This window comes from Candidatus Ishikawaella capsulata Mpkobe (assembly GCF_000828515.1).
GTDB lineage: Bacteria > Pseudomonadota > Gammaproteobacteria > Enterobacterales > Enterobacteriaceae > Ishikawella > Ishikawella capsulata.
This window is the reverse complement of record NZ_AP010872.1, coordinates 208,015-438,700: the sequence shown is the minus strand read 5'-3', so window position 1 is coordinate 438,700 and position 230,686 is coordinate 208,015. Positions and strand designations below refer to the sequence as shown.

Below are 230,686 nucleotides of genomic sequence, written 5' to 3'. Positions count from 1 at the left end.
TAGGCGATGAAATTGATGTTGTCTTAGATGCAGTAGAGGATGGTTTTGGAGAAACATTACTATCGCGCGAAAAAGCAAAACGTCACGCATCCTGGCTGATATTAGAAAAATCTCATGAAAATGCGGCAACTGTTATGGGTATCATTAATGGAAAGGTTAAAGGAGGATTCACCGTTGAACTCGATGGCATTAGAGCATTTTTACCTGGATCTTTAGTAGATGTACGTCCAATACGTGATACTGTACATCTAGAAGGTAAAGAATTAGAATTTAAAGTAATTAAATTAGATCAAAAGCGCAATAATGTGGTTGTATCTAGAAAAGCAGTGATTGAATCTGAAAATAGTGTAGAAAGAAGTCAACTATTAGAAACAATACAGGAAGGCATGGAAGTTAAGGGAGTAGTTAAGAATTTAACTGATTATGGTGCTTTTATTGATTTAGGTGGGATTGACGGATTACTACATATTACTGATATGGCATGGAAACGTGTTAAACATCCAAGTGAAATTGTTAGTGTAGGTAATGAAATTAAAGTTAAAATTTTAAAATTTGATCGTGAGCGCATTCGTGTTTCTTTAGGTTTAAAACAAATGGGTGAAGATCCTTGGGTCGCTCTTGCTAAAAGATATCCTGAAAAAACTAAATTAATAGGACGCGTTACTAATATTACTGATTATGGATGTTTTGTGGAAATTGAAGAAGGAGTTGAAGGATTAGTGCATATTTCTGAAATGGATTGGACTAATAAAAATATACATCCTTCTAAAGTAGTTAATATAGGAGATAAAGTTGAAATTATCGTTCTAGATATTGACGAAGATCGCCGTAGGATCTCATTAGGTCTTAAGCAATGCAAAGCTAATCCATGGCAGTCTTTTGCTAAAAAATATCATAAAGGTGATAAAGTAAAAGGAAAAATTAAGTCTATTACTGATTTTGGTATTTTTCTTGGATTAGAAGGAGGCATTGATGGTTTAGTTCATTTATCTGATATTTCTTGGGCTATATCTGGAGATGAAGCTGTTCGTAAATATAAAAAAGGTGATGAAGTTGATGTTATCATACTGCAAGTAGATTCAGAGCGCGAACGTATTTCTTTGGGAATAAAACAATTAAGTGAAGATCCTTTCAATAATTATATTTCTCTTAATAAAGGTAGCCTTGTTACTGGTGTGATTACGGCCATTGAAGCTAGAGTTGCTACAGTTAAATTAGATGATAATATTGAAGGTCATTTACGTATATCAGAATTTTCTAAAGAAAATATTGAAGATACAAATTTAGCTGTTAGTGTGGGTGATATGATTAAGGCGAAGTGTATCGGTTATGATCGCAAAAGTCGTAGAATAAATTTATCTCTTCAGGCAAAAAATGAAGGTGATGAAAAGAATTTTTCAAATGTCATGGCAGAGGCTTTTAAAGCAGCTAAAAGTGAATAAAAATATTTTTTATAAATCTAATTTCTCTACATATTACTGTATTGATAGGAGCATGAATGACTAAATCTAGACTAATTGAAATAATTGCAAAAAGACAAGATAATATTCCAGCAAAAATAATTGAATATGCAGTAAAACAGATACTTGAACATATGGCAATTACCTTATCTCAAGGACAACGTATTGAAATTAGAGGGTTTGGAAGTTTTTCACTACATTATCGTGGCGCACGTATTGGGCGTAATCCCAAAACAGGAAATATAGTACAATTAAAAGGCAAATACGTTCCTCACTTCAAACCAGGCAAAGAATTACGAAATCGAGCCAATACTTATAATTAAATAATATAATTTTTGTTTTATGAGGAATTTATATTTATGATACTATAAATAGTAATATTTAGAATGTTAAAAATAATACATGTCTAGTTTATATGGAGTTTAATATTAGATTATTCATTAAGTATAGTAAAAATATTACTTATATATAACTTATAAACCCTATATTTATGGAGGGCACTAATTGTTATATTAATAATATTTATCTTTTTGCTGAATATAGATAAAGGAGAATTTGTTTAAAAACAGTCCATTTTGCTCTATATATAATGGACTATAGTAGGACTAATGAATAATATGTCAATATTACATAATCGAATTTCTAATAAAGAACTTAAAGAACGCATGATACGCGATAATGGATCGCGTATCACTTTATCCTTTTACAAATATTTTAATATTGAGGATACAAAAGCATTTCGAGATTTACTATGGACTGGATTAACTAATCTTAAAGTTTTTGGTCGTATTTATATTGCTAATGAAGGAATAAATGCACAGATTAGCGTACCTACACCTCTTTATGAAAGCATGAGAAACTATATTTATTCTCTGGACAAATGTTTATACAAAGTGCATATGAATTGCTCTTTAGAAGAAAATACTAAAGCTTTTTGGGTATTACGTGTAAAAATAAGAGCTAATATAGTAGCCGATGGTATTAGCGACAAAAATTTTAACTTTGATTATAATCATGTAGGAACTTATATCAAAGCACATACAGTAAATGCGATGTTTAAAGATCCCAATGTATTATTTGTTGATATGCGTAATAGTTATGAATATGAAATAGGTCACTTCACAAATGCTTTGAAAATATCTGCAAATACATTTCGAGATCAATTGGCAGTATTAATAAATAAATTAAAAGAATACAAAAATAAAAAAATTGTCTTATATTGTACAGGAGGTATTCGTTGTGAAAAGGCAACGGCTTGGATGATTTATAATGGCTTTAAAAAAGTATATCATATTGAAGGAGGTATTATTGAATATGTACGTTGTGCTAGAGAGCACAAATTACCAGTATATTTTCACGGTAAAATGTTTGTCTTTGACGAACGTATGAGTGAGCGCATCTCTGATGAGATAATATCCAATTGTTATCAATGCTATTGTATTTGTGACAGACAAGTTAATTGCATAAACAATAAGTGTCATGTATTGTTTATACAATGTAATAAATGTGCGGAAACATATAACAATTGCTGTAGTAAATTATGTAAAGAAAATTTATACAAATATAAATTTGTATGATTGGTATTTGGAAAATAAAAATTTAACATATTTAAAATCCGTACATCTTTTTTTTGTTAAATTATGGAACTCCAGGCAAATATCCCTTAATGAGGTATTTAGTGATAACAGTCCTTGCGTTTACTAATTAATTCTTTATTACCGAAATAATATATTGAAATTTGTTATAAAATATATAGTCTATTATAAAACACGCCAATTTAATTTTTGATCAGATAGAAAAGGTATAATACCGTTAATAATTACCTTATTGAGCCAGGGTTGACGTACTAATCTTATAGTAGTTTGATTAATTGGCAAACCATAGAAATTAGGGCCATTTTCTGAACAAAATTTTTCTAAATGTTGTAAGGCGTTCATTTCTTCAAAAACTTCTGCATAAGCAGATAGAGAAACAGGAGCACTGAAAACACCAGCACAAATATATTGTGTTTCTTTATGGCAACGTAGATGAGGTGCTGTATCCGTACCTAGAAAAAATCTAGGGTGACCACTAGCAATAATTTTTCTTAGAGCTTGTTGATGACATTTGTGTTTAAGGATAGGGATACAATACATATGTGGTTTTAAAGGATTTGATAATAAATCATTACGATTAAACATAAGATGTTGTGGAGTAATAGTAGCTGCTAAGTATTTGTTGCTTTCTTTAACGTACTCTGTTGCCTCTTTAGTGCTGATATGTTCAAAAACAATTCTTAATTCTGGAAATGTTTTCCGTAAAGGTTCCATTATAGAGTCTATGAAACATGCTTCACGATCGAAAATATCAGCAGAGCTGATTTCTCCATGAACCAATAAAGGCATATCAATTTTTTGCATTCTTTCTAATAGTTTACTAATGCGATTAATATTGCTAACACCATAACTAGAATTAGTAGTAGTATTAACTAAATAAAGCTTACAAGCAGTAAAGGTACCATCAAAAAAACCACATTCTATTTCATCTGGTTCAGTAAAATCAGTTAGATAACAAGTCATTAAGGGCGTAAAATGATGATTAGGTGGTAAACAAGATAAAATACGGTTGCGATATAATTTTGCAGCTTTTATAGTAGTTATTGGAGGTGTTAAATTAGGCATAACAATTGCTCTAGCATTAATTGCACTAGTATAAGGCAAGACAGTTTTCAATATACTATGGTCACGGAGATGCACATGCCAGTCATCTGGTTGACGTATAGTTATTTGTGTTATATTTTTTTTCATTTACAGTTGCCTTTTATATAAAAAATTATGTTGATAAATAATATTTTGATATTAACCAAATAAGTATTAGACTGCTAATCCTAGATGCTAGCGTAATAAAAATTATATCATTGCTCATGATAACAAAAATATTAAATATATTTAATTTATTGAAATCAATAGCAACTGTTATTTATATGACATTTTTTGTCGTATATTAGGTTTTATTCGTGACATAATCGTAACTAGAATTTTTTGAATCGCTATAGTTACCGATGCGTTTTTTTTTGCCTTCAAACTGCCTAATCTCTTACTAAATAAGGTGCTTGTTATCAAGCTTTCATCCCTATTTTAATCGAATATAAAAATAACCTAGAAGCAAAGATAGATTTTATTTCTTGTGTTTGTAGTATTAACTTTAGTTCTTTGTATAGTAACAATCATAGGCATGCTAGCACGATGGATAATTCCAGGATTTGTTAATAATCATTACACATTTGTTTTAACTTCATCAATGTTATAACATTTCCTTATATATTGCTTATCTCACTTGCTTCACTGACTGGAACAATTCTTAATACGTGGAACTATTTTTCATTTTATTCATATTTTCATCCTATGATATTAGCACTAGCTTGGTCAACTATCTTAGGTGGTGTCTGTCCTTCAACTAGGTTATCAATTGTTTTATATAAAAAATAGGCCTATTTAAATTACCAAAAATAAAATTTCACAAAGATGTTTTGTGTCTTATTTGTAGTTAGTCAAATTTATCTAGTTATTAATATTATACTGGCGTATTTTTTTAATTCCGTATATCGTATTATGCAGATCTTTTAATGGAATTTCTTTCTGCTATTTTTAGTATTAGTATCCTATTATTGTCTAAAATAATTATTAATTATAACCAAAAAGAGTACTAAAATATTATAGATTGGAGTTTAAGAGTATGTTGTATTTAAGTAATACCTAGTATTAGGCATTCTATCTGGTCCAATAATTGCACTTTTCCAGTATTGTAAGTTTACGTCTTTTGATGTTACTGTGATGCAACATTCATTAATTGCATATTCATTAGGGTTGATAGAGATCATCATGGTGGTACTTATAGCGGCATTCACCCCTGTACAGCAAACTTTAGTTATAACACAACAATATAGGTCCTTTTAAGGATGCGGGTTTATCTGGCATATTTTCATGCTGCTATGCTTTATTCTCAGTTACATAAGAGAAAAAATTTATACTCACTCAACTACTACACTTAGCTAGCCATTGTTCCAATGGCTAGCGTTTTATGTAAATGATGACTCAGTGGCAAAAAGTAGGTATATCATTAATGATAATATGTAGTAGTAGTATGATAACATACTTTACTATATTAGTACTATTAGGGTTTCGCTTATCGAATTTTATTAAAAATATAAATCATTTTAATATTATCTTCTAATAAATATCTATCAACATATATCATGTTATGATATGGTGTTCTTTCTGTAATTGTGTGCAAGTGTCTATTTTTTAAATTATTACGCAGAATTTTTTATAAGTGAATTTATCATAGGTTTGACATGTGCCATTCTTCTGATATATGTACTAATTCCATCGATATGACAATGATATTTAATTTATGATATATTTTTATTTTTAATCTCTCTAAATCAATAGAAGGTTTTTAAGGTGCTCTCAGGTTAAAAACTTTACTAATAAATTTGTTATTACAATGAAGATAATATTATATTGTCTAACTATTGGAGTGATACTACTTATTACATTTGTATTCTTTATTAGTAAAAATTTTAATATAGATATTGTTTTCGAAATTAAATGATGTTTAAATGAATTCAAGTGAAGATCAGATCTATCTGATTTACTTATGTAATACAGAATATATTTTCCTTTGATGATTAGCAATCATCATAATCTAACAGATTCCATATTGAAGTTTAAAATTATTAAAGTAGTGATTTGTTTCTCTTAGAAAATAAGATACAATATTTATTGGAATAGCATATATTTCTTCTTCTTCTTCGTTAGTCCTTTTCAAGGCTTGTTCAATGCACGGTAAAATACTCTGATAGTATAATTTATTTTTTATAATACCTGTACCATGGCAACAGGAACAGATATTATTATCATGATTGTTTGATTCGCGTAATGAAGGATTAAGTCTTTGGCGGGACATTTGTAATAAACCAAAACTAGAAATATTACTAATCTGAATACGAGCCCGATCTTTACTTGTTTCTTCTCGCAATTTATTTACTACTCTACGTTGATGACTTAGAGATATCATATCTATAAAATCTATAACAATTAAACCTGATAAATCCCGTAAACGAAGTTGACGAGATATTTCTTCGACTGCCTCTATATTAGTATTAAAGGCAGTCTCTGCTATATCATTACCACTAGTAGAACGAGCTGAATTAATATCAATAGCAATTAAAGCTTCTGTAGTATCAATCACAATACATCCTCCAGAAGGTAATATTATTTTTCTTTTAAATAATGAATCAATTTGTGTATCTATCTGATACTGACTGAAAATAGGTATACTATCAGTATAAAGTTGAATGTTCCTAACAAAATAAGATTGTCCTATGTCAGTCATGTAATTGCAGGCTAATTTATGTATTTCGGGATCATCAATTACAATTTCATCTATGTCTGGACCTAAATGCTCCTGAAAAAATCGCTTAAAAATATTACTTTCTTGATGAATCAAGAAAGGAGCCGATCGGCTTTTAGCTGCTATGTTTATGGCATCCCAGTGTTTTAAAAGAGAATCCAGATCTCCTTTAAGAGCATCAATCGATTGACCTGCTCCTGCAGTACGTATAATCAATCCCATATTTCTTGGTAATTTTAAGAAAGATATTTTTTTTGTCAGTGCATTACGAGAATTACGTTCTATAGAACGGGAAATAGCACCTATATTAGGATTATTAGGCATTAAAACTAAATAACTACCAGCTAAGCTAATAAAAGTAGTTAGAGCAGCACCCTTATTACCGCGTTGCTCTTTATCAATTTGTACTATGATTTCTTGTCCTTCTTGCAAGATATCTTTAATATGTAATCTACTGTTTTTTAGGTTATTTCCCTGAAAATATTCCTCTGCAATCTCTTTTAAAGGTAAAAAACCTTGTTTATCCGAGCCATATTCAATAAATGCAGCTTCTAAACTAGGTTCAATTCTTGTAATTTTACCCTTATATATATTAGCTGTTTTTGTTTCTGATTTAAGATCTTCAATATCTAGATCAGATAATTTCTGATTATCAATTAGCGCAATGATTACTTTCCCTTGCGGAGTAAAATTAATTAACATTCTTTTCATTTTTATCGGTTCTTTATTCTTATGAGAAATCCTAAATTTGCTAAATATCTAAAAATTAAATAAAGAAAATTAAGGTAGCTACCGAATGTTATTGTAAGTTATTACGATTGTTCATATTTGTACCAGTAGCGCATTATTATTTCACTTAAAATTAATATTTATGCTATACTGGTATTGGGTGAGGGTATATTGAATTATAAAAATTACAAATCACTAACATTATGTGACTACTATTATTTATATAGTAATAAAATTTTGAGTGTTTTACCAACGGCATTATTTGAATAATATTTATTAAATAAACGCTATGAAGGCAAAGATATTAAAAGTACAGCATTTAGTAATCTCAGAACATTATATTGGACAACGTCTGGATAATTTCTTATTCTCCTACTTAAAAGGGGTTCCTAAAAGCAAGATATATCGCATATTACGTACCGGACAGATAAGAGTAAATAAAAAAAGAACTAAATACAAATATAAACTTATTGAAGGTGATACATTGCGTATTCCACCTCTGCACATATTAGAAACTAAAAAAATATTTCTATCTCCTAATAGAAAGGAAATTTCTATTCTCGAAAAAGCTATCTTATTTGAAGATAATCATATTTTAATTTTGAATAAACCTTCCGGTATAGCTGTTCATGGGGGTAGTGGTTTAAGTTTTGGAGTGATTGAAGGGCTGCGTTTATTGAGACCAAATTCTCATTTAGAATTAGTACATCGCCTCGATCGTGACACTTCAGGTCTATTATTACTAGCTCAGAAAAGATCTGCTCTTCGTTCTCTTCACGAACAACTTAGAACAAAAGAGGTTAGGAAAGAATATTTAGCGTTAGTACAGGGTAAGTGGCCACCTAATTGTAAAATAGCAACATTGCCTATATTGAAGAAATATTCTAATAATCAGGATAATATTGTATGTATTGATATTCATGGCAAAGCTTCAGAAACACATTTCAGTGTAGAGGAATATTTCAATGATGCTACTTTATTAAAAGTACGCCCAATTACGGGCAGAACTCATCAGATACGTATTCATACTTCTTATCTCGGACATCCAATTGCTTTTGATAATAGGTATGGTTTGTCAAATTTTGATAAAAAAATTATAAAAACTGGTCTAAATCGTATGTTTTTACATGCTCATTTTATGAAATTTAAACATCCACATAGTGGACAATTATTGAAATTTCATGCTCCACTAGATAAAAATTTGCAAAATTGTCTCATTAATTTACGTAATCAAAATTCATAAAATTATGAGATAAATTAAAATATTAAACCTAATTTACATACGTATGTATTTAAACAAAATTACTTATATGCTACAATTGAGTGCTACTATTCACTCTAGTGAATACAGAAAGAATGTTATAAATATTTCATAGGAGAATAGGTACATGGCTGTTCAAAAAAATAAAACTACTCGTTCCAAGCGAGGAATGCGTCGTTCACATGATGCACTAACTATTTCAAAAATATCGGTAGATAAGGTTTCAGGGGAAATACATATACGTCATCATCTTACTAAAAAAGGATATTATCGTGGACAGAAAATACTTTCAAAATAATTATATTGTATTAATATAACGATTTCATATTTTTATAGACATATTCAATATGTTATTGATTTTTAAAAAATTTGTTCGATGCATTGAATACTTTTATCATGCATGTAATTACTTTATGTGTTCATGCATGCAGTGTGATAAATGAATATCTTCAAATACTAAATTTGATGAAATTGTTACTTCACTTAGTTTCCAGCTAGGGACTTTTGAAACATTACTGATATATATTTTATGATAATTTGAGATAATACCCATATAAGCTTAGTGGCTACATAACGTAAATATATAACTTACTGTTATATTCTATAATAGTAAAATATTACAGGTTTGATAAAATATATAGTATTTTCCAAAAATGCTAATGATGTTTTCAGGATTGTATTTGTATAAGTTCCTGAATGATAAGGATATACCCTCTCGTCGCATTAAACTGCAATAAGTATCAATTCGATATTTTTAAAACAGCTACTATATATTGCTATATGTTTGTCATGCTATTAGCATAATTATGGTTAAAATTTGCTTTAGTTATATATTGTTAATCCATTTTAATCGTTTATGATATAAATTTGTTTATTTTTCTAGACTAGATAAGTAATATTACCTTTAAAATCCACCGCATATATTTCATCCATTTGCATATTAATAGCCAATAAAACATTTTATTTATAGTAAAAGCAAATTCATAAATATAAATCATCTGATAGCCAGATCTTTAAAAGATCTGGCTTATATTATGTAAGAAATTTTAATAAAAAAATAATTCTGCTATCATAGTAATTAGCTAATTTCAGGTATTAACTATTGCTAAAATAATACGTTATATTATCAGGACCATATTGATTCTAGTACTTTTCAATGTTTTTATATAGATATAACATTATTTATCTTTGATTACTAGGAATTTAAATATGGTTAATTTTGCTTTTGTTTTTCCCGGACAAGGATCCCAATCATTAGGTATGTTAGCAGAATTAGCTAGGATTTTTTCTATAGTGAAGACAACTTTTGGAGAAGCTTCTAAAGTAATAGGATATGATTTATGGCATCTAGTACAGAATGGTCCGTTAGAAGAATTAAATAAAACATATAAAACTCAACCAGCATTGCTTACCTCATCTATAGCTATTTATCGTGTTTGGAAACAACAATGTTATCGCGAACCATCTATATTAGCGGGTCATAGTTTAGGAGAATACTCAGCACTAGTATGCGCAAATGTAATAAATTTCTCTGATGCTCTTAAATTAGTAGCCTTACGTGGTTATTTAATGCAACAGGAGGTGCCGGAAGGAATCGGTAAAATGCAGGTCATCATTGGCTTAGATAAAGAATCTGTTTCTCGTATATGTAGAGAAAACTCCAAAGAAAAAGTAGTATCTCCTGTCAGTTTTAATTCTTCAAAGCAAATTGTAATAGGAGGTCATCGTGAAGAAGTTGAACGTGTTAGTATGGCGTGTCTCAAGGCCGGTGCTAAAAGGATTTTAACTTTACCCATTAGTGTTCCTTCACACTGTATATTAATGAAACCAATAGCTAATAAATTAGCTAAAATCCTGGAACAAGTTCATTTTAAATTACCTACGATACCAGTAGTCAATAATGTGGATGCTATTGTTGAAACTTCAGGACATGCTATTCGTAGCGCTCTTATCCGTCAATTATATAACCCTATCCGGTGGGTAGAAACTATAGAATTTATAACTTCTCAAGGGATTTATACATTATTTGAAATTGGCCCAGGAAAAGTTCTGACTAACCTAAATAAATCTTTAACAAATAAAGTTACAGCAATTTCAGTAAATGATTTACTTTCTCTAGAAACAGCTGTAAATAAAATATAGGAGATACAAGTTGAGTTTAATGGGAAAGATAGCTTTAGTTACTGGAGCAAGTCGCGGCATTGGGAAAGCTATCGTTAATACTCTTGCTGCGCGTAGGGCGAAAGTGATTGGAACTGCAACTACTGAAATTAGAGCGAAAGCAATTAATAATTTGTATGACAATGTTCAAGGAGTAGTTTTGAATATGAATGATCCAAATTCTATCATAAGGACGATTAATAACATTCGTAATAGATTTGGAGAGATAGATATATTGGTTAATAATGCTGGTATTATTCGAGATAACTTATTAATACACATGAAAGAAGATGATTGGCAGGATGTTCTAGAAATTAATCTATCATCGGTTTTTCGAATTTCTAAAGCTGTAGTACGTTCTATGATAAAAAAACGAAATGGGCGAATTATTAATATTAGTTCAGTTATTGGAATAATAGGTAATACAGGTCAAACAAATTATACGGCATCGAAAGCTGGTGTCATTGGATTTAGCAAAGCCTTAGCACATGAAATAGCTTCTTGTGGTATTACCGTAAATGTGGTCGCTCCAGGTTTTATTAAAACCGATATGACAAAAAGCTTACGCAAAACTCAACAAGATAATATTTTAGCACGCATTCCAATAGGTAGATTTGGTAATACACAAGAAGTTGCCAATGCAGTAGCATTTTTAGCTTCTGATGAAGCCGCATACATTACTGGTGAAACATTACATGTTAATGGTGGTATGTGTATGGTATAAAAGGATTTTTAATTAAAAATGTCAAATTTAACAGAAATATAGTTTCAATATTTTACAATTCTGTTACAATTTTTTATATTTTACGAAAAAAAATTGCACCAGAGAATTTTTATAGGAAAATAAATAGTATGAGCGATATCGAAAAACTAGTCAAGAAAATTATTGCTGAACAATTAGGACTAAAAGAAGACGAAGTAACTACATCTGCGTCTTTAGTTGAAGATTTAGGCGCTGATTCTCTCGATACCGTGGAACTTGTAATGGCTCTGGAAGAAGAATTTGATACTGAAATTCCAGATGAAGAAGCTGAGAAAATAACTACTGTTCAGGCAGCTATTGATTATATTGAGAGTCATAATAAATCTGAGTAAATATCATTCAGGCGGTTTTTATCCGCCTGATCTTTCTAAAAAATTCTTTAATTAATTGTAAAAGACCTTCTCAACACATTATTTTTAAATTTATATCATACAAATATTATATCGATATATTGAATATTTACCTTAGCTATATTTAAGATATTTTATATAAATAAAGGTTATTAAAAATAATATAAGGCAAAAAATAAATTATGTGGATTGAGAATAAAAAAATACAGTGGATAAATATTCGTGATCGAGCTGTTCAATTTGGAGATGGCTGCTTTACTACAGCGGCGGTAATTAATGGTAATGTACGACAAATCACGGCTCATTTAACAAGATTAAAGCAAGCGTGTAATCGTTTAATCATTAAATTCTCAGATTGGCAAAAATTAGAAACTGAAATGAAATTAACCGCTGCATATCATAATAAAGCGGTTCTTAAAGTAATTATTAGTCGTGGTATTGGAGCATATGGTTATAGTCCTAGTAAATGTAATGAAACCACATGCATACTTTCATTATTACCTTTTCCTTCGTATACTAATTTACGAGATCAAGGAGTAAAACTTGTATTAAGTCCTGTAAAATTAGCACGTAATCCTCTTTTAGCTGGCATTAAGCATCTTAATCGTTTAGAACAAGTTATGATTAGTTCATATATTGATCTGCATGATGATGCAGATGAAGCTTTAGTACTGGATACTCAAGGTAAAGTAATAGAATGTTGCACAGCTAATATATTTTGGAGAACAGGGAACGATATTTTTACTACATGTTTAGCAAATGCTGGAGTAGATGGTACAATGCGTCGTTTTTTACTTAATGAGATGGAGCATCTAGGTAAGATTTGTAAAATAGTTAGCGTGGAAATAGAGTCTCTTATATCAGCAGATGAGATAATTATATGTAATGCACTTATGCCAATATTGCCAGTAATAAAATTAGAAGATAGAATATATGATTCTAGAGAATTATTTAATTTATTAGTAGATATATGCAAAAAAGCATAATTTTTATAGTTTATGAACAAATAATTAAGTAATTTATTAATATAAAATAAATACACATAATATACTTTATATACAAATATATTTATAGAGAACTATCTGTTAACAAAAAACCAAATGTATTACAATATATTCTTTTATAAAAGAAGAGTATATCCTTTATCAGGAAGTAATAATAATGAATAAGGGTAAGTTTATTGTTGTTGAAGGCATAGAAGGAGCCGGAAAGAGTACTATATGTAATGTAATTGTAGATATACTATCTGAAAAAAAAATAAAATCTATTATAACCCGTGAACCTGGAGGAACGCCATTAGCAGAACAGCTCAGAAAATTAATAAAACAAGGAGTTGAAGGCGATAAATTAATACCTAAAGCAGAATTGCTGATGATTTATGCGGCTAGGATTCAGCTATTGGATACAGTAATACAACCAACCTTAGCAAAAGGTATATGGGTAGTCGGGGACAGACATAATCTTTCATCATATGTTTATCAAGGAGCAGGTCGTCAGATTGAACTAAATCTGATAAAAACTCTGAGTCATCAAATAATAGGTGATTTTAAACCTGATTTAACTATTTATCTTGACGTAACACCAGAGATAGGCATAACTAGAGTATGCAAAAGAGGTAGTTTAGATTTAATTGAACAAGAATCTCTATGTTTTTTTAAACGTGTACGTGAACTATATTTACATATAGTAGCAAATGATAATTCAATGCGTCTAATAGATGCTACACAACCTTTACAGCAGGTAATTACATTATTAAGAATAACATTAATTAATTGGTTAAGCGGACAAATAATATGAATGTCTGTTATCCCTGGTTAAAGTCTGTATATTACCAAATTATTAAACAATATCAGTACGGTTATAATCATAATGCCCTATTGATTAAAGTTATGCCAGGAATTGGAGAAAATGTGCTAATTTGGAATATTAGTTGTTGGTTAATGTGTCAAAAACCAAAATATTTTGAAAATTGTGGAAATTGTTACAGTTGTCAATTAATGTGTGCTAATACACATCCTGATTGGCATTCTTTGAAAATAGAAAAATCTAAACCATTAGATATAGAAAAAGTAAGAAATCTTATTGAAAAAATTAATACCTATCCTATCCAACTAGGAATTAAAATAGTTTATTTGCCAAATATTGGATATTGGAGTGAAGCGGCAGTTTGCACATTACTAAAAACAATCGAAGATTCTCCAACCAACACGTATTTTTTCTTAACTCACACTGAACAACGATTCTCCTCTCTGATACTCCAGAGTCGTTGTATAAAGATATATATTCCTCCTCCAAATGAGAAAGAGAGTCATGATTGGTTAACTACTAGAATTCCCCAAAAAAATCAGGAGTTAATTATAATAGCTTTACGCCTAACAGGTGGTTCTCCTCTTTTAGCTCTATCATTATTAAATGATAAAAAATATTGGCAGACAAGAAAAATTCTGTTTGATACAATGTATAATGCATTACAAAAAGATATTTTATTATTATTACCAATATTAAATAATGAACAAATACTTCAGCGTATTAATGTAATAATATCTTTATTATTAGATGCAATAAAATACCATTATAAAGCAACTAAAAATTTTGTGAATAGTGATCAAATAAATATTATCAATTTAATCACAAAACATTTTTCTGCTAATTGTTTACTAGAAAGCGCGTCTCTATGGATGAAAACCTATCATAGGTTAATTCAAGTACCTACAGTAAATCGTGAATTATTGATTGTTGATCAATTATTAACTTGGGAAAGAATTTTACATAATAACCTTATAGAATAAATAATTAAAGAGGCAATTATGTTTATAGTAGATTCTCATTGTCACCTTGATATTCTAGATTATAAAAAAATACATAATAATTTAGATAATGTAATAAATAAAGCAGCTGCTAATAATGTTAAGTTTCTACTCGCAATTTCTACTAATGCAGATAGTTTTTCTAAACTTAAAAAGTTAATAGGTAGTCATCCGAATATTGCACTTTCATATGGTGTGCATCCATTAAGTAAAGAACTTACTTATAGTATAGAAGAATTAAGTAAATTAGCCTCTGAAGATTGCGTAATCGCTATTGGTGAAACCGGATTAGATTATTATTATCCACCACAAACAATGAAAATACAACAACAAGTTTCATTCCTTAAGCATATACGTGTCGGTCGTCAATTAAACAAACCAATCATTATACATGCTCGTAATTCACACAATGACGTATTAAATATACTCAAAGAAGAAAAAATAGAAGAGTGTGGTGGTGTTATTCATTGCTTTACAGAAGATTGCAATATGGCTACTAAATTTTTGGATATGGGTTTGTATATTTCTTTCTCTGGCATTGTAACATTTAGTACTGCATATAAATTAAAGGATGCAGTACGTTATGTGCCTATAGATCGTATGCTAATTGAAACTGATTCTCCCTATTTAGCGCCAGTACCATATCGGGGGAAGGAAAATCAACCTGCTTATGCTCGTAATATTCTTGAATACATAGCAAAACTGAAAGATATTGATGTAGAAACATTAGCAGAATATACCACAAGTAATTTTTCTCAGCTTTTTAATGTATCAGTTATCTAAATATAGGGTAGACATTTAATGTATTGTTTATGTATAATTAATCTTATTTAAAAGTAATATTTTTGATGAAAACAAAAAATATTTTTAATGATATTATTTCTGGTAAAATACCAGCTGACATTGTTTATCAAGATGATTTACTAACGGCTTTTAGGGATATAAAACCTAAGGCCCCTATTCATATACTTATTGTACCTAATGAATTAATACCTACTTGTAATGAAGTCACTGAAAATAATGAAAAACTATTAGGTCACATATTTACTGTAGCAGCTAAAATAGCACGGCAGGAAGGTATTGATAAAAAAGGCTATAGACTAATTATGAATTGCAATGATCATGCGGGACAAGAAATTTATCATATTCATATGCATTTACTAGGCGGTTGTCCGCTTGGACCAATGCTTGATTTAACGAATAAAAAAGCCTAAAATGCTCTTTGCATTTTATTATTGTAATATGTTTAGGAATGTTTTTATCCATTTAATCAGCAAAGTTGGATCAATAAAGTTTTTCATAAAATTAAGTTTTGTTGAACTTTCCCATTTCCACTTATGTGGCTCTTTACTCATAAAATTAATTAAGCTATCTAAATTAATTTTATTATTTGGAAAAAATTCAAAGTAAATACCATGTTTACTAGCTTTTATTCGTTTCACACCTATTGATAATGCTTGTATTTGTATAGCAGAAACTGCTAAAAAATTAGAAGTTTCTATTGGTAATTCTCCAAATCTTTCAATAATTTCATTTGTAATGATATGCAGATCTGCTATATTATTTATAAGGTTTATGCGTCTATACATGAGTAAACGATTATTAACATCAGCAATAAATTTATCGGGGATAAAAGCAGGTATACATAGTTCTATTTCAGGTTTCTTACTCTTTAGATATTCTAATGAAGGTTGATAACCTGCTTTTATAGCTTTAACAGCATTTTCTAATAATTCAAGATATAGAGAAAACCCTATATTTTTTATTTGTCCACTCTGATTTTTACCTAAAATATCACCAGCTCCACGGATTTCTAAATCGTGAGATGCTACAGCAAAACCGCATCCTAATGTTTCTAAAGATGAAATAGCATCAAGACGTTTTTGTGCATCTCCGTTCATCATTTTGGGATTTGGAGTTAATAACCAAGCATATGCTTGGTGAGATGATCGACCTACTCGACCACGTAGTTGATATAATTGTGATAACCCAAAGTTATCCGCGCGTTCAATAATAATAGTATTTACATTAGGAATATCTATTCCTGTTTCAATAATACTAGTACATAACAATAAATTAAAACGTTGATGATGAAAATCATGCATTACTCTTTCAAGATCACGCTCAGGCATCTGTCCATGACTAATTGCTATACGCACTTCTGGGACTAATTTTGTTAAAGTTTGAAATACTTTTGTTATATTTTTTACATTGTTATAAACATAATAAATCTGTCCACCCCGCATAATTTCTCGTAAAATAGCTTCTCTAATTAATATACTATTATACTCACGTACAAAGGTTTTTACTGATAAGCGATTATCTGGAGGAGTAGCTATAATTGAAATATCTCGAATACCATTTATTGCCATATTTAAAGTACGCGGAATAGGTGTAGCAGTCAATGTTAGTATATCTACATTTGAGTACATAGTTTTAATGTATTCTTTATGATGTACACCAAAACGTTGTTCTTCATCTATAATTAATAAGCCTAAATTATGCCATTTAATATTTCTCATTAATAATTTATGTGTACCTATAATAATATCAATTTTTCCTTCATTTAATTGTTTAACTAATTCATTTTGCTCTGTACTCATAATAAAACGGGATAACATTTCAATACGAATAGGCCAGTTAAAAAAACGATTACGGAAAGTTTCAAAATGTTGTTGAGCTAACAGAGTAGTTGGAACTAAAACTGCTACCTGTTTCTTATTGATACAAGCCAGGAAAGCCGCACGCATTGCTACTTCAGTTTTTCCAAAACCTACATCTCCACATAATACCCTATCCATTGATCTTGCTTTACACATATCATTTATTATTTCATTTGAAGCTTTCGCTTGATCAGGTGTATCCTCAAATAAAAAATCTTCACAAAATTTTTCATATTTTTTATGGTTGTATGTAAAAGCAAATCCTTTTTTCGCTAAACGTTGCGAGTAAATATCTAGTAGTTCTACCGCAAAATCTTGCACTTTTTCTATAGCTTTTTCACGTGTTTTTATCCACACATCACTTCCTAAGTTATGTAAAGGAAAATTTTGATGGTTTTTCCCCCTATAAGAAGTAATTAAGTGCAAGGAAGAAATGGGTACATATAATTTGTCATTATTAGCATATGTAACTATTAAATATTCTGATGTAATACCTCCTACTTCTAAGGTTATCAAACCCATATATCTACCGATACCATGTTCTAAGTGAACAATTAGTTGTCCAGGAGAAAGTTCTGATAAATTATCAATTAGTGTTGTAGTATTAATACTATTGTACTTAATAACTCTATTACCAAATAAATCATTCTCACAAATAAGAGCAAATTGTCTTTTTTGATTTATGCAACCATATTCATTAGCAGTAATAATCAAGTATTTACCAGATACTTTAGCTTCTTTTAGATTATGTAAAATTTTTGGAAATAAATTAATTTTTGCTAAAGTTTTCTGAATTTTTTTTATTCTTGTGACACTGGAAATTGAAAAAAATACCATTCCGGGAAAATTTTTTATAAATTTCTCTAATATAGATAGTGAACTTTCTTCTTGAATTTTAATATTTATATTCGGTAACGATACATAACTCAAATTTGTAGTTTTGGGTTTATTATAAAGTTGCTTTTCATTCAGGAAAATGCATGGAAATTTTTTTATTTCCTTAAAAATATCATTAGGATGTAACCATAGTTTTATAGGCTCAACAACTGGTTTAGTTATATCAACAATGCTATTTTCATAACGTTCTTTAATATTGTGCCAAAAATTAAAAGCTGGTTTTTGTATATTTTCGCACATAATAACTAGTGTATTGCGGGGTAGATAGCTAAAAATACTAGATAATGGCTTATCGAAAAATAGTGGTTGTAAGTATTCAATTCCATCTGGTAATATACCTTTACTCAGCATATCATGTATTTCTGGGTATTTTTTAGTGTTATTAAATAGTATTTTATATTGCTTCCTAAATATTTCAATAGCTACCTTATCTAAGGGAAATTCATGTGTTGGTAGTATATAAATGGTATTTATTGCTTTTTGTATACGTTGACTGTTAATATCAAATGTATTTATATATTGGCATATGCTATGAGAGAAATTAATTCGATAAGGATCATAACTTCCCATAGGAAAAATATCAATTATACTATTTTTTACTGTATATTCTCCTGGAGATGCAACTTGATCAACATGATTATACCCTAATGTATTTAATCTCTGATACAAATCAGAAAAGCTTAAAATTTGCCCAATTTTTATTATTAATGTAGAAGTATGTAAAAAATAATCCGGACAAACACGTTGCATTAAAGTACTAATGGGTAATATTATCATTCCCTGATTCATTTTAGGTAAATTAAAAAGCATACCTAAGCGACGAGATACAATATGCCTATTTGGAGAAAAAATATCATAAGGGAGAGTTTCCCAATCCAAAAAATTGAAAACTGGATATTTTGTTAAATAGGATATTTCATGCTCTAAGCGTAAAGCCATTTGCCTGTCAGGTGTAATCATCAAAATCGTGCTTAGATGATGTTCAATAATATTTGTACATTCTATTGAAATTGCTTGATTAAGCATTTGTCCTAGATAACAACAATCGCCAGCCGAACTTGGAAGCACATAGTCTATCTGTTTAATCATAAAATTTAAATATTACCTCCATAAACAGTTATTAGATATTATTACTAATAGTAAAACCAAAATATTACTATCATGCTACAAGCATGATAGTAATTGATTGTAAAGTTAAATCTGTCTCTGCTATGCAGCAGAATTATTTATATGCCATCATTTATTGAATTACAGTATTAATAATACTTGTAAAATAGGAGATTACTCTCCTATTAGGGCATATTATTAAATAAGATTTATTTTTGTAGTAATATATCCTGCGTCAATTTTGAATTGATTTATCACATTTCTGTTTTGAGTTTTTGGAACAATGTTTCATATTGTACACTTGCATCTCCTACATCATCTTGCCATTCTGCTTTTTTTATTACTTCTTCCGATGGGTAAAGATATGGATTTGATGAGATATTTTTAGGTAATAATTTTTTAGCTTCTAAGTTAGGAGAGGTATAACCTGTACTTTGTGCTACTTGAGCAGCTATATCAGGACGTAGTAAAAAATTAATTAACTTTAAACTACCAGAAATGTTTTTTGCATTATTAGGAATAGCTAAATTATCCATCCATAATATTGCACCTTCTTTAGGCCATATTAGTTGTAAAGGTAATCCTGATTGCTGTGCTACATAAGCTGAACCGTTCCATATCATACCTACATTAACTTCACGTTCTATATAAGGATTACCTGGATTATCAGCATTAAATGCTAATACATTAGGAATAAGTTTTTTTAGTTCATTATAAGCTGCTTTAATTTGCTCTGAATCACGAGTATTACCCGAAAATCCTAGTTTTTTTAAAGCTATTTGGAATACTTCACGTGCATCATCTATTAACAATAAGCTTTTCTTATATTTAGCGCTCCATAAATCTGCCCAACTCGATATATCACTCGCATTCATAGCCTTATTATTAATAGCAATGGTAGTAACACCCCATATATAAGGTATAGAATAGAGATTATTAGGATCAAAAGACTTATTTAAGAGCCGATTATCTAGATATTTAAAATTACTCAATTGAGATTTATCAATTTTTATTAACATTCCTTCTTTTCGCATTTTACTTATAAAATAAGTTGAAGGTACAATTAAATCATATGAATTATTTTTCAAAGTTTTTAGTTTAGCATACATACTTTCATTAGATTCATAAGTAGAATATATTACTTTAATGCCAGTCTCTTTGGTAAATTGTTCAAGCAATCCTGGAGGAACATATTCTGTCCAATTATAAAAATAGATAACTTTCTCATTATTTGCGCTAGTGGATTGAATGCTGATGATAAATATCATCGAAAATAAAAAATAAAACCACTTTTTCATCTTGTTACCTTAATTTTCCAACTGATTCATGTTCAATAACAATTGACTAATAACTACTAGTAATAATGAAATTATCATAAAAATAGCAGCTATTGCATTAATTTCTGGTGAAAGACCTATCTTTATCATTGAATAAATTTTCAATGGTAAAATTTCAAATGTGGGGCTAGTTACAAAAGAGGATATTACAACATCATCCAAAGATAATGTAAAACTCATCAGATATCCTGCTAATATAGCTGGCATAGCTAATGGCAAAATAATTTTAGACAAAATCGTCGTTTCTTTAGCACCTAGATCTTTCGCTGCTTCTAATATGAAATTATCAAATCCTGCTAAACGAGAATAAACCGTAATAACTACAAAAGGAAGACAAAATGTAATATGAGACAATAGTAAAGAACAAAAACCAAAAGGTATTTTTAACAATATAAAAAGTACGAGTAACGAAATTGCCATCAATATATCTGGTGACATCATTATGACAAATAACATACCACGTATAAATGATTTACCTTTAAAATGATAACGATAAAGAGCAACAGCAGTTAATGATCCTATAATTGTAGCAAAGGTCGAAGAAATCATTCCCATAAGTAGAGAATGTTCAGCTGCTTGGATTAAACTATTATTATGCATTAATAATGTATACCAATACAGGCTGAATCCTTTCCACATTATACCGAAACGAGAAGTGTTAAAAGAATTAGCTATTAAGATAACAAGAGGAACATACAAGCAAAAATACACTATTGCCATAAATATGTGACGTAACCACTTTACGATCATTTATCTATTTTACCTTGTTTGAGTAGATATGAATACGGGATATAGTATACCAATAACATAGTAACATGAAACCCATCAGCAAAGTTATTATAATACTAGTTGCTGATCCCAATGGCCAATCACGTATATTTAAAAATTGGTTTTTAATCACATTACCAATTAACAAATTTTTTGCACCTCCCATCAAGTCCGATACAAAAAACATTCCCATTGCCGGTACAAATACTAGCAAACAACCAGCAACTATGCCAGGCATAGTCAAGGGAATAATAATATGTAAAAATCTCTGTATTTTACTAGCTCCAAGATCTCGAGAGGCTTCTAAATAAATTTTATTTAACTTTTCTAAACTAGAGTAAATTGGTAGTACCATGAAAGGAAATAGAATATAAATTAGTCCAATTATTACTGCTTGTTGTGTATATATAATATGTAACGGGTTAGTAATTACACCTAGCCAAACTAAAAATCTATTTAACAATCCACCAGCACTAAGCAAATTTTTTAAGCTATATATACGAATTAGAGAACTTGTCCAAAAAGGCAATATTAATAATATTAGCATCATTGAGCGAAGCTGCTGCTTGGAGATTCCTGTTATACTCCAAGCAAATGGATACCCTATTATTAGACAAAATATAGTAGCATTAAATGCCATATATAATGAGTGCATTATTACCTTAGCATATAGTGGATTTAATAATTGTGAATAATTATTAAAAGTAAAAACTGGACTAATTAGATGATCATTACTTCTGGTAAGAAAACTAGTAATAAAAACCATTAAGTTAGGCAATAAAACAAATATAGTCATCCAACTAACAATTAATGCTATTACAATTTTTTGAAATAAATTATGCATTAACCTCATAAGGTAATATTACCTCCCAGCTTTCTATCCATTTTACTATTACTTTCTGATTTAAAGAATAATCAAAATCAGGATCATCCTCATTAAAAAATTCACTTACTTTAACTATTTTACCATTCTCTAGCTCAATTGTTGATTCTAACATCATACCCTTATAATTACGTTCACGTATAAAACCAACTAATTCATTAACATAATTTAAATTGTCAAGTTCTTCAATATATAAATCTTCCGGGCGTAATAAAATATGAATTTTTTCTCCCAGATTAACAGGAAATGGACAAAAAACATCATAATTGCGTCCTTCGAGACATACATGAACCTGATTAGTATTTTTCTTTTCTAATACTATAGCATCAAAAATATTTATTTCCCCAATAAAACTGGCGACAAATACATTAATAGGTTCTTCATAAATTTCTCGTGGTGTTCCATCTTGCTCAATTTGACCCTCTCGTAAAACTACTATACGATCTGACATCGCAAGAGCTTCTTCTTGATCATGGGTAACAAATACAAAAGTAATTCCTAATTTTCGTTGTAATTCTTTGAGTTCATTTTGCATTTGTTTCCGAAGTTTATAATCAAGAGCGGAAAGTGGTTCATCTAACAATAATACTTTAGGTTTATTAATAACTGCTCTAGCTATAGCTACACGCTGTTGTTGACCTCCAGATAATTGATGCGGTTTACGATCGACATAACTCTCCAGTTGAACCATAGCTAATATTTCTTTAACACGTTGTATAATTTCTAATTTAGGAACTTTTTGCATGCGCAAACCAAACGCAACATTATTAAAAACAGACATATGTGGAAAAAGTGCATAACTCTGGAAAACCGTATTAACATGGCGATATTCCGCTGGAGTCTCAGTAATATCATTACCATCTAATGTAATTTGTCCAGTGTCTGCTTTTTCTAGACCTGCAATTAAACGCAATATAGTGGTTTTACCGCATCCGGATGGACCTAATAATGTAATAAATTCTCCATTATTGATAGTTAAATCAAAATTTTTAATAATATATTTATCATCAAAAATTTTACACACATTAGATAGTGTAACTAGAGAATTTGATTGAAATACTTGCTTCATTTTCTTTACTCAACGTCATTTTTATGATTATTTATAGCTGAAAATTTCATTATTAGTTATTTTTAACGAGATTAGGTAGTCTTTTATACTTCTCGCTCTTTTATAAAAGATAAATATTTTTCTTAAATTATAAAAAATCTTTAGGACTATTTTGTAAATCATCTACCATTTGAATAGCAGCACCTATATAGTTATCCGGAGTCATTTTATTTAGACGTACTTTTTCTTCTTCTGGCAATTCTAAATTATCTATAAAATCTCGAATAATATTAGCATCTACATGTTTACCACGAGTGAGCTGTTTTAATTTTTCATAAGATTTAGGGATTCCGTATCGCCGCATTACAGTTTGTATAGGTTCTGCCAATACTTCCCAATTATCATCTAGTTCTTTTAGTAAATGTTTTTGATTGACCTCTAACTTAGAAATACCTTTTATAACACTTTGATAAGCTATAACTGAATAAGCAATACTTACACCTAAATTACGAAGAACAGTAGAGTCGGTTAAATCTCTCTGCCACCTAGAAACAGGTAGTTTATTACAAAAATGCTGGTTAATAGCATTTGCTAAACCTAAGTTACCCTCAGAATTCTCAAAGTCAATCGGATTAACTTTGTGTGGCATAATAGAAGAACCCACTTCATATCTATTTATTTTTTGTGTAAAATGATTAAGGGCTATATGTCCCCAAATATTACGATTAAAATCTATTAGTATAGTATTAAAAAGTGATATGCAATTAAATAACTCAGCTATATAATCATGAGGTTCTATTTGAGTAGTATAAGGATTCCAATGTATTCCTAATGATGTAACAAAAGATTCACTTAAACTGTGCCAATTGATATTAGGATAAGCGGATAAATGAGCATTATAATTTCCTACAGTTCCATTAAATTTTCCTAGTATTTTAATATCTTGTAATATTTGGATTTGTCTGTTCAGACGATATGCTACATTAGCCATTTCTTTACCTATAGTAGAAGGGGTAGCCGGCTGACCATGAGTTCTGGAAAGTAATGGAATACTACGATTTGTTATAGCAATATTTTTTATAGCATTTATTATCTCTTTCCAGTATGGCAATATTACTGTATTACGTGCAATTTTTAACATTAAACCATATGCAAGATTATTAATATCTTCCGAAGTACAAGCGAAATGAATAAATTCTGAAATAGTATTTAGTTTAGGTATATCTGCAAATTTAGCTTTTAAAAAATACTCTATAGCCTTAACATCGTGATTAGTAGTAAGCTCAATATTTTTAATATATTCTGCATCTGCTTCATTAAAATTCAATAAAATATTTTCCAGAATGGTATTCTGCTGAGTATCAAATTTTGATAATTCATTAATATCAGATGTATCAGAAAGTTTTTGTAACCATCTAATTTCCACTTCTACTCGAAATTTTATTAAACCAAATTCACTAAAAATTTCACGCAATGAATCAACTTTTTTACTGTACCTACCATCAATAGGAGATATAGCCTTTAAGGAAGATAACTTCATTATTTGACCTCTGAAAAGCAAAGATTTAATTTGATATAAATATATCGCTGTTATATATCCTTATATAAAAATACTCATATCATTTTATGGAATGCGATTTTTAATTATACCACCACCTATACATATTTCACCAACATAAAATACTGCTGATTGTCCAGGAGTTACAGCCCTTATAGGTTCATTAAAATATACTGCTATAGTATCTTCATTTATAGGACTAATCTTACATAAAGTATCTGTTTCCTGATATCTAGTTTTTAAGGAACAGTAAATATCTTTTGTAAGACGTCTACCATCTATCCAATGAATCTTATGGGCAATCACCCCATTTGACATTAAATGCGAATCATTAGAATCTTGTGTCACAATTAAACGATTATAGATTACATCTTTATCTACTACATACCATGGATTACTGTTGGGATTATTTTTTATTCCTCCGATACATAATCCTCTTCTTTGTCCTATAGTATAATACATAATTCCTTCATGTTGGCCAATTATTTTACCATCAATAGTTTCAATGACGCCGGGATTTATAGGGATATATCTTTTTAAAAATTCTCGAAATTTTCTTTTACCTATAAAACACATACCTACAGAATCCTTTTTATTTGCTATAGGTAGATCTAATGCTACTGCTATATTTCTTACTTCTGATTTTTTTTTATCACCAAGAGGAAACAGAATTTTTTCTAACTGTTTATGAGTTAGAGTATATAAAAAATAGCTCTGATCTTTTTTATTATCTATGCCTCTTAAAAGATATTTTTTACCTTGTTTTGTTTGAATACGTACATAATGACCAGTAGCAATATAATCAGCTTTTAAAATACATTGTGAAAAATTTAAGAAGACTTTAAATTTAATTTCTTTATTACATAGAATATCTGGATTAGGAGTCTGACCATTTTTATATTCATCAAGAAATATCTTAAAAACATATTCCCAATATTCTGCTGAAAAGTTTACTGTTTTTAAATTTATACCTATTTTATCACAAACTAACTGAGCATCGACTAAATCTTTGGCTGAATTACAAAAATCTTTAGTATCATCCTCTTCCCAGTTTTTCATAAATACACCTTCTACTTGATAGCCTTGCTGCTTTAATAACCAAGCAGATACAGAAGAATCTACACCTCCTGACATACCTACAATGACTTTTTTCATCGAAATTATATCTCTATAAATAATAAAACTGTATGTATAATATACATTGTATATATTTTTATGTATATAATATTAACATATATTATAATACTTAATATAGAATTTATATTTTTAACTAAATAATCATATATGTCAGAGAAAAATCAATGGAAAATAATACAATTATTCCTTATATAGAAGGAGATGGTATAGGTAGTGATATATCTCCGGTAATGATAAAAGTAGTAAATGCAGCGGTAAGAAAAGCCTATAATGATCGCAAAAAGATTTGCTGGATAGAAGTGTATGCTGGAGCAAAATCAATTAGCATTTACGGACATAATATATGGCTTCCTCAACAAACTATAGAATTGATAAAAAAATATAAAATAGCTATTAAAGGTCCTTTAACAACTCCAGTAGGAAAAGGAATTCGTTCATTAAATGTAGCCTTACGTCAAAAACTAGACTTATATATTTGTCAGCGTCCTATAAGTTATTATAAAGGTGCACCTAGTCCTATGAAATATCCAGAAAAGGTAAATATGGTAATTTTTCGGGAAAATTCAGAAGACATTTACACAGGAATTGAATGGGCCGCAGGTACACTAGAAGCAAACAAGGTAATTCAATTTTTAATTGAAGATATGCATGTAAAAAAAATTAAATTTACTGAAAAATGTGCTATAGGAATAAAAACTTGTTCAGAATATGCTAGTAAACGTTTGATACGTGCTGCTATTAAATATGCAATTACAAATAAACGTAAGTCTATAACTTTAGTTCATAAAGGTAACATCATGAAATTTACTGAAGGAGGATTCAAAGAATGGGGTTATGAATTAGTAAAAGAAGAGTTTAATGGCAAATTATTAGATCAAGGTCCTTGGATGACAATTAAAACTGCTAATAATGAATATATTATAATTAAAGATATAATAGCAGATGCTTTTTTACAGCAAATTTTATTAAATCCTTCGGACTATGATGTTATTGCTTGTATGAATTTAAATGGGGATTATATATCAGATGCTTTGGCGGCTCAAGTTGGAGGTATTGGCATAGCACCGGGAGCTAATATTGGAAATGAATGTGCGATATTTGAACCTACTCATGGAACTGCACCAAAATATGCTAATCAAGATAAAGTTAATCCCAGTGCCATTATTCTTTCGGCTGAAATGATGTTACGCTATATGGGATGGTATGAAGCTGCAAATTTAATTAAAAAAGGTATAGAATCTGCTATTTTGCATAAAAATGTTACTTATGATTTTGCTCGATTGATGGTAGGTGCTAACTTATTAACATGTTCAGAATTTGGTAATAAAGTTATAAGCTATATGTAATATATAGTTATTTATCTGGATGTAATTTACATAAATAAGCGTAAAGTTCTTTTAAGAGAAAAATTTTGTTTATGTTGTTTTTATTTTTTACAGTTAATTTTCGCAATTCACATAAGAAATCATGTATATATTTAGGGTGAAATATCTTTTTTTTATGTTGAAACCAAAGTTTTTTTTCTTTATTGCTGAGGGTTTTAGGAAAATTGCGTGCTCGATAGCGAAATAGTAATTTGTCCAGGCGCTTATCATTAAACTGTATATTAAGCAATCGTAAATTAATAGGTTCCGTTTTATGAATAATTTTCATATTGACTTGATCAAAATTATTAAAAAATCCTTTGTACAGTTGGGTATCAACATTATTAGATAATATTTTTGGTTTAAATTGCGAATGTATTTCTAGAATTTTGTTTCTTATATTAGGTGATTTACGTAATAGTAAAAGATTATCAATGCATTGTTGACGATCAATATTTAGTCTTATAGTATCTTCTATACGTAAAGTATTAGCCGGAGCTAATATCGGGCATTTATTTAAGTTAATTACTTGAGTAGGTATTATTTCATTAAATAATGATGATTTATATATGTTTTTACGCAAGGTTTTAATATCAATATCAAGTAGTACAGATACATCTTTAGTAAGATCAATGATTATTAGATAGTTAAAATTATGTGGATGCCAACATATAGGTGCCACCAAACTGGTATTCCTTTGTAGGGTACTAATAGTATTAGAAACATAAACTAAAGGCTGCATATGTGGAAGATCAATAAGCATCCGTAACTGTTGTTTTTGACGATGATTAAAGAGAAAATCAAATAAATTAGGCTGCTTTTTTTTCACTAGTTTAGCTAACTCTACAGTAGCATGGACATCTGATATAGCATCATGTGCTTTGTTGTGAGTAATACCATTAGCTTTTGTTAGGTGTTCTAACCTAAAGCTAGGTAATCCATTCTCTCTTTTAGGCCAAATAATACCATTAGGCCGTAAAGCATAGCAAGTACGCATTACATTTAATAAATCCCAACGAGAATTATTGTTTTTCCAAGTCCAGGCATAAGGATCATAAAAATTACGATAAAAAATATTACGAGTCATTTCATCATCAAAATGTATATTATTATAACCAATAATACAGGTATTAGATTTAGTTAGAATACTATGTATGCGTTTAGCAAATTCTACTTCTGGTACACCCTGATTTTGTACTATTTGAGGAGTTATCCCCGTTACCATTACCGCTTCTGGTTGTGGCAGGTAGTCATCAGCTAATTTACAAAAAAACTTTTGTGGTTTTTCTATTATATTAAAATTTATGTCAGTTCGTAAACTAGCAAATTGTGCCGGTCTATCTAGAGAAGTATTTTTACCAAAAGTTTCATAATCATAAAATAGAAAATTTGTTTGTGTTATTTTTTGCAAAAAATTTATAGTTCTCACATCTTCAATGTGTATAATTTTTATTAAAGACTATCCATATTTTCTGGATAGTTGTTTAACATAAAACTTGTTTAGTTAAAATTAATAATTCCTTTTTAAAGGATTTACTTATTGGATAATAATATTTTTAGGTAATTTAAAAAATATAAATTATACTTGAAAAAGTATTTAAAGACCTTATATTGATAACCTGATCAGGTATTTTTAAACTAAAAATTAGTTCAGGAGGTTATTATGGCATTCAGATCATTATCACTTTATCCTGTGTTTAATAATGATGCACTGTTTTCTGATCGTTTTAATAGAATAGATCGTTTATTTAGTCAACTGACTGGTGATCAACCAGTTACTGGAACTCCAGAGTATGATATCCGTCGTATTGATGAACAAAATTATACTTTAACGATTAGTGTTCCAGGTTGGAAAGAAAAGGAATTAGGCATTGAAACTGTAGGGGGTCAACTTAATATTAATGGTAAAAAAGAACATCAAAATCAGAGCAAGGAAGATGGATGGTTATATCGTGGTATTAATCGGGGCGATTTTGATTTAAAATTTTCTCTTCCCGAAAATATGAAGGTAACAGGAGCAAAATTAGAGGAAGGTTTATTGCATGTCTTACTTTGTCAGGAGATTCCTGAACATGCAAAACCCAAAAGAATTAATATTGGTGATGGTAAAAATTCATCAGTTATTGAGCATCGTAAATAAATTGATAATTAAAATTATCACCATCATGTAGTCTTCTACTTTTATTTTGATAAGGTTACTAATATTTTAGCATGCATAAAATGTTTTTTAGCAGTTAATAAACATTATATTATTCATCCATTTCATATGGTAATTTATAAAAAGAATACCTGTGGCATTTAGTTGATATTATATACGGACCTCTCGTTGGTTACCATGAGGAATGAATTGATCTGGTAATCCTAAATTGAGAAGTGGTACTATAACTCATTAACACTACTTCCTGTTGCTCCAGAAACGTCTCTTTCTTCGATGGTAACTAACTTATAGTAGGAACTCCAGAGTATGATATCCGTCGTATTGATGAACAAAATTATACTTTAACAATTAGTGTTCCAAATTGGAAAGAAAAGGAATTAGGCATTGAAACTGTATGGGGTCAACTTAATATTAATGGTAAAAAAGAACATCAAAATCAGAGCAATGAAGATGGATGGTTATATCGTGGTATTAATCGGGGCGATTTTGATTTAATATTTTCTCTTCCCGGTAACAGGAGTAAAATTAGAAGAAGGTTTATTGCATGTCTTACTTTGTAAGGATATTCTTAAACATGCAAAACCCAAATGAATTAATATTGGTGATGGTAAAATTCATCAATTAAGCATCATAAATAGATTACTATTTCTTCTAGCCCTGTCCCTATGATATGATCAGGCTCCTGGGATTTTATTAATGATAAAAACCTTTTTATTCATCCACTTCATAATTTGTTGATGAATACCTGTGGCATCTAGTTGATATTCTATATGGATCTCTCGTTGGTTACCATGAGGAATGAATTGATCTGGTAATCCTAAATTGAGAACTGGTACTATCTTCTTAGATTTAGCTAATAACTCATTAACACTACTTCCTGCTCCTCCAGAAACAGATCCTTCTTCTATGGTAACTAATACATTTTTATTGGTAACTAACGAAATTATTAGTGATTCATCTAGTGGTTTTACAAAACGCATATCAATTAAAGTAGCATTTAGTATTTCCGCAACAGTCATGGCTTCGTAAAGTAATGTTCCAAAGTTAAGGATTGCTATTTTTTTTCCATTGCGCTTTATTATTCCTTTGCCAATAGGTAGTTTCTTTAATGGTTCTAATCTTGTTCCCGTAATATTTCCCCTAGGATAACGTACAGCACTAGGACCGTTATGATAATTATAACCTGTGAAAAGCATATGACGACACTCGTTTTCATCACTAGGAGTCATAATCATCATTCCAGGTATGCAACGTAAGAATGCAATATCAAAGGCTCCCTGATGTGTGGCACCATCCTCTCCTACAATACCTCCTCGATCAATAGCAAATAATACTGGCAATTTTTGTAGTGCTACATCATGAATAAGTTGATCATAAGCACGTTGCAAAAAAGTAGAATAAATTGCTACTATTGGTTTATAACCACCAATTGCTATACCCGCAGCAAAAGTAACAGCATGTTGTTCAGCAATTGCTACATCAAAATATTGTTTAGGATAATTTTTTGAAAAATTGTGCATTCCAGAACCTTCTCGCATAGCTGGTGTAATAGCAATTAGTTTTGGATCATTTTTAGCCATTTCACAAAGCCAATTGCCAAAAATAATAGAATAGCTGGTAATTTTACTATTATCGTTAGGTAAAGTACCTGTATGTAAGTTAAAAGCAGGTACGGCATGCCATTTGATTGGATCTTTTTCTGCTGGAGTATAACCTTTACCTTTCTTGGTAATTATATGTAGTAATTGAGGACCTTTTAGATTACGTATATTTTTTAAAACCTTAATTAATACCATAACATTATGACCATCTATAGGTCCAATATAATTAAACCCTAATTCTTTAAAGAAGATACCGTTAAAATCTATTTCTGTTTCTGCGGTTAATTCTTTTTTTAGACAACTTCTTACTATGCAATGATTATCCAACAGTTTTATACGTTTATTTTTTGAAATAATACGTGCTAAATAACTATTTAATGCACCAACGTTTTTTGATATAGACATATCATTATCATTGAGTATTACTAGTATATCTGCTTGTAAATCTCCCGTATGATTCATAGCCTCAAATGTCATTCCTGCTGTCATTGCTCCATCACCAATAATACAAGCAGTGCGACGATTCTTTTGTTCGTATTTTGCAGTTACGGCCATACCTAAACCTGCACTGATCGAAGTAGAAGAATGTCCTACACTCAATACATCAAATTCACTCTCTTCTCTAAACGGGAAAGGATGTAATCCATTTTTCTGGCGAATGGTATTGATCATTTCTCGTCTTCCAGTGAGAATTTTATGTGGATAAGCTTGATGTCCTACATCCCAAATAAGATTATCAAAAGGTGTATTATAGACATAATGAAGTGCAACAGTTAATTCCACTACTCCTAGACCAGAAGCAAGATGCCCACTAGAACCACTAACACTATTCAGAAGATAGTTTCTCAGCTCATTACAAATCAGGGGTAGTTTATTTTTTGATAATAAACGTAATGCTTGTACTGTATTTACTAAATCTAATGTAGGATATTGAGAAATATTAGTACTCATTCATTGCTTACTCTTTGATAAAAATCATATATTACGTTTAATTATAAAACTTGCTACTTCTTTCAAAGAACCAGTATTAAAATATTTAGACTCTAATATTGATAAAGCATCTAATGCTTCTTGATACAGATTTAAAAGATTGCGCTGAGTATTTTTCAGGCCTATTAAAGCAGGATAAGTTATATTACATAATTTTTGATTTTTTCCTGGTCTTTTATCAAGGAAAGAAGTTTTGTCTACTACATCTAAAATATCATCTTGTAATTGAAATGCTAGACCAATAGCGTTAGCATAATTATCAATAGTTGGTAATATTTTATAATGATTTTTGCCAGATGCTAACACTCCTATTCTAAGTGAAGCACGAATTAAAGCTCCTGTTTTATGAAGATAAAAATTTTTTTAATTTTGTGATATTGATATTATTTTTGTTCGCTAATAAATCCCATAATTGCCCACTACATATACCCTGTACTCCACCTGCTTGAGCTAATTCAGAAATTATTTTGATCCTATACTCATTAGTTATACCAGGAAGACTTTTTGTAGCTAAAATATTAAAGGCGCTAATATAGCAACATATTGTCCAAACTTAATATGACAAGTAGGTTTGTTTCTACGTAAAATATCATTATCCATTGATGGTAAATCATCATGGATAAGAGAATAAGTATGTATACACTCAAAACTAACTGGGTTAACCTGTAACATATCACCAATTGCATATACTAGGAAAGGACGTAATCTTTTACCACCGGATAATGCACTAAAGGAGTACAATACATATGTAAAGAACCTAATAAAGATGTTAAGGTGTTATTAACTCTGCTTTGATACATATTTAACAATTCAGCAAAATCCATTATTTATATTCCGCATAAACTAAATATGCTTAATGTTTTCGCATTATAGCTATTTTAATAATATTAAAAAATATTTTTATTATAAACCTTAGGCTACATATTATATCATTATCTACCAGTATTTATCGACAATTGTTAACTTAAAAAGTCATTTATTTAAAAGCAATTTATCATATAATCAAATAACAGCACTTTATTAATAAGATAGTTCCGATATCAAAATACATATAAGTAACATATTCATCTACACATTTTCTGATGATACATGCAATGTCAACCACATTTATATGTTAGAGAAGTAATTCTCTTTTCTATTTCTGTTCTATTGGTTAATTTAGTATCTATTTTTATATAAACGCATTCTTCTTCTGGTATAATCAATGTTGATAACACACCTTTTTGCTCTATCAAGTATTTATCTAATTTATTACTAAATAAATCAATATTTTTTATAATAAAACGTAAACTGCTAACATAAGGGGGTTCTCGAATAGTAATAATAAACATCAGCCAAATAATAGATAGTATTATTCCACATATGAAAACCATTTTATAACCTAGATATCCTAATAATATACCTCCTAAACTGCCTCCAATTGCTATACCCAGAAATTGGCTAGTTGAATAAATACCCATTGCTGTCCCTTTATATCCTAAAGGTGATTCTTTACTGATCAGAGATGGTAATATTGCTTCAATTAAATTAAATGCCAAGAAAAAAATTTGACTACCACTTACTAGTATCCAAAGATGATTGTCAGCACTTAAAAATATAATTTCTGCAATAATTAGTGTGATGATTCCGAAGATAAATAGCCATTTTATACAATGTTTTTCTTCTGCTAAAAAAATTAATGGCATAATACTCAAAAAAGAAATTAGCATGGTGGATAAATATATTTCCCAATGTTTATCAAGAGGTAATCCAGATTGCACTAGTTGTTTCGGTAATGTTATAAAATTTAGCATTAGTAATGCATGAAGTATAAAAATACTTGCATCAAGCTTAATTAAATTAATATTACTTAGTACTAATCTTATGCTGCTTTTCACTACGCTAGTTTCACGATTGAAAGTGTAGTATTTTACTGATGGCACTGCTAGTAAGGTTATAACAATAGCTAATATAGCTAGCATAGAAATTAACCAAAATAATGCATTAAAATTTAAATGATGAGTGATGATTGGTCCTGCTACCATCGCGATAGTAAAAGTTATACCAATACTTATACCAATACATGCCATTGCTTTAGTTCGATTTTGTTCACGAATTAAATCAGACAGAAGTGCCATTACCGCTGCACTAATTGCGCCTGCACCTTGAACTGCTCGGCCTATAATAAGACCCCAAATCGAACTAGTAGTAGCTGCAATTGTACTACCAATGATAAAAATTAATAAGCCACCAATAATAATTGGCTTACGTCCCAGACGATCAGATAATAATCCAAGTGGTATTTGAAAAACAGCCTGTGTTAATCCATATATTCCAATAGCTAGACCAATTAATGATTCATTTGCACCAGATAATTTCATACCTTCAGTAGTCAATACAGGTAAAACCATAAACATACCCAGCATACGTAAAGAAATAACTGTACCTAAGCTCCAAGAGGCAGATAATTCACTAATAGTCATTTTATTATCATTCATTTTTACCTCAAATGTATGAACATAACATTAAATACCTACCTATAAGAAAATATTTTATAAAAGTATAAATATAGTTTTGTTATATTGATGATATTTGTTACTAATTGTGGTGATCTATAGACATCATAATACTGACAACAGTAATGTTGATTATAGAAAATAAAAAAATTCTGCGAGCCCATAAAGAATTATTTTTAGTTTTATAACCTGTATAAGACATTATTAGCCAAATGAAACTTATTATACAAGTTACAAGTAAATATTTGTAACCAGTAAAACCGGTGATAGTGAGGAGTAAATTTGCTATAATAAATAATAGGATATATACAATTATATGATTTTTTGCTACTTTAATACCTTTTATTAAAGGTAATATTGGAATATTTATTCGTTGATAGTCTTTAAAGCGATATATAGCAATAGCATATGCATGCGGTATTTGCCAGGTAGTAAAAATAATGAGCAGAATTAATGAAGCTACATCAAAGTGGTTAGTTACAGCACAATAACCTGTAACGGGAGGTACGGCTCCAGCTAAACTGCCTACTAAAGTTCCATATATTGAATGACGTTTCATATAAAGACTATAAATAAAAACGTATATCAAAAATCCTATTAATGTTAACCAAATAGTTAGTAAATTAATTTTAGAATATATTAGCCAAAAGCCCATTATACCTAATATAAATCCATATAACATACTGGTTTTCAGAGAAATTTTCTCTTTTACTAAAACTCTATTTCTAGTTCTATACATTTTTTTATCTATATCGCAATCAATAATGTTATTAAATACACAACTAGATGCGATAATTAATGCCATACTAATTAATGTAATAAAAAGCCGTGAATAATTAACATGTCCTTTGGAAGCTAATAAAAATCCACCAGTTACTGAAACTAAATTTCCTAAAATAATTCTTGGTTTTGTTAATTGTAAGTATTCTTTTATCATTGAGAAAAATTATTCCTAGGAAACCATCATATTATGGTTAAGATGTCCCATTATCCACAAAGAACCCAAGACAATAATCAGAATAACTATTAATGAAAAAACTATAGCTAGGATATTCCATCCATTTTCCGATTTTGTATCTAGATGTAAGAAATAAATTAAATGAACGACTACTTGTAGTAGTGCACAAGTTAAAACTACTGATGTCATAGTAGTTTTAGATAATTTATTACTCATTACTATCCCGTATGGAATACCTGTAAGGATCAGAGAAAAAATAAAACCTATTAAATAAGATTTAACATTATTATGTTCATTTGTATGAGTTTCAATACCCATTAAATTACCCCCATCAAATAAACAATGGTATATAGACAAATCCATACTATATCTAGAAAATGCCAAAATAAACTAAGACACATAATACGAGTACAGTTTGTAGTAGTTAAACCTTTTTGTGTAATTTGAAATATTAATACCATTATCCAAATTAAACCACAAATAACATGTAGACCATGTGTACCTACTAGAGTAAAAAAGCAAGATAAGAAACCGCTATTCCGTGGAGAAATATTTTTTGTAATTAAATGGTTAAATTCATATATTTCCATTAGTACAAAACTCAGACCTAATAAAAAAGTTAAGAATAACCATCGATTAACATTATCTTTGCTTTTAGAGGACATGGAGATAACAGCCATACCATATGTTAAAGAACTAATTAACAAAAATACTGTTTCTATTAGGACAAATGGTATTTTAAAAAAATCTTTTCCTATAGGTCCATCAGCAGTATTGTTTACCATCACTGCATATGTTGCAAATAAAGTTGCAAAAATAATACAATCGCTCATCATATAAATCCAGAAACCAAAAATTGTATTGGATTTTAAAATATGATTAGATTGACTAATCTTATCCTTTTGGTTAATAACAGTTTTAGTCAACATTATTTCAAACCTAATTTGTTAATATTACTAAGATGCTGATTTTCAACATTTTGAATTTCTTCTATAGGAATATAATAATCTAAGTCATCATCAAAACTTTTTATAATCCAAGTAAATATCCCACTTAAAAAAGAACAAATTGACATCCACCAAATATGCCAAATCATTGAAAATCCAAATATAGTAGCAAAAGTAGATATTAATATGCCTGCGATACTATTCTTGGGCATATGAATAGTTTCATATTGTAGTGCGTTTTTATAAAATATACCTTTCTCTTTAATATCCCAAAAAGCATCTCTTTCATAGATATAAGGGATTACAGCAAAATTATAACAAGGAGGTGGAGAAGATGTAGCCCATTCTAATGTACGTCCTCCCCAAGGATCACCAGTTAAATCGCGATTTTTTTTTCTATCACGGATAGATATCCAGAACATGATCATTTGACTAATGATACCTAAGGATATCAATACAACACCTGCTGTTGCTATAACTAATAGAGAATGAAATTCTGGATCAATATCTTGACTTAAGCGACGAGTCATACCCATGAAACCTAATACATATAATGGCATAAAAGCAATGAAAAATCCTATAATCCAAAACCAAAAAGCTCGTTTAGCCCAAGTTTCATTTAGAGTAAATCCGAATGCTTTGGGGAACCAATAAGTAATTCCAGCCATACATCCAAAGACGACCCCCCCAATAATAACATTATGGAAATGTGCTACCAAAAATAAACTGTTATGTAAAACAAAATCAGCTCCTGGAATTGCTAAAAGAACACCGGCCATACCACCTATGGAAAAAGTTAATAAAAATCCAATTGTCCAAAGCATAGCAGAGTGCATTTGAATTCTTCCTTGATACATAGTGAAAATCCAATTGAAAATTTTTACTCCAGTCGGGATAGCAATTATCATGGTCATGATACCAAAAAATGCATTAACATTAGCTCCTGCACCCATAGTAAAGAAATGATGTAACCATACTCCAAAAGCCAGGATACTAATAATGACCGTCGCCCATACCAATGCAGTATATCCAAATAAACGCTTTTTAGAAAAGGTTGCAGTAATCTCCGAAAATATCCCAAAAACTGGCAATACTAAAATATAAACTTCAGGATGTCCCCAAATCCAAATTAAGTTTACATACATCATAATATTGCCACCCATTTCATTAGTAAAAAAATGGAAATGAAGATAACGATCCAAAGTTAACATAGCTAATGTAGTAGTTAAAACTGGAAATGCAGCAATAATCAAAATATTAGTACAAAGAGCTGTCCAAGTAAAAACGGGCATTTTAAAAAGATTCATACCAGGAGCTCTCATTTTCAAAATAGTAACAAAAAAATTAATACCCGTTAATGTTGTGCCTATACCAGAAAGTTGCAGAGCCCAAATCCAATAATCTACTCCTACACCTGGGCTATAAGCTAATTCTGATAAAGGTGGATAAGCTAACCAACCGGTTTGTGCAAACTCACCTATTCCTAAAGATAGGTTAATTAAAACTACACCTGCAATTGTTAACCAAAAACTTAGGTTATTCATGAAAGGAAACGCTACATCACGAGCTCCTATTTGTAATGGAATAATGAAATTCATTAAACCTATTACAAAAGGCATGGCTACAAAAAAAATCATAATTACACCATGAGCCGTAAATATTTGGTCATAATGATGAGCAGATAAAAATCCTGCTTTACCGCTAGAAGCTAATACTTGTTGAGCTCGCATCATGATAGCATCTATAAAACCACGCAATAGCATAATAAATGCTACTATTATATACATAATGCCTATTTTTTTATGATCTACTGAAGTAAACCATTCTGATATAAGATAATTCCATTTTTTCAAATAAGTGATGGTAATAATCAACGCTAGTATAATGAACATTACACAAGCAATGGTTATCATAATAATAGGTTCATGATATGGTACTGCATCTAGAGTTAATTTTCCAAACATCATTTTATTCTCTTTAAAAAATCATATTGTTCTTTTCTTTAAAAGAAAAGTTGGCAAAACAGTTTTACTTTTATTTATGGTTTATCTCTATTTTTACTCATTTGGAACTGTTTGATAACTTGTAAGAATAAAGTAGTATTTTCCGTAGAAAAATATTCCACAGGATTATTTTGACTAGGAATAGCAATTTTATTGTATTCTTCTTGAGTATTTAGTTTTTTAGGAGAAGATTTTACTTTTATAATCCAATTATTGAATTCTGTGTTATCCTTAGTTACAATTACTTTGAATTTCATCCCTGAAAATCCTGGTCCACTAAAATTAGAGGATATACCTTTATAAATACCTGCTTTATTAGCTATGAGATTAAGATTATTTTTCATACCGGCCATTGCATATATTTGACTTCCGAGCTCAGGAATAAAAAAAGAATTTACTACAGAATTAGATGTTACTTTAAAAGTGACTGGCATATTTACCGGAAAAGCAATTTCGTTTATAGTTATAATTTTTTGTTCTGGATAAATAAAAAGCCATTTCCAATCAAGTGCTATGACTTCTATTTGTAAAGATTTTTTATTAGAATCTAATGATTTGCCAGGATCTAGTGTATGAGTAGATTTCCATGTTACTATTGCGAGAAAACAAATAATTAAAACAGGTATACCCCAAATTACAGCTTCTAATTTATTAGAATGTGACCAATTAGGATTATATTGGATGTCGGAAGTATTAGAATCACGATATTTACAAGCGAATAAAATAGCCATTATGATTGCTGGAATAACTACAATTAGCATAAGACCAAAAGCCAGTAGTATTAGTGAGCGTTGTTGAATTGCTATCTCCCCTTTGGGATTTAATAAAGCAATATTACAGTTACAGTTACTTAATAATACAATACTTATTGTGAATAATAATGGTTCAAAATACTTATTGCATTTATTGAGTCTCATTTAAGACCTCACTAACAAGGGATATATTATTAATTATGATAGCATTTTACGGGAACCTTTAAATAATGTAAACTAACTATGTTATATAGTTATACTGTTTCCTTTGAATAGCACAATCAGCACTAGTATCATATTAAGTATCTTACTCGTTAATAATAACTTTTATGTGATAAACAGTTATTATTAACGAGTATAAACATTAGTATTGTAATATTTATTAAAAATGCTATTTTAAATCATATAGTTTGGTTTATATTGAAAAATGACAATAACTTTTTTAACAATTCTTTTAATATATAATTATTTTAAAATCAACTGAATGATGTAATTATTATTATAAATTCCAAATTAAATACTATAGTTGTTATAAATGAATATTTCAAATATAATATTCAATAGATTAATAGATAAAATAAATGCAGCATATTTATCCCTGTTAAGGAGTTTAATTATGATTCGCGAACAAATAACAGAAAAATTACATAAAGCATTTGAACCAATATATCTAGAAGTTCATAATGAAAGCTATCGTCATAATGTGCCAGCTGGATCTGAAAGTCATTTTAAAGTAATAATCGTGAGTGATATTTTTATGGGTCAAAAACTTTTAGATCGTCATAGATCTATTTATAAAGAATTAATTGAGGAATTAGCAGAAAGTGTATATGCATTAGCATTACATACTTATACTACTAAGGAATGGACAAAAATAAATAATACCATTATAGCTTCACCAAATTGTCGCGCAGATATGAGAACTTAAATTATTACTATCTACATTTTACTCTAACTCATGAAAAATTGTACTATTTAAATAAATGTAAATTATTAATTGTTTTGAGGTAATCGATATGCAAGATTTAGGAGAAACTGTTCAGAATCTTAGTCACAGAAGGAAGATTACTATTTCTTCTGAAAAAATCGAAAATGCATTTAACAAAAAATTAATTGATATATCTAAAAAAATACATATAGATGGTTTTCGAGTAGGTAAAGTACCTATGAATATTGTTATCCAACGTTATGGTAGTTCTGTACGTCGAGATATCATCAATAATATGATGCAATATCATTTTCTGCAAAGTATCCATAAGGAAAATATTAATTTAGTTGGAAATCCAATTTATATACCTGATCACTATGAAGCAGGTAGTAATTTAACTTATTCTGTAGAATTTGAAGTTAGTCCAACTATTGAATTAAACAATCTACATGCTATAGAAATTGAAAATCCAGTTGTAAAAATTACTGAAGAAGATGTTGATTCTATGTTGAATATCATGCGCCAGCATAAAGCAATTTGGAAAGAAAGCCATGCAGGGGCTAATATTGATGATAAACTTACAATAGATTTTAAAGGATGGATTGATGAAAAAGAATTTAAAGGTAACCAAGCATCTAATTTTGTGTTGGTAATAGGTCAAAATAAATTAATTCAAGATTTTGAAAAAAGTCTAATCGGTCATAAGAAAAATGACATATTTGATGTTTCTATTCAATTTCCTCCGAACTACTCAGTAGATTATCTAAAAGGGAAATTAGTAACTTTTAAAGTGTTTGTAAAAAAAGTTGAAACATGCGAATTACCAGAAATCACATCCAAATTTATCTCGAGTTTAGGTGTGAAAGATGGTTCTATTGCTACTCTTCGTGAAAAAATTACTGAAAATATAAAAATTGAAATTCAAAATAAAAATTATAATTATATAAAATTACAAATTTTAAATGCTTTACTAAAAAACAATCAAAAATGTAAGGTACCACCTGTATTACTAAAACAAGAGATAAAAAATTTACGTGAGCAAGCTAATAAAGAATTTAATGAAAATAAAATGAATATTTCAGAAAAAATGTTATCTAACCAAGCAAAAGTTAGAATTATTATTAATTTGCTATTATGTGAAATAATTCGGTATTACAAAATAAAAGTTGATGAAAAACAATTGCACGATCAAATAAATAAAGAAGCTTGTTTATATGAAAAACCTGCTAAATTAATAGAATTTTATGCCAAAAATCAGGACTTAATGGATAATATGCGAAATTATCTCTTGGAAAAACAAGCTATAAATACTATTTTAAATGAAGCTCATGTAACAGAAAAATCTATGAACTTTAAAGAATTCATGCAAAATGTGGATAATTATAAATTTGATATGTCTCTTATTGATTAATTAATCAATTTTTTATTGTAATAACTTGATTATAAATAAGTCTATTGATGTAATAGCAGTATAGTGAAACAGGCTGGTAAACTTAAGGAAGTATTACTAATAATATATATAGATAATGAAGAGATAATGCAATGACTTTAATACCTATGGTAGTTGAGCAAACTTCACGTGGTGAACGTTCCTATGATATTTATTCACGTTTACTTAAAGAACGCGTAATATTTCTCACAGGACAGGTTGAGGATCGTATGGCTAATCTAGTTGTAGCTCAAATTCTCTATTTAGAAGCAGAAAATCCAGATAAGGATATTTATCTGTATATCAATTCGCCAGGTGGAGTTATAACAGCTGGTATGTCAATTTATGATACAATGCAATTTATTAAACCAGACGTTAGTACTATTTGTATGGGACAAGCATATTCCATGGGAGCATTTTTGTTAACAGCAGGGGCTAAAGGAAAACGATTTTGTCTTCCTAATTCTCGTGTAATGATTCATCAACCATTAGGTGGATATCAAGGACAAGCTACAGATATTGAGATACATGCTCGTGAAATTTTACAAGTGAAACATCGATTGAATGAATTAATAGCTAAACATACGGGTAAACCATTGAAAAAAATAGAGATAGATACTGAACGGGACCGTTTTCTTTCAGCGAAGGAAGCAGTAGAATATGGATTAGTAGATGCTATTCTAACGTATCGTCAGTAATATTGATTATCCTTCCCAGTAGATATTTAAATATTGCTTAATTAAATAAATTATATAATTTATTTACATGATAAAATCATAAGCACATGCTAGACAATATAATATAAACAATATAAAAAGAGGCTAATTAATTACAATGACAGATAAGCGCAAAAATATTTTAGAACAAACACTATGCTGTTCATTTTGCGGACATAATCAAGATGCAGTAAATAAGTTAATTGCGGGGCCTTCAGTATATATATGCGATGAATGTGTTAATTTATGCAATGAAATTCTTGAAGAAGAAATGAAGCAAATGTCACTTAATGAAATTAAGGCATTACCTAACCCTCATGAAATACGTAATCACCTAGACGATTATGTCATTGGTCAAGAAGCAGCTAAAAAGGTGTTGTCAGTAGCTGTATATAATCATTATAAAAAATTAATTAATAAAGATAGGACTTCTGGTGATATAGAATTAGGTAAAAGCAATATTTTAATTATTGGTCCTACAGGTAGTGGAAAAACGTTACTAGCAGAAACACTGGCACGTTTACTTAATGTTCCATTCACTATGGCGGATGCCACTACTTTGACAGAAGCTGGTTATGTTGGTGAGGATGTAGAAAATATAATTCACAAATTACTACAAAAATGTGATTATGATATTCACAAAGCCCAGCATGGAATCGTTTATATTGATGAAATTGATAAAATATCACGCAAATCCGACAATCCTTCTATTACACGAGATGTATCCGGTGAAGGTGTACAGCAAGCTTTGTTAAAATTAATTGAAGGTACAGTTGCTTCCGTACCACCTCATGGTGGACGTAAACATCCTCAACAAGACTTTTTGCAAGTAGATACTTCCAAAATTCTTTTTATATGTGGTGGAGCATTTGCAGGTTTAGATACAATTATTTCTAAAAGAGTGGAAAGCGGTTCTGGTATTGGTTTTAGTGCAAAAGTAAAAGATCCCTCATATAAACAATCAGAAAGTGAATTACTTTCTCAAGTGGAACCAGAAGATTTGATTAAATTTGGTTTAATTCCAGAGTTTGTAGGTCGTTTACCGGTGATAACAACCTTAAATGCATTGAATGAGGAAGCACTTATTCAAATTTTATGTCAGCCTAGAAATGCATTAACAAAACAATATCAAGAACTTTTTCGTTTGGACGGAGTAGAACTTGAATTCCTTGAGGAATCACTAGTAGCTATTGCTAAGAAAGCCATGCAAAGAAAAACTGGTGCACGTGGTCTACGTTCTATAGTAGAAGCAGCATTGCTGGAAGTTATGTATAATATGCCTTCTATGAAAGGGCTAAAAAAAGTAATAATTAACGAATTGGTTATTAATGAACAATGTACTGCTACTTTTATTCAGGAAAATAACGGAGTACATATTTCTCCGGAATAACTTCACGAGTTTTTAATTGAAGAATAAGTATTCTATTTTGATTTTATCAAATCTATAACATTGAATATACAGTTATTATTACCTGTAGGTTAACTGCACATTTAAAATGCATTGCCACTTGGTAGACTCTAAATTAAGAGGGAGCTCTATGAATGCTGAGCGTTCTAAAAACCTTGAAATCCCTGTATTACCTCTACGTGACGTAGTAGTTTACCCACATATGGTTATTCCATTATTTGTTGGCAGAGAAAAATCCATTCGGTGCCTTGAATCTGCAGTAGAGGAAGAAAAAAAAATTTTATTAGTGGCTCAAAGAGAACCTTTGCAAGATGATCCCAGTACCAATGATCTTTTTTCAGTAGGCACTATTTCATCTATCTTGCAGATGCTTAAACTTCCAGATGGTACTGTAAAAGTATTAGTCGAAGGTTTACAAAGAGCCCATATCACCAATTTATCTGATAATGGTGAATATTTTGTTGCACAAATAGAATATATGATTATTTCCAATACAGAAGGAAGCAAAAAACAAGATCGTGAACAAGAAATACTTATTTGTGCAGCACTTAGTCAATTTGAAGGGTATATAAAACTTAACCAGAAAATACCTCCGGAGGTACTAACTTCATTAAACAATATTGATGATGCTGCACGTTTAGCAGATACAGTAGCAGCTCATATGCCATTGAAACTCGTCGATAAACAATCAATATTAGAAATGTTCGATGTAAATGAACGTTTACAATATCTAATGGCCATGATGGAATCAGAAATTGATTTATTGCAAGTTGAGAAACGTATTCGTAATCGTGTAAAAAAACAAATGGAAAAAAGTCAACGTGAATACTATTTAAACGAGCAAATGAAAGCAATTCAAAAAGAATTAAGTGAAATAGATGAATCATTTGATGAATATGAAGTATTGAAACGTAAAATTAATAAAACGAAGATGCCTAAAGAAGTTTTTAAGAAGGTAGAAGCAGAATTACAAAAAATGAGAATGATGTCTCCAATGTCAGCAGAAGCAACAGTTATACGAAATTATATTGATTGGATCGTTCAAATTCCTTGGAGTGTACGTAGTAAAGTAAAAAAAGATTTAAATAAAGCTCAATATGGATTAGATAAAGATCATTATGGTTTAAAAAAAGTTAAGGATCGCATATTAGAATATTTAGCTGTGCAGACTCGACTAAATAAAATTAGAGGAGCAATTATTTGCTTAGTTGGACCTCCAGGTGTAGGTAAAACTTCATTGGGTCAGTCTATTGCTAAAGCTACAGGTCGCAAATATATAAGAATGGCCTTGGGTGGTGTAAGAGATGAAGCTGAAATACGTGGTCATCGTCGTACTTATATTGGTTCTATGCCTGGTAAGCTTATTCAAAAAATGGCTAAGGTAGGTGTTACAAATCCTTTATTTTTACTGGATGAAATTGATAAAATGTCTCATGATATGCGAGGTGACCCTGCTTCAGCTCTATTAGAAGTATTAGATCCCGAACAGAATAGTTCTTTTAATGATCATTATCTTGAATTGGATTATGATCTTTCTGATGTTATGTTTGTAGCGACATCAAATTCAATGAATATACCACCACCATTACTAGATAGAATGGAGGTTATTAAACTTTCAGGTTATACTGAAGATGAAAAGTTAAATATTGCTAAGCAACATTTAATTCCTAAACAAATACATCGTAATGCTCTGAAAGAAGAGGAAATTACTATCGAACCTGATGCGATAATAGACATCATTCGTTATTATACTAGAGAAGCTGGAGTCCGTAATCTTGAGCGAGAAATATCTAAAATATGCCGTAAAACTGTGAAGATGTTATTATTAGATAAAACTACCAAACATATGACTATTAATAGTGAAAATTTGAAAAAATTTTTAGGTATTAAACTTTATGATTATGGTCGTGCAAATAATGAAAATCGTGTAGGTCAAGTTACGGGATTAGCGTGGACAGAAGTAGGTGGAGATTTATTAACTATCGAGGCAACTTGTATACCTGGAAATGGCAAATTTAATTATACCGGTTCCTTAGGAGAAGTCATGCAAGAATCTATTCAAGCCGCCCTAACTGTAGTGCGTGCACGAGCAAATGATTTAGGCATTGATAGTAATTTTCACGAAACACAAGATATACATATACATGTTCCAGAAGGTGCAACTCCTAAAGATGGTCCTAGTGCAGGAATTGCTATGTGCACTGCATTAGTTTCTTGTTTGACTGGTAATACAGTAAAATCAGATGTGGCGATGACCGGAGAAATTACATTACGGGGTCACATATTATCTATTGGAGGATTAAAAGAGAAATTACTGGCCGCTCATCGTGGAGGTATCAAAACTGTAATTATTCCCCATGAGAATATACGGGATTTAGAAGAAATTCCCAAAAATATAATTGCTAATTTGACAATTTATCCAGTTAAACTAATTGAAGAAGTACTAAAGTTAGCTGTAGTTAAGAAATAATGCTAATTATTAGGATTGGATTTTCATATTTAATACGATAGATTAAAAAATCTATAGTTTAAAGTTATATTATTGATAAATTTTATATTATCACAGTACTATAATATAACATTATTACTGTATAATAAAATGGAATATTTATGTATATTTAATATATAAATTAATCAATTTGAATTTTGTCATGATAAGTAATTTGCACACGGTATTTAATAATATAACAGTCAAACTATTGTTAATAGTTATACTAATAACTTTTGGATTGACTGGCGTAATCAATAATTATTTGCTCGGAATAGATAATGACGATTATGCAGTCTCAGTTAATGGATATAAAATTAGTCGTTTACAAATTAAATCAATATTAGATAATGATATAAATCAGTTATGGTCAACATCAGATGAATCTACTCGGAGAGATATTTATTTTTACGTATTGCAACAAATTATTATAAACATTTTATTACATCAATACGTTGAAAAATTAAAATTTTCCGTAAGTGATTATACAATTAAACAATTTATTTTAAATGAAGAAAACTTTCAAGTTAATGGAAGTTTTGATAATGCAACGTATAAGAATAAAATAGCTCAAATGGGTTTGACAGTTGATCAATATATAAAATTATTACGGGCTCGCTTATCAATGCAAAATCTACTTAGCTCAATTACAAATTCAGATTTTATATTAAAATCTGAATCAGAAAAGATTTTGAATTTATCTCAACAAAAACGTAATTTTAGAACAGCGGCTCTAAGTATTGATAAATTAATTAAAGCACAACATATTAGTGATAGTGATATTCTTAGTTATTATAAGAACAATATGCGTTTGTTTCTGCAACCAGAAAAATTTTTAGTAAGTTATATACTATTAGATGTAGCTAATGTAAAAGAACCTATTGTCAGTGAGTTAGAGATTAAAAATTGGTATAATCAAAACAAGGATGAATATCTTCAGATTCCGTTGAATCATTATAGAATTATTCAAACTAAAACTAAATATCAAGCAAATTTGATAATAAAAAAATTAATAAATGGAGAAAATTTTGCTCTTTTAGCTAAAAAATATTCTATTGATCCTCTTTCAAATCTTCAAGGTGGGGATTTAGGATGGGTAGAACCTGCGCGCATTCCCGAAGAACTTAAAAAAGCTAATTTGACTAAAATAGGTCAAATTTCTGATCCCATTAAATTATCGGTTGGTTTTATAATCGCAAAGTTAGAAGGTATACAACGCAAACATGTTAAATCGATAACAGAAGTACGTGATACTATTGTAAACCAAATTATAGAACAAAAAAAATTAACTTATTTATCTCAGTTACAGCAAAAAATTGTTAAAGCTATTGAGAACCATGCCAATATCTCTCAAATTGAAAAATTAGCAAAAATAAAAGTGGTAAAAACTAATTGGTTTAATTTGAATAATATTCCGGCAGAATTTAATAATGAATCTGTAAAAAATTCACTTTTGAATATTTTTTTAGAAGAAAAAAATAAAGCCAATAAAAGTATTAATATCATTGGAACGGATGATTATACGACTTTTATTGCAAAATTAGATGGATATACACCACAAACTACTATACCTTTAAAAGATGTAAAAAATAAAATTGTTAGTTATTTAAAATATAACCAAGCTATAAAACAAGCCAAAATACAAGGACAAAAAATAGTAGAGGATTTAAATGTAGGGAAATATGATAGCTTTAAAAAAGCTAAGCTACATTTTGGAAAATTACAAGTAACAGATATTAATACTAAAGATTTAGTATCACAAAAAGTTTTTACTATTCCAAAACCAGAAAAAGGGAAACGTTATGAGTTAATGGACGATTCTCATGGTCATATAATTTTAATTGCTCTCGATAAAGTTTTTACAGACCAAGGAAATACTGAACAATATCAAAAAATTATAAAAAATATAGATGCATACGACAGAACAATCATAATTAATACACTATTACAAGCATTATATGAAAAAGCAAAGATTAAGTATGGTAAATATGCAATGTAATTTATCGATTGTACTACTGGTATCGTCAATAGTGCATCGAGTATGTTAATAACAATATCAAATCATTAATTAGTGTATTTTATATATAGCAAATAATTGTATGGTGAATTTTTCAAATTTATTAATTACTGTAATGAATATAGCTGATTCAGTAGAAAGATATATCTTTTTTGAGATAATTTATAGTTATAAAAAAAATAATTTGACATATTTGTTAAGTATATATAACATACTGCCATGTATTATTTAAAATCTTTGATAAAGAGAAGCTCTATTATTAGTCTAGCAATAATAATTTGTGAACTCGGTCAGATCCGGAAGGAAGCAGCCGTAACAAATGATTTATGTGTTATGATATAGTAAATAGAGCTTCTCATTATTAAATTACTAATGGATAATAACAACTTAATTTTTAAAAATTAAATAGATTGATTGGTATCAAACATTATATAGAGAACTATATACATAGTTTCTTAATTTATGTTATATCAATACAATCTAAGTGCATATCTTTATTTAATTATATTTAATAATGACACTGAATATTTAGTATATATTAACACCAATATATTAAGTAATTCTACTGAAAGATTCAAAAATTATTTTAAATGTAAATATATATCTTTAAATATTTTCAGCCAAAAGTGATAAAAATGAATTAATTATAATTTCCCTTGCTAATTTCACACTATATATATAAAATAAGAACACACATCCTTTATTGAAATTGAAGGTGCCTTAATATCTTATTTTAGTTGTGGATGAAGATTAATCGTGAATATATGATTATAACTGCACAACAATCTGAACTTATTAAAAATAGTATAACAAATATTAGAGATCATCCGAAACCAGGAATTTTATTCAGAGATGTCACGACGTTGCTGAAAAACGCTAATGCTTATGCTACTACTATTGCTTTATTAGTAAAGCACTACCAATATAGAAATATTACAAAAGTAGTAGGAACAGAAGCAAGAGGTTTTTTATTCGGAGCTCCAGTTGCTCTGGGATTACACGTAGGATTTATACCTGTACGTAAGCCAGGTAAACTACCTCGTAAAGTTTTTAGTGAAAATTATGCATTAGAATATGGAACTAGTAAGTTACAATTACATCGAGATGCTATCTCATCTAGAGATATAGTATTAATTGTAGATGATCTCTTAGCTACAGGAGGTACTATTGAAGCAGCTGTGAAACTTATTAGACGGGCTGGTGGCAAAGTACAGGATGCTGCATTTGTAATTAATTTATTTGACTTAAATGGTACAGAACGCTTAAAAGCATTAGGAATAAAAACTTATTGTTTAGTTAATTTATCGAGCTATTAATAATAAAATTAATATGTCAGTATGTAAATAACTTATAAGTAAACTAAGTGAATTCATTTATATAAGAAATGAAAAATATAATGTATTATCAAGTACTAGCCCGTAAATGGCGTCCTCAAGTATTTACTGATGTAGCTGGCCAAGATTATGTTTTAACTGCATTATCTAATAGTTTATCTATGGATAAGGTACATCATGCTTATCTATTTTCTGGTACTCGTGGAGTGGGAAAAACCACGATTGCTCGTTTATTAGCCAAAGGCTTAAATTGTAAAATTGGTATTACATCAAAATTTTGTAGTAAATGTGCTAATTGTCTCGAGATAGAACAAGGAAGATTTGTTGATTTAATTGAAATAGATGCTGCTTCTCGTACTAAAGTAGAAGATACTCGAGAATTATTGGAGAATGTCCAATATGTACCCGTAAGAGGGAGGTTTAAAATATATCTCATCGATGAAGTACATATGTTATCTCGCTATAGTTTTAATGCATTGTTAAAAATTTTAGAAGAACCACCAATGCATGTTAAATTTTTACTAGCAACTACGGATCCTCAAAAGTTACCTATTACTGTTCTTTCTCGTTGTTTACGTTTTCATTTAAAAGCTTTGGATGTTGATCAAATATTTCATAAATTGCAATCTATTTTAGAAAAAGAAGAAATTGTATATGAACTACAGGCGTTAAGATTATTAGCATATGCTGCTAATGGCAGTATGCGAGATGCATTAAGCTTAACCGAACAAGCTATTGCTATGGGATTAGGTAAAGTTAATACCGTAAATGTAAATCTCATATTAGGCATATTAGATGATGAAAAACCTTTAAAATTAATTGAAGCACTATTTACAAAAAATGTAGCATATAGTATAGATTTATTAGATCAAATAGCCTTATATGGTATAGAATGGGATGCAATTCTCGCTGAACTGCTAAGTTTATTACATAGAATAGCAATACTAAAGTTTTTACCTAATTCCTTAGGTGATAATAGGTATATAAAATATGATACTGAGTTAAAAGAATTATCTCGTAAAATATCTTTTAACCAGATACAACTTTATTATCAAATATTATCAGTAGGACGTAAAGATTTAATGTTAGCTCCTAATCCCCGTATAGGTGTTGAAATGATCTTATTACGCGCGATTACATTCAAACAACAAGAAAGAATCGATGAAACTCCAATATGTCATCATAATAATATAATATTAAAGAATGAAAAAGATTTAATGCCTAAACCAAGTGGAAGACTTTCTAATATTAGTGAAATGATTGATCAATATAATACAGAAAAATTTTCTGAAATACCTGAGTCAATTAGTAAAAAAGAACAAAAAAAAATTGTTTGTGATGAAGGAGTTGATATTTATAAACCTCTGGTTCCATATGTAAATTCTTATAAAAAAGAACTTAAAAAAAACTCAGATGTATCAGAAAAAAAAGAATTAATGCCAGAAAAATTCTTAAATAACTCTACTAATATTAATACAGTTTTATCCCCATGTATTGATAACACTAAAAGAGAACAATATGCAGAATGGATTTCTTTATTAATTCGAGAATCTCAAAAAAGGGATGTCTGGGCGGCACAAATTGACAGCTTAGAACTGCCACAGATGGTACGGTTATTAGCTTTAAATTCGTGGAAAGAAGAAAAATTACCTCATATATGTTTACATTTACGTTCTAGTCACCGTCATCTTCACACAGTACTTGCTCAGAAAACCCTAGTATCAGCTCTAAGTCAATTACTAGGTAATAAAATTGAATTATCGATTATTGAAGATGATAATCCTGAAATATTAACACCAATAGAATGGCAAAATTTTATTTATAAAGAAAAACTTGAGCAAGTTACTCAATCAATAGCCAAAGATAGTAAAGTTCAAGTATTACGTACCTTTTTTTCTTCAGATTTAGAGGAAGAAAGTATAAAACCACTTTAAACCAATTGCTAATTTTAAACAAAGAGATAAAATTATGTTTTCTGAAGGCGGTATGAATAATCTAATGAAGCAAGCTCAGCAAATGCAAGATAAAATGAGCAAGGTAAGAAAAGAAATAATTGATATAGAAGTAACAGGAGTATCTGGTGCAGGTTTAGTTAAAGTAACAGTTAATGGCGCTCATAATTGTCGCCGAGTGGAGTTAGATGTTAGTTTATTAAAAGATGAGAAAGAAATGTTAGAAGATTTAATAGCAGCCGCTTTTAATGATGCGACTCGTCGTATAGAAGAAAAACAAAAAGAAAAGATGTCCTCTTTGACTAGTGATATGCAATTACCGCCAGATCTGAATTTTTTTTAATAAAAATTATAAATAATTTATTGGTTAGCTTCAAAATTAGTTACTAGTATTGCTTAAGGTAATTTTTGTATTCTTTAGTTTAGGTAAGCAAAAACCTGTTAAAATAACATACCAGTACATCAATAATTGCTTCACTTTTATGTGACCACATTCCTTTTCAAGACTAAGTTAATTAAATACGATTATGGTGAAATAGTTTATGGATATGAAAAAAAAAGAAACACATATTTTTCAGTCAGAAGTAAAGCAACTTCTACATTTAATGATCAATTCACTCTATTCTAATAAAGAAATTTTTTTAAGAGAGTTAATTTCTAATGCTTCCGATGCTATAGAAAAACTACGATTTCATGCTCTATCTAATCCTGCTCTATACGAAAAAAATGGTGAATTTAATATACTCATTTCTGTTGATAAAGAAAATAGTACTATAACAATAAGCGATAATGGTGTTGGTATGACTAGAACAGAAGTAATTGAAAACTTAGGAACTATTGCTAAATCAGGAACGAAAACTTTTTTAGAATCCATTACTAGTAACGATCCAGAAAAAAATAGGAACCTAATTGGTCAATTTGGAGTTGGATTTTATTCGGTTTTTATAGTAGCCGATAAAGTGACCGTAAAGACTAGAGCAGCAGGTCTTTCAGCAGATCAAGGTGTATTTTGGGAATCTTTAGGACAAGGAGAATATACTTTAGCAAATATTTCCAAAGCAGATAGGGGTACAGATATTACTCTACATATTAAAAAAGGAGAAGAAGAATTTTTAGAAGATTGGCGTTTACGTAATATTATTAGTAAATATTCTGATCATATATCTTTACCTGTAAAAATTAGAACTAAAAAGAACGAAAATGAGGGAATACATTGGGAAAAAATTAATAAAGCAGAAGCCTTGTGGATACGTAATAAATCAGATATTAGTGAGGTAGAATACAAAGAATTTTATAAACATATTACTCATGATAATAATGATCCTCTAGTATGGAGTCATAATAGAGTTGAAGGAAAACAAGAATACATTAGTTTGCTTTATGTTCCAAAGTGTGCTCCTTGGGATATGTGGAATAGAGAACATAAACATGGCTTAAAACTGTACGTACGTAGGGTATTTGTAATGGATGATGCTGTACAGTTTATGCCTCACTATCTACGTTTTATACGTGGTTTAATTGATTCCAATGATTTACCGCTAAATGTATCACGTGAAATTTTACAAGATAATCGTGTAACACACAGCTTGCGCAATGCATTAGTAAAGCGTGCGCTACAAATGCTTGATAAATTAACACAAGATACTGAAAAATATCAGCTCTTTTGGAAAGAGTTTGGTTTAGTTATAAAAGAAGGACCAGCTGAAGATATTAATAATAAAGAAAATATTGTAAAATTATTGCGTTTTTCTACTACTCATAATAATAGTATTGAGCAAAATGTCTCCTTAGATGAATATATTTCTCGCATGCCAAAGGATCAGGAAAAAATTTTCTTTATTGCTGCTGATAGTTATGCTGCAGCAAAAAGTAGTCCTCATTTAGAAATTTTTTATAAAAAAGGAATTGAAGTATTATTATTATTTGATCGTATTGACGAATGGATGATGAGTCATATACTGGATTTTCAAGGTAAAAAATTTCAATCTGTAAGTAAGGTAGATGATTCACTTAACAAATTGATGAGTAATGATGCCTATAAAGATAAAGAAGAACAAAAAACATTACAGCCTTTTATTAAGCGAGTAAAAAATATATTAGGTGAGCGTGTAAAAGAAGTAAGACTGACTCATCGTTTAACTGATACTCCTGCTATCGTAATAACCGATACTAATGATATGAGTACTCAGATGGTAAAACTCTTTGCAGCGGTGGGACAAACAGTCCCTGAAGTAAAATACATTCTTGAATTAAATTCCGAACACATTTTAGTTAAACGCATGATAGATATACAAGATGAAAATATTTTTTCATTATGGGTAGAATTGTTATTAGATCAAGCTTTATTAGCTGAACGAGGGACTTTAGATAATCCTAACCAATTTATTCAACGTATAAATAAACTCTTAGTAGCATAATTATTAACTGATCTAATGCCTGTTTATTTAAATATAGCAGCAGGCATTGGTTGATAGATTAAAAATTAATTTAGCTCCTATTTCAGTGACTTTCATTTATAAAAACTAAAAGGATTATATTAATGTATATAATTTTATTAGGAGCTCCAGGAGCTGGAAAAGGGACACAAGCTCATTTTATTAAAAATAAATACGACCTTTTATTAGTTTCTACTGGGGATATTTTAAGAGATGCTGTACAAAAAGATAGTCATTTGAATAATAAAGTACAATCTCTGATGAATAGGGGTGAATTCATAACGGATGAACTAATGATCGCGTTAGTAAAAAAGTATATTAATAACAAAAAAGGTAAAAATGGTGTTTTATTAGATGGTTTCCCTCGTACTATGCCTCAGGCAATTGCCTTACGAGAAGCAGGTTTTAATATTGACTGTGTAATTGAGTTAGAGGTTCCGGATAATTTAATTATCAAACGTATTGTAGGTCGTAGAATTCATGCTCTTTCAGGACGTACTTATCATGTAACACTCAATCCTCCTAAAGTACACAATAGGGATGATGTAACTGGTGAAATATTAACTATTCGTAAAGATGATCAAGAATATATTGTGCGTAAACGGCTTATTGAATACCATAAAATGACTGAACCAGTTATTAATTACTATAAACGTGAATTAAGCGGTCATACCAATTATTATAAAATAGATGGTACACTTCCTATTATAAGAGTAAATCAGGAGATAACTAAAATACTTGAATCTATACAATAGTAACAAATTTAAATTTGAGATTCTTTATAAAAAAATAGCATATCTTTTTCTATACTCACCTGGTTGTTAGTCATCTCTGCTCATTCTGCTTTTGCCATGATTATAACTAGGAGTTATAATATGGTGGGTTTGGCACGAGGTTTACGAGGTTTCACGCACGTGGAATATCTGTAAAATTGGCCCAGGATAATACTACGAACGGAATGGGCTTGATTAGCTCTACATCTTATATAGTAAAAAATGATAATTTGAAGATTTCATTGGGTCCTATATTCAGAGTAAATTCTTTGCCACATCTTTATGGTCTACTAGTAACTGGTTTAGCAATGCCAGTTAATCAAAGTAAAAAAATTACACTATAACCTTTACAGTATATATATACATATAGTTTATTTATGGAGTAGGATTGCTATTCCATCCATTTTATTATCTTTTTTTCGATACTTACGAGCAAGGTATTGTCGCAAATAAGCTTTTGAACATTTTAACAGGTGGTGTGGCAATTAAATTTTGTTAAGTTATATAGTTAGATATTACTTTATTGAAATTTTCTCTTAGAAGAATAACAGCCGCACATCGTGATGACGGTAAGCATCATGTAAGTGATGAAAATAAAATTAATAACTTATAATTTTATTTTCATTATCTTCCCTTCCATTCACTAAACATTATAAATGATACTAATCAAAATGTGAAACAGATAAATGTTTGGATATCTATCTAATAAATATTAGAAATCACATTTAGTAGTATCAATATTCTGATAAGTGATCAAACTATTGTTGTGAATGAAATGAACGCAGTGAAGAAAGAGAAGCGGAAGAAGCAGCACAAAATAGAAAAAAAGAAAAATTAACAAAATATCGAGAAATGCTCATCATAGCTGATGGTATTGATGATTCTACTGATGGATATGCTAGATATTCACAAAAAGCGTTCTATAAGAACACTTCGTCCTGCAAAATACTATTATACAAATGAAAATGTAGAAAAATATTGGACTGGTCAAGGTACCTCAATAGTAATTCAGAGGACTGTAGAATATCGTAAGAAACTATCTGATTTTTTAGACAATAAATACCGGTAAAATTACAGCCAAGCCAGGGTAATAGATTCTTATTAGCTTACTAAGTATAAAAAGTATTTTTCATAAGTAATGATAAATGCTATTTATCATTTTAGATAAAGATAATTATATTTTAAAATTATGATGGCTACACACTTCACAATTTAAATCTTTTTTAACTACAAATTTTTTAAATTGTATTGTTAATGCATCGTACATTAATATCTTGCTCTCTAATGAGTTTCCATAATTTGTTAATAATTTTAATGTTTCCATGGCTTGTAAGGCACCCATAACACCAACTAAAGGAGCCATAACACCGGATTCAACACAACTTAACTTTTTTCTGCCAAATAACCGACTAATGCAATGATAACAGGGGTGTTCTACTTGCCATGTAAATGTGTTCAGTTGACCTTCCATACGAATAGCTGCTGCGGAAATTAATGGGACTTTAGAAAAGTAACATAATACATTCAGTTGTTCACGACTTTCAATATTATCAGTACAATCTAACACTGCATTTTGATGCTTGATCAAATAATTTAATTTGTCATTACTTAATCTTTCACTAATAGTATTTATTTGGCAATAATTATTTAATGACTGTAATATTTTTTGAGCAGAATCAACTTTTAGCATACCAAGAGTAGTATCTCTATATAATATTTGTCGCTGTAAATTATTCTGAGAAACAAGATCAAAATCTAGTAATGTAATCTTTCCGATACCAGAACAAACTAGCCAAGTAGCAGTAGAACAACCAATTCCTCCAAGACCAACAATTAATACACTAGAATCTTTTAAGATCTTTTGCCCTTGAAGATCAAAGTTTTTCAAAATAATTTGACGATTATAACGTAATTGTTCTTTTTTTGTTAAAAAATTCAATATTTAACTCTCCATTAATTTATTAAAAAATTCAATATCAACCCATTCCCCAGGTTCTACTGTAACACGGTCAGATTGTAGTATGATAAAACAATTAGCTAACATAAAAGAACTAAAAATATGTGATCCTTGATTTCCTGTGCTTTTCACTTCTAGTATACCTTCTATATTAGCTTTACATATACCACGATGAAACTCTACACGTCCTGATTTTTTGACAATTTTATCTACAGCAATGGCACGTTGTCTTATCCCTAATGAAATATCAATTTGACCAGATAGTTTTAAGATTGCTGGTTGTACTAATTGATAAAAAGTAACAGCGGCAGATACAGGATTACCGGGTAAACCACAAAACCAACTGTTAGTTAATTGTCCAAAAACAAAAGGTTTACCGGGCTTAATTGCTATTCTAGAAAATTTTATTTTTCCTATTTTTTCTAGTACTGATCTAGTATGATCTGTATCACCTACAGAGACTCCACCAGTACTAATAATTATATCTGCTTTATTGTCAGCTTGAATCAAAGCCTCATGTAGTAATTCTTTATTATCTGGAATAATTTCTAAATCAATAACTTCACAACCCAACTTTTTTAACATAAAAGAAAGCATTAATCGATTAATATCATAAATCTGTCCTATATCTAATTTTTTATTTAAGTATTGTAACTCGTCACCAATGGAAAATATCACAGTTCGTAATTTACGAAATACTTTTATGTTAGAAATACCTAAAGATGCTATTAAGGGCAATTCCGCTATACCTAACCTATGACCAAAAGGAATAACCAATGAATTAATTTTAATATCTTCTCCGCTGAATCTAATATTTTGCCTAGGTATAATAGGTTTAGTTATTTTAATTCCACCAGAAAAAATTTTTACGTCTTCTTGCATAACAATAGCTTCAGATCCCAATGGTAATGGTGCTCCTGTCATAATACGTATCACACTATTATGAGGCCATGGTCCTAAAAAAGGTTTTCCAGCACAAGAGTATCCTGCTATGGGAAGTAATGCTTGTGTAGTACAATCATTGAACCGTATAGCATATCCATCAACAGCAGAATTATCAAATATTGGTATAGCAATAGGAGAATAAATAGAAGCTGCACTAATTCTGCCTATTGCCTCTGTAAGTGGTACTTTTACAGATTCAACTATGGGTATTAATTGATTTAATATTATTTTTTTAGCTTCATCAAAAGAAATTAGATTTTTCATACTTTTTAATTTTATCTCTCTATAGTAGATTTATTGAATCTATATAATATTATCGAATATATCAAGTATCTTTAAATATATGAATAATTTTAAATTTATATGCTACAATAGCACTAAGTATACTCGTATAAAAATGAACTTTATCTATAGCACTCACTATATACACTTTATATTTTTGAATCCTATTCAAATAATTCTAGTAAGGATAAGTTTTTTTTTTGCTATGATAAAAATAGACTCTTCATATTTAAGATGGCGATTCATATTTTATATTGCACTATCTTTCTTTATTCCTACTTCTAGTTTTGCTGATTTGGGTATTACTGCTCCTACTTTTACCTCCAAAGCATGGATATTAATAGATTACAACACTGGAAAAATATTAACAAAATATCATCCGGACCTTCGTTTAAATCCCGCAAGTTTAACTAAAATGATGACTAGCTATGTAATTGGTCAAGCACTTAAAAATGGCAAAATTAATCTTCATGCTATAGTTAATATACCAAAAGATGCTTGCGCTACAAATTACTCAAAACTAAAAAATTCTTCGCTAATGTTTATTAAACCTCTTGATCGAATTACCGTTTCAGATTTAAACAAAGGTATTATTATTCAGTCAGGAAATGATGCTTGTATTGCTCTTGCTGATTATATTGCTGGTAGTCAAATTGATTTTATAAAAAAAATGAATAATTACACAAAAGTACTAGGATTAACAAGTACTCACTTTATGACTGTTCATGGATTAGATGCAATAAATCAATATACTACTGCTAAAGAAATCGCGCTTATTGGACAATCTTTAATAAGAGATCTACCTGAAGAATATCTTTTACATAAAGAAAAACAATTTGTTTTTAATCATATTACTCAATACAATCGCAACCGTCTTCTTTGGAAGAACAATTTAAATGTAGATGGTATTAAAACAGGACATACATCAGAGTCTGGTTATAATTTAGTGGCTTCTGCAACAAAAGACAACATGAGGTTAATTTCCGTACTACTTGGATCATCTAATAGTGACATTCGTTTTACAGAAACAGAGAAGTTGCTTCATTGGGGATTTAAATATTTTGAAAATATTCAATTAATTAAAGGATATCATCCTTTTATATCTCATACCATTTTTTTTGGTAATAAAAAAGAAGTTTTACTTGGGGTAAAAAAAGATGCCAATATAGTTATTCCTAAAGGTCAAAGACAGTTTATAAAAGAAAAAATTAAATTTTTTTATCCTAAATTTAAAGCTCCACTACACAAAAATAAAATAGTAGGAATCATGATTATTCAGTTAAATGAACAAACAGTGCAAGAATTTCCAATAATATCATTAGAAAATATACGGTCTGGGGGAGTTTTCAAACATTTAAAGGACATTTTTTTGAGTTTTTTTAATCTTTTCACGAAAAAAGTGCCTTATCATTATATATAGATATATTATTTTTATAAAAAAATGTATTATGATAAACAAAAATAGTTTTTTTATATTGCAAAAATTGCTTATGTGCACAATTATGAGGATAAAACAATAAGGATGAAAATAGCTATTTTGTCCCGCGATAGAACGATTTACTCTTGCCGACGTTTATCCGAAGCAGCAAAAAAACAAAATCACCATGTAGAAATTATCGACCCACTTTCTTGCTATATTAAAATTAATAACGCTTTACCAACTATTTATTCTCGTAATGAAATTCTTCCCCACTTTGATGCTGTCATCCCCAGAATTAGCACCTATATCAATTTTTATGGGACCACAATACTTCAACAATTTGAAAATTGTGGTAGTTATGCATTAAACAAATCGAGAGCCATTAAGCGTACTAGAGATAAATTTTATACCATGCAATTATTAACAAAAGCAGGGATTGATATACCAGTTACTGGTATATCTTATTATTTAAAAAATACGCATCACTTAATCGAAATGGTTGGAGGACCACCGTTAATAATTAAGCTTTTGGAAGGCACACAAGGAATAGGAGTAATACTAGCTGAAACTATTGCAGTAGCAGAAAGTATTATTGATACTTTTCGTAGTCTTAATATTAAATTTATGGTACAAGAATTTATTAAGGAATCAAAGGGTAAAGATCTGCGATGTTTAGTCATCGGTAATGAAGTCGTTGCTGCTATTGAACGCAAAGCTAAAACTGGAGATTTTCGTTCTAATCTTCATCGCGGTGGTAAAGCTTATCCAGTAGAGATTACATCTCTAGAACGTGATATGGCAATACAATCAGCTTTTACATTAGGATTAAATGTAGCAGGAGTGGATATTCTAAGGGCTAATCGTGGTTCTCTAATTATGGAAGTTAATGCTTCTCCTGGACTGGAAGGAATAGAAACTGTCACTGGTTTAGATATTGCAAGTATGATGATTAATTGGATTAATTGTCATTATAATGCTGATATGTATTAATAAGTTATCTTATTGATGTATATTAAAATGCATGTTAATTACCTATACGGGTAATTTTTATCAAAAAACCCATATCAAATTTAAATTTAATATGCCAGAGTAAATGGAGATCCATGATTGTCTCGGAAATAGTTTACGCATAAAAGGTTTAAGTATTATGGTCTTTAGCGTCATCTAGTTATTAGCCTTGTAAAGCCTTCGGCTAAAGTAAAAGTATGTACAGTAATCTATCTGTACGACCAGAATTGGAATCAAACTTGTCAAAGCAAAGAAGACCTACTCCTAGCTTCCACAAAGTATTCCTACGTAACCCTATTGATAGGTATTGAGAGAGTTATGTATAGGAAAATTTATAACAAATATTGCTAGATTGATTGCACTGGTATTTTGAAATACATATTATCCTTTTGGTGGACGGACATATAGAAGATATAGCTTTTAATTAAAAACCATTGTGTTCTAGTGGTCATTTACCTGTAATAGGAGGAAGGCATATCATAAGTTTTAATTTTTTTGAGCGTTAACTCGGATATGTCTAAAAAATAGAACTTCATTATCTATGGATGAAACAATAAAAATTGTGGAATAAAATTCAAGTATGAAGAACATCATAATGTCAAAGCTCTTCGCGTGGCAGCAGAATTAGCAGCCCTAATAAACCCTAATATGCTAGGTAACTAACTTATTAGCAATTTGTTGCTAGAATAGCTCGGTATTTTGTTAACATGTAGCCTGTTACTGAAGCAATTAAAATTAGTCAGTGCTTTATGAATTTGACATGTCATAATGGAGCGTCATGCACTTAGCAAATTAATAAATATTACTTATTCAATATTCATATGAGGTAAAAAGCACATTATGATATTTTTAATATACTGTGATAATAGTGGTAATAAAGTAAAATATTCTGAATATTGTCTTAGTAATAATGACAACTAACTGAGGTACTCATTAAAAGGAGTATTATTGGACTTATTCATCAAAATAATAGAAACGATGTTATTAAAAAATAAATCAGGTGACTCAGATATCTTTCTAATCAAGTTATCATGGCAATAATTTATCTATAATGAATATTATACTTAAAGTAAGCGAGGATGCTCGTCAATGGTTGGTTTGAAATAGATGGTGGATCGTCCGATATTACGCATACGCATGCCTTTGTCTTTAGGATATTTAGATTACAAAACAAGCAGCATATTCATTTACTATCTATCTGTAATAAAAGTAAGCTGCCTTTTCATGTATTGATCTTACTAATTATCTTTCTTATTCACGACTACGAAAAACAATACGTCCTTTGCTCAAATCATATGGAGTTAGTTCAACTGTTACTTTATCTCCTGTGAGAATGCGGATATAATTTTTACGCATTTTGCCAGAAATATGGGCTATTACTACATGTCCATTTTCCAATGCTACACGAAACATGGTATTAGGTAACGTATCTAATACAGTACCTTGCATTTCAATATTGTCTTCTTTTGTCATTTAATAATCTCTGGTAAATGATCTAATATTATTCATAAGGAAGTTCAATAGAATACTTATAAAATAATATAAATACGTGGAATATTATGTTTAGTTACTTTTGATTAAGATATTAATAAGCAAATATCAATTGCTACTTTACATTAATTACTAACATGAGTATCTGATAAATATCACAACAAAAACCTTTGATTTATATGCTGATGTTAATTTTTATTTTAGTTATTAATAGACCGTGGAAATGGATATCATCCATTAACTCAATTGATCTAGATAACGTTCTGCATCTAATGCAGCCATACATCCACTTCCTGCAGATGTAATTGCCTGACGATAACAAGGGTCTATTACATCACCTGCCGCAAATACACCAGGTATACTAGTTTGAGTTGCGTTATTATTGATTCCAGAGAGTATTTTAATATATCCTTTTTCTAACTGTAGTTGTTCTCTAAAAATAGCAGTATTAGGAATATGACCAATAGCAATAAATATTCCTGTAACAGCTATTTTTTTGATATTTTTGTTGGGTGTTGTGGAATATAAAATCATACCTGTGACTCCGGAATCATCACCTAATATTTTACCTAAAGTATGTTCCATATGTAAGAGAATATTTCTCTTGTCTACTTTCTCCATTAATCGATCTATGATTATTTTTTCAGCTCTAAAATTATTACGACGATGAACGAGATGAACTTCTGATGCAATATTTGATAAATATAAAGCTTCTTCCAAAGCAGTGTTACCACCTCCAATAACTGCTACTTTTTTTTTCTTATAAAAAAAACCATCACAAGTTGCACAAGCAGATACCCCCTTACCTTTAAAAGCTTCTTCTGAAGGTAGGCCTAAATAACGAGCCGATGCACCTGTAGCAATAATTATAGCATCTGCAGTATACTCATATTTTTCACCTAATAGAAAGAAAGGTTTATTCTGGAAATTTACACTATTAATGTGATCTACTATGATTTTAGTTTGAAATTTTTTTGCGTGTTCATGCATACGTTGCATTAATAATGGACCGGTCAGGTTGTCAGGATCTCCAGGCCAATTTTCCACTTCATTAGTCGTAGTTAGTTGCCCACCTTGTGCTAATCCAGTAATCAATACTGGTTTCAAGTTAGCACGAGCAGCATAAATGGCTGCTGTATATCCAGCCGGACCAGATCCTAAAATAATTAATTTACTATGTATAGGATTACTTATAACCATATGTTCCTCAATATTTACCACAATTTAAATAATGATTGCTAATCATTTTTTAATTTTTAAGTGTAAATAAATATACAAAAATATTGTATAATAATGTCATTAAAATAAATCATTTAATATGACATTGTAAATGTTTACTTTAAAAATTTTCCTTTTTAAGGAAACTAATGATTAGTTAATAGATAATTGAATTATCTTAGTTGGTTTCCAAAAATTAATCAATGTCACTTAACATGTAAAGTGATTAACTTTTATAAAAATACAAGTTATATATGATATATACTAGAGCAGAGTTATCATCAATAAATATATTAAAGTAGATCATTGTAGAAGATGACAAGTTAATAGTAGAATGTAAGAGAGATATATATAATGTTAAATACAAAAAAACGTCTCGGTAAAAATATAGATCGCATAGATAAAAATATTCTTAATGAATTACAGAAAAATGGTCGTATTTCTAATTTAGAACTTGCCAAACGTGTAGGATTATCTCCTACACCTTGTCTGGAACGGGTACGTCGTCTAGAACAAAAAGGTTTTATTTTAGGTTATACAGCCCAACTAAATCCACATTATCTTGATGCCTCACTACTGGTATTTGTGGAAATTACTTTGAATCGTCGTGAACCAGATATATTCGAGCAGTTTAATCTTGCTGTACAAAATCTTGATGAAACGCAAGAATGTTACTTAGTTTCAGGTGATTTTGATTATCTTTTAAAAACACGTGTAGCAGATATGTCAGCTTATCGTCAATTGCTAGGAGATATGCTCTTGCGGTTACCAGGAATCAACAACACTCGCACATATGTAGTAATGGAAGAGGTTAAACAAAGTAATCGGGTAGTAATAAAATTGGCTAATGAGTGAAATAAAATTTGATTTACAAACAACGTTAGTTAAATCTGACGTTGTTAGTAACGCATATCCGTGAATTTAAATAGATAAAAAAACCAGTTAAAAATATATTATTGCGAATTTCTTCGAAGCTTAAAAATTTTAAAATTATATTTTATAACGTTCAGAAGGACGAAATAACAGATTTACTTGTTCTACTAGAATTTCTTATAATATAAAATTACCGAGAGGATAAGTGATAGATTCATATTAAAATTTGGCTAACTGAAATCAATTCTCTAGCTTATGTAAAGATATTTTTATAAATAGGTTATAAGCATGTTAAATAGTAATTTCCGGTTAGCAATTACACCTGGTGAACCAGCAGGAATTGGACCAGATCTAGTGATTCAGATAGCACAACATTATTGGCCGGTCGAAATAGTAGTTTTTAGCTGTATGGAATTGTTAAAAAATAGAGCTAAACAAATGGGATTACCATTGATACTTCGTCAATATGATCCAAGCAAATCTCCGCAGAAACACCAACGTGGCACTTTGACCGTTTTTCCTATAGATACGCTTCATCCAGTAAAAGCAGGTCATCTGTCTATTGCTAATAGTCAATATGTAATAAATACTTTATCAATGGCTTGTGAGAAATGTATGACAGGAGAGTTTCAAGCGCTTATTACAGGTCCTGTACATAAAGGCATTATTAATGCTGCAGGTATTGATTTTACAGGTCATACAGAATTTTTTGCTAATGTAACGAATTGTAAAAGAGCTGTCATGATGTTTGTAACAGATAATATGCGAGTAGCACTTGCCACTAATCACTTACCATTAAAAGAAGTTTACTCTGCAATTACTTGTAATAGCCTATATGAAATAATAACTATTTTACACAGTGAGTTACAAAAAAAATTTTCTTTAGATAAGCCACATATTTATGTATGTGGATTAAATCCTCATGCAGGAGAAAATGGATATATAGGTCAAGAAGAAATTGTTACTATTATACCCACTTTAAAAAAGTTACGTAAAGAAGGCATTTACTTAACTGGACCACTATCAGCAGATTCGATTTTTCAACCGGAATATCTAAGAAGTGCTGATGCTATACTAGCTATGTATCATGATCAAGGATTACCAGTATTAAAATTTCAAGGGTTTGGTAAAGCTGTTAATATTACATTAGGTCTTCCATTTATCCGTACATCTGTTGATCATGGTACAGCTATTCAATTAGCTGGTCAGAATATAGCTGATTCCTACAGTCTTATGAAAGCTATTAATTTGGCAATTCATATAAGTAAAAAAAATGATGCATAAACAATTCTATAAAAACCACCATATACGAAAGCGTTTTGGACAACATTTTTTAATAAATGTAAACATTATTAATAGAATAATATCTGCTATTAATCCGCAATCCAATGATTATATCATAGAAATTGGTCCGGGATTAGGAGCTTTAACGGAACCAATAATTAAGTATTTAGATAACTTAACGATAATAGAAATTGATCGCGATTTAGTAAGACGGTTAAGTGACAATAACCATATAAATAAAAAAATAATTATTCTTGAAAAAGATGTTATGAATGTTAATTTCAGTAAATTGATACAAAAAAATAAAAAAATGAGAATATTTGGTAATTTACCTTATAATATTTCCACAAAAATAATATTTTATCTCTTTAATTACATTACTTTCATTAAAGATATGCATTTTATGCTTCAAAAAGAAGTAGCCGATCGATTAGTAGCAAAACCTGGAGAAAAATCTTATGGTAAATTAACTATCATGGCACAATACTATTGTCAAATAATTCCTTTGTTTACAATATCTTCAGGTTCTTTTTTTCCATCACCTAATGTAGATTCAGTAATGGTACGTTTAATACCTCATCAAATAATACCTTATCCCGCCATAGATATGTGTATGTTAAATTTTATTGTAAATGAAGCTTTTAAAAAAAGGAGGAAAATTTTACGCAATAGTTTGAAGAATATATTTACAGCAGAAGTTTTAGAATTGTTTGGTATTTGCCCTCTGTCACGAGCAGAAAATATATCAGGAGAACAATATATCAAGTTAGCTAATTCGATATCTAATCAATATAGTCTTGTGAAGAAAAATATCTTTCCTATATCAATAGGACATTAATTTATAAATTTCATACTGCCTTGAATCAAGGAAATATTAGATATCTTGTTTAAGATTAATTAGCTTTATATTTTATACATGTTGTAATATTTATATTCAATGATAAAGATAAATTATGATTAATGGTATGTTATATGAATACGTATTTAGTTGGGGATATTCACGGTTGTTATGAAGAATTGCGTAATTTGTTAGATCAAGTTAAATTTGATCCTGACAAAGATATTTTATGGTTAACAGGAGATTTAGTATCTCGTGGTCCGCACTCTTTAGAAGTTCTTCGTTATTTAAAGTCCATTCAAAATAGCATTAAATTAGTTTTAGGAAATCATGATATTTATTTATTAACACTTTACAATAATATTAATTCTAATATTATAGACGAGAATTTTACTTCTTTATTGCAAGCAAGTGATATAGATGAATTAATGCAATGGATGCGTCATCAGCCTTTGCTACAAGTAGATGAAGAAAAAAAATTAATAATGGCCCATGCTGGCATTCCACCCCAATGGAATTTGAAAATAGCCAAATTATGTGCAAGTGAAATCGCTAAATTACTTTCTAATAAAAATTATACTACTTTACTTAATTCTATATACAATAATAATAAGTGTTCATGGTTAGACACAAAACTAAATAATTCAGAACGAATGCTATTCAGCATTAATGCTCTTACCCGCATGCGCTATTGTGATTTCAACAACAACATAAATTTAGAATTTAAAGGAAATCCGGAAGAAGTATCTACTGTGTTAAAGCCTTGGTTTTTAATTGATAACATGGCATTAGTTAATTATACCATAGTTTTTGGTCATTGGTCATCATTAAAAGGACGCGGTATTCCAAAAGGAGCGATTGGTCTTGATACTGGTTGTTGTTTAGGAGGACCACTAACATTATTGCATTGGGAAAAAAAACAATACTATTTGCAAGGTTGTCTTCATAAACGACGATCTAAAATTTCAAAGCAATAGTTATATATATTTTTTTCATTTGCCGCATGAAATTCAGTGAAGATTACATGCCATTCATTTGGTTTATATTCCGGAAAAATAGTATCACCTTTTACCTTTAAGTATACATGTGTAAGATAGAGGCGATCAGCAATTTTTATCATTTGCTCGTATACATTCCCACCACCAATAATCATGATCTCCTCTGCCTCAGCGGCCTCCGTTGCAACTAGAAGTGCTTGTCTTAATGAATTTACCCAAGTTATTCCTTTTTTTATAATTGGTTGATTTTTGCTTACCACGATATTCCAACGATTTGGTAAAGGCTTACCAATAGATTCAAAAGTTAAACGTCCCATAATAATGGGTTTATTTAAAGTATGATACTTAAACCATTTCAAATCATCAGGTAATATCCAAGGTATAGAATTGCTTTTGCCAATGATTCTATCAATCGTTAATGCTGCGATAAGACTAACTTTCATAATCAACTCTTTGCTTTTTTAATGAAATGTTATTTATTATCGGTATATTTAGTACTACTATGCCTTTCTTGTAAGGAAATTACGTGTTTTATTGGATCTGCATGTAATGCTAAAATTGTAGCAAAGCTGCTGTTTAAAGTAGTATCATAGTGTACTTTATATTTTAATGCACTACGACGAATAACTTTTGAATCTTCAATTGCTTGACGACCTGAAGTGGTATTAACTATATAAGTATATTCTCCATTTTTTAAAATATCTTGAATATTTGGATTTATTTCATGTACTTTACTTACTATACGTGCTTTCAAACCTGCTTTTATTAATACTGTAGCTGTACCATATGTAGCATCTATTTCAAAGCCAAAATACTGTAATTGTGTAGCTAAATCAACAATGCGTTTTTTATCATTTTCACGTACTGACAGTAATGCACGTCCTGTTTTCTTCATTTTACTTTTTTCACCTAACATTGCTTTTGCAAATGCTTCGGCAAATGTATAGCCTATACCCATGACTTCACCAGTGGACCTCATTTCTGGACCTAGAATAGGATCAACACCTGGAAATTTATTAAATGGTAAAACTGCTTGTTTTACAGAAAAGTAAGGTGGTATTATCTCTCTTGTGATACCTTGTTCCATTAAAGATTGACCTACCATAACACGAGCAGCTATCTTAGCTAGAGGTATACCAGTGGCTTTAGATACAAAAGGCACTGTACGTGAAGCACGAGGATTAACCTCAATAAGATAAATGTCATTATTTTTGACAGCAAATTGTACGTTTACCAAACCGCAAATATTCATTTTAAATGATAAAAGTTTAACTTGTTCACGTATCTTGTATTGAGTCTCTTCACTGAGAGTATAAACAGGAAGCGAGCAAGCTGAGTCTCCTGAATGTACTCCGGCTTGCTCAATATGTTCTAAAATACCTCCAATTAGAACATTCTCTCCATCACAAATAGCATCTACATCTATCTCTATAGCATCATCCAAAAAATTATCTAATAATACAGGTGCATTATAGGATGCATTGACAGCTGTTTGAAAATAGTGTTTAAGATCACTTTCATTGTAAACTATTTCCATAGCCCGACCTCCTAGTACATAAGAAGGACGCACTACTATAGGATATTTAATTATACTAGCCTTTTCTATAGCTTCTTCTAATTTAGTAACAGTCGCATTAGAGGGTTGTTTAAATCCAAGTTCTTTAACTATAACTTGAAATTTTTTTCTATCTTCAGCCAAATCTATAGAGGCTGGACTTGTACCTATCAAGGGCACACCAGCTTGTTCTAAATATTTAGCTAATTTTAGTGGAGTTTGACCTCCATATTGTATAATTACCCCTTTAGGTTTCTCAATATGAACAATTTCTAGTACATCCTCCAAAGTAATAGCTTCAAAATAAAGTCTATCAGAAATATCATAATCAGTAGATACTGTTTCAGGATTACAGTTTACCATAATAGTCTCGTAACCATCTGCACGTAATGCCAACGCCGCATGTACACAACAATAATCAAACTCAATCCCTTGTCCTATACGATTTGGACCAGCTCCAAGGATTATGATTTTATTCTTATTATTTGTTGGATTAGATTCACATTCTGCTTCATAAGTAGAATACATATAAGCAGTATCAGTAGAAAATTCTGCTGCACAAGTATCAACACGTTTATAAACTGGATGTAAATTATAATTTTGGCGCAATTGACGTATTTCATTTTCACCAGTATTAAGCAAGGTTGCTATACGTGCGTCAGAAAATCCTTTACGTTTCAATTGACGTAAAAATTTTTTTGTTAATCCATTAATACCCATAGATACAATTTGTTGTTCTAGATTTATAATTTCTTGTATCTGCACTAAAAACCAGCGATCTATATTAGTTAATTGGAAGATATCATCTAATAACATACCTGCACGATAAGCATCTGCTATATACCAAATACGATCGCAACCTGCATCTTTTAACTGATGTCTAATTATATTTAATGCATTCTGATCATTCAGATCAGTTTTAGGATCAAATCCCGTAGTACCTAACTCTAATCCTCTTAATGCTTTTTGTATTGATTCCTGAAAAGTGCGACCAATTGACATTACTTCACCTACTGATTTCATTTGAGTAGTTAAGCGATCATTAGCTCCAGAAAATTTTTCGAAATTAAAACGAGGCATTTTGACTACTACATAATCTATTGTAGGTTCAAAAGAGGCTGGGGTAAGATTATTAGTAATATCATTCATTAATTCATCTAAGGTATAACCTATTGCTAATTTAGCTGATATTTTTGCAATTGGAAAACCAGTTGCTTTTGAGGCAAGAGCAGAGGAACGAGATACTCTAGGATTCATTTCGATAACTACAAGACGACCATTCTTAGGATTAATTGCAAATTGTACGTTAGATCCGCCTGTTTCCACTCCTATTTCACGTAGTACTGCGATAGCAGCATTACGCATTATCTGGTATTCCTTATCAGTCATAGTTTGAGCTGGCGCAATAGTAATAGAATCTCCTGTATGTATGCCCATTGCATCAAAATTTTCTATTGAGCAAACAATTATACAATTGTCGTTCTTATCACGTACTACCTCCATTTCATATTCTTTCCAACCAATTAATGATTCATCTATTAAAAGTTCATTAATTGGTGAAAGATCAATAGCACGTTCACAAATTGCTTCACATTCTTCTAGGTTATAAGCAATACCACCACCGCTGCCTCCCATAGTAAAAGAAGGACGAATTACACAGGGAAATCCCATTTCTTTAGCTATTTTTATTGCATCTTCTAGAATATGTGCAATACCACATTTAGGGGTATCTAATCCAATTTTTTTCATAGCTTTATCAAAGCGTTGCCTATCTTCCGCCTTATCAATGGCCTCAGCAGTTATACCTATCATATCTACTTCAAATTCTTTGAGTATACCTTGATGTTCTAACTCAAGGGCACAATTTAGAGCTGTTTGACCTCCCATTGTAGGTAAAATAGCATCAGGACGTTCTTTTTGGATTATTTTACTCAATATTTTAAAATTTAGCGGTTCTATATAAGTCGCATCTGCCATTTCTGGATCAGTCATGATTGTGGCTGGATTAGAATTCACTAAAATAATCCGATACCCTTCTTCACGTAGTGCTTTGCAAGCTTGCACCCCCGAATAATCAAATTCACAAGCTTGACCAATAACTATTGGGCCTGCTCCAAGTATTAAGATAGATTGTATATCGTTACGTTTAGGCATCATTAAGCTCCCACAGAAAAAGCCAATTTCGAACGGTAGATTACAATTAATTCTATGAAATAATCGAATAATGAAGCCGCATCATGCGGACCTGGACTTGCTTCTGGATGACCCTGAAAACTGAAAGCAGGTTTATCAGTCCGATGAAGTCCTTGTATAGTATGATCAAACAAAGAAATATGAGTTACGCGAAGATTCCTAGGAATAGAGCTTGCATCCACTGCAAAGTTATGGTTTTGTGAAGTAATCATTATATTGTTCGTATAACAGTCTTTAACAGGATGGTTACTTCCATGATGACCAACTTTCATTTTAATAGTTTTTGCTCCACTAGCTAAAGCTAATAATTGATGACCAAGACAAATACCAAATATTGGAATATCTGTTTTTAAAAATGTTTTTATAGCTTTTATAGCATAATGACACGATTCTGGATCACCTGGTCCATTAGAAAGAAAAATTCCATCTGGATTCATTTTTAAAACTTCCGAAGCAGAAGTTTGAGCAGGAACAACTGTTAAAGAACAACCTCGATCTACTAACATACACAGAATATTACGTTTTATTCCGTAATCATATGCAACTACATTGTAAGGTAATTCTTCTTTCTTTCTCTTTTCTAAGGAATTACTATGTAACCGCCAACTACTTTTTCTCCATTTATAAGGTTGTGATGTACAGACTTCTTTTGCTAAATCCATGCCTTTTAAACCTAAAAAATTACGTGTTTCTTTAATAGCTAATTTAGCGTCTGGATTATCACCAGCAATAATACAACCTTTCTGGATACCTTTTTGGCGAAGTAATCGGGTTAGTTGACGTGTATCAATGTCTGTAATAGCTACCGTATGATTGCGTTGCAAATAATGATCGAAGTCTTCTTCGCTTCTAAAGTTACTACCTATTAATGATAGGTCTCGTATCACTAAACCTTGTGCATAAATTTTAGTAGATTCTTCGTCAAGACTATTAATACCAACATTTCCTATGTGAGGATAAGTAAGAGTAACTATTTGACGATAATAAGAAGGATCAGTAATAATTTCTTGATAACCCGTAATGGATGTATTAAAAACAACTTCTCCAACTACTAATCCTGTTATTCCAACAGATCTGCCACTAAATTGACTTCCATCTTCTAATACTAAAAGTGCTTCTTTAATCAAGATATCCTCCAAATAATAAACTTTATATTTAATATATGATATTAATTTATTGTTGGAAAACAATTGCAATATTTACAAATACTATTTATATAAATGATATAAGTTATATATTTGAAATATAATATTTATTAAATAACATGATAAATAATAATTATAAGGTCGATAATGCTAATACATCCTGCATGCTGTATATGCCTGGTTTTTTATTATTAACCCATATAGCAGCTTTTAAAGCACCATGAGCAAAGGTAATGCGACTAGATGCCTTATGTGTAATTTCTATGCGTTCTCCGATATCTGCAAATATAGCAGTGTGTTCTCCTATAATATCTCCAGCTCGTATAGTTGCAAAACCAATAGTATTAGCTAAACGTTTTCCACTGTGAATACCTCTGTTATAAATAGCTTTTTTATTTAAATCCCAATGCATTATATTAGCAATTGCTTCTCCCATAGCCAATGCTGTACCTGAAGGAGCATCTCTTTTATTACGATGATGACTTTCTATAATTTCAATATCTGCATAATTTCCCATAACTGTAGTTATTTTTTCTAGTAATTTAATTACTACATTAATTCCTACACTAAAATTCGGAGATAAAACAATACTAATATTTTCTGAAGCAAGAAAAATTTTTTTCTTTTCGTATTCAGTAAACCCAGTAGTTCCAATAACCATAGATTTTTTATATTTACAACAAAAATCGATATATGTTAATGTTGCCGCAGGATTAGTAAAATCAATTAGTACATCAAAATCGTTAATAGCCGTATTTAAATTATCTATTAGTTTGATGCCTAGTATTTTTTCTCCAACTACTTGACCAACATCAATTCCTGTTACTATAGAGCCTGGCCGAACGAAAGCTGCTCCTAATACAATTCCTTCTATATGTGGAAGTGATTGAATTAGCTTTTTTCCCATACGACCTGTTACACCAGCAATAGCAATTCTCATATTTGTCATAAAACCATATGAAGTATTTTTATAACTTTGTTTACATTAATTAATAACGCAGTTATTTGGGAAGGTCAAATATAATATATGCTATTTTATAGTAAGTTCCATTTTTTTACTAATGGATAAAATACACTATGAGCTGAAAAAAAAATCATTTATGTATTTTAACTTCTTCTATAAAGATTACACCAATGTACCACAATTTATTAACTAACTATTATGTCATTTATGATATGTGTTTTTAATGACAGTTCCACTATGTATATGAAGAGCACCTTATGTACTACCAAAAATATTTTAATTTGTATTATTTATCAGTGGTGTGATTAAACAAGTATTTTATTCCTAATAGGAAAGTTGCAATAGAAATACAGCTGTCTGCTATATTAAAAGTAGGAAAATGCCAATTTTCTATATGTAAATCAATAAAATCTATAACAAATCCATGGAAAATTCTGTCAAATAAATTGCCTACAGCTCCTCCTAAAAGTAAAGCATAAGAGATATTATTAAAATTTGGGTACGATTTACTATCGTACATTATTCTTAAGATAATTGATATTATCACAAAGGTAGCAATAATCATAACCCAATGTTGCCAACCGTTACTATTCGAAAACAAGCTGAATGCTGCTCCATAATTACGACTAAAAAACAAATTTATGAATGGCATTAATGGTTTACTTTCATATAGCATAATATTTGCTAACACCAATTTCTTACTAATAACATCAAGCAACATACTTAGCAGACTAATCCAACACCAATATAATCCACTATAACGCATAAATCTAAACATTAAACGTATCTACGATACTCGCCTTCACCAAAAATATTATCATAACAACGACTACATATATTCACATTATTTTTATTTGCACCTATATCATAGGTATAATGCCAACAACGCAAACATTTTTTACCTTTAGATTTATTGATCTTAATTTTTAACCCTTTAAATAATTTACTTTGTTGCACATCTTCACCAGCTTTTGACAAATCATATATTTGTACTTCTGAAGTTAATAAAAGAAATTTTAATTCTTTTCCTAAAAGGTATAATTTAGCAGCTAAATCTTGATCTGCATACAACACAAGAGATACTTCTAGGTTGTTGCCAATATATTTATCCGAACGTGCTTTTTCTATGATCTTATTTACCTCATTGCGTATATGAATTAATTCAGACCAATAAGAATCATTTAGTTCTGTATTATCTGATAAACTAAAAAGACCATCATACCATTCTTCAGTAAATACATATTTACTATGATCACCTGGTAAATAGTTCCAAATTTCATCAGCAGTGAAAGAAATAATAGGCGATATCCAACGTACTAGCGCTTGTGTAATATGCCATAATGCTGTTTGACAACTAAGTCTTGCAAAACTTTTTCTTTTACCTGTATACTGACGATCTTTAATGATATCAAGATAAAAAGCACCCATATCTATGGAACAAAATTGCATTAAATGTTGAATTACACTATGAAAATCATAATTATCATAAAATTTAGTAATATCTAATTGTGTTAAATTTGCTTTCCCTACAGCCCATCTATCAATAGCTACCATATTTTCTGGTTCTACTAAATCTTTTTGAGGATTAAAATCGTTAATATTAGCTAGTAAGAAACGTGCTGTATTACGAATGCGACGATAAATGTCTACAGAGCGTGTTAAAATTTCATGAGATACCGCCATTTCACTGGAATAATTATTTGATGCTACCCATATGCGTAAAATGTCAGCACCAAATTTATCTACTATTTCTTGAGGAGATATAGTATTGCCTATTGATTTAGACATTTTACGACCTTGTGCATCTACAGCAAAACCATGAGTGATCACCTTCTTATAAGGTGCCTTATCTCTTATAAGAGTAGAAATAATTAGAGATGACATAAACCATCCCCTATACTGATCTGATCCTTCTAGATACATATCGGGTAGATGATCTTCAAATTCCGGACGCTTTTCTACAACTGAATAGCTTGTACAACCTGAATCAAACCAAACATCTAATACATCTAGTATTTTTACATAATTATTAGCATCTTTACCTATAAGATCATATATATCAATATCCCACCAAACTTGAATACCTTTTTTTTCTACAAGTTTAGCTATTTTTTCTATCAAGTTTAAGGTATTTGGATGTAATTGATCAGTGTCTTTATTTACTAGAAGTGTCAAAGGAACTCCCCAACTTCGTTGCCTAGATACACACCAATCCGGACTATTTCTAACCATGGTTTCCATTTGTAATTGACCCCAACCTGGAGCCCATTTAACTTTTTTAATTTCTTCTATAAGTCTCGACCTTAAGTTATTTTTATCTAAGTTAATAAACCATTGTGGAGTCGCTCTCAAAATAACAGGATTTTTATGACGCCAGCAATGTGGGTAACTATGATAGAAGTGTTCAACTTTAAGAAGACAATTATTTTTCTGCAGTAATTTTATGATTAAATCATTAGCTTTAAATATATTTATTCCATCTAATGTTGGATAAGTTCCTTGTATATAGTTACCATTAGATTGAACGAAGTTCTTATTTTTGATATTATATTTTTTACAGAGAATATGATCCTCTAATCCATGATTAGGTGCTATATGAACTGCCCCAGTACCCATGTCTAATGTTATATGTTCTCCCATAATTACTGGTATATCAAAATCCATAAAAGGATGGTGAAAACATATATCTTCTAATGAAGATCCCATAACTGTTCCCAGTATTTGCCATGATGAAATGGAAAAACATTTCATCACATCATTAATAAGGGATTTGGCCATAATAAAATTATAATATTTAGTATGTACTAATTGATATTCAGCAGATGGATGTAAAGCAATAGCACAGTTAGCTGGTAATGTCCAAGGGGTAGTGGTCCAAATAATTATTCCTACTGGATTATTAATATCTTTAATATTAAAGATATCTTTTATATATGCAATATTACTAACCATAAACATAACATATATAGAAAAAGAATTTATGTCATGATACTCAACTTCTGCATCTGCTAAAGCGGAACTACAGTCAAAACACCAATGTATGGGTTTGGATCCCTTATATAGGTAACCTTTGGCAATAATTTTTCCTAAAGCACGAATGATATTTGCCTCAGTATGAAATTCCATTGTTAGATATGGATTATGCCATTCACCTAATATCCCAAGACGTATAAAGTCTCTTTTTTGAGCTTCTACTTGTTCAATGGCATATTTCCGACACAATAAACGAAAATTTTGCTCTGTAATTTTTTCGGCTATTTTATTAGTTATTTGTTCTACTTTATGTTCAATTGGAAGACCATGACAATCCCAACCTGGTACATAAGGAGCATTAAAACCAGACATATTTTTAGATTTTATAATAATATCTTTAATAATTTTATTAATTGCATGGCCAATGTGAATTTTCCCATTAGCATAAGGAGGACCGTCATGTAATATAAACATTTTTTTGCCTTTTTTATGTTGACAAATAAGTCTATATAAATCGTCCTCATGCCAGCGTTTTAATATAAATGGTTCCTTTTTAGCTAAATTGCCACGCATGGGAAACTTTGTTACTGGTAAGTTTAAAGTAGATTTATAATTAGTCATTACCTTTCAAGTCTCTTATGGATATTTTACAACGGTATATACATAATAAATATTATTTTTAACCAATTCACTATTAATATTAGATATATATCTTTAGCTGTATAAGTTGTATTAAGTATTTACAATAAGTAAAATTAAATAAAATATTTCTACCATATATATGCCTGTTATTGGAGATATTATAGGTTTGTATATTTTTATTTCGATTGGGGAAATTCAAATATCGTTGATAAAATCATCTGCCGATAATTTTGAAAAATATGATCAAATTTTTTACATAGTAATACATTCCATATTTTTCGATTATGTTTATTTTTGATGCATGTTAAATGCGCTGGAACTTTACTTGACTACCTAAAAGAAATTCCAGTTGATGAGTTTCAAATAACATAACTGGTATTTTATATTTATAAATTTTTGTTGCGTAATTTTTTAAAAAATATTTATGACAACGGTGGATACAATCAAAATGACCCATAGTTAAGGCACATCCACGATGAAATTTTCTAATCTTAAACTTAACAAATTATTTGCAAAAATCATCAATAAATAAATTTTAATATTAAAACAATAATAAACTAAAATGTTGATTTTTAACATAATTAATATTAATTGATAATAACATTATTTAAAACAACTTTTTCTAAATAGTATTGACCTTTTTAATAATAATGTGCTATTATTTAAATAATTTATGTATATATTTGGAGAGCAAATATATGGCTAATATTAAATCCGCTAAAAAACGTATAATAAAATCAGAAAAGCAACGTAAGTATAATGCCAGCCGACGCTCTATGATTCGTACTTCTATCAAACATGTCTATGCTGCAATTGCTATTGGAGATAAAACCGCTGCTCAAGCAGCATTTAAAAAAATGCAACCACTATTAGATAGTCAAGCTACTAAAGGACTTATTCATAAAAATAAAGCAGCCCGTCATAAAACAAAATTAAGTTTACATATTAGTAAATTAACATAAGTTTTACATGTAATTATCCCACTAAATGATAATGGTAGTTAATAAAAAACAGCTCAAATACCCAAAACAATAGCATATTTGAGCTATCATTTATTTGATTCATTAAATTCGACAATACTACTTATTATCTGGTTAAATCATCAAAAAATTTTTTCATCCCATCAAAAAAACTTTTAGATTGTGGACTATTTTTTTCTCCAGTAGGTCCACAAAAACTTCTTTCTAAATCTCTTAGCAGATTTTTCTGTTTTTCATTAAGATTAATGGGGGTTTCAATAATTACCCGACACATTAAATCACCCAATGTACCGTTATGAACTGAACTTACTCCTTTTCCACGTAATCTAAATAACCTACCAGTTTGCGTTTCTGAAGGTATTTTTAATTTTACCCGACCATTTAGAGTGGGCACTTCTATTTCACCACCTAAAGCAGCCATAGCAAAATTAATCGGTACTTTGCAATATAGATTATTTCCTTCCCGAACAAATATAGGATGTTTTTTTATAGAGATGTCTACATATAGGTCTCCTGCTCCAGCACCATATTCACCTGCTTCTCCTTCTCCAGTTAACCTAATTCTGTCTCCGGTATCAATACCGGCCGGAATCTTAACGGATAGACTCTTTAATTTTTTTACTTTACCATTACCCCGACATATACTACAAGGATTTTTAATTACCTTACCACGTCCTTGACAAAACGGACACGTTTGTTGCATCGTAAAAAAACCTTGACGCATGTGTACTTGACCACTACCTTGGCAAGTAGGACAATTTTGTGGTTGTGTGCCTTTTTTAGCTCCACTACCCCGACATTCTTTGCATTGATCTAAGGTAGGGACTCCTATTTCTTTAAAGATACCGCGTACTGCTTCTTCCAGCGTTAGTTCTAGATTGTAACGTATATCTGCACCTCTCGTAGGATGTTGACGACGTCCTCCACCAAAAATATCTCCAAAAACATCCCCAAATATATCGCTAAAATCCGAGTTACCAAAACCAGCTCCACTACTCTGCTGATCAAAAGCACTATGTCCAAATTTATCATAAGCTGCTCTTTTGTGTTTATCAATTAAAACTTCATATGCCTCCTTAATTTCTTTAAATTTAGCCTCAGCTTCTTTATTAGGATTACGATCAGGATGATACTTCATTGCTAATCGCTTGTAGGCTTTTTTAATCATCTGATCATCTGCTGATTTAGAAATTCCTAAAATATTATAATAGTCACTTTTTACCATGGTTTGCCTTTAACATGATTACACTATTAATAATATAATCTGTTGTACGCGTGTGCTTAAGGCGATTGCTGAATCAACCCAACCGCCATACTTAATAAGTAATATTCAATTTATTTTTTATTGTCTTTTACTTCTTCAAATTCCGCATCTACAACATTATTATCTTTATTAGTAGTTGATGTGTTATTCACACTTGCTTGTTGTTGAGCCATTTCCATCAGTTTACTAGAAGCTTGCATGACATCCTTTATCTTAGCTTCAATTTCATTTTTATTTTCTTGTTTTAGAACTGCTAGAAGATTATCTATTGATTTCTCAATATTGATTCTATCGGCATCTGATATTTTTCCTTTTAATCCATCTAGTTGCTTACGAGTACTATGAATGATTTGATCACCTTGATTACGTATTTGAACTAATTCTTCGAATTTCCGATCTACTTCAGCATTTGCTTCCGCATCTTTTACCATTTTCTGAATTTCTTGCTCATTTAAACCTGAAGAAGCTTTAATAGTAATTTTTTGTTCTTTACCACTTTTTTTATCTTTAGCAGATACATGCAAAATGCCGTCAGCATCAATATCGAAAGTAACTTCTATTTGAGGAATACCGCGAGGAGCAGGTTGAATACCATCAAGATTAAATTGTCCTAGAGATTTATTGTCTATAGCACGTTTTCTTTCACCCTGAAGAACGTGAACTGTTACCGCAGATTGATTATCTTCAGCAGTAGAAAATATTTGACTATGTTTAGTAGGAATAGTTGTATTCTTACTAATTAAAGTAGTCATAACACCACCCATAGTTTCAATGCCTAATGAAAGAGGAGTAACATCTAACAATAAAACATCTTTAACATCTCCGGCAAGAACACCACCTTGTACTGCTGCCCCAACAGCAACTGCTTCATCTGGATTAACATCTTTACGTGGTTCTTTACCGAAAAATTCAGCTACTTTAGCTTGAACCATAGGCATACGTGTTTGTCCACCCACTAAAATAATATCCTTAATATCAGATACTGACAAACCTGCATCTTTCAATGCAACTTTTAATGGTTCAATAGAACGAATAACTAAATCTTCTACTAAAGATTCTAATTTTGCACGAGTAACTTTAATATTTAAGTGTTTAGGTCCTGCAGAATCAGCTGTAATATATGGTAAGTTTACATCAGTTTGCTGAGCAGAAGAAAGTTCAATTTTTGCTTTTTCCGCGGCTTCTTTAAGACGTTGCATGGCTAAAGGATCATTATGTAAATTCACTCCTTGATCTTTCTTAAATTCAGCAACTAAATAATTAATTAATCTACTATCAAAATCTTCACCGCCTAAATGAGTGTCTCCATTTGTGGCTAACACTTCAAAAGTTTTTTCGCCTTCTACTTCATCAATTTCAATGATAGAAATGTCAAAAGTACCACCACCAAGATCATAAACAGCAATAGTTGTATTACCTTTATTTTTATCAAGACCGTACGCTAAAGCTGCTGCTGTTGGTTCATTGATAATGCGTTTCACTTCTAAACCAGCAATACGTCCTGCATCTTTAGTTGCTTGACGTTGAGCATCATTAAAGTATGCTGGTACAGTAATAACTGCTTCAGTAACACATTCCCCTAAAAAATCTTCTGCAGTTTTCTTCATTTTTTTAAGTACTTCTGCAGAAATTTGTGGAGGAGCCATCTTTTGTCCTTTTACTTCTAACCATGCATCTCCATTTTCCGCTTGAACAATTTTATACGGCATAATTTTGATATCACGTTGTATTTCTGCATCTTTAAAACGACGCCCAATCAACCGTTTGATAGCAAATAAAGTATTTTGTGGATTGGTTACTGCCTGACGTTTAGCTGGTTGTCCAACTAAAGTTTCTCCATCTGGCATATAGGCGATAATCGATGGTGTAGTGCGATCACCTTCTGCATTTTCTAGTACGCGAGCTTTAGACCCATCCATAACAGCAACACAAGAATTTGTGGTGCCTAGATCAATACCTATAATCTTACCCATCTAAACATCTCCTCTATAGAATTTTTCTCAAATCAGTTGTGTGGGCTGATTCATATAAATTCTATTACTATACTATAAAATAGTTTTTCACCACTTTATGTTATGGTCTTATTAAAAAACGGAATAACATTTAAATGGGGATTACATTTATATGCATCAAGGGTGGAAGATAAAAAAATATAAAAATCAATATATTTAATATAAGTCAATTATATTGATTATATTTTACGATGATAATAAAATCAAGGTACGAATTTTTTTATTATTGCTGAATTAGTTTCTATATCGGGACCATCAAGGAGGTGTATACAATAAGGTATACAGGAAAAAATGCCTTCCACTACTATTTTCCCATTTTCATCTCTAATTCCTTCCAATGTTTCTCGAATTGATTTTGGTTGACCTGGTAAATTTAGGATTAAAGATTGTTTCCTAATTACACCAACTTGCCGTGAAAGAATAGCAGTTGGTACGAAATTAAGACTAATTCGACGCATGTGTTCTCCAAAACCAAAAACTTCACGATCGGCAATAGCTAGTGTAGCATCTGGAGTAACATCTCTTTTAGCAGGACCGGTACCACCAGCTGTTAAAATTAATTGACAAAAATATTCATCCACTAATTCACAGATTGTTTGTTCAATAATTAACTGTTCATCTGGTACTAATCTGGTTTTTTTTTCGAAGGGAGTAATTATAGCTTTAAGGAGCCAATTTTCTAATGTAGGAATATTATAGTCCTGATACAAACCATTAAAGGCGCGATCTGAAACGGAAATGAGACCAATACGTAACGAATTCATATGTTAATGTTCCCTTTTATGAAAATTAATAATTGAATCGGTAACTCTAGCTAATAATATATATAAAATTAGATTAAAGAACTGATAATTTTTTTTAATTTATTTTGATCAACGGCAAAATTACGAATTCCTTGTGCTAATTTATCTACTGCCATTGGATTATTATTATGTTGCCATAAAAATTCGGATTCAGTTATTTTTTCGGGACGTGGTTTCATAGCATGATTATTACTTGCTAATTTACATATTACATTACCTTTTGTGCTTGACAATTCTTTTAGTAAAATAGGAGAAATTGTTAAGTAATCGCATCCAGCTAACTCAATAATTTCATTTACATTACGAAAACTAGCACCCATAACTATGGTTTTATATCTATATTGTTTATAGTAATTATAGATCTTAGAAACAGAAATTACTCCGGGATCTTCAGATGGTTCATAACATTTCTTATCGGTGTTTAATATGTGCCAATCAAGGATGCGTCCAACAAATGGAGAAATTAAGTATACTCCTGCTTCAGCACAAGCTCTTGCTTGAGCAAAAGAGAATAATAAAGTCATGTTACAATTAATTCCTTCTTTTTCTAGTTGTTCAGCTGCACGAATTCCTTGCCAAGTGGCTGCTAATTTTATCAAAATACGATTATTACTAATACCAGCATCATTATAATGTTTAATTAAATTACGTGCTTTAACAATGCTATTATCAATATCATAAGAGTAATAAGCATCTATTTCAGTAGATATACGACCTGGGATTAATTTAAGAATTTCTATACCTATATAAACCCCTAATATTTCTGCTGCTATTTGGATTCGTTCTATTTTATTTTTACTTTGCTTACTAGCAAATTGGATAGATTTATTTATTAATTTCCGATATTCAGGTATATTCACAGCGTTTAAAATCAAAGAAGGATTTGTAGTAACGTCTTGAGGTTTATAATGTTTTATTTCCGATATATCACTTGTATCAGCAACAATAGTTGTCATTTGACGTAAGGAAGTAAGCTTATCCATCATTTTTTCTCTCAATTTGTCTCATGTCTTGAATAGTGTGATTTTTTTAATATAAATATTTTTATACAATGTATTTCTATATATTAATACCTAAAAAGTAAGTAATAGAGATTACATATCTTTAGGTAAATAATAAATTTATTGATCTTGTTTTAATAAAAAATTTTTTAATAAATCAAAATTTGCTGACATGGTATATGACAATAAAGGCAGGTTTTTTCTTTTTTCTAACTGTTCTGGAGGATTTAGCTGTTTTCCTACAATAGGTTCGATTCTATCCTGGAATTTAGCGGGATGTGCCGTACCAATAAATAATCCATATTCTTCTTTTTTTAAATTATTAATTAAGGCATAATAAGCAGTAGCAGCATGTGGTTCAGAGATATAACCGATATCAGCCATTTCCATAAGAGTGCTATTTGTCATTTTATCAGATACAGAACTATATGACAGTTCACTTAAACTCCAAGTTTTACGACGAAATAGCTCTTCAATTCGTACCCAATTATTTGGATTACTTATGTCCATAGCATTAGATAATGTTGCTACCGTAGCTTTTGGTAACCATTTGCCTGTACTAAGAAACCGAGGTACCGTGTCATTACTGTTGGTGGAAAAAATAAAACGTTTAATAGGTAATCCCAGTGATTTTGCGAGTAATCCAGCGGTTAAATTACCAAAATTTCCACTGGGTACTGAAATTACTAGTTGATTTCTTTTTTCTTTAGGTAATTGAGCTACTCCTTCAAAATAATAACAAATCTGTGCCAATAGCCTACTAATATTAATTGAGTTAGCAGAATTTAAGTTAATTTTTTCTCTTAACAATTTATCATCAAATGCTTGTTTTACTAATGTTTGGCAAGAATCAAAATCACCCTTGATGGCTATAGTGTCAATATTTTTTCCTAATGTGCAAAATAGTTTTTCTTGTAAAGAACTTATTTTACCTTGTGGATATAGGATGACTACACGGATATTGTGCATTCCATAAAATGCGTGGGCTACAGCAGCACCAGTATCTCCAGAAGTTGCAATCAATACGGTAGCACAATTGTTATTTAAATAAGCGAGCACACTGGCCATAAAACGTGCTCCAAAATCTTTAAATGCTAAAGTAGGACCATGAAATAGTTCTAAACAACTAATATTTTCTTTGACCGGTTTTACTATAGCTGGAAAAGAAAAAGCCTTTTTAAGAAGCATTCTCATATTATTTGGTTTAATTTCATTACCCGTGTAAACAGACAGAATTTTACTACTTCTATTCAGAAAATCCATTTCTAACATCATATCAATATCCCGTAGTTCAAACTCTGGTAAGTGAAGAGGAAAAAACAATCCTTGTTGTGAACCTAAACCTACCTTCACTGCTTGAGAAAAGCTTAGTTGTTCATTGTGATTTTTCAAATTGTAAAATTTCATTTATTACTCCATTTTACGTGCGCCAGCGATATCTAAACTACAAATATGTACAAAACCTTCATTATTTTGCAAATAATTTTGAATTAACCAATTTCTCATATTTTTAGCTACTTTAATATCATTACATACAGTAAATAATGTTGGTCCAGAACCTGAAATACCACACATAAACATACCAATATCTTGTGCTACTTTGCGAGCCTTCAAAAATCCTGGTATCAATTTGATACGATATGGTTCAGCAATAACATCCTGCATTAACTTGGCTGCTAGCAAAGGTTGATGAGTATGGCAAGCATGTATGAATCCTGCCAATAAACGCGCCTGTTTAATACAATTTATTTTACTGTAGTAAGAAGGTAAAACATTTCTGGCTTCAGATGTTGATATGCTAATACCGGGATATGCTATAATCCATAACCAATCTTCAAATATTGGTATAATATGGCTAAGATTATCATCTTCTTCAATAATTAATTGTAATCCACCTAAAAAGCTAGGAGCAACATTATCATAATGAACCCCACCAGAAATACATCCCTCTAGTTCCCCCATTAACTTCAATAATTGTATCTTATTTAACGGAAAACCACAGTATTGATTCATAACTACTAAAGTAGCAACTACAGAACAAGCGCTAGACCCCAATCCAGAACCAATAGGCATATTTTTTTCTAGTGTTATTTTCACTGGAACAATTTTACCTATTTTTTTACAAAAGCGTACCCAACATTGATAAACTATGTTTTTCTTAGGATCGTGAGGAAGTTTATTACAAAATATGCCTTTATTTTCTAACAAAAACTCATCTGCTTCTTCAATGGAAACACAATCGCCTAACAAACTACCATCTATTGGCAAAATAGCTGCACCCAATATATCAAATCCAACACTCACATTTCCAATTGAAGCTGGGGCATAAATTTTTAGCATTATTACGCTCCCAACATTTATGATAGTATACGTAATAAATCAGCAAAAACACCTGCTGCTGTTACGTTATTGCCTGCACCATAACCACGTAGTACCAATGGAATGGGTTGATAGTAATGACTGTAAAATGCCAAGGCATTTTCACCATTGTTTACTTTATAAAACGGATGATCACTATCTACAGCTTCAATTTTTACTGTACAAATACCGCCTTCATTAATATATCCAATGAATCGTAGCACTTTACCCATTGCATGTGCATTTTTAACACATGTTGCAAATTTTGTATCTACCTCTGGTAAACGTTGCATAAAATCTTCAACATTATTAATGTTTTTAAATTTTTCCGGCAATAAAGATTCAATCTTAATATCGCGTAATTCTAAATTATAACCGGCTTCACGCGCTAGAATAAGTAGTTTACGTGCTACATCCATCCCAAAAAGATCATCTCGAGGATCTGGTTCTGTAAATCCCATTTTACATGCTAACTGAGTTGCTTGGGAGAAACTTATACCTTCATCCAGCTTGCCAAAAATAAATGAAAGTGATCCAGAAAGAATACCGCAAAATGTTATTAGTTCATCACCAGCATGTAACAAATTTTGTAAATTTTCAATCACTGGTAATCCCGCACCTACATTAGTATCGTAGAGAAATTTCCGACCTGATGTGATTACTGTCTTACGTATTTGTTGATAATAATCCCAAGATGAGGTATTGGCTTTTTTATTGGGAGTTACAACGTGGAATCCACCTTTAAGGAAATTTGTATATTGGTCAGCAATAACTTGACTTGAAGTGCAGTCAACTATAACAGGATTAAGTAAATGATTTTCTTTTACTAAATTTATTAATTTTTTTAATATAAATGGTTTAGTAGATTTATTAAGTAATACCTGCCACTTATTAAGGTCAATACCATATATATCAATATGTGTAACTCTAGAATTTGCAATTCCACAAACTCTCATGTCAATATTTTTCTTTTTTAACCATAATTGTTGGCGTTGTAGTTGTTCCAGTAATGCTGTACCAACACCTCCAATGCCAATTATAAATACTTCAATTATCTGAGCAGTCTCAAATAATCTTTGATGTACAACTCTTACACCAGTAGTGGCATCATTATTATTAATTACCACAGAAATGGAACGTTCTGAAGAGCCTTGAGCGATGGCAATAACATTAATATTAGCATGAGCCAAAGCTGAAAAAAATTTAGCAGATATACCTCGTAATGTTCGCATGCCATCACCTACTACCGAAATAATAGCAATTTTATCTATTACTTCTAATGGATTAAGGAATCCTTCTTTAAGCTCTCGAGAAAATTCTTGTTCTAGTACACTTTTCGCACGAAGATGTTCGCTATGAGGAATACAAAAACTAATACTATATTCTGAAGAGGATTGGGTAATTAATGCAATCGAAATACCAGTAAGTGACATAGCCGAAAATACCCGGGCAGCAATACCTATCATACCTTTCATACCAGCACCAGATACATTCAACATTGTCATATTATTTAAACTGGTAATCCCTCTTACAGGATTTTCATTTGTATTATTAGCTATAGGTCCAATTAATGTACCACATGCAGTTGGATTATTAGTATTTTTAATTATACAAGGTATTTGAAATTGGGCAATGGGAGCAATAGTTCGAGGATGTAATACTTTAGCTCCAAAATATGATAGTTCCATAGCTTCTTGATATGATATTGCTTTTAATAAACGAGCTTCGGATACTTGACGAGGATCACAAGTATAAATGCCATCTACATCTGTCCAAATTTCACAACGTTCTGCACGTAAACACGCGGCTAAAACAGCTGCAGAATAATCTGAACCATTACGACCTAAGATTACAAGTTCACCATGTTCATTTCCAGCCGTAAATCCAGCCATTAAAATGAAATTTTCCTGGGGAATTTTAAGATTTGTAATACGGCGAGTTGATTCAGTAATATCAACTGTAGATTCCAGATAATTACCGACAGCCAATAATTTTTCTACTGGATTAATTACTGTAACACTATAATTATGTGATTTTAATAATGCCTCCATTATAGTAACTGACAGTTTTTCTCCCATACAAATAATTTTGGCATTTATATTTTCAGGGCATTGACCTAGCAGGTTAATACCTTCTAATCTTTGTTTAAGCGAACAAAATATTTTTTTAACACTTTCTTTTACAGTATTATACGGAAATGCTGGTTCTGCTACAAATAGACCATTTAATATTTCATCAAATATATATTCAGCATCTTTGATATTTGATATTGGATCTTGACCTGTAATCGTTTTTTCAATCATTTCTACTAAATTATTAGTTATTTTTGCTGGTGCCGATAGTACGGTTGCGATTTGCCCATGTTTTGCACTTTTTTCCAATATATTAGCTACTCGCAGAAAACCTTCCGCATTGGCGACCGATGTTCCCCCGAATTTCAGCACTCGCATAATTGCAAATCTCCTGATTTTGTAAACTTGTTAGATTTTTAAAAGCATATTTTGGATTAAAGTATTATCAATAAGAGTTTAACTAAGCAGGCATAATATTTTTGATTATGCATATATATGTTATATATAATTACTGATTGGATATTTCTAGAAATAAAGCAAAGTATAAATTAAGTCAACGAAATTATATTATGCTGCTATTTAGTAATATCTATTATAACGTTGATTAATCATATAAAATATTTTTCAATTAATCATTGGACATAACGATTTATTTTATTGATTCCATGGATGGATATAAACCACACTTAAAGCATTTTCCTGATATCCTGTCAATTTATCTAAATAAATTAACATATTACGGATTTTATCACAAAAAATTACTACTTTTAGTGTTTTTAACAATGAAGATTTCGGGAAATTGTTTAAAATAAAAACTTATTTTTATTATTACCAGTAGTAATTAATAGGTTAAGTTCTACAGGACCAATTTGCTTACAAGCAATAGATGCATTACACCATTTATCAAAACCCAAAATAGCTTGTAAAGTTCCAGTGTTGGGTGTACGAATAACATTCTTCACTTCAGGTCGGGATCATTAAAAGCTTCAATTGTAATATGCGAGTTATGACCATACATATGAAAACGGCTATCTACTGAACCAATTTCTTCCGCATGAATTAAATTAGGAAATAGCAATACTTTCATTAAAATGAAAAATACTATTTTTAGTTATCTCCATGAATATGTATTAACATATATATTTATATTTTAAAAATTTTTAATAATGTTTATGGCTTCAATTAATTTTCTTACGCTAAAAATTTTTATTTCTGGAATTGTTTTTTGTGGTTTATTAGCTATAGGTATAATTGCACGTTTAAATCCATGTTTAACTGCTTCATATATACGTTCATCACTATTTAGTACAGGACGTATCTCTCCATTTAAACCCAATTCGCCAAAAATTACTATATCTTGTGGAATTGGATAATTATGTAAACTAGAAGCTATAGCTAATAATATACATAAATCAGCACTAGTTTCAGTGATTTTTATACCTCCTACTACATTAATAAAAATATCATGATCAGTAACCTGTAATCCTCCATGACGATGGAGAATAGCTAAAAGCATTGCTAATCTATTTTGTTCAATACCTACTATTATGCGACGAGCATTGTTTAACGTAGAATAATCAACTAATACTTGAATTTCTACCAATAATGGTCTTGTTCCTTCCCAAAGAACCATTATTGAACTACCAGAAGTAATTTCTTGTGTATGAGATAAAAAAATAGCTGATGGATTATTTACTTCATTTATTCCTTGGTCAGTCATAGAAAAGATGCCTATTTCGTTGACCGCACCAAACCTATTTTTATTACTGCGCATAATACAAAAATATGATTTATTACTTTTTTCTAAAATTAATGAGCAATCTATACAATGTTCTAATACTTTTGGTCCTGCTAATGAACCATCTTTGGTAACATGCCCTACCATGATAATGGCTATATTATAATTTTTTGCAAAACGTGTTAAATAAGCAGCTGTTTCACGTATTTGTACTACACTACCAGGAGAAGAAGACACTTCAGTACTGTACATAACCTGTATAGAGTCTATTACTATTATTTGGGGATCTTCCTTATTAGCAAGGAAACATATTTTTTCAACATTAGTTTCCGCCAGCAATTGCATATTTTTAGTTTTTAAATTGAGCCTATGAGCACGTATGGCTATTTGTTGTAAAGATTCTTCACCTGTAACATAAAGAGTTTTTTTATTTTTAGAAAGCATATAAATTGTTTGTAGCAGTAAAGTCGATTTACCTATACCAGGATTACCTCCTACTAATATAGTACTTCCAGGTACAATGCCTCCTCCCAATACACGATCAAATTCTAGAAATCCAGTGGAATAACGCGATAAATTATCTATATTAATATCTGAGAGTTGTTGTATATTATTATCAGAAGATATCCATTCATATCCATAGTATTTTTTAGAATTTAAAAATAAATAATTTTCTGACTCCTTATGGATACTATTCCAAGATTGACAATTATTACATCGTCCTTGCCAACGAAGATAACTAGTTGAACATTTATTACAAAAAAAAGTGTATTTATGAATATTATTCAATAAGAATACCTTATCTCAGTAAAATATTAAATATGTAATATAAAGATATATCTCGATAGAGGAAAAATTATCACATATAATATAAATGTTCAAATAATATCTATTATATAATACTGCGGGCCATGATCATGGCATCTTCATATCCATTAACAGTCTTGTAATAGTTCAACCTACGATGAACACAATTAAAACCTAGTTTTTCATAAAAATAAATAGCAGGAAAATTTGATATTCTTACTTCTAACCATATAATGAAAATATTACGTTGTTGTAATTTTTTTATTAAATATTCTAATAGCTTTGATCCATAACCTCGTCTTTGATATATTGGATGAATAGATATCTTTAAAAGAGATGCTTCATCGATAATAACTTGAGTTATGGCAAAACCAACTATTGTTTTATTTAAAGATAGACACAAATTAAAATATTTTTTACCAGTATGTATAATAAATGTTTTTTTATCCCAGTTAGATAACTTATCACACTGTTCAATATTTACAACTTGGTCAATTTGATCATTAGTTAATGAAAATATTTCTATCATTATAAAAAATATACTTTATATAAAAAATCTGTTTTAAATGATTATCACATCACCAGTTTAAAATTACATATGAGTCATAATAGCTTAATCTAGCAAAAGCATATTGTAGTGTTAATAAGATTATATCTTTAGTATTTAAAGTTAATTTGTAATGTTTATTATTTTATAGTAAGATATTCATCTTACTAGCACTTTACAAGCTTAAAAATAGTGCCGAAGGCCGGATTTGAACCGGCATGTATTTCTACGGTTGATTTTGAGTCAACTGCGTATACCAATTTCGCCACTCCGGCTAAAGGTGAATTTTTTATTATATAATTCATAACATCAACTGTATAATAAGTATATTTATAGATAAATTTTTATACTTTATATATGTATATTTAATAAAGTATATGAATTTAGAAGCTATCGTTCAGAAGATATTGTTATCTTAATAAGCAGCATAATTAATATCGTATTGCAATAGCTTCCATTTCTATTTTAACATCTTTTGGTAGACGCGCTACTTCTACACATGAACGTGCGGGAAAAGATGCCTTATTTTTAAGGAAAAAACTAGCATAAGCTGTATTAATGATTGAAAAATCATTTAAATTTTTAATAAAAATAGTAGTTTTTACTATATGTCGTACTTGTAATCCAGCAGCTAATATAATGGCTTGTATATTATTAAGTACTTGATACGTTTGTAATGATACATCTTCCTCAATATTTCCACTGATAGGATCTATTGGAATCTGACCAGAAGTGATAACTAGATTTCCTAAATCTACCCCTTGAACATAAGGACCAATAGCACCAGGAGCATGTGGACTAACTATTGCTTTATACATATCTGAATACCTCATATATTCCATTTATAAACTGCTAAATAAGTTTATTTGGTTGCTTATTAAAATATTATATGGAAATTCGTTCTCGCAATACCTGCATTTCAGAAATATTTCACCTGAATAATTTTTAATTCTAAAACAAGAATTAATTAATTCACTATTGCTAATACAATTGCTATTTGTACAAATTAAAATTTTATTAACATATTCTGGTAATAAAGGACTAATCTTTGCTATAACTTCATAATCATTAATACAGTTTATTGTAGAATATGGAGCATAAATTGCTAAATTATTTATTTGATCTTGTGTTAAAAAAAAATTTTCTATTTTAATTAAATCTTTCCGTTCTAGCACTTGAGAAGGAAGATTTAATCCAATTGTAATTCTTTTTTCAGTATTAGACAAGCAAAAAAGGGATAATATTTTAAAACCAAAGTGAGCTGGGATATGGTCTATTACTGTTCCTATTTTAATTGCTTCAACTTGTATGTTCTTTTCTCTTATCATAAGATGTATTAACAGGATAATTTAATTATTATTTAATAGTAGCGACAATAGGGCTTGTCGAGTAAAAAGACCATTTCTGGCTTGCTTAAAATAATAAGCATAAGGAGTGTTATCAACATCTGTTGTAATTTCATCTAGGCGTGGTAGGGGATGAAGTATTTTCATATTTTCACGAGCCTGTAATAAATTTTCCGATCTTAATATAAAATGTGATTTTATATTAGAATATTCTGAAGGATCTAAACGTTCTTTTTGAATACGTGTCATATATATAATATCAAGAGATGGTATTACTTCTTCTATAGAATCATGAGAACTCCAAGAAATATTCTTTTCATCTAACATATTAGTTATATAACTAGGCATACTTAAAAGGTGTGGAGAAATAAAGAAAAACCGATTATTGGTAAATTTTGCTAATGCTTGTGTTAGAGAATGTACGGTACGACCGTATTTTAAATCTCCTACAATAGCTACATTTAAATTAGATAACCTATCTTGTGTTTCTTGAATGCTAAAAAGATCTAATAAAGTTTGAGTAGGATGTTGATTAGCTCCATCACCTGCATTAATAATCGGTATTCCGCCAGAAATTTTAGTAGCCAGTCGTGCAGCTCCTTCTTGTGGATGACGGAGGACAATTGCATCAACATAAGTGCTAATTACTAATATAGTATCGGTAAAAGTTTCGCCTTTTTTATTTAATGAAGTATTATTAGCATCTGCAAAACCTATTACTGATGCTCCCAATCTATGTATAGCACTTTCAAAAGATAGTCTTGTCCTCGTAGAGGCTTCAAAAAAGCAGCTGCCAATAACATTGTTCTTCAGCGGTTGTGATTCTTGAAGATTATCTTTAAAACGCGCAGTTCTGTATAAAACTAATTCCAGTTCTTCCTTCGTAAAATCATCTATAGATATAATATGTTTACGATATAACGGATTAGACATTTGTCTCTCCTCGATACATACTTAATTTAATATCTACCTGTAAGATATTGAAAATCTTGAAAAGAAACAACTCATCACTTTAAAGTTAGCACACCACTGTTTGATAGTATTCGTATATATTATATCTTTAATTATTTGATATCATTAATGATATGTTAAATAAAAATTAGAAATAATTTATTTGTTATAAAGTGCGAGTAATTCATAATTTTGCTAATGTAGCAACCATTATCGCCTTGATAATATGCAAACGATTTTCTGCCTGATCAAAAACAATACTGTGCTTAGACTCAAATATTGAGTTACTAACTTCTACACCATCTTTTAATAAATATTTATCTGCTATATGCAATCCTAGTTCAGTTTTATTATCATGCAATGCTGGTAAGCAATGTAGAAATTTTACGTTAGGATTATTAGTTAATTGTAACATAGCATCATTCACTTGATAACTTCGTAGTAAATTTATGCGTTCATTCCATTTTTCTTTAGATTCACCCATAGATACCCAAATATCAGTGTAAATAAAATCTACTCCTTCTACACCTTCATTAATATCACTGGTTAACATAATTTTACTGTTACTTCTATATAAAGTCCTGCATTCTTTAAAAATATTTGCTTTAGGCCAAAATGGTTTTGGTCCTATTAAACGCAAATCTAACCCCATTTGCACAGAAGCTTCTATAAGAGAATTACTTATGTTATTACTACAATCTCCCACATAAGCTAATTTCATATTTTCAATTGGTTTACCGGGTAATTTTTCTTGCATTGTTAATAGATCTGCTAGAATCTGAGTAGGATGAAATTCGTTTGTTAGACCATTCCAAACTGGTATACCAGCATGTTCGGCTAGAATTTTTAGTGATTCTTGATTATATCCACGATATTGAATACCATGATAGATCCTACCCAATATACGTGCCGTATCCTTGATTGACTCTTTTGATCCTATTTGATTTCCATTTGGTCCCAGATATGTAACATGTGCACCTTGATCATACGCAGCTACTTCAAAGGAACATCTCGTTCTTGTTGAATCTTTTTCAAAAATTAGAACTATATTCTTTTGTTTCAAATATTGTATTTCTTTATTATTTTTTTTAGATTTTTTTAAATATTTGGCAAATTTTAAAAGATTTAGTATATCAGAGGAAGTAAAATCAAGTAATCTAAGAAAATTACGTTGATAAAATTGATTCATATACTACCCATTGAATAGTTTATTGTTAATCTTTAATATATATTGAGATATTTAGAAATACAATTTATTTGTTATTATATTCAAAATAATTATTAATTAAAACATTTTTTTTCTATTATATGGATCCTATATAATATATTTTAATATTAAAAGTATATCGATCATAATTAAGGAATTTTTATGGAATTTAAAGTAAAAGATATTCAAGTGCAAAAATTGCATACTGCATGCATTATGGTTGGAATATTCACATCATATGGCTTATCACTTACTGCTAAAGAGTTAGATAAACTTAGCAATAACTACCTTAGTAATTTACTAAAAAAAGGTGAATTAGATGGAACAATAGGAACAAATTTATTGTTATATAATGTTCCAAATATTCCCATAGAACGGGTTTTATTAGTAGGATGTGGAGAAGAAAGCAACATAGATGCAATTCAGTATAAAAAAATCATTACCACCACCATAAATACATTAAAAAGTACTTGTGTGCCAGAGGTAGTATGTTTTTTGAATGAAATATATGTTAGAGACTGTGATAATTATTGGAAAATACGTCACGCTATAGAGAGCACTGCAGAATCACTTTATGATTTTAATCAACTAAAAAGCACACAAAATATAATCCGTCACAACTTGAATAGTATGATTTTCAATGTATCTTCTTATGAATTAAAGAACGCGCAAAATGCTATTCAACATGGTTTAGCTGTTGTAACAGGAGTACGAGAAGCTAAAAACTTAAGTAATTTACCACCTAATATTTGTAATGCTAGATATTTAGCTTTAAAAGCATGTCAATTATCGGAACAATATAGTAAAAAAATAAAAACATCCCTTATTGACAAGAAAAAAATGGAAGAACTTGGAATGAATGCTTATTTAGCTGTAGGAGCAGGATCGCATAATGAGCCATTAATGTCCGTTATAGAATATAAAGGTGATAAAAATCCGGATGCACATCCGATTGTATTAATTGGTAAAGGTCTAACTTTTGATTCTGGAGGTATCTCTATCAAACCATCACAGGCTATGGATGAAATGAAATACGATATGTGCGGAGCAGCTTCGGTTTATGGTGTGATGTGTATGGTTGCTAAAATGAATTTACCTTTAAATATATTAGGTATATTAGCAGGATGTGAAAATATGCCAGATGGACGTGCTATGCGTCCAGGAGACGTATTAACTACTATGTCTGGAAAAACAGTAGAAGTTTTAAATACTGATGCAGAGGGTCGTTTAGTATTGTGTGATGTACTCACTTATATTGAACGTTTTCAACCAGAATTAGTAATTGATATTGCTACTTTAACTGGAGCTTGTATTATTGCACTCGGCCATCATGTTAGTGGGTTAATGTCCAATAGAGATGTTTTAGCTAATGAGTTAATTTATGCTGGTGAACAATCTGGTGATCTAGTATGGCGTTTACCATTGTTAAAACAGTATCAAGAGCAGTTAAAATCCACCTTTGCCGATATAGCAAATATTGGTGGACGTCCTGCTGGTACAATTACTGCTGCTTGTTTCCTCAGTCAATTTGCTTATAAGTATGATTGGGCTCATCTAGATATTGCCGGTACTGCTTGGAATAGTGGTAAATTAAAGGAGGCAACTGGTCGTCCAGTGCCATTATTATCTCAATTCCTAATAAATCGTGCTCATTTAAAGGAATAAATAAATAAACTATTCGGGTAATACATTCATTACTACATGATATTTTAAGCTAAAATTTAGCTTTTAACATCTCAGTATAGATAACTCTGGGGCGTTATGAAATTAAAAATAATTATGTTACATAATATAATATATTAATTACTTTCATCTTTAAGTGTACTACACTTGTAGACTATATTTAAGTTGGCAAAATAATTAGCGCTTATGAATTATAAAAAAAGTTGATCCTTAATCACAATAAAATATACCATAAGATTATTTTTCAGGTAAATAGCCATTTAACCCCTTATCAGAAAACAAGAAAATAATGGAAAAACAATATAATCCTAATAATTTTGAACAAAATATATATCATTATTGGGAAAATAAAGGTTATTTTAAATCAAATAATGATGTTAAAAGAGAAAATTTCTCTATCATGCTTCCACCACCTAATGTTACTGGTAGTTTGCATATGGGTCATGCTTTTCAGCAAACCATTATGGATATAATAATAAGATATCAACGTATGCAAGGTAAAAATACTTTATGGCAGGTAGGAATCGATCATGCTGGTATTGCAACTCAAATGTTAGTTGAACGTAGACTTGCTATTGAAGAAAAAAAAACGCGTAATGATTATGGCCGTGAGGAATTTATAAACAAAATTTGGCAATGGAAAGCGGAATCTGGCGATATGATTACAAATCAAATGCGGCGTTTAGGTAATTCTGTAGATTGGGAACGTGAGCGTTTTACTATGGACGAGGATTTTTGTAAAGTTGTCAGATATGTATTTATTAGACTTTATAAAGATAAATTAATTTATCGGGGTAAACGCTTAGTAAATTGGGATCCGAAATTGCATACTGCTGTATCAGATTTAGAAATCCAAAATAAAGAATCGAAAGGTTTAATGTATTACATACGCTATCCACTGATAAGTGGGGCTAAAACTATTGAGGGTAAAGAATATTTAATTGTTGCAACTACTCGACCAGAAACTTTATTTGCTGATGTTTGTATAGCTATACATCCACAAGATAATAGATATAAACATCTTATAGGAAAAAAAGTAAAATTACCTTTAGTTAATCGTTGTATCCCTATTATTAGTGATGAATACGCTGATATAAAAAAAGGTACAGGTTGTGTAAAAATCACTCCAGCTCATGATTTTCATGATTATGAAGTAGGTCGCAGACATCATCTTTTCATGATAAATATTTTTACTTTTGACGCTAAAATAAGAGAAAAAGCACAAATTTTCGATAATAAAGGACATGAAGTAAATTCATTACAAAATATTATTCCTTTAAATTTCCAAAACCTGGATCGTTTTACTGCTCGTGAAGCTGTTATAGATGCTATCAATCAGTTAGGGCTACTTGAGGAAATCAAGTCACATAATTTAATATTACCGTATAGTGATCGTAGTGAAGTCATAATTGAACCTATGCTAACTGATCAATGGTATGTTCGTACCGATCAGCTGGCTAAAGTAGCGATTAAAGCTGTAGAAAGTGGAGAGATCAAAATTATACCTAAACAATACGAAAATATGTATTTTTCTTGGATGAATAATATTCAAGATTGGTGTATTTCTCGTCAACTGTGGTGGGGACATCGCATACCTGCATGGTACACTGATAATGGAAAAGTATATGTAGGTCATAATGAGAAAGAAATCAGAGAAGAAAATGATTTAAGCGAAGATATTTTGTTGTATCAAGATAAAGATGTTCTTGATACTTGGTTTTCTTCTAGTTTATGGACTTTTGCAACTTTAGGATGGCCAGAAAATACCAAAGAATTACTTGCTTTTCATCCTACTAGCGTTTTAGTAAGTGGCTTTGATATTATATTCTTCTGGATTGCACGTATGATCATGCTTACTATGCATATAATCAAAAATACTGATGGGACACCTCAAGTACCTTTTAAAACTATTTATATTACTGGTTTAATTCGTGATGAAGAAGGACATAAGATGTCTAAATCAAAAGGAAATGTCATTGATCCCATTGATATAATTGATGGTATTTCTTTAGAAGATCTTATAAAAAAAAGAACAAGTAATATGATGCAACCACATTTAGCTGATAAAATTCGGAAATGTACTATAAAACAATTTCCTAAAGGTATTAAACCTTATGGAACAGATGCATTGCGATTTACCTTAACATCATTAGCTTCCACTGGTCGCGATATTAATTGGGATATGAAACGTCTTGAAGGATATCGTAATTTTTGCAACAAACTTTGGAATGCTAGTCGTTTTGTGCTGCTACATACTGATACTGTAGATAAAAATTATTCATATAAGAATCATAATATAAAAATATCAATAGCCGATCGATGGATATTAAGTGAATTTAATAATACTGTAAAATCTTATCGTGAAGCACTTGATAATTATCGCTTTGATATGGCAGCTTATATAATTTATGATTTTACTTGGAATCATTTTTGTGATTGGTATTTAGAGTTAACTAAACCCATAATTTCTCATGGAGTTTTAGAAGAAGTAATAGCCACTAGAACTACTTTGCTCAATATATTAGAATCACTACTTCGATTAGCTCATCCCATTATTCCTTTTATAACTGAAGAAATTTGGCAACGCATTAACTGTATAAAAGGAACTACTAAAGATTCAATAATGTTGCAAAAAATTCCCCAATATGACCCCAAAAAAGAAGATGAGGAAGCTCAAAAATATATAGAATGGATTAAAGAATTTGTTATCACTGTGCGTGGTATTAGAAAAGAAATGAATATTCCTCTCAATAAATTACTAGATGTGATCATCAAAAATACTTCAGGAGATATTGAATTTTTCATAAAAAATAATTATAAAACTATAGTACATCTAGCTCGTCTTAATAGTTTAATTATATTACCTGATAATAAACAAACAATGCCATTGTCTATTACTAAAATCATAAATCAAGCAGAAGTAATAATTCCAATAAAAGATTTATTAGATGTCAAATTAGAATTAAATAGGCTAAGTAATGAAATAAATAAAATTGATAAAGAGATAGAAATAATTTCTTGTAAATTTAAAAATAAAAATTTTATTTTATATGCTAAAAAAGAGATTCTTGCTAAAGAAAAAGCTCGTCTAGAAATATTAGACAAAATTAAAAATAAGCTCATAAAACAAAAAAATACCATGGCAAAAAGCACTAATAATACTCTATAATATATGTTGCATATTAACGCATTTTATTGAATTAATCTGCTTGAAATTACTTATTAAATAATAACGGGCTTAGTACCTGTAAATCAAATTTATCGGCGACGTGAATTATTTTGATAAGTATTTTTATTCTTAAGTAATTTTATATTCATTGGTTTATTTAAAATTCGTGTACGAGCGCAATTTTTAAATATATCTATTGGGATGTTTTTAGGAAGTTCAATGATTGCATGTGAATCAAATAATTTAATATTTCCTATATAAGAACTCTTAATACCTACTTCATTAGCAATAATACCTACTATATGACGTATTTCTACACCATCATGTCGTCCTACATCTATCCGATAAAGTTCCATTTCTTTACGACAAGCCATTGCACCACTTTTTTTTCGCCTTTCAATATTTTTATAATTTGCTTTTTTATCATGACTAAGTTGATGCTTATGATGGTGTATTGGTTTATCTGGAGGTACAATCAATGGACGTTTTCCTTGAGCCATCTTTAATAATGCAGTTGCTAATGCTTCTATAGCAATTTGTTTTTTTTCAGAAATTTTTTTTAATAATATATTATACTGTTCTATATCTTTACTTAAAAGTTCATGTTGTACTAGTTCCACAAATTTTTCTTGTCGGCGTTCACTAAGGAACTCCGTATTAGGAAGCCTCACTTCTTTAATATTAGATTTAATAGAACGTTCAATATTATATAGTAAACGACGCTCCCTTCTTTCTACAAATAATAGGGCTCTACCCGCTCTTCCCGCACGTCCAGTACGACCAATACGATGTATATATGATTCTACATCTAGTGGAATATCATAATTGATTACTAAACTAATTCTTTCTACATCCAAACCACGTGCTGCAACATCTGTTGCAATTAAAATATCTAAATTACCATTTTTAAAACGTTCTAAAGTTTTTTCCCGAACGATTTGATTCATATCCCCATTTAGGGCAGCACATTTATAACCGTTAAGATATAAAAATTCTGCTAATTCTAATGTCATATTTTTCGTACGCACAAAAACAATAGCGGCATCAAAATCTTCAGCTTCTAAGAAGCTCAATAATGCTGCTTTTTTGCAACTATAGGCGTACCAATAATATTGACTAATATTTGGCCTAGTAGTTATATTTGATTGGATGCGGATATCATGTGGTTCTTTCATAAATCTTCGGGTAATTCGCCTAATTTCTTCTGGCATCGTAGCAGAAAATAAAACAGTTTGACGTTTAGAGGGAATATTGGACATAATTGTTTCAACATCTTCAATAAATCCCATTCTTAACATTTCATCCGCTTCATCTAAAACTAAACATCTTAACTGAGAAAGATTTAAGGTACCTCGCTTAAGATGATCAAGTAAACGTCCTGGGGTACCGACTACAATTTGTGGACCTTGACGTAAACCTTTTAACTGTATGTCATATCGTTGTCCACCATAAAGAGCCAATACATTAACACCTCGCATATGTTTAGCAAAATCATTACATGCTCCTGTTACCTGAACAGCTAATTCTCGTGTTGGAGCTAATACTAATATTTGAGGTGATTCTAATTTTAGATCAATATTATTTAATAATGGTAGAAAAAATGCCGCTGTTTTGCCACTACCTGTTTGAGCCATACCGAGGACATCATTACCTTCTAATAGATATGGAATACAAGCAAGTTGAATAGGCGAAGGTTTCTCATAACCCATATCTTTTAGAGCAGAAAGTATATTTTTATTGAGCCCAAAATCAGCAAAAGAAGTTTTTATATTACTCATGTATTATATGTATCTCTTATATTTTAATCGCTAACTTATTATAATATGTATAAAACTATATATATCTGCTATATATAGATAGTAAAATATTTTTATAAACACCTTAACCAGCAAAATATTCTGACTTGTTACCAATATGAAAAGATTTTATCTTTAATTCATGTAATAATTTTTATTATACCACTTAAATAAGATATACTAGATTTACATCTGATTAGTTATTTACATGATATTCAATCATAATTTTTTCTTATAGGCAACAAACTTTAAAAGTGCTTTAATTATCTAATTTATCCTCAATAACAGAATCAATATTACGATTATGATTTAAATCTATAAATCAAATTTTTGATAATAATTAAAACTTAGATAGCGTCGTTAGCGCTGCTTTAATACTTAGACGTATGCGATTTTGACGATCTACTTCTAGGACTTTGACCATTACTTCTTGTCCAATCTTAAGGTAATCACTAACTGTTTGAACATGATTATTTGCAATTTGAGAAATATGTACTAGTCCTTCTTTATTCCCAATACTTACAAATGCTCCAAAATCCACAATACGTGTCACTTTACCAGTATAAATATGCCCGACTTCTATGCCAGCGATTATTTCTTCTATACGACAAATTGCTGCTTTTACTTTTAGATAATCACTTGCTATAACTTTTACTATACCATTATCACCTATTTCTATATTTGCACCTGTTTCTTCAGACATAGCTCTAATAACGACTCCACCTCTACCAATGATATCTTTAATTTTGTTTTTATTAATGCGAATAATTTGAATTCTTGGAGCAAATTCAGAAATTTCTTTGCGTGGTTCACTAATTGCTTGTTCCATAACTTTTAGTATCTTTCTACGAGCACATTTTGCTTGGTTGAGCGCTAATCGCATAATTTCTGCAGTTATCCCTTCAATTTTTATATCCATTTGTAAAGCTGTAATACCATTATAAGTACCAGCAACTTTAAAATCCATATCTCCTAAATGATCTTCATCACTTAAAATATCAGAAAGAACAATAATTTCCTGATCTTTTTTGACTAATCCCATGGCAATACCGGCTACCGCAGATTTTATAGGCACTCCTGCATCCATCAGTGCTAAAGATGCCCCACATACAGAAGCCATGGAAGAAGAGCCATTAGACTCTGTAATCTCTGATACTATACGTATAGTATAAGGAAAAATATCATCTTGTGGCATGATAGGGAGTAAACTCCTTTTTGCTAAACGTCCATGACCTATTTCACGGCGTTGAGGTGAACCAATCATACCAATTTCTCCTACAGAATAAGGAGGAAAATTATAGTGAAATAGGAAATTTTCCACTTTTTCACCCATTATTCCATCCATATTTTGTGCATCACGAGCAGTACCCAATGTAGCTGATACTAATGCTTGTGTTTCACCACGAGTAAATAAAGCTGAACCATGAGTACGTGGTAACACACCAGTTCGTACATCAATACTACGAACCATGTTTTTGTCACGACCGTCAATGCGAGATTCGCCATTAAATAAACGATTACGTACTATTTGCTTCTCAATAGAAGATATTAGGTATGTAATTTCAGCTTCTGAAATAAGATTATCAGATGATAAAGCAGCGATAGCATCATTTTTTATTAATTTAATTTCTTCATGACGGGCTTGTTTTTCGCGAATACGATAAGCATGATCAAGACGTTCTTCGGTCAGTTCAATAATCTGTTGATTTAATGTTTCATTTATAGGTGATGGTTGCCAATTCCACATTGGTTTACCTGCATTCTTCACCAAAATATTAATATTTTCAATAATTTTTTTTTGTTTATTGTGACCAAAAATAACAGCTTCTAGTATTTGTTCTTCAGTAAGCAAATTTGCTTGTGATTCCACCATTAATACAGCTTTTTCTGTACCCGTAACTATTAAATCTAAATGAGAATATTTACTATCATCAGTGGTAGGATTAAGAATGTATTCTTCATTAATGTAACCTATACGAGCAGCTCCAATAGGACCATGAAAAGGAATACCTGAAATAGAAAGAGCAGCAGATGTCCCTATTATTGCTATAAGATCGGGATTAATCTGTGGATTAAGAGAAACAACTGTTGCTATTATTTGTATTTCATTCAAAAATCCTTCAGGAAAAAGAGGTCTTATAGAACGATCAATGAGACGAGATATAAGAGTTTCATTCTCATTAGGACGACCTTCTCGGCGAAAAAAACCTCCTGGGATGCGTCCAGCAGCATAAGTGCGTTCCTGGTAATTAACAGTTAGTGGAAAAAAACCTTTATTATCTTTAGGTTTTTTTTGTGCAACCACCGTTATTAATACTGCAGTATCATCCATACTTGCCATAACAGCTGAAGTTGATTGACGTGCCATTATACCGGTTTCTAATGTAACAATATGTTGACCATATTGAAATTTATGTATGATCGGGTTAAGCAAAATTAATACCCTTACCTTAACTAGTAGCAAGCTATTATTCAGCTTACTTATTATGGATTATTGATATTCATAAACTGATTTGCAATCCGTAATACATGTTAGCATGCATTCAGTTATAATATATTTTATACGGATAGTAATCAGAAATATAAACTATATAATTATTAATTATAAAAACATCAGTATTTTTAATCAAATTTATTTAAAATAAACTATTTAATGATTAATTACTGTAAACTTATAAAGTATATTTACGTTAACGACGAATACCTAATTTTGCTATTAGATTGGTATATCGTGTAATACTTTTGTTTTTTAAATAATCTAGTAATTTGCGACGTTGTGAAACCATATGCAGTAAGCCACGACGACTATGATGGTCCTTTTTATGCTTAATGAAATGATCTTTTAAGTGATCTATATGAGCTGTTAGTAACGCAATCTGAACATCTACCGAACCACTATCATTAGCATTTCTACCGTATTTAATAATAATATCTGATTTATTTTTCAAAATAAGAGACATAAATAGTCTACTCCTGTTATGAATCAATATATGTTGCTGATCTATAATTCAGCAATTTTTTGTATGATGGAAGAGAAGATGTTTATCATATTAAGATGATAAACATCTTCTTAAAGCTTTGATTAAAAACTTGCTGGATGTTTCTCTCAGAAATAAATTATTTTACAACAATAGATTGAGATACTAGACGATGAGGTGCTAAGTAAAAATTATTAAATAATGCTATACCAATAAAGATATTATCTTTACCTTCAGTGACCTTCACTATGCCTTCATATAAAAAATTTTTTACTTTCACTGTTTGTCCTTTTTTAAAACGAGATGCTGTATCCGAGGATAAATTAATAATTGGTAACTCTATTAAAGTACTATCTATTGGTAATAAGAGTAAATCTAATAATTTGAGAGGAGAAATATTCTGTTTTATAGCAGATTGTATAATCTGATGTAAATGACATAATGATACCATACTATTAACAGGATAATGACCTACTTGCAAACGGTGTAATTTAATTACATGAGCTCCACATCCTAATATTTCTCCTAAACTATCAATAATAGTACGAATATATGTACCTTTAGAACAGCAAATTTCTAATTCTAATTCTTCATTTCTCCATTCAATGAGATGTAAATTATGCACAGTAATTAGACGAGGTTTGCGTTGTATATTAATTCCTTTTTTTGCATACTTATAGAGCTGTTTACCATGATATTTTACAGCTGAAAACATTGGAGGTGTCTGTAAAAAATCTCCTCTAAATTTTTCTAATGCTCCATTGAGATGTACTTGAGTAAATGTAATAGGACGTTTTTGAATGATGCTACCGTAAGAATCAGCAGTAGTAGTATTTTCTCCTAATCTTGCAACTACATGATAATTTTTTTTTGCATTTAACAAATATTGAGCAAATTTAGTGGCTTCTCCAAAGCAAATAGGCAACATACCAGTTGCTATTGGATCTAATGTACCAGTATGCCCAGCTTTATTTGCATAATAAATTTTTTTCACATCTTGTAGTATGGTATTAGAAGAAGGCCCTTGATGTTTATCAACAAGAAGTATTCCATGTACATCTCTTTTATAATTATGAGGAACAAAAATCATTTACCTAATTTACCTATTCTAATAGTACCCTCATAATATCTCCTATTTTTTGAAATATTGCTAATGAGATTATCCATATATATTCCATTCATGACAGATTGATCATGGAAAAAATTTAATATTGGCACAATACGCATATACATATTTTTGCTTAATAATTTACGAATATATCCCGATGCGTCTTTAAGAGCTTCCAATCCATTTGGCACTATATTTTCATCTTTTACTAAATTACAAAAAGTTACAAAAATTTTTGCATAGGCAAAATCACGTGAAACTTCAACACTAGATACTGTAACTAGCATATGTAAGCGAGGATCTTGAATTTCACGCTGTAATATAATAGCTATTTCTTTTTGTAATTGCTGTGATATTCGTTGCGAACGATTGAATGTTTTTAACATTTTCTATATTATTTCCTACAATGCTTAAGGAGACGACTCATAAATCTCCTTAACTATAAAACGTGTATTAATTAATAATACGTTTCACTGTAATGAGTTTAAATACTTCTATAATGTCTTTTTCACGGATATCTTTATAGTTTTTCACTCCAATCCCACACTCCATGCCACTACGTACTTCATTAACATCCTCTTTAAATCTTCTTAAAGACTCCAATTCACCTTCATAAATCACTATATTATCACGTATTATACGAATAGGATTAGATCGTTTAATTATTCCTTCAATTACCATACATCCCGCTATAGAACCAAATTTTGTAGACTTAAAAACATTACGTACTTCGGCCATACCTATAATTTGCTGTTTGTATTCTGGACTTAACATACCACTCATAGAAGATTTTACTTCATTTATTAAATCATATATTACAGAATAGTAACGCAATGTTAAATTTTGTGATTCAATTACATATCGTGCAGAAGAATCAGCTCTTACATTAAATCCTAGGATAATAGCATTAGAAGCGGCGGCTAAAGTAGCATCTGTTTCTGTAATACCACCTACTCCAGAACCAACAATTTTTACTTCAACTTCTTCATTGGAAAGTTTTAAAAGACTGTCAGAAATTGCTTCTACTGAACCTTGTACATCTGCTTTTAGAACAATATTTAATTCAGATAAGTCACCTACCATCTTCAAGTTAGAAAACATATTTTCTAAAGTAGACTTATTTCGATCAGTGAATTTATTTTCACGTAATTTACTTTGACGATATAATGCTACTTCACGAGCTTTTTTTTCATCACGTACTACTATAGCTTCATCTCCAGTAGCAGCTATACCAGAAAGACCAAAAATTTCTACAGGAATTGATGGACCAGCTGAAGAAACTTCTTTACCTAATTCGTCACGCATTGCTCTCACACGACCATACTCTAAGCCACATAAGACAACATCACCTTTATTTAATATACCAGAACGTACTAATACAGTAGCTACTGGTCCACGACCTTTATCAATACAAGATTCGATAACAATACCGTTAGCCATACCACTGAAAACAGCAGTTAACTCTAAAATTTCCGCTTGTAGTAAAATAGATTGTAGTAAGGTATCAATACCTGTACCTATTTTTGCTGATACATTAACGAATGTGTTCTCACCTCCCCATTCTTCTGGTAAAATATCATATTTACTCAGTTCATTTTTTACTCTATCAATATTAGCTTCTAATTTATCTATTTTATTTATAGCCACTATCACTGGTACGCCAGCTGCTTTAGCATGTTGAATAGCCTCTATCGTTTGTGGCATTACCCCATCATCAGCAGCAACTACTAATATTACTATATCGGTAACTTTAATTCCCCGTGCACGCATAGCAGTAAATGCTGCATGTCCAGGAGTATCAAGAAAGGTAATCATGCCATTTTCTGTTTCTACATGATATGCTCCTATATGTTGAGTAATACCTCCAGCTTCACCGGAAGCAATTTTAGTAGAACGAATATAATCTAGAAGAGATGTCTTACCATGATCTACATGACCCATAATAGTAACTACCGGTGCACGAGGTGCTAAATCAGCAATATTTCCTGTATCACGATCATTCATAATTGCACTTTCTAACTCGTTATCATAGCGCAAAATAACTTTGTGACCCATTTCTTCAGCTATAATCTGAGCGGTTTCTTGATCAATTACTTGATTGATAGTTGCAATTATCCCCATATTCATCATACACTTGATAAGTTCAGAACTTTTTACTGCCATTTTAATTGCTAATTCAGCAACAGTAACAGTTTCTCCAATTTGAACAATGCGATTAAACGTTTGTTTAGGCTTATTAAAATTTCGTTTTAATGAAGAACTAGATTTGCGATGTTTAGTATTTTTGGATACTCGAATAGCTGCCTTAGCCTCTTCACGATCAATTTTTGCTTCTGAATGTTTATTGCTTTTTTTAGAACGATTTAATTTAGATGGACGAATGCGCATATTTTCTATTGCTTGATCATTTTCATCTTCTGCTTGACGTGCATGATGAGATGTCATCAGATGATAATCTGTATTATCTTGTTCTTCTATTTTTTTCCAAGAATGTGTTTTATCTAATGCAACACGACGTGTCTCTTCAACTACCCGACGAGCATTTTCTTCTATTTTGCGACGTACCTCTCCTTCAACCTTATGTTTCAAATTAGCAACTTTTACACTTAAGCTAGATTCACGTGAGTGAGAGGTTTTATTATCTTCTTTAGGATGTGTATTCTTCACTTTATATTTTTCCGCAATTTTCTCATTAACGGTTTTAACAATTTTTTTATGAGCAGATTGATCAAGTTTAGCTTTCAATATATTATCTGTTTTTTTACAAACAGTTTGCTCTTTAGAGAGTTTTGTTCTTATCTGAGAAATAGGTTCTTTAATTTGCGATTTTATATAAGTACGTTTTTTACGTACTTCAACCTGTACATATTTATCCTTTCCAGTTGTACTGGTAATATTTAAAGTACTTCTAGTTTTTCGCTGTAATGTAAGTTTATTTGAATTTTCATATTCATTATTAAGATAACAAAGCAAAATTTCTCTTTCTTGCTGGTTGACAGAATCATTTGCGGATTTACATATGCCTGCAGCAGCAAAATGTTTTAATAAAATATTCAATGGAGTTTTAATTTCTTCCGCTAGGGATTTTATAGTTACATCTGTCATGCTGTTTCTTCCTCTAATGATGATTTATTGCCAAACCAGCAAATATTACGAGCTGCCATAATGAGAGCTCCGGCTTTTTTATCATCAAGTCCTTCAATATCACTAAGATCATCCACTCCTTGCTCAGCAAGATCTTCTAGAACTTTGACACCTTTTTCTGCTAATCTAAAAGCTAAATTACGTTCCATTCCTTTAAGATTTAGAATATCGGCAGATGGTTCATAATGGCGACTTTCTTTTTTGGATAATTCTAAAGTAATTAACTTGTTTTTTGCACGTTCACGAAGTGTTTTAATAATTTGTTTATCTAATCCATTTATTGCTAGTAATTCACTAATTGGCACGTATACTAATTCTTCAATGGATGAAAAACCTTCTTCTACCAGACTAGAAGCAGTCTTTTTATCAACATTTAAATATTTAATAAACATATCAATTGCTGCATAATTTTCAGCTTGATGTTTAGATTTTAGGTCTTTTATAGTCATTACATTTAATTCCCATCCACTTAATTGAGCAGCAAGACGTACATTCTGACCATTTGTACCTATTGCTTGAGCTAAATTTTCAACTTCTACTGCAATATCCATAGTTTTATTATCTTCATCTACTACAATGGAGGCTACATCAGCTGGAGCCATAGCATTAATTACAAATTGCACAGGATTATCATCCCATAGCACAATATCTATTCGCTCATTATTCAATTCACTAGAAACTGCTTGCACACGAGATCCTCTCATTCCAACACAAGCACCTATAGGGTCTATGCGCTGATCTTTGGTTTTTACAGCAATTTTTGAGCGATATCCCGGATCCCTAGCGGCTTTTTTTATTTCAATTATACCTTCACCAATTTCTGGTACTTCAATACGGAATAATTGTATGAGCATTTCTGGTTTTGAACGTGTGATGAAAAATTGAGTTCCTCGTGAATCAGTGCGTATGTAATAAAGTACACCACGAATACGATCTCCTAATCTAAAATTTTCGTGAGTTAACATATCTTCACGTAAAATAATAGCTTCCGCCTGATAACCTAAGTCTAATATAATATTGTTTCTATTTATTTTTTTTACAGTACCAGTAACAATTTCTCCTTGTTTTTGACGAAAATGAGCTATTATCATTGCTCGTTCAGCTTCTCTTACTTTTTGAATAATAACGTGTTTAGCAGTTTGTGTAGTAATGCGATCAAACGCAATTGACTCTATCTGAGATTCTATAAAATCTCCTAATTTAATGTTTTTATTATCCAAAATAGCTGCGTCTAAAGTAATTTCACGTGTAGGTTGAATAACTTCTTTTACTATTTTCCATCTGCGAAAAGCATCATAATCCCCACTTTTCCGATTAATACTAATACGTACATCAATATCCTGCTCATATTTTTTTCTGGTAGCCGTAGCTAATGCGCTTTCAAGAGCTTCAAAAATTTTTTCACGCGGTAGAGATTTTTCATTAGACACGGCTTCGACAACAGCTAAAATCTCTTTATTCATAATATGCCTCAATCCGTATTATTCTTTTCCTTTCCTTATTAAATATATTTTTATTTAAATTACTACTTTTAGTATATAACACTCATGTCATTATGTAATAATACATTGACAAGACTTACTATCTAGGCATCAAACATAGTTGATGTTACACAAAGTCATTTGTATTATATACAATATAAAAATATATACCAATGTTATTTGGTATAAAATACGATAAAGTCCTGTAAAATGCAAACATTGATAAAAATACTTGATACCGAGGACGGGACTCGAACCCGTAGACCTTAGAGGCACTACCACCTCAAGGTAGCGTGTCTGCCAATTCCACCACCTCGGTATTTTGTGATTGTAGAAAAAGTAATCTATTTAGGTTGATTGGTTATTTTTGAACGGATTGACGGGTTTCAACTTTTTTGTCAGAAAGATTTTCCCATGTGCTTTTTTTTAACATATTATGATTATTTAAAATTATACTTATCAAAAAAAACAATATGGCTAATAGAACTGTGATTAGCATCATAAAGTTGCTAGAACTAGGCGAATTAAATAATTTAGAAGAAACTATAGCTCCTGACCATCCTATGTCAGCACCTTTACCTGATTGTAACAATATTATTGTAATCAAAAGTATTGAGGTAATAAAAAAAATTATTAAACAAGCTTGATACATAAATTTACCTGCATCTCTCAGGGAGAGATATAATATATCTAATAATACCTTTAATTACATCTGCTATGCGATTAGCTAATAAAGATGCTTGTTCTTCATTTTCCGATGTAACTATTACACGAATCACTGGTTCCGTACCGGCGTTAAGTAACAATACATACCCTCTACTAGGAATTTAATGGATTAGAAACCTGTCAAGTTTTTATTAATATTTGAGGCATCATTTTTATACCATTACATAGCTTAGCTCATATAGACTCATATGATTACGTATCATAACTGTAAGCACTTGTAAGCCTGCACTGCCATCTGCAGTGGTTATTTTATCTAATAAAATTATATGCCCGGAATATTCGTCGCCTAAATACCACTCTTGTTTGAGAATTTTTTCTAAAATATAGCGATTTCCTAATTTTATTTTAACGAAAGGAATACTCATTTTTTTCAAATATCATTCCAATCCTACATTACTCATTCCAATCCTACATTACTCATTACACTATAACACCACCTTTGATTTTTCTTTGACTAAAATTTCATGGGAAATTATAAAGAGTATTTGATATCCATCAACCTTATTTCCCAAATGATCAACCATCAGGACTTGATCACCATCATAAGCTAAACAAAAATCAGCTATTTCATCTGCAACTTTCTTTTTAAAGAGATCTAGATTATTACCATTAGGAGATGTACAGATAGGAATAACAGTTGCTCATAATTCAATTAATACCTTAGGTGCAATATTATAAGTTGACCCATTTGTACAATATACAACAATTTTTAAATTAGTTTTCCGAGGAAATGTCCCTTTACAAGATTCTATCTATATACTGTCCTGCTGCATCTAGAATATGCTTTGTCTTACCTAACTTAGATTTACACATGTCAATGAATTTATCATATTCCTATCAATAGCTTCCTCTATATTTTCCTACAATAATTTTTTTAGATTTATTATAACAAACAATTTTACCTGCTACCCATCCTAATTTTAGAAAAACATCTGGAGTAATTGGTACTGTTCCAAATTAACCTCGCATACCATTCGTACAAAAATATTTAAGCTTAATAATTATATCTGAGGTTTCCTTCTTAAAGCTGCAACAATATTCATTGCTTCTACTGTTTCTTTAACATCATGAGTACGAATAATATGTATTCCTTGTAAAGCAGCTATAACAGCACAGGTAATACTGCCTATTAAACATTGTGAAGTATTTAGAATGTCTCTTATCATAGATTTACGAGACATACCTACAACTAAAGGTAATCCAAAATGATGAAACTTAATTAAGTTAACAAGAATATCATAATTATGATTTATACTTTTACCAAATCCAAATCCTGGATCTAGTAACAAATTTTTTTTAGGTATTCCTGCAGACTCGCAACAAATGATTCTTTGAGAAAAAAAATTATTAATTTCGCTACATACATTTTTTTTATATTGTGGATTGTATTGCATAGTTTGTGGATTACCTTGCATATGCATTAAACATACTGGTAATCCAACTTCTGCAGCTGCTTCAATTGAGCCCTCCATACAAAGGGAACGAATATCATTAATAATATGAGAACCGGCTTTGGACGATTCACGGATTACCTCAGGCTTGGAAGTGTTAACTGATATTAAAACGTCAAATCTTCTAGTAATTGCCTCAATAACAGGTATAACCCGATCTAATTCTTCTTGAATACTTACTTCCTTAGCACCAGGTCGTGTCGATTCTCCCCCCACATCTATAATACTTGCACCATCATTTATCATTTTACCAGTATAATTGATTGCATCTGGTAATTTATAATATTTACCACCATCATAAAAAGAATCTGGTGTAGTATTAAGAATGCCCATAATTTTAGGAAAAGAAAGATCTATTTTGGAATTATGAATATATAATTGCATTATATTACATCCGCCTAATATATTTTCTTCTTCCTTAGAACTAACTATTAGCATTTATAGGATCATTTATTTTTCTCATTGTCCAAATTTTTTGGTGGACGTACTTCACGCCTAGCCATTAAATCCTCTATTTGAAGTGCATTAATAGTTTCGTATTTTAGAAGAGCATCTTTCATAGCATGTAATATATCTATATTTTCATTTAAAATATTACGTGCTCTTTGATAGTTATGTTCTATTAATTTTTGTATTTCTTGATCAATAATACTGGCGGTTTCCTCAGAAATATATTTAGCTAGTACAGATGATTTATCTACAAAACCTTCTCCTTCTTCATCATATAACAAAGGACCTAATTTTTCAGAAAAACCCCATTGGGTTACCATCTTACGAGCTATATTAGTCGCTAATTTAATATCATTAGCACATCCAGTAGAAACCTGATGAATACCGTAAATAATTTCTTCTGCCACCCGACCACCATACAAAGCAGAAATTTTACTTTCTAACTTTTCTTTGCTAAATGTAAGAACATCAGTTTCTGGTAAGAAACAAGTAAGACCTAATGCTGTACCTCGGGGAATGATAGTTATTTTATGTACCGGATCATGTTGAGGTACTAAAAATGAAATAATAGTATGTCCTGCCTCATGGTAAGCTGTTACTTCTTTTTGTTTTTCTGTCATGACTAGAGATCGACGTTCAGTTCCCATCATTATTTTATCTTTAGCCTTTTCTAAATCACTCATGAATACCAATTTCTTATTCGCACGAGCCGCTAATAAAGTAGCTTCATTTACTAAATTTGCTAAATCAGCACCAGAGAATCCCGGAGTACCACGAGCAATAATAACTGGATTAGTATCTGAGGATAAAGGTATACGTTGCATGTGTAGTCGTAAAATTTGCTCTCGGCCTCGAATATCTGGTAATCCTACTAATACTTGACGATCAAATCTTCCCGGACGTAATAATGCAGGATCTAAAACATCAGGACGATTGGTTGCAGCAATAATAATAATACCTTTATTACCTGTAAAACCATCCATTTCTACTAACATTTGATTTAAAGTTTGTTCGCGTTCATCATTACCACCACCTACTCCGACTCCACGTTGTCTACCAACAGCATCAATTTCATCAATAAATATAATACATGGTGCTGATTTTTGTGCTTGACTAAACATATCTCTAACACGTGCTGCACCTACTCCAACAAACATCTCTACGAAATCAGAACCTGATATAGTAAAAAATGGCACCTTAGCTTCACCAGATATTGCCTTTGCTAACAAAGTTTTACCGGTACCAGGTGGACCTACCAAAAGCACTCCCTTTGGAATTTTACCGCCTAATTTTTCAAACTTGCTTGGGTTCCTCAAATATTCTACTAAGTCACTAACTTCTTCTTTTGCTTCATCACATCCTGCTACATTTTCTAAAGTAGTATTTAAATTTTCCTTTAATAAGCGCGCTTTACTTTTACCAAAAGACAGAGGGTTCCCTTTTCCATCTTGTATTTGGCGTAACATTGAGCCCCATATGCCAATTAAGAATATTAAGGGTATCCAAGATAATAACATAGAAATAAATGATAGTTCATTATCATATTCGCCGATAATCCTAACATTGTGTTCAGATAAACTCTTGATTAAGTTCACATCATAATATCCAGGAATATAGGTGATATATGTGCTAAAATCATTTTTTAAAACCCTAATTTCACGTCCATTGATGCGTGTTTGTTTGATCTCATCATGATTGATTTGTGAGATAAATTTGGAATAATCTGTTATTTTATGATCATTTCCATACTTAATGCTTTGAAATGCTGACATCATAGTTATAGTAACTATCATCCATATAACTAAGTTCTTCGCCATTTCACTCAATATATTCACCTCATCATTGCAATTGTGTTAAATAACAATATAGTATCTTTATTAAAAGAATAAGATTGATTACTTGTATTATTTCACTATATAAGAACCTATAGCTTGCGCTGTTTTGCTAAAATATATACTTCACGTGAAGTTAAATACGAAGCATTAGGTTTAATAATTTTCACTTTGCGAAAAAATAAACTGATCTTTTTGAAAGATTCATTAAAACCTTCTCCTTGAAATATTTTTACTAAAAAACTTCCTTTGTCAGATAAAACTTTTACTGATATCTTTAATGCAGACTCTACTAAATATATTGTATTAGGTATATCAATATTAGGTATTCCACTTATATTAGGAGCCATATCAGACATTACAACCTGAATATTTGTAGTATCAATACTATTAAATATATCTTGCAATACGGTTTTACGGATATCTCCTTGAAAAAATTTTACATTAATCATAGGTTTCATAGGCAATATATCACAGGCAATGACATAGCCATGTGGTTGAATACATTTTGCCGCATATTGTGACCAGCTACCTGGTGAAGACCCCAAATCTAAAACATCCATACCAGGATAAAAAATTTTTTCTTTTTTTTGTATTTCTTCAAGTTTAAAGTAGGCACGTGACCGCAATTTTTTTTCATGAGCCTGTTTCACATATTTATCACTAAAATGCTTTCTGAGCCAACTTTTTGAACTATTATAACGTTTTTTTACTATCATAAACTTCACTAAATTTTTTAAAATATATTTTTATATAGTGATATTAAATATATTCTACTTTTAAAATTTCATATTTTATGTCACCACTAGGAGTTTTAACAATAGTTGTGTCTTCTACGGCTTTTCCTATTAAACCACGTGCTATAGGTGAAGTTATGGAAATTAAATTCTTTTTAAAATTTGCTTCATCTTCTCCTACAATACAATAAGTTATTTTTTCGTGTGTATTCAGTTTCAATACTGTAACGGTAGCTCCAAAAATGACTTTGCCATTATTAGAAATTTTAGTAACATCAATAATTTGAGCATTAGAAAGTTTATTTTCTATATCTTTAATTCGCCCTTCACAAAAGCCTTGTTCTTCACGTGCTGCATGATATTCAGAATTTTCTTTAAGATCTCCATGTTCACGTGCTTTTGCGATAGAAGCAATAATAAGAGGGCGTTTCACATTCTTCAATTTGTACAATTCTTGATATAATTTTTCCGCTCCTCTGAGAGTCATAGGAATTTTATTCATATAAAATCCTTAGTTTTTTTATATTAAAAACTTCCCTCTTTATTTCATTATAAACTAATTATCTCCAAATCTCATGGAGAGATGTAATAATATTAATAAAGATTATTACACTAAATTAAATGTTTTTCAAGGCAAAAATTATTAATTTAGATATAATATATGATTATAGCAAAATATGGTAATTTCCTAATGTCATATGTGGTAGACCCTACACTACCATCGGCGTAACTACATTTTACTTCTGAGTTTGGAATGGAATCAGGTGGTTCTACCGTACTAATTACTACCAGGTAACCTTTATTAAATAATTTATATCATAGATAATTAATTGGTACAAGCTAAATATTTTATAACACGTCTCTAGTGTTGTGAAGTTAAGTCTCACGGGTCATTAGTACTGGTTAGCTCAACACATCACTATGCTTACACATCCAGCCTATCAACGTCGTTGTCTTCAACGTCCCTTTAGGAGGTATAATAACCTCAGGGAAAACTCATCTTAGGGCAAGTTTCGTGCTTAGATGCTTTCAGCACTTATCTTTTCCGTACTTAGCTACCGGGCAATGCCATTGGCATGACAACCCGAACACCAGAGGTACGTTCACTTCGGTCCTCTCGTACTAGAAGCAACCCCCTTCAATTTTCCAACGCCCACGGCAGATAGGGACCGAACTGTCTCACGACGTTCTAAACCCAGCTCGCGTACCACTTTAAATGGCGAACAGCCATACCCTTGGGACCTACTACAGCCCCAGGATGTGATGAGCCGACATCGAGGTGCCAAACACCGCCGTCGATATGAACTCTTGGGCGGTATTAGCCTGTTATCCCCGGAGTACCTTTTATTCGTTGAGCGATGGCCCTTCCATGCAGAACCACCGGATCACTAAGACCTGCTTTCGCATCTGTTCGCGTTGTCACGCTCACAGTTAAGCCAGCTTATGCCTTTGCACTAACCTCACGATATCCGACCGTGATTAGCTGACCTTTGTACTCCTCCGTTACTCTTTGGGAGGAGACCGCCCCAGTCAAACTACCCACCAGACAATGTCCGCATTCCGGATTACGGAATTACGTTAGAATATTGAATATCAAAGGGTGGTATTTCAAGGTTGACTCCATGTAAACTAGCGTCCACATTTCTTAGTCTCCCACCTATCCTACACATCAAGATTCAATATTCATTGCCAAGCTATAGTAAAGGTTCACGGGGTCTTTCCGTCTTGCCGCGGGTACACTGCATCTTCACAGCGATTTCAATTTCACTGAGTCTCGGGTGGAGACAGCCTGGCCATCATTACGCCATTCGTGCAGGTCGGAACTTACCCGACAAGGAATTTCGCTACCTTAGGACCGTTATAGTTACGGCCGCCGTTTACCGGGGCTTCGATCAGGAGCTTTTCTTTCGATAACTCCATCAATTAACCTTCCGGCACCGGGCAGGCATCACACCGTATACGTCCACTTTCGTGTTTGCACAGTGCTATGTTTTTAATAAACAGTTGCAGCCAGCTGGTATCTTAGACTAATCTCAGCTCTGGGAGTTAATCCTTTCACCTAATATTAGTGTGCCTTCTCCCGAAGTTACGGCACTATTTTGCCTAGTTCCTTCACCCGAGTTCTCTCAAGCGCCTGAGTATTCTCTACTTTACTACCTGTGTCGGTTTGAGGTACGATTTAGTATTACCTATAGCTTAGAGGCTTTTCTTGGAAGTGTGGCATTTGTTACTTAGGTACCTGAGTACTTTGTTATCACACCTCAATTTTAACTTTTCGGATTTACCTAAAAAGTCAATCTACATGTTTAAACCAAGATAAACCGTCACTTGGCTAACATAGCCTTCTTCGTCCCCCCTTGGCAGTAATACTAAGTACAGGAATATTAACCTGTTCACCATCGACTACACCTTGCGGTCTCGTCTTAGAAATCGACTTACCCTGCCCCGATTAACGTTGGACAGGAAACCTTAGTTTTTCGGCGAGTAGGTTTTTCACCTACTTTATCGTTACTCATGTCAGCATTCGCACTTCTGATACCTCCAGTAATTTTTTTAAATTACCTTCATAAGCTTACAGAACGCTCCCCTACCCAACAATTTTTAAGTTGTTGCCGCAGCTTCGGTACATAATTTAGCCCCGTTACATCTTCCGCGCAGGCTGACTCGACCAGTGAGCTATTACGCTTTCTTTAAATGATTGCTGCTTCTAAGCCAACATCCTGGCTGTCTAAGCCTACCCACATCGTTTCCCACTTAATTATGATTTAGGGACCTTAGCTGGCGGTCTGGGTTGTTTCCCTCTCCACGACGGACGTTAGCACCCGCCGTGTGTCTCCCATGATTACATTCTTCGGTATTCGTAGTTTGCATCGAGTTGGTAGGCTTGGAAAGCCCCCTAAGCGAAACAGTGCTCTACCCCCGAAGATGATACATGAGGCGCTACCTAAATAGCTTTCGGGGAGAACCAGCTATCTCCTGGTTTGATTGGACTTTCACCCCTAACCACAGGTCATCCGCTAATTTTTCAACATTAGTCGGTTCGGTCCTCCAGTTGGTATTATCCAACCTTCAACCTGCCCATGGCTAGATCACCAGGTTTCGGGTCTATATCTTGCAACTTAATGCCCATTTAAGACTCGGTTTCCCTACGGCTCCCTTATTCAGTTAACCTTGCTGCAAAATATAACTCGCTGACCCATTATACAAAAGGTACGCAGTCACACTTAAAAGTGCTTCTACTGCTTGTACGTATATGGTTTCAGGTTCTATTTCACTCCCCTCGCCGGGGTTCTTTTCACCTTTCCCTCACGGTACTAGTTCACTATCGGTCAGTCAGGAGTATTTAGCCTTAGAGGATGGTCCCCCTTTATTCAAACAGGATATCACGTGTCCCGTCCTACTCATTGAGCTCACAATATATAAAGTTTAATTATACGGGACTATCACCCTGTATCGTCAATGTTTCCAAATTGTTCTACTACTTCATATTTTGATTAAGGCTCTGGGCTGTTCCCCTTTCGCTCGCCACTACTAAGGGAATCTCGGTTGATTTCTTTTCCTCGAAGTACTTAGATGTTTCAGTTCCTTCGGTTTGCTTCACAACACTATGTATTTATGTTGTGATGATGTATCTTTGTACACCAGGTTTCCCTATTCGGATATCGCCGGTTATAGCGGTTCATATCACCTTACCGACGCTTTTCGCAGATTAGCACGTCCTTCATCGCCTCTGACTGCCAAGGCATTCACCATATACGCTTAATTACTTAACTTCACAACCCACAGACGTTTTATAAAAATATTACTAAATTCTTATAGTATTTCTTTAGAATTTATTATTTTATTAGCCTGTTCCAATTTGTTAAAGAACACATAAATACATTAAAAATAAATTAATTATAGTATTTTAAACCAAATACTTTAATTAAAAACTTATTTATTTCTTTACTGAACTGCCATTAACATAAATCACTTTTATCAAGTAATTTATGTGAGTACTAAATAGATTGTATTCTAAAATTTAAGGAGGTAATCCAACCACAGGTTCCCCTACAGTTACCTTGTTACGACTTCACCCCAGTCATAAATCACAAAGTGGTAAGCGCCCTCCTATAAAGGTTAAGCTACCTACTTCTTTTGCAACTTACTCCCATGGTGTGACGGGCGGTGTGTACAAGGCCCGAGAACGTATTCACCGTGGCATTCTGATCCACGATTACTAGCGATTCCTACTTCATAGAGTCGAGTTGCAGACTCTAATCCGAACTACGATGTACTTTTTGAGTTTTGCTTGCTCTTGCGAGATTGCTTCTCTTTGTATACACCATTGTAGCACGTGTGTAGCCCTGGTCATAAGGGCCATGATGACTTGACGTCATCCCCACCTTCCTCCAGTTTAATACTGGCAGTCTCCTCTGAGTTCCCGGCCATGCCGCTGGCAACAGAGGATAAGGGTTGCGCTCGTTGCGGGACTTAACCCAACATTTCACAACACGAGCTGACGACAGCCATGCAGCACCTGTCTCAGAGTTCCCCGAAAGGCACTTATATATCTCTATATAATTCTCTGGATGTCAAGACCAGGTAAGGTTTTTCGCGTTGCATCGAATTAAACCACATGCTCCACCGCTTGTGCGGACCCCCGTCAATTCATTTGAGTTTTAACCTTGCGGCCGTACTCCCCAGGCGGTCGACTTAATGCGTTAGCTACAAAAACCACAAGTCAAGCTTACAGTTTTTTAGTCGACATTGTTTACAGCGTGGACTACCAGGGTATCTAATCCTGTTTGCTCCCCACGCTTTCGCACCTGAGTGTCAGTTTTCGTCCAGAAGGTCGCCTTCGCCTCTGATATTCCTCCAGATATCTACGCATTTCACCGCTACACCTGGAATTCCACCTCCCTCTACGAAACTCTAGTTTATCAGTTTCACATGCAGTTCCTAGGTTAAGCCCAGGGATTTCACATATGACTTAATAAACCACCTACGTGCTCTTTACGCCCAGTAATTCCGATTAACGCTCGCACCCCCCGTGTTACCGCGGCTGCTGGCACGGAGTTAGCCGGTGCTTCTTCTGCGGGTAACGTCAATATATGAGAATATTAGGCTCATATCCTTCTTCCCCGCTGAAAGTACTTTACAACCCTAAGGCCTTCTTCATACACGCGACATAGCTGCATCAGGCTTGCGCCCATTGTGCAAGATTCCCCACTGCTGCCTCCCGTAGGAGTCTGGACCGTATCTCAGTTCCAGTGTGGCTGGTCATCCTCTCAGACCAGCTAGGGATCGTTGCCTAGGTGAGCCTTTACCCCACCTACAAGCTAATCCCATCTAGGTTCATCTGATGGTGTGAGGCCATAAGGTCCCCCACTTTGGTTTTACAACATTATGCGGTATTAGCTACCGTTTCCAGTAGTTATCCCCCGCCATTAGGTAGATCCCCAGACATTACTCACCCGTCCGCCACTCGTCAGCAAAAAAGCAAGCTTTTTTCTGTTACCGTTCGACTTGCATGTGTTAAGCTTGCCGCTAGCGTTCAATCTGAGCCATGATCAAACTCTTCAATTTTTGAAATATGCTTTACTTTTTTGATAAGGCATATGTCTGTGCGAAAACATATAACAAATAATTTGATTATACGTTATATCTCACAGACATTTGATCTCTTTATAGCTTGAATATCAATCTATAAGTACCCACATAAATTACTTGATAAGTTTTTAGAAATTAATATTTTCCTATTCAAAGATAATTTATCTTTATCTATTTTAAGTTATTAGTCAAGTTTTTATTTATTATTTTTCATAATTTATTGAATAATCTTATGAAAAAGAGAGTTTCTCTGCAGAGTTTTTTTTGGATGATAAATATCTATTTTGAAAATATTTGATAACTGGCTCAACGGATGGCATTATACCATGCCATAAATAAAAAGAATGTGCAGCTTGATTTACTAGCATTCCTAAACCATCTGCCAGCATATATGCACCTCTTTTATTACTCCATTCTAAAAATGGTGTTAAAGTCGATTTATAAAACATATCATAACATCGTGTATTTGATTTAATTGTCGTATCAGGCAATAAAGGACTTTCTCCACAGATTCCACTTGAAGTTGCATTGATAACTAAATCAAAATGTCTTTTAGCTAATTGATCAAAATCACAAATATCAATTTTACCCTTTATTTTAAATATATTTGCTAATGTTTCAGCACGGGATATAGTACGATTTGTTATCGTTAGGATTGCGCCGGTGGAAAGCAATGGTAATATAACTCCTCGTGCTGCTCCCCCTGCTCCTAATAATAATATTCTATAGTTTTTATCTATCATTTTAAGCCTTTTTAAATCACTTAATAAACCTATACCATCTGTATTATCACCTAATATATGTTCATTATTAATTAATTTAAATGTATTAACCGCACCTGCCAAGTAAGCACGTTCAGTAAGTTCATGAGCTAAGTGCCATGCTTCTTCCTTAAAGGGTACAGTAATATTTAATCCTTTACCACCTTGCATAAAGAAATTATTAACAGCTTTTTTAAATCCATATATAGGTACACTTACTCTTTCGTAAGGATGAAAAATACCAGTTTGCTTAGAGAAACAGCTATGAATGAGTGGTGATTTGCTATGGTGTACTGGATTACCAAATACAGCAAATATTTTCATTTATTCCTACCCTTTTCTAAGGATATCTCCAGTTAATTATGGTATGGCAGCAATATTTTGATGGCTACTAGTGTGTCTTAGTACTGATGAAACAGTACTTAATATCCGACAAAGTAATTTCACATATAGATGTTTACTAACACGTATAGCAAGTGATTGAAATTTGTCTGTTAGCCAACTTAGTGTTGGATCTGGTGTAGCTACTACAAAAATCCCCGGACGACCTGACCAACAGTAAAAAATGTGCTTTTTTTGAATGCGAGATATGTTTTTTTCTTTTACATAATGTTTTAACTGTATATAATATGATAAAATTAAAATCAATCCTTTGTTTACTGATATTTACTTGATATTTAATCAGTTATTTACTGCTATTTCATTATCTAGATCAAAACAAAGTGCAAATACTGCTTTTGTTAGATAGGCTAAAATGTCAATTTATTGCAATTTTTTAATATAACTAATCAATAAATAGACAGTATTTTTATCATGTATAATTCTAATTATATTACTTCATTAAGTTTATTGCACGAAATATATTTTTTATTATATATTAGATAAATTATTATTTATTAATAAGTTTATTATTATTGTGTAGCATATTAAAATATTTAGTAAAGCATATTTTGATATATCATAAATCATTAATTTTATTCTATAGTGGTTGTTTATGTCAATATTAAAAATATTGCACTTCCCTGATCATCGCTTGCGTAGAATAGCTAAATTAGTAACGCATGTTGATAAACATATCCAATACCTTATTGATGATATGTCAGAAACTATGTATGCAGAACAAGGTATTGGTTTAGCTGCTACTCAAGTAGACATTAATCAACGTATTATCGTTATTGATGTTTCCGAAAATCGTGATTCACTATATGTAATGATTAATCCTGAAGTTTTGGAAAAACGTGGTCATGCTAGAATTAAAGAAGGATGTCTTTCTATTCCTAATTTTCGTGATTTTGTTTCACGTGCTGAATATATAAAAATACAGGCTCTTGACAGAGATGGAAAAAAATATGAGTTAGAATCATATGGTTTATTGGCTATATGTATTCAACATGAAATTGATCATTTAGATGGTAAATTATTTATTGACTATTTATCACCTCTCAAGCGTCAACGTATTGAAAAAAAAATTAGTAAATTCAACTTCTGTTAAAGTTTATAATATGCAGAATAATTTTTATTAGAGGGTAAATAATTGTCTAATTATTTAAAAATCATTTTTGCGGGAACTTCTAATTTTTCTACTCATTATCTAAAACATTTACTGTTTTCAAAACATCAAGTAGTAGGGGTTTTTACAAAACCTAATCGGCCATCTGGAAGAGGTAGAAAAATGACACCTAGTCCTGTTAAAATTTTAGCAGAACAATACCATATACCTGTATTCCAGCTACCAACTATGCAATCAGAAAAAGTACAAGAATCAGTAGCAAAGTTAAATGCTGATATTATGGTGGTAGTAGCATATGGATTAATAATCCCAGAGATTATTTTAAATAACCTTAGATTTGGAGGTATAAATGTTCATACTTCATTATTACCTCGTTGGCGAGGTGCGGCCCCTATCCAAAGAGCTTTAGCTTCTGGTGATAGTGAGACAGGTATAACTATCATACAAATGGATAATGGTTTAGATACGGGTAATATTCTTTATCAAAACGCTTGTCCTATAACATTTCGAGATACAAGTTTATCTCTTTCGGAAAAATTAATCTCTCTAGGTATATCTGCGTTAGAAATGACTTTAATAAAAATAATAAGAAATCAATTATCGCCAATTAAACAAGATAAAGATAATGTCACTTATGCTAATAAGATTAATAAAGAAGAAGCTAAGTTAAATTGGTCTCTATCTGCTGTACAACTAGAATTATTTATTCGTGCATTTAATCCTTGGCCAATTAGCTATTTTATAAATGATGATAAAATCATTAAAGTTTGGAAAGCTAGTGTATTAAATGAGGGGGGAAATCATATTCCTGGAAAAATCCTTTTGACAAATAAAGACGGTATTCAGATAGCGACTACAAAAGGTATTTTAAATATAGAAATTGTACAACCAGCAAATAAGAGAATAATGCATGTACAAGATTTACTTAACTCTCAATCGAAGTACTTTATGCCTGGTAAGATATTATTATAAATGGTGAATATGAGTAAAAGTAAAAAACCTATTAATAGGTTTTTTACTTTATGTAAGAAAGTAATTTTCTTGAAGATTATTTATGTACTGATTGCTGAATTAGTTTAATATATGCCATTGAAGCATTATCTCCTTTACGAAAACCACATTTGAATATTTGTGTATATCCTCCAGGACGGGTTAAAAATCTTGGACCCAGATCATTAAATAATTTTGAAACAGTTTCATTATTACGAAGGCGAGAAAATGCTAAGCGACGATGAGATACACTATCTACTTTACTAAGAGTAATTAAAGGTTCAATTACCCTACGTAATTCTTTAGCTTTAGGTAGAGTGGTTTTAATGAGTTCATGGCGTACTAATGAGCTAGCCATATTACGAAACATAGCTTTGCGATGACTACTATTTCTATTTAGCTGACGACCACTTTTACGATGATGCACGTTTTATTCTCCTATTTTACAATAAAATTCATAAAATTAGTTACTCCTCTATTCTATAATAATTGCTGGTGGCCAATTTTCTAAACGCATACCTAAAGAAAGACCTCTAGCAGCAAGTACATCTTTGATTTCAGTAAGAGATTTCTTACCCAGATTAGGAGTTTTAAGTAATTCTAGTTCCGTACGTTGTACTAAATCACCGATATAATGAATTGCTTCTGCTTTTAGACAATTAGCAGAACGCACTGTCAATTCTAAATCATCAACAGAACAAATCAATAGGGGATCAAACTCTGGTTTTTCTTCTTTAACTTCTACTTTATTTATATTACGTAAATCAACAAAGGATTCGAGTTGTTCAGCTAAAATAGTAGCAGCGCAGCGAATAGCTTGTTCAGGATCAATCGTACCATCTGTTTCCATATCTATAATTAGTTTATCTAAATCCGTACGTTTTTCTACCCTTGCTGATTCTACATTGTAAGAAATACGATCTATAGGGCTATAACATGCATCAATTAGAATACGGCCAATAGGGCGATTTTCTTGTAAATGAATTCTACTTAAAGCAGTAACATATCCTCTACCTCTTTGTACTTTAATGCGCATATTAATAGATGCATTCTCACTAGTCAGATGACATAAAACATGTTCTGGTTTAATAATCTCTACACCTGTATTATGATTAATATCAGCAGCAGTTACAGGGCCAATACCAGATTTTTGTAAAGTTAAAATTACCTCTTCTTTATTTTCAACCTTAACTGCTAAACTTTTAAGGTTAAGTAATATTTCTAATATATCTTCCTGAACGCCTTCTTTGGTACTATACTCATGAAGCACGCCATCTATTTCAACTTCAGTTACTGCATATCCTGGCAGAGAAGAAAGAAGAATACGACGTAGTGCATTACCAAGAGTATGTCCGAAACCACGTTCTAATGGCTCAAGAGTTACTTTTGCATGTGTTGAACTTATTTGTTCTATATCTACTAAACGTGGTTTAAGAAACTCTATTACAGAACCCTGCATTATATCCTCACTATTAGTTAGTACTAAGGTTTACTTAGAGTAAAACTCGACAATCAGGTTCTCATTGATGTCAGCTGATATATCGGTTCGCTCCGGTTTACGCTTACAAATACCTTCCATTTTATTTCTATTAATCTCTAACCAGCTAGGTTTTTCACGTTGTTCAGCTAAATCTAAAGCTACTTTTATTCTCTGGTGATTTTGTGATTTTTCTTGAATACTAATAATATCATGAGGAGATATTTGATAAGAAGGTATATTTACAGCACGATTATTTATCAAAATACACCTATGATTGACTAATTGACGTGCTTCTGCACGAGTACATCCAAAACCTATACGATATACTACATTATCTAAACGAGATTCTAGTAAAGATAAAAGATTTTCTCCGGTATTGCCTTTTAGACGAGATGCTTTTTTATAATAATTCCGGAATTGTCGTTCTAATATACCATATAGTCGACGAACTTTTTGTTTTTCGCGTAATTGCATACCATATTCTGACATACGATTTTTACGTATACCATGCTGTCCTGGTATTTTATCAATTTTACACTTAGAATCAATTGTTTGAACTCCTGATTTCAAAAATAAATCTATGCCCTCACGACGACTTAGCCTAAGTTTAGGTCCTGAATATTTCGCCATTATTTTCTCCTAATATCCTAATGAAATTGAAATTAGATATATTATACTCGACGTTTTTTAGGTGGACGACAACCGTTATGAGGAATCGGTGTCACATCAGTAATATTAGTGATTCGGAAACCTGCAGCATTTAAAGCACGAATAGTAGATTCACGACCTGGACCCGGACCTTTTACCATAACTTCTAAATTTTTAATACCATGTTCTTTAGCGCTTTCAGCACAACGTTCAGCAGCTACTTGTGCAGCAAATGGTGTAGATTTACGGGATCCACGAAACCCAGAACCACCAGCAGTCGCCCAACCTAATGAATTTCCTTGACGATCTGTAATAGTCACGATTGTATTATTAAAAGATGCATGAATATGTGCTATACCATCTACTATTTGTTTCTTTGTACGTTTCTTTATACGATTTGCTGTTTTTGTCATTTTTTTACCGTAATTATTTTTTTATCAATTTACGTGGACCTTTCCTTGTACGAGCATTCGTTTTAGTTCGTTGACCATGTACTGGAAGACTCTTACGGTGACGAATACCTCTATAACAACTAAGATCCATGAGACGTTTTATATTCACATTAATTTCTCTGCGTAAATCACCTTCTACAACTAATTTACTTACTATATCACGTAAACTATCAATTTGTGCTTCTGATAATTGATTTACCTTAATATTTTCCGAAATACCTATTTTAGTGCAAATAGTTTTAGAACGACTCTTCCCAATGCCATAAATGGCAGTTAGTGCAATAATAGTACGTTTATTATCAGGAATATTTATACCTGCTATACGAGCCACTATTAACTCCTATTAATTTAAATATTATATTAATTACTATGTAAATAGGATACCTATGTTAATAGATATTTACTATAAAATAGTTTATTTTTTATAAAAATAATTCAATTAACCTTGACGTTGTTTATGTTTTGGGTCGGTACTGCAGATAACACGTACGATACCACGACGAAAAATAATTTTACAATTGCGGCATAGTTTTTTGATAGAAGTACGTACTTTCATTTTTTTCTCCTTAATTGCATTAATTATATTATAATAAGTTAATGAATAAATCCTTTCAAATTGGCTTTCTTTAATGCAGATTCATACTTACTAGACATTATTAATGTTTGTATTTGTGATATAAAATCTATAATAACTACAACTACTATTAATAATGATGTTCCCCCAAAATAAAAAGGTACTTTCATAGCATGACGCATAATTTCTGGAACAAGACAAATAAAGGTAATATAAATTGCACCAATCATAGTTAATCTTGTCATAATCGTATCGATATATCGAGCAGTTTTCTCTCCAGGCCTAATACCTGGTATAAAAGCTCCTGATTTTTTTAAATTATCTGCTGTGTCTCGTGGATTAAAAACTAAAACTGTATAGAAAAAACAAAAGAAAACAATAGCTGTGCTGTATAATAATAAGTAAATTAATTGTCCCGGTTGTAAATAAAGAGAAATTTGTGTTAGTAAATAATTATTCATACTTCTCCCAAACCAAGATGCTATAGTAGCAGGAAATAAAATAATGCTAGAAGCAAAAATTGCAGGAATAACACCAGCCATATTTATTTTCAATGGTAAATGACTGGTTGGTTGATAATATGGTCGACGACCTTGTTGTCGATGAGCATAATGTACTATTATACGACGTTGACCTCTTTCAACAAATACTACAAAAAAAATTATTGCAAATATCAATATTACAATTAATAATAATTCGGTAAATTGTAAATCACCTTGTCTTGATCGTTCAAGAGTATGACCAATTGCTGGTGGTAAACTAGCTATAATACCTGTAAAAATAAGTATAGAAATCCCATTTCCTATACCATGATCAGTTAGTTGTTCTCCTAACCACATTAAAAAAATAGTACCAGTTACTAAGCTCATTACTGATATAAAATAAAACTGCATATTATGATTAAAGATCAAATTATCTATTCCAGCTATTTTTGGTAAAGCTGTAGTAATGCCTACCGACTGTAATATTGCTAATGCCAGCGCACTATACCTGGTATACTGATTGATCTTCAGTCGGCCGATTTCTCCATCTTTTTTTATATCAGCTAAAGTTGGATTTACAATACTTAACAATTGTATTATAACCGATGCTGAAATGTATGGCATGATACCTAATGCAAATATAGAAGCACGGCTAAGAGCACCTCCAGAAAACATATTCAACATGTCAATTATAGTACCGTTTTGTTGGTTAAGTAATTTCGAAAGTACAGTAGTATTTATACCTGGAATTGGAATATAAGATCCAATACGAAATATAATGATAGCAGTAATTACAAATAATACTCTATGCTTTAATGAATCAAGACTAGTTTTAGCCATCTCAATTACTTATTCCTCAATTATACCACCGGCAGCTTCAATCGCCATGCGTGCACCTTTAGTCACTTTAATACCTGTTACAGTTACCGGAGTAGAAAATTCTCGAGAGAATATTAATTTCACAAATTTAATTTGCACACCTATAATATTGGCCTTTTTTAAAGTATTCAAATTAATAATGTTACTTTTAATTGTTTTTAATTCCGATAATCTAATTTCTGCAGATAATTTTTTTGTAAGTGATTTAAAGCCAAATTTTGGTAGACGACGATACAGAGGCATTTGACCACCTTCAAAACCTCTTCGTATCTTACAGCCAGAACGTGACTTCTGTCCTTTATGACCGCGACCAGATGTTTTACCTAATCCAGATCCAATTCCACGTCCTAAACGTTTAGCCTTGCGTCTAGATCCCTTAACAGGAGATAGTGTATTTAAACGCACGTTTATTCCCTCACTTCAACCATATACGAAATTAATTTAACCATACCACGTATAGCAGGTGTATCCATGCGTTCTACGGTATGTCTAATACGACGCAAACCCAAACCAATTAAAATGGCCCGATGTTTAGGTTTACAACCTATTGCACTGCGAATTTGAGTTATTTTAATCGTCTTAATCATCACAATCACACCAAATATCTTTGATAGATTTACCACATTTAGCGGCGATCATTTGTGGAGATTTCATTTTACTTAAACCATCAATGGTTGCACGTACGATATTAATTGGATTAGTAGATCCATAAGCTTTAGCAAGTACATTATGTACTCCAGCAACTTCTAACACTGCACGCATAGCACCACCAGCAATTATACCTGTTCCTTGGGAAGCTGGTTGCATGAATATCTGAGAACCAGTATGATCTCCTTTAACAGCATGATAAAGTGTACCATTAGTCAAAACAATCTTGATCATATTCTTACGAGCTTTTTCCATAGCTTTTTGTATAGCTGCTGGAACTTCTCGAGCTTTACCATAACCAAAACCAACACGACCTTTTCCATCACCTACTACAGTTAGAGCAGTAAAAGAAAAAATCCGTCCACCCTTAACCGTTTTTGAAACACGATTTACTGCTACTAATTTTTCTTGAATTTCACCTGATTGTTTTTCTAAGTGTGCCATATTTACCTCTATCTTAAAACTGAAGACCAGCTTTACGAGCAGCTTCTGCTAGTACTTGTATACGACCATGATATTGGAACCCGGAGCGGTCAAAAGAAACATATTTCACCCCTTTTTCAAGAGCACGATAGGCTAGTTGTTTTCCTACTATAGCAGCAGCTTCTTTATTTCCAGTATATTTTAATTGTTTAGCAACACTTTTTTCTACAGTAGAAGCAGCAACTATAACATGGGCATTCTTGGGATCAATTATTTGAGCATATATATGACGAGGTGTACGATGTACCACTATACGTACAGTTCGTAATCTTTTTAATTTTTGATGTGTACGACTGGCACGTCGTATACGATTTATTTTTTTATTCATAGTATTACTTTTTCTTCGCCTCTTTAGTACGCACAAATTCATCAACATAACGAATACCTTTGCCTTTATAGGGTTCTGGACGACGGTATGAACGTAAATCAGATGCAACTTGACCAAGTAATTGCTTATCAGCTCCTTTAAGGACAATTTCTGTCGGAGATGGACATTCTGCTACTATCCCTGAAGGTAATGGATAATTAATAGAATGAGAAAATCCAACAGTTAGCGTAATCATATTACCTTTTAAAGAAACACGATAACCCACCCCTATTAACTGAAGTTGCTTAATAAATCCTTCTGTAACTCCGATGACCATAGCCTGTAAAATAGAACGTACTGTACCTGCTTGTGTCCATCCATATCTATTAAAGTAATTATTATGGGGTAGGCATCTTAAAACATTATTATCATAATTTACTTTAACTGTATGATTGATAGAATATTTTAATTCCTGATTTCTACTCTTAATTAAAATCAGCTGCTTATCAACTTTTACTGTGACATTATTAGGAATCACTATAGGTTTTTTAGCAACACGAGACATTTTTCCTCCATTTATTATGCTACAGAGCAAATAATTTCTCCACCAAGACCCAATTGTCTTGCGGAACGGTCTGTCATTACACCTTTACATGTAGAAACTAAAATGATTCCCATACCCGCCATTATTTTAGGTAACTTATTTTTTCTCTTATATATGCGTAATCCTGGACGACTTATTCGTTCAATATTTTCTATAACTGGTTTTCCTTTAAAATATTTTAATTTTAATTCCAAAACAGATTTTATATTTCCTTCAATATTAAAATTATCAATATATCCCTCTTCTTTTAAAATAAAAGCAATAGCAGCTTTCATTTTTGAAGAAGGAATACGTACTATTAACTTATTTGATGCTTGACTATTGCGTATTCTAGTTAGCATATCAGCAATAGGATCTTGCAGACTCATTAGCAATTACTCCTAAACTATATTAATATTACCAACTTGCTTTTTTTAGACCAGGTATTTCTCCGCGCATAACTGCTTCACGAAGCTTCATCCGACTTAAACCAAATTTTCTTAAAAATCCATGAGGTCGGCCAGTCTGACGACAACGATTACGTTGACGTATAGGACTGGAATCTCGTGGTAATTTTTGCAATTTTAATACTGCATCCCAACGTTTTTCATCAGAAACGCTTTGATCAACAATAAGCTTTTTTATTTTAGTGCGTATTTTAAAAAACTTATTTGCTAATCTTATACGCTTTACTTCACGTGCCTTCATAGATTGTTTAGCCATATATTTATTCCTTTTTATCTACGAAATGGAAAATTCAATGCAGTTAATAATGCACGCCCTTCTACATCAGATAATGCTGTAGTAGTAATAGTAATATCTAATCCACGTATACAGTCCACTTTATCGTACTCAATCTCTGGAAAAATAATTTGTTCATGTACACCCATACTATAATTACCCATACCATCAAAAGATTTAGGAGAGAGGCCTCTAAAATCGCGTATGCGAGGCACCGCAATCATAATTAAACGATCTAAAAATTCCCACATTCGTTCACTACGTAAAGTAACTTTACATCCAATAGGATAACCTTTCCGTATTTTAAAACTAGCAATTGATTTATGCGCTGTCGTAATTATAGGTTTTTGACCAGAAATGCTTGCTAAATCTGCCATTGCATTATTCAATAGTTTTTTATCATTAATTGCCTTACCAACACCCATATTCAAAGTAATTTTTTTTAATCTCGGTACTTGCATTACACAATGATAGCAAAGTTCCTGCATTAGTTTCGGAACAACTATACTTTTATAATATTCATGGAGTCTTGCCATTTTATTGCTTCATCTTGTTATTTATAGTTTTATTATTAGATTTAAAAAAACGTACCTTTTTTCCATCTTCAAATCTAAAACCTATTCGATCCGCTTTACCGGTTTCTACATTAAAAACAGCAATATTAGAAATATGAATAGCTCCTTCCTTTTTATAAATACCCCCCGGCTGATTAGTAGATGGAACTGGTTTTTGATGTTTTTTTACCCAGTTAATACCTTCTACAATAACCATATTAGAAGCTAAAATATTTGTAACTTTACCACATTTACCTTTATCGTTACCAACAAGCACGATGACATAGTCATTTCGACGTATTTTTGCTGCCATTTGTGTACCTCTCAAAGTACTTCTGGTGCTAAAGAAATAATTTTCATAAATTTATCTGTCCGTAATTCACGAGTAACTGAACCAAAAATACGTGTTCCAATTGGTTGAAGAGTGTTGTTTAAAACAACACATGCATTATTATCAAAACGAATAACGGAACCATCTAAACGACGAATTCCTTTTTTACTACGGACAACTACAGCTTTAAGGACATCTCCTTTTTTTACCTTACCCCTTGGAATAGCTTCTTTTATAGCCACCTTAATAATATCACCAATTTTTGCATAACGACGTTTAGAACCGCCCAACACTTTTATACATTGTACAGTACGTGCACCTGAATTATCTGCTACATTTAATACAGTTTGTTCTTGAATCATAATCATTCTCCATATAATTAGACATAATGATAGTGTATCATTATTTTTTTAAAGTGAAAAATATTGTATGATAATTATCAAAAAACCTTTTGTTCGACAACTCGGACTAAAGTCCAAGATTTTTTCTTAGAGAGAGGACGACATTGTTTAATTTCAATTAAATCACCAATTCTACAAATGTTTTTTTCATCATGAATATGTAATTTAGTTGTACGTTTGATATATTTTCCGTATATTGGATGTTTTACTAAACGCTTAACAGTAATAACCGCAGATTTTTCCATTTTATTACTTATTACGCGACCTTGTAGCAGACTGCTTTGATCCGTCATTAGATTTACCTCTATTTTTTTTAATCACTAAAGTTTTGATACGAGCTATATGACGCGAAATTTGTTTCCACTTATGACTAGGGATTTTTTTAGTAGATACTGACTGCATACGTAGATTAAATTGTTCACGGAGTAAATCAATAGCTTCTTTTCTAAGATCTTTTACATTTTTTTTACGGAGCTCATTTATTTTCATTACATCACCATTTTAGTTACGAATGTAGTTTTAATAGATAATTTCGCAGCTGCTAACTTAAATGCTCTACGCGCTATTTCTTCAGATACACTATCCATCTCATATAATATCTTACCTGGCTTAATCATTGCTACCCAATATTCGACATTACCTTTTCCTTTTCCCATCCTTACTTCTAGAGGTTTTTGAGTAATTGGTTTGTCAGGAAATATACGGATCCAAATCTTACCCTGACGTTTAATTGCACGCGTCAGAGTTCGACGAGCTGATTCAATTTGTTTAGAAGTTAGACGACCTCTATCAATTGCTTTTAATCCAAAGGTACCGAAACTTATTTCCGTACCAGATGCTAAACCTCTATTACGACCTTTTTGCATTTTACGAAATTTAGTACGCTTTGGTTGTAGCATTATCTACTCCTCTTACTTAAATTACGAGTTTTACGTGATGTTTTTTTATGAGATTTATTCTCAACGTAATTAGCATTTGCTATGCCACCTAAAATTTCTCCCTTGAAAATCCAAACTTTGACACCTATTACACCATATGTTGTATGTGCTTCTGAGATATTATAATCAATATCTGCACGTAATGTATGTAAAGGAACACGTCCTTCTCTATACCATTCCGATCTTGCGATTTCAGTACCTCCTAATCTACCACTGACTTCAACTTTAATTCCTTTTGCTCCCATGCGCATAGCATTTTGGACGGCCCTTTTCATTGCACGACGAAAAATTATTCTGCGTTCTAATTGAGAACATATACTATCACTAACTAATTTCGCATCTAATTCTGGATGACTAACCTCAGATATATTAATTTGAGTTGGCACTCCAGCAATTTTAGAAACCATTAAGCGTAATTCTTCTATATCTTCTCCTTTTTTGCCAATAACAATACCTGGTCTTGCTGTGTGAATGGTAACTTTTATGCTTTTAGCAGGACGTTCTATTATAATTTTCGATATAGCGGCTTTAGCTAAACTTTTCATAAGGAATTGACGCACCTTATAATCATTTTCTAAAACATCTGCAAATTCTTTTTTATTAGCAAACCACGTAGAATTCCATGACTTAACAATTCCTAATCTAATACCATTAGGATGTACTTTCTGCCCCATTAATAATCTCCAATATTTCAATGATCTGAAACAATTATGGTAATATGACTAGTGCGTTTTAAAATACTATTTGCCCTACCTTTTGCTCTAGGCATCATACGTTTCATAGTAGCTCCATTATCAACATACACTTTTGATACTTTCAGATGATCAATATCAGCTCCATCATTGTGTTCAGCATTAGCAATAGCAGATTCTAAAACCTTTTTAACTAATATAGCTGCTTTTTTATTAGTATAAGTTAAAACGTTTAAAGCTTGTGATACTGTTTTACCTCGTATTAAATTTGTTACTAGACGCACCTTTTGAGGTGAAGAGCATGCATGACGATGCTGCGCAATTGTTTCCATCTTATTTCCTCCCAGTTATTTCGGTTTAACCTTTTTATCAGGGTTATGACTCCGATAGGTACGTGTTGGAGCAAATTCACCTAATTTATGACCAACCATTTCGTCAGAAATAAAAACAGGCACATGTTGACGACCATTATGGATAGCAATAGTTAAGCCAATCATCTTTGGAAATATTGTTGAACGACGTGACCAAGTACGCAAGGGTTTTTTATCACCATTTTCTACTGCTTTTTCTACTTTTTTTAATAAATGTTGATCAATAAAAGGACCCTTTCTAATAGAACGTGGCATTTGACTTACCTCATAATTTTTATTTACTGCGAGGATGTATAATAAATTTATCAGTACGTTTATTTTTGCGCGTTTTTTTTCCTTTAGTTTGAACGCCCCAAGGAGTAACTGGATGTTTTCCAAAATTACGTCCTTCACCACCACCATGTGGATGATCAATTGGATTCATTGCAGTACCACGAACAGTAGGTCGAATACCACGCCAACGTTTTGCTCCAGCTTTACCTAAAGTGCGTAGCATATGATCAGCATTACCAACGACGCCTATTGTTGCACGACAAGTGGCTTCTAACTTACGTATTTCACTAGAGCGTAAACGTATAGTAACAGAAGATCCTTCTCTTGCAACAATTTGTCCATAAGCTCCAGCGGAACGAGCTATCTGTCCTCCTTTACCTGGTTTTATTTCTATATTATGTACAGTGGATCCTAGGGGAATATTAAACATAGGTAATGTATTACCTATTTTGATTTGAGCATTAACTCCAGATATGATCTCATCGCCTATTTTTAAACCTTTTGGAGCTAAAATATAACTTTTTTTTCCATCTTTATATACAATTAGAGCAATATTAGCAGAACGATTAGGATCGTATTCAAAATGTTTAACTATTGCAGGAATATTATCTTTATTTCTCTTAAAATCTATTAAACGATAAGCTTTTTTATGACCACCACCGATATGACGAGTAGTGATACGACCTTGATTATTTCTGCCTCCAGATTTATTTTTTTTTGTTATTAAACAACTCACTGGTTTGCCTTTGTGTAACTCTGGATTAACTACCTTAATGACATGACGACGTCCTGAAGATGTAGGATTACATTTAATTATTGGCATAGTATTTTCCTCCAGTCTATTCACATGTGCCGACGAAGTTCAAAACTTCACCTTTTTTTAGAGTTATATAAGCTTTTTTCCAATTACTGCAACGACCTATTCTTTTTTTATAATGTTTAATTTTACCTTTTACTATAAATGTATTAACATGTAACACTTTTACTTTAAATAATGCCTCAACTGCATTAAAGATTTCTATCTTGGTCGCATCTTTTCTTACTTTTAGAGCAAGTGTATTAGTTTTTTCCGTAAGAATAGATACTTTTTCAGATATATGAGGAACACGTAATATTTTTAAAAAACGTTCTTCATTAACATAGATCATGTTAGCATTTCCTCTATTTGTCTAATTACACTAACACTTACTAGAACATTCTTAAACGCCATTAAGATTATTGGATTTATATTCACCGTTCTAATCACTTCTACTTTATATATATTACGAGCAGCAAAATATAAATTTGTCTCTATTTCTTTGCTAATAATTAGTACCTCATCTAATAGCATCTCTTTTAATTTATTTAATAAAGTCTTTGTTTTTGGTTGTTCTATAAAAAATTGTTCTACTACTATTAAACGTTTTTGGCGGATTAATTCAGAAAAAATACTTTTTAATGCACTACGGTACATTTTTTTATTAATTTTTTTGTTATACTTATGATATTTTGCAGCAAATGTTACTCCTCCAGAACGCCATAGAGGACTCTGAATTGATCCTGCACGAGCACGTCCAGTACCCTTTTGACGCCATGGTTTTTTATTAGAACCTGAAACTTCTGCACGATTTTTTTGTGCTTTTGTACCTTGCCTCGCGTTTGTAGAGTAAGCCATTATAACCTGATGTACTAAAGATTTATTAAAATCACAATCAAATATCTTACGGGAAACAGTTAACGAATTTTTCCCATCTTGTAATACTAATTCCATGACTTACCCCTAATTCTTAATGGCTGGCTTAACAATTAAGTTACAACCAATTACACCGGGAACAGAGCCTTTAACTAAAATGAAATTACGCTCTATATCGATTTGTATTACTTCCAAACTTTGAATAGTTACCCTTTCATTACCTAACTGACCTGCCATTTTTTTACCTTTAAAAACCTTTCCCGGAGTTTGATTTTGACCAATAGACCCTGGTACCCTATGAGATAAAGAATTACCATGTGTTGAATCTTGAGTACTAAAGTTCCATCTTTTAACTGTACCTGCAAAACCTTTTCCTTTAGATATACCCGTAATATCGACTTTTTTTATTTTACTAAAAATATTAATATTGATACTTTGTCCAATAGAATATTTTACACTATCAGTCCGAAATTCCCATAATCCCTGTCCTGCTTCAACTCCAGCTTTAGCAAAGTGACCTGCTTGAGCTTTATTTATGTGACTCGCTTTTTTTAAACCTGTAGTCACTTGAATAGATTCATACCCATTTTTTTTCAAATTTTTAATTTGAGTAATACGGTTTTCTTTAATTTCTATTACGGTAACAGGAATAGAAATTCCTTCATTGTTAAATATATGAGTCATACCAACTTTTTTACCAACTAAACCAATCATAATTTGATCTCTCAATTACTAGTAAAGTATGTGATTAACCTAAACTGATTTGTACATCGACACCTGCCGCTAAATCAAGACGCATCAGAGCATCTACTGTTTTTTCAGTAGGTTCTACAATATCTATGAGACGTTTATGAGTACGTAACTCATATTGATCACGAGCATCTTTATTAGCATGTGGTGAAATTAGAATAGTAAAACGTTCTATACGAGTAGGTAATGGAATTGGACCTCTTACCTGTGCTCCTGTACTTTTGGCAGTTTCTACTATTTCTAACGTTGAACGATCAATCAAACGATGATCAAAAGCCTTTAAACGAATACGTATTCTTTGGTTTGACATAATAGCTCTCAATTTTATAGGTAAAATATATGTTTTTTATGGTATTCATAAGAGATTAATCAAATAATTAAGTATGATTTTTATACGCAAATAGCTAAATTACCAATATAGACGATAAGAAATATTTCTATAAATATTCCTAATAATTTGATTTTTATATCAAAACAATCTTAATTATATTACTTGTACAAGTATACAATATAAATTATATAGTACAACCTATATTATACTTAAGCAATAATTTTAGAAACAACACCTGCTCCTACAGTGCGACCACCTTCACGGATCGCGAAATGTAATCCCTCATCCATAGCAATTGGATTAATAAGAGTAACAACTATTTTAATATTATCTCCCGGCATCACCATTTCAATCCCTTCTGGAAGCTCAATTGAACCTGTTACATCTGTAGTTCTAAAATAAAATTGAGGTCTATAACCTTTAAAAAAGGGTGTATGACGTCCACCTTCTTCTTTGGAAAGAACATAAACTTCTGATTCAAATTTTGTATGTGGTTTAATAGAACCTGGTTTAGCTAATACTTGACCTCGTTCAATGTCTTCTCTTCTAACCCCCCGCAGTAAGATACCTACATTCTCTCCTGCTTGTCCTTGATCAAGCAGTTTACGAAACATTTCCACTCCTGTACAAGTAGATTTTACAGTATCTTTTATACCTACTATTTCAACTTCATCACCTACTTTAATAATGCCACGCTCCACACGACCTGTAACTACAGTACCACGACCTGATATTGAAAAAACATCTTCAATAGGCAATAAGAAAGGTTTTTCAATTGCTCTTAGAGGATCTGGAATGTAAGTGTCTAAGTAATTAGCTAATTCAAGTATTTTTTCTTCCCATTCTAAATTACCTTCTAAAGCTTTCAAAGCAGAACCCCGTATAATTGGAGCTGTATCTCCAGGGAAATCATACTGTGATAATAAATCACGCACCTCCATTTCCACTAACTCCAGTAATTCCTCATCATCTACTAAATCACATTTATTTAAATAGACTATAATATGAGGTACACCTACTTGTCTTGCTAGTAATATATGTTCGCGGGTTTGCGGCATTGGACCATCAGTTGCAGCAACAACTAATATAGCACCATCCATTTGTGCTGCACCAGTAATCATATTTTTTACATAATCAGCGTGTCCTGGGCAATCAACATGAGCATAATGACGAATAGATGTTTCATATTCTACATGAGAAGTATTAATAGTGATACCACGAGCTTTTTCTTCAGGGGTGTTATCAATTTGATCAAATGCACGCGCCTGTCCACCAAATTTTTTGGATAGAACAGTTGTTATTGCTGCAGTTAATGTGGTTTTACCGTGATCTACATGTCCTATAGTACCCACATTTACATGCAGTTTCTTACGTTTAAATTGCTCTTTTGCCATTATGATAGTCCTCAACGCTTAATTATACTAATGAAATATTTTTATAAATCTTTATTTACCACGATTCTCGATAACAATTTGAGCTATATTATTAGGAGCTTCTGAATATTTTATAAATTCCATAGAATAAGATGCACGTCCTTGCGTTTGAGAACGCAAATCTGTTGCATAACCAAACATTTCTGATAATGGTACTTTAGCTCGTATGGTTATATTATTAGCTGTATTATCCATACCTTCAATTATCCCCCGGCGACGATTAAGATCACCTATAACATCTCCTAGATTTTCTTCGGGAGTTTCTACTTCAACTTTCATAATAGGCTCTAGTAAAACCGGTTTGGCTTTTTTAAAAGCTTCTTTAAACGCTAAAGATGCAGCTACTTTGAAGGCTAATTCTGATGAATCTACATCATGATAAGAACCAAAGTGTAAACGTATCCCTAAATTTACTACCGGATAACCTGCTAATGGTCCTGATTTCATTTGTTCTTGTATACCTTTATCAATAGCTGGAATATATTCTCCAGGAATAATACCACCTTTTATATCATTTATAAACTCATATCCTTTACTTCCTGGTGTAAGAGGATAGATATCAATTACTACATGACCATATTGACCTCTACCACCTGATTGCCTTATATATTTTCCTTCAATATTTTCTACTTTCTGAAGTATAGTTTCCCGATAAGCAACCTGTGGTTTACCCAAATTGGCCTCAACATTAAATTCCCGTTTCATACGATCAACAATAATATCTAAATGTAATTCTCCCATGCCGGAAATGATAGTTTGATTAGATTCTTTATCAGTCCATACACGAAATGATGGATCTTCTTTTGCTAATCTATTTAGAGCTACACTCATTTTTTCTTGATCTATTTTAGTTTTTGGTTCTACAGCAATAGATATAACTGGTTCAGGGAATTCCATATGTTCTAAAATAATAGGATGATGTGGATCACATAGCGTATCACCTGTAATAACATCTTTGAGTCCTATTACCGCAGCAATATCTCCCGCACGTACTTCTTTGATTTCTTCTCTTTTATTAGCATGCATTTGTACTATACGACCAAACCTTTCACGCTGAGATTTTATAGAATTTAATACAGTATCTCCACAACTAACTACTCCTGAATAAACACGAAAAAAAGTTAAATTACCAACAAATGGATCATTTGCAATTTTAAAAGCTAAAGCAGAAAATGGTTGTTTATCATCAGAATAACGCTGTGCTGGAGTCTTGTTATCATCCAAAACACCTTTAATTGCTGGTATATCTGTAGGAGCTGGCAAATATTCAATTATAGCATCTAGCATTGCCTGTACTCCTTTATTTTTAAAAGCAGAACCACAAGTTATCAAAAGAATTTCATTCTTTAATACACGCTCTCGTAAACCTTTTTTAATTTCTAATTCGGTTAGTTCTTCACCATTAAGATACTTTTCCATAAGTTCTTCGGAAGATTCTGCTGCTGATTCTATTAAATTTTGCCGCCATTTATCCGCTAAATTTAATAGTTCTGTAGGTATTGTTGCATAAGAAAAGCTAATTCCTTGATCTAAATCATTCCACTGTATGGCTTTCATTTTGATTAAGTCAATAATACCGCTAAAATTAGCTTCTGCTCCAATAGCTAATTGGAGTGGTACGGGATTTGCTCCTAAACGTTTTTTAAGTTGATCAACTACTTTTAAAAAATTTGCTCCTATACGATCCATTTTATTGATAAATGCAATACGTGGAACTTTATATTTACTAGCTTGACGCCATACTGTTTCAGATTGAGGTTGCACACCACCCACCGCACAATAAATCATTACTGCACCATCAAGAATACGCATGGAACGTTCTACTTCAATAGTAAAATCAACGTGTCCTGGGGTATCAATGATATTAATGCGATGAGGTTCGAATTGATTAGCCATTCCTGACCAAAAAGTAGTAGTAGCTGCAGACGTAATGGTAATACCACGTTCTTGTTCTTGAGCCATCCAATCCATAGTGGCCGCTCCATCATGAACTTCACCAATTTTATGATTCACACCAGTATAAAAAAGAATACGTTCAGTAGTAGTAGTTTTACCAGCATCTATGTGGGCACTTATACCAATATTGCGGTAATGGATTATAGGTGTTGTACGAGCCATTTAATTCCTCAGATTATCAAATACCTAAAGTAAATATATTTACATGATCACTTCTATTTTAATATCATAAATTTATGGATTACCAGCGATAATGAGCAAAAGCTTTATTAGCTTCTGCTGTACGATGTACATCCTCACGTTTTTTTACTGCATTGCCTTTATTACTATTAGCTTCATAAAGTTCGTTTGCTAATCGTAATGACATAGATTTATCACCACGTTTTCTCGCAGCTTCCACAATCCAACGCATAGCTAATGTATTACGGCGTATTAAACGTACTTCCACTGGTACTTGATAAGTGGAACCTCCAACACGGCGAGATTTTACTTCAACAGAAGGTTGTACATTCTCAATGGCTTTTTCAAAAGCTTCTAATGGTGGTTTTTCCAAACGTTTAGCTAGTATATCCAATGCTTGATAAACTATTAGTTCAGAAATTGATTTTTTTCCACTTACCATAAGTATATTAATAAATTTAGCTAATAACTTAGATTCAAATTTAGGGTCTGGTAAAATTTTACGTTGACCAACGATATGACGACGTGGCATATTTATAAATGCTCCATTATTTTTACTAATTTCTGGAATATTTAATTTTTAAAAATAAAAATTAAGATTTGGGTTTTTTCACTCCATATTTCGAACGCCCTTTTTTGCGGTCTTTGACACCCGAACAATCAAGTGCTCCACGAATAGTATGATAGCGTACACCTGGTAGATCTTTAACTCGACCTCCGCGAATAAGTACAACAGAATGTTCTTGTAAATTGTGTCCTTCTCCTCCTATATAAGAAGTTACTTCTACACCATTTGTTAAACGAACACGACATACTTTACGTAATGCTGAATTGGGTTTTTTAGGAGTAGTTGTATATACACGAGTGCATACACCTCGTTTTTGAGGACATGCGGTTAAAGCTGAAACATTGCTTTTTATCATTTTACGTACTCGAGATTTGCGAACTAACTGATTAATTGTTGACATTGAAATATCTCCTGATTATGCTATATAATTTTTAATAAATAATACTCAGTAGTTAATCTAGGGACATATAAATTTCTGATTTGTAAAAATATGTCAATATTAAGTATCTTGAATTACCAAGCTATTTGTTGACTATGTTTCATAGTTAATTTAACGAAACCAGTATAGTCTAATAAATGAAAATTTACTGATATTTTTTTCGATAAACCCCGTGCTTCTAAATCTTCTTGTAACACCCAAATAGTTGTTGGGATAGAAAGAAGCTTTTTTTGCATAATACTGTCTTTTATTGCTCCAATAACCCCATCTTGAAATAATACAAAATCATCATCATAATTAACCATTCTAATGATTGTATCAAGATCGCTATACCAAGGAGAATTCATTAAAGTATGTAACATAAAAATTTTTTCAAAAAGTAATAATGGTACTAAATGTATGTAAAATTAATCGTATTTTTTTTGATGGTATAATTTCCACGCTGAGGATTCTTGGTTCATGAATTTGTAATCCTCTTTCCTTGACAGATTCATAACAGGCATAGTAATGCTTAACATCATAAAGCGGTAATATACCAAAAGACACTATATAATTACGAGCCAGTATTTTTTCAGGTTTTTGGAAACATACTAATTGTAAAACTCCATCTCCTATAAAAAATAAAGCAATTTTTTTTACAAAATTAGCTGATGCTAATACTAAATCAAGACCTTCTCTACCTGAACTACTACCATGAGGAGCATGCGTAAAAACAAAAGCAATATCGTTCAAAATTGTATCAATCTATCACAATGAATGATTGCCTCAGTTAAATCACTAATTCCAGTAAGTTCAAAACCGCCTTGTAAATTACTAATGTGACATGGTGTGTTACCGCGCATATCAACAATACCTCGCCTCAATGCTGCAGATATACATATTTGTAATTTTACAGAAAATGTATTATGTAAATATTGCCATTCCCTCACCATATCATATTCATCACTAGCGGGTGTAATAAATTTATTAGCATTTAAAACTCCTTCACGGTAAAAAAAAATATTTTTTAGGTCCTGTTTTAATTCTATTAACTTCTTTGCAAACAATAAGGCGCTACTAGCTTGTTGTGAGCCATAAGCGGGTCCTGTAACTAATAATGTATAACGCATTATTCTACTTATTTAAGTGATAGAGATCATATTTTACATTTCTAATTTTAATTGTATAGCCGTCTCAATAATTTACTAAAGTCATACATATGATATATCTATAGCGCCCATTATAGGCATTCTATTATAGAGCAACAAATTTAATTTATAATTATATCATGAATAAATATCTTAAAGCAAGATTAAGATCTATAAATTTCATTATATTTGTTATGATTTATATTTATCAATAAAAACATTTAATAATCATAAATCATATGAAGCATTATTTAAGAAAATTTTTAAATAATTGATGTCCTTGTTCACTTAATATACTTTCTGGATGAAACTGTATGCCTTCTATAGCTAGTGTTTTATGGCGAATGCCCATAATTTCACATACTTCATTAGTTTTACTCCATGCGGTTAATTCAAAACAATCAGGTAATGAATTAAAATCTATGATTAATGAATTATATCGTGTCACAGTTAATGGATTATTTAAATTATAGAAAACACCGGTGTTATTGTGTGTCACACTAGAAGTCTTACCATGCATCATGTAACTTGAACATATAATACGTGCACCATAGGCTTGCGCAATTACTTGATGTCCTAAGCAAATACCTAAAATAGGTAAACGTCCTGCAAAATAATGAATAGCAGCTAGTGAAATACCTGAAGAATCAGGATTTCCAGGACCTGGTGAAATTACTAAATAATCTATAGATAATTTCTCTATTTCTTCTAAAGAAATAGCATTGTTACGAACTACATTAACTTTTTCTCCCAATTCACAAAAATATTGATAAATGTTCCAAGTAAAAGAGTCATAATTATCAATAAGTAATAACATTAATATTCCCTTAAATAAACCTAATTTATTATCAAATAATTATTTGATAATTACATTGTTTGAAGAATTAGTGATTTTATGATACTATCAATTTCTTTTTATTTAAATGATATTTATTTGTATAATAATAAAATACTTCTATAATAATTACATATAAATATTATTTATTTTTAATTGGGTTATCACAATGACTAATTTTAATCGCATATGTCTGACTTGGATTAGTTGGCTTTCTTATGCTTTAACGGGTGCATTAGTAATAGTTACTGGGATGTTAATAAAGAATATAGCACAATATTTTGCATTACCTATCTCAAATATTAGTTTCATCTTTACTTTTCTTAATGCAGGTATTTTAATAGCAATTTTTTTAAATGCCTGGCTCATGGAAATTATTCCCCTAAAAAGCCAACTAATTTTTGGTTTTTTTCTTATGATATTGGCATTAACTGGATTAATCAAATATCATAATTTGATGGTATTTTCAGTTTGTATGCTCATCCTAGGAATAATTAGTGGAATTACTATGTCTATAGGGACATACTTAATTACACATCTTTATCACGGAAAACAGCGTGGGCCGAGGTTACTGTTTACTGATTCATTTTTTAGTATGTCAGGTGTACTTTTTCCCATCATTACAGGGAAATTTTTAATTCATAATATCTCATGGTATTGGGTTTACTGTACTATTGGAATAATTTATATATCAATTTTTTTATTATCTCTTATTATTGAATTTCCAGTTATACATAAAATAACGGAAATCGGTAATATGAAAAAAGAAAAATGGGGTATAGGGGTTTTTATACTTTCCATATCTGCACTTTGTTATATACTTGGTCAGTTATCATTTATCTCTTGGATACCAACATATGCTACTGAAAATATGAAAATGAATATATTATATGCTGGTAAATTAGTAGGAAATTTCTGGTTGTCTTATATGTTTGGTATGTGGTTTTTTAGTTTTTTATTGAAGTTTTGTGATTTGCATCGTGTTCTTGTAGTATTAACTGGTCTTTCCACGTTCATTATGCGGTGGTGTATTAGTACTAATTCAACTAATATGTTACTCTGGTTAATGGTTACTCTAGGTTTTAGTTCTAGTGCCATCTATACTCTAATTATTACTCTTGGATCATTACAAACCAAACAGCCATCTCCAAAGTTAATCAACTGTATTTTGACTTGTGGAACAGTGGGTACTATGTTAACTTTTATTGTTACCAGTCCAATTGTAGCTAAATCAGGAATACATAATGCTTTAATTACATCTAATATTCTTTATTTAATAGTATTTATTATGTGTTTACTAATGGGCTATTTTACAAAACATCGTCAAAATGAGAAAATCTGTTTTGAATAATAAGATATTAAATAAAATAAATATTTATATTATATTTTTTTGAAGTCTAAAAGTGATATTTACTTGATAAATAGTTTTTATGTTGAAAAGATTCTTTTTGAACATTTTTTAGCTTTTTTAAAAGCCATTAACATCTTTTGACGAGCTTCATTATGATCTATAATAGGTAAGGGATAGTCTATTTTATACTTACTATGTTGTGCCCAATCATGTGGATTATGTATATACTTTGATGGGACTTCATTAAGTTCAGGTAACCATTTACGTATAAAATCTCCATTAGGATCAATTTTTTTACCTTGAGTAGTAGGATTAAAACTTCTAAAATAAGGCCATGAATTGTTTCCTGTAGAAGAAATCCATTGCCAGTTTCCATTATTTAATGCTAAATTACCATCTAATAAATGTAACATAAAATACTTTTCACCTATTCGCCAATCAATTAATAGATCTTTTACTAAAAAGCTTGCAGTAATCATTCGAATACGATTATGCATCCATCCGGTAGAATTTAATTGACGCATTCCAGCATCAATAATCGGATAACCAGTATATCCGTTTTGCCAGGCTATTAAATGTTCTTCATCAGTGTTCCAAACAATATTATTAGTCCAATCAATATAAGGTTTACCCATACATAAAAAAGGATATTTAGCTAACGTATGATTATAGAATTCTCGCCAAATTAATTGATTAAACCAACTAACAGCTATATTATTTTCTAATAAATTAGGATAGTGATTCAATAATGTATTTAAACATTGTCTGGGTGAAATAATACCGACTGCTAAATATGGAGATAAGTAGCTAGTACTATATAAACTAGGTAAATTTGTTTGAGTAGCATAAGATGTTATTTTAGTTGAACAGAAAATCTCTAACAGATTTAATGCAGATTCTTCTCCCAATGGAAATTCTTGAGAACTTTCGTTAAATGGATAATCAAATTTAGGAATCGGTTTCACTGTAATAGTATTACGGTAATATCTTTGAGGTGATGGTAGAGAAAAAACATTTGATTTTTTTAACGTATTTATAACCTTTTTACGAAAAGGAGTGTATATCTTATACATTTCAGAATTATTATTTAATATACTACCTGGTTCTAATAATGTGTAATCATGAAAACTCTTACAAACTACATGACCCATTAAAATTTTTTTTAATTTTTGATCTCTTTTATGTTCATTTATTTCATATTGACAATTATAAAAAAGTTCCTTTACTTGTTCTTTATTACAATAATATTTTAACCATATAATTGCATCCTCAAAATAATTACATTCATGATAAACAAAAGGAATTCCACATTGAGCCAATGATTGTTGTACTTTGATCAAATTTTTATAGATAAAGGTGGATTGATAGGCAGACATATGGTGTTTTTGCCATTGTTTAGGTGTAGCAATAAATACTACTCGCACTTCGCTTATTAAATCGCTACATGCTGCATATAAAGCTTTATTATCTCTAATACGTAGGTCATTACGTAACCAAACGATACGAATCATGTGTAATTAATATTATTTTTAACTAAATTAAACTTTGGCATTCCATATCTAAATATATCATATATATGATAACTGCAGTAATATCATCTGACATGATATCATATTTTTATATACTAAATCAATTGGTACCGGTTTACATATATCTAGTATTCTAAATAAAAATATAAAATGTACTGCTAACCAATTATTGGCATACCTTTTAAAATAACATTTATACTGATAAATTCTTCCTATATAATACTGTTATGATGATCTATGTTGATATTTCGGGAAGTTACATGATAAATTTATTTATTAATATAATATATAGCATCTTATTTAATAAGACCTATTATTACAAAGATAATTTAATATTTCTTATATCTAAGAAAAAAAGCTACTTTATCTAATATGCTATTAACAAATTTATAACTGTCTTTAGCGGCAAATGTTTTTGCTAATTCAATACCTTCATTGATAACCACTCTATATGGTATATCTCTTCGAGAATTTAATTCAAATAAAGATAGACGTAAAATAGCTTTTTCAATTTGACCTACATGTTTTAGCTGACGTGATAAATAAGGTTTCATGAGATTATCTAAATCATTTCTATTACTTATAACTCCAACTAACAATTCTTTAAAATAATTTATATCAATATCTGATGTATTATTTTCGCTTAAAAAATGATCTTCTATCTCACCAATATTATTATTTGATAACTGCCAGGAGTATATTGCTTGAACAGCCAATTCTCTTGCATTATGACGAGCCGAAATTTTCACAACATCCCTCTTATTTGTTGAATTTAGAGAGCTTTTAATATATTAATCATTTCAAGTATGGTTAAAGCAGCTTCCGCCCCTTTATTTCCTGCTTTACTTCCTGCTCTTTCAATTGCTTGTTCTATATTATCAGTAGTTAATATACCAAATGCTATAGGCATATAACTATTAATAGTTACATCGCTGATTCCTTTACTAACTTCACTAGCTAGATGCTCAAAATGAGCAGTGCTTCCACGCATTATTGTTCCTAAAGCAATAATACCGTCATATTTATTAGATTTGCTTAATACATTAGCTATTAAAGGTAACTCATATGCTCCAGGAACCCATATAACTGTAATATTTGAATCTCTTACTTGACCGACACGTTGCAATACATCTAATGCTCCATCAAGTAGACTATTGTTAATAAAATGGTTGAATCTAGCAATAATAATAGCAACATTAGCATCAGGTGCAAGAATATTAGCTTTAATAACTTTCATATTTATCTCTCAAAAGTGTTGTTTAAAGTGTTGGATTATAATAATATTTTTAATCATTATCAGGTAATAAAGTTAAACGTATATCTTTTCCCAATTGACTCATATCAGTAAATTTGAACTTAAAAGCATCTTTTAATTCAGTTAAATGATTTAATTCACATAATCCACGAGCTGTAGTACCTAATATTTTAGGTGCTATATAAATTATTATTTCATCTACAGCATGAGCTTTAATAAAAGAACCACTTAACTTTGCTCCGGCTTCAACCAAAATATCATTAATTTCAAGATTTCCCAATATGTTTATAAGTGATGTAATATCTATTTTTCCATCTTTTAATGGTGCAATTATTTGTTTAACTTTATTATGCCATTTATTATTATCAAATATATGGCGAATTAACCAAGTTTCTCCTGGTTGATTAATTATATGATGTTCCGGTGTAACTAGATTTTTACTATCTATTATAATTCGTGTAGGTTGTCTTAATGTGGATTCTGAAAGGAATTTTTTATTTTCCTCATCTAATTCTTTCCATCGTACTGTTAAAGAAGGATTATCTGTTTGAATGGTCATACCACTACTCAGTAGTGCAGAACTTTCAGCGCGCATTACTTGTACATCACGACGAGAGGTTACAGAAGTAATCCATTTGCTTTCTCCAGTTTGCATAGCTGTCCTACCATCAATAGACATAGCTAATTTTAATCGGATAAATGGAAGACCAGTCTTCATTCTCTTAATAAAACCACGATTAAGCATTTTTGCTTGATTTATCATCAATCCCTGTTTAACTTCAATACCCGCTTGTTTAAGAAGATGAAAGCCACGACCATTTACGCGTGGATTAGGATCTGTCATAGCAGCTACAACACGTTTTATACCCGCATTAATCAATGCATTACAACAGGGTGGAACTTTACCAAAATGACTACATGGTTCTAAAGTAACATATACTGTAGCTCCTTCAGCTTGTTTATTTACGGTTATTTTTTTTAAGGCATTTATTTCTGCGTGATCTTCTCCAGCTCTTTGATGCCAACCTTCACCAATAATATGATTGTTTTTCACAATTACACACCCCACATTGGGATTTGGTGAAGTAGTAAAACGACCGCGTTTAGCTAACTCTAAAGCTCTTGACATATATACTTCATCTAACATGTTTTAATCCTAAATAGTTTCAGTTCTTCCTTTCTTGAGTTTATGAAATCTATTATAAATATAAAGCTATTAATATTATGCCATGATTAACGCCTAAAATATTTTATATATTATCAAAAAAAAGCATCAAAAATGCGATTTTAATATAATGAATTATTTTAATTTATTTTTTAAATTATCTCATATTTAAAAATATATAAAAGGATAATCGTTGTCTTGTTTTTTGGTTTTATTTACGACCGAACATTCATGCTTCAGTCCCAAAATTAATGCTATAGATGATGCTACACAAATAGAAGATAATGTACCAATTGAAATACCAATCAACATAATTAATGCAAATCCTTGTAATAATTCTCCTCCTAAAACTAACAAAATTAAGATCACAACCAAATTGGTAAAAGAGGTTATAAGAGTACGCTCAGAAACTTGGGTTAATGAAATATTTATTATTTCATAAGGAGTAGTACAACATATTCTCCTAAAGTTCTCTCTGATACGATCGGATACTACAATACTATCATTAAGAGAATATCCTATGATTGACATCAAAGATGCTATAATAGTTAAATCTATTTCTAGATGAAAGTACGAAACAATACCTAATGTTATAATTATATCATGTATAAGTGATAATACTACTCCCATAGCTAAATGCCATTCAAAGCGTATTCCAACATATATCAAAATACAAAATAATGCTATTAGCAAAGCTGCTATTCCTGATTGTGATATATCTGGACCGATACTAGGCCCAATCAACTCTATACGTTTTATGTAAGTTCTTTGAGAAGTAACTTTATTAATTATAGATAATATTTTATTGCCTATTTCTTCTTCTGAATAGTTATTATGATTTGATAAATTTAGGATGATATCTAGATATCCGATTTTTTTTAATTTATATGTTGTAAATTCAGAATTTATAAACACTTTCCGTAATAATGACAAATCAACTGGTTTTTCTAATTGAATTTCTATCACTGTACCGCCAGTGAAATCCATACTTAAATTAAATCCTTTTTTATATATACTGATTATTGAAAATATAAGTAATAAGATAGACAATATTAGAGATATTTTATTCCAACGCATGAAATCATAAGCTACAAAGCAATGTGGGTATTTTTTTCTCTTATCTGGCAGTACCACTTGTATTCCTTTATATTGAAATTTTACTAATCTTTTTTCTCCCATAAATTGCATTAACAATAGCACGAGTACCTATTATTGAAGTAAATACTGATGTTAATATTCCAATTATAGTTGTAATCGCAAAACCTTTTATACATCCATTTCCTACTGAATAAAGAATAACATTAGTAAGCAAATTTGTAATATTTGCATCGATTATGCTAGAAGATGCTCCTTTATAACCCCAATGAATAGCTTGTTGGATAGATTTTTTAATGGTAAATTCTTCTTTGATTCTCTCATTTATAAGAACATTTGCATCCACTGCTACAGCGGTTGTTAACACAATACCAGCAATACCAGGCATAGTTAAAGTAGCTCCAGGTATTAAAGACATGATGCTAACTATCATGATAAAATTAATAATTAAAGATATACTCACAATAATTCCAAATGTTTTATAATAAATAACCATAAAGATCATAGGGATAATTAATCCCAAACAACAAGCTTTTAATCCTTTTATGATATTTTGCTTGCCCATTGTAGGACCTATGATGCGTTCTTCCACAATTTTTATTGGAGCACTTAAAGTTCCTGCTCGAAGCAATAGAGAAAGTTGTCGTGCTTCATATATATTTTTTATACCTGTAATACAAAAATTTCTACCTAAAATTGACTGAATTCTAGCAATATTAATGATTGTTTCGTTTTTTTGTAAAATTTCTTCATGATTACTATCATTTTTAGAACTATCTAAATATTCTACAAATAAAGTAGCAATTAATTTTCCTATATTATTTTTACTAAAATTCTGTAAAATTTTTCCACCTGTGCTATCTAATGAGATATTGACTTGCGGTTGATTATACAGATCTTTAGAAACAGTCGCATCAGTAATGTGATCTCCAGTAAGTATCACTTGTTTATTTAATAAAAGATAATTTCCATCTGACGTTTTTTTGATTTCTGAATTAAAAGGTATATTATGATTCCTAATCAAAAAAGGAGAAATATCATTATTCACCAAATGAAATTCTAAAGTTGCTGTAGTACCAATAATCTCTTTTGCTCTAGCTGTATCTTGAATACCAGGTAATTCAACTGCTATAAAGTCATTACCTTGTTTTTGTACTAGGGATTCTCTAATACCAAGTTTATTAATTCTGTTTCGCAAAACATCAACGTTTTGTTGAATGATTTTTTCTTTAATTTTATTTAATGTATTATTATTCAATATTAAGTACAAGATATTATTATTAGATTTAATTATAAGTTCTGGATGAAGCTTAATAATATTATTAATAATATTATTATCAATTTTTCCTTGATTGAAAACAATCATATTTCCTGTTTTTTTAAACTTAGAAATACTTAGATAAGTAATTTCTTTTTCCATTAGTTCATTTTTTAGAATCTCACCGCGTTGTTCTTGCAACTTATCTAATATATTATCCATATCTATTTTAATTAAGAAATGAATTCCACCACGTAAATCTAGTCCCATTTTCATAGGTCGCGCAGCTAATTTAGCTAACCATGCTGGAATACAAGATGCTAAGTTTAAAGCAACTGTATAATTGTTAGCAATATTACTACTTGAAATAGTTTCATGTGCAGATAATTGACTATCTGTATTTGTAAAACGTATTAAAATATGATTTTTAGTCAATACTAAAGATTTTGTGTTTATTTTCTTTTGCTTAAGAAGAGAATGAATTTCTTCCATTTGTTGTGTATTTACAATATTACTATACTTACCAGTAATTTGTATAGCGGGATCTTCACCATAAAGATTAGGAATGGCATATATTATGCTAAATATTAATAATATAATTAATACTAAATACTTCCATAGAGGATAACGATTTAACACAATAGGGCCTATATATAAATTATGAATATTTCATAGTACCTGTAGGTAAAATACATTTTATACAATCGCGCTTAATCATAAGTTTAGTAGTATAGTAATTAATTGTTATGAGAATATCATTCTATTTTATTTGAATAATTTGTCCAAATAATCCACCAGCGGTAAGAATTTCATCTACTTACCATAGATTCTCTCAATCTTTTGCGAAATATAAAGAATCATAAAATAAAAATAATATTAACATGAATATTATTTAATATGGTATACCTGGATAATGATCTAAATTGTTAGATGTGGCAATCGATATCTTATATATATAAAATATCATGTTCGTTCTCTTATTAATAAGGAAGGAGCTACTTTTCCTATTTTTTGATAAAATTCATTAACAAATATTTCTAGTTGATGATTACTTATCATTTCACGTAAATTATCCATTAATCTTTGGTAGTATCTTAAATTATGAAGGATATTTAGACGTGCCCCTAATATTTCATTACATTTATCAAGATGATGTAAATAGGATTTACTATAATTACTACAAGTATAGCAATCACATTCTTCATCTAATGGTGAAGTATCATATTTATATTTAGAGTTTCGTATTTTAATGATTCCGTTACTTACAAATAAATGACCATTGCGAGCATTACGTGTTGGCAATACACAGTCAAACAAGTCAATACCTAAACGAACACTTTCAACTATATCTTCCGGTTTACCAACCCCCATTAAGTAACGTGGTTGATTGAAAGGAATTTGTCCACATACATGTTTTAAAATTTCATATAATTCTTGTTTTGTCTCACCAACTGCAAGACCACCTATAGCATAACCATCAAATCCTAAATTCATTAAACCTTTTATCGATATATCTCGCAAATCTTTGTATATACCTCCCTGAATAATTCCAAATAGTGCATTAGTATTTTCTAACGAGTAGAATCTTTCGTAACATCGCTCAGCCCAACAAAGTGACATTTCAACAGAAAATTTAGCATAATCCCATTCGGCGGGATAAGATATACATTCATCGAAAATCATGACAATATCCGAACCTAGAGTATGTTGAATATCTATTGACTTTTCCGGAGTCAAAAAAATAGGATTACCATTTATTGGGTTTCGAAAATATACCCCTTGTTTAGTTACTTTTCGTATTTTACTCAAACTAAACACCTGAAAACCACCTGAATCAGTTAAAATAGGTTTTTGCCAATTCATGAAGTTATGAAGATTACCATGTGTCTGTATGATCTTTTCTCCTGGACGAAGCCAAAGATGAAAAGCATTTGCCAGAATAAATTGGGCTCCACTTTTTATTATCTCTTCAGAAGTAATACTTTTTACAGTGCCGTATGTACCCACTGGGGCAAAAGCAGGAGTATCTATGATACCTCTATTAATAATTATCTGTCCACACCTAGCATATCCATCAGTAGCTTTCAATTCGAATTTCACATTTCCCTCATTAATCATGATCAATTATAATTGTAAAAATTGATATAAATACAAAATCTTCATTTAAGATGTTACAAATTAAATTTATAACATCTGATATATCCAGAATTTTTCTTTTTTAAAAGATCTTTTATAGATATATAATCTATATATGTTATATCCAACACTTATATTACATGTAATTTTATCTAATGATTAGCTGAATGAATAGATTCTATATCTATAGAATATATAGTTAATCAATAGTTAAACAGATATTATGATCTGTTTATTTAAATGATATAAGTTGATGTAGAATTAATATAACAATCAAATTGTTTAGGCATGAAATGAATATTTTTTATAAGATCTTTAGTGGATTATTATTATTAATTTATTGGCTATTTGTTAGTAAAACAGCATTAAAGATCTTAAAAAAAACACGTTATATTATATTCATAATATTATGGTTACTTTTTATATATATGATCCCAATACTAGGAATAGTTGCTTATTTCGCTTTTAGTCAATCATATTTTGGAAAAAAACGCACAAAACGTGCTCGCAAAATGTATCCATATATTAATCAATGGATAACTGATATTAAATGTTATCCTCACATTTTCAGTAACAATTACAGCGATATAGCATCTCCATTATTTAAACTGTGTGAAAACAGACAAGGCATTAATGGAATAATAGGGAATAAAATACAAATTATAAATAATTTTACAGATATAATACAATCTATTATACAAGATATTCAGCACGCCAATCATAATATTGAAATGATATTTTATATTTGGAAACCTGGGGGTCGAGTAGATGAAATAGCAAAATCTTTAATAGCAGCATCACAGAGAGGAATATATTGCCGTATTATGCTTGATTCTGTAGGTAGCATATCTTTTTTTAGGAGTTGTTGGCCTGTTATCATGCGACAAGCTGGTATTGAAGTAGTTGAGGTATTAAAACTTAGTATACGGAGTTTTTTTTTTAGACGCATAGATTTACGTCAACATAGAAAAATGATTCTAGTTGATAATTACATAGCTTATACTGGTAGTATGAATTTAGTAGATCCCAAATTATTTAAACACAATATTGGCATTGGTCAATGGGTAGACATAATGGTGCGCATAGAAGGGCCTATATCTACTTTGATGAGTTTTGTGTATTCATGTGATTGGGAAATAGAAACTGGAAAACGTATTTTAGCTCCATCATTAGGTAATAATATGGTAATTGCCTCGTGCGAAAAGGAGCTTATAATACAATTAATTGGATCTGGACTAAATTTTCCTGAAGATATGATTCATCAATCATTACTTACAATAATTTATTCTGCTCGTAAACAATTAGTTATTACTACTCCATATTTTATACCTAGCAATGATATTATATATGCTATATGTGCTGCTGCTATGAGAGGGGTGAATGTTATTATTATTCTACCTTTGTATAATGATTCTATTTTTGTTAAATGGGCGAGTAGAGTATTTTTTAGTGAACTGTTAGAAGCAGGTGTAAAAATATATCAATATGAAAAAGGTTTTCTACATACAAAAACTATTATTGTAGACGAGCAATTAAGTATACTAGGAACAATAAATATTGATATGCGTAGTTTGTGGATAAATTTAGAAATAGCTTTAGTAATAGATAATACTGTTTTTAGTAAGCAACTTGCTAAAATACAACAAGATTATATTTCTTGTTCACAACAATTAGATATTCATCTTTGGTATAAAAGAAGATGGTGGAAATATATAATAGAACAATTCTTTTATTTTTTTGGTCCTTTATTGTAAATACTAGTGAATATATACTAAATTAATTAGTATATAAATACTTCATAAATGGTATAGGTACATGTCAAACATGTTTAGTGAATTAAACAAGGAAATAATGATTTTATACTAGTGATAATAGATTCAATGCCTAACGACATAAGAACTAATCCTATAATACGAGTGATAATATTAATACCATTTTTCCCCAAGAAAGTCACCATAAAGTGTCCTATTTTAAATAGTAAGCAACAGCAAATAGAAAAAACTGCAATAGTTAAACTGAAACCCAATAAATTTTGCCAACTATGATAACGAGAGCTCCAGACTATAGTTAAGCTTATAGCACCTGGTCCAGCCATTAAAGGTAAAGCTAAAGGTACAATAGCTATATTATTTGTATTTGAATTATTATCTTCTTGCCTGTCTCCTATTTTGCCAGTAATCATAGATACAGCTAGCATAATGATTAAAATGCCACCTGCAATGCGAAATGAGTCTATTGAAATACCAAAAACTTCTAAAATACTATTTCCTATAAATAGGGAAATAAAAAGTATTATAGCTACCGCAAAATTTGTGATAATATTAATTTTATTCCTTTCTTTTAGTTCATATTTATTAGTTAAACTAACAAATATAGGTATAACTCCAATAGGATTTACTATTGCAAATAATCCTATAAAATATTTTATACACTTCGAAAGATTTATAACATGATTCACATCAAGCTCCTTATATAATATATCTATATCATGGATATAATTTTATATATACTTTATGTGTATATTTTAATTGTTAGATAATTTATATAAATGAATAGCAACAATAGTTTTAGGAATGAATATAAAATATTCTAAATAAGTTGGGATATTTAATAGTTGGTTTATTTGAAATATTCAGTATTATTGAATATTAGATAGAATCATATAATTATAATGAAATATTATATAATTCAATACATCTTTATTTTTTTAAAAAATTTACAAAATCTGATAGATACAGTAAATTTACTACTAATAAATACTGACTATTAAATTATAGAGAATATTTTATATGTTATTATTTTTAATAACATGTGTCAATTGTACTTACTATTCACAGTAAGTGTTGAAATAAGATGTTGTTATCAAATAAAAATATACAAATATCTAATTTTAAATAAGCTTAATATCATTAATATTCAATTATACAATAAATAACAATTTTTTTTAAATGTTGTTAACTATCAATTTATATTGACCAGTTTTTCTTAAAATCATTGGGGCTAAATGTTATCTAGTGAGATGTGCTTGATATTCATTAATCATGATATTTACTATAATCATTACTATCTATCATTAATTACCTATAAATGAATACATTTCATAATTTAACATATTTTAAATTTCTTTTAAACTTACATAATAATAATATTTACTAGATAAATTTATTAATTTTTTTGTAAAATCACTTCTTTTTTTTCAATTAAGTGAGAATATTTTTCTTAAAGTTAAATTATTATTATCTAAAGACTTTTTAATTTTATGTGCAGATGAACTAGTTACAAATATAATTTAGTTTATACTAGCAATAATAAATTCATAAAAACAAATTTAATTAAAGGTTTCTCTAATAAAGAGACATTTTATTTTTAATATCTTATTATCAGGAAATAGATATTTCTCCAAATACTGATACTAGGATGGAGATTATTTTGTTTTGTTATAAAAATAAAAAAAGAAAATTTTAAAATGAAAATTTTTAATGAATATTATACAAGAAACATAGGATGAAATTAATTATTTACTCGCTCTAAACAGGATCATTAAATGTTAAAAATCTTTAATACTTTGAGTAGAAAAAAAGAAATATTTAAACCTATTTATAATAACAATATTAATATGTATGTATGTGGAGTTACAGTTTATGATTTTTGCCATATTGGTCATGGACGTACTTTTGTAGCGTTTGATGTAATTGCACGTTATCTTTGTTATTTGGGTTACAATCTTAAATATGTACGTAATATAACTGATATAGATGATAAAATCATTAAACGTGCTCATCAAAATGGAGAAAGTATTGACTCATTAACTAATCGTATGATTATTGAAATGCATAAAGATTTTGATGCTCTAAATATTCAGCTTCCTCATAGTGAACCACGCGTTACACAACATATAGATGAAATTATTACATTCATAGATAAGTTAATAAAACTTAAACATGCATATATAGCAGAAAATGGTGATGTAATGTTTTCTATCAGTAGTAACAAGTATTATGGACTATTATCTCATCAGAATCTCGCAAACTTGCGAAGTAAAATACTTACAGAAATATCTAACACAAAAAAGTGTCCTATGGATTTTGTATTATGGAAAGTATCTGGAATAGATACTCCAAACTGGTTATCACCTTGGGGTAAAGGACGACCTGGATGGCATATTGAGTGTTCTGCAATGACAGAGAAAAAATTAGGAAAAAAAATTGACATTCATGGAGGAGGAATGGATTTAATATTTCCACATCATGAAAATGAAATAGCTCAATCTAGTTGTATATATGATATATCTTATGTAAATTATTGGGTTCATTCTGGACTGATAACCATAAACGATAAAAAAATGTCTAAATCTAATGGTAATTATTTTACTATTAGAGAACTATTATTACAGTATGACGCAGAAACTATACGTTACTTTTTGATATCAAGTCATTATCGTAGTCCAATAAACTATAATAAAAATAGTTTAATTCAAGCACACTTATCCTTAAAACGTCTTTATTCTGCATTGCATCAAACCAATATATCTTTAGTATCAAATTTAAATAATACGATTTTTGACAAACGGTTTCGTCGAGCTATGGATGATGATTTTAATACCCCAGAAGCATTATCTGTACTTTTTGATATCGCTCATGAGATAAATCGCCTTAAGAAAAATCATGCAGAAGAAGCAAGTTCTCTAGTTTCAAAATTATATGAATTAGGTAAAATATTAGGTTTGTTTCAAAAACAAAATTCTGATTTTTTTAAAAAAATAGATCAAAAATCACAAATTGAAGAATTAGTAAAGATGCGTGCTTCTGCTCGTGAGAAAAAAGATTGGGTAATGGCAGATATGATACGTAATAAATTAAATGAAATTGGAATTGACGTAAGTGATAACATTAAAGGTACTATATGGAGAAGTAAATAAAATGAATATCGCATAATATTATAATACAATATTATTTTTACATCTTGATCTAATAAATGCTTTATAGTCAGCAAAATATCAATATTATATCTCAAGCATATATTGCAAAATATCTAGGTATTAGCTTTCTTTATCATGATAAACTTCACAAGCTAATAATGTATTCTGAATTAACATAGCAACAGTCATGGGTCCTACTCCTCCGGGTACCGGAGTAATATATGAGGCTCTTTTGGATGCTTCTAAAAAATCAATATCTCCCACTAACTTCCCATGTTCAGTACGATTAATCCCTATATCAATAACTATTGCTCCAACTTTAATCCAATTGCCAGGAATAAAATTTGGTTTACCGACAGCCACCACTAGTAAGTCGGCATTTTCAATATGGCTACGTAAATCTTTAGTAAAACGATGTGTTACTGTTGTAGTACAACCTGCCAACAAAAGTTCTAAACTCATCGGTCTCCCTACAAGATTAGAAGCTCCAACTATAACAGCATTAATCCCATGAGTATCAATATTATAGTTTTCTAAAAGCTTAATCACACCTAATGGTGTGCAGGGTCTTAATTGGGGCCTTCGTTGACAAAGACATCCAATATTATATGGATGGAAACCATCAACATCTTTATGGGGAAGAATAGAATCTAATATTCTATTTTTATTTATTTCTAGTGGCAGAGGTAATTGTACAAGTATACCATCTATTTTTTCATCTTCATTTAACTCATAAATTAGATTTATCAAGTCTTTTTCTATTACATCATTTGGAAAATGATAAAAACGCGATAAGAAATTTACTGCTATACATGCATTACGTTTACTATTAACGTAAATCTTTGATGCTATATCATTTCCGACTAAAATCACTGCTAACCCCGGCCGGCGTTTTCCATTAGCCATCCTTTGCATTGATTTTTCTTTAACGGTAAAAAGTATTTGTTGAGCGAGGTGTTTACCACTGATGATTTTTGCTAACATTAAATATCAAATCCACTGTATTTTTAGAACATATCTATTCTACTTAAATAAAATTTATTTTAGCATTAAACTAAAAATATTTTTTTCATTAAGAGAATGTTAATTGTTACATATACACATTGACTCATGTTAAGCTATATGTATAATTTATATTATTTATGCGCTCTTAGCTCAGTTGGATAGAGCAACAGCCTTCTAAGCTGTAGGTCACAGGTTCAAGTCCTGTAGGGCGTATACCTTCAAAAGATCTTGCATTTTTCCTTTTTAATTTCATTAATTATATCTTATAAAATTAATATTTGTTAATATCATATGGTCAAAAGATAAATTAATTAAAAATAAAATATTTTAATTATTACGTAGATCTCATTTATACTAAGATATTATTATCATTAGCAGGAAAATAATTAAAGAATGATAAGTTTTTTACGCGGTAATATTATAGAAAAAAAGGCTCCTTGGGTATTGCTTGAAGTTAATGGTATAGGGTATGAAATAAATATGCCAATTACTTGTTTTAATGATCTACCTGATCTAAATCAAGAAACACTTATTTTTACTCATTTTATTATAAGAGAAGATTTAATATGTATTTTTGGTTTTCAAACAATAGCAAAACGTACGTTATTTCGTAATTTAATAAAAATTAATGGTGTGGGATGCAAACTAGCACTTATTATACTTTCTAATATATCACCACAACAATTTATTAATGTTATTGAAGAAAGAAAAGTATCTTTGCTAGAGAAGATTCCAGGTATAGGAAAAAAAATAGCTGAAAGAATTCTCATAGAAATGAGAGATTTATTTAAGAAAAAAAGTGATAATTTATCTACTTCTATTCTAGAAAAAAAAGCAATTGCAGATGATGCTATTAAAGCTCTGATAGCTTTAGGTTACAAGCCAAAGGAAGCTCATTTTATAATTACCAAAGTACATAATCCTAATATGGACTGTAAAACTTTGATTTGTGCCGCTTTAAAAAAAATATATGAGGTTAAAAATGAAAAAAAAGGATTGTTTTATTAATCCTAATAATCTTAATAAAGAAGAAAATATTTCTTTTATTAGAAGACCTAAATACCTTAAAGAATATATTGGTCAACCCCATTTAATAAAACAAATGGAAATTTTTATTAAAGCAGCCAAAATGAGAGGTGAAGCACTAGATCATCTGTTAATTTTTGGACCACCTGGATTAGGAAAAACTACATTAGCAAATGTGGTTGCTAATGAAATGAAGGTGAATTTTCGTGTAACTTCTGGACCTGTGTTATATAAACCAGGAGATTTAGCTGCTATACTAACTAACATTGAACCATATGATATTCTTTTCATAGATGAAATACATCGTCTTTCACCTATACTTAAGGAGTTACTGTATCCTGCTATGGAAGATTATCAACTAGATATTATTATTGGTGAAGGTCCTGCCGCTCGTTCTATTAAAATAAAATTACCACCTTTTACCCTCATAGGTGCTACTACTAGAGCAGGCTCATTAATTACACCTTTTAGGGATCGTTTTGGTATTATTCAACATATTGATTTTTATAGTGATATTGATCTTAAAGATATTGTTATTCGCAGTGCAATTAATTTAGGGGTAAAAATTAGTGATTTAAGTGCAATGGAGATAGCCCAACGTTCTCGTGGTACTCCACGTATAGCTAATCGTCTACTACGACGAGTGAAGGATTTTGCGGAAGTATATGCACAAGGAAATATGAGTAATGATATCGTAACACAAGCACTAGAAACATTGAATGTAGATAGTAAAGGTTTTAATCATATGGATCGAAAATTGTTAGGAGCGATTATTAATAATTTTACTGGAGGTCCTGTAGGTTTAGACAATTTAGCTGTTACCATAGGAGAGGCAAAAGAAATAATAGAAGATGTTATTGAGCCGTATCTAATACAAAAAGGATTTATTCAACGTACATCTCGTGGACGGATTGCTACACAATCTGCTTTTTCTTATATGAGCAATTTTATTTAACATAATTAAGTGTTATAATACTTAGACAAAAACTATAAAAGCAGAACTAGAAAAACTAAAGGACTATTAGGTGTATTATAATCTACAGATAGAGCAATACCTGTATTAATAATAGCTATTATACAAAATAAAATCGCTAATCTTGCTATTTGCTCATAAGATCGTGCAAAAATATAAGCTGTAACCTTAGGAATGCAATTAGGGCTTCCATAAATTTCATAGTAAAACCAATTGTTAACACAGTCACACTAAAATAATTTGCATATTTTGAATATTCATTCCATTTATTTGAGTTAAATCAGAATTTATGGTCATTGAAAGTAACTTTTTTCATTGACAGCAAATAATAACTATCAATACTAGTTTAGTAGCAATAAATAAAATATCTGGTGGAACTATAGCTAATATGTCTCAGAATAAGTAGTTTATTAAATCCATACGCATTCTAAAAATTAAAATAATTATTACTAATCTCAATGAAAAATTACTAATGTGCTATTATACCGGATAATTTATCCATTGCTAAATATAAACGGTTTTGTAAGCAAATTATTCGAATGATAGAAAAATCATCACTGCAATAATGGTATAAAAAGTATTTATATGAAAAATAATCCTAAGTAAACTCTTAATAATGAAGCATGAGCTAAGTATCTCCAGGAGATGCGTCTCCAAATAATAAAAGAACCAAGGGAACTAGTAGCTAATGTTAATAATATACTACACAACCAACTCGGTAATAATGCTGCCATTATTTAATCTTATATTAAAATTAATCAGCAAAATATATTTTGAGTTTAATAATCATTATTATGAATATAAATAGCTAACTGTTTTGCAAAAAAATTACCAAACATAACTACAAATGCGGGATGTTGAGATAACTACAGCAACAGATATATTTATTCAAACATAGTATATAATCAGTTTTTGCTATCACTAAATAAAGATAATATGAAATGAATAATACTCTACAATTTCACTCCTGACATAATTGATCTATAAAATCAGAAAACAAAATTTGATTATTAATATCTATTCCTTGATGATGTTCATCAAGAACTAACAATCGAGGGTTTTTAATAAAACACGAGCTAACAATATGCATTGAATTTCTCTCCAGATAGTTTTCGTAGAGAGTGCCATAAATGACTTACTTCCACCTGTTGTAAAATAGCCAATTTTAAATAAGATATTATTCCACATTATAAAATAATAAACTTTTTACATATTATAGATAATATTGAGTTAACATGTAACTTTTTTGTGACATAAACCATACTTATTTTTTTTGCTAAACAGTTCTTTATATGGTATTTATTAATCCTAAAATTACTCGTAAGTGTGGATTTTCCCGCAGCGTTTAGACCTAACAGTGTCAATATCTTTCCTGGAAAGGAAAAAGAGACAAATTGATATTTGAAAGTGTTAGTTTTTCAAATTTAACAGAAACATTTTTAATATAAAAAATTATATTTAATAAAATACGAATACATAAGTTAATATGTTATAAATATATATTATATAAAAATTTATCTAGTAATATAGAATATATTTGCTACATTTTCTTCTGCTTCTATAATTACTTTTATAAAAAACACTAAGTTTGGGCTATTGCTCATGTTTTACCAGTAGAAATTTATTAGATGGCGCTTTTGAAAATCACTATAGCCTATATTTTTTATATTTAAAGGATATCAAAGATGCAGATTTGGTAATCTGGGTATGTCCAGAAATGGAACATGTTATGATTACACTTACTAGAACATTACCTTATTCAAAAAAATGGAACTAATTAACTATAAAAAATACAACAATGATAATTCAAAATACTAAATATATTGATCAACATAATATGTGCTACAATACATATAATATGTATTTATAGTTATCTGCATAAATAGCAATCATGATTCATGAAAAAATTGCTTAATATAATGTTACAAAGCAAGAACACACTCGATAATAATCTTAATTTATCTGCAATACAATTAGAAAAAATCTTTTAAATAATTTAACTACTGTAAGAAATAAAGGTTATTTTATTTTTCATGATGCTTATAGCTATTTTAAAAATATTATCATTTGTTCAATTTGGAATTTTTAAGTATAAATCCTAGTATCCAACCAAGTATAAAACACCTGTTTCATAATATAAGAATGAGAATAAAGTTATTTGTATTTTTACCTAACCACAATTTATTACTGTTATAATAAATACACATTTCATGTAGAACCAATATGCAGAAAGGAGGGCTTGATCCATTAATGGGTATAGATTTAACAAAAAAAAGTTATTTTATATTCCTTTCAAATTTATCTAATCAATATATAAGTTGTTTGAACAAATAATTAGTATTATCATACTTTCAGTATAAAATTACCATTCAGGAGTTATTTTACCTTACTTAAGTATATTCATATTTAGTGCAGTTCATTTTAATAATACAAAATATATGCTCATCAATGCATATATCTATGCTATGGATGTTCTTGTGATAGCTTTAGTGATGATAAAGTAATATTAGATAGTAGTAAAGAATAGCTGTAGATAATGATATTACCATTCAACAACATAATAATTATGTTACATATTATATGCATTTAAAAACTATAAGATAGCGTCAACTCGTTAAACAAATTCATATAATAGGAAAATTAGGTGATACATAATATTATATTATACTGTATTTGTATTATGAGTGTTTGATTTATTAATATATCAAAATTTAACTATTTTAGTTGCTCAATAATATGAGGCATTAAAAAAAACAAACAGAAATATTTATATCATGTAAAAAATTTGCTATATAATTAAATATTAGATATAATAGTTGAAATTAATGAAAGCAATATTGAAATGATTTTTTCAATCTTATTGAAACTTAAATTTCTTGTTGATATAAATAATTTATTTGATGTTATCAACATAATATCTTGATATACCTATTTACATCATTCATAGATAATGTTCATTAATATATACTATTAATAATAGTATATATATTAAAATACCTTATTTGTCATCTGCAAACAGATTTTTCTTTAAACAGAAAATATGAATAATGTAATATGGAGAAATAAATAGTGGTAATAAAAAAATATCAACCATGTGATCTTGTAATTTTTGGGGCTAAGGGAGATTTAGCACGAAGAAAACTTTTACCTTCATTATATCAATTAGAAAAAGCTGGTCATATTCATGATCAAACACGCATTATTGGAGTGGGTCGTGCTGAACTAGATAGAACTGGTTATGCTAAATTGGTGTATAAAGCTTTAGAAGATTTTATGGGAGAAATAATAGAAGAATCACTATGGATGAAACTTAAGAATCGTTTGTACTTTTGTAATCTTGATATCAATCATATATCTCAGTTTTTTAAATTAGGTGAATTACTCAATCAAAGAGTTAGAGTGACTGTTAATTATTTTGCTATGCCACCTAATACTTTTGGTGATATTTGCAAAGGTCTAGGAATAGCAAAATTAAATAATCAACCTACACGAGTGGTTATGGAAAAACCTTTAGGGATATCACTAGACACTTCTCAAGAAATTAATAAAAAAGTAGGTGAATTTTTTGAAGAAAATCAAGTATTTCGCATAGATCATTATTTAGCCAAAGAAACAGTATTAAATTTATTGGCATTGCGTTTTGCTAATTCTATTTTTATTAATAACTGGGATAATCGCAGTATTGATCATGTACAAATTACTGTTGCTGAACAAGTTGGCATAGAAGGAAGATGGGGATATTTTAATCAAGTAGGTCAAATGAGAGATATGATTCAAAACCACTTATTACAAATACTAACTATAATAGCTATGTCACCACCATCTAATTTAAGTGCCGATAGTATTCGCGATGAAAAAGTAAAAATCTTACAATCACTAAGACGTATTGATAAAAATAATATACGTCAAAAAACTGTTAGAGGTCAATATACAAGAGGATTGATACAAAATAAAATGGTTTTAGGTTATTTAGAAGAAGATGGAGCTACACAAAATAGTAAAACAGAAACGTTTGTTGCTATTCGTGTAGATATCGATAACTGGCGTTGGGCAGGAGTTCCATTTTATTTACGTTCCGGTAAACGTCTTCATACTAAGTGTTCTGAAGTAGTAGTTTATTTCAAAAATCCCGCAATGAATTTGTTTAAAGATTCTTATAAAACATTACCTGCCAATAAATTAACTATTCGTTTACAACCAGATGAAGGGGTAGACATTGAAATTTTAAATAAAATTCCAGGACTAAATCATAAGCACAAGTTACAATTAACTAAATTAGATCTAAGTTATTCAGAAACTTTTCAGCAATCACATTTAGTAGATGCTTACGAACGTTTATTACTTGAAAGTATGAGGGGGATTCAAGCATTGTTTGTTCGTCGTGATGAAGTAGATGCTGCTTGGAGTTGGGTAGATTCCATTATTAATGCTTGGGATATCGTTACCTTAGAGACTTATCCTGCAGGAAGTTGTGGTCCAATAGGATCAATGCAAATGATTTCTCGTGATGGGCGTTTTTGGAATAATTCTAAATAACCTATTTACTAATAAATTATATTGCTATCATATGATATTAATATAATATCAAGCATATATATTATATATGCTAGTATAATAAAAGTATTCAAACATAGTATTAAAGCATAGCATTCTTCTAATATAACTATGATCATAGTTACTAAATATTTAGTTTTATAAATAACATTAATAAATGATCTATAAATATTTTTTAGCTGATAATATACCCTATTATATTAGATATTCATCAAGTATACTACTCATTAAACTAATAAATATCTTTTAAGATAAGATATATTACACAATATATATAGATATTTATATTTTCTCATAAAAGCTAATATAGGAATATAAACTCATATGTTACGACGCATTATTCTTTTTGCACTTACTAACCTTTCTGTGATGTTAGTTTTTGGAATTTTTCTTTATATAGCTGGAATACAATTTCAGACTATTTATAAAATTGTAATAAGCTCTGGACTAGTCGGATTGGGAAGTGTGATTACTACACTCAGGATGTCTAAGGAAATGGTATTAAAGTCTGTACAGGGTGTACCTATAAATATAAAAGAACCTAAAGATAAACAAGAGCGTTTTTTAGTTGAGACAATACAACGACAAAGAAAAAGATTACATCTACCTATGCCTGAGATATTGGTATATAAAGCTAATAATGTAAATGCTTTTGCGGCGGGATGTCGTAAAAACTCTGCTGTAATTGGAGTATCAACTGGTTTGTTAAAAAATCTAGAGGAATCTGAGGTAGAAGCTGTATTAGCTCATGAAATGAGTCATATCTTTAATGGAGATATGGTAACTATGACGTTAATTCAAGGTATTATAAATGCATATGTGGGGGTTATAGCTAATATTTTGGCCCAGATTAGTAGCAATTGTGTATCGGGTACTTCTGAAACTATAGCACATCATCGTAGTATGGTGCATAATCTATGTTCAAAGTATTTAAAATATATTTTGTTTGGGGTAGTGTCTACTCTAATTATCAATAAATTTTCACGTTATCGTGAATACTATGCGGATGCAGGATCTGCTTCTATCGTTGGTACTGAAAAAATGATAGCAGCATTGAAGAAATTAAAATTAAGTTATCCACCGAAAGAACCAGATAATATACAGATTTTTTGTATCAATGGAAAAAGAATTAAATTCTTTCCTGGTTTATTTAGCACACATCCATCAATAAACAATAGGATAAAAGCTTTAATTGATGGTAAATACATTAAAAAAGTGAAGACCTGCTCATACAGGAGATAAAATATCTCCTGCAATTATATTGATTTATTAAAAACTATTTAAAATAAGCATAATATTTTTTATTTTATCTAGGGTTTCTTTATATTCTTTTTCTAAATCACTATCAGCTACTATACCTCCACCAGCAGAACAATACATTTTTTGTTTTTCTGCAATAATAGAGCGAATATTGATATTTGTATCCATCTGACCACAAAGACTAATATATCCAATACTTCCACACCATGCATTACGACAATGAGGTTCCAGTTCTTCAATAATTTCCATAGCTCTTATTTTAGGTACACCTGTAATAGAACCCCCAGGGAAACAAGCACGAAGTAAATCTGTGGCATTGCCATTATCCAGATAAGCTTGTACAGTACTAACGAGATGATGTACAGCAGGAAAACTTTTCACTTCAAAAAGTTTTGTAACACAAACAGATCCTGGTTTTGCAATGCTTCCAAGATCATTACGTAATAAATCAACAATCATCAAATTTTCAGCGCGTTCTTTTAATGAACTCGATAATTTTTGAATTTGTAATTGATCAGACACAGGATCATAGAGACGTGGTAAGGTACCTTTAATTGGACTAGTTGTTATGATCTTATCATTTAGTTTAATAAAACGTTCCGGAGAAAAACTGAGAAGACAACTATAAGGAAGACGTAAAAAAGCACTAAAAGGAGCTTTATTAGTGACATTCAGTTCACAAAATGCCTGCCATTCGTCACCACAGTAATTAGCATGAAATCTTTGTCCTAAGTTTACTTGATAACAATCACCAAAGGTAATAAATTCTTTAATTTTATTAAATTTATCACTGTATTGTTTAAAATCAATATTTGTATTCCATGGTGAAGTTAATTTAAATACAGGGATTTTAATATTTCTATATTGAATTAGCCAGGTATATCTAGAATAGGGATTCTCTAGGGAAACTAGTGTTACTTTTTGTAAATGATGATCAATAATAACTGACCAATTGTAAATACCTATTGTCATATCAGGAGTTTGAAGATCTGCTTGTGAGTGAGATGGTAATTTTTCAAAATGACGGCCTAAATCATAACCAAATAAACCCATTGCTCCTCCTATGAATGGTAAATCTGGATGATTTTCTAGAGAACAATTGAAGTGACATAACTGCTGTTGTAAAATAACTAATGGATCGTCAAAACTTGAATATATTTTATTATTTTTTATTATAGTAGTTTTTTTTCTACATGTAGTTAATGTAATCACAGGATCAGCAGTAATAATATCAAAACGATTATCATCATGATCTGCTTGACCTGAAGAGAGAAGTATGGCCCAAGGTAGATGCGATATAGCGGAAAAATATTTCATCCATGACTCTGGAGAATAATCTAAAATTAATTTTTTTAGTATCATATATTATAAAAATAAAACACTTTGAATAATAGAATATTATTATATATAATAAATAATATTTCAATGATATAGATTCATATTATATATGGGAATATTACTTATAAATAATATATTACTAAAATAGTATTTTAGCTGTAGCCAAATATTTTTAGGAATTTGAATGTCAGTTAGTATTTTAGCTTTAACTACAGTAACTGAAACCTGTTCAGTTGCATTAATGAATAATAATAATATTGATTCTCTTATTGAAATTACACCGCGTAATCATTCTCAGCATATTCTACCCATGGTAAAACAATTATTAGAATCTCATAATCTAATGTTGTCTCAGCTTAATGCTATTGCTTTTAACTGTGGTCCAGGTTCTTTTACAGGTATACGTATCAGTACGTGTATAGCCCAAGGATTAGCTTTAGGATCATCTGTACCACTTATCAGTATTTCTAGTATGAAAACTATTGCTGAAGCAGCATGGCAATGTTTAGGTGCAACACATGTATTGAGTGCAATTGATGCAAGCAGAAATACAATTTATTGGGCTGAATATACTCGTGATAACCAAGGATTTTGGCAAAGTAAAACATCTGAAATTGTTATATCTTACAAGGATGCTTTAGAACGTATTAAGAAATTAGATGGAAAATGGACTGCTGTAGGTAATGCTTGGAAAATTTATCCATCTTTACTCTGTATCTGCAATACTTGTAATATTCGATTTAGTAAAATAGAACATTTAAATGCCAAATATATGCTTTTTTTGGCATATCAAAAATGGCAATCAGGTAAAATACTTTCTCCAGAAGAAGTGAAATCTGTGTATTTAAGCAAAAAGTTTATTTAATATTAGTTAAGTCTTAAGTCTTGACACAAGAAAGCTAATCGGTTTCTATAGTAGTCTTTTCTTACACTGTCTATATTAATTAACAATTTAAAATTTAGATAATACTATATTCATCTTTACAGTATCTATATTTTTGTCTGTTTTATTTATGTGAATACTAATCATATCTGGTTTAATGTTTATATACTTACATATTACTTCTAATATATCCCTTTTAAGTTCTGGAATATATGGAGGATTAGAATTATTCTTTTTCGTTTCTATTAAAATAAATTGAAGTCTTTTTTTTGCTGTTTCCGCGGTATTTTTTTTTCGCGATGAAAGGAAATTTATTATCATTATATTCTATCCTCTAAATAAGCGTTTTAAAAAACTTATCTTCTCTTCTTCAATAAATCTTAGGGGACATGTTTGACCAAGTAAGCGATCTATAGTATCAGAATAAGCTTGAGATGCTTGCGATGTTACATCCCAAATAACAGGTTCACCTTGATTAGAAGAAGCTAATATAGCATTATCTTCTGGAATCACTCCAATTAAAGGAATACACAGAATGTTCAACACATCTTCTATACTCATCATATCACCTAGATTAACCCTATTAGGATTATAACGAGTTATTAGTAAGTGTTCTTTTACTGGATCATCTTTATTTTCAGCTCGACGAGATTTAGAAGAAATAATACCAATAATACGATCAGAATCTCTTACAGAAGACACCTCAGGATTAGTCGTAATAATTGCTTCATCTGCAAAATATAAAGCCATAAGGGCTCCAGTTTCAATACCAGCTGGAGAATCACATATAATAAACTCAAAATCCATTGCTTTTAAAGAGTTTAAAACTTTTTCTACCCCTTTTACGGTTAAATGATCCTTATCACGTGTTTGAGATGCTGGTAGTATATATAATTGTTCACTGCGTTTATCTTTAATTAATGCCTGGTTTATGGTTGCATTATTTTGAATAACATTTATAAAATCGTATACTACGCGACGTTCACAACCCATAATTAAATCAAGATTTCGTAAACCAATATCAAAATCAATTACAACAGTTTTTTTACCTTTTCTAGCTAATCCCGTAGCAATAGATGCACTTGAGGTGGTCTTACCTACTCCACCTTTTCCGGAAGTAACTACAATAATACGTGTCACAAGTTTATTTCCTTTATAAAAGCAAAAACAATAATGCTACAGCAGCATTTTAATAGAAATAACTCCTTCTTTTAACTGAAAACTTACAGCTTTACTAATAAAGTTTGATGAAATTTGCTCCAGAATCAAATATTCTCCTGCAATAGATACTAATTCTGCTGCAAAACGAGTACAAAAAATTTGTGATTCTTTATCACCATTAGCTCCAGCTAAAACTCTGCCTCGCATCATTCCATAAATATGGATATTACCATCGGCTATTATTTCAGCACCTGTACTAACATTATTAACAATAATTAAATCAGAAGAACGTGCGTATACTTGTTGTCCGGATCTGATAGGATCATTTACAATGAGAGTTTTTTTAAAAAAATTTTTCTGTGATAATATATTAACTATAGATTGTCGTTTTTTTTTGATAATATTATCTTCATATAGTAAAGGTACACCTGATTTGATGACCATTCTTTTTATATTATTATTTTTACAACCACTAACTCCTATAATACGCAATCCTGTTGATAAAATTGCTTGTTGTAATTTATACCAATTAGCCTCATTACCCAATCTAGATACGTTTATAACAACTGGTGCATTTTTTAAATATTCTGGAGCTTGTTCTATCTTTTTTTGTAAAGCTTGACGAAGTATTTCTGGTTCAGAGTCGTATGCATGAACTACGGATAGTTTAAAATGATTACCCTTAATTTCTATTGAAAAATTTGGCATCTATCCTATCTCATTATTTTTTGACTTATTAATCCATCAATAATGGATACTATTATATCAAAAAGTCTCTTGAAAAGATCATTCTTAGAAAGATAAGCAAAATATCTACTTAAATTACCCATAAAATATAAATTTATTTTGGACAAACGAGAGAATTTTTAGAATCTCTCATTTGTCTATTTATTTTAATATTCACTTTTTTTAGATGCGATGAAGGATACTAAATCTAATACTTTATGTGAATAACCAGTTTCATTATCATACCAGGCTATTAATTTTACAAAATTCTTATTGAGCATAATACCTGCTTTTGCATCAAATACACATGTACATCTTTCGCCATTAATATCATTAGAAACTACTGGGTCTTCAATATACTTAACGATGTCCTTCATACTGCTTTTAGCTGCTTTTTTTATTACTTTACAAATTTCTGAATAATTTACTGATTTCGCTAATCTTACAGTAAAGTCCACAACAGAAACATTAGGTGTAGGTACTCGAAAAGCCATGCCTGTCAATTTATTATGTAATTCTGGCAATACTTTACTCACTGCCTGAGCCGCCCCTGTAGACGAAGGAATGATATTTTGAAAAGCTCCACGACCTCCCCGCCAATCTTTAGCCGATGCACTATCTACTGTTTTCTGAGTTGCTGTAATAGCATGAATAGTGGTCATTAGTCCTTCAATGATCTCGAATTCATCGTTAATTATTTTCGCTAATGGTGCAAGACAATTAGTAGTACATGAAGCATTAGAAATAATATCTTGTCCTTGATATTTATTTAAATTTACTCCACATACAAACATCGGAGTATTATCTTTAGGCGGTCCTGTCATTATAACTTTACGTGCTCCAGCTATAATATGTTTACGTGCGGCTTCATCGGTTAAAAATAGACCGGTTGCTTCTATAACAATATCAACATCTACGTCATTCCATTGTGAATTAACAGGATCTTTGTGTGAAGTAACTCTTATTTTTTTTCCATTAACAATTAAAGAATTATTTATTAATTCAATAGAACCATCAAAACAACCGTGAGTAGAGTCATACTTTAGCATATAAGCTATATATGCTACATCTAGTAAATCATTAATTGCTATAATTTCAATGTCAGAACGCTGTTGAGCAGCTCTTAAAATAACTCTGCCAATCCTTCCGAAACCATTTATACCTACTTTAATAGTCATATTAACACCACTTTTGTTTAAATTGATACAAAGATTATACGTAAAAATATAAAGAGTTTGCTCATTGTTTTATATATACTGAACATTAATTCATCAAAACATTTCATTCGTAATAAACATATTTTTTATATAGCATCATATGCTATCATGGATGTCAATTAAACTTTTCCTAAATATTTCATCAAATTTGAATGAATAGAATAATAAGTAGTTTTCTAATCACTATTAGACACCAAATTCAATGAATTACTTATCGATTTAAAAGTATCCAATAACGACCTAGCAAAATCATTAGACTCACCACTATTATCATATACTACTCTTCTGGGTTGGAAAATATTTGAAGTATTATAATTTACACACCATGCTACGTGCGAATCTGTTATATTTCCTAATTCTATTGCTTTTGCAATAGCATCATCCAAATCTCCTAAAGAATCGATTAAACCATTATCCATTGCATCTTTTCCAGTCCATATACGTCCTTGAGCAATATTATTAATTTGATCAAATGTTTTATTACGTGATTCAGCTATCATTTGTACAAAATGCTTATAATTATTTTCCAGAATAATTTCTAGCATTTCTTTTTGTTCTGGAGTTAATGGTTCTTCAGGTGCAATGCTATGTAATGGTGAAATAGAAACTCCATCTCTATGTATACCTAAAAAATTAAGAATTTTTGAAAAATTATTTATTATATTAAAAGCACCTATTGATCCAGTCATTGAAATAGGATTTGCTATAATATAATCTGCAGCACTAGCAATCAGATAAGCTCCGGAAGTAGCTGCGTTTCCCATGGATACTACTATTTTTTTTCCTGATTTTTTCAATAAAATTACTAATTCTCTAATTTTTAGTGAACTAAAAAAGTCACCTCCTGGACTATTCATACAAAGAATGACAACCTTAATATTTTTTTTCGATATAAGTTCGTTCATTTTATGACAAATATTATCTAATTTAGCTCCTCTATTAATTAGAAAATTAATTGATATAATATCAATATTAGTATTATTATCTTCTACTGATACATTTTCCGGTGTAATATAATCAAACATATTGATAATGTTCAAATGTTGATTTGATTCATCCATACCAACTATAGATTTTAAATTTTCCTTGAATTCATATTCAGAACAAATATTATCTACCATATGATGATTAAGTGCATATTGTGATGAATCTCCGAGCATTTTTAATTCATTCAACTTATTTCTTATGTTCGTAGGAAAGATATCTTGCACCGAAGTATGTCTATTATTTGCAATAGTCTCTATAAATCTGTTCCAACGTTGCTGAATCACAGATAAAGAGGCAATTTTATCCTCTTTAGACATATTATCGCGGGTAAAAGGTTCTGTAGCAGATTTATAAATCCCTACTCGAAAGATATAAGGAACTAATCTAAATATTCTCAGTAGACGATTGAAATAAATATGAGATTCTGTTAATCCATGTAGATCAATCTCTGAGAACCTTTCTAAGTTAATTTGTGTAGCATAACTAGCCAGATAATATCTTTCTTGATCATAATTACATGAATATACATAAATAGGTTTACAACTGCTAAAATCTTTGAGATATTTGCCAACATATTCTAAACAAGTTTGATCAGCGCCTGTAAAATTATGTAGATTCATTAGAATACAACTAATTGTTGAATCAGACTTTGCCTTATTAATTATATTAGCTATTGTATACATAGAGTTCATATTAAAGGAAGGATAGACTTTTTGCTGGTATATGCGGATGTCATAAGGATCTTCATCCACAATAGGGCCGTTTATATTTAGTTCTAATGCTCTTGGTTTAGTAGTAATTATAAGCGAATCCTGGCTATGGTTTTCTATGGGTATCCAAAAGGATACAATAAAAATAACTATTAAAATAGTTATTTTTTTATTAATTATAAATTTTGCTATTGCATTAACAATGTTAACCATGTAAATATAAACATTATAAATCATTCTCCATAAAATATACATTAGAGATGCTCCACACTGATATTTACTCTATCATAATTAATATACTTCAGTAATAATATTATTTCTTCTATAATCAAAAATATATTATATAAATCACTAATTAAATTTAATTTTCTAAATTATTTTAGAAATTATAAAAATTTTTGATTTAACTAGAAATTTTCTTTTATCATCATTGTTATTATTTATTTGTGGTAATTAACTAGTAATTACAGTTATTTCCTTAATAGAACTTAATTGAGCAAAAATGATTCTTTTTTGTTATTTTTTAGTATCTTGATCAGCAAATTTACTATTTATTCTAATAAGAGTATTTTGATAAATAAAAGTTAGATCACTTATTTATTATAATATATTTCATATATTAATTTATTTAGTTCTTCTCTAGGAAACATATCATGTACTTTTGTTTCTTATAATCTGATAATATCTAGATTATTTTGTAACTAAAGTTTCAATCTAACGCAATATAACTCTTAACTCATTGATATTAAAATACATCACCTTCATGTAAATATTAAGCTTAAAAATAAATTTGACATGGATATGTATTTTATATCAAAAATGATTTTTCTATTTAATAGAATTAGTATTCTATCATAAATTACACATAATAAGATTATATATTACTTATAAATATAATAATTAATATTTTTAATTAAAACTAACATAATTTATAATCAGATAGTATGTATCTGGATAAAGTTTCGTATATCTTTATATATACATGATCAAGTTAAAAAATTAATTTTATTTTAAAAATTCTACTGTGAGATATTTCACTTGTGAAACATATCGTTGAAGTTTTAATTGATAGAAATAAACTTAATGCTCGTGTTATTGAATTAGGCAAGGAGATTGCAGAGCATTATCAAAATAATAATAATAAGATGGTATTAATCGGTTTACTGCGTGGTTCCTTTATCTTTATGGCGGATTTGTGTCGCAATATTAAGATAGAACATGAGATCGATTTCATGACTACATCTAGTTACGATAATCATATGTATGCTTCTCATGATGTCAAAATTCTCAAAGATTTAGACGAAAATATTTATGGTAAAGATGTGCTTCTTGTAGAAGATATTATAGATTCAGGCAATACTTTAAATAAAGTAAGAGAAATTTTATTTTTAAGACAGCCAAAATCATTATCTATTTGCGCTCTATTGAGTAAACCACAACATAGAAAAGTTAATATAGCTGTTAAATTTGTAGGTTTTTCTATTCCAGATGTATTTGTAGTAGGTTATGGATTAGATTATGCTCAAAATTATCGCTATTTACCTTATATTGGTAAAGTCGTGATGATAAATGAATAAAAATATCATACTGATAATTACGTCTAATAATATGAGAACCATATATAAATCTCAATAGATTGTTTAATATGTGGTATTTAATAATATATGAAATATGCTGTTGAAATTCATAATTTAAACAAGATCTATTCTAATGGAATTGTGGCTCTCAAAGGAGTAGATCTTAAAGTAGAAATAGGTGACTTTTATTCTTTATTAGGAAAGAATGGAGCGGGAAAATCAACTACTATCGGAATTATAAGTTCCTTAATAAGGAAAACATCTGGAAAAATCAAGATATTTGGTTCTGATATAGAATTAGATACTTTTAATGTTAAAATGCAAATAGGAGTGGTTCCGCAGGAATTTAATTTTAGTCAATTTGAAACAGTGGAACAAGTAATAACCACTCAGGCTGGATATTATGGTATAGGAAGGAAAACAGCATTTTATCGCGCAGAAAAATATTTATCTCAGCTGGATTTATGGTCTAAACGACATGAGCAATCTCGTTTGTTATCAGGTGGAATGAAAAGACGTTTAATGATTGCTCGAGCTCTTATACATCATCCTAAATTACTAATCTTAGATGAACCTACTGCTGGTGTAGATGTTGAACTACGTCGTTCTATGTGGACATTTTTAAAAGCACTAAATAAAAAAGGAACTACCATTATTCTTACCACGCATTATATAGAAGAAGCAGAAATGCTGTGTCGCCATATTGGAATAATGAGAGATGGACAGATAATAAAAAATACATCAATAAAATCCTTGCTTAAGCAACTCCAGTCTGAAACTTTTATACTGGATTTTACAAAAAAAATACCAATGCCATATCTTCCAGGGTTTAGATATCGCTTAATTGATTCTACTACGATAGAAGTAGAAGTAACACGTGAACAAGGCTTAAATCGTTTATTTAAATATTTAAGTATGCAGGGAGTAGAAGTGTTGAGCATGCGTAATAAATCTAGTAGATTAGAAGAATTTTTTGTCAGCTTAGTACAAAAGAGAGAAAAATTATTATGATGTGTTGGTATTGGATTGCTTTAAGAAGTATTTTGTATAAAGAAATAAATAGATTTATGCGTATTTGGATACAAACTATTTTACCTCCCATAATCACTATTATATTATATTTTTTTATATTTGGTAATATAATGGGACGGCGCATAGGAGATATAAATGGATATTCATATATGCAATTTATTTTACCAGGATTAATCATGCTATGTGTAATTACTAATTCTTATTCTAATGTAGCTTCATCTTTTTTTAGTTCTAAATTTCAACGTAGCATTGAGGAATTATTGGTTTCTCCTGTATCTACTAATATGATTATTATTGGTTATGTCGGTGGTGGAGTATTACGGGGTATATTGATAGGCGCTTTAGTTTCATTAGTTGGGTTGGCCATTTCTTCTTATCAAATATATAATTTGTCTATATCAATTGTTACAATAGTATTAACTGCTATTCTTTTTTCTTTAGCTGGTCTATTAAATGGAATATTAGCACGTAATTTTGATGATATTAGTATTATTCCTACTTTTGTATTAACTCCAATGATTTATTTGGGTGGTATATTTTATCCTATAAAGTCCTTATCTCATTTTTGGCAATTTGTTTCTAAATTTAATCCAATTATTTATATAATAAATGGCTTTAGATGGGGATATATAGGTTATAAAGATATACCTTTACAGGTAACTATACTTATTATTAGTTTTTCTATAATATTTTTATATATGCAATCTTTGATTCTAATAAATAAAGGGAAAGGATTAATTAGTTAAGTAACTTATGACGAAAGTTACTTTTTTATCAATTAATCTGGTTTTATCAAGCTTATAATAATTGCGTATTGCAAAAAAACGTGCTATTTGTAAATATATTGCATCGCAAATTATCAAAAAAATAAATTTTAAAACCGCATTATTTTAATAGAATTTCATATTCCGAAAAAATTTTTCTATACACTATCGTTATTTTAATTATTTGGCTATCATTTTTATGATTTTATTGAGGATAAAGTATATATAGCCAATTTTTTCCTCAACTGTTAAATATTTATTACAATAATTTACTATAAAAACAAGTTATGTTAATTAAATATTGAAATATCAATGATTAATTTTGTAAATTAATACTTTTAAAAATTCTTTTTCCCTGAATTAAGTAATATTTTAATTTGCTAATCAAAGTGGTAAGTTTCACAAAAATGTTTAAGAGTTTTATATAGATTTATTTGTTTGGAGCTGAAGGTGTAGACCAATTTATGTTTATTCGGTAATCAGTTACATTATTTAAACCTATATGCCTACTTAATGAAACCTGTATTTTTTTGAATAGCAAGAAAGTATAGTTATGGTTTTGATCCACATTGAACGGTATAAACGCTTTATCAAATAAGGGCTTCAGAATGCGATTAGCATAGTTCTGATGATTAGTATTAGTATCATTTTGACTTTTTCCATCAGTAAAAAAGTAACGATTTAGTGCATCTAACTGAATGAATGCTTTATTTGGATCAAAATTTTTAACAATTTTATTAGCAAATTCTTCACTATCTATTAGCAGTTTTTTAGCCTCAGTCTTTACAACAGTATTTTCAGCAGTCTTTACAGTATTTTCAGCAGTCTTTACAGTATTTTCAGCAGTCTTTACAGTATTTTCAGCAGTCTTTACAGTATTTTCAGCAGTCTTTACAGTATTTTCAGCAGTCTTTACAGTATTTTCAGCAGGATTTACAGTATTTTCAGCAGGATTTACAGTATTTTCAGCAGGATTTACAGTATTTTCAGCAGGATTTACAGTATTTTCAGCAGGATTTACAGTATTTTCAGCAGGATTTACAGTATTTTCAGCAGGATTTACAGTATTTTCAGCAGGATTTACAGTATTTTCAGCAGGATTTACAGTATTTTCAGCAGTCTTTACAGTATTTTCAGCAGGATTTACAGTATTTTCAGCAGGATTTACAGTATTTTCAGCAGTCTTTACAGTATTTTCAGCAGGATTTACAACTAATGCTGCTGTACTTTTTTTTATATATGGAATGCGATGATTCGATGGTGAAATAATTTTACCATGTGTATGTATAAAACTGTTATCAAAAAAATTATTTATATAATCTCGATCCTTCTCAGAATGAGTAGGAGAACGTTTGAGACTTATATAAGTGTCATGAGTATATTTGTGGACATTTGATAAAAATTCATTCATAAGTTTGTTATTTATTTTTGATGTTTCTCTTGATTTAGTAATAAAAACCATATATTTATTGTAACTGTTGTTTTCTGTAGGAATCCAGCCGAATACTATAAGAAAAGCTGTTAAAATTATTACTGATTTATTAATCGTAAATTTTTTAATAATATTCATAGTTTTTAACTTCTCAGTCAAAATATTATGAATTATTTTCGATAAAATACCCATTGAAGATACTCCACATTAATTTAAAATAATACTCTATCATAATTAATACAGATTATTTAAAATAGTTAATCCAAATCAAATTTGGCCCATATAGGAGCATGATCTGATGGTTTATACATGCTCCGTATCTTATAATCAATACCTGTCTCCACACAACACTTAGCAAGTATACTGCTTACTAAAAGTGAATCAATACGTAATCCTCTGTTATTAACAAAATTGTTTCCTTTATAATCAAACCAAGAGAATCTATTCTTTACATTTGGATTATGAAAACGCCATATATCTATTAATCCCCAATCAAGTAATTTTTTAATCCAAAATCGTTCTTCAGGAAGGAAAGAACATTTCCCTATTTTTAACCACTTTTTGTATTGTGTTTCACCAATACCAATATCATTATCAGTTGCACTAATATTTATATCACCAATAATTAATATTGGAGTATTTGCGGTTAATTTTGTTTCTAAATAACTTTGTAAATCATGAAAAAATTTTTCTTTAGCTGCAAATTTTATTTTATCATTGCGATTATTTCCTTGTGGAAAATAACCATTAATTATAGTAATGTTCCCAATGGGACTGATGAATTCAGTAATTATGATTCTTTTTTGTGATATTTCAATATTTTCATCAGGAAATCCATAATATATTTTAATAGGAGAATGTTTACATAGAATAGCAACGCCATAATCTTTTTTTTGTCCATAAAAAAAGGTTTTGTAGCCTAATGTATTTATTTCTTCTCTGGGAAAAAAATCATCATGTACTTTTGTTTCTTGTAATCCTATAATATCTGGGTTATGTAACCTAACTAAAGCTTCTAGCTGATGCAATCTAGCTCTTATTCCATTAATATTAAACGAAATTACTTTCATGCTGTAAATCCTTTTTCATGAAAATATTAATTTTAACATGCATATTTAAATATATTTATTTACTAGCTATTCTATAAGATATAGAAGATATTCTCTTTATAAGAGAATATCTTTTTTTAATTGTTTATATAATATCATTTAGTTTAAATAAAGACTATTAATTAATTAGTTAAGTCATCAAAAATTTATAAAACCCTATATTTATAAATATAGGGTTTTATTATCAATTAATCTAGTTTTACCAAGCCAAGCTGCAGCTATAATAACTGCACAATCATCGTGTTCTTTTAATATATCTAAAGAGATTGGATGACAAATTGTCAAAATATCTATTTTAAAACCGCATTTTTTCAATAGAATTTCACCTTCTGAAATAATTTTTTCTATGCACCATTTGCGTTCTTTTAATTGTGTGGCCATTATGTTTATGGTTTTATTGAGCATAATAGCCAATTTTTTTTCTTCAGTTGTTAAATACTTATTACGGGAGCTTAGTGCAAGACCATCCTTTGTTCTTAAGGTTGGAACACTAATGATATTGATATCATAACCCATATCAACAACTAATTTTTTAACAATAAATACTTGTTGAAAGTCTTTCTCTCCAAAATAAGCAATATTTGGTTTAATAAAATTAAACAATTTGCTAATTAAAGTGGTAACTCCACGAAAATGTTTAGGACGGTTTACACCTTCTAGTATTCTAGAATATTTGGGTACTTCAACATATGTATGATTTGATATTCCTTCTGGATAAATACTAGATATTGAGGGAGAAAATACTAAATCAACATTGTTTTTTTTGAGTTTAATATAATCTTCTTCTAAACTACGTGGATAAATATAAAAATCTTCATTTTTATCAAATTGCATAGGATTAATAAATATAGATACTATAACGATATCTGCATGCTTTCTTGCTGCTGCTACCAGACTTAAATGACCCTCATGTATACTACCCATAGTAGGGACTAAGGCAACATTTTGGTTTTTCCTATGCCAATGTTTTATTACAAAACGCAATACACAGATAGATTCAACAATTAGCATACAAATTACCCTAATTTCTTTATTGAAAAGTGTGTTCTAGAGAAGGATATTTGCCAGATTGTACTTCATCAATATAACAACGTATAGCAGATCTAATATCATTGCTATTTTTAAGAAAATTTTTTGCGAACCTAGGAATTAAATTACCAGTAATACCTAATAAATCATGCATAACAAGAATTTGACCATCTGTTACATTACCACATCCAATACCTATAACTGGTATAGTTAATGTAGTAGTTATAATTTTTGCTAAATTAAAAGGCACACATTCTAGTACGATTAATTTAGCTCCTGCAGATTCTAGTGCTATTGCATCTGAGATTAATTTTTCTGCAGAATCTTTATTACGACCTTGAACTTTATATTTACCTAAAATGTTAATTGATTGAGGGGTTAAACCTAAGTGCCCACAAACTGGTACTGATCTTTCTGTCAGCATTTTTATTGTATGACATAACCATTCACCACCTTCTAATTTTACTAGATTAGCACCAGCACGCATTACAATTTCTGCGTTCTTAAATGCTTTAAGTGGTGTTGAATAACTCATAAATGGTAAGTCCGCTAGTAATAATGCTTTTGGTGCACCTCTTCTCACTGCAGAAGTATGATAAGCAATGTCTTTAATCCTTACAAACAAAGTAGATTCATAACCTTGTAAAGTCATTCCTAAAGAATCTCCAACAAGTAATACTTGTATTCCTTCATTATAGAATAGGCGAGCGAAACTAAAATCATAAGCAGTAAGAGCAGCAAATTTATGGTTGCTAGCTTTCCATTGAAAAAGATCCAAAATAGTAGTTTGCATTATGTACTCACTATTTTACTAATTTTTGATAAATGTTTACTTACTTATAGTAGACAATAAAAATTGCAGTAATATTTATTTATTCCAATATTGAATGTTAGTTGAATCTAAATTATTCATACAAAAGATAATAGAACGTCCGTCAGGTAAATGTAAATCCGGAGAAAGCTGTATTAAAGGTATAAGTACAAATGCACGGTTGTGCATATCATAATGTGGAATTTTTAAGAATTTTGTATGGATTGTACTATTACCAAATAGTAATAGATCTAAATCTATGTTTCGAGCTTGCCATTTGTTTTTAGTACGCAACCTACCTTGTTTTAATTCAATCTGTTGAATATAATTAAATAACACTTCTACAGATAATTCTGTTTGTAACATAATTACTGCGTTGAGGTAATCTGGTTGTTTATGACCTCCATAAGGAATGGTTCTGTAAAAATCAGAAGTTGCTATACGCTTAGTACGGGGTATTTTATCTATATAATTCAGTGCAATATGAACTTGTAATAGTGGATTTGCTAAATTACTACCGATAGCAATATAAGCTATTGTCATTATATTAAAATACTATTGTTATAATTATTAGATAGACAATATATATTTTCACTACGTATGATTGTGGAATCACTGCTAATATCTTTTAACATAATTTTCTGTTGATGAATAGTAGCTATTTGAAAATTTTGCCACCATTTTGCTAAATATAATAATTGTGAGTTATTTTCTATAATAGCACGTGAATACAATAAATTATAAGCAGCATGAAATTTAGGATGTTTCATTAACTTCCAAGCATATTTTCCATGTATACACGCTATACGTAATTGTAAATTCCAAATATCTTTGATAAAAGTGATAATCTTTTTAGGAATAGCAATTTTTTTAGAAGCTTCACTTAATGTATTATTTATAGCCATAAGGAACGCATCGTAATATAAAATGTTTTGTTTTTTAATAATTTGCTCAGTTAACTCTATTTGAGGATACCAAAACATCGCTGCAAATAAACACGCGGTATTAAGGATAATATCATTGTTATTGTGTTCATCAGCTTGTTTAAGTACGTGTATGACCATCTTATCTATAGGAGTACCGTTTTCATTAGTGAAGTAATGGGTTAGAGTTGGAAAAAGTAATTGAAATAGTTTATATTTACGTAGCATTAAATAAGTTCTATAACCATATCCATTATGAAAAAGTTTTAAAAATTCTTCAAATAATCGTGCCGGAGGAATATTATTTAGAAGAATAGCAAGATATGGTATGGGTTGAGCTGTTTCTGGTGCAATATGCATATTTAATTTAGCAGCAAAACGTACTACTCTTAGCATTCTAACTGGATCTTCTCTATATCTCATTTCAGGTTCACCAATAAGACGAATAACTCCTTGCTTAAGATCTTGTAACCCTCCTACATAGTCGCGAATCGTACAATCAGTGATGCTATAATAAAGACTATTAATTGTAATATCCCGGCGATGAGCATCATCTTCAATAGTTCCAAATATATTATCTCTTAATAACATTCCATTTTTACTATACTGAGAAGTATTTTTATCTGTTTTTTTTTGTGCTTTATTAAATATATGATGACCTCTAAAAGTTGCTACTTCAATTATTTCATGTCCAAATATTATATGTGTTAAACGAAATCGTCTACCTATTAGACGACAATTACGAAAAAGTTTTCTTAATTGCTCTGGAGTAGCATTAGTTGTTATATCATAATCTTTAGGATGTTTTCCTAATAGTAAATCACGCACACTACCACCTACTAAGTAAGCTTCATAACCTAGTTTATTCAAGCGATGAAGTACCTTCAACGCATTTTGACTGATGTTTTTGCGATAAATATTGTGACTTTTATGAGAAATGATGATCATAGCTGGTTTTATATTAACAGTTACTAATTATCTTTCAATAGGGATTGATAAATCTATAAAATAATTTATATATCAATGACAATGATATTGTATCAAAATTTAATTAAAAGAGTATTTTTATTTTTACTTTTTTCAAGTAAATAACAATAATTTTTATTCCTTATTTAAAGAAATTATATTCAAATAATTGATAAATATCAATCAAGATATTTATTCTATTTGATATAATCATATTAAAAATAAGTTTATTTATACTGCTATTTACCTTTTTATTTAATCAATACATGTATTTAGTATGATTGTAAACGTATTTTACGTTAATAGCTTTAATCATTAAACTTCATTACGATATGATCTTGAAAATTGTACTGAACAACAGTTATATTTGACTTTTTAATATTTAACCAGCTATTTGTTTTGCTCTCATTTCTGCTACTGTTTTACAATCTATGCACAGATCAGCAGTAGGACGTGCTTCTAAACGACGAATACCAATTTCTACACCACATGATTCACAGTATCCAAAATGATTTTCTTGCAGATTTTTTAAAGTTTTTTCTATCTTTTTTATTAATTTACGTTCACGATCACTATTACGTAGTTCTAAATTAAATTCTTCTTCTTGAACAGCTCGATCTACTGGATCAGGAAAATTTATAGCTTTATCTTGCATATAAGAAAGAGTTTTGTGAATTTCTTCTTTTAACTGCTTACGCCAAGTTTCTAAAATTTTTTTAAAATGATTTATTTGATTTTGGTTCATATATGGTTCTCCTTGCTTTTCTATATAAGGTTGAACACCAGCTAAAGAGAAAAGACTTAACGAAGATAATATCTTTTGTTTTGGTTTTAGTTGCATATACTTTCTCCTAATAAAAATTATTATATATATTTAGTCATAAATTTTAACAATCAATAATATTTCATGTTTATTTACTTCTATAGTGTAAATAGAAATTTTTAAATTTCAAATAATTCACTAAAGATATTTATCAATATACATGTCTAATATATAAATTAAGGGATACACATAATTAAATGTATTTACAAGTTAATATTGTTGTGTATGGTTACTAGCCATCAGCTATACTAAATAAATTATCTAGTTATAAGTAAAACATAAATACCAGAAAAATTAATGAAGTAATATTAATTTAAACAAATATAAAATTTACTAATTGAGGTATCATATGTTTGATAATTCATCAATAAAATTAAAATTTACTGATATAGCAGCTGATAAAATAAAAAAATTAATTAGTAAAGAAAACAATTTTTCCCTCAAATTACGTATATATATTTCAGGTGGTGGTTGTAGTGGATTTCAATATGGATTTCTCCTTGATGATAAGGTTAATAAAGATGATGTAATCATTGAGAAAAAAGGTGTGGCATTGGTAGTAGATCCTATGAGTATACAATATTTATTAGGCGCTTCAATAGACTATGTTGAAAATATCAAAGGTTCACGTTTTGTAGTAATAAATCCCAATGCTAAATCTACGTGTAGTTGCGGGTCATCATTTACCATATAATAACAATTTTTATATCTTTTAACAATAAGAATAAATAATATTAACTAGCAAATATACCATCTGAATGTCTTAATTTAACCATTAGATGATCTATCATATAAAATGATCTTTGTGCCGCTTCATTTAAAAAAGTCTTAAAATTTAAATGTGATTGGCTATCTGCTAAATCAGAAATAGAACGAATTGCTACAAATGGTATCCGAAACTGATAACATACATGAGCAATCGCTGTTGCTTCCATATCTACTGCAATAGCTTTAGGAAAAATCCTACGTATGTTTTTCAGTTGTTTTCCGCCATTAATAAAGGTATCTCCACTAATAATTAATCCACGTAAAATATTTATTTTTAATTCTTTAATAGTAGATTCCACTAAGGTAATTAATTTTCTATCTGCCGTGAAAATTTCGGGACAACCTGCCATTTGTCCTGGCAGATAACCAAAAGCAGTAACATCTACATCATAATAAAGTAATTCCTCAGATACTACTATATCTGTTGTTTTCAATAATGGTGATAAACCACCAGCTGATCCTGTATTAATAACTATATCCGGTTGGTAAAATTTAAGCATTAAAGTAGTACTAATGGCAGCAGCTGTCTTACCGATATTTGATTGCAATATAATTACCTTTATATCATTTAAAATTCCTGTATAAAAGTTATAACCTGCTAATATTTTTTTTTTCCTATTTTCAATTTTATTAATCAGGAAAATAATTTCTTCTTCCATGGCTCCAATTAGGCCTACTTTCATAAATTACTCCAGAATATTTTTAGAGTGATCTATTATAGTGGACCGCCTGCGGTAGCGATCCATATTAGCTGTTTATGCTTAATCGATTATTCTCAGCAACTCATTGATACTGATTTTTTTATTTGTGTCTTTGTCAACTTTTTTTACAATTATTGCGCAGTATAAACTATATTTGCCATTTTTAGCCGGTATATTGCCAGGAATAACGACAGAACCTGCCGGTATACGTCCATAGTAAATTTCGTCTGTTTCACGGTCATAAATTTTGGTACTCTGACTAATATATACTCCCATAGAAATGACTGAACCTTCTTCGACGATTACACCCTCTACGATCTCCGATCGTGCACCAATAAAACAATTATCTTCAATAATGGTAGGATTATTTTGGATTGGTTCTAGTACTCCTCCTATACCTACACCTCCAGATAAATGAACATTTTTACCTATTTGAGCACAAGAACCTACGGTAGACCATGTATCAATCATACTACCTTCATCAACATATGCACCTATATTAATATATGAAGGCATTAATACTGTATTACGTCCAATAAATGCTCCTTTACGCACAGCGGCGGGAGGAACAACTCTAATTTTTTCTGTTTTAAAGCGAATATCATCATATTCCGAAAACTTCATAGGTATTTTATCAAAAAATCTTGTTTCAGAACCTGCCATAACCAGATTATCATTAACGCGAAAAGATAGCAATACAGCTTTTTTTAACCATTGATGTGTTATCCACTTCCTACCGATCTTTTCGGCAACACGTAGGATACCTTTATCCAATAACACCATTACTTGATTAACAGCATTATAAGTTACAGGATCGGTATTATTTGGTGTAATTTTATCCAGATGTTCGAAAGCAGACTCAATAGTACTCTTTAATTGTTGCATAATTTTTCCTAAATTCGCAATGCGAAATAGCACAGATATATTAGTTATAAAAATCCCATTAGATATATTTTAATAAAATTAGCAATTTAGGAATATTCTATTCTAAATATGATAATTTATACCACATATAATATATATATACATTATAATGTAACATACATTTTACTATTTAAGTGAATATTTATTTCAAAATTGAGTTTTTCATATAATGTAGCAATATATATTGCTATATATATAATATTAGATATACATTTTATTTGTAAAAATTTAATAGTTATTTGGTAATTAAATTAGATTTTATAAAATAACATTTTAAATATTAATATTTTACATAGTTTCGTAGTTGTGGTACTGTAAGTTTTATTTATGATTCTGTATGAATATAATTTATAGCTGATGTTCAAATTAGCTACCTATAAAACATGCACCTACATGAACAATTAACCAAATGAAGCTATTATCAGAGGTAATATATGTTAACTATTTCTATGCGAGATATGCTAAAAGCTGGTGTACACTTTGGTCATCAAAAACGTTACTGGCATCCAAAGATGCAACCATTCATCTTTGGTGTATACAACAAAATTCATATTATTGATCTTGAAAAAACGGTATTAATGTTTAAATTAGCATTAACTGAATTAAAAAAAATTGTTTCCCATGACGGTAAAATTTTATTCGTAGGTACCAAAAAATCAGCTAGTGCAGCAGTAGAAGAAACAGCTATAATATGTAAACAATTTTTCGTAACTCATAGATGGTTAGGAGGTATGCTAACTAACTGGAAAACAGTGCGTCAATCTATTAAAAGACTTAAAGAATTGGAAATACAAAGTAAAGACGGCACATTTCTACAATTAACTAAAAAAGAAGCTATCATACGGGCCCGCGAACTGTCTAAATTACAAAAAAGTTTAGGTGGAATAAAAGACATGGGAGGATTACCCGATGCATTATTCGTCATAGATGCTAGTCATGAACATATAGCAGTGCAAGAAGCTAATCATTTAGGTATTCCAGTTTTTGCTATAGTAGATACTAATTCAAATCCAGATGGTATTAATTTCATTATTCCAGGAAATGATGATGCCATGCGTTCAATCAATTTTTATCTTTCCATCATTAAAAGTGTTATTGGAAATAATAAAAATTATATAGCACAAGAATCTTCTGAAACAACATAAACACCCATTTTTAGTAAAAGTAATGATTCATAACCCTTTAGAGATAATATTATGTTAATAGGGGTGACGAAAAATAAGGCCACTTAATATGAATAATGTTAGCGCATCTTTAATTAAAGAATTAAGAGAACTTACTGGCTCTGGTATCATGGAATGCAAAAAAGCTTTACTTCAATCAAATGGTAACATAGAAATTGCTATTGATAATATGCGTAAAGCAGGAAAAACACAAGTAGCAAAAAAATCCATCAGAATAGCTAAAGAAGGTTGTATTCTTATTGAAGTTAAAGATAACAAAGGCATTATGATTGAAATAAATTGTGAAACTGACTTTGTATCCAGAGATGAGATCTTTTTAACATTTTGTAAAGAAGTTTTACATACAGCAAACAAACAAAATATTTTATCTATAGAAGTACTTCAACAAAAATATGAGGACAAACTTTCATTATTAATGAGTCAATTTAAAGAAAATATTGTTATTCGTAGAATGGTTTTTTTGCAAGAAGACCATATAGGTTTTTATATTCATGGAAGTCGCATTGGTGTGTTAATATCAGCTATTAATGCCAAACCAAATTTTATCAAACAGATTGCTATGCATATTGCAGCCAGTAAACCAGATTATATTAGTAATAAAGACATTCCTGCTAAAATCATTGAACGTGAATATCAAATTCAACGGGAACTGGTGTTACAAAAGAACAAATCTATTGAAATTGAAAATAAAATTATTGAAGGAAAAATGAAAAAATTTACAGATGAAATTTCTTTAGTTAATCAAAAATTTATTTTTGATAATACCAAAACTGTTGGTCATATTTTAAGAGAAGAACAAGCCACAGTAAAAAAATTTTTTCGGTTTGAATTAGGAGAGGCGATTTAAAATAATCCATAAGTTGCTTACGTATCTAAATTTTCTGAAGAAACATATAGCTGTTTTAGTCTGATTTTAATGGTATTATTATTAATCCTCTATTATAGGGGAATAATTTTTATTATCACATTTATTATTTTTAATAGCAATATTTTGGAGATATATAGTGAAACCTATTTATCAACGTATATTATTAAAGTTGAGTGGAGAAGGTTTACAAGGAGCGAATAATTTTGGAATAGATGAACAGAAACTGAATATTATCGCTAAAGAAATAAAAGAACTCAGCAATTTAAAAGTACAAGTAGCAGTGGTTATTGGTGGTGGTAATATTTTTCGTGGAGCTAGTTTAGCTAATATTGGCATGAATCGTGTAGTAGCAGATCACATTGGTATGTTAGCTACTGTGATAAATGGTCTAGCAATAAGAGATTCTCTTCAACGTATACAAGTTAATGCACGATTAATGTCAGCTATACCATTAAATGGTATTTGTGATAACTACAGCTGGACAAAAGCAATTAGTTTACTCCGTGCTAATAAAGTAGTAATTTTTGCAGCTGGTACTGGTAATCCATTTTTTACTACTGATTCCGCTGCTTGTTTACGTGCTATTGAAATAAATGCTAATATTGTAATAAAAGCCACAAAAGTAGATGGAGTTTACTCAGCAGACCCTATAATATATCCAAAAGCAGTATTATATAATACTTTAAATTATAAAGATATTTTACAAAAAGAACTTAAAATAATGGATTTAGCAGCCTTTACATTAGCTAGAGATCATCAATTACCTATCCATGTTTTTAATATGAATAAATCAGGAGCTTTAATTAGAATCGTTATGGGTAAAACAGAAGGTACATTAATTTCCCATTAAAAATGGGTTGGATATATTGTATAATATATATCCTATATTTAAAAATTAATTTTCTTGAGAAGTATCCGAAACAGAGTATATCTAGATAATTAAAGGATTACATGTGATTAATAATATAAAAAAACAATCTGATTTTCGTATGCAAAAATGTATTTTAGCTTTTGAAAAAACTATTTCTAAAATAAGAACTGGTAGAGCTTCTCCATTGTTAATCAAAGATATATTAATAGAATATTATGGAATATTAACCCCATTAAATAAATTAGCTAATATTAGTCTAGAAGATTTACATACGTTAAAAATTAGTTTATTTGATAATTCCATAAAAACTGCTGTTGAGCGAGTAATTAGAAATTCTGATTTAGATTTAAATCCTAATGTTATAGGGAATGATATTCGAATACCCATACCTCCTTTAACTGAAGATCGTAGAAAAAAACTTATGAAAATAGTTCGTACAGAAGCAGAAAATAGCCGTATATCTGTACGTAATATAAGAAGAGATGAAAACGACAAAATTAGAAATTTGTTAAAAAATAAAATTATTACTGAAGATGAAGAGCGTCAATGTCAAGAAGAAATTCAAAAAATGACTAGTAAGTACATCAAAAAGGTTGATGATATTTTGCATGAAAAAGAAAAAGAACTGATGCGAATTTAAGTATATCAATAATATTTTGTATATTAAATAAATTATATCATTTACTATGAGTATGCTTATGAACAAATTAGCAATTGAAGAGTATTTATTTAAAGTAGATTAAGTAATACCAGTAGTTAGATAAATTAGCAGCTATTCTAGCCGAAAAAACAGTGTCTGTATAATAAAATAACTTACCTGCTGTTATTCATTTATAGAAGCACTAGATGACATGGATCAACTGTTGCAAGTATATAGTTAAAATAATACCTAAGCAGATTGTGTTCATCTTCATTGGTCAATGGATTCATTGATGAATAAGGGTCTTGAACATATCGCAGTACAGGGATTATTTATAGTTGATGGTAAGCCTGCTATGGAGCATGCTTGCAGTTTACTGTATTTCTATTTCACATAACATGTGATTAATCTTCATTAATCAAAATAGATATATATTCTTCAATGTCATTACAGCAATATTAAGTTAACATTTACTAGTAAGTAAATTTATGTATGGTTATATGTGATATTTTTGTACAAACTGTACATACCGCAAATTATATTTAATAACCGTAAATTATAGATATTATTTACTTTAGATACCATAGAGATAAACTAAAATAAAACTATATTTATAAATAAAATATATATTTAGCATATTGATATGCTATCCAATAATGATACATTATAAATATCTTAAATAAATTACATTAATTATCATAACTCTAATTGGTTATTTTGTATGTCTTGTAATCATGATAAAATTGCATATCAAAAAAAAGCATTACTGCGTCATGTTGCTATTATTATGGATGGGAATAGTCGTTGGGCTAGAAAACGAGGTCAATTACCAATATTTGGACATAAAGCCGGAATAGAATCAGTTAAACGAGCTGTTCATTTTGCATTAGATCATAAAATTGAATGTTTGACATTATATGCCTTTAGTAGAGAAAACTGGAGACGTCCTATACAAGAAATAAATTCTTTGATGCAACTATTAGAGTTGGCTATAGAATATGAACTCAAACATTTACATAAATATAATATATGTTTGCGAGTTATTGGTGATATAAATTTTCTTAATAAAAATCTTCAAAGAAATATTTTATTAGCAGAAAATGCAACCAAAAACAACAAAGGAATTAATCTAAATATTGCCATTAATTATAGTGGACAATGGGATATCATCGAAGGGACTAAAAAAATCGCTCAAAAAGTACAAGCTGGATTACTATTTCCACAACAGATTGAAGAACAAACCTTAGCTAATGAACTTTGCTTGCAAGACTTAGCTCCTGTAGATTTGTTAATAAGAACAGGTGGAGAATATAGAATAAGTAACTTTCTATTATGGCAGATTGCTTATTCAGAATTTTGGTTTACTGATGTCTTTTGGCCAGATTTTAATGAAAGTATATTTGAAAATGCCATAAATGATTTTTATTTACGAGAAAGACGCTTCGGTAGCTCTGGAATAAACTTTACTAAAGTAGGGAGCACTACATGTTAAGAATATATGTTATGAGTACTTTAGTTTTGATTCCATTAGTGGTAAGTGTATTATTCTTATTACCATATATTGTATTTACATTATTTACTGTGATTTTGTGTACTGTTACTTCCTGGTAAGAAAGGCAGTTACTGCAACTACAATCAAATAAAATAAAACTTTTCTTAGCTGGTTTATATAGGTTTTTAGCTTTTTATCTGATCAATATAGTATGTTGTATTGAAAATTAAATTTTGCTATTTTTAGTAATTATACTTTTATGGTTGGTATAGACCCAGACCCTATTATCAATAGTTTTTATCTAAATTAAGCAAATATATAGTGAAATTCATTATACATAAAACTATGTTTTTTATTAATATTTGTTGCATTTTATTCTAGTCATATCTTAATAACATCACAACTACTCTCAAACTAATCATTACACTTGAGCTTTTTGGTTACTTTTTGTGATGTTTAGAGTTTGTGGATTAGATTCAGTAGCATATATGATTGGCAATATTTTATCAATGATAATCGCATGGATAAATGTAATTTTTGTGCTTCTTGGTATATCCTCAATTACCTTAGTTATTTATACAATCACTGTAAATTTATTTACTATTTTAGCAGATATTACTAAAAATATCTTTAAACGGGAAGTAGGTATCAAGGACATAAATACAATATCCGGTCATAAAGGTATATTAGATCGCATCTATAGTTTAATAGTTGCAATTACTGTATTTCCATTTATTCTTGTATCTCATATAATATGAGGACATGTGAAATGTTGAATTTAATAATAATTTTCATAACTTTTATCATCACATTTGCAACCTTAATAACTGTTCATGAAGGAGGACATTTTTTTGCAGCTCGTTTATGTGGTGTGCAAGTACAATCTTTCTCTATTGGTTTTGGTAAGACCATTTGGAAGTACTTGGATAAAAAAGGTACAGAATATATTATTGCTTTGATTCCTTTCGGTGGTTATGTGAAAATGTTAGATACGCGTACAGACGATGTACCTGTGCCAATGCTACATAAAACTTTTAATTCAAAAAAAATATGGCAAAAAGCTACAATTTTTGCCGCTGGTCCTATTGCAAATATAATTTTTGCAATCACTGTTTATTGTATAGTTTTGTTTATTGGTATACCTAATTTTAAACCTGTAATTGGTGATGTATTAACAAAATCTCTAGCTGCAGAGGCTCAGATACAGCCAAATATGGAAGTTAAGTATATTGATGATGTAAAAATTTCTGACTGGGATGAAGTTACAAGAACATTACTAAATAAAACAGGTAAGAAAGTAATTATTAAATTATCATCCTTAAACGATAATAATATTCAGATAAGGCAAATTAATTTAAAAACTCTACAATTTAATCCTCATGTAAAATATGATCCACTTCTAGCAATAGGCATAATTCCTAAACATATAAATATTGAAAATATCATAGTTGCAGTAGAACCATATACTCCTGCTAGTAAAGCTGGCTTGCATATTGGAGATAAAATTATTGCAATAGATAATAAACCGGTTAGTAATGGGCAAGATTATTTAAATCTATTACACAGTTATCCTGGTAGAATTTTTGTTCTTAAGGTTAACAGACAAGGTCTTATATTACAGCTTAAATTCATACCAGAGATTTACCAAAATAAATGTTTAATAGGTTTTTCATCTAAAGTAGCTGTATTATCTAATACCTACAAAATAATTAAATATCATAATCCTATAAAACTGATAGAATTATCTGTAAAAAAAATTTTTCAATTAATTGAATTAACGATATCTGCTTTAATAAAAATCCTTACAGGACAAATGAAAATAACCTATTTAAGTGGTCCTATATCTATAGTCGAAAACGCTGCTAATGCCGCAAAACATGGACTGATATCCTATTTAATGTTTTTATCTTTAATTAGCATCAATTTAGCTATAATGAATATGTTTCCTTTGCCTATTTTAGATGGCGGACATTTGTTATTCTTATTTATAGAAATAATAATTGGAAAACCATTATCTGAAGAAATATATAATATCAGTTATCACATTAGTTCAATTGTTTTACTTTTATTAATATTATTAATATTTTATAATGATTTATTACATATTTTAAAATAATAAAAACGAAATGAGTTGATTAGATATAATAATGATTAGAAAGTATTTTTTAGTATTAGCATTGTTATGTAATAGTACTATTTTTTTATGTAATAAAAAATACAAAGAGTATCCTATAGTATCTATTAATAATAATAATACTTTTAAAGATCCAATTATCTCGAAAAACTTTCATATTATAGGCCTACAACAATATGGTTTACTAAACTATTTTACACTTAAGGCAACAAAAATATCAATAAGAAATTTTTTTTTTAATGTAAGTAAATATAAATCTGATATATATACTAAATTTGAAAAATTAACTAATTTACCCATATTAAAATTAATTAATTTTAATATGGGTAATAATTTTACTACAAATATTAGAGAAGTCAATATCACTGGAACTAATAAATATTATTGGAAAAAACTTATTAGTAAATTTAAGTTAAATAGAAAACATTGGTTTGTTAAATCTCCAGATGTACAATTTAACACTAATACATTAATTAGAGATAAGCAGAAGTTACATTTTTTTTACTATAATCATGGATATTTAGAAAGTCAAGTTTATGATCCTGAAGCAACTATAACACCAGACAAAAAAGATATTGATATACATATAAATATATTTGAAGGTGAGCCATATAAAATTGGTAAGGTATTTTTTGATAATGAGAATCTATTAAATAAATCATCAAATGAATTATATGGAGATAAATTAGAAAATATTTTTCATAATATTACAGGGATACCTCAACCAGGAGAAACATATAAGCTCTTTAAGATTATAAAAATAGCAAAAAAGATTAAACATATTTTAGCAATATATGGTTATATATATGCCAATATAAGTAAGCAAATATTTATTAATCGTAAAAATAAAACAGTAGAAATAAGACTATACATTCGACCGGGTAAACAATGCTATGTCAATAAAATAGAATTCGCAGGTAATAGTTATACCAAAGATTCAACTTTAAGAAAAGAAATAAAGCAATCAGAAAAAACTGTGATAAATAGTGATTTAATTCTACAAGATATGTTTAGTTTAATAAATAGCAATTTAATATATAATGTAACCCCACTCATAAAACGAGTATCAAAATCATCGAATAAAATAGATATTACATATCAGGTAAAAGAATCAATAATGAAGAGGGTGAGTTTAAAACATAATATACTGTCGTCTAATCCAAAAACATCAATACAAATAACCGATACAAACTTTATGGGTACAGGTAGAAATATGATGCTTGAGATTAGTAAGCATTTACTTATATTTTTATGGAATAACCCCCATTTATTAAATAATACAAATATAAATTTTAGACACGTATGGCAATATCACTCTACTGAAACACTTATGAAATTTTCAAGCCCTTTTTGGGACACAAGAATGGCTGGTGATTTGAGATTGTGTATTCCAATTTCTAAAAACATTGTATTTAGTATTGGCGGTAATTATTTTCGTAATATATTATCTAATATTCCCAATGATATAGCATCATTGCGTTATTTAGCTACTTTAAGAAAGAAACCCATCAAAAATAATTTATTAATGAATGATTTCAAATTGTATAATAGTATTACGTTTAGTAATCTAAACAATACTGGATTTCCTTTCACAGGTAATTATGTCAATTTAGATCATACAATCACTCTTCCACTGTCAGATAATTCGTATAGAAAAATAAATTTAACTTTTAAACATTATTTTCCTTTAAGTAAAAAATATCTAATTAGTTTATTAGCTAGTACAAGAATAGGTTATCTGCAAGGAATAAAAGGTCAGGAAGCTCCCTTTTATGAGCATTATTTTATGCATTATGATCATGGTGCACCGCGAGGATTTAATATGCTATTGGGTCCTAAAATGATTTATCGATATAAACACGCAGATAGTATGCCATATCCTCTATATAATTCTAATAAAGAATCTGGAGGTAATGCTATGGCAAGCTTTACTTTAGAAGCTTTATTTCCTATTCCATATATGCCGGATAAATTTAGAGATATATTTAGAACATCCATATTCATAGATGCAGGTACTATATGGGATAGTAATTGGAAAAATACTCATGAGAGTATAAAAAGTAACATTCCAAATTTTGCTAGCATGTACAAATATCGAGTGTCAACAGGATTGCAATTACAGTGCAAATCACCAATAGGTTTAATAACCCTTGCTTTTATACACCCACTAGTATTCTTTAAAGGAGATAAAACCCACAGGGTTGAGTTTCATTTTGGTAACTTTATATAATTAATTTGATTACAATGCAAGTAATTATTAATATAATTGCTTGTATGTAACAAATTCACTTGTTATGAACTTGGTAGATATATGTTTATTTATATTCCTAAGTATAAAAAAACTATAACTTATAGCATATCACTATCAATGATAATATGCAATATTATAAAAATAAATTTTTAAGGAAAGTCTTGTGAAGATTAATGAGATACATCAGTTAAAAATAGAAGATATATTACCCCATCGTTATCCTTTTTTATTCATTGATAGAGTATTAGAATTTAAAAAAAATAAGTATATATGTGCATTAAAAAATATTTCTATGAATGAACAAATTTTTCAAGGACATTTTCCTAAAAAAAAATTTTTCCAGGGGTATTGATTTTAGAATCTATAGCCCAAGCAAGTAGTATTTTACTTTATAAGAATAGTAGAAAATTCAAAAAAAAAGAAACATATTATTTAGCAAGTATAGATTATGTTCGTTTTAGATATCCAGTAGTACCAGGAGATCAATTGATTATAGAAGTTACATGTGAAAAAAAAATTCTTAATTTTACGAAATTTAAAGGAATTATTACTGTTAATAATAAAATTGTCTGTGAAGCAAAAATAACAGGTGTTATATCTCCTGATAATTAACAAAAAAGTTAAAATTTCTAATTACTATAAAATATAGGTGTCTCTTGGCATTATATTACATAGATGGATGACACTAGTGAAAAAAATGAATGTACTTATTGCCGGAGTAGATGAAGCAGGCCGTGGCCCATTAGCAGGATCTGTTATAAGTGCGGCTGTTATACTTAATGTAAGTCATCCTATTAATGGGCTGAAAGATTCAAAAAAACTATCCGAAAAAAAAAGATTATTACTGTTTGAAAATATAATAAAAAATGCAATATCATGGAACATAGGACGTGCTGAACCAGCAGAAATTGATGCAGTAAATATTTTACAAGCCACTATGATATCAATGCAACGTGCAATTGAAGGTTTAAGTATTTTACCAGATTATGTTTTTATAGATGGTAAACATCCTCCAAAAATCAATATACCGTCAAGATGTTTTGTAAAAGGAGATAATTTCATTGCAGAAATTAGTGCAGCTTCTATATTAGCTAAAGTAATACGTGATCGTGAAATGATAGATCTTGATATCTTATTTCCTCAATATGGTTTTGCACAGCATAAAGGATATCCTACAGCTGTACATTTAAAAAACTTATTAAAATATGGTCCTACTCCTTATCATAGGAAGAGTTTTTACCCAGTGCAGAGAATTTTAAATAATCAATAATTCAATTATATCAGTATTTTTATATATGTAGAATATATTTTACTCTGGAATTTAATATGTCTGAGCCGCGTTTTGTACATTTAAGAATACATAGTGATTATTCTATGATACATGGTATAGCAAAAATAGATCAGTTAGTGAAAAAAGCTGCTTTGTTAGGTATGCCAGCTTTAGGAATTACTGATTTTACTAATTTGTGTGGTTTTATAAAATTTTATCGTGCTACATATAAATTTGGTATTAAACCTATCATAGGAGCTGATTTTAAAGTAAAAAATTCCATATCACCCAATATATTAACAAAATTAACTATTTTAGCTAGTAATAATGTGGGTTATAAAAATTTAACTCTACTAATTTCACGTGCATATCAAAAAGGATATGGAACTAATGGACCTTGCATAAAACGTGAATGGTTAATGGCATTAAAATCAGGATTAATTGTTCTTTCAGGAGGTTATAGCGGTGATATTGGATATGGCCTAATACATAAAAACCATGAATTAGTTAATCATAGTCTTGAATTCTATAAAAAACATTTTCCTAGCAACTTTTATATAGAAATTAGTCGTACAGGGAGCAAAATTGAAGAACAATACTTAGCGTTAGCAATTAAATTAGCTATGGTAGAAAATATACCTCTAGTAGCAACTAATGAAGTATATTTTTTATCTAAAATAGATTTTGAAGCTCATGAAATACGAGTAGCTATACATCAAGGTCATATATTAAATGATTCTAATAGATCATATAAATATAATGAGCAACAATATATGCGTACTGAAAATGAGATGTGTAATCTTTTTAAGGATATTCCTGAAGCCTTAATCAATAGTGTAGAGATTGCTAAACGTTGTAATGTAAGGATTACATTAGGTAAATATTTTCTTCCTCAATTTCCTACTGGTAATCTGAATCCACAACAATTTTTGATTAATAAAGCAACTTCTGGATTAGAAGAAAGACTTAAATTTATTTTTCCTGATCCAAATATCCGTATAGAAAAACGTAAAGAATATGATAAGCGTCTGAATATTGAACTAAATATTATTAATAAAATGGGATTTCCTAGTTATTTCCTTATTGTTATGGAATTTGTACAATGGTCAAAAGATAATTGCATTCCCGTTGGTCCCGGAAGAGGATCTGGTGCAGGTTCTTTAGTTGCATATGCACTACAAATTACTGATATTAATCCCTTAGAATTTAATCTAATTTTTGAAAGATTTTTAAACTTAGAACGTGTTTCTTTGCCTGATTTTGATATTGATTTTTGTATGGAAAAAAGAGATATGGTAATTGAACATGTATCTAATATTTATGGTAAAGATGCAGTTGCACAGATCATAACATTTGGTACTATGACAGCAAAATCAGTTATCCGTGATGTAGGACGCGTGCTTGGATATCCTTATGGATTTGTGGAACGTATTTCAAAGATGATACCATCAGATATAGGTATTACTATAGAAAGAGCATTTACACTTGAGCCAAAATTATCAGAATTATATAAAATAGATGAAGATGTTAAATCTATTATTGATATGGCAAGGAAATTAGAAGGAGTAATACGTAACGCAAGTAAACATGCTGGTGGATTAGTGATTTCTCCTACAAGAATTACAGATTTTACACCACTTCATTGTGATGAGAATGGTAATAATCCTATTACACAATTTGATAAAGATGATATTGAGTATATAGGTTTAGTAAAATTCGATTTTTTAGGTTTACGTACTTTAACAATTATTAATTGGGCTATAGAAATGATTAATCTTACTAGAAATAATCAATCTATAACCCCTGTTAATATTGCTTCTATTCCACTTAATGATAAAAAAACTTTTCAAATACTACAGCAAGCAAAAACCACAGCAGTATTTCAACTAGAATCAAAAGGTATGAGAGATCTTATTAAAAGATTAAAACCTGACTGTTTTGAGGATATAATAGCACTAATTGCTCTTTTTCGTCCTGGTCCACTACAATCTGGAATGGTAGATAATTTTATCAATCGTAAACATGGACGTGAAAAAGTATCTTATCCTGATATTAAATGTCAACATGAAAGTTTAAAGCCAATATTAGAATCTACCTATGGTATTATTCTATATCAAGAGCAAGTTATGCAAATCGCTCAAGTATTAGCAGGATATACTTTAGGTAAAGCAGACATATTGCGTTATGCTATGGGAAAAAAACAACCTATCGAAATGGTTAAACAACGCTCATTTTTTAAAAGAGGATCTGAAAAGAAGGGTATTAGCAGTGAAATGGCACTTAAAATATTTTCTATGTTAGAAAAATTTGCCGGTTATGGTTTTAATAAATCACATTCCACAGCTTATGCACTTATCTCATATCAAACACTTTGGTTAAAAACACACTATCCAGCACAATTTATGGCAGCGGTTTTGACCGCATATATGGATAATACTAATAAAATAGTTTCTTTAATAGATGAATGCAGAATGATGGGATTAACAATTTTACCTCCTGATATTAATGTAAGTTTATATACATTTTATGTAAATGATTTAGGTAAAATTGTGTATGGTATGGGTGCAATTAAAGGTATAGGTAAAACAGCTATAGAAAATATTATTTATGCACGTAACCAAGGTGGTAGATTTATAGATCTTTTAGATTTATGTAATCGCATTGATACTAAAAAGCTTAATCAAAGCATGATGAAGAAAATGATTTTATCAGGTTGTTGTGATAGTTTAGGTTCCCATAGAGCTGCTATGATAAATAGTTTATCTCAAGCCTTCAATATTGCTGTGCAGAATTCAATAGCTAGGTTACATGGGCAAGCAGATATGTTTAATGGAGCAATTGAGTCAAAACACTTTTATCCAAAAGAAGTATCAGTTTGGCCAGATCATCTTCGTTTGCAAGGTGAACGGGATACTCTAGGATTATATTTAACTGGTCATCCTATTAATACATATTTAGAAGAAATTAAATTCTATAATAAAGGATTATGGATAAAAGATATTAATTCTCATTATGAAGGTAATAAAATTATCGTTATAGTTGGTTTACTGACAACTATACGTAGTTTTTTAACTAAAAATAATAAAAAAATTAGTATGTGCTATTTAGAAGATCATTCAGGTAGTTTAGAGGTAATAATTTTTTCCGATATTTTAGAAATTTATCAGCCCTTATTAAAGAAAGATAATATCTTAATTATTAATGGAAAAATTCAATATGATAATTTTAGAAAAAGACAACAAATTGTTGCTCAAAAAATAATGAATCTTAAGGAAGCGCGTAAAAAATATGTTCGAGGAATATCTCTATGGTTAACGAGTTCACAAGTTACTAATCGTTTCTTAAGCACCCTAAAGAAATATTTAAGTTTTCATTGTGGTGGATCAATTCCACTATATGTTTATTATAAAAATACAGATGCACAGATAAAATTCACTTTCAGTAAAAAATGGTATATTTCCTTAAATGATTCTTTAATCGAAGATCTAAAATATTTAGTAGGATTTAATCAAGTAAAATTAGAATTTGATTAAAATCAAAACAAAAAATTATGAATTATCTAGATTTTGAACTACCTATAGTAGAATTAGAAACTAAAATTAATTCACTTATATCAATTGAAACTAAATACCGTAAATATAAGATTAATTTATCTAAAGAAATTTGTAATTTACGTCATCAAAGTACAGAACTCACTAAAAAAATTTTTGCCGAATTAAATTCATGGCAAATAACTCAATTAGCTCGTCATCCTTTACGTCCTCATACCATGGATTATATTCAAAATATGTTTGAAGATTTTGATGAACTATCAGGTGATAGGATATTTGCTAATGATAAAGCTATTATTTGTGGTATTGCTCGTTTAAATGGACGTTCTGTCATAGTGATTGGTCATGAGAAGGGTCGTGAAATTAAAGAAAAAATAAACTGTAATTTTGGTATGTCCGCACCAGAGGGATATCGTAAAGCACTGCGTATTATGAAAATGGCTGAACGTTTTAATATTCCTATTTTGACATTTATTGATACACCAGGTGCTTATCCAGGTATTGGAGCAGAAGAACGTGGTCAATCGCAAGCTATTGCTCATAACTTACTAGAGATGTCTATTTTAAAAGTACCAATAATTTGTACTATAATTGGCGAAGGAGGTTCAGGAGGAGCTTTAGCTATTGGAATAGGTGACAAGGTGAATATGCTCGAATATAGTATATATTCTGTTATTTCTCCAGAAGGTTGTGCAGCTCTTTTATGGAAAAGTATAGATCAAGCAGCATTAGCTGCTACAAATATGGCTATTACAGCAAATCGTCTCAAGGCACTACAGATCATTGATTCTGTCATTGGAGAACCATTAGGAGGTGCTCATCGCAATCTAGAAAATATGGCAGATAATTTAAAAAATCAATTGCTAAAAGATTTAAAAGAATTAGATCTTTTAAATATTAATCAATTACTAGAACGTCGTTATTGCAGATTAATGAGTTATGATTATAGATCATATCTTATTTAAGATGTTTAATTGAACATTTTTATCATATTATATAGTAATATTTATTCAAAGGATTAGCATCAAAGCTTTTAATTTATTATTCAGTTTAATAAATGGATAATATTATGCCTCTGTCTCATTTAGATATATTATCAGCAATTCCATATAGATCTTTTGTAATAGCATTCAGTGGTGGATTAGATTCCACTGTATTACTACATCAAATGATGCTGTGGCAAAAGAATTTTATAAAGATACGCGCATTACACGTACATCATGGATTAAGTTATTCAGCTAATTATTGGGTTAAACATTGCTTAAATATATGCAATATTTGGAATATCAAATGCGATATTTTATATATCAAAATTGATCAAAGAGATGGAGGAATAGAAGCTTCATCTCGCAAATCACGTTATCAAGCTATTAAAAATAATTTAAATAAAGGAGAGGTTCTTTTGACTGGACATCATCTAGATGATCAATGTGAAACTTTCTTTTTAGCATTAAAACGAGGAAGTGGTCCTACAGGATTATCAGCTATGTCACCACATATAATGTTAGGCGATGTTCCTTTAATACGTCCGATGTTATCTTTTTCGAAGACTCAATTAAAATTGTGGGCTAAGAATTATCAGCTCCAATGGATAGAAGACGAAAGTAATAATAATGAACGTTATGACCGTAATTTCTTACGTAAAAATATTTTGCCATCTTTAATTCAACGTTGGCCTTATTTCTTAAAGACAACTTCTCGAAGTGCTGCTCTGTGTAGAGAACAAGAGGAATTACTAGATGAATTATTAGCTGAAGAATTATATAAATTAATTCAACCAGATAAAAGTTTATTATTTACTCCTATGTTGACCATGAGTATGGTTAAACGCAATGCATTATTGCGCCGTTGGCTTGTAAAATATGGTTTTATTCGGCCTGATAGAGATCAATTAATACAAATTTGGAAAAATATAGTATTGAGTCGAAGTGATTCACAAGCACGTTTCAAGATGGGTAATTATGAGATACGTCGTTATAAAAATTTAATTTTTTTTATTCCTATACGTTACTCATTACAAAATTGTGTTTTGCATTGGTCTAATACAAAAATTCCTCTAAAATTACCGCAAAATTTAGGATTGTTATATTGCCATTCATGTAATCCCGAATTTCGTTTACCTAAATCAGATGAAAATATTTATATCCGTTTCCAAATAAAGGGAAAATATGGCCTATTAGGTAGAATAGGTAAGCGTACAATAAAAGAAATTTGGCAAGAAAAAAACATACCACCATGGGAGCGACCATATATACCAATGATTTATTATAATGATATATTAATTGGTACTCCTGGATTATTTACTACTAATGAAGGTTCTGCTCAAGGCCTAACCGGTTGGCAAATACAATGGTATAAAAATTTTAATTTTTTGTAAGAAAAATATTTGCTCTATTTATCACAAGCCTTTAGAAGAAAAGGAACTATTTCGCTCTCTTTTATTGTTTGTATTTGAGGGAAGTTACGAATCTTATATTCCAGTTCTTGATGTTTTAATTTACGATCTCCTATGATAACAATATAGGGTATTCCAATTAGCTCCATATCAGCTAGCATAACTCCTAAACGTTCTTGACGATCATCTAAAATAACATCAATACCTTTAGCAATTAATAAGCGATAAATTTTTTCAGTTACTTTATTTACCAGTAAAGATTTATACATATTAATAGGTAAAATAGCAACTTCAAAAGGAGCTAATTGTATGGGCCAGATTATACCTTTATTATCATGATTTTGTTCAATAGCTGCTGCTATAACTCTAGTAATACCTATACCATAGCATCCCATGTTTACAATATGATTACTACCATCTTCTCCTTGTATACTAGTTTTCATCACAGAAGAATATTTAGTACCTAACTGAAATATATGCCCTACCTCTATTCCGCGTACAATTTTTAAAATACCTTTGCCATCAGGGCTAGGATCTCCTTCAGCTACCTTTCGAAGATCTGCAACAAATGGTAGTTGTAAGTCTCGCTCCCAATTAATCCCCATGTAGTGTTTACCATCAATATTAGCTCCGGCAATAAAATCACTCATGTTAACTACTGTACGATCTGCTATTATTGGGAATGGTAGATTAATCGGTCCTAATGAACCTGTAGTACAACCAATCCAATCATTGATTTCTTTTTCACTTGCAAAAGTCAATGGACTTTTTACCATATCAATTTTTTCGGCTTTTCGCGTATTTAGCTCATGATCTCCACGTAATAATAATGCAACTAATTTATATCCGCTTTCCTGAGATGCTTTTACTATTACAGTTTTCACTATTTTTTCTATTGATACACCGTATATTTTCACTAATGATAAAATTGTCTTTGTTTTCGGTGTGTCAATTTGAATCATGTCTTGTTTGGGAGGAGATCTTTTGCAAATAAGTGTCACCGCTTCGGCTAATTCAAGATTTGCAGCATAATCGGATTCTGTAGAAAAAGTTATATGATTTTCTCCGTTATTTGCTATTACTTGAAATTCATGAGAAACATTTCCACCTATGATACCTGTACCAGCTGCAACTGTTTTAAAAATTAAACCCATACGTTTAAAAATTTTAGAATATGTTCTATACATAATTTCATAGGTTTTTTTCAGGCATTCTTGTGAAGAGTGAAAGGAATATGCATCTTTCATTACGAATTCACGTGAACGCATAATCCCAAATCTTGGACGTATTTCATCACGAAATTTAGTTTGAATTTGATATAAAATTAATGGTAATTGTTTATAAGAACTAATTTCTCGTTGAATAAGCATACTAATCACTTCTTCGTGTGTTGGAGCTAATACATGATGACAATCATGACGATCAACTATACGAAATAGTTCTGGTCCATAATTATCCCACCGCCCGCTCTTTTGCCACAGTTCGGCTGGTTGGATAAAAGGCATAGTTATTTCCATAGCACAAATGTTGTTCATCTCTTCACGTATAATACTTTCTATTTTTTTTAATACACGTAATCCTGTAGGTAAAAAAGTATAAATACCCGAAGCTAGTTTACGTATCATACCCGCTCTTAACATAAGTTGATGACTAATAATATCGGTTCCAGAAGGCATTTCTTTCTGTGTAGATAGTAAATATTTGGTAGTGCGCATTTGCCTTGTCCTGTACATTAAATTATTAAATTGATGGATAAATCAATAATTTACATTGTAAAAGTAAAATGTCATTGAAAATAAATTGTTGGCAAATATACGTATTATTGAGATAATATTATTGTTAATAATGCAATTCTACATGAGCTTTGAGAGATATGTGCATATCTTTCATATTCCCTAATCAATTTTTATACATTATATAATATAATAATAATTAGTAATTATATATGTCACCATATTTCAACTGACATACAATATAAAATACAAAAATTTTACAGTTTTATTATTAGACAGATTACTCGCTTCATATATGCCTTCAACTGAATGATAAGAATAAATTTTATTTGTGAAAACATTTTTTAAATTTTAGTATACTACTAGTAATTTTTGGCTCTATTCCTTTTTGCTAAATATATTGGTCCTATTAATAGAAATTGCTATAATTAGTATTACTAATATTGTAGTGTTTTTATAAAGTAAATTATAAATGTGAGCATGATCTAGAGTAGTTATTTTAACTATATTAAAAATATGGATTAATAACTTGCTAAGTGTCTTTTATATCTAATTTTGTATAATAAAAGTCAAGGCCAGTCAAATATGTAAGATATTTACTAATAGCAATTTCTTGTTAAGAATATTTTGTACTTTTTAAAATTTAGCAGTTAAAGGAGAATTAAAAGTGTTATCTACTGTAACTAATGGAGGTATATTGAATATTATTTAATGAATTGGCATAGCTAATAATTTTATTTTGACGAATAACTTTATCAATTAGTCCAGTTGCTCAAACAAATATTACGATTTCAATCATATAATAACTAGTCAATGTAATGATTTAATAATAGTGTTACTATGCAACTCTTTTTACTAAGAAGTAGGCTATAAAAATTTTTGATGATTGCATATGACCAATTTGTATACTTAAATAAAATAAATTTTACAAAAATAATATTTTAATACAAAAAAAATAGTAACAAAAAAGAATATATTTAATATTATATGATGTAGTAAATGAGGCTTTATTAAAATAAAAGCTTGACGTTTCCACTAAATATAATAATATGTATATATTTATTAATATAAAAATCCATGTTTTTGATTTTTTAATCAAGAATAAATATTGTATATTTTTATACAAAAATATACAATATTTACCTTAAAATTGAATAGGTTGATAATCACTGAGATTTATTGCCAGAACTGGCAGTAAACCTATTATGATAGTTTCAGCTAAAAACAGCTGAAGATATTTACTTTATCTGTAGATGAACTTTCAGCTAAATCAGTATCAGTACTAGCTGCCTAGATGGGAATGCAGGGTGGTGCGATTAGTATTTAGCGGAATTACTGACAATAAAGAGCACATAGATGTTTTATTGAATCATATGTGAAATGCTTTTACTTAATTTAGGAACTGTATCTGAAACTGAGAAACTAGATTTTCGGGGTAAGTGCCAATCCCTAGATAAAAAAATGAAACTCAAATGTAAAAGTATGTGTAGGACACAGTTATATGCTGTATGTCTACTTAAAAAATATGAGCTTTACTTGTTATTTTTTAGCAAATGCATTAAGTTTACCATCCTGGGATGGACAGTACGGCCGCAAGGAGAAAACTAAAATGAATACGTTGACTAACTAACCCAAGAGAGAGCTGTTAATGTGATACGAAACACTCTTATATGGATGGTTAGAAGAGTTTAAAAGCGGTTGAAAACCTACTGCATGACTGTTTTCAGCTAGTGTGAAATGTTGGTTAGTAGGGAATGCATGCACACCATTATCCTTTGTTATTATCACATGAAACGCAGAGAAGATAGCTAGTAGATATAAATTAAATTTAGTAGGGATATCAAGACCAGAGCTACTATAGTGTACACAACAATTGTCAGCAAAGCTCAAAAAGTATATCGTAGTTCAGTTTAGCGTCTGCTAATTATATAAGTAAGGGTTGATTATACTACCTGAATAATTTTTATTGTGTCTTGTTGTTCGTTTATGACGAGTAAGTTACAAAATAAGTATAGAGGAGGGCATTTACCAGTTTGTGATTTATGACTGTGATTAAAATAGGAACAAAATAACTGCACTGCAGTTACAGTACCTCTTTAAAATATATGAATTTATTTTTACCTACATAAATTACTAGATGCAATTGAAAAGTATTTTTTTTTATGACTGAATGTCCCCTTCGTCTAGAGGACTAGGACCTCGCCCTTTCACGGCGGTAACAGGGGTTCAAATCCCCTAGGGGACGCTAGATTTTTAGTTAAAAATAGCAGACATATTTTAGAAATATTAACAAACCAAGCTGCTAAATATTAGCAATAATTAGAGAAAAGTAGTATAAGTTAAGTGATACACTATATTTCCGTTTAAATATAAATTATATCTTATAAAATGTAGTTCATATCTATGATATACCATAACTAATAATGGTATATTACACCCTAATCTTTTCATACTTATACTTCATAAGAGAAGTTATAGATACACTGTGCATATAAATTTATTGTATAACTTTTTCTAAAAAGTTAATATCTATTTTTCCTTGTTGGAACTTTTTATCTGATAAGATTTTTATCTGTAGTTCAATATTAGTTTTTATACCTTCAATAATTAATTCTGACAATGCATTTTGCATGCGCACGATAGCTACATCACGGTTTTCTCCATAAGTAATAAGTTTGCCAATCATAGAATCATAATATGATGGTATATTATAACCCGCATATATATGTGATTCCCATCTCACTCCAAATCCTCCTGGCGCATGAAAACGAGTAATTTTTCCTGAACTAGGAATACATGTTTTGAAATCCTCAGCATTAATACGACATTCTATTGAATGTCCCCGTATTACTACATCTTCTTGACAGAAAGACAGAGGTTCTTGAGCTGCTATACGTAATTGCTCTTTAATTAAATCTACTCCTGTAATCATTTCTGTAATTGGATGTTCTACTTGAATTCTTGTATTCATTTCTAAAAAGTAAAAATTATTGTCTTTATATAGGAACTCAAATGTTCCTGCACTACGATAATTAATATTACGACAAACTTTAGTACAACATTTTCTAATAAAATTACACATATCTTCACTCATACCTAATGCTGGTGCTTCTTCAATTAATTTTCGATGCTTCCTTTGTATGGAGCAATCACGTTCTGCTAAATGAATAATATTTCCTTGGGTATCAGCAAGTATTTGTATTTCAATGTGACGTGGATTTTCTATATATTTTTCCATATATACAGCATCATCATTGAAAATCATTTTAGCTTCAGTACGAGTGATATTAATTACCTTATAAAGCTCTTTTTCTGTTTGGACGATACGCATACCACGCCCACCTCCACCACCTGAAGCTTTAATAATGACTGGATATCCTATTTTTTGAGCAAGAGCATAATTTTTATTCATATCATATGATAATAAGCCATGAGAACCCGGTATACATGTAATTCCGAATTTTTTAATTTCTTTAATAGCTGATATTTTATTTCCCATTATCCTGATTGTTTCTGCTTTTGGACCAATAAATATAAGACCAGAACGCTCTACTTGCTCAGCAAAATCAGCATTTTCTGATAGAAAACCATACCCTGGATGAATTCCAATAGCTCCTGTAATTTCTGCAGCAGAAATGATAGCTGGGATATTAAGATAGCTTTTAATAGATTGCGCTGGACCTATACAAATAGTTTCATCCGCTAACAATACGTGTTTTAAATATCTATCTGCACTAGAATGTACTGCCACTGTTTTAATACCTAGTTCTTTACAAGCTCGTAGAATACGCAAGGCGATTTCCCCACGATTAGCAAGAACAATTTTATCAAGCATATTTTGCCTCATCACTCGATAACAACTAGTGGTTCATCGAATTCTACTGATTGACCATTTTCTACTAATATTGCTTTTATAAATCCTTCCCTATCAGCTTCAATGTAGTTCATCATTTTCATAGCTTCAATAATACAAAGAGTATCTCCTCTATTAATTTTTTGTCCTATCTGAATGAAAGCTTTAGCTTCTGGATGAGGAGTGCGATAAAAAATACCTACCATAGGTGAACGTACAACATATCTATTGATATTTCCACTAGAAGTTTCTGATATATTTGTTTTGTTTTTTTTATGAGAATGTAAGGAGTTTATATTAATATTAGGTTCTATATATTTTTTACTAATATATAAAAACTCTTTATCTTCAGAAATTTTTAACTCAGTAATATTAGAGCACTCAACTAATTTAACTAATTTTTTGATTTTCCGGATATCCATCAGTATTATTCCATGTCATTTCGCTTTAATTAAACGTTTAGCTATGGTTTGTAGAGCCCATAAATAACCATCTATACCCAATCCACTGATTACTCCAGAAGATATATCCGAAAAATATGAAAAATGACGGAAAGATTCACGCGAATATATATTAGAAATATGTACCTCTATAAATGGAATGTTAACTGCTAATAATGCATCTCTTAATGCTATACTACTATGAGTGAATGCAGCTGGATTAATGATAATATAATCTATATTGTCTTTAGCGTTGTGAATACAATCAATTAATTGACTTTCTGAATTAGATTGTAAGTGAGTTAAAGAAAAATTAAATTCATTTGTTTTTGTAATTAAATTATTTACTATTTCAGATAAAGTAACATCACCGTATTTTTCCGTTTCTCTAGTACCTAATAAGTTTAAATTAGGTCCATTCAAAAGTAAAACATGAAACTTATGCATATAGATTGCAATATCTCCTTAAATTATCATTGAAGTATCGCGTAAAATATTTTTCTTCTAATTATTTATCAGATAATTTTTATGAAATATTTTTACTGAAATTAGTTTTATATTAAAGATGACTTCCCAGTGCAGTGTAATTCAAAAATATTATTAATAATTAAGCACTGTACTTATAATAATTAGCATTATTACTAATGAAATATTTCTGTATATAATATAATATATTTAAATTACGGATTAGTTGATAATTAATTACAATTTAACATATATATCTAATATATATAATCAAATAATGCTTAACTCAATAAGTTAAATGTTATTTTTGATAATTGCTTTTAAATTGTTACTAGTATTCAATATAACTGCTCAATTTATATAATTGTAAATCAACATGTACGTATGTAAAAATATATTCGATTTAAACTAGTGAATAGTATTTTTTATAAATAAATATCCAATCAATGGATTGATATAATCAATATACTATCTATTTTCCTATGAAATAATATATTCATATCTATTAAAATGAAAATATACTTATAAAATATCACTTATTTTTTGATAGTAAAATCAAAAATTAAATATCTAATTTTACTAGAGATTGTTTATAATAAAATATTGTTTATTCACGGACAATATTTTTATATTTTAATAAGGAATAAAATTAATAAATCGTTTTAATTTCCCAGTTTATAAGATTCTTTTAATAAGATATGTTTAAAAAACTTATGATGATGTTTTCCAATGACTTGTCTATAGATTTAGGTACTGCTAATACTCTTATTTATGTCAGAGGGCAAGGTATAGTGCTTAATGAACCATCTGTAGTGGCTATTCGTCACGATCGCTCAGGTTCTCCTAATAGTGTTGCAGCTGTTGGATATGCAGCTAAACAAATGCTTGGTCGTACTCCTGGTAATATAACGGCTATACGTCCGATGAAAGATGGCGTTATTGCTGATTTTTTTGTTACAGAGAAAATGTTGCAACACTTTATTAGGCAAGTACATAATAGTAGTATGTTTCGCCCTAAACCAAGAGTATTAGTATGTGTTCCTGTGGGTGCTACTCAAGTGGAACGACGTGCTATTCGAGAATCTGCTAAAGGAGCAGGAGCACGCAAGGTATATCTTCTAGAAGAACCTATGGCAGCAGCAATTGGAGCTGGTTTACCAGTATCTGAAGCTACTGGATCTATGGTAATAGACATAGGCGGAGGTACTACAGAAGTAGCAGTAATTTCGCTTAATGGAGTAGTATATTCTGCTTCTGTACGTATTGGAGGAGATCGTTTTGATGAGGCTATAATAAATTATGTGCGACGTAATTATGGATCACTAATTGGTGAAGCCACAGCAGAACGTATTAAGCATGAAATAGGTTCTGCATATCCAGATAGTATGGGTTATGAAATAGAAGTAAGAGGCCGTAATTTATCGGAAGGAGTACCTCGTGCTTTTACATTAACTTCCCATGAAATTCTTGAAGCCCTCCAAGAAACATTAACTGGTATCGTCAGTGCCATTAGAGTGGCACTGGAACAATGTCCTCCAGAGCTAGCTTCTGATATATCAGAACGTGGTATAGTCATTACTGGTGGAGGAGCATTACTACGTAATGTAGATCGGTTATTAGTTGAAGAAACAGGTATTCCTATAGTTATAGCCGCTGACCCTTTAACTTGTGTAGCTCGTGGCGGGGGTAAAGCTTTAGAAATGATTGATATGTATGGTGATGATTTATTTGCTGAAGAATAATATTCTTTTTCAATTAATTGGATAATTAGCTTAAATGATTTAAATATTTATTTAAACATAAATTTATTAATTACTACTTTTAAAAGGAATATATGTATATAAAGCGTATTTTAAGCAAAATATCTTATTCACTAAAAGATAGTTTTATTTTAATTATGATTTTAGCTATAATGATCATTATCATCGATAGTTATGTAGGTTCTTTGATTAGAATACGCAGTTATTTCAGTCCTTTTTACTTTTTAATCAGCGGTCCAGTTAACCTAATCGAGAATATTTCAAATGTATTCATATCTGAATCTAAACAAAGGATTATTCAAGAAAATAAAAATCTTAGGAAAGATCTTTTTTTAAAAAATCTAGATTTATTGAAGTTAAGTCTATATCAAACAGAAAATAAGCGTCTAAGAATGTTATTAGGTGCTCCATTCTTACTAGAAGAAAAAAAAACTTTAGTAAAAGTAATACTTAATAGTACTTATAATCATATTAATCAAATAATAATCAATAAAGGAAACATTAATGGAGTTTATATAGGGCAACCTGTAATAGATGAAAAAGGTCTGATTGGGCAAGTAATTGAAGTCAGTAAGTTAACTAGTCGTGTTCTTTTGATTTACGATCCTTTAAATTATTTGCCTATACAAAACTTACGCAGTGGTATTCGTTTAATTGCAAGAGGAAAAGGATTTAATAAAGATTTTCGTATTAAATATTTTACAGATAATCTAGATGTTTGTGTGGGTGATATGATGGTAACTTCAGCAGGAAGTCAATTTCCTACTGGTTATCCAGTGATGATAATTTATAAAATAATAATTGATAAAATTCATGGTAATATGATTATTTATGCTCATCCTACTGCAAATTTCGATAATTTAAATTATGAGTTATTATTATGGCCATCTTATATAAATAAGATCGCAAATATATCTCAAGAAGAAGTCAATAATATAACTAACAAAAGATTCCATTTGAGCCAGTAAAAGTCACTTTAATGTAATAACAAATATAGTGCTGAATAAATTATAGTTATGATTTTTATAATAAAAATCATTGGATAATATGGACTTCTGTTTTTATTATTTTAATTTTTAAAAATATATTCATAGCAAAAATTTTTGTTATTTTTAATTTTTCTATATTGGATGGTATATATTCCAAGTTATAAAAATATTAGTGTTGTTTCTTTTGTAGGATTTATAATGGATGTAATCATTGGAGGTCCATGGAGGTCCATTAGGTATATATGCTTTAATACACACAGTGATTATATATCTTTAAAGACATGTTTCTCTTTTAATAAGATAGTGATGTTGAAACAAATGATAATAATATTTATTATATCGTTATTAATGAATATTAGTAACTATATTTTATTATTAATAATACATCATAATTTTACTTTTTTGTTTTTATATAGAAGCATAATGAATGCTCTCTTCTGGCCTTTATTATTTTTATGCATGGAAAAGATTCATTATTCATTTTTACTAAAGTATTAATATTTTAAAGTATAATTGACAATTATTTAAACTTATAGTTAAAATAAGAGTTATCATTTATAAAGTAAATTATCTAAATTTATATGAAAATGATTAAAATCATACATATTTAAAATGAATAAAAATTATGAGTAAAAATAATGTTTTTCAGACGGTAAACGAGCAGTTATTGACTGCAAATAGTATTTATCATAATGACTTATATGCTTTGTTAGAACAACTTACAGAGCGTAAATTAGATTATGCTGATATTTATTTTCAAAATTCTTATGAAGAATCTTGGTGTTTAGAAGATAATATTATAAAAGAAGGTTCATATCATATAAATAATGGAGTAGGCATTCGAGCTATTAATGGTGAAAAAACTGGCTTTGCTTATTCTGATCAAATTAATTTAAATTCTTTACGTCAAAGCGTTGAAGTAGCACGTAGCATAGTGGAAGAACAAGGAGTGGAGAAACCATATAAATTGTCTTCTTCTAAGACCAAAAGACAACCAGTCTATAACGATATAAATCCACTGATGGATTTCACAGCTAAAGAGAAAATATTATTATTGCAACAAATAAATAAAATAGCTCGGAATGCTGATAGTAGAGTACAAGAAGTTAACGTTCATTTATATGCTTGTTATGAACCAATTTTAATAGCAGCCACTGATGGTACTTTCGCTGCTGATGTTCGTCCACTCATCCGTCTTTCTATTAGTGTACTAGTAGAAGAAAATGGCAAAAGAGAATCTGGTTCTAGTGGAGGTGGGGCTCGTACTGGATATAGTTTTTTACTAGATAAGATTCACGGAGAAATGCGTTCTGAGTTTTTAGCAAAAGAAGCAGTAAGAATAGCATTAATTAAATTAGCAGCCACTAATGCCCCTGCGGGGGCCATACCAGTGGTACTTGGTCCTGGATGGCCTGGAATATTACTACATGAGGCAGTAGGTCATGGTTTAGAAGGTGATTTTAATCGCCGTGGTACGTCAGTATTTACCGGCAAGATAGGTGAATTAGTTGCTTCTGAGCTTTGTACAGTCATAGATAATGGTTTACTTAACAACCACAGAGGTTCAGTTGCTGTCGATGATGAAGGCGTACCAGGACAATACAATATATTGATTGAACAAGGTATTCTTAAACAGTATTTGCAAGATAAACTTAATGCAAGACTTATGGATATGCAAACCACAGGAAATGGAAGACGGCAATCATATGCTCATTTACCTATGCCACGGATGACTAATACTTATATGTTGCCGGGAGAATCTACACCGGAAGAAATTATTCAAAGCGTTGATTTTGGTCTATATGCTCCAAATTTTAGTGGTGGTCAAGTTGATATAACTTCTGGGAAGTTTGTTTTTTGCACATCAGAAGCTTATCTTATAGAAAAAGGAAAAATTACTAAACCAGTAAAAGGAGCTACATTAATTGGTTCTGGTATTGAAGTTATGCAGCAAATTTCAATGGTTGGTAATGACTTAAAAATAGATCCAGGAATTGGGATTTGTGGTAAAGAAGGACAAAATATACCTGTTGGTGTCGGGCAACCAACTTTGAAATTGAATAAAATTACTGTAGGTGGTTCTGCTTAACTTTATTAAGTTTTTCTGTTAATAATTAATATGTCACATATCTATATTAAAACGAATTATTAAAAAGATGGCATATTGATTACAAAATAAATTTGTTATAAATTTTGTTACTACGGATTATATATGTTATGATTATTTTAAAATACAGGAATAGAATATGAAAGTTTTAGTTTTAGGTTCTGCAGGTGGTGTTGGACAAAGTCTTGTACTTTTATTAAAAACTTTTCTTCCAATAAATACACATCTTGTTTTATATGATATTTCAGACGTAAATATAGGTGTTGCCATAGATTTAAGCCATATTCCTACCCCAGTCCCAGTATCTGTTTACAGCGGGCCAAGCTTAAAAAAAGCACTAAAAGGAACAGATATAACAATTATTTGTGCTGGTGTAACTAGGAAACCTGGTATGCAACGAGAGGATTTATTTAAGATCAATGCTGATATTGTAAGTTCATTAGTATATGCAATAGCTCATGAATGTCCTAAATCTTTAATAGGGATTATTACTAATCCAGTAAATACTACAACGGTAATTGCTGCTGATATACTTAAAAAAGTAGGAGTTTATGATAAACATCGTCTCTTTGGTATAACAACTATTGATCTTATCAGATCAAGTTATTTAGTTGCATACATGAAACGTAAAGATCCTACTAAAATTTATGTTCCTGTAATTGGAGGTCATTCAGATAATACTATTTTACCATTATTTTCACAGGTAAGAGATATTAAATTGAATACAGATGAAATTTCTTTATTGACTCAACAGGTACGTAATTGTGGTACAGAAGTAGTACAAAGAAAATTAGGAGCGGGTTCAGCGACTCTTGCTATGGCTTATGCAGCATCACGTTTTACTCTTTCCTTATTATATGCTCTTAGTGGTCAATCTAATATTTATGAATATGCTTATGTAGAAGGTAATACCGGATATTGTCGCTTTTTTTCTCAACCAGTATTGTTAGGAAAAAATGGTATAAAATCATTTCAAGGTATTGGTAATATAAGTCTGTTCGAACAACAAATATTAGGAGAAATAGTGAATATTTTACCTATTGATATCTCTAAAGGAGAAAAATATGTCAATAGAACTAGAAATTGATAATATTGCGTATATGTACGTTAGGATAAATAAACGGTATATTTATATACTATGACTAGTTTTTTATTCTTACTTGAAAAGAAGGAAATGGAGTACGTTAGGATAAATAAACGGTATATTTATATACTATGACTAGTTTTTTATTCTTACTTGAAAAGAAGGAAATGGAGTACGTTAGGATAAATAAACGGTATATTTATATACTATGACTAGTTTTTTATTCTTACTTGAAAAGAAGGAAATGGAGTACGTTAGGATAAATAAACGGTATATTTATATACTATGACTAGTTTTTTATTCTTACTTGAAAAGAAGGAAATGGAGTACGTTAGGATAAATAAACGGTATATTTATATACTATGACTAGTTTTTTATTCTTACTTGAAAAGAAGGAAATGGAGTACGTTAGGATAAATAAACGGTATATTTATATACTATGACTAGTTTTTTATTCTTACTTGAAAAGAAGGAAATGGAGTACGTTAGGATAAATAAACGGTATATTTATATACTATGACTAGTTTTTTATTCTTACTTGAAAAGAAGGAAATGGAGTACGTTAGGATAAATAAACGGTATATTTATATACTATGACTAGTTTTTTATTCTTACTTGAAAAGAAGGAAATGGAATTTCAATTCCGTTTTCTTTAAAACACTGCAGAATACTTTGATGAAGTTCATGACGTAATGGCATACGATGTTTCATTTCAGCAGCATATATGCGTAATTCAAAAATTTGAATACCCTGTTGTAAATCTACTAGGTAAACTTCAGGAGTAGGACTTGATAAAACGTAATTACAACGTTGAGCAGCTTGTTTGAGTATTCTTGTAACTTTTTCACTATTTATTTCTGTAGATGCTGTAATACTAACAACTATTCTGGTAACAGAATCCGAAAGAGACCAGTTTACAAATTGCTCAGTAATAAATGCTTTATTTGGAACTATAATTTCTTTACGATCCCAATCCCTAATTGTAGTAGCACGAATATTAATATGGGTAATACTTCCTGTTAAGTTACGTATAGTTACAGTATCCCCAATTCTAATTGGTTTTTCAAATAAAATAATTAATCCAGAAATAAAATTGGCAAAAATTTCTTGCAGACCAAATCCTAAACCTACTCCTAGAGCTGCTATCAACCACTGGAGTTTTGACCAATCTATACCAAGAAGTGAAAAACTAATGCAATTTCCAATTATCATTAAAAAATATTTAGTTATAGTAGTAATAGCATAACTCGTTCCTGGTGTTAATTTTATATTTTGCAATACTGCTATTTCTAATAACGCAGGAAAGTCACGTACTATTTGCGTAGTAATAACAAAAACAACTATAGAAAGCATTACTGCTCCAAGAGTAATAGAATGAATATTCTCAATACCTTGTATTATCCTAGTAGTATCCCATAAGTGAATCTTTCCTAAAAAATCAAAAGCAGAATGAATTTCAGACCATAATCCTATTACCGAAATAATAGCTATTAATTTTAAAAAAGAACGTACTAAACGCAATGATTGAGCACTGATGATATCAATATTAATAACTGGTTCTTCGATTTCTAGAGTATCTAAATTTTGGAGATTAAGTTCTTTGTCTTCTTCGTTACGAGCACGAGTAGCTAATATATCAGCACGACGTTGGCGAGCTCTATCAAAGGCAATACGACGACATTTAATTAACATCCAGCGACGAATAATATAGTATATTACCAATAATAAAAGCCAAATTGCTACAGAAGTTTCCAGTCTAATTAAAATTGCTTGCGCCGTGGAAAAATATCCCATACATGCAGTATAAGACGCTATCTGAGGAAGGATAATCATGATATTCCATAACATATTATTTATGGGATAATTTATGAGACCATGTCTATTAAGATAAAGAGGAATCTGTTCCCTTTTTAAGAAAAAAGCAATCAAACTCATGGCTATACAGATAAATATAAAACATAATCTACCTAATGAAGATGCCATTTGTTGATTTGAGTTATTAAAACCTATTAACAGAGCAATAAGTGGCACTATAATACTAATAGTTATTGAATAACACCGTTTTATATGTAATACATTTGTTTGAGGCCACTTAAAATGTGATATAAATATTCCATGAATACTAGAAAATGAAATGATTATCATTGATACTATGAGGAGTGGAACTGTAGCAATAATACCTTGTCCCACTGCAATCAGTGTTAACCATGGCCAAGTATTTTGCAATATATATCCTAAGGTTAACCAATATATTGGTATGGGTAATGCGTTTATCATAGAATATAATGCTGTATTAATAGTAATATAAAATTTATCTTGAGTAACTTTGCCAACTTTACTAGAATTTTTTTCTAAAATTTTTTTATAATTACCTTGTAAACATTTATTTAAAAAATATAATAATAAGTTAATTAATATTAAAAAGATATTATCTATATTATGAAATATAACTAATATAATGGTACAAATGTTTCTACATTTATTATTTAATATGCTATGGAAAATCTCATTTATAATATTTAAATCATCAATACCAATAGAATTAATATCTGGCATCCAAAAAAAATTAGGCTCTACATTTTTTGTCTCATTAACAGACTCTCTGAACTTAAAAGCGTAATATCTCATTTTGAGGAGTTCAAACAAGGTTTTCTTATATCTAGTAATCAAAGAATTAAGCATTTCCTTTTGTACATTTGTCAGATTAACTAAAACATCTATTTGCGACTTATTAAGAAGATTAAATATCAATTTTGTTAAAATTGTTTTATTATAAGTTAATTCTTCGCAGAAAATGCATTTGATTCTTATTTTTTTTATTAAGTTATTAATATTATTTATTTCAGGTTTTTGTATGATTTCTGTTAATTTGGAACGCATATCAATAGATAAAGTATCTGTATCATCCCCTGTCCATTGGGATTCATCTTCCAATATAGAAAGAACTTCACGTATTTTTAATATGTAAGTAGAAATAATATTCTGTTTAAAAACTGTTAATTTTAAAAAGTGAATTTGTTGACTTAATTCAGCTAATAAACCCTGGTTTATTCTGCGTTGATATTCTACAATAAACGGAATTACTTTAAGATTTTTTATCTTTTCGTTTGTATATGTTAAATTAATTTTAAAGTCATATTGAGCAATATTATTTTTCAAAGTTAATAAATAATTTTCAAGCTGTGTGGTTTTATGTTGGTGAATTAGTATATATATATATACTAATTTTTTAAAGAGAGAAGCGGATAATTGTCCCGTATATAATTTATTGATTTTTGCTTTATTTTTTGCAATTTTATTATAAATATTTTTTTTCTCTAAAATATTAGATTCAGAAGTGATATTATTTATAGATGTGTTATTATCATTTATGAGTGGTTCTAATAAGGTTATATATTTTTGACATTTTTTAATAAAAGTATTAAGTTCTTTAATGCAATTGTATTCTTTTTGTAAGAAGAATCTTTCTTTGGATATTTGATTTTCAATAAATAAAATTTCTTTTTTTATGGATTTTATGTTATCAAGATTAACTTGATGTATGTGTATTTTATTGTTTTTTATATCGGCTAGTGTTTTTTGTGATGTTTTCACTAGGTTAGAAATATATTCTATGTTATCCTTATAATATTGAAGTGGTTCTAAAGAAATGTGACGGTTATGAATAGATTTAAGAATTTTTCTTTGACAATCTTTTGATAACTGTTTTTTTATTTCTTTTGTTTTCGGCTGATTAATAAGATTAGGTATATTAATTGTATACGGTATAATATTATTTGCAATTGCAGGAAAGACATTCATCAAAAAAAATAGTAGCAATAATAAAATTGCACGCACGAGAAAAAAATCCTGAATTATCTAATATTAATTAAATCAAAATAATTAGAATAAAATAGCATTAACTTACTGTTTGTCCATGAATATGGATTCATAATTAAATATTATGATATATATTCTATATGAATAAATATATAAATTAATTTTCATTATTTTTGATCTAAAATAAATGTTATTGTTCATTTATAATGATTGATAATCATTAAATATGATTACTTAGATAGATACAATGATTAATTTATTGGAAATAAATATAGAATATGTACTTTCAGATTTGATTATTCTCATATTGAGAATATTGACTAAATATACATAATGGGTATTAAATGATTAAATTTATATATATAATCATTTAATATGATTTTCTGTATATTTTATATTAAATTACTAGTTCAATAAATATATTATAAATACCATTAATGATATGCTGGTATATATATTGTATATATCAAACATAATGTATATTATATAAAGAGATATATGTATATTACCATACAACAATTTCATATAAAATGAACAATTTAATTTGGATAGATTTGGAAATGACTGGACTAGATCCAGAAAAACACCATATTATTGAAATTGCAACATTAATTACTGATATTAACTTAAATATCATAGCAGAAGGCCCAAATATAGCAATATATCAGCCTGATAGTCATTTAATATCAATGGATAACTGGAATTTAGTAACTCATAATAATAGTAAATTACTAGACCGTGTAAATATTAGTATATATGATTATAATTCTGCTGAATTAGCAACCATTAATTTTTTAAAAGAATGGGTACCCGCAAATGTTTCTCCTATGTGCGGAAATAGTGTAGCTCAAGATAGACGATTTCTTTTTAAGTATATGCCTAAGTTAGAAAAATATTTTCATTATCGTTACTTAGACGTTAGTACTTTAAAAGAATTAGCTCGTTTATGGCAACCAAAACTTTTGCAAAAAGTAAAAAAATCAAATACACATCAAGCAATGATAGATATTCGTCAATCAGTAGCAGAACTCGCTTGTTATCGTAAACATTTTTTAAAACTATAATGTATATTTAATGAATGTTAACTCTTGCATAAATAAATAAATGTAATCTAATACTAGATTCAGTACTGTTACAGTTAATTTAATTATATAATTGGCGGGAATAGCTCAGTTGGTAGAGTACGACCTTGCCAAGGTCGGGGTCGCGAGTTCGAGTCTCGTTTCCCGCTCCAACTATTGTAGCAGATAATATTACTAGAACTAAAAGTATTTAGTATTTTAATTAAGCTTGATTTATAAAATAATCTTTTATATCAAACATATGATTTTATCGGAAGACAAATTATTGAACTGATGTATTTAGTAAATGTTTAAGACGTACAATACATCAGAATAGTCTTCCACTAGTTGAACTATTAATAATGAATAAAGATATTTTACCATATTCTGTATGGCCAAGTAGCAATTTAAAGGAGTTAGAAAAAATTGCTTCTAAAAAGAATAATATAACCTCTTATGATCTTATGCAACGGGCGGGATTAGCTGTATATAAAAAAATATGCAGTATTTGGCCTAAAACTAAACATTGGTTAATATTAGTGGGACCGGGTAATAATGGAGGTGATGGATATGTTGTAGCTCGTTTAGCATATTTAGCTAGTATTAACGTAACAGTTATTAGTAGTACAAATAATCAACATTTGATAACGGATCATACAGAAACTAATAAATCTCGTCAAGATTGGATTGATACAGGAAATAAAATTTATAATGTAAATGCCGAATGGCCTGATAAAATAGATTTAATTGTTGATGCATTATTTGGTTATGGTATAAATCGTAAACCTGATAAATCTTGTGCTTTATTAATACAGCGAGCTAATTTACATCATGCACAAAAATTTTCAATAGATATGCCATCTGGGTTAAATGCAGCTACTGGAGCACCTCTAGGAGAGGTCATACATGCTAATCATACTATGAGTCTTATTGCTCTTAAACCCGGACAAATCACTGGTAAGGCAAGGGATTATATAGGTAAATTACATTTTAGTGCACTAGGTTTAGAAAATTATATTTTTAATCAAAAAACATCAATGGAACGTTTAGATTCTAGTTCTATAAAAAAATTTTTAAAAACACGAATACCTAGTAGTCACAAAGGAAATCATGGAAAAGTTTTAGTCATCGGTGGCGATAAAGGATTTGGTGGAGCTATACGTATGACTGCAGAAGCTGCTTTGCGTAGTGGATCCGGGATTGTAAAAGTTTTAACACATAAAGAAAATATTAGTCCTATTATAACAGCACGTCCTGAACTAATTGTTCAAGAACTTACTAATAAATTGCTGCTACAAAAATTAAATTGGGCCCATGTTGTTGCTATTGGCCCAGGATTAGGAACTAGAAATATTAGTAAGCATGTAGTTTCTGAGGTAAAAAAAATCTGTAAACCTATGCTTTGGGACGCAGATGCACTTAATGTTCTAGCTAGTAATAAAAACAAGTGTAATAACCGTGTTATTACACCTCATCCTATAGAAGCAGCTCGTTTACTCGAAATAACAGTGCAAGAAGTTGAAAATGATCGTGTACATGCAGCAAAAAAATTAGTTAATATTTATGGTGGTGTAGTAGTATTGAAAGGTGCGGGAACCATTGTTGTTAATGAAGTAGGTAATATTTCATTTATTGACGTAGGAAATGCTGGAATGGCCTCTGCTGGTATGGGTGATCTACTCAGTGGTATAATAATATCATTAATAGGACAAAATTATTCTTTATTTGATGCAGCTCGTCTGGGATGTTTGGTTCATGGTGCTGCTGCCGATGCAATAGCTTTAAATCATGGTATGCGTTGTATGATAGCAACAGATCTATTTAAATATATCAGGAAATTATTGAATCCAGAGATTATTAATTAATAATAAGTATAGAATTTTCTTACAATTTTATCTTATTAAGAGTAAGTCTTCATAAGATGGGAACTACTATCATATTTACTATAATGGATAATTAAAGAATTTTTATATTTCACATGATAAAACTATCATAGTGTCAATAAGTATTATATCAAGGATATATCTATGATATTACGTATATCTTACAAATATATAGGATTAATTTATTTACTTACAGGTTTAACGTGTGCCGCTGATCCTTGTCATATTCAAGTGGTAAATACTTCCACTGACGCGAGAATTATATTAAGATTTAATAAAAATCCTGATTACACTTATGTATTTCGTAATTATAATAAAGAATTAATATTGAATATCAATAATATTGATGTATCCAAAATATTTGAATTGAATTTCAATAAAGATAATTATATTAAAAGTATTCAATATTTTAATGATGATTCTGATCATTATAAGAATAAACTAATTTTTGAATTCCCATATAATACAAAAGTAACAGTTTCAAAAAAGATAACTAATAGCAAAAAAAATATAATCTTGAATGTAGCAAAAACTATGCCAGATCCAATATATGATGATGATCAAACATCATATGATGATCTTCTGAAAAAAAATAATTTTTTATGTAAAACAAATATTGATAAAAAAATTACGATAGCTCTTGATCCTGGACATGGTGGTGGCGATCCTGGAGCTATTGGACAAAATGGATTGTATGAAAAAACAATTAATTTTAAAATTGCATGTAAACTCCAAAAATTATTAAATAATAACCCAATGTTTGATTGTTTTTTAATTCGCGACAAAGATGAAAGGGTTCATTTGGACCAGAGAAAGGATATCGCTAGGCAAAGACATGCTAATATACTGATATCTATTCACGCAAATTCAATTCATAATCCCTTAATCCATGGAGCATCAACATGGATATTATCACATGATCGTTTTATCACAGAAATCAATAATTGGGTAGGAAGTCATCCACAAAATTTACAATCATTAGCTGAGATAGGTCCTGTATTCAATTGTAAAATGGATGATATATTAAGGAAAGTCATTTTAGATGTAGAATATCACTATTGGAATCACATTAGTATGGCAGTATCAATAAAAATATTAAAAAAATTGAAAGACTTGTACAAAATAACCTACTTTAAAGAAATGAAAATATTGGATAACGTACTTAAACTAGATAAAAAAACTACACAAAGAGCTGGTTTCAGCGTATTATGTTCTCCAGATATTCCTAGTGTTATTATAGAAACAGGCTTTTTAAGCTATACATCAGAAGCATCTCTATTGTCTACGGATGCTTATCAAAACCAATTAGCTGAATCAATTTATCACGGTATGGTTAATTACTTTTGCAAAAATTCATATCCAGAAATATCAACTACAACAAAGTTATTAAGTTTACATACAAACAATGCATCTATTAACCATAATAAAGAATATGTAGTTGAAGATATGAAGTATCTTGTAAAAGAAGGTGATACATTGTATAGTATTTCTAAAAAATATGGTGTTAGTACGCCACTATTATCTGATCTAAATCACTTAAATAGCAACACAATCTCTGTAGGAAATTTTTTAACAATAACTAGTAATAAAAAATAAATATTTATAATATTTACATTTATTGTTCTGTATAAAAATTATTTTATGATTTAGTAATTGTTAAATTAACTAGCCTTAAAGGCTTTAATAATGTAGTATGTCAATACATATATTACCCTCATATGTGATAAAACAAATTGCTGCAGGTCAAATAGTAGAACGTCCTGCATCAGTAGTAAAAGAACTTATAGAAAATAGTTTAGATGCTGGTGCTACGCGTATTTGCATAGATATTGAATTGGGAGGAATAAAATGCATACGTGTTTTGGATAATGCTTGTGGAATTTCTAAAAGCGACTTAAAGTTAGTACTTACTAGTTATGCTACTAGCAAAATAACCTCACTAGATGATCTTACTACAATTAATACATTAGGATTTCGTGGTGAAGCACTTGCTAGTATTAGTTCAGTATCTAGAATTACTGTAACTTCACGCACTGCCAAACAAAATAATGGTTGGCAATTATATGCTGAAAAGGGTGATGTAGAAATCATTAACTTAAAACCTGCAGCACATCCTTGTGGGACTACGGTAGAAGTTATAGATTTATTTTACAATACACCGGCAAGAAAAAAATTTCTACGTACAGCCAGAACAGAGTTTACAGTTATTGATGAAATAGTTAGACAAATATCATTAGCATATTTTAAGGTAGGAATATCGCTGACTCATAATGGTCAAATTAAACGTCAATATCATATAAATAATAAAAATCTTACATCAGAAAAACGTTTATCAAATATTCTGGGTTATAATTTTATAAATCATGCTATACCGATTAATAATCATAAGAATAATATATACTTAAATGGTTGGTTTATTAACCCTAATTTTGCTTATAAAACATCTAGTGTACAATATTTTTATGTGAACCATCGTATTGTGTATAATAGATTAATTAATAATGCTATCCGTCAAGTGGTTCAAACAATTTTTGGAGTAAACCAACCATTTGCCTATATACTCTTCTTGAAGATAGATTTGGATCAAATTGATATAAATGTGTGTCCCTCTAAAAAGGAAATACGATTTTATCAATCACGTTTAGTGCATGATTTTATTTATGAAAGTTTAATTACTGCTATATATTCTAAAAATATAGAAAAATCCTATTTTGCATCTACTAAATCCCTTATCAATCATGATAATATAAAAGAAATAAATACATATCGTCAATATGGAAATCATGAATATGCTAAGTGTCATAATTTTTTAGATTATGAAGATAATAAAAATATACCTATTATACCTACAGAAATTTCTACTGATTTATCTCAATCATTACCTACAATATATAAATCAAAATTTGGCAATATACTAAAAATTATTAGTTTTAGCTTTGCCTTAATAGAAAAATCAAATAATTTAATGTTATTGTCACTTCCTGTAGCAAATGTAATACTTATACAGCAACACCTTCAATCAATTAAAGATAAATTAAAATCACAACCTCTTCTTATTCCTAGTCGAATCACACTGAATCCATTAAAATTACAAATAATTAAAAAACATTTTGAACTATTATTAAAAATAGGAATTACATGTAACTTTGAGTCAAATACCTTAATTATACTATCAGTTCCTATGATATTAAAAACAAAAAAAATACAAGTATTAATAGCAGCATTATTAAATTATTTTTGTGAAAATGATAATAAAATTCTTTCAATCAATAACTTAATTCAATTTATTGTTGAATATTTAAAAAATGATACTCCTTCAGAATGGAAAGAACAACAAGCACTACTGTTACTAATAGAATTAGAAAAATACTGTCCAAATGTTATTGAATCTCCACCCGCTAGTTTGTTACAGATAATAAATATCGAAAAAATTTTGAAAAAATTACAAAATGAAAATTTTTAAAAAAGAATCAATACCACACCAAAACATAATCTTCTTAATGGGACCAACGGCATCTGGTAAAACAAAACTGGCAATGATGTTACACCAAAAACTTCCGGTTGATATTATTAGTGTAGATTCTGCTTTAATTTATCGAGGAATGAATATAGGTACAGCAAAACCTACGCTTAAAGAGCTAGAAATATGTCCTCATCGTTTATTAGATATTCGTGATGCAAATGAAACTTATTCAGTAGCAGAATTTTATAGAGATGCTATACAAGAAATATCGGACATATTGCAAAAAAATCGTATACCTTTGCTAGTCGGAGGAACAATGCTGTACTTTAAATCGTTATTACAAGGATTATCTTCATTGCCATTCGCTAATTCTGAAATACGTCAGGATTTAAAAGAAATGGTGAAGAAAAAAGGCTTATCAGCATTATATAACAAGTTGATAAATATAGATCCTATATCAGCTAATCGTATTCATCCCAAAGACACTCAAAGAATATCAAGAGCCCTAGAAATATTTTTAATTTCTGGTAAAACTTGGACAGAACTAACTAAAGAACCTAATGAAAAATTACCTTACAAAATTCATCAATTTGCACTTGTACCAATAAGTAGACTATTATTACACCAAAGAATTTTATCTCGATTTGAAGAAATGTTAGCATTGGGATTTGAATCAGAAGCACGCCTTTTATTTGAAAGGAAAGATTTAAATGAACAAATGCCTTCTATGCGTTGTATCGGTTATCGTCAAATGTGGTCTTATTTTAAAGGAGAAATTAATTACGAAAATATGATTTATAAAAGCGTATGTGCTACTAGACAATTTGCTAAACGTCAACTAACTTGGTTACGTACTTGGAAAGATGTTTGTTTTTTAGATATTGATAATATTAATAATAGTTATACTACTATTGTCCAAATTGTAAAAAAATCATATACTTAAGTTATTAACTAATAAAAAATATACTTTATTATTTTCACAAAGGAAATATAGCTTGATTTACTATGATATAGGCGAATATGCCATATTAGTACATATTATATGTTTTCCAGAAAAAGATATAGAATATCTACAAGAATTCAAAAAACTTGTATTCTCTGCTGATATGAAAGTTGTTTATACCGTAATCAGTAAATGCAAAACTTTAAACCCAAAATATTTAGTTGGAGAAGGAAAAGCTCTTGAAATAGCAGATTTAGTACAAGCTAATAGAGCATCTAGCGTTATATTTAATCATATTTTAACACCTAGTCAAGAACGTAATTTACAGAGATTATTTAAATGTTGTGTGGTGGATCGCACAGGTATAATTTTAAATATTTTTGCTAAACGAGCTAAAACTTATGAAAGTAAATTACAGGTAGAACTAGCTCAACTGCGTCATATTGCAACACGTTTGGTTTGTGGATGGACGCATCTAGAACGTCAAAAAGGGGGAATTGGTCTTCGTGGTGGACCAGGTGAAACACAATTAGAAACTGATCGTCGTTTATTACGTAAGCGAATTAGACAAATTAATTGGCGTCTTCAAAGTATAAAAAAACAACGTGAACAAGGAAGACATGCACGTTCTAAAGCTAACATAAATACTATATCCTTAATAGGATATACCAATGCTGGAAAATCGACTTTATTCAATAATATAACTTCTGCCAATGTTTACACAGCTGATCAATTTTTTGCTACTTTAGATATGACATTACGTCGTCTATACATAGCAAATGTAGGTGAAGTTATTCTAGCTGATACTATTGGTTTCATTAGTCATTTGCCCTATAATTTAGTAGCAGCATTTCAAGCAACTTTACAAGAAATAAGTCATGCAAATTTATTATTACATGTTGTTGATGCTACAAACATTCGTATTAATGAAAATATTAAATCAGTTAATAGTGTATTAGAAAATATTAAGAAAAAAGAAATTACTACACTCATAATAATGAATAAAATAGATAAATTAGAATATTTTGAACCACGTATAGATCGTAATGAGGAAAATATACCGGTTAGAGTATGGATTTCAGCCCATACAGGTCATGGTATACCATTATTATTAACAGCTATTTCTGAAATATTAGCTAGAGAGATGAAGCAGTGTACACTTCTTTTACCGGCTAATTCTGGTAAATTACGTAGCAATTTATATAAATTAAAAGTAATACAAAAAGAATGGAATGAACCTGATGGCAGTATAATATTAAATATTAATATTCCAATAGTAGATTGGAAACGTCTTTGTAAAAAAGAACCATATTTAAATAGTTTTATTGTTTAATTTTTATTATTGGAGCAAATAAATGCTATTTTATTAATTATTTTAAAAATTTTTATTTCTTCAAAAGATATACCACTTTTACTTTCATAAAATGAAATTTATGTTCAGTAAATCGTAATAATAAATAGACTAATGAAGGCATATTAAGAATAATAATGTAATTAATTGTAAAACATGAAATATTTAAATATTTTCTTTAAATTCCTGTAAGTCTACAATATCAATGGTAAAATTTCTTTTTAAGCAGTTGGTGATTTTAATCATATGATTAATAATATCGTTATACTTGGAACCCAATGGGGTGATGAAGGAAAAGGTAAGATCGTTGATCTTCTTACTAATAAAGTAAAATATGTTGTGCGTTACCAAGGAGGACATAACGCTGGACATACATTGGTTGTCAATGGTAAAAAAATAGTTTTACATTTAATACCATCTGGAATATTACACAAAAAAGTAATTTCTATCATTGGGAATGGTGTAGTACTTTCTCCCCAAGCTTTAATAAAAGAAGTAGATAATTTAAAAAAAATTGGTATATCTGCACATCAGCGCTTATTAATATCTGAATCATGTCCATTAATTTTAGACTATCATGTAGCACTAGATAAAGCTCGTGAAAAAATTCATGGTAAGGAAATTGGAACTACAGGACGAGGTATTGGTCCTGCTTATGAAGATAAAATAGCACGTCGAAGCTTAAGGATATGCGATCTTTTCAATAAAAAATCATTCGCAATTAAACTCAAAGATATAATAGAATATTATAATTTTCAATTAGTAGATTATTATCAAGATAAACCTATTAATTATAATAAAGTACTAAACTGTATACTAGAAATAGCAGATTTTTTAACTAGTATGGTTATTAATGTTTCTGAATTATTAGATAATGCATATAAAAATAATGAAAGAATTATATTTGAAGGAGCTCAAGGGACACTATTAGATATTGATCATGGGACTTACCCTTACGTAACTTCTTCTAATACTACAGCCGGTGGAGTTTGCTGCGGTACAGGTATAGGTCCACTTTATATAAATTATGTCATGGGTATTGTCAAGGCTTATTCAACAAGAGTTGGTCATGGTCCATTTCCAACAGAGTTATGTGATGAAATAGGTGATTTTATTTGCCAAAAAGGTAAAGAATTTGGAGCTACCACTGGTCGTCGACGCAGGACTGGATGGCTAGATATAGTAAGTTTACGCCGAGCTGTACAAATTAATTCGTTGTCCAGTTTTAGTCTAACTAAACTAGATGTATTAGACGGTTTAGAAGAAATAAAGATATGTATAGCATATATGCTATCAGATGGCACTAAAATTACTACTCCTTCTTTTATAGAACAATGGAAAGAGATTAAACCGGTATACAAAACTTTACCCGGATGGTCTGATAAAACTTATGGTATACAAAGACTAGAACAACTACCTAAAAATGCTCAGGATTACATTTGTAATATAGAAGATATGATAGGAATCAAAGCCAATATTATCTCTACTGGACCAGATAGAAACAATACTATAATGTTGTGTAATCCTTTTGATATATAAATATATGTTCAGGTTAGATTATTAGCTAACCTGAACAGGTTGTGCCAATTTTAACTTGATTAAAATTAGTTATAAAATTATATTAACATATATTTTTTTATCACTGATATTTATATGTAATTTTATAAAAAATGAAGAGGATATAGTATCATATTTTATATAAGTTTTAAGAGTATAAATGATATCGGAAATAATTTATGTTAAAAGATTCCTTTCAGAAAATAGAATTTAGAAAATATGGAAATATTCTTCCGACCAGGGACTTGATCATTAATTATTTAAAGAAACGCAGAAAACCAGCTAGAGGATATGACTTAGCTAAAAAATTTGATATTCATCAAAAAGATAAACTAGAAGCATTATATAGTCTTTTGTATGCTATGGAAATAGATGGCCAGTTAGTTAGTAATAGTCGACACTATTACAGTGTAATAGATACACCTAATTTAATCAAAGGCCAAGTTATTGGACATAAAGACGGATATGGTTTTTTAAAAGTAGAAGGTAGTAAATATGATTTCTATCTTTCAGTAGAACAAATGAAAAAATGTATTCAAGGTGATGTTATTATTGCCAAACAATTAACTAATAGTTCTCGTAAAGGTCGTTATGAAGCACGAGTAATACGTGTCATACAACCTAGGAAGAATAAGATT

199 protein-coding genes, 5 tRNA genes, 3 rRNA genes, 1 other RNA gene and 7 pseudogenes (2 of these 215 running past the window's edge) are annotated in these 230,686 nt (G+C 30.0%); 83 read left to right on the top strand and 132 right to left on the bottom strand.

Features of this window, described 5'->3' with window-relative positions; translation table 11 throughout:
* The 3 genes from rpsA to trhO all read left to right on the top strand — a co-directional run.
* Positions 1 to 1,442, top strand: partial view of a 30S ribosomal protein S1 gene (gene rpsA / locus ICMP_RS01885; RefSeq protein ID WP_041069357.1) — the 3' portion only. The gene continues 190 nt to the left of window position 1, outside the view; only the last 1,442 of its 1,632 coding nucleotides appear in the window; its start codon lies off the left edge, out of view; it ends in the stop codon at positions 1,440 to 1,442.
* A 56-nt stretch (positions 1,443 to 1,498) separates the two neighbouring features.
* Positions 1,499 to 1,783: an integration host factor subunit beta gene (gene ihfB, locus ICMP_RS01880; protein WP_041069354.1), complete on the top strand. Its 285-nt coding sequence runs from the start codon at positions 1,499 to 1,501 to the stop codon at positions 1,781 to 1,783.
* Positions 1,784 to 2,077: 294 nt separating this feature from the next.
* Positions 2,078 to 3,037, top strand: coding sequence for an oxygen-dependent tRNA uridine(34) hydroxylase TrhO (gene trhO / locus ICMP_RS01875; RefSeq protein WP_052456823.1), 960 nt, complete (start codon positions 2,078 to 2,080; stop codon positions 3,035 to 3,037).
* Positions 3,038 to 3,220: 183 nt separating this feature from the next.
* Here the strand turns inward: trhO and pyrC are convergent, their stop codons facing one another.
* A complete protein-coding gene (gene pyrC, locus ICMP_RS01870; RefSeq protein ID WP_041069350.1) occupies positions 3,221 to 4,246 on the bottom strand; it encodes a dihydroorotase in 1,026 nt (341 codons plus the stop codon).
* Between the two features lie 116 nt (positions 4,247 to 4,362).
* Here pyrC and ICMP_RS03480 point away from each other — a divergent pair.
* Positions 4,363 to 4,885, top strand: a pseudogene (locus tag ICMP_RS03480) (lipid II flippase MurJ); the annotation flags it as partial.
* A 1,270-nt stretch (positions 4,886 to 6,155) separates the two neighbouring features.
* On the opposite strand, the pseudogene ICMP_RS01865 reads toward ICMP_RS03480, so the two are convergent.
* Positions 6,156 to 7,565 (bottom strand): annotated as a pseudogene (locus tag ICMP_RS01865) (Rne/Rng family ribonuclease); the annotation flags it as partial.
* A gap of 307 nt (positions 7,566 to 7,872) precedes the next feature.
* On the opposite strand from ICMP_RS01865, the gene rluC reads away from it, so the two are divergent.
* From rluC to ICMP_RS01815, 10 genes are all read left to right on the top strand, one after another.
* Complete coding sequence (gene rluC, locus ICMP_RS01860; protein WP_041069348.1) at positions 7,873 to 8,826, top strand: 23S rRNA pseudouridine(955/2504/2580) synthase RluC; 954 nt, start codon at positions 7,873 to 7,875, stop codon at positions 8,824 to 8,826.
* Positions 8,827 to 8,971: 145 nt separating this feature from the next.
* Positions 8,972 to 9,142 carry a 50S ribosomal protein L32 gene (gene rpmF / locus ICMP_RS01855; protein ID WP_041069345.1) on the top strand — a complete coding sequence of 57 codons (171 nt, stop codon included), beginning with the start codon at positions 8,972 to 8,974 and terminating at the stop codon, positions 9,140 to 9,142.
* 911 nt (positions 9,143 to 10,053) lie between these two features.
* Positions 10,054 to 10,986: an ACP S-malonyltransferase gene (gene fabD, locus ICMP_RS01850; RefSeq protein WP_041069343.1), complete on the top strand. Its 933-nt coding sequence runs from the start codon at positions 10,054 to 10,056 to the stop codon at positions 10,984 to 10,986.
* 10 nt (positions 10,987 to 10,996) lie between these two features.
* Positions 10,997 to 11,728 (top strand): 3-oxoacyl-ACP reductase FabG, encoded by a 732-nt coding sequence (gene fabG, locus ICMP_RS01845; RefSeq protein ID WP_041069339.1) that lies wholly within the window; start codon positions 10,997 to 10,999, stop codon positions 11,726 to 11,728.
* A gap of 128 nt (positions 11,729 to 11,856) precedes the next feature.
* On the top strand, positions 11,857 to 12,099 hold the full coding sequence (gene acpP / locus ICMP_RS01840; RefSeq protein WP_041070106.1) for an acyl carrier protein: 243 nt from the start codon (positions 11,857 to 11,859) through the stop codon (positions 12,097 to 12,099).
* Positions 12,100 to 12,299: 200 nt separating this feature from the next.
* Positions 12,300 to 13,103, top strand: coding sequence for an aminodeoxychorismate lyase (gene pabC / locus ICMP_RS01835; RefSeq protein ID WP_041069335.1), 804 nt, complete (start codon positions 12,300 to 12,302; stop codon positions 13,101 to 13,103).
* 175 nt (positions 13,104 to 13,278) lie between these two features.
* A complete protein-coding gene (tmk, locus tag ICMP_RS01830; protein WP_041069331.1) occupies positions 13,279 to 13,914 on the top strand; it encodes a dTMP kinase in 636 nt (211 codons plus the stop codon).
* Positions 13,911 to 14,906, top strand: coding sequence for a DNA polymerase III subunit delta' C-terminal domain-containing protein (locus ICMP_RS01825; protein ID WP_041069329.1), 996 nt, complete (start codon positions 13,911 to 13,913; stop codon positions 14,904 to 14,906). Before tmk ends, ICMP_RS01825 begins: the two co-directional genes overlap by 4 nt.
* Before the next feature lie 18 nt (positions 14,907 to 14,924).
* The gene (locus ICMP_RS01820; protein WP_041069326.1) at positions 14,925 to 15,707 is read left to right on the top strand and encodes a YchF/TatD family DNA exonuclease; all 783 of its coding nucleotides are present in this window, start codon (positions 14,925 to 14,927) and stop codon (positions 15,705 to 15,707) included.
* Between the two features lie 65 nt (positions 15,708 to 15,772).
* Positions 15,773 to 16,138: an HIT domain-containing protein gene (locus tag ICMP_RS01815; protein ID WP_041069322.1), complete on the top strand. Its 366-nt coding sequence runs from the start codon at positions 15,773 to 15,775 to the stop codon at positions 16,136 to 16,138.
* Positions 16,139 to 16,156: 18 nt separating this feature from the next.
* On the opposite strand, the gene mfd is transcribed toward ICMP_RS01815, so the two are convergent.
* The 7 genes from mfd to mnmA all read right to left on the bottom strand — a co-directional run bounded on the left by mfd (position 16,157) and on the right by mnmA (position 26,340).
* The gene (gene mfd, locus ICMP_RS01810; RefSeq protein WP_041069319.1) at positions 16,157 to 19,573 is read right to left on the bottom strand and encodes a transcription-repair coupling factor; all 3,417 of its coding nucleotides are present in this window, start codon (positions 19,571 to 19,573) and stop codon (positions 16,157 to 16,159) included.
* A 272-nt stretch (positions 19,574 to 19,845) separates the two neighbouring features.
* A complete protein-coding gene (locus ICMP_RS01805; RefSeq protein WP_041069316.1) occupies positions 19,846 to 20,889 on the bottom strand; it encodes an extracellular solute-binding protein in 1,044 nt (347 codons plus the stop codon).
* 9 nt (positions 20,890 to 20,898) lie between these two features.
* Entirely contained in the window at positions 20,899 to 21,678 is a 780-nt protein-coding gene (gene potC / locus ICMP_RS01800; RefSeq protein ID WP_041069312.1) for a spermidine/putrescine ABC transporter permease PotC, read from the bottom strand.
* A gap of 4 nt (positions 21,679 to 21,682) precedes the next feature.
* Positions 21,683 to 22,549 (bottom strand): spermidine/putrescine ABC transporter permease PotB, encoded by an 867-nt coding sequence (gene potB, locus ICMP_RS01795; RefSeq protein ID WP_041069308.1) that lies wholly within the window; start codon positions 22,547 to 22,549, stop codon positions 21,683 to 21,685.
* Complete coding sequence (gene potA, locus ICMP_RS01790; protein WP_041069306.1) at positions 22,533 to 23,648, bottom strand: spermidine/putrescine ABC transporter ATP-binding protein PotA; 1,116 nt, start codon at positions 23,646 to 23,648, stop codon at positions 22,533 to 22,535. Before potA ends, potB begins: the two co-directional genes overlap by 17 nt.
* 127 nt (positions 23,649 to 23,775) lie before the next feature.
* Entirely contained in the window at positions 23,776 to 25,167 is a 1,392-nt protein-coding gene (gene purB, locus ICMP_RS01785; RefSeq protein WP_041069304.1) for an adenylosuccinate lyase, read from the bottom strand.
* Between the two features lie 84 nt (positions 25,168 to 25,251).
* Positions 25,252 to 26,340, bottom strand: coding sequence for a tRNA 2-thiouridine(34) synthase MnmA (gene mnmA, locus ICMP_RS01780; protein ID WP_041069302.1), 1,089 nt, complete (start codon positions 26,338 to 26,340; stop codon positions 25,252 to 25,254).
* A gap of 152 nt (positions 26,341 to 26,492) precedes the next feature.
* On the opposite strand from mnmA, the pseudogene icd reads away from it, so the two are divergent.
* A pseudogene (gene icd, locus ICMP_RS01775) lies at positions 26,493 to 27,668 on the top strand (NADP-dependent isocitrate dehydrogenase); the annotation flags it as partial.
* A gap of 7 nt (positions 27,669 to 27,675) precedes the next feature.
* On the opposite strand, the gene sbcB reads toward icd, so the two are convergent.
* Entirely contained in the window at positions 27,676 to 29,097 is a 1,422-nt protein-coding gene (gene sbcB / locus ICMP_RS01770) for an exodeoxyribonuclease I (protein WP_041070103.1), read from the bottom strand.
* Positions 29,098 to 29,349: 252 nt separating this feature from the next.
* Here sbcB and ICMP_RS01765 point away from each other — a divergent pair, with 252 nt between their 5' ends.
* The gene (locus ICMP_RS01765) at positions 29,350 to 29,826 is read left to right on the top strand and encodes an Hsp20 family protein (RefSeq protein ID WP_041069295.1); all 477 of its coding nucleotides are present in this window, start codon (positions 29,350 to 29,352) and stop codon (positions 29,824 to 29,826) included.
* A 305-nt stretch (positions 29,827 to 30,131) separates the two neighbouring features.
* Positions 30,132 to 30,404 carry an Hsp20 family protein gene (locus ICMP_RS03500; protein ID WP_084121345.1) on the top strand — a complete coding sequence of 91 codons (273 nt, stop codon included), beginning with the start codon at positions 30,132 to 30,134 and terminating at the stop codon, positions 30,402 to 30,404.
* 114 nt (positions 30,405 to 30,518) lie between these two features.
* Here the strand turns inward: ICMP_RS03500 and dxs are convergent, their stop codons facing one another.
* From dxs to cyoA, 8 genes and pseudogenes are all read right to left on the bottom strand, one after another.
* A complete protein-coding gene (dxs, locus tag ICMP_RS01760; RefSeq protein WP_052456821.1) occupies positions 30,519 to 32,396 on the bottom strand; it encodes a 1-deoxy-D-xylulose-5-phosphate synthase in 1,878 nt (625 codons plus the stop codon).
* Between the two features lie 24 nt (positions 32,397 to 32,420).
* Positions 32,421 to 33,259, bottom strand: a pseudogene (locus ICMP_RS01755) (polyprenyl synthetase family protein).
* A gap of 273 nt (positions 33,260 to 33,532) precedes the next feature.
* Complete coding sequence (locus ICMP_RS01750; protein ID WP_041069292.1) at positions 33,533 to 34,912, bottom strand: MFS transporter; 1,380 nt, start codon at positions 34,910 to 34,912, stop codon at positions 33,533 to 33,535.
* Positions 34,913 to 35,012: 100 nt separating this feature from the next.
* Positions 35,013 to 35,867, bottom strand: a complete 855-nt coding sequence (cyoE, locus tag ICMP_RS01745) for a heme o synthase (protein WP_041069290.1) — start codon at positions 35,865 to 35,867, stop codon at positions 35,013 to 35,015.
* Between the two features lie 15 nt (positions 35,868 to 35,882).
* Positions 35,883 to 36,206: a cytochrome o ubiquinol oxidase subunit IV gene (gene cyoD / locus ICMP_RS01740; protein ID WP_041069287.1), complete on the bottom strand. Its 324-nt coding sequence runs from the start codon at positions 36,204 to 36,206 to the stop codon at positions 35,883 to 35,885.
* On the bottom strand, positions 36,206 to 36,817 hold the full coding sequence (gene cyoC, locus ICMP_RS01735) for a cytochrome o ubiquinol oxidase subunit III (RefSeq protein WP_041069284.1): 612 nt from the start codon (positions 36,815 to 36,817) through the stop codon (positions 36,206 to 36,208). Before cyoC ends, cyoD begins: the two co-directional genes overlap by 1 nt.
* A complete protein-coding gene (gene cyoB, locus ICMP_RS01730) occupies positions 36,817 to 38,799 on the bottom strand; it encodes a cytochrome o ubiquinol oxidase subunit I (RefSeq protein WP_041070097.1) in 1,983 nt (660 codons plus the stop codon). The genes cyoC and cyoB overlap by 1 nt, the downstream gene beginning before the upstream one ends.
* Positions 38,800 to 38,873: 74 nt before the next feature.
* Positions 38,874 to 39,755, bottom strand: a complete 882-nt coding sequence (gene cyoA, locus ICMP_RS01725) for a ubiquinol oxidase subunit II (RefSeq protein ID WP_052456820.1) — start codon at positions 39,753 to 39,755, stop codon at positions 38,874 to 38,876.
* A gap of 451 nt (positions 39,756 to 40,206) precedes the next feature.
* Between cyoA and bolA the strand changes: the two genes are divergently transcribed.
* The 14 genes from bolA to ICMP_RS01665 all read left to right on the top strand — a co-directional run bounded on the left by bolA (position 40,207) and on the right by ICMP_RS01665 (position 56,139).
* Positions 40,207 to 40,518, top strand: coding sequence for a transcriptional regulator BolA (gene bolA, locus ICMP_RS01720; protein WP_041069281.1), 312 nt, complete (start codon positions 40,207 to 40,209; stop codon positions 40,516 to 40,518).
* A gap of 88 nt (positions 40,519 to 40,606) precedes the next feature.
* Positions 40,607 to 41,929, top strand: coding sequence for a trigger factor (tig, locus tag ICMP_RS01715; protein ID WP_052456819.1), 1,323 nt, complete (start codon positions 40,607 to 40,609; stop codon positions 41,927 to 41,929).
* Between the two features lie 131 nt (positions 41,930 to 42,060).
* A complete protein-coding gene (gene clpP / locus ICMP_RS01710; protein ID WP_041069278.1) occupies positions 42,061 to 42,645 on the top strand; it encodes an ATP-dependent Clp endopeptidase proteolytic subunit ClpP in 585 nt (194 codons plus the stop codon).
* A gap of 136 nt (positions 42,646 to 42,781) precedes the next feature.
* Entirely contained in the window at positions 42,782 to 44,053 is a 1,272-nt protein-coding gene (clpX, locus tag ICMP_RS01705) for an ATP-dependent protease ATP-binding subunit ClpX (protein ID WP_052456818.1), read from the top strand.
* 148 nt (positions 44,054 to 44,201) lie between these two features.
* A complete protein-coding gene (gene lon, locus ICMP_RS01700) occupies positions 44,202 to 46,541 on the top strand; it encodes an endopeptidase La (protein ID WP_041069275.1) in 2,340 nt (779 codons plus the stop codon).
* 181 nt (positions 46,542 to 46,722) lie between these two features.
* Entirely contained in the window at positions 46,723 to 48,558 is a 1,836-nt protein-coding gene (ppiD, locus tag ICMP_RS01695; RefSeq protein WP_041069272.1) for a peptidylprolyl isomerase, read from the top strand.
* A gap of 272 nt (positions 48,559 to 48,830) precedes the next feature.
* An RNA gene (gene ffs, locus ICMP_RS03350) (signal recognition particle sRNA small type) lies at positions 48,831 to 48,926 on the top strand.
* A 414-nt stretch (positions 48,927 to 49,340) separates the two neighbouring features.
* Positions 49,341 to 49,892, top strand: a complete 552-nt coding sequence (gene apt, locus ICMP_RS01690; RefSeq protein ID WP_041070083.1) for an adenine phosphoribosyltransferase — start codon at positions 49,341 to 49,343, stop codon at positions 49,890 to 49,892.
* An 80-nt stretch (positions 49,893 to 49,972) separates the two neighbouring features.
* Positions 49,973 to 51,844 (top strand): DNA polymerase III subunit gamma/tau, encoded by a 1,872-nt coding sequence (gene dnaX, locus ICMP_RS01685; protein ID WP_041069269.1) that lies wholly within the window; start codon positions 49,973 to 49,975, stop codon positions 51,842 to 51,844.
* A 34-nt stretch (positions 51,845 to 51,878) separates the two neighbouring features.
* Entirely contained in the window at positions 51,879 to 52,205 is a 327-nt protein-coding gene (locus ICMP_RS01680) for a YbaB/EbfC family nucleoid-associated protein (RefSeq protein ID WP_041069266.1), read from the top strand.
* 205 nt (positions 52,206 to 52,410) lie between these two features.
* Positions 52,411 to 54,279 carry a molecular chaperone HtpG gene (gene htpG, locus ICMP_RS01675; protein WP_041070080.1) on the top strand — a complete coding sequence of 623 codons (1,869 nt, stop codon included), beginning with the start codon at positions 52,411 to 52,413 and terminating at the stop codon, positions 54,277 to 54,279.
* Between the two features lie 122 nt (positions 54,280 to 54,401).
* Positions 54,402 to 55,052 (top strand): adenylate kinase, encoded by a 651-nt coding sequence (gene adk, locus ICMP_RS01670; RefSeq protein ID WP_041069263.1) that lies wholly within the window; start codon positions 54,402 to 54,404, stop codon positions 55,050 to 55,052.
* Positions 55,053 to 55,228: 176 nt separating this feature from the next.
* Positions 55,229 to 55,414 (top strand): hypothetical protein, encoded by a 186-nt coding sequence (locus ICMP_RS03415; RefSeq protein ID WP_148310059.1) that lies wholly within the window; start codon positions 55,229 to 55,231, stop codon positions 55,412 to 55,414.
* 533 nt (positions 55,415 to 55,947) lie between these two features.
* Positions 55,948 to 56,139, top strand: coding sequence for a hypothetical protein (locus tag ICMP_RS01665; RefSeq protein WP_148310058.1), 192 nt, complete (start codon positions 55,948 to 55,950; stop codon positions 56,137 to 56,139).
* Positions 56,140 to 56,244: 105 nt separating this feature from the next.
* On the opposite strand, the gene moeB is transcribed toward ICMP_RS01665, so the two are convergent.
* Together moeB and moeA are read right to left on the bottom strand one after the other, a co-directional pair.
* The gene (moeB, locus tag ICMP_RS01660) at positions 56,245 to 57,012 is read right to left on the bottom strand and encodes a molybdopterin-synthase adenylyltransferase MoeB (protein WP_041069257.1); all 768 of its coding nucleotides are present in this window, start codon (positions 57,010 to 57,012) and stop codon (positions 56,245 to 56,247) included.
* On the bottom strand, positions 57,013 to 58,236 hold the full coding sequence (gene moeA / locus ICMP_RS01655; protein ID WP_041069254.1) for a molybdopterin molybdotransferase MoeA: 1,224 nt from the start codon (positions 58,234 to 58,236) through the stop codon (positions 57,013 to 57,015).
* 223 nt (positions 58,237 to 58,459) lie between these two features.
* On the opposite strand from moeA, the gene ICMP_RS01650 reads away from it, so the two are divergent.
* A complete protein-coding gene (locus tag ICMP_RS01650) occupies positions 58,460 to 59,674 on the top strand; it encodes a serine hydrolase (RefSeq protein WP_041069251.1) in 1,215 nt (404 codons plus the stop codon).
* Positions 59,675 to 59,776: 102 nt separating this feature from the next.
* Positions 59,777 to 60,664, top strand: coding sequence for a 30S ribosomal protein S6--L-glutamate ligase (gene rimK / locus ICMP_RS01645; protein ID WP_041069248.1), 888 nt, complete (start codon positions 59,777 to 59,779; stop codon positions 60,662 to 60,664).
* Positions 60,665 to 61,933: 1,269 nt separating this feature from the next.
* On the opposite strand, the gene infA is transcribed toward rimK, so the two are convergent.
* Both infA and trxB read right to left on the bottom strand, forming a co-directional pair.
* A complete protein-coding gene (infA, locus tag ICMP_RS01640; protein WP_041069245.1) occupies positions 61,934 to 62,155 on the bottom strand; it encodes a translation initiation factor IF-1 in 222 nt (73 codons plus the stop codon).
* Positions 62,156 to 62,410: 255 nt separating this feature from the next.
* Positions 62,411 to 63,373, bottom strand: coding sequence for a thioredoxin-disulfide reductase (gene trxB / locus ICMP_RS01635; RefSeq protein ID WP_102032536.1), 963 nt, complete (start codon positions 63,371 to 63,373; stop codon positions 62,411 to 62,413).
* Between the two features lie 372 nt (positions 63,374 to 63,745).
* On the opposite strand from trxB, the gene lrp reads away from it, so the two are divergent.
* The 4 genes from lrp to ICMP_RS01615 all read left to right on the top strand — a co-directional run bounded on the left by lrp (position 63,746) and on the right by ICMP_RS01615 (position 67,363).
* On the top strand, positions 63,746 to 64,246 hold the full coding sequence (gene lrp, locus ICMP_RS01630) for a leucine-responsive transcriptional regulator Lrp (RefSeq protein WP_041069241.1): 501 nt from the start codon (positions 63,746 to 63,748) through the stop codon (positions 64,244 to 64,246).
* A 306-nt stretch (positions 64,247 to 64,552) separates the two neighbouring features.
* The gene (gene pdxA, locus ICMP_RS01625) at positions 64,553 to 65,548 is read left to right on the top strand and encodes a 4-hydroxythreonine-4-phosphate dehydrogenase PdxA (RefSeq protein WP_041069238.1); all 996 of its coding nucleotides are present in this window, start codon (positions 64,553 to 64,555) and stop codon (positions 65,546 to 65,548) included.
* On the top strand, positions 65,541 to 66,386 hold the full coding sequence (gene rsmA, locus ICMP_RS01620) for a 16S rRNA (adenine(1518)-N(6)/adenine(1519)-N(6))-dimethyltransferase RsmA (RefSeq protein WP_041070074.1): 846 nt from the start codon (positions 65,541 to 65,543) through the stop codon (positions 66,384 to 66,386). Before pdxA ends, rsmA begins: the two co-directional genes overlap by 8 nt.
* Before the next feature lie 134 nt (positions 66,387 to 66,520).
* Entirely contained in the window at positions 66,521 to 67,363 is an 843-nt protein-coding gene (locus ICMP_RS01615; protein ID WP_041069235.1) for a symmetrical bis(5'-nucleosyl)-tetraphosphatase, read from the top strand.
* Here ICMP_RS01615 and folA read toward each other — a convergent pair.
* The 7 genes from folA to ICMP_RS03495 all read right to left on the bottom strand — a co-directional run bounded on the left by folA (position 67,330) and on the right by ICMP_RS03495 (position 77,346).
* A complete protein-coding gene (gene folA, locus ICMP_RS01610) occupies positions 67,330 to 67,827 on the bottom strand; it encodes a type 3 dihydrofolate reductase (protein WP_041069232.1) in 498 nt (165 codons plus the stop codon). The genes ICMP_RS01615 and folA overlap by 34 nt on opposite strands.
* A 29-nt stretch (positions 67,828 to 67,856) precedes the next feature.
* Positions 67,857 to 71,093 carry a carbamoyl-phosphate synthase large subunit gene (gene carB, locus ICMP_RS01605; protein WP_041069229.1) on the bottom strand — a complete coding sequence of 1,079 codons (3,237 nt, stop codon included), beginning with the start codon at positions 71,091 to 71,093 and terminating at the stop codon, positions 67,857 to 67,859.
* Positions 71,094 to 71,095: 2 nt separating this feature from the next.
* Entirely contained in the window at positions 71,096 to 72,259 is a 1,164-nt protein-coding gene (carA, locus tag ICMP_RS01600) for a glutamine-hydrolyzing carbamoyl-phosphate synthase small subunit (protein ID WP_041069225.1), read from the bottom strand.
* 151 nt (positions 72,260 to 72,410) lie between these two features.
* Entirely contained in the window at positions 72,411 to 73,226 is an 816-nt protein-coding gene (dapB, locus tag ICMP_RS01595; protein WP_041069222.1) for a 4-hydroxy-tetrahydrodipicolinate reductase, read from the bottom strand.
* Between the two features lie 301 nt (positions 73,227 to 73,527).
* Positions 73,528 to 74,019, bottom strand: a complete 492-nt coding sequence (gene lspA, locus ICMP_RS01590) for a signal peptidase II (protein WP_041069219.1) — start codon at positions 74,017 to 74,019, stop codon at positions 73,528 to 73,530.
* Positions 74,019 to 76,835: an isoleucine--tRNA ligase gene (ileS, locus tag ICMP_RS01585; protein ID WP_041069216.1), complete on the bottom strand. Its 2,817-nt coding sequence runs from the start codon at positions 76,833 to 76,835 to the stop codon at positions 74,019 to 74,021. Before ileS ends, lspA begins: the two co-directional genes overlap by 1 nt.
* Positions 76,836 to 77,160: 325 nt before the next feature.
* A complete protein-coding gene (locus ICMP_RS03495) occupies positions 77,161 to 77,346 on the bottom strand; it encodes a hypothetical protein (protein WP_407078882.1) in 186 nt (61 codons plus the stop codon).
* A 208-nt stretch (positions 77,347 to 77,554) separates the two neighbouring features.
* On the opposite strand from ICMP_RS03495, the gene rpsT reads away from it, so the two are divergent.
* Positions 77,555 to 77,818, top strand: a complete 264-nt coding sequence (rpsT, locus tag ICMP_RS01580) for a 30S ribosomal protein S20 (RefSeq protein ID WP_041069213.1) — start codon at positions 77,555 to 77,557, stop codon at positions 77,816 to 77,818.
* A 124-nt stretch (positions 77,819 to 77,942) separates the two neighbouring features.
* Here the strand turns inward: rpsT and dnaJ are convergent, their stop codons facing one another.
* From dnaJ to argF, 16 genes are all read right to left on the bottom strand, one after another.
* The gene (dnaJ, locus tag ICMP_RS01575) at positions 77,943 to 79,061 is read right to left on the bottom strand and encodes a molecular chaperone DnaJ (RefSeq protein WP_041069210.1); all 1,119 of its coding nucleotides are present in this window, start codon (positions 79,059 to 79,061) and stop codon (positions 77,943 to 77,945) included.
* A gap of 110 nt (positions 79,062 to 79,171) precedes the next feature.
* Positions 79,172 to 81,073 carry a molecular chaperone DnaK gene (gene dnaK / locus ICMP_RS01570; protein ID WP_041069206.1) on the bottom strand — a complete coding sequence of 634 codons (1,902 nt, stop codon included), beginning with the start codon at positions 81,071 to 81,073 and terminating at the stop codon, positions 79,172 to 79,174.
* Positions 81,074 to 81,315: 242 nt separating this feature from the next.
* Positions 81,316 to 81,876, bottom strand: coding sequence for a molybdopterin adenylyltransferase (gene mog, locus ICMP_RS01565; RefSeq protein ID WP_041069203.1), 561 nt, complete (start codon positions 81,874 to 81,876; stop codon positions 81,316 to 81,318).
* A 68-nt stretch (positions 81,877 to 81,944) separates the two neighbouring features.
* Positions 81,945 to 82,901 (bottom strand): transaldolase, encoded by a 957-nt coding sequence (gene tal, locus ICMP_RS01560; RefSeq protein WP_041069200.1) that lies wholly within the window; start codon positions 82,899 to 82,901, stop codon positions 81,945 to 81,947.
* Between the two features lie 135 nt (positions 82,902 to 83,036).
* Positions 83,037 to 84,323, bottom strand: coding sequence for a threonine synthase (gene thrC, locus ICMP_RS01555; protein WP_041069197.1), 1,287 nt, complete (start codon positions 84,321 to 84,323; stop codon positions 83,037 to 83,039).
* Between the two features lie 3 nt (positions 84,324 to 84,326).
* Positions 84,327 to 85,256, bottom strand: coding sequence for a homoserine kinase (thrB, locus tag ICMP_RS01550; protein ID WP_041069193.1), 930 nt, complete (start codon positions 85,254 to 85,256; stop codon positions 84,327 to 84,329).
* A gap of 17 nt (positions 85,257 to 85,273) precedes the next feature.
* Positions 85,274 to 87,724: a bifunctional aspartate kinase/homoserine dehydrogenase I gene (gene thrA, locus ICMP_RS01545; protein WP_041069191.1), complete on the bottom strand. Its 2,451-nt coding sequence runs from the start codon at positions 87,722 to 87,724 to the stop codon at positions 85,274 to 85,276.
* Positions 87,725 to 88,149: 425 nt separating this feature from the next.
* Entirely contained in the window at positions 88,150 to 88,308 is a 159-nt protein-coding gene (locus tag ICMP_RS03435; protein WP_158386961.1) for a CreA family protein, read from the bottom strand.
* Entirely contained in the window at positions 88,305 to 88,433 is a 129-nt protein-coding gene (locus ICMP_RS03470) for a CreA family protein (protein ID WP_269446736.1), read from the bottom strand. Before ICMP_RS03470 ends, ICMP_RS03435 begins: the two co-directional genes overlap by 4 nt.
* A 63-nt stretch (positions 88,434 to 88,496) precedes the next feature.
* Entirely contained in the window at positions 88,497 to 89,873 is a 1,377-nt protein-coding gene (gene radA, locus ICMP_RS01535; RefSeq protein ID WP_041069188.1) for a DNA repair protein RadA, read from the bottom strand.
* 103 nt (positions 89,874 to 89,976) lie between these two features.
* Entirely contained in the window at positions 89,977 to 90,420 is a 444-nt protein-coding gene (rimI, locus tag ICMP_RS01530) for a ribosomal protein S18-alanine N-acetyltransferase (protein WP_041069185.1), read from the bottom strand.
* Positions 90,421 to 90,631: 211 nt separating this feature from the next.
* Positions 90,632 to 90,713: transfer RNA gene (locus tag ICMP_RS01525), tRNA-Leu, on the bottom strand.
* A 156-nt stretch (positions 90,714 to 90,869) separates the two neighbouring features.
* Entirely contained in the window at positions 90,870 to 91,256 is a 387-nt protein-coding gene (locus ICMP_RS01520; protein WP_041070071.1) for a Rid family detoxifying hydrolase, read from the bottom strand.
* A 24-nt stretch (positions 91,257 to 91,280) separates the two neighbouring features.
* Positions 91,281 to 91,766 carry an aspartate carbamoyltransferase regulatory subunit gene (gene pyrI, locus ICMP_RS01515; protein ID WP_041069183.1) on the bottom strand — a complete coding sequence of 162 codons (486 nt, stop codon included), beginning with the start codon at positions 91,764 to 91,766 and terminating at the stop codon, positions 91,281 to 91,283.
* A 21-nt stretch (positions 91,767 to 91,787) separates the two neighbouring features.
* The gene (gene pyrB, locus ICMP_RS01510) at positions 91,788 to 92,717 is read right to left on the bottom strand and encodes an aspartate carbamoyltransferase (protein ID WP_041069181.1); all 930 of its coding nucleotides are present in this window, start codon (positions 92,715 to 92,717) and stop codon (positions 91,788 to 91,790) included.
* Between the two features lie 202 nt (positions 92,718 to 92,919).
* On the bottom strand, positions 92,920 to 93,924 hold the full coding sequence (argF, locus tag ICMP_RS01505; protein WP_041069178.1) for an ornithine carbamoyltransferase: 1,005 nt from the start codon (positions 93,922 to 93,924) through the stop codon (positions 92,920 to 92,922).
* A 180-nt stretch (positions 93,925 to 94,104) separates the two neighbouring features.
* Here argF and ICMP_RS01500 point away from each other — a divergent pair, with 180 nt between their 5' ends.
* On the top strand, positions 94,105 to 95,607 hold the full coding sequence (locus ICMP_RS01500; RefSeq protein ID WP_041069175.1) for a leucyl aminopeptidase: 1,503 nt from the start codon (positions 94,105 to 94,107) through the stop codon (positions 95,605 to 95,607).
* A gap of 307 nt (positions 95,608 to 95,914) precedes the next feature.
* Positions 95,915 to 98,794: a valine--tRNA ligase gene (locus ICMP_RS01495; RefSeq protein WP_041069173.1), complete on the top strand. Its 2,880-nt coding sequence runs from the start codon at positions 95,915 to 95,917 to the stop codon at positions 98,792 to 98,794.
* 89 nt (positions 98,795 to 98,883) lie between these two features.
* Here the strand turns inward: ICMP_RS01495 and ICMP_RS01490 are convergent, their stop codons facing one another.
* From ICMP_RS01490 to ICMP_RS03320, 19 genes and pseudogenes are all read right to left on the bottom strand, one after another.
* Positions 98,884 to 100,572, bottom strand: a complete 1,689-nt coding sequence (locus ICMP_RS01490; protein ID WP_052456817.1) for a DEAD/DEAH box helicase — start codon at positions 100,570 to 100,572, stop codon at positions 98,884 to 98,886.
* 358 nt (positions 100,573 to 100,930) lie between these two features.
* Positions 100,931 to 103,024, bottom strand: coding sequence for a polyribonucleotide nucleotidyltransferase (gene pnp / locus ICMP_RS01485; RefSeq protein ID WP_041069171.1), 2,094 nt, complete (start codon positions 103,022 to 103,024; stop codon positions 100,931 to 100,933).
* 256 nt (positions 103,025 to 103,280) lie between these two features.
* Positions 103,281 to 103,550, bottom strand: coding sequence for a 30S ribosomal protein S15 (gene rpsO, locus ICMP_RS01480; RefSeq protein WP_041069169.1), 270 nt, complete (start codon positions 103,548 to 103,550; stop codon positions 103,281 to 103,283).
* A gap of 157 nt (positions 103,551 to 103,707) precedes the next feature.
* Positions 103,708 to 104,658 (bottom strand): tRNA pseudouridine(55) synthase TruB, encoded by a 951-nt coding sequence (gene truB / locus ICMP_RS01475; protein WP_041069167.1) that lies wholly within the window; start codon positions 104,656 to 104,658, stop codon positions 103,708 to 103,710.
* On the bottom strand, positions 104,655 to 105,062 hold the full coding sequence (gene rbfA, locus ICMP_RS01470) for a 30S ribosome-binding factor RbfA (RefSeq protein WP_052456816.1): 408 nt from the start codon (positions 105,060 to 105,062) through the stop codon (positions 104,655 to 104,657). The genes truB and rbfA overlap by 4 nt, the downstream gene beginning before the upstream one ends.
* A 67-nt stretch (positions 105,063 to 105,129) precedes the next feature.
* Positions 105,130 to 107,781 (bottom strand): translation initiation factor IF-2, encoded by a 2,652-nt coding sequence (infB, locus tag ICMP_RS01465; RefSeq protein WP_041069165.1) that lies wholly within the window; start codon positions 107,779 to 107,781, stop codon positions 105,130 to 105,132.
* Positions 107,778 to 109,283, bottom strand: a complete 1,506-nt coding sequence (gene nusA / locus ICMP_RS01460) for a transcription termination factor NusA (RefSeq protein WP_041069163.1) — start codon at positions 109,281 to 109,283, stop codon at positions 107,778 to 107,780. The genes infB and nusA overlap by 4 nt, the downstream gene beginning before the upstream one ends.
* Before the next feature lie 254 nt (positions 109,284 to 109,537).
* Positions 109,538 to 109,620 (bottom strand) — tRNA-Leu (locus ICMP_RS01455).
* Positions 109,621 to 109,662: 42 nt separating this feature from the next.
* The gene (gene secG / locus ICMP_RS01450) at positions 109,663 to 109,953 is read right to left on the bottom strand and encodes a preprotein translocase subunit SecG (RefSeq protein WP_041069161.1); all 291 of its coding nucleotides are present in this window, start codon (positions 109,951 to 109,953) and stop codon (positions 109,663 to 109,665) included.
* A gap of 4 nt (positions 109,954 to 109,957) precedes the next feature.
* Positions 109,958 to 110,969 (bottom strand): annotated as a pseudogene (locus tag ICMP_RS03340) (hypothetical protein).
* A 59-nt stretch (positions 110,970 to 111,028) separates the two neighbouring features.
* Positions 111,029 to 111,862 (bottom strand): dihydropteroate synthase, encoded by an 834-nt coding sequence (gene folP, locus ICMP_RS01440; RefSeq protein WP_041070063.1) that lies wholly within the window; start codon positions 111,860 to 111,862, stop codon positions 111,029 to 111,031.
* 62 nt (positions 111,863 to 111,924) lie between these two features.
* The gene (ftsH, locus tag ICMP_RS01435; protein WP_084121343.1) at positions 111,925 to 113,745 is read right to left on the bottom strand and encodes an ATP-dependent zinc metalloprotease FtsH; all 1,821 of its coding nucleotides are present in this window, start codon (positions 113,743 to 113,745) and stop codon (positions 111,925 to 111,927) included.
* Positions 113,746 to 113,852: 107 nt separating this feature from the next.
* The gene (gene rlmE / locus ICMP_RS01430; protein WP_041069159.1) at positions 113,853 to 114,479 is read right to left on the bottom strand and encodes a 23S rRNA (uridine(2552)-2'-O)-methyltransferase RlmE; all 627 of its coding nucleotides are present in this window, start codon (positions 114,477 to 114,479) and stop codon (positions 113,853 to 113,855) included.
* A gap of 43 nt (positions 114,480 to 114,522) precedes the next feature.
* Positions 114,523 to 114,999: a transcription elongation factor GreA gene (gene greA, locus ICMP_RS01425; RefSeq protein WP_041069157.1), complete on the bottom strand. Its 477-nt coding sequence runs from the start codon at positions 114,997 to 114,999 to the stop codon at positions 114,523 to 114,525.
* Between the two features lie 173 nt (positions 115,000 to 115,172).
* Positions 115,173 to 115,290, bottom strand: a 5S ribosomal RNA gene (gene rrf / locus ICMP_RS01420).
* A gap of 79 nt (positions 115,291 to 115,369) precedes the next feature.
* Positions 115,370 to 118,270: ribosomal RNA gene (locus tag ICMP_RS01415) — 23S ribosomal RNA — on the bottom strand.
* 249 nt (positions 118,271 to 118,519) lie between these two features.
* Positions 118,520 to 120,065, bottom strand: a 16S ribosomal RNA gene (locus ICMP_RS01410).
* The 16S, 23S and 5S rRNA genes sit together here, the layout of an rRNA operon.
* 254 nt (positions 120,066 to 120,319) lie before the next feature.
* Positions 120,320 to 121,174: a shikimate dehydrogenase gene (gene aroE / locus ICMP_RS01405; RefSeq protein ID WP_052456813.1), complete on the bottom strand. Its 855-nt coding sequence runs from the start codon at positions 121,172 to 121,174 to the stop codon at positions 120,320 to 120,322.
* A 36-nt stretch (positions 121,175 to 121,210) separates the two neighbouring features.
* A complete protein-coding gene (locus ICMP_RS03320; RefSeq protein WP_052456812.1) occupies positions 121,211 to 121,498 on the bottom strand; it encodes an L-threonylcarbamoyladenylate synthase in 288 nt (95 codons plus the stop codon).
* Between the two features lie 346 nt (positions 121,499 to 121,844).
* On the opposite strand from ICMP_RS03320, the gene def reads away from it, so the two are divergent.
* A complete protein-coding gene (gene def / locus ICMP_RS01395; protein WP_041069155.1) occupies positions 121,845 to 122,342 on the top strand; it encodes a peptide deformylase in 498 nt (165 codons plus the stop codon).
* 42 nt (positions 122,343 to 122,384) lie between these two features.
* The gene (gene fmt / locus ICMP_RS01390) at positions 122,385 to 123,332 is read left to right on the top strand and encodes a methionyl-tRNA formyltransferase (RefSeq protein ID WP_041069153.1); all 948 of its coding nucleotides are present in this window, start codon (positions 122,385 to 122,387) and stop codon (positions 123,330 to 123,332) included.
* A 76-nt stretch (positions 123,333 to 123,408) separates the two neighbouring features.
* Here the strand turns inward: fmt and rplQ are convergent, their stop codons facing one another.
* The 36 genes and pseudogenes from rplQ to ICMP_RS01210 all read right to left on the bottom strand — a co-directional run bounded on the left by rplQ (position 123,409) and on the right by ICMP_RS01210 (position 143,460).
* The gene (gene rplQ, locus ICMP_RS01385; protein ID WP_041069152.1) at positions 123,409 to 123,777 is read right to left on the bottom strand and encodes a 50S ribosomal protein L17; all 369 of its coding nucleotides are present in this window, start codon (positions 123,775 to 123,777) and stop codon (positions 123,409 to 123,411) included.
* Between the two features lie 48 nt (positions 123,778 to 123,825).
* A complete protein-coding gene (locus ICMP_RS01380) occupies positions 123,826 to 124,809 on the bottom strand; it encodes a DNA-directed RNA polymerase subunit alpha (RefSeq protein WP_041069149.1) in 984 nt (327 codons plus the stop codon).
* A gap of 30 nt (positions 124,810 to 124,839) precedes the next feature.
* On the bottom strand, positions 124,840 to 125,460 hold the full coding sequence (gene rpsD / locus ICMP_RS01375) for a 30S ribosomal protein S4 (protein WP_041069146.1): 621 nt from the start codon (positions 125,458 to 125,460) through the stop codon (positions 124,840 to 124,842).
* Positions 125,461 to 125,501: 41 nt separating this feature from the next.
* Positions 125,502 to 125,891 carry a 30S ribosomal protein S11 gene (gene rpsK / locus ICMP_RS01370; protein ID WP_041069144.1) on the bottom strand — a complete coding sequence of 130 codons (390 nt, stop codon included), beginning with the start codon at positions 125,889 to 125,891 and terminating at the stop codon, positions 125,502 to 125,504.
* Positions 125,892 to 125,904: 13 nt separating this feature from the next.
* A complete protein-coding gene (rpsM, locus tag ICMP_RS01365; protein ID WP_041069141.1) occupies positions 125,905 to 126,261 on the bottom strand; it encodes a 30S ribosomal protein S13 in 357 nt (118 codons plus the stop codon).
* Positions 126,262 to 126,369: 108 nt separating this feature from the next.
* Positions 126,370 to 126,486, bottom strand: coding sequence for a 50S ribosomal protein L36 (gene rpmJ / locus ICMP_RS01360; RefSeq protein ID WP_041069138.1), 117 nt, complete (start codon positions 126,484 to 126,486; stop codon positions 126,370 to 126,372).
* A 38-nt stretch (positions 126,487 to 126,524) separates the two neighbouring features.
* On the bottom strand, positions 126,525 to 127,826 hold the full coding sequence (secY, locus tag ICMP_RS01355; protein ID WP_041069135.1) for a preprotein translocase subunit SecY: 1,302 nt from the start codon (positions 127,824 to 127,826) through the stop codon (positions 126,525 to 126,527).
* Between the two features lie 9 nt (positions 127,827 to 127,835).
* Positions 127,836 to 128,270: a 50S ribosomal protein L15 gene (gene rplO, locus ICMP_RS01350; protein WP_041069132.1), complete on the bottom strand. Its 435-nt coding sequence runs from the start codon at positions 128,268 to 128,270 to the stop codon at positions 127,836 to 127,838.
* A gap of 2 nt (positions 128,271 to 128,272) precedes the next feature.
* Entirely contained in the window at positions 128,273 to 128,452 is a 180-nt protein-coding gene (rpmD, locus tag ICMP_RS01345; protein WP_041069129.1) for a 50S ribosomal protein L30, read from the bottom strand.
* On the bottom strand, positions 128,445 to 128,957 hold the full coding sequence (gene rpsE, locus ICMP_RS01340) for a 30S ribosomal protein S5 (protein WP_041069126.1): 513 nt from the start codon (positions 128,955 to 128,957) through the stop codon (positions 128,445 to 128,447). Before rpsE ends, rpmD begins: the two co-directional genes overlap by 8 nt.
* 13 nt (positions 128,958 to 128,970) lie before the next feature.
* Positions 128,971 to 129,324, bottom strand: a complete 354-nt coding sequence (rplR, locus tag ICMP_RS01335; RefSeq protein WP_041069123.1) for a 50S ribosomal protein L18 — start codon at positions 129,322 to 129,324, stop codon at positions 128,971 to 128,973.
* Between the two features lie 4 nt (positions 129,325 to 129,328).
* Positions 129,329 to 129,868 carry a 50S ribosomal protein L6 gene (gene rplF / locus ICMP_RS01330; RefSeq protein WP_041069120.1) on the bottom strand — a complete coding sequence of 180 codons (540 nt, stop codon included), beginning with the start codon at positions 129,866 to 129,868 and terminating at the stop codon, positions 129,329 to 129,331.
* 14 nt (positions 129,869 to 129,882) lie between these two features.
* On the bottom strand, positions 129,883 to 130,275 hold the full coding sequence (gene rpsH / locus ICMP_RS01325; protein ID WP_041069118.1) for a 30S ribosomal protein S8: 393 nt from the start codon (positions 130,273 to 130,275) through the stop codon (positions 129,883 to 129,885).
* Between the two features lie 28 nt (positions 130,276 to 130,303).
* Positions 130,304 to 130,609, bottom strand: coding sequence for a 30S ribosomal protein S14 (rpsN, locus tag ICMP_RS01320; RefSeq protein ID WP_041069116.1), 306 nt, complete (start codon positions 130,607 to 130,609; stop codon positions 130,304 to 130,306).
* 14 nt (positions 130,610 to 130,623) lie between these two features.
* Positions 130,624 to 131,163: a 50S ribosomal protein L5 gene (gene rplE, locus ICMP_RS01315; RefSeq protein WP_041069114.1), complete on the bottom strand. Its 540-nt coding sequence runs from the start codon at positions 131,161 to 131,163 to the stop codon at positions 130,624 to 130,626.
* Position 131,164: 1 nt separating this feature from the next.
* Positions 131,165 to 131,494, bottom strand: coding sequence for a 50S ribosomal protein L24 (gene rplX / locus ICMP_RS01310; protein WP_041069112.1), 330 nt, complete (start codon positions 131,492 to 131,494; stop codon positions 131,165 to 131,167).
* A gap of 11 nt (positions 131,495 to 131,505) precedes the next feature.
* Positions 131,506 to 131,874, bottom strand: coding sequence for a 50S ribosomal protein L14 (rplN, locus tag ICMP_RS01305; protein WP_041069110.1), 369 nt, complete (start codon positions 131,872 to 131,874; stop codon positions 131,506 to 131,508).
* Between the two features lie 77 nt (positions 131,875 to 131,951).
* Complete coding sequence (gene rpsQ, locus ICMP_RS01300; RefSeq protein WP_041069108.1) at positions 131,952 to 132,206, bottom strand: 30S ribosomal protein S17; 255 nt, start codon at positions 132,204 to 132,206, stop codon at positions 131,952 to 131,954.
* A 16-nt stretch (positions 132,207 to 132,222) separates the two neighbouring features.
* A pseudogene (rpmC, locus tag ICMP_RS01295) lies at positions 132,223 to 132,402 on the bottom strand (50S ribosomal protein L29); the annotation flags it as partial.
* Positions 132,402 to 132,812, bottom strand: a complete 411-nt coding sequence (gene rplP, locus ICMP_RS01290; RefSeq protein WP_041069106.1) for a 50S ribosomal protein L16 — start codon at positions 132,810 to 132,812, stop codon at positions 132,402 to 132,404. The gene rplP and the pseudogene rpmC, both read right to left, overlap by 1 nt.
* A complete protein-coding gene (gene rpsC, locus ICMP_RS01285) occupies positions 132,812 to 133,525 on the bottom strand; it encodes a 30S ribosomal protein S3 (RefSeq protein ID WP_041069103.1) in 714 nt (237 codons plus the stop codon). The genes rplP and rpsC overlap by 1 nt, the downstream gene beginning before the upstream one ends.
* 17 nt (positions 133,526 to 133,542) lie before the next feature.
* Positions 133,543 to 133,875 (bottom strand): 50S ribosomal protein L22, encoded by a 333-nt coding sequence (gene rplV, locus ICMP_RS01280; protein WP_041069100.1) that lies wholly within the window; start codon positions 133,873 to 133,875, stop codon positions 133,543 to 133,545.
* Positions 133,876 to 133,890: 15 nt separating this feature from the next.
* On the bottom strand, positions 133,891 to 134,169 hold the full coding sequence (gene rpsS, locus ICMP_RS01275; RefSeq protein ID WP_041069095.1) for a 30S ribosomal protein S19: 279 nt from the start codon (positions 134,167 to 134,169) through the stop codon (positions 133,891 to 133,893).
* 19 nt (positions 134,170 to 134,188) lie between these two features.
* A complete protein-coding gene (gene rplB, locus ICMP_RS01270; RefSeq protein ID WP_041069093.1) occupies positions 134,189 to 135,010 on the bottom strand; it encodes a 50S ribosomal protein L2 in 822 nt (273 codons plus the stop codon).
* A 16-nt stretch (positions 135,011 to 135,026) separates the two neighbouring features.
* Positions 135,027 to 135,335 carry a 50S ribosomal protein L23 gene (gene rplW, locus ICMP_RS01265; RefSeq protein ID WP_041069090.1) on the bottom strand — a complete coding sequence of 103 codons (309 nt, stop codon included), beginning with the start codon at positions 135,333 to 135,335 and terminating at the stop codon, positions 135,027 to 135,029.
* The gene (gene rplD, locus ICMP_RS01260; RefSeq protein WP_041069087.1) at positions 135,332 to 135,937 is read right to left on the bottom strand and encodes a 50S ribosomal protein L4; all 606 of its coding nucleotides are present in this window, start codon (positions 135,935 to 135,937) and stop codon (positions 135,332 to 135,334) included. Before rplD ends, rplW begins: the two co-directional genes overlap by 4 nt.
* A 9-nt stretch (positions 135,938 to 135,946) precedes the next feature.
* Positions 135,947 to 136,573, bottom strand: a complete 627-nt coding sequence (gene rplC, locus ICMP_RS01255) for a 50S ribosomal protein L3 (protein WP_041069084.1) — start codon at positions 136,571 to 136,573, stop codon at positions 135,947 to 135,949.
* Between the two features lie 34 nt (positions 136,574 to 136,607).
* Positions 136,608 to 136,919 carry a 30S ribosomal protein S10 gene (gene rpsJ / locus ICMP_RS01250; RefSeq protein ID WP_041069081.1) on the bottom strand — a complete coding sequence of 104 codons (312 nt, stop codon included), beginning with the start codon at positions 136,917 to 136,919 and terminating at the stop codon, positions 136,608 to 136,610.
* A gap of 230 nt (positions 136,920 to 137,149) precedes the next feature.
* Positions 137,150 to 138,334, bottom strand: a complete 1,185-nt coding sequence (gene tuf / locus ICMP_RS01245; protein ID WP_041069078.1) for an elongation factor Tu — start codon at positions 138,332 to 138,334, stop codon at positions 137,150 to 137,152.
* A gap of 51 nt (positions 138,335 to 138,385) precedes the next feature.
* Positions 138,386 to 140,491, bottom strand: coding sequence for an elongation factor G (gene fusA, locus ICMP_RS01240; protein ID WP_041069075.1), 2,106 nt, complete (start codon positions 140,489 to 140,491; stop codon positions 138,386 to 138,388).
* A 79-nt stretch (positions 140,492 to 140,570) separates the two neighbouring features.
* Complete coding sequence (rpsG, locus tag ICMP_RS01235; RefSeq protein WP_041069072.1) at positions 140,571 to 141,041, bottom strand: 30S ribosomal protein S7; 471 nt, start codon at positions 141,039 to 141,041, stop codon at positions 140,571 to 140,573.
* Between the two features lie 61 nt (positions 141,042 to 141,102).
* Positions 141,103 to 141,477 (bottom strand): 30S ribosomal protein S12, encoded by a 375-nt coding sequence (gene rpsL / locus ICMP_RS01230; protein WP_041069069.1) that lies wholly within the window; start codon positions 141,475 to 141,477, stop codon positions 141,103 to 141,105.
* Positions 141,478 to 141,590: 113 nt separating this feature from the next.
* Positions 141,591 to 141,878 carry a sulfurtransferase complex subunit TusB gene (tusB, locus tag ICMP_RS01225; protein WP_041069067.1) on the bottom strand — a complete coding sequence of 96 codons (288 nt, stop codon included), beginning with the start codon at positions 141,876 to 141,878 and terminating at the stop codon, positions 141,591 to 141,593.
* 10 nt (positions 141,879 to 141,888) lie between these two features.
* Entirely contained in the window at positions 141,889 to 142,248 is a 360-nt protein-coding gene (gene tusC, locus ICMP_RS01220; protein WP_041069065.1) for a sulfurtransferase complex subunit TusC, read from the bottom strand.
* On the bottom strand, positions 142,245 to 142,625 hold the full coding sequence (gene tusD, locus ICMP_RS01215; RefSeq protein WP_041069063.1) for a sulfurtransferase complex subunit TusD: 381 nt from the start codon (positions 142,623 to 142,625) through the stop codon (positions 142,245 to 142,247). Before tusD ends, tusC begins: the two co-directional genes overlap by 4 nt.
* 265 nt (positions 142,626 to 142,890) lie before the next feature.
* Positions 142,891 to 143,460, bottom strand: a complete 570-nt coding sequence (locus ICMP_RS01210) for an anthranilate synthase component II (protein ID WP_041069061.1) — start codon at positions 143,458 to 143,460, stop codon at positions 142,891 to 142,893.
* 187 nt (positions 143,461 to 143,647) lie between these two features.
* Here ICMP_RS01210 and tsgA point away from each other — a divergent pair, with 187 nt between their 5' ends.
* Entirely contained in the window at positions 143,648 to 144,829 is a 1,182-nt protein-coding gene (gene tsgA / locus ICMP_RS01205) for an MFS transporter TsgA (RefSeq protein WP_041069058.1), read from the top strand.
* Positions 144,830 to 144,906: 77 nt separating this feature from the next.
* Here the strand turns inward: tsgA and phrB are convergent, their stop codons facing one another.
* From phrB to tgt, 7 genes are all read right to left on the bottom strand, one after another.
* A complete protein-coding gene (gene phrB, locus ICMP_RS01200) occupies positions 144,907 to 146,340 on the bottom strand; it encodes a deoxyribodipyrimidine photo-lyase (protein ID WP_041069054.1) in 1,434 nt (477 codons plus the stop codon).
* A gap of 347 nt (positions 146,341 to 146,687) precedes the next feature.
* Complete coding sequence (gene nusB, locus ICMP_RS01195; protein WP_041069051.1) at positions 146,688 to 147,107, bottom strand: transcription antitermination factor NusB; 420 nt, start codon at positions 147,105 to 147,107, stop codon at positions 146,688 to 146,690.
* A 23-nt stretch (positions 147,108 to 147,130) separates the two neighbouring features.
* On the bottom strand, positions 147,131 to 147,595 hold the full coding sequence (gene ribH / locus ICMP_RS01190) for a 6,7-dimethyl-8-ribityllumazine synthase (RefSeq protein WP_041069048.1): 465 nt from the start codon (positions 147,593 to 147,595) through the stop codon (positions 147,131 to 147,133).
* 49 nt (positions 147,596 to 147,644) lie between these two features.
* Entirely contained in the window at positions 147,645 to 148,760 is a 1,116-nt protein-coding gene (gene ribD / locus ICMP_RS01185; protein ID WP_041069045.1) for a bifunctional diaminohydroxyphosphoribosylaminopyrimidine deaminase/5-amino-6-(5-phosphoribosylamino)uracil reductase RibD, read from the bottom strand.
* Positions 148,761 to 148,946: 186 nt separating this feature from the next.
* Entirely contained in the window at positions 148,947 to 149,855 is a 909-nt protein-coding gene (gene secF, locus ICMP_RS01180) for a protein translocase subunit SecF (RefSeq protein WP_052456850.1), read from the bottom strand.
* Positions 149,856 to 149,922: 67 nt separating this feature from the next.
* On the bottom strand, positions 149,923 to 151,770 hold the full coding sequence (secD, locus tag ICMP_RS01175; protein ID WP_041069042.1) for a protein translocase subunit SecD: 1,848 nt from the start codon (positions 151,768 to 151,770) through the stop codon (positions 149,923 to 149,925).
* 324 nt (positions 151,771 to 152,094) lie between these two features.
* Positions 152,095 to 153,231 carry a tRNA guanosine(34) transglycosylase Tgt gene (tgt, locus tag ICMP_RS01170; RefSeq protein ID WP_041069039.1) on the bottom strand — a complete coding sequence of 379 codons (1,137 nt, stop codon included), beginning with the start codon at positions 153,229 to 153,231 and terminating at the stop codon, positions 152,095 to 152,097.
* Between the two features lie 329 nt (positions 153,232 to 153,560).
* On the opposite strand from tgt, the gene cls reads away from it, so the two are divergent.
* The gene (cls, locus tag ICMP_RS01165; protein WP_041069037.1) at positions 153,561 to 155,021 is read left to right on the top strand and encodes a cardiolipin synthase; all 1,461 of its coding nucleotides are present in this window, start codon (positions 153,561 to 153,563) and stop codon (positions 155,019 to 155,021) included.
* A gap of 74 nt (positions 155,022 to 155,095) precedes the next feature.
* Here the strand turns inward: cls and ICMP_RS01160 are convergent, their stop codons facing one another.
* On the bottom strand, positions 155,096 to 155,725 hold the full coding sequence (locus ICMP_RS01160) for a YchE family NAAT transporter (RefSeq protein WP_041069034.1): 630 nt from the start codon (positions 155,723 to 155,725) through the stop codon (positions 155,096 to 155,098).
* 1,086 nt (positions 155,726 to 156,811) lie between these two features.
* Here ICMP_RS01160 and cysS point away from each other — a divergent pair.
* Positions 156,812 to 158,185: a cysteine--tRNA ligase gene (gene cysS, locus ICMP_RS01155; RefSeq protein ID WP_041069031.1), complete on the top strand. Its 1,374-nt coding sequence runs from the start codon at positions 156,812 to 156,814 to the stop codon at positions 158,183 to 158,185.
* Between the two features lie 120 nt (positions 158,186 to 158,305).
* Here the strand turns inward: cysS and folD are convergent, their stop codons facing one another.
* Entirely contained in the window at positions 158,306 to 159,169 is an 864-nt protein-coding gene (gene folD, locus ICMP_RS01150) for a bifunctional methylenetetrahydrofolate dehydrogenase/methenyltetrahydrofolate cyclohydrolase FolD (protein ID WP_041069028.1), read from the bottom strand.
* A 160-nt stretch (positions 159,170 to 159,329) separates the two neighbouring features.
* Between folD and ICMP_RS01145 the strand changes: the two genes are divergently transcribed.
* The 3 genes from ICMP_RS01145 (at position 159,330) to ruvB (ending at position 161,171) form a co-directional block, all read left to right on the top strand.
* Positions 159,330 to 159,403, top strand: a tRNA-Arg gene (locus ICMP_RS01145).
* Positions 159,404 to 159,583: 180 nt separating this feature from the next.
* The gene (gene ruvA / locus ICMP_RS01140; protein WP_052456810.1) at positions 159,584 to 160,198 is read left to right on the top strand and encodes a Holliday junction branch migration protein RuvA; all 615 of its coding nucleotides are present in this window, start codon (positions 159,584 to 159,586) and stop codon (positions 160,196 to 160,198) included.
* Positions 160,173 to 161,171, top strand: coding sequence for a Holliday junction branch migration DNA helicase RuvB (gene ruvB / locus ICMP_RS01135; protein WP_041069026.1), 999 nt, complete (start codon positions 160,173 to 160,175; stop codon positions 161,169 to 161,171). The genes ruvA and ruvB overlap by 26 nt, the downstream gene beginning before the upstream one ends.
* Before the next feature lie 32 nt (positions 161,172 to 161,203).
* On the opposite strand, the gene ICMP_RS03490 is transcribed toward ruvB, so the two are convergent.
* The 3 genes from ICMP_RS03490 to ICMP_RS03465 all read right to left on the bottom strand — a co-directional run bounded on the left by ICMP_RS03490 (position 161,204) and on the right by ICMP_RS03465 (position 162,279).
* On the bottom strand, positions 161,204 to 161,365 hold the full coding sequence (locus tag ICMP_RS03490) for a metal ABC transporter permease (protein WP_407078881.1): 162 nt from the start codon (positions 161,363 to 161,365) through the stop codon (positions 161,204 to 161,206).
* A 405-nt stretch (positions 161,366 to 161,770) separates the two neighbouring features.
* Positions 161,771 to 161,923, bottom strand: coding sequence for a metal ABC transporter permease (locus ICMP_RS03405; RefSeq protein ID WP_148310057.1), 153 nt, complete (start codon positions 161,921 to 161,923; stop codon positions 161,771 to 161,773).
* 227 nt (positions 161,924 to 162,150) lie between these two features.
* Positions 162,151 to 162,279 carry a hypothetical protein gene (locus tag ICMP_RS03465; RefSeq protein WP_269446735.1) on the bottom strand — a complete coding sequence of 43 codons (129 nt, stop codon included), beginning with the start codon at positions 162,277 to 162,279 and terminating at the stop codon, positions 162,151 to 162,153.
* 1,976 nt (positions 162,280 to 164,255) lie between these two features.
* On the opposite strand from ICMP_RS03465, the gene zwf reads away from it, so the two are divergent.
* Together zwf and htpX are read left to right on the top strand one after the other, a co-directional pair.
* A complete protein-coding gene (gene zwf / locus ICMP_RS01130) occupies positions 164,256 to 165,725 on the top strand; it encodes a glucose-6-phosphate dehydrogenase (protein ID WP_041069023.1) in 1,470 nt (489 codons plus the stop codon).
* A 342-nt stretch (positions 165,726 to 166,067) separates the two neighbouring features.
* Positions 166,068 to 166,985 carry a protease HtpX gene (htpX, locus tag ICMP_RS01125; protein ID WP_041069019.1) on the top strand — a complete coding sequence of 306 codons (918 nt, stop codon included), beginning with the start codon at positions 166,068 to 166,070 and terminating at the stop codon, positions 166,983 to 166,985.
* 27 nt (positions 166,986 to 167,012) lie between these two features.
* On the opposite strand, the gene pabB is transcribed toward htpX, so the two are convergent.
* A complete protein-coding gene (gene pabB, locus ICMP_RS01120) occupies positions 167,013 to 168,365 on the bottom strand; it encodes an aminodeoxychorismate synthase component 1 (RefSeq protein WP_041069016.1) in 1,353 nt (450 codons plus the stop codon).
* 160 nt (positions 168,366 to 168,525) lie between these two features.
* On the opposite strand from pabB, the gene tsaB reads away from it, so the two are divergent.
* Positions 168,526 to 169,206 carry a tRNA (adenosine(37)-N6)-threonylcarbamoyltransferase complex dimerization subunit type 1 TsaB gene (gene tsaB, locus ICMP_RS01115; protein WP_041069013.1) on the top strand — a complete coding sequence of 227 codons (681 nt, stop codon included), beginning with the start codon at positions 168,526 to 168,528 and terminating at the stop codon, positions 169,204 to 169,206.
* Between the two features lie 87 nt (positions 169,207 to 169,293).
* On the opposite strand, the gene minE is transcribed toward tsaB, so the two are convergent.
* From minE to sppA, 5 genes are all read right to left on the bottom strand, one after another.
* On the bottom strand, positions 169,294 to 169,545 hold the full coding sequence (gene minE / locus ICMP_RS01110) for a cell division topological specificity factor MinE (protein WP_052456809.1): 252 nt from the start codon (positions 169,543 to 169,545) through the stop codon (positions 169,294 to 169,296).
* A gap of 6 nt (positions 169,546 to 169,551) precedes the next feature.
* Complete coding sequence (gene minD / locus ICMP_RS01105) at positions 169,552 to 170,364, bottom strand: septum site-determining protein MinD (protein ID WP_041069008.1); 813 nt, start codon at positions 170,362 to 170,364, stop codon at positions 169,552 to 169,554.
* Between the two features lie 36 nt (positions 170,365 to 170,400).
* Positions 170,401 to 171,093: a septum site-determining protein MinC gene (minC, locus tag ICMP_RS01100; protein ID WP_041069005.1), complete on the bottom strand. Its 693-nt coding sequence runs from the start codon at positions 171,091 to 171,093 to the stop codon at positions 170,401 to 170,403.
* A gap of 185 nt (positions 171,094 to 171,278) precedes the next feature.
* The gene (gene gap / locus ICMP_RS01095; RefSeq protein WP_041069002.1) at positions 171,279 to 172,289 is read right to left on the bottom strand and encodes a type I glyceraldehyde-3-phosphate dehydrogenase; all 1,011 of its coding nucleotides are present in this window, start codon (positions 172,287 to 172,289) and stop codon (positions 171,279 to 171,281) included.
* A 215-nt stretch (positions 172,290 to 172,504) separates the two neighbouring features.
* Positions 172,505 to 174,280: a signal peptide peptidase SppA gene (sppA, locus tag ICMP_RS01090; RefSeq protein ID WP_041068999.1), complete on the bottom strand. Its 1,776-nt coding sequence runs from the start codon at positions 174,278 to 174,280 to the stop codon at positions 172,505 to 172,507.
* A 785-nt stretch (positions 174,281 to 175,065) separates the two neighbouring features.
* On the opposite strand from sppA, the gene hpt reads away from it, so the two are divergent.
* The 3 genes from hpt to ICMP_RS01075 all read left to right on the top strand — a co-directional run bounded on the left by hpt (position 175,066) and on the right by ICMP_RS01075 (position 177,380).
* Positions 175,066 to 175,602, top strand: a complete 537-nt coding sequence (hpt, locus tag ICMP_RS01085; protein ID WP_041068996.1) for a hypoxanthine phosphoribosyltransferase — start codon at positions 175,066 to 175,068, stop codon at positions 175,600 to 175,602.
* Positions 175,603 to 175,689: 87 nt separating this feature from the next.
* Positions 175,690 to 176,613 carry an ABC transporter ATP-binding protein gene (locus ICMP_RS01080; protein ID WP_041068993.1) on the top strand — a complete coding sequence of 308 codons (924 nt, stop codon included), beginning with the start codon at positions 175,690 to 175,692 and terminating at the stop codon, positions 176,611 to 176,613.
* On the top strand, positions 176,610 to 177,380 hold the full coding sequence (locus ICMP_RS01075; protein ID WP_041068991.1) for an ABC transporter permease: 771 nt from the start codon (positions 176,610 to 176,612) through the stop codon (positions 177,378 to 177,380). The genes ICMP_RS01080 and ICMP_RS01075 overlap by 4 nt, the downstream gene beginning before the upstream one ends.
* Before the next feature lie 448 nt (positions 177,381 to 177,828).
* On the opposite strand, the gene ICMP_RS01070 is transcribed toward ICMP_RS01075, so the two are convergent.
* From ICMP_RS01070 to dksA, 7 genes are all read right to left on the bottom strand, one after another.
* Complete coding sequence (locus tag ICMP_RS01070; RefSeq protein ID WP_041068988.1) at positions 177,829 to 179,022, bottom strand: ribosomal eL19 family protein; 1,194 nt, start codon at positions 179,020 to 179,022, stop codon at positions 177,829 to 177,831.
* Positions 179,023 to 179,087: 65 nt separating this feature from the next.
* A complete protein-coding gene (gene xthA / locus ICMP_RS01065; protein WP_041068985.1) occupies positions 179,088 to 179,900 on the bottom strand; it encodes an exodeoxyribonuclease III in 813 nt (270 codons plus the stop codon).
* A gap of 201 nt (positions 179,901 to 180,101) precedes the next feature.
* Entirely contained in the window at positions 180,102 to 180,950 is an 849-nt protein-coding gene (gene panC, locus ICMP_RS01060; protein ID WP_041068982.1) for a pantoate--beta-alanine ligase, read from the bottom strand.
* A gap of 19 nt (positions 180,951 to 180,969) precedes the next feature.
* Positions 180,970 to 181,764, bottom strand: coding sequence for a 3-methyl-2-oxobutanoate hydroxymethyltransferase (gene panB / locus ICMP_RS01055; RefSeq protein ID WP_148310056.1), 795 nt, complete (start codon positions 181,762 to 181,764; stop codon positions 180,970 to 180,972).
* A gap of 72 nt (positions 181,765 to 181,836) precedes the next feature.
* Positions 181,837 to 182,322 (bottom strand): 2-amino-4-hydroxy-6-hydroxymethyldihydropteridine diphosphokinase, encoded by a 486-nt coding sequence (gene folK, locus ICMP_RS01050; RefSeq protein WP_041068975.1) that lies wholly within the window; start codon positions 182,320 to 182,322, stop codon positions 181,837 to 181,839.
* Positions 182,322 to 183,650 carry a polynucleotide adenylyltransferase PcnB gene (pcnB, locus tag ICMP_RS01045; RefSeq protein WP_052456808.1) on the bottom strand — a complete coding sequence of 443 codons (1,329 nt, stop codon included), beginning with the start codon at positions 183,648 to 183,650 and terminating at the stop codon, positions 182,322 to 182,324. The genes folK and pcnB overlap by 1 nt, the downstream gene beginning before the upstream one ends.
* Before the next feature lie 400 nt (positions 183,651 to 184,050).
* Positions 184,051 to 184,509, bottom strand: coding sequence for an RNA polymerase-binding protein DksA (gene dksA, locus ICMP_RS01040; RefSeq protein ID WP_041068971.1), 459 nt, complete (start codon positions 184,507 to 184,509; stop codon positions 184,051 to 184,053).
* Positions 184,510 to 184,840: 331 nt separating this feature from the next.
* On the opposite strand from dksA, the gene erpA reads away from it, so the two are divergent.
* Complete coding sequence (erpA, locus tag ICMP_RS01035; protein WP_041068968.1) at positions 184,841 to 185,185, top strand: iron-sulfur cluster insertion protein ErpA; 345 nt, start codon at positions 184,841 to 184,843, stop codon at positions 185,183 to 185,185.
* A gap of 40 nt (positions 185,186 to 185,225) precedes the next feature.
* Here erpA and mtnN read toward each other — a convergent pair whose 3' ends face one another.
* Positions 185,226 to 185,942: a 5'-methylthioadenosine/S-adenosylhomocysteine nucleosidase gene (gene mtnN / locus ICMP_RS01030; RefSeq protein ID WP_041068965.1), complete on the bottom strand. Its 717-nt coding sequence runs from the start codon at positions 185,940 to 185,942 to the stop codon at positions 185,226 to 185,228.
* A gap of 78 nt (positions 185,943 to 186,020) precedes the next feature.
* Entirely contained in the window at positions 186,021 to 186,845 is an 825-nt protein-coding gene (gene dapD, locus ICMP_RS01025; protein ID WP_041068962.1) for a 2,3,4,5-tetrahydropyridine-2,6-dicarboxylate N-succinyltransferase, read from the bottom strand.
* Between the two features lie 473 nt (positions 186,846 to 187,318).
* Between dapD and rpsB the strand changes: the two genes are divergently transcribed.
* From rpsB to tilS, 14 genes and pseudogenes are all read left to right on the top strand, one after another.
* On the top strand, positions 187,319 to 188,029 hold the full coding sequence (rpsB, locus tag ICMP_RS01020; RefSeq protein WP_041068959.1) for a 30S ribosomal protein S2: 711 nt from the start codon (positions 187,319 to 187,321) through the stop codon (positions 188,027 to 188,029).
* Between the two features lie 88 nt (positions 188,030 to 188,117).
* Entirely contained in the window at positions 188,118 to 188,915 is a 798-nt protein-coding gene (tsf, locus tag ICMP_RS01015) for a translation elongation factor Ts (RefSeq protein ID WP_041070042.1), read from the top strand.
* A 157-nt stretch (positions 188,916 to 189,072) separates the two neighbouring features.
* On the top strand, positions 189,073 to 189,786 hold the full coding sequence (pyrH, locus tag ICMP_RS01010) for a UMP kinase (RefSeq protein WP_231844668.1): 714 nt from the start codon (positions 189,073 to 189,075) through the stop codon (positions 189,784 to 189,786).
* A gap of 103 nt (positions 189,787 to 189,889) precedes the next feature.
* Positions 189,890 to 190,447 (top strand): ribosome recycling factor, encoded by a 558-nt coding sequence (frr, locus tag ICMP_RS01005; protein ID WP_041068954.1) that lies wholly within the window; start codon positions 189,890 to 189,892, stop codon positions 190,445 to 190,447.
* Between the two features lie 721 nt (positions 190,448 to 191,168).
* Positions 191,169 to 191,939, top strand: a complete 771-nt coding sequence (gene uppS, locus ICMP_RS01000) for a polyprenyl diphosphate synthase (protein ID WP_041068952.1) — start codon at positions 191,169 to 191,171, stop codon at positions 191,937 to 191,939.
* Positions 191,933 to 192,058, top strand: a complete 126-nt coding sequence (locus tag ICMP_RS03460; protein WP_269446734.1) for a hypothetical protein — start codon at positions 191,933 to 191,935, stop codon at positions 192,056 to 192,058. The genes uppS and ICMP_RS03460 overlap by 7 nt, the downstream gene beginning before the upstream one ends.
* Positions 192,059 to 192,391: 333 nt before the next feature.
* A complete protein-coding gene (locus ICMP_RS00995) occupies positions 192,392 to 192,697 on the top strand; it encodes a phosphatidate cytidylyltransferase (protein ID WP_041068950.1) in 306 nt (101 codons plus the stop codon).
* A gap of 11 nt (positions 192,698 to 192,708) precedes the next feature.
* Complete coding sequence (gene rseP, locus ICMP_RS00990) at positions 192,709 to 194,055, top strand: RIP metalloprotease RseP (RefSeq protein WP_041068948.1); 1,347 nt, start codon at positions 192,709 to 192,711, stop codon at positions 194,053 to 194,055.
* Between the two features lie 31 nt (positions 194,056 to 194,086).
* Positions 194,087 to 196,303, top strand: coding sequence for an outer membrane protein assembly factor BamA (bamA, locus tag ICMP_RS00985; protein ID WP_041068946.1), 2,217 nt, complete (start codon positions 194,087 to 194,089; stop codon positions 196,301 to 196,303).
* Between the two features lie 190 nt (positions 196,304 to 196,493).
* A pseudogene (gene fabZ / locus ICMP_RS00980) lies at positions 196,494 to 196,936 on the top strand (3-hydroxyacyl-ACP dehydratase FabZ).
* A gap of 85 nt (positions 196,937 to 197,021) precedes the next feature.
* Entirely contained in the window at positions 197,022 to 197,594 is a 573-nt protein-coding gene (gene rnhB / locus ICMP_RS00975) for a ribonuclease HII (RefSeq protein WP_231844670.1), read from the top strand.
* 56 nt (positions 197,595 to 197,650) lie between these two features.
* Positions 197,651 to 201,127, top strand: coding sequence for a DNA polymerase III subunit alpha (gene dnaE, locus ICMP_RS00970; RefSeq protein ID WP_041068942.1), 3,477 nt, complete (start codon positions 197,651 to 197,653; stop codon positions 201,125 to 201,127).
* 17 nt (positions 201,128 to 201,144) lie between these two features.
* Positions 201,145 to 202,110 (top strand): acetyl-CoA carboxylase carboxyl transferase subunit alpha, encoded by a 966-nt coding sequence (accA, locus tag ICMP_RS00965; protein WP_041068940.1) that lies wholly within the window; start codon positions 201,145 to 201,147, stop codon positions 202,108 to 202,110.
* Positions 202,111 to 202,214: 104 nt separating this feature from the next.
* Positions 202,215 to 203,522 (top strand): tRNA lysidine(34) synthetase TilS, encoded by a 1,308-nt coding sequence (gene tilS / locus ICMP_RS00960; RefSeq protein ID WP_041068938.1) that lies wholly within the window; start codon positions 202,215 to 202,217, stop codon positions 203,520 to 203,522.
* 14 nt (positions 203,523 to 203,536) lie between these two features.
* Here tilS and ICMP_RS00955 read toward each other — a convergent pair whose 3' ends face one another.
* Positions 203,537 to 205,255 (bottom strand): proline--tRNA ligase, encoded by a 1,719-nt coding sequence (locus tag ICMP_RS00955; RefSeq protein WP_041068935.1) that lies wholly within the window; start codon positions 205,253 to 205,255, stop codon positions 203,537 to 203,539.
* A gap of 2,190 nt (positions 205,256 to 207,445) precedes the next feature.
* On the opposite strand from ICMP_RS00955, the gene ICMP_RS00945 reads away from it, so the two are divergent.
* Positions 207,446 to 207,518, top strand: a tRNA-Glu gene (locus tag ICMP_RS00945).
* A gap of 252 nt (positions 207,519 to 207,770) precedes the next feature.
* Here ICMP_RS00945 and accC read toward each other — a convergent pair.
* Genes accC through aroQ form a run of 3 tightly spaced genes read right to left on the bottom strand, consistent with a single transcriptional unit; the run spans position 207,771 to position 210,013 of the window.
* The gene (gene accC / locus ICMP_RS00940) at positions 207,771 to 209,108 is read right to left on the bottom strand and encodes an acetyl-CoA carboxylase biotin carboxylase subunit (protein WP_041068929.1); all 1,338 of its coding nucleotides are present in this window, start codon (positions 209,106 to 209,108) and stop codon (positions 207,771 to 207,773) included.
* Positions 209,109 to 209,119: 11 nt separating this feature from the next.
* A complete protein-coding gene (gene accB, locus ICMP_RS00935) occupies positions 209,120 to 209,548 on the bottom strand; it encodes an acetyl-CoA carboxylase biotin carboxyl carrier protein (RefSeq protein WP_041068926.1) in 429 nt (142 codons plus the stop codon).
* A gap of 15 nt (positions 209,549 to 209,563) precedes the next feature.
* The gene (gene aroQ / locus ICMP_RS00930) at positions 209,564 to 210,013 is read right to left on the bottom strand and encodes a type II 3-dehydroquinate dehydratase (RefSeq protein ID WP_041068923.1); all 450 of its coding nucleotides are present in this window, start codon (positions 210,011 to 210,013) and stop codon (positions 209,564 to 209,566) included.
* 716 nt (positions 210,014 to 210,729) lie between these two features.
* Between aroQ and ICMP_RS00925 the strand changes: the two genes are divergently transcribed.
* The 4 genes from ICMP_RS00925 (at position 210,730) to mdh (ending at position 215,974) form a co-directional block, all read left to right on the top strand.
* On the top strand, positions 210,730 to 211,773 hold the full coding sequence (locus ICMP_RS00925) for a rod shape-determining protein (protein WP_041068920.1): 1,044 nt from the start codon (positions 210,730 to 210,732) through the stop codon (positions 211,771 to 211,773).
* 92 nt (positions 211,774 to 211,865) lie between these two features.
* A complete protein-coding gene (gene mreC / locus ICMP_RS00920; protein WP_052456807.1) occupies positions 211,866 to 212,759 on the top strand; it encodes a rod shape-determining protein MreC in 894 nt (297 codons plus the stop codon).
* A gap of 646 nt (positions 212,760 to 213,405) precedes the next feature.
* On the top strand, positions 213,406 to 214,869 hold the full coding sequence (gene tldD, locus ICMP_RS00915) for a metalloprotease TldD (RefSeq protein ID WP_041068917.1): 1,464 nt from the start codon (positions 213,406 to 213,408) through the stop codon (positions 214,867 to 214,869).
* Positions 214,870 to 215,026: 157 nt separating this feature from the next.
* Complete coding sequence (gene mdh, locus ICMP_RS00910; RefSeq protein ID WP_041068914.1) at positions 215,027 to 215,974, top strand: malate dehydrogenase; 948 nt, start codon at positions 215,027 to 215,029, stop codon at positions 215,972 to 215,974.
* A 594-nt stretch (positions 215,975 to 216,568) separates the two neighbouring features.
* On the opposite strand, the gene mscM is transcribed toward mdh, so the two are convergent.
* On the bottom strand, positions 216,569 to 219,808 hold the full coding sequence (mscM, locus tag ICMP_RS00905; RefSeq protein ID WP_052456806.1) for a miniconductance mechanosensitive channel MscM: 3,240 nt from the start codon (positions 219,806 to 219,808) through the stop codon (positions 216,569 to 216,571).
* 500 nt (positions 219,809 to 220,308) lie between these two features.
* Between mscM and orn the strand changes: the two genes are divergently transcribed.
* The 9 genes from orn to rnr form a co-directional block, all read left to right on the top strand.
* A complete protein-coding gene (gene orn / locus ICMP_RS00900) occupies positions 220,309 to 220,854 on the top strand; it encodes an oligoribonuclease (protein WP_041068911.1) in 546 nt (181 codons plus the stop codon).
* A gap of 94 nt (positions 220,855 to 220,948) precedes the next feature.
* A tRNA-Gly gene (locus tag ICMP_RS00895) sits at positions 220,949 to 221,024 on the top strand.
* A 189-nt stretch (positions 221,025 to 221,213) separates the two neighbouring features.
* Positions 221,214 to 222,716, top strand: coding sequence for a bifunctional ADP-dependent NAD(P)H-hydrate dehydratase/NAD(P)H-hydrate epimerase (locus ICMP_RS00890; RefSeq protein ID WP_041068908.1), 1,503 nt, complete (start codon positions 221,214 to 221,216; stop codon positions 222,714 to 222,716).
* Between the two features lie 162 nt (positions 222,717 to 222,878).
* Positions 222,879 to 224,330 carry an N-acetylmuramoyl-L-alanine amidase gene (locus ICMP_RS00885; RefSeq protein WP_041068906.1) on the top strand — a complete coding sequence of 484 codons (1,452 nt, stop codon included), beginning with the start codon at positions 222,879 to 222,881 and terminating at the stop codon, positions 224,328 to 224,330.
* A gap of 97 nt (positions 224,331 to 224,427) precedes the next feature.
* The gene (gene mutL, locus ICMP_RS00880; RefSeq protein ID WP_041068904.1) at positions 224,428 to 226,197 is read left to right on the top strand and encodes a DNA mismatch repair endonuclease MutL; all 1,770 of its coding nucleotides are present in this window, start codon (positions 224,428 to 224,430) and stop codon (positions 226,195 to 226,197) included.
* Positions 226,184 to 227,140: a tRNA (adenosine(37)-N6)-dimethylallyltransferase MiaA gene (miaA, locus tag ICMP_RS00875; protein WP_052456805.1), complete on the top strand. Its 957-nt coding sequence runs from the start codon at positions 226,184 to 226,186 to the stop codon at positions 227,138 to 227,140. Before mutL ends, miaA begins: the two co-directional genes overlap by 14 nt.
* A 52-nt stretch (positions 227,141 to 227,192) precedes the next feature.
* Positions 227,193 to 228,473, top strand: a complete 1,281-nt coding sequence (gene hflX, locus ICMP_RS00870) for a ribosome rescue GTPase HflX (RefSeq protein WP_041068901.1) — start codon at positions 227,193 to 227,195, stop codon at positions 228,471 to 228,473.
* 264 nt (positions 228,474 to 228,737) lie between these two features.
* The gene (locus ICMP_RS00865; protein WP_041068898.1) at positions 228,738 to 230,030 is read left to right on the top strand and encodes an adenylosuccinate synthase; all 1,293 of its coding nucleotides are present in this window, start codon (positions 228,738 to 228,740) and stop codon (positions 230,028 to 230,030) included.
* A gap of 197 nt (positions 230,031 to 230,227) precedes the next feature.
* Positions 230,228 to 230,686, top strand: partial view of a ribonuclease R gene (gene rnr / locus ICMP_RS00860; protein ID WP_052456804.1) — the beginning only. The gene runs 1,821 nt beyond the window's last position; only the first 459 of its 2,280 coding nucleotides appear in the window; the start codon lies at positions 230,228 to 230,230; its stop codon lies beyond the right edge, outside the window.

What these genes read in the sequence shown, in the direction of transcription:
- accB (WP_041068926.1), bottom strand. Translation starts at nt 209,548, where the DNA reads ATGGATATCCGGAAAATCAAAAAATTAGTTAAATTAGTTGAGTGCTCT.
- def (WP_041069155.1), top strand. Translation starts at nt 121,845, where the DNA reads ATGTCAATATTAAAAATATTGCACTTCCCTGATCATCGCTTGCGTAGA.
- rpsT (WP_041069213.1), top strand. Translation starts at nt 77,555, where the DNA reads ATGGCTAATATTAAATCCGCTAAAAAACGTATAATAAAATCAGAAAAG.
- ICMP_RS01495 (WP_041069173.1), top strand. Translation starts at nt 95,915, where the DNA reads ATGGAAAAACAATATAATCCTAATAATTTTGAACAAAATATATATCAT.
- rplR (WP_041069123.1), bottom strand. Translation starts at nt 129,324, where the DNA reads ATGAATAAAAAAATAAATCGTATACGACGTGCCAGTCGTACACATCAA.
- ICMP_RS00995 (WP_041068950.1), top strand. Translation starts at nt 192,392, where the DNA reads ATGTTTAGAGTTTGTGGATTAGATTCAGTAGCATATATGATTGGCAAT.
- folP (WP_041070063.1), bottom strand. Translation starts at nt 111,862, where the DNA reads ATGCAATTATATATTCATAATTCCAAAATAGATCTTTCTTTTCCTAAA.
- ICMP_RS01500 (WP_041069175.1), top strand. Translation starts at nt 94,105, where the DNA reads ATGGAATTTAAAGTAAAAGATATTCAAGTGCAAAAATTGCATACTGCA.
- ICMP_RS01825 (WP_041069329.1), top strand. Translation starts at nt 13,911, where the DNA reads ATGAATGTCTGTTATCCCTGGTTAAAGTCTGTATATTACCAAATTATT.
- ICMP_RS03470 (WP_269446736.1), bottom strand. Translation starts at nt 88,433, where the DNA reads ATGAAAGTATTGCTATTTCCTAATTTAATTCATGCGGAAGAAATTGGT.
- rplD (WP_041069087.1), bottom strand. Translation starts at nt 135,937, where the DNA reads ATGGAATTAGTATTACAAGATGGGAAAAATTCGTTAACTGTTTCCCGT.
- pabC (WP_041069335.1), top strand. Translation starts at nt 12,300, where the DNA reads ATGTGGATTGAGAATAAAAAAATACAGTGGATAAATATTCGTGATCGA.
- ICMP_RS01615 (WP_041069235.1), top strand. Translation starts at nt 66,521, where the DNA reads ATGAATACGTATTTAGTTGGGGATATTCACGGTTGTTATGAAGAATTG.
- infB (WP_041069165.1), bottom strand. Translation starts at nt 107,781, where the DNA reads ATGACAGATGTAACTATAAAATCCCTAGCGGAAGAAATTAAAACTCCA.
- rpmJ (WP_041069138.1), bottom strand. Translation starts at nt 126,486, where the DNA reads ATGAAAGTACGTACTTCTATCAAAAAACTATGCCGCAATTGTAAAATT.
- ICMP_RS00925 (WP_041068920.1), top strand. Translation starts at nt 210,730, where the DNA reads ATGTTTAAAAAACTTATGATGATGTTTTCCAATGACTTGTCTATAGAT.
- ICMP_RS01820 (WP_041069326.1), top strand. Translation starts at nt 14,925, where the DNA reads ATGTTTATAGTAGATTCTCATTGTCACCTTGATATTCTAGATTATAAA.
- rimI (WP_041069185.1), bottom strand. Translation starts at nt 90,420, where the DNA reads ATGATAGAAATATTTTCATTAACTAATGATCAAATTGACCAAGTTGTA.
- tsgA (WP_041069058.1), top strand. Translation starts at nt 143,648, where the DNA reads ATGACTAATTTTAATCGCATATGTCTGACTTGGATTAGTTGGCTTTCT.
- fusA (WP_041069075.1), bottom strand. Translation starts at nt 140,491, where the DNA reads ATGGCTCGTACAACACCTATAATCCATTACCGCAATATTGGTATAAGT.
- accA (WP_041068940.1), top strand. Translation starts at nt 201,145, where the DNA reads ATGAATTATCTAGATTTTGAACTACCTATAGTAGAATTAGAAACTAAA.
- ribD (WP_041069045.1), bottom strand. Translation starts at nt 148,760, where the DNA reads ATGTTAGATGAAGTATATATGTCAAGAGCTTTAGAGTTAGCTAAACGC.
- ICMP_RS03460 (WP_269446734.1), top strand. Translation starts at nt 191,933, where the DNA reads ATGTTAAGAATATATGTTATGAGTACTTTAGTTTTGATTCCATTAGTG.
- tsf (WP_041070042.1), top strand. Translation starts at nt 188,118, where the DNA reads ATGAATAATGTTAGCGCATCTTTAATTAAAGAATTAAGAGAACTTACT.
- ICMP_RS03405 (WP_148310057.1), bottom strand. Translation starts at nt 161,923, where the DNA reads ATGGCAGCATTATTACCGAGTTGGTTGTGTAGTATATTATTAACATTA.
- rplE (WP_041069114.1), bottom strand. Translation starts at nt 131,163, where the DNA reads ATGGCAAGACTCCATGAATATTATAAAAGTATAGTTGTTCCGAAACTA.
- tsaB (WP_041069013.1), top strand. Translation starts at nt 168,526, where the DNA reads ATGTCAGTTAGTATTTTAGCTTTAACTACAGTAACTGAAACCTGTTCA.
- cls (WP_041069037.1), top strand. Translation starts at nt 153,561, where the DNA reads ATGAATATTTTTTATAAGATCTTTAGTGGATTATTATTATTAATTTAT.
- pabB (WP_041069016.1), bottom strand. Translation starts at nt 168,365, where the DNA reads ATGATACTAAAAAAATTAATTTTAGATTATTCTCCAGAGTCATGGATG.
- thrC (WP_041069197.1), bottom strand. Translation starts at nt 84,323, where the DNA reads ATGAAATTTTACAATTTGAAAAATCACAATGAACAACTAAGCTTTTCT.
- lon (WP_041069275.1), top strand. Translation starts at nt 44,202, where the DNA reads ATGAATGCTGAGCGTTCTAAAAACCTTGAAATCCCTGTATTACCTCTA.
- potB (WP_041069308.1), bottom strand. Translation starts at nt 22,549, where the DNA reads ATGAGGTTAATGCATAATTTATTTCAAAAAATTGTAATAGCATTAATT.
- rplX (WP_041069112.1), bottom strand. Translation starts at nt 131,494, where the DNA reads ATGGCAGCAAAAATACGTCGAAATGACTATGTCATCGTGCTTGTTGGT.
- carB (WP_041069229.1), bottom strand. Translation starts at nt 71,093, where the DNA reads ATGCCTAAACGTAACGATATACAATCTATCTTAATACTTGGAGCAGGC.
- dxs (WP_052456821.1), bottom strand. Translation starts at nt 32,396, where the DNA reads ATGAGTACTAATATTTCTCAATATCCTACATTAGATTTAGTAAATACA.
- rlmE (WP_041069159.1), bottom strand. Translation starts at nt 114,479, where the DNA reads ATGATAGTAAAAAAACGTTATAATAGTTCAAAAAGTTGGCTCAGAAAG.
- tldD (WP_041068917.1), top strand. Translation starts at nt 213,406, where the DNA reads ATGAGTAAAAATAATGTTTTTCAGACGGTAAACGAGCAGTTATTGACT.
- ICMP_RS00865 (WP_041068898.1), top strand. Translation starts at nt 228,738, where the DNA reads ATGATTAATAATATCGTTATACTTGGAACCCAATGGGGTGATGAAGGA.
- rimK (WP_041069248.1), top strand. Translation starts at nt 59,777, where the DNA reads ATGAAAATAGCTATTTTGTCCCGCGATAGAACGATTTACTCTTGCCGA.
- htpX (WP_041069019.1), top strand. Translation starts at nt 166,068, where the DNA reads ATGTTACGACGCATTATTCTTTTTGCACTTACTAACCTTTCTGTGATG.
- pdxA (WP_041069238.1), top strand. Translation starts at nt 64,553, where the DNA reads ATGTTAAATAGTAATTTCCGGTTAGCAATTACACCTGGTGAACCAGCA.
- ppiD (WP_041069272.1), top strand. Translation starts at nt 46,723, where the DNA reads ATGATAAGTAATTTGCACACGGTATTTAATAATATAACAGTCAAACTA.
- cyoC (WP_041069284.1), bottom strand. Translation starts at nt 36,817, where the DNA reads ATGTTGACTAAAACTGTTATTAACCAAAAGGATAAGATTAGTCAATCT.
- ruvA (WP_052456810.1), top strand. Translation starts at nt 159,584, where the DNA reads ATGATAAGTTTTTTACGCGGTAATATTATAGAAAAAAAGGCTCCTTGG.
- dnaK (WP_041069206.1), bottom strand. Translation starts at nt 81,073, where the DNA reads ATGGGTAAGATTATAGGTATTGATCTAGGCACCACAAATTCTTGTGTT.
- pyrB (WP_041069181.1), bottom strand. Translation starts at nt 92,717, where the DNA reads ATGTCTAATCCGTTATATCGTAAACATATTATATCTATAGATGATTTT.
- dapD (WP_041068962.1), bottom strand. Translation starts at nt 186,845, where the DNA reads ATGCAACAATTAAAGAGTACTATTGAGTCTGCTTTCGAACATCTGGAT.
- rplW (WP_041069090.1), bottom strand. Translation starts at nt 135,335, where the DNA reads ATGATCTATGTTAATGAAGAACGTTTTTTAAAAATATTACGTGTTCCT.
- nusA (WP_041069163.1), bottom strand. Translation starts at nt 109,283, where the DNA reads ATGAATAAAGAGATTTTAGCTGTTGTCGAAGCCGTGTCTAATGAAAAA.
- lspA (WP_041069219.1), bottom strand. Translation starts at nt 74,019, where the DNA reads ATGTTTAGATTTATGCGTTATAGTGGATTATATTGGTGTTGGATTAGT.
- tig (WP_052456819.1), top strand. Translation starts at nt 40,607, where the DNA reads ATGCAAGATTTAGGAGAAACTGTTCAGAATCTTAGTCACAGAAGGAAG.
- mreC (WP_052456807.1), top strand. Translation starts at nt 211,866, where the DNA reads ATGTATATAAAGCGTATTTTAAGCAAAATATCTTATTCACTAAAAGAT.
- ICMP_RS01075 (WP_041068991.1), top strand. Translation starts at nt 176,610, where the DNA reads ATGATGTGTTGGTATTGGATTGCTTTAAGAAGTATTTTGTATAAAGAA.
- ICMP_RS01080 (WP_041068993.1), top strand. Translation starts at nt 175,690, where the DNA reads ATGAAATATGCTGTTGAAATTCATAATTTAAACAAGATCTATTCTAAT.
- cysS (WP_041069031.1), top strand. Translation starts at nt 156,812, where the DNA reads ATGTTAAAAATCTTTAATACTTTGAGTAGAAAAAAAGAAATATTTAAA.
- rpsC (WP_041069103.1), bottom strand. Translation starts at nt 133,525, where the DNA reads ATGGGGCAGAAAGTACATCCTAATGGTATTAGATTAGGAATTGTTAAG.
- cyoE (WP_041069290.1), bottom strand. Translation starts at nt 35,867, where the DNA reads ATGATAAAAGAATACTTACAATTAACAAAACCAAGAATTATTTTAGGA.
- tal (WP_041069200.1), bottom strand. Translation starts at nt 82,901, where the DNA reads ATGATGGATAAGCTTACTTCCTTACGTCAAATGACAACTATTGTTGCT.
- phrB (WP_041069054.1), bottom strand. Translation starts at nt 146,340, where the DNA reads ATGATTCGTATCGTTTGGTTACGTAATGACCTACGTATTAGAGATAAT.
- rpsN (WP_041069116.1), bottom strand. Translation starts at nt 130,609, where the DNA reads ATGGCTAAACAATCTATGAAGGCACGTGAAGTAAAGCGTATAAGATTA.
- moeA (WP_041069254.1), bottom strand. Translation starts at nt 58,236, where the DNA reads ATGAAAAATCTAATTTCTTTTGATGAAGCTAAAAAAATAATATTAAAT.
- rplV (WP_041069100.1), bottom strand. Translation starts at nt 133,875, where the DNA reads ATGGAAACAATTGCGCAGCATCGTCATGCATGCTCTTCACCTCAAAAG.
- rplB (WP_041069093.1), bottom strand. Translation starts at nt 135,010, where the DNA reads ATGCCAATAATTAAATGTAATCCTACATCTTCAGGACGTCGTCATGTC.
- rpsG (WP_041069072.1), bottom strand. Translation starts at nt 141,041, where the DNA reads ATGCCACGTCGTCATATCGTTGGTCAACGTAAAATTTTACCAGACCCT.
- gap (WP_041069002.1), bottom strand. Translation starts at nt 172,289, where the DNA reads ATGACTATTAAAGTAGGTATAAATGGTTTCGGAAGGATTGGCAGAGTT.
- xthA (WP_041068985.1), bottom strand. Translation starts at nt 179,900, where the DNA reads ATGAAAGTAATTTCGTTTAATATTAATGGAATAAGAGCTAGATTGCAT.
- rpsB (WP_041068959.1), top strand. Translation starts at nt 187,319, where the DNA reads ATGTTAACTATTTCTATGCGAGATATGCTAAAAGCTGGTGTACACTTT.
- rpsD (WP_041069146.1), bottom strand. Translation starts at nt 125,460, where the DNA reads ATGGCGAAATATTCAGGACCTAAACTTAGGCTAAGTCGTCGTGAGGGC.
- dnaE (WP_041068942.1), top strand. Translation starts at nt 197,651, where the DNA reads ATGTCTGAGCCGCGTTTTGTACATTTAAGAATACATAGTGATTATTCT.
- pyrC (WP_041069350.1), bottom strand. Translation starts at nt 4,246, where the DNA reads ATGAAAAAAAATATAACACAAATAACTATACGTCAACCAGATGACTGG.
- rpsH (WP_041069118.1), bottom strand. Translation starts at nt 130,275, where the DNA reads ATGAGTCTGCAAGATCCTATTGCTGATATGCTAACTAGAATACGCAAT.
- rseP (WP_041068948.1), top strand. Translation starts at nt 192,709, where the DNA reads ATGTTGAATTTAATAATAATTTTCATAACTTTTATCATCACATTTGCA.
- rplP (WP_041069106.1), bottom strand. Translation starts at nt 132,812, where the DNA reads ATGCTACAACCAAAGCGTACTAAATTTCGTAAAATGCAAAAAGGTCGT.
- tusD (WP_041069063.1), bottom strand. Translation starts at nt 142,625, where the DNA reads ATGCGTTATACATTATTAGTTACAGGACCCGCTTATGGCTCACAACAA.
- infA (WP_041069245.1), bottom strand. Translation starts at nt 62,155, where the DNA reads ATGACAAAAGAAGACAATATTGAAATGCAAGGTACTGTATTAGATACG.
- panC (WP_041068982.1), bottom strand. Translation starts at nt 180,950, where the DNA reads ATGCTAATTGTTGAATCTATCTGTGTATTGCGTTTTGTAATAAAACAT.
- folD (WP_041069028.1), bottom strand. Translation starts at nt 159,169, where the DNA reads ATGTTAGCAAAAATCATCAGTGGTAAACACCTCGCTCAACAAATACTT.
- rnhB (WP_231844670.1), top strand. Translation starts at nt 197,022, where the DNA reads ATGAATGTACTTATTGCCGGAGTAGATGAAGCAGGCCGTGGCCCATTA.
- secG (WP_041069161.1), bottom strand. Translation starts at nt 109,953, where the DNA reads ATGTATCAAGCTTGTTTAATAATTTTTTTTATTACCTCAATACTTTTG.
- bamA (WP_041068946.1), top strand. Translation starts at nt 194,087, where the DNA reads ATGATTAGAAAGTATTTTTTAGTATTAGCATTGTTATGTAATAGTACT.
- potC (WP_041069312.1), bottom strand. Translation starts at nt 21,678, where the DNA reads ATGATCGTAAAGTGGTTACGTCACATATTTATGGCAATAGTGTATTTT.
- rpsK (WP_041069144.1), bottom strand. Translation starts at nt 125,891, where the DNA reads ATGACAAAAACAGCAAATCGTATAAAGAAACGTACAAAGAAACAAATA.
- mutL (WP_041068904.1), top strand. Translation starts at nt 224,428, where the DNA reads ATGTCAATACATATATTACCCTCATATGTGATAAAACAAATTGCTGCA.
- ileS (WP_041069216.1), bottom strand. Translation starts at nt 76,835, where the DNA reads ATGACTAATTATAAATCTACTTTAAACTTACCAGTAACAAAGTTTCCC.
- rpmD (WP_041069129.1), bottom strand. Translation starts at nt 128,452, where the DNA reads ATGATTAAGACGATTAAAATAACTCAAATTCGCAGTGCAATAGGTTGT.
- rpsE (WP_041069126.1), bottom strand. Translation starts at nt 128,957, where the DNA reads ATGGCACACTTAGAAAAACAATCAGGTGAAATTCAAGAAAAATTAGTA.
- ICMP_RS01650 (WP_041069251.1), top strand. Translation starts at nt 58,460, where the DNA reads ATGATAAAAATAGACTCTTCATATTTAAGATGGCGATTCATATTTTAT.
- argF (WP_041069178.1), bottom strand. Translation starts at nt 93,924, where the DNA reads ATGAATCAATTTTATCAACGTAATTTTCTTAGATTACTTGATTTTACT.
- rsmA (WP_041070074.1), top strand. Translation starts at nt 65,541, where the DNA reads ATGCATAAACAATTCTATAAAAACCACCATATACGAAAGCGTTTTGGA.
- pcnB (WP_052456808.1), bottom strand. Translation starts at nt 183,650, where the DNA reads ATGATCATCATTTCTCATAAAAGTCACAATATTTATCGCAAAAACATC.
- thrB (WP_041069193.1), bottom strand. Translation starts at nt 85,256, where the DNA reads ATGCTAAAAATTTATGCCCCAGCTTCAATTGGAAATGTGAGTGTTGGA.
- accC (WP_041068929.1), bottom strand. Translation starts at nt 209,108, where the DNA reads ATGCTTGATAAAATTGTTCTTGCTAATCGTGGGGAAATCGCCTTGCGT.
- tilS (WP_041068938.1), top strand. Translation starts at nt 202,215, where the DNA reads ATGCCTCTGTCTCATTTAGATATATTATCAGCAATTCCATATAGATCT.
- ribH (WP_041069048.1), bottom strand. Translation starts at nt 147,595, where the DNA reads ATGAAAGTTATTAAAGCTAATATTCTTGCACCTGATGCTAATGTTGCT.
- ICMP_RS01520 (WP_041070071.1), bottom strand. Translation starts at nt 91,256, where the DNA reads ATGTATAAAGCAATAGTTAGTCCACATGCTCCTGGTGCTATTGGTCCT.
- mfd (WP_041069319.1), bottom strand. Translation starts at nt 19,573, where the DNA reads ATGATTAAACAGATAGACTATGTGCTTCCAAGTTCGGCTGGCGATTGT.
- lrp (WP_041069241.1), top strand. Translation starts at nt 63,746, where the DNA reads ATGTTAAATACAAAAAAACGTCTCGGTAAAAATATAGATCGCATAGAT.
- truB (WP_041069167.1), bottom strand. Translation starts at nt 104,658, where the DNA reads ATGATTTTTGTTCCTCATAATTATAAAAGAGATGTACATGGAATACTT.
- rpsJ (WP_041069081.1), bottom strand. Translation starts at nt 136,919, where the DNA reads ATGTCAAACCAAAGAATACGTATTCGTTTAAAGGCTTTTGATCATCGT.
- htpG (WP_041070080.1), top strand. Translation starts at nt 52,411, where the DNA reads ATGAAAAAAAAAGAAACACATATTTTTCAGTCAGAAGTAAAGCAACTT.
- secF (WP_052456850.1), bottom strand. Translation starts at nt 149,855, where the DNA reads ATGCGTTGGAATAAAATATCTCTAATATTGTCTATCTTATTACTTATA.
- adk (WP_041069263.1), top strand. Translation starts at nt 54,402, where the DNA reads ATGTATATAATTTTATTAGGAGCTCCAGGAGCTGGAAAAGGGACACAA.
- ICMP_RS01805 (WP_041069316.1), bottom strand. Translation starts at nt 20,889, where the DNA reads ATGAAAAAGTGGTTTTATTTTTTATTTTCGATGATATTTATCATCAGC.
- miaA (WP_052456805.1), top strand. Translation starts at nt 226,184, where the DNA reads ATGAAAATTTTTAAAAAAGAATCAATACCACACCAAAACATAATCTTC.
- rplN (WP_041069110.1), bottom strand. Translation starts at nt 131,874, where the DNA reads ATGATTCAAGAACAAACTGTATTAAATGTAGCAGATAATTCAGGTGCA.
- secY (WP_041069135.1), bottom strand. Translation starts at nt 127,826, where the DNA reads ATGGCTAAAACTAGTCTTGATTCATTAAAGCATAGAGTATTATTTGTA.
- ihfB (WP_041069354.1), top strand. Translation starts at nt 1,499, where the DNA reads ATGACTAAATCTAGACTAATTGAAATAATTGCAAAAAGACAAGATAAT.
- ICMP_RS00955 (WP_041068935.1), bottom strand. Translation starts at nt 205,255, where the DNA reads ATGCGCACTACCAAATATTTACTATCTACACAGAAAGAAATGCCTTCT.
- rpsQ (WP_041069108.1), bottom strand. Translation starts at nt 132,206, where the DNA reads ATGACGGATCAAAGCAGTCTGCTACAAGGTCGCGTAATAAGTAATAAA.
- ICMP_RS01815 (WP_041069322.1), top strand. Translation starts at nt 15,773, where the DNA reads ATGAAAACAAAAAATATTTTTAATGATATTATTTCTGGTAAAATACCA.
- mog (WP_041069203.1), bottom strand. Translation starts at nt 81,876, where the DNA reads ATGAATTCGTTACGTATTGGTCTCATTTCCGTTTCAGATCGCGCCTTT.
- rpsS (WP_041069095.1), bottom strand. Translation starts at nt 134,169, where the DNA reads ATGCCACGTTCTATTAGAAAGGGTCCTTTTATTGATCAACATTTATTA.
- cyoD (WP_041069287.1), bottom strand. Translation starts at nt 36,206, where the DNA reads ATGGGTATTGAAACTCATACAAATGAACATAATAATGTTAAATCTTAT.
- rluC (WP_041069348.1), top strand. Translation starts at nt 7,873, where the DNA reads ATGAAGGCAAAGATATTAAAAGTACAGCATTTAGTAATCTCAGAACAT.
- pyrI (WP_041069183.1), bottom strand. Translation starts at nt 91,766, where the DNA reads ATGATAAGAGAAAAGAACATACAAGTTGAAGCAATTAAAATAGGAACA.
- tmk (WP_041069331.1), top strand. Translation starts at nt 13,279, where the DNA reads ATGAATAAGGGTAAGTTTATTGTTGTTGAAGGCATAGAAGGAGCCGGA.
- mdh (WP_041068914.1), top strand. Translation starts at nt 215,027, where the DNA reads ATGAAAGTTTTAGTTTTAGGTTCTGCAGGTGGTGTTGGACAAAGTCTT.
- dksA (WP_041068971.1), bottom strand. Translation starts at nt 184,509, where the DNA reads ATGCAACTAAAACCAAAACAAAAGATATTATCTTCGTTAAGTCTTTTC.
- fabD (WP_041069343.1), top strand. Translation starts at nt 10,054, where the DNA reads ATGGTTAATTTTGCTTTTGTTTTTCCCGGACAAGGATCCCAATCATTA.
- erpA (WP_041068968.1), top strand. Translation starts at nt 184,841, where the DNA reads ATGTTTGATAATTCATCAATAAAATTAAAATTTACTGATATAGCAGCT.
- tuf (WP_041069078.1), bottom strand. Translation starts at nt 138,334, where the DNA reads ATGGCAAAAGAGCAATTTAAACGTAAGAAACTGCATGTAAATGTGGGT.
- ICMP_RS03465 (WP_269446735.1), bottom strand. Translation starts at nt 162,279, where the DNA reads ATGCATATTGTTAGCTCGTGTTTTATTAAAAACCCTCGATTGTTAGTT.
- dnaJ (WP_041069210.1), bottom strand. Translation starts at nt 79,061, where the DNA reads ATGGTAAAAAGTGACTATTATAATATTTTAGGAATTTCTAAATCAGCA.
- rplF (WP_041069120.1), bottom strand. Translation starts at nt 129,868, where the DNA reads ATGTCTCGTGTTGCTAAAAAACCTATAGTGATTCCTAATAATGTCACA.
- mtnN (WP_041068965.1), bottom strand. Translation starts at nt 185,942, where the DNA reads ATGAAAGTAGGCCTAATTGGAGCCATGGAAGAAGAAATTATTTTCCTG.
- rpsL (WP_041069069.1), bottom strand. Translation starts at nt 141,477, where the DNA reads ATGTCAACAATTAATCAGTTAGTTCGCAAATCTCGAGTACGTAAAATG.
- clpX (WP_052456818.1), top strand. Translation starts at nt 42,782, where the DNA reads ATGACAGATAAGCGCAAAAATATTTTAGAACAAACACTATGCTGTTCA.
- ICMP_RS00890 (WP_041068908.1), top strand. Translation starts at nt 221,214, where the DNA reads ATGAATAAAGATATTTTACCATATTCTGTATGGCCAAGTAGCAATTTA.
- cyoB (WP_041070097.1), bottom strand. Translation starts at nt 38,799, where the DNA reads ATGTTTGGAAAATTAACTCTAGATGCAGTACCATATCATGAACCTATT.
- acpP (WP_041070106.1), top strand. Translation starts at nt 11,857, where the DNA reads ATGAGCGATATCGAAAAACTAGTCAAGAAAATTATTGCTGAACAATTA.
- ICMP_RS01070 (WP_041068988.1), bottom strand. Translation starts at nt 179,022, where the DNA reads ATGGGTATTTTATCGAAAATAATTCATAATATTTTGACTGAGAAGTTA.
- ICMP_RS01210 (WP_041069061.1), bottom strand. Translation starts at nt 143,460, where the DNA reads ATGTTATTACTTATTGATAATTATGACTCTTTTACTTGGAACATTTAT.
- folK (WP_041068975.1), bottom strand. Translation starts at nt 182,322, where the DNA reads ATGACAATAGCTTATATTGCTATCGGTAGTAATTTAGCAAATCCACTA.
- ICMP_RS01490 (WP_052456817.1), bottom strand. Translation starts at nt 100,572, where the DNA reads ATGAGTAATATAAAAACTTCTTTTGCTGATTTTGGGCTCAATAAAAAT.
- dapB (WP_041069222.1), bottom strand. Translation starts at nt 73,226, where the DNA reads ATGACAAATATGAGAATTGCTATTGCTGGTGTAACAGGTCGTATGGGA.
- rbfA (WP_052456816.1), bottom strand. Translation starts at nt 105,062, where the DNA reads ATGTTAAAAACATTCAATCGTTCGCAACGAATATCACAGCAATTACAA.
- dnaX (WP_041069269.1), top strand. Translation starts at nt 49,973, where the DNA reads ATGTATTATCAAGTACTAGCCCGTAAATGGCGTCCTCAAGTATTTACT.
- ICMP_RS01380 (WP_041069149.1), bottom strand. Translation starts at nt 124,809, where the DNA reads ATGCAGGGTTCTGTAATAGAGTTTCTTAAACCACGTTTAGTAGATATA.
- aroE (WP_052456813.1), bottom strand. Translation starts at nt 121,174, where the DNA reads ATGAAAATATTTGCTGTATTTGGTAATCCAGTACACCATAGCAAATCA.
- ruvB (WP_041069026.1), top strand. Translation starts at nt 160,173, where the DNA reads ATGAAAAAAAAGGATTGTTTTATTAATCCTAATAATCTTAATAAAGAA.
- ICMP_RS01750 (WP_041069292.1), bottom strand. Translation starts at nt 34,912, where the DNA reads ATGAATGATAATAAAATGACTATTAGTGAATTATCTGCCTCTTGGAGC.
- purB (WP_041069304.1), bottom strand. Translation starts at nt 25,167, where the DNA reads ATGAAGTTATCTTCCTTAAAGGCTATATCTCCTATTGATGGTAGGTAC.
- ICMP_RS01765 (WP_041069295.1), top strand. Translation starts at nt 29,350, where the DNA reads ATGGCATTCAGATCATTATCACTTTATCCTGTGTTTAATAATGATGCA.
- greA (WP_041069157.1), bottom strand. Translation starts at nt 114,999, where the DNA reads ATGAATAAAATTCCTATGACTCTCAGAGGAGCGGAAAAATTATATCAA.
- clpP (WP_041069278.1), top strand. Translation starts at nt 42,061, where the DNA reads ATGACTTTAATACCTATGGTAGTTGAGCAAACTTCACGTGGTGAACGT.
- thrA (WP_041069191.1), bottom strand. Translation starts at nt 87,724, where the DNA reads ATGCGAGTGCTGAAATTCGGGGGAACATCGGTCGCCAATGCGGAAGGT.
- rpsO (WP_041069169.1), bottom strand. Translation starts at nt 103,550, where the DNA reads ATGTCTCTTATTTTGAAAAATAAATCAGATATTATTATTAAATACGGT.
- potA (WP_041069306.1), bottom strand. Translation starts at nt 23,648, where the DNA reads ATGAAGCAAGTATTTCAATCAAATTCTCTAGTTACACTATCTAATGTG.
- bolA (WP_041069281.1), top strand. Translation starts at nt 40,207, where the DNA reads ATGATTCGCGAACAAATAACAGAAAAATTACATAAAGCATTTGAACCA.
- ftsH (WP_084121343.1), bottom strand. Translation starts at nt 113,745, where the DNA reads ATGGCGAAGAACTTAGTTATATGGATGATAGTTACTATAACTATGATG.
- mnmA (WP_041069302.1), bottom strand. Translation starts at nt 26,340, where the DNA reads ATGAAAAAAGTCATTGTAGGTATGTCAGGAGGTGTAGATTCTTCTGTA.
- rpmF (WP_041069345.1), top strand. Translation starts at nt 8,972, where the DNA reads ATGGCTGTTCAAAAAAATAAAACTACTCGTTCCAAGCGAGGAATGCGT.
- tusB (WP_041069067.1), bottom strand. Translation starts at nt 141,878, where the DNA reads ATGTTACATACTTTAATGAATTCTCCTTGGTATAGCGATCTTGATACA.
- cyoA (WP_052456820.1), bottom strand. Translation starts at nt 39,755, where the DNA reads ATGAGACTCAATAAATGCAATAAGTATTTTGAACCATTATTATTCACA.
- aroQ (WP_041068923.1), bottom strand. Translation starts at nt 210,013, where the DNA reads ATGCATAAGTTTCATGTTTTACTTTTGAATGGACCTAATTTAAACTTA.
- trhO (WP_052456823.1), top strand. Translation starts at nt 2,078, where the DNA reads ATGTCAATATTACATAATCGAATTTCTAATAAAGAACTTAAAGAACGC.
- minC (WP_041069005.1), bottom strand. Translation starts at nt 171,093, where the DNA reads ATGCCAAATTTTTCAATAGAAATTAAGGGTAATCATTTTAAACTATCC.
- ICMP_RS00885 (WP_041068906.1), top strand. Translation starts at nt 222,879, where the DNA reads ATGATATTACGTATATCTTACAAATATATAGGATTAATTTATTTACTT.
- uppS (WP_041068952.1), top strand. Translation starts at nt 191,169, where the DNA reads ATGTCTTGTAATCATGATAAAATTGCATATCAAAAAAAAGCATTACTG.
- minE (WP_052456809.1), bottom strand. Translation starts at nt 169,545, where the DNA reads ATGATAATAAATTTCCTTTCATCGCGAAAAAAAAATACCGCGGAAACA.
- apt (WP_041070083.1), top strand. Translation starts at nt 49,341, where the DNA reads ATGATTATAACTGCACAACAATCTGAACTTATTAAAAATAGTATAACA.
- ICMP_RS01680 (WP_041069266.1), top strand. Translation starts at nt 51,879, where the DNA reads ATGTTTTCTGAAGGCGGTATGAATAATCTAATGAAGCAAGCTCAGCAA.
- trxB (WP_102032536.1), bottom strand. Translation starts at nt 63,373, where the DNA reads ATGGTTATAAGTAATCCTATACATAGTAAATTAATTATTTTAGGATCT.
- ICMP_RS01665 (WP_148310058.1), top strand. Translation starts at nt 55,948, where the DNA reads ATGATTCTACTGATGGATATGCTAGATATTCACAAAAAGCGTTCTATA.
- rplC (WP_041069084.1), bottom strand. Translation starts at nt 136,573, where the DNA reads ATGATTGGTTTAGTTGGTAAAAAAGTTGGTATGACTCATATATTTAAC.
- folA (WP_041069232.1), bottom strand. Translation starts at nt 67,827, where the DNA reads ATGAAAGTTAGTCTTATCGCAGCATTAACGATTGATAGAATCATTGGC.
- sppA (WP_041068999.1), bottom strand. Translation starts at nt 174,280, where the DNA reads ATGTATATTTTATGGAGAATGATTTATAATGTTTATATTTACATGGTT.